The organism is Herbaspirillum sp. Her3, from assembly GCF_057961275.1.
Genome location: NZ_CM176328.1, coordinates 2,555,820 through 2,784,349, shown reverse-complemented (window position 1 = coordinate 2,784,349; position 228,530 = coordinate 2,555,820). Strand labels below are relative to the sequence as shown.

206 protein-coding genes and 3 tRNA genes (2 of these 209 cut by a window edge) are annotated in these 228,530 nt (G+C 63.6%); 83 read left to right on the top strand and 126 right to left on the bottom strand.

Features of this window, described 5'->3' with window-relative positions; genetic code table 11:
• From ACVC5H_RS12755 to cyoA, 6 genes are all read right to left on the bottom strand, one after another.
• A protein-coding gene (locus ACVC5H_RS12755; RefSeq protein ID WP_489618278.1) for an ATP-binding protein crosses the window boundary here: on the bottom strand, positions 1-537 show its start. 846 nt of this gene lie to the left of the window's left edge; only the first 537 of its 1,383 coding nucleotides appear in the window; the start codon lies at positions 535-537; its stop codon lies beyond the left edge, outside the window.
• A 3-nt stretch (positions 538-540) separates the two neighbouring features.
• A complete protein-coding gene (locus ACVC5H_RS12750) occupies positions 541-1,392 on the bottom strand; it encodes an SURF1 family protein (protein ID WP_489618277.1) in 852 nt (283 codons plus the stop codon).
• Positions 1,389-1,874 carry a cytochrome o ubiquinol oxidase subunit IV gene (gene cyoD, locus ACVC5H_RS12745; protein WP_489618276.1) on the bottom strand — a complete coding sequence of 162 codons (486 nt, stop codon included), beginning with the start codon at positions 1,872-1,874 and terminating at the stop codon, positions 1,389-1,391. Before cyoD ends, ACVC5H_RS12750 begins: the two co-directional genes overlap by 4 nt.
• Complete coding sequence (cyoC, locus tag ACVC5H_RS12740; RefSeq protein ID WP_489618275.1) at positions 1,871-2,497, bottom strand: cytochrome o ubiquinol oxidase subunit III; 627 nt, start codon at positions 2,495-2,497, stop codon at positions 1,871-1,873. Before cyoC ends, cyoD begins: the two co-directional genes overlap by 4 nt.
• Positions 2,490-4,493 (bottom strand): cytochrome o ubiquinol oxidase subunit I, encoded by a 2,004-nt coding sequence (gene cyoB / locus ACVC5H_RS12735; RefSeq protein ID WP_489618274.1) that lies wholly within the window; start codon positions 4,491-4,493, stop codon positions 2,490-2,492. The genes cyoC and cyoB overlap by 8 nt, the downstream gene beginning before the upstream one ends.
• 76 nt (positions 4,494-4,569) lie before the next feature.
• Positions 4,570-5,502, bottom strand: coding sequence for a ubiquinol oxidase subunit II (gene cyoA / locus ACVC5H_RS12730; protein WP_489618273.1), 933 nt, complete (start codon positions 5,500-5,502; stop codon positions 4,570-4,572).
• A 160-nt stretch (positions 5,503-5,662) separates the two neighbouring features.
• Between cyoA and ACVC5H_RS12725 the strand changes: the two genes are divergently transcribed.
• Positions 5,663-7,006: an MFS transporter gene (locus ACVC5H_RS12725; protein WP_489618272.1), complete on the top strand. Its 1,344-nt coding sequence runs from the start codon at positions 5,663-5,665 to the stop codon at positions 7,004-7,006.
• Positions 7,007-7,078: 72 nt separating this feature from the next.
• On the opposite strand, the gene ACVC5H_RS12720 is transcribed toward ACVC5H_RS12725, so the two are convergent.
• The 9 genes from ACVC5H_RS12720 to ACVC5H_RS12680 all read right to left on the bottom strand — a co-directional run bounded on the left by ACVC5H_RS12720 (position 7,079) and on the right by ACVC5H_RS12680 (position 14,761).
• Entirely contained in the window at positions 7,079-7,828 is a 750-nt protein-coding gene (locus ACVC5H_RS12720) for an Imm52 family immunity protein (protein ID WP_489618271.1), read from the bottom strand.
• A gap of 8 nt (positions 7,829-7,836) precedes the next feature.
• Positions 7,837-8,451, bottom strand: coding sequence for a restriction endonuclease fold toxin 5 domain-containing protein (locus ACVC5H_RS12715; RefSeq protein WP_489618270.1), 615 nt, complete (start codon positions 8,449-8,451; stop codon positions 7,837-7,839).
• Positions 8,451-8,807 carry a hypothetical protein gene (locus tag ACVC5H_RS12710; protein ID WP_489618269.1) on the bottom strand — a complete coding sequence of 119 codons (357 nt, stop codon included), beginning with the start codon at positions 8,805-8,807 and terminating at the stop codon, positions 8,451-8,453. Before ACVC5H_RS12710 ends, ACVC5H_RS12715 begins: the two co-directional genes overlap by 1 nt.
• On the bottom strand, positions 8,800-9,303 hold the full coding sequence (locus ACVC5H_RS12705; RefSeq protein WP_489618268.1) for a DUF4123 domain-containing protein: 504 nt from the start codon (positions 9,301-9,303) through the stop codon (positions 8,800-8,802). The genes ACVC5H_RS12710 and ACVC5H_RS12705 overlap by 8 nt, the downstream gene beginning before the upstream one ends.
• The gene (locus ACVC5H_RS12700) at positions 9,300-9,716 is read right to left on the bottom strand and encodes a PAAR domain-containing protein (protein ID WP_489618267.1); all 417 of its coding nucleotides are present in this window, start codon (positions 9,714-9,716) and stop codon (positions 9,300-9,302) included. The genes ACVC5H_RS12705 and ACVC5H_RS12700 overlap by 4 nt, the downstream gene beginning before the upstream one ends.
• Before the next feature lie 115 nt (positions 9,717-9,831).
• Positions 9,832-10,938, bottom strand: coding sequence for a zinc-binding metallopeptidase family protein (locus tag ACVC5H_RS12695; protein ID WP_489618266.1), 1,107 nt, complete (start codon positions 10,936-10,938; stop codon positions 9,832-9,834).
• Between the two features lie 145 nt (positions 10,939-11,083).
• A complete protein-coding gene (gene nadC, locus ACVC5H_RS12690) occupies positions 11,084-11,989 on the bottom strand; it encodes a carboxylating nicotinate-nucleotide diphosphorylase (protein WP_489622633.1) in 906 nt (301 codons plus the stop codon).
• The gene (gene nadA, locus ACVC5H_RS12685) at positions 11,986-13,125 is read right to left on the bottom strand and encodes a quinolinate synthase NadA (protein WP_489622632.1); all 1,140 of its coding nucleotides are present in this window, start codon (positions 13,123-13,125) and stop codon (positions 11,986-11,988) included. Before nadA ends, nadC begins: the two co-directional genes overlap by 4 nt.
• 37 nt (positions 13,126-13,162) lie before the next feature.
• On the bottom strand, positions 13,163-14,761 hold the full coding sequence (locus ACVC5H_RS12680; protein ID WP_489622631.1) for an ABC-F family ATPase: 1,599 nt from the start codon (positions 14,759-14,761) through the stop codon (positions 13,163-13,165).
• A 26-nt stretch (positions 14,762-14,787) separates the two neighbouring features.
• Here ACVC5H_RS12680 and ACVC5H_RS12675 point away from each other — a divergent pair, with 26 nt between their 5' ends.
• Positions 14,788-15,009 carry a hypothetical protein gene (locus ACVC5H_RS12675; RefSeq protein WP_489622630.1) on the top strand — a complete coding sequence of 74 codons (222 nt, stop codon included), beginning with the start codon at positions 14,788-14,790 and terminating at the stop codon, positions 15,007-15,009.
• A complete protein-coding gene (locus ACVC5H_RS12670) occupies positions 15,006-15,578 on the top strand; it encodes a DUF1439 domain-containing protein (protein WP_489622629.1) in 573 nt (190 codons plus the stop codon). The genes ACVC5H_RS12675 and ACVC5H_RS12670 overlap by 4 nt, the downstream gene beginning before the upstream one ends.
• Positions 15,579-15,626: 48 nt before the next feature.
• On the opposite strand, the gene ldcA is transcribed toward ACVC5H_RS12670, so the two are convergent.
• From ldcA to ACVC5H_RS12645, 5 genes are all read right to left on the bottom strand, one after another.
• Entirely contained in the window at positions 15,627-16,646 is a 1,020-nt protein-coding gene (gene ldcA / locus ACVC5H_RS12665) for a muramoyltetrapeptide carboxypeptidase (protein WP_489622628.1), read from the bottom strand.
• Entirely contained in the window at positions 16,643-17,200 is a 558-nt protein-coding gene (gene tadA, locus ACVC5H_RS12660; RefSeq protein ID WP_489622627.1) for a tRNA adenosine(34) deaminase TadA, read from the bottom strand. The genes ldcA and tadA overlap by 4 nt, the downstream gene beginning before the upstream one ends.
• Complete coding sequence (queD, locus tag ACVC5H_RS12655; RefSeq protein WP_034332336.1) at positions 17,200-17,646, bottom strand: 6-carboxytetrahydropterin synthase QueD; 447 nt, start codon at positions 17,644-17,646, stop codon at positions 17,200-17,202. The genes tadA and queD overlap by 1 nt, the downstream gene beginning before the upstream one ends.
• Before the next feature lie 105 nt (positions 17,647-17,751).
• Positions 17,752-18,387 carry a 7-carboxy-7-deazaguanine synthase gene (gene queE, locus ACVC5H_RS12650; protein WP_489622626.1) on the bottom strand — a complete coding sequence of 212 codons (636 nt, stop codon included), beginning with the start codon at positions 18,385-18,387 and terminating at the stop codon, positions 17,752-17,754.
• A 165-nt stretch (positions 18,388-18,552) separates the two neighbouring features.
• Positions 18,553-19,467 carry a DUF72 domain-containing protein gene (locus ACVC5H_RS12645; protein ID WP_489622625.1) on the bottom strand — a complete coding sequence of 305 codons (915 nt, stop codon included), beginning with the start codon at positions 19,465-19,467 and terminating at the stop codon, positions 18,553-18,555.
• A 141-nt stretch (positions 19,468-19,608) separates the two neighbouring features.
• Here ACVC5H_RS12645 and ACVC5H_RS12640 point away from each other — a divergent pair, with 141 nt between their 5' ends.
• Positions 19,609-19,983, top strand: a complete 375-nt coding sequence (locus ACVC5H_RS12640) for a cupin domain-containing protein (RefSeq protein ID WP_489622624.1) — start codon at positions 19,609-19,611, stop codon at positions 19,981-19,983.
• A gap of 17 nt (positions 19,984-20,000) precedes the next feature.
• Complete coding sequence (locus tag ACVC5H_RS12635; protein WP_489622623.1) at positions 20,001-20,864, top strand: tetratricopeptide repeat protein; 864 nt, start codon at positions 20,001-20,003, stop codon at positions 20,862-20,864.
• Here the strand turns inward: ACVC5H_RS12635 and ACVC5H_RS12630 are convergent.
• Positions 20,861-22,087 carry an IS256 family transposase gene (locus ACVC5H_RS12630; protein ID WP_209585377.1) on the bottom strand — a complete coding sequence of 409 codons (1,227 nt, stop codon included), beginning with the start codon at positions 22,085-22,087 and terminating at the stop codon, positions 20,861-20,863. The two genes, ACVC5H_RS12635 and ACVC5H_RS12630, sit on opposite strands and share 4 nt — an antisense overlap.
• Before the next feature lie 216 nt (positions 22,088-22,303).
• Here ACVC5H_RS12630 and ACVC5H_RS12625 point away from each other — a divergent pair, with 216 nt between their 5' ends.
• Entirely contained in the window at positions 22,304-23,173 is an 870-nt protein-coding gene (locus ACVC5H_RS12625; protein WP_489622622.1) for a PCC domain-containing protein, read from the top strand.
• A 50-nt stretch (positions 23,174-23,223) separates the two neighbouring features.
• On the opposite strand, the gene ACVC5H_RS12620 is transcribed toward ACVC5H_RS12625, so the two are convergent.
• Genes ACVC5H_RS12620 through ACVC5H_RS12600 form a run of 5 tightly spaced genes read right to left on the bottom strand, consistent with a single transcriptional unit; the run spans position 23,224 to position 28,458 of the window.
• Positions 23,224-23,592 (bottom strand): response regulator, encoded by a 369-nt coding sequence (locus tag ACVC5H_RS12620; RefSeq protein ID WP_489622621.1) that lies wholly within the window; start codon positions 23,590-23,592, stop codon positions 23,224-23,226.
• Positions 23,593-23,652: 60 nt separating this feature from the next.
• A complete protein-coding gene (locus ACVC5H_RS12615; protein WP_489622620.1) occupies positions 23,653-24,606 on the bottom strand; it encodes a chemotaxis protein CheX in 954 nt (317 codons plus the stop codon).
• Between the two features lie 30 nt (positions 24,607-24,636).
• The gene (locus ACVC5H_RS12610; RefSeq protein WP_489622619.1) at positions 24,637-25,245 is read right to left on the bottom strand and encodes a hypothetical protein; all 609 of its coding nucleotides are present in this window, start codon (positions 25,243-25,245) and stop codon (positions 24,637-24,639) included.
• Complete coding sequence (locus ACVC5H_RS12605; protein ID WP_489622618.1) at positions 25,242-25,967, bottom strand: methyl-accepting chemotaxis protein; 726 nt, start codon at positions 25,965-25,967, stop codon at positions 25,242-25,244. Before ACVC5H_RS12605 ends, ACVC5H_RS12610 begins: the two co-directional genes overlap by 4 nt.
• Before the next feature lie 52 nt (positions 25,968-26,019).
• Entirely contained in the window at positions 26,020-28,458 is a 2,439-nt protein-coding gene (locus tag ACVC5H_RS12600) for an ATP-binding protein (protein WP_489622617.1), read from the bottom strand.
• A 345-nt stretch (positions 28,459-28,803) separates the two neighbouring features.
• Here ACVC5H_RS12600 and budC point away from each other — a divergent pair, with 345 nt between their 5' ends.
• From budC to ACVC5H_RS12580, 4 genes are read left to right on the top strand one after another with little or no spacing between them, the layout of a single operon-like run.
• Complete coding sequence (gene budC / locus ACVC5H_RS12595) at positions 28,804-29,589, top strand: meso-2,3-butanediol dehydrogenase (protein ID WP_489622616.1); 786 nt, start codon at positions 28,804-28,806, stop codon at positions 29,587-29,589.
• A 23-nt stretch (positions 29,590-29,612) separates the two neighbouring features.
• A complete protein-coding gene (locus ACVC5H_RS12590; protein WP_489622615.1) occupies positions 29,613-29,792 on the top strand; it encodes a hypothetical protein in 180 nt (59 codons plus the stop codon).
• 48 nt (positions 29,793-29,840) lie between these two features.
• Positions 29,841-32,165 (top strand): VTT domain-containing protein, encoded by a 2,325-nt coding sequence (locus ACVC5H_RS12585; protein WP_489622614.1) that lies wholly within the window; start codon positions 29,841-29,843, stop codon positions 32,163-32,165.
• Complete coding sequence (locus ACVC5H_RS12580) at positions 32,165-32,968, top strand: endonuclease/exonuclease/phosphatase family protein (RefSeq protein ID WP_489622613.1); 804 nt, start codon at positions 32,165-32,167, stop codon at positions 32,966-32,968. Before ACVC5H_RS12585 ends, ACVC5H_RS12580 begins: the two co-directional genes overlap by 1 nt.
• Positions 32,969-32,981: 13 nt before the next feature.
• On the opposite strand, the gene ACVC5H_RS12575 is transcribed toward ACVC5H_RS12580, so the two are convergent.
• The 4 genes from ACVC5H_RS12575 to ACVC5H_RS12560 all read right to left on the bottom strand — a co-directional run bounded on the left by ACVC5H_RS12575 (position 32,982) and on the right by ACVC5H_RS12560 (position 36,632).
• Positions 32,982-33,320 carry a hypothetical protein gene (locus ACVC5H_RS12575; RefSeq protein ID WP_489622612.1) on the bottom strand — a complete coding sequence of 113 codons (339 nt, stop codon included), beginning with the start codon at positions 33,318-33,320 and terminating at the stop codon, positions 32,982-32,984.
• Between the two features lie 418 nt (positions 33,321-33,738).
• Positions 33,739-34,290 (bottom strand): TetR/AcrR family transcriptional regulator, encoded by a 552-nt coding sequence (locus ACVC5H_RS12570; RefSeq protein WP_489622611.1) that lies wholly within the window; start codon positions 34,288-34,290, stop codon positions 33,739-33,741.
• A gap of 208 nt (positions 34,291-34,498) precedes the next feature.
• Positions 34,499-35,191, bottom strand: coding sequence for a signal peptidase I (gene lepB, locus ACVC5H_RS12565; protein WP_489622691.1), 693 nt, complete (start codon positions 35,189-35,191; stop codon positions 34,499-34,501).
• A gap of 52 nt (positions 35,192-35,243) precedes the next feature.
• Positions 35,244-36,632 carry a CoA transferase gene (locus tag ACVC5H_RS12560; protein ID WP_489622610.1) on the bottom strand — a complete coding sequence of 463 codons (1,389 nt, stop codon included), beginning with the start codon at positions 36,630-36,632 and terminating at the stop codon, positions 35,244-35,246.
• A gap of 102 nt (positions 36,633-36,734) precedes the next feature.
• On the opposite strand from ACVC5H_RS12560, the gene ACVC5H_RS12555 reads away from it, so the two are divergent.
• The 6 genes from ACVC5H_RS12555 to ACVC5H_RS12530 all read left to right on the top strand — a co-directional run bounded on the left by ACVC5H_RS12555 (position 36,735) and on the right by ACVC5H_RS12530 (position 46,297).
• Positions 36,735-37,919: a citrate synthase family protein gene (locus tag ACVC5H_RS12555; RefSeq protein WP_489622609.1), complete on the top strand. Its 1,185-nt coding sequence runs from the start codon at positions 36,735-36,737 to the stop codon at positions 37,917-37,919.
• Positions 37,920-38,057: 138 nt separating this feature from the next.
• Positions 38,058-39,611: an efflux transporter outer membrane subunit gene (locus ACVC5H_RS12550; protein ID WP_489622608.1), complete on the top strand. Its 1,554-nt coding sequence runs from the start codon at positions 38,058-38,060 to the stop codon at positions 39,609-39,611.
• Positions 39,612-39,666: 55 nt separating this feature from the next.
• The gene (locus tag ACVC5H_RS12545) at positions 39,667-40,902 is read left to right on the top strand and encodes an efflux RND transporter periplasmic adaptor subunit (RefSeq protein WP_489622607.1); all 1,236 of its coding nucleotides are present in this window, start codon (positions 39,667-39,669) and stop codon (positions 40,900-40,902) included.
• The gene (locus ACVC5H_RS12540; RefSeq protein ID WP_489622606.1) at positions 40,899-44,051 is read left to right on the top strand and encodes an efflux RND transporter permease subunit; all 3,153 of its coding nucleotides are present in this window, start codon (positions 40,899-40,901) and stop codon (positions 44,049-44,051) included. The genes ACVC5H_RS12545 and ACVC5H_RS12540 overlap by 4 nt, the downstream gene beginning before the upstream one ends.
• Before the next feature lie 124 nt (positions 44,052-44,175).
• A complete protein-coding gene (locus ACVC5H_RS12535) occupies positions 44,176-44,868 on the top strand; it encodes a heavy metal response regulator transcription factor (RefSeq protein WP_489622605.1) in 693 nt (230 codons plus the stop codon).
• Complete coding sequence (locus ACVC5H_RS12530) at positions 44,861-46,297, top strand: heavy metal sensor histidine kinase (RefSeq protein ID WP_489622604.1); 1,437 nt, start codon at positions 44,861-44,863, stop codon at positions 46,295-46,297. Before ACVC5H_RS12535 ends, ACVC5H_RS12530 begins: the two co-directional genes overlap by 8 nt.
• A 286-nt stretch (positions 46,298-46,583) precedes the next feature.
• Here the strand turns inward: ACVC5H_RS12530 and ACVC5H_RS12525 are convergent, their stop codons facing one another.
• The gene (locus tag ACVC5H_RS12525; protein WP_489622603.1) at positions 46,584-47,534 is read right to left on the bottom strand and encodes a 2-hydroxyacid dehydrogenase; all 951 of its coding nucleotides are present in this window, start codon (positions 47,532-47,534) and stop codon (positions 46,584-46,586) included.
• The gene (locus ACVC5H_RS12520) at positions 47,531-47,947 is read right to left on the bottom strand and encodes a VOC family protein (protein WP_489622602.1); all 417 of its coding nucleotides are present in this window, start codon (positions 47,945-47,947) and stop codon (positions 47,531-47,533) included. Before ACVC5H_RS12520 ends, ACVC5H_RS12525 begins: the two co-directional genes overlap by 4 nt.
• Before the next feature lie 234 nt (positions 47,948-48,181).
• Here ACVC5H_RS12520 and ACVC5H_RS12515 point away from each other — a divergent pair, with 234 nt between their 5' ends.
• Entirely contained in the window at positions 48,182-49,006 is an 825-nt protein-coding gene (locus ACVC5H_RS12515) for a universal stress protein (protein WP_489622601.1), read from the top strand.
• Between the two features lie 22 nt (positions 49,007-49,028).
• Here the strand turns inward: ACVC5H_RS12515 and ACVC5H_RS12510 are convergent, their stop codons facing one another.
• Positions 49,029-50,279, bottom strand: a complete 1,251-nt coding sequence (locus tag ACVC5H_RS12510) for a PepSY-associated TM helix domain-containing protein (RefSeq protein ID WP_489622600.1) — start codon at positions 50,277-50,279, stop codon at positions 49,029-49,031.
• A 298-nt stretch (positions 50,280-50,577) separates the two neighbouring features.
• On the opposite strand from ACVC5H_RS12510, the gene ACVC5H_RS12505 reads away from it, so the two are divergent.
• Positions 50,578-50,859, top strand: a complete 282-nt coding sequence (locus tag ACVC5H_RS12505) for a PAAR domain-containing protein (RefSeq protein WP_489622599.1) — start codon at positions 50,578-50,580, stop codon at positions 50,857-50,859.
• 92 nt (positions 50,860-50,951) lie between these two features.
• Here ACVC5H_RS12505 and ACVC5H_RS12500 read toward each other — a convergent pair whose 3' ends face one another.
• The 3 genes from ACVC5H_RS12500 to ACVC5H_RS12490 all read right to left on the bottom strand — a co-directional run bounded on the left by ACVC5H_RS12500 (position 50,952) and on the right by ACVC5H_RS12490 (position 55,653).
• Positions 50,952-54,752: a hybrid sensor histidine kinase/response regulator gene (locus tag ACVC5H_RS12500; RefSeq protein ID WP_489622598.1), complete on the bottom strand. Its 3,801-nt coding sequence runs from the start codon at positions 54,750-54,752 to the stop codon at positions 50,952-50,954.
• Between the two features lie 336 nt (positions 54,753-55,088).
• Complete coding sequence (locus tag ACVC5H_RS12495) at positions 55,089-55,469, bottom strand: hypothetical protein (RefSeq protein ID WP_489622597.1); 381 nt, start codon at positions 55,467-55,469, stop codon at positions 55,089-55,091.
• 13 nt (positions 55,470-55,482) lie between these two features.
• Entirely contained in the window at positions 55,483-55,653 is a 171-nt protein-coding gene (locus ACVC5H_RS12490) for a hypothetical protein (RefSeq protein ID WP_489622596.1), read from the bottom strand.
• 556 nt (positions 55,654-56,209) lie between these two features.
• Between ACVC5H_RS12490 and ACVC5H_RS12485 the strand changes: the two genes are divergently transcribed.
• Positions 56,210-58,408: an ATP-binding protein gene (locus tag ACVC5H_RS12485; protein ID WP_489622595.1), complete on the top strand. Its 2,199-nt coding sequence runs from the start codon at positions 56,210-56,212 to the stop codon at positions 58,406-58,408.
• Between the two features lie 40 nt (positions 58,409-58,448).
• Here ACVC5H_RS12485 and ACVC5H_RS12480 read toward each other — a convergent pair whose 3' ends face one another.
• The 5 genes from ACVC5H_RS12480 to pgi all read right to left on the bottom strand — a co-directional run bounded on the left by ACVC5H_RS12480 (position 58,449) and on the right by pgi (position 64,368).
• On the bottom strand, positions 58,449-59,615 hold the full coding sequence (locus tag ACVC5H_RS12480; protein ID WP_489622594.1) for a sensor histidine kinase: 1,167 nt from the start codon (positions 59,613-59,615) through the stop codon (positions 58,449-58,451).
• The gene (locus ACVC5H_RS12475) at positions 59,612-60,076 is read right to left on the bottom strand and encodes a response regulator (protein ID WP_489622593.1); all 465 of its coding nucleotides are present in this window, start codon (positions 60,074-60,076) and stop codon (positions 59,612-59,614) included. The genes ACVC5H_RS12480 and ACVC5H_RS12475 overlap by 4 nt, the downstream gene beginning before the upstream one ends.
• A 60-nt stretch (positions 60,077-60,136) precedes the next feature.
• Positions 60,137-61,744: a sensor histidine kinase gene (locus tag ACVC5H_RS12470; protein WP_489622592.1), complete on the bottom strand. Its 1,608-nt coding sequence runs from the start codon at positions 61,742-61,744 to the stop codon at positions 60,137-60,139.
• A 353-nt stretch (positions 61,745-62,097) separates the two neighbouring features.
• Positions 62,098-62,640 carry a hypothetical protein gene (locus ACVC5H_RS12465; protein ID WP_489622591.1) on the bottom strand — a complete coding sequence of 181 codons (543 nt, stop codon included), beginning with the start codon at positions 62,638-62,640 and terminating at the stop codon, positions 62,098-62,100.
• 36 nt (positions 62,641-62,676) lie between these two features.
• Positions 62,677-64,368: a glucose-6-phosphate isomerase gene (gene pgi, locus ACVC5H_RS12460; protein WP_489622590.1), complete on the bottom strand. Its 1,692-nt coding sequence runs from the start codon at positions 64,366-64,368 to the stop codon at positions 62,677-62,679.
• A gap of 308 nt (positions 64,369-64,676) precedes the next feature.
• Here pgi and ACVC5H_RS12455 point away from each other — a divergent pair, with 308 nt between their 5' ends.
• The 5 genes from ACVC5H_RS12455 (at position 64,677) to ACVC5H_RS12435 (ending at position 68,011) form a co-directional block, all read left to right on the top strand.
• Positions 64,677-64,961 (top strand): hypothetical protein, encoded by a 285-nt coding sequence (locus ACVC5H_RS12455; RefSeq protein ID WP_489622589.1) that lies wholly within the window; start codon positions 64,677-64,679, stop codon positions 64,959-64,961.
• Between the two features lie 56 nt (positions 64,962-65,017).
• Positions 65,018-65,590, top strand: a complete 573-nt coding sequence (locus ACVC5H_RS12450) for a hypothetical protein (protein WP_489622588.1) — start codon at positions 65,018-65,020, stop codon at positions 65,588-65,590.
• 103 nt (positions 65,591-65,693) lie between these two features.
• The gene (locus ACVC5H_RS12445; RefSeq protein ID WP_489622587.1) at positions 65,694-66,089 is read left to right on the top strand and encodes a hypothetical protein; all 396 of its coding nucleotides are present in this window, start codon (positions 65,694-65,696) and stop codon (positions 66,087-66,089) included.
• A gap of 471 nt (positions 66,090-66,560) precedes the next feature.
• Positions 66,561-67,385: a transporter gene (locus tag ACVC5H_RS12440; RefSeq protein WP_489622586.1), complete on the top strand. Its 825-nt coding sequence runs from the start codon at positions 66,561-66,563 to the stop codon at positions 67,383-67,385.
• 92 nt (positions 67,386-67,477) lie between these two features.
• Positions 67,478-68,011 carry a C39 family peptidase gene (locus tag ACVC5H_RS12435; protein WP_489622585.1) on the top strand — a complete coding sequence of 178 codons (534 nt, stop codon included), beginning with the start codon at positions 67,478-67,480 and terminating at the stop codon, positions 68,009-68,011.
• On the opposite strand, the gene treY is transcribed toward ACVC5H_RS12435, so the two are convergent.
• The 7 genes from treY to ACVC5H_RS12400 all read right to left on the bottom strand — a co-directional run bounded on the left by treY (position 68,004) and on the right by ACVC5H_RS12400 (position 82,295).
• Complete coding sequence (gene treY, locus ACVC5H_RS12430; RefSeq protein WP_489622584.1) at positions 68,004-70,961, bottom strand: malto-oligosyltrehalose synthase; 2,958 nt, start codon at positions 70,959-70,961, stop codon at positions 68,004-68,006. The two genes, ACVC5H_RS12435 and treY, sit on opposite strands and share 8 nt — an antisense overlap.
• Positions 70,961-73,192: a 4-alpha-glucanotransferase gene (gene malQ / locus ACVC5H_RS12425; RefSeq protein WP_489622583.1), complete on the bottom strand. Its 2,232-nt coding sequence runs from the start codon at positions 73,190-73,192 to the stop codon at positions 70,961-70,963. The genes treY and malQ overlap by 1 nt, the downstream gene beginning before the upstream one ends.
• Positions 73,189-75,096, bottom strand: coding sequence for a malto-oligosyltrehalose trehalohydrolase (gene treZ / locus ACVC5H_RS12420; protein ID WP_489622582.1), 1,908 nt, complete (start codon positions 75,094-75,096; stop codon positions 73,189-73,191). Before treZ ends, malQ begins: the two co-directional genes overlap by 4 nt.
• Entirely contained in the window at positions 75,093-77,363 is a 2,271-nt protein-coding gene (gene glgX / locus ACVC5H_RS12415) for a glycogen debranching protein GlgX (protein ID WP_489622581.1), read from the bottom strand. Before glgX ends, treZ begins: the two co-directional genes overlap by 4 nt.
• Positions 77,360-79,765: a 1,4-alpha-glucan branching protein GlgB gene (glgB, locus tag ACVC5H_RS12410; protein WP_489622580.1), complete on the bottom strand. Its 2,406-nt coding sequence runs from the start codon at positions 79,763-79,765 to the stop codon at positions 77,360-77,362. The genes glgX and glgB overlap by 4 nt, the downstream gene beginning before the upstream one ends.
• Positions 79,766-79,932: 167 nt before the next feature.
• Complete coding sequence (gene glgA, locus ACVC5H_RS12405) at positions 79,933-81,531, bottom strand: glycogen synthase GlgA (RefSeq protein ID WP_489622579.1); 1,599 nt, start codon at positions 81,529-81,531, stop codon at positions 79,933-79,935.
• A 536-nt stretch (positions 81,532-82,067) separates the two neighbouring features.
• Positions 82,068-82,295, bottom strand: coding sequence for a dodecin (locus ACVC5H_RS12400; protein ID WP_489622578.1), 228 nt, complete (start codon positions 82,293-82,295; stop codon positions 82,068-82,070).
• A 429-nt stretch (positions 82,296-82,724) separates the two neighbouring features.
• Between ACVC5H_RS12400 and ACVC5H_RS12395 the strand changes: the two genes are divergently transcribed.
• Positions 82,725-82,907 (top strand): hypothetical protein, encoded by a 183-nt coding sequence (locus ACVC5H_RS12395; protein WP_489622577.1) that lies wholly within the window; start codon positions 82,725-82,727, stop codon positions 82,905-82,907.
• Positions 82,908-83,048: 141 nt separating this feature from the next.
• Here the strand turns inward: ACVC5H_RS12395 and norR are convergent, their stop codons facing one another.
• Entirely contained in the window at positions 83,049-84,632 is a 1,584-nt protein-coding gene (gene norR, locus ACVC5H_RS12390; RefSeq protein ID WP_489622576.1) for a nitric oxide reductase transcriptional regulator NorR, read from the bottom strand.
• Between the two features lie 166 nt (positions 84,633-84,798).
• Here norR and hmpA point away from each other — a divergent pair, with 166 nt between their 5' ends.
• Positions 84,799-85,992 carry an NO-inducible flavohemoprotein gene (gene hmpA / locus ACVC5H_RS12385; protein ID WP_489622575.1) on the top strand — a complete coding sequence of 398 codons (1,194 nt, stop codon included), beginning with the start codon at positions 84,799-84,801 and terminating at the stop codon, positions 85,990-85,992.
• Between the two features lie 200 nt (positions 85,993-86,192).
• On the top strand, positions 86,193-86,552 hold the full coding sequence (locus ACVC5H_RS12380) for a hypothetical protein (RefSeq protein WP_489622574.1): 360 nt from the start codon (positions 86,193-86,195) through the stop codon (positions 86,550-86,552).
• On the opposite strand, the gene ACVC5H_RS12375 is transcribed toward ACVC5H_RS12380, so the two are convergent.
• A complete protein-coding gene (locus ACVC5H_RS12375) occupies positions 86,553-87,551 on the bottom strand; it encodes a 2-hydroxyacid dehydrogenase (RefSeq protein WP_489622573.1) in 999 nt (332 codons plus the stop codon).
• A 338-nt stretch (positions 87,552-87,889) separates the two neighbouring features.
• Between ACVC5H_RS12375 and ACVC5H_RS12370 the strand changes: the two genes are divergently transcribed.
• A complete protein-coding gene (locus ACVC5H_RS12370) occupies positions 87,890-89,176 on the top strand; it encodes an MFS transporter (protein WP_489622572.1) in 1,287 nt (428 codons plus the stop codon).
• Between the two features lie 76 nt (positions 89,177-89,252).
• Here the strand turns inward: ACVC5H_RS12370 and ACVC5H_RS12365 are convergent, their stop codons facing one another.
• Positions 89,253-89,654 (bottom strand): type II toxin-antitoxin system MqsA family antitoxin, encoded by a 402-nt coding sequence (locus ACVC5H_RS12365; RefSeq protein ID WP_489622571.1) that lies wholly within the window; start codon positions 89,652-89,654, stop codon positions 89,253-89,255.
• A 1-nt stretch (position 89,655) separates the two neighbouring features.
• Positions 89,656-89,802 carry a hypothetical protein gene (locus ACVC5H_RS12360; protein ID WP_489622570.1) on the bottom strand — a complete coding sequence of 49 codons (147 nt, stop codon included), beginning with the start codon at positions 89,800-89,802 and terminating at the stop codon, positions 89,656-89,658.
• 338 nt (positions 89,803-90,140) lie between these two features.
• On the opposite strand from ACVC5H_RS12360, the gene ACVC5H_RS12355 reads away from it, so the two are divergent.
• Entirely contained in the window at positions 90,141-92,369 is a 2,229-nt protein-coding gene (locus ACVC5H_RS12355; RefSeq protein WP_489622569.1) for an NADP-dependent isocitrate dehydrogenase, read from the top strand.
• A 274-nt stretch (positions 92,370-92,643) separates the two neighbouring features.
• On the opposite strand, the gene eutC is transcribed toward ACVC5H_RS12355, so the two are convergent.
• Genes eutC through eat form a run of 4 tightly spaced genes read right to left on the bottom strand, consistent with a single transcriptional unit; the run spans position 92,644 to position 97,699 of the window.
• Entirely contained in the window at positions 92,644-93,513 is an 870-nt protein-coding gene (eutC, locus tag ACVC5H_RS12350; RefSeq protein WP_489622568.1) for an ethanolamine ammonia-lyase subunit EutC, read from the bottom strand.
• Complete coding sequence (locus tag ACVC5H_RS12345) at positions 93,510-94,916, bottom strand: ethanolamine ammonia-lyase subunit EutB (RefSeq protein WP_489622567.1); 1,407 nt, start codon at positions 94,914-94,916, stop codon at positions 93,510-93,512. Before ACVC5H_RS12345 ends, eutC begins: the two co-directional genes overlap by 4 nt.
• Before the next feature lie 36 nt (positions 94,917-94,952).
• Positions 94,953-96,275 (bottom strand): HAD family hydrolase, encoded by a 1,323-nt coding sequence (locus tag ACVC5H_RS12340; RefSeq protein WP_489622566.1) that lies wholly within the window; start codon positions 96,273-96,275, stop codon positions 94,953-94,955.
• Between the two features lie 41 nt (positions 96,276-96,316).
• On the bottom strand, positions 96,317-97,699 hold the full coding sequence (gene eat, locus ACVC5H_RS12335; RefSeq protein ID WP_489622565.1) for an ethanolamine permease: 1,383 nt from the start codon (positions 97,697-97,699) through the stop codon (positions 96,317-96,319).
• 201 nt (positions 97,700-97,900) lie between these two features.
• Between eat and ACVC5H_RS12330 the strand changes: the two genes are divergently transcribed.
• The 3 genes from ACVC5H_RS12330 to ACVC5H_RS12320 all read left to right on the top strand — a co-directional run bounded on the left by ACVC5H_RS12330 (position 97,901) and on the right by ACVC5H_RS12320 (position 101,938).
• On the top strand, positions 97,901-98,905 hold the full coding sequence (locus ACVC5H_RS12330) for a helix-turn-helix domain-containing protein (protein WP_489622564.1): 1,005 nt from the start codon (positions 97,901-97,903) through the stop codon (positions 98,903-98,905).
• 78 nt (positions 98,906-98,983) lie between these two features.
• Positions 98,984-100,003, top strand: coding sequence for a hypothetical protein (locus ACVC5H_RS12325; RefSeq protein ID WP_489622563.1), 1,020 nt, complete (start codon positions 98,984-98,986; stop codon positions 100,001-100,003).
• A 66-nt stretch (positions 100,004-100,069) separates the two neighbouring features.
• Positions 100,070-101,938, top strand: a complete 1,869-nt coding sequence (locus tag ACVC5H_RS12320) for a peptide transporter (protein WP_489622562.1) — start codon at positions 100,070-100,072, stop codon at positions 101,936-101,938.
• Between the two features lie 4 nt (positions 101,939-101,942).
• On the opposite strand, the gene ACVC5H_RS12315 is transcribed toward ACVC5H_RS12320, so the two are convergent.
• Positions 101,943-102,383, bottom strand: coding sequence for a YkgJ family cysteine cluster protein (locus tag ACVC5H_RS12315; RefSeq protein WP_489622561.1), 441 nt, complete (start codon positions 102,381-102,383; stop codon positions 101,943-101,945).
• A 214-nt stretch (positions 102,384-102,597) separates the two neighbouring features.
• On the opposite strand from ACVC5H_RS12315, the gene ACVC5H_RS12310 reads away from it, so the two are divergent.
• Positions 102,598-103,059, top strand: a complete 462-nt coding sequence (locus tag ACVC5H_RS12310) for a DUF2267 domain-containing protein (protein WP_489622560.1) — start codon at positions 102,598-102,600, stop codon at positions 103,057-103,059.
• 25 nt (positions 103,060-103,084) lie between these two features.
• Here the strand turns inward: ACVC5H_RS12310 and ACVC5H_RS12305 are convergent, their stop codons facing one another.
• The 3 genes from ACVC5H_RS12305 to ACVC5H_RS12295 all read right to left on the bottom strand — a co-directional run bounded on the left by ACVC5H_RS12305 (position 103,085) and on the right by ACVC5H_RS12295 (position 105,890).
• The gene (locus ACVC5H_RS12305) at positions 103,085-104,101 is read right to left on the bottom strand and encodes an ABC transporter substrate-binding protein (RefSeq protein WP_489622559.1); all 1,017 of its coding nucleotides are present in this window, start codon (positions 104,099-104,101) and stop codon (positions 103,085-103,087) included.
• A gap of 100 nt (positions 104,102-104,201) precedes the next feature.
• Complete coding sequence (locus ACVC5H_RS12300; RefSeq protein ID WP_489622558.1) at positions 104,202-105,071, bottom strand: ABC transporter permease; 870 nt, start codon at positions 105,069-105,071, stop codon at positions 104,202-104,204.
• A gap of 27 nt (positions 105,072-105,098) precedes the next feature.
• Complete coding sequence (locus tag ACVC5H_RS12295; protein WP_489622557.1) at positions 105,099-105,890, bottom strand: ABC transporter ATP-binding protein; 792 nt, start codon at positions 105,888-105,890, stop codon at positions 105,099-105,101.
• A 173-nt stretch (positions 105,891-106,063) separates the two neighbouring features.
• On the opposite strand from ACVC5H_RS12295, the gene ACVC5H_RS12290 reads away from it, so the two are divergent.
• Both ACVC5H_RS12290 and ACVC5H_RS12285 read left to right on the top strand, forming a co-directional pair.
• The gene (locus ACVC5H_RS12290) at positions 106,064-106,777 is read left to right on the top strand and encodes a response regulator transcription factor (protein ID WP_489622556.1); all 714 of its coding nucleotides are present in this window, start codon (positions 106,064-106,066) and stop codon (positions 106,775-106,777) included.
• Positions 106,777-108,174, top strand: coding sequence for a sensor histidine kinase (locus tag ACVC5H_RS12285; RefSeq protein WP_489622555.1), 1,398 nt, complete (start codon positions 106,777-106,779; stop codon positions 108,172-108,174). Before ACVC5H_RS12290 ends, ACVC5H_RS12285 begins: the two co-directional genes overlap by 1 nt.
• Positions 108,175-108,191: 17 nt before the next feature.
• Here the strand turns inward: ACVC5H_RS12285 and ACVC5H_RS12280 are convergent, their stop codons facing one another.
• Together ACVC5H_RS12280 and ACVC5H_RS12275 are read right to left on the bottom strand one after the other, a co-directional pair.
• Positions 108,192-108,620, bottom strand: coding sequence for a hypothetical protein (locus ACVC5H_RS12280; RefSeq protein ID WP_489622554.1), 429 nt, complete (start codon positions 108,618-108,620; stop codon positions 108,192-108,194).
• Between the two features lie 20 nt (positions 108,621-108,640).
• Positions 108,641-109,810: a 50S ribosomal protein L11 methyltransferase gene (locus tag ACVC5H_RS12275; protein WP_489622553.1), complete on the bottom strand. Its 1,170-nt coding sequence runs from the start codon at positions 109,808-109,810 to the stop codon at positions 108,641-108,643.
• A 215-nt stretch (positions 109,811-110,025) separates the two neighbouring features.
• Here ACVC5H_RS12275 and ACVC5H_RS12270 point away from each other — a divergent pair, with 215 nt between their 5' ends.
• Positions 110,026-110,313, top strand: a complete 288-nt coding sequence (locus ACVC5H_RS12270; RefSeq protein WP_489622552.1) for a hypothetical protein — start codon at positions 110,026-110,028, stop codon at positions 110,311-110,313.
• A gap of 161 nt (positions 110,314-110,474) precedes the next feature.
• Here the strand turns inward: ACVC5H_RS12270 and ACVC5H_RS12265 are convergent, their stop codons facing one another.
• From ACVC5H_RS12265 to ACVC5H_RS12255, 3 genes are all read right to left on the bottom strand, one after another.
• A complete protein-coding gene (locus ACVC5H_RS12265) occupies positions 110,475-111,353 on the bottom strand; it encodes a pirin family protein (RefSeq protein ID WP_489622551.1) in 879 nt (292 codons plus the stop codon).
• A 77-nt stretch (positions 111,354-111,430) separates the two neighbouring features.
• Positions 111,431-112,291 (bottom strand): pirin family protein, encoded by an 861-nt coding sequence (locus tag ACVC5H_RS12260; RefSeq protein WP_489622550.1) that lies wholly within the window; start codon positions 112,289-112,291, stop codon positions 111,431-111,433.
• Between the two features lie 87 nt (positions 112,292-112,378).
• Positions 112,379-112,774: a DoxX family protein gene (locus tag ACVC5H_RS12255; RefSeq protein ID WP_489622549.1), complete on the bottom strand. Its 396-nt coding sequence runs from the start codon at positions 112,772-112,774 to the stop codon at positions 112,379-112,381.
• A 244-nt stretch (positions 112,775-113,018) separates the two neighbouring features.
• Between ACVC5H_RS12255 and ACVC5H_RS12250 the strand changes: the two genes are divergently transcribed.
• From ACVC5H_RS12250 to ACVC5H_RS12240, 3 genes are all read left to right on the top strand, one after another.
• On the top strand, positions 113,019-113,978 hold the full coding sequence (locus ACVC5H_RS12250; protein ID WP_489622548.1) for a LysR family transcriptional regulator: 960 nt from the start codon (positions 113,019-113,021) through the stop codon (positions 113,976-113,978).
• Positions 113,979-114,140: 162 nt separating this feature from the next.
• On the top strand, positions 114,141-114,440 hold the full coding sequence (locus tag ACVC5H_RS12245; RefSeq protein ID WP_489622547.1) for a helix-turn-helix transcriptional regulator: 300 nt from the start codon (positions 114,141-114,143) through the stop codon (positions 114,438-114,440).
• A complete protein-coding gene (locus ACVC5H_RS12240; protein ID WP_489622546.1) occupies positions 114,440-115,756 on the top strand; it encodes a HipA domain-containing protein in 1,317 nt (438 codons plus the stop codon). Before ACVC5H_RS12245 ends, ACVC5H_RS12240 begins: the two co-directional genes overlap by 1 nt.
• Here the strand turns inward: ACVC5H_RS12240 and ACVC5H_RS12235 are convergent.
• Positions 115,751-116,764: a GlxA family transcriptional regulator gene (locus ACVC5H_RS12235; protein ID WP_489622545.1), complete on the bottom strand. Its 1,014-nt coding sequence runs from the start codon at positions 116,762-116,764 to the stop codon at positions 115,751-115,753. The two genes, ACVC5H_RS12240 and ACVC5H_RS12235, sit on opposite strands and share 6 nt — an antisense overlap.
• A gap of 21 nt (positions 116,765-116,785) precedes the next feature.
• Positions 116,786-118,027 carry an MFS transporter gene (locus ACVC5H_RS12230; protein ID WP_489622544.1) on the bottom strand — a complete coding sequence of 414 codons (1,242 nt, stop codon included), beginning with the start codon at positions 118,025-118,027 and terminating at the stop codon, positions 116,786-116,788.
• A gap of 110 nt (positions 118,028-118,137) precedes the next feature.
• Here ACVC5H_RS12230 and ACVC5H_RS12225 point away from each other — a divergent pair, with 110 nt between their 5' ends.
• The 5 genes from ACVC5H_RS12225 to ACVC5H_RS12205 all read left to right on the top strand — a co-directional run bounded on the left by ACVC5H_RS12225 (position 118,138) and on the right by ACVC5H_RS12205 (position 122,363).
• On the top strand, positions 118,138-118,668 hold the full coding sequence (locus ACVC5H_RS12225; protein WP_489622690.1) for an isochorismatase family protein: 531 nt from the start codon (positions 118,138-118,140) through the stop codon (positions 118,666-118,668).
• 215 nt (positions 118,669-118,883) lie between these two features.
• On the top strand, positions 118,884-119,651 hold the full coding sequence (fnr, locus tag ACVC5H_RS12220) for a fumarate/nitrate reduction transcriptional regulator Fnr (protein WP_489622543.1): 768 nt from the start codon (positions 118,884-118,886) through the stop codon (positions 119,649-119,651).
• A 55-nt stretch (positions 119,652-119,706) separates the two neighbouring features.
• Positions 119,707-120,477 (top strand): phosphatase PAP2 family protein, encoded by a 771-nt coding sequence (locus tag ACVC5H_RS12215; protein WP_489622542.1) that lies wholly within the window; start codon positions 119,707-119,709, stop codon positions 120,475-120,477.
• Positions 120,478-120,558: 81 nt separating this feature from the next.
• Positions 120,559-121,530 (top strand): diacylglycerol/lipid kinase family protein, encoded by a 972-nt coding sequence (locus ACVC5H_RS12210; protein ID WP_489622541.1) that lies wholly within the window; start codon positions 120,559-120,561, stop codon positions 121,528-121,530.
• On the top strand, positions 121,530-122,363 hold the full coding sequence (locus tag ACVC5H_RS12205) for a metallophosphoesterase family protein (RefSeq protein ID WP_489622540.1): 834 nt from the start codon (positions 121,530-121,532) through the stop codon (positions 122,361-122,363). The genes ACVC5H_RS12210 and ACVC5H_RS12205 overlap by 1 nt, the downstream gene beginning before the upstream one ends.
• Here the strand turns inward: ACVC5H_RS12205 and ACVC5H_RS12200 are convergent, their stop codons facing one another.
• Complete coding sequence (locus ACVC5H_RS12200; RefSeq protein WP_489622539.1) at positions 122,364-123,776, bottom strand: PepSY-associated TM helix domain-containing protein; 1,413 nt, start codon at positions 123,774-123,776, stop codon at positions 122,364-122,366.
• A 179-nt stretch (positions 123,777-123,955) separates the two neighbouring features.
• Complete coding sequence (locus tag ACVC5H_RS12195) at positions 123,956-124,180, bottom strand: hypothetical protein (RefSeq protein ID WP_034331366.1); 225 nt, start codon at positions 124,178-124,180, stop codon at positions 123,956-123,958.
• A gap of 213 nt (positions 124,181-124,393) precedes the next feature.
• Between ACVC5H_RS12195 and zigA the strand changes: the two genes are divergently transcribed.
• The 3 genes from zigA to ACVC5H_RS12180 all read left to right on the top strand — a co-directional run bounded on the left by zigA (position 124,394) and on the right by ACVC5H_RS12180 (position 127,608).
• A complete protein-coding gene (gene zigA / locus ACVC5H_RS12190) occupies positions 124,394-125,608 on the top strand; it encodes a zinc metallochaperone GTPase ZigA (RefSeq protein ID WP_489622538.1) in 1,215 nt (404 codons plus the stop codon).
• A gap of 5 nt (positions 125,609-125,613) precedes the next feature.
• On the top strand, positions 125,614-126,540 hold the full coding sequence (folE2, locus tag ACVC5H_RS12185; protein WP_489622537.1) for a GTP cyclohydrolase FolE2: 927 nt from the start codon (positions 125,614-125,616) through the stop codon (positions 126,538-126,540).
• 102 nt (positions 126,541-126,642) lie between these two features.
• Positions 126,643-127,608, top strand: a complete 966-nt coding sequence (locus ACVC5H_RS12180; protein WP_489622536.1) for a M14 family metallopeptidase — start codon at positions 126,643-126,645, stop codon at positions 127,606-127,608.
• A gap of 16 nt (positions 127,609-127,624) precedes the next feature.
• On the opposite strand, the gene ACVC5H_RS12175 is transcribed toward ACVC5H_RS12180, so the two are convergent.
• The 4 genes from ACVC5H_RS12175 to ACVC5H_RS12160 form a co-directional block, all read right to left on the bottom strand.
• The gene (locus ACVC5H_RS12175; protein WP_489622535.1) at positions 127,625-128,107 is read right to left on the bottom strand and encodes a GNAT family N-acetyltransferase; all 483 of its coding nucleotides are present in this window, start codon (positions 128,105-128,107) and stop codon (positions 127,625-127,627) included.
• Between the two features lie 28 nt (positions 128,108-128,135).
• Positions 128,136-128,549 carry a GNAT family N-acetyltransferase gene (locus tag ACVC5H_RS12170; protein ID WP_489622534.1) on the bottom strand — a complete coding sequence of 138 codons (414 nt, stop codon included), beginning with the start codon at positions 128,547-128,549 and terminating at the stop codon, positions 128,136-128,138.
• A gap of 244 nt (positions 128,550-128,793) precedes the next feature.
• The gene (locus ACVC5H_RS12165) at positions 128,794-129,576 is read right to left on the bottom strand and encodes an enoyl-CoA hydratase (RefSeq protein ID WP_489622533.1); all 783 of its coding nucleotides are present in this window, start codon (positions 129,574-129,576) and stop codon (positions 128,794-128,796) included.
• A 27-nt stretch (positions 129,577-129,603) separates the two neighbouring features.
• Positions 129,604-130,764, bottom strand: coding sequence for an acyl-CoA dehydrogenase family protein (locus ACVC5H_RS12160; protein WP_489622532.1), 1,161 nt, complete (start codon positions 130,762-130,764; stop codon positions 129,604-129,606).
• A 769-nt stretch (positions 130,765-131,533) separates the two neighbouring features.
• Between ACVC5H_RS12160 and ACVC5H_RS12155 the strand changes: the two genes are divergently transcribed.
• Together ACVC5H_RS12155 and ACVC5H_RS12150 are read left to right on the top strand one after the other, a co-directional pair.
• Positions 131,534-132,454 carry a sensor domain-containing diguanylate cyclase gene (locus ACVC5H_RS12155; RefSeq protein WP_489622689.1) on the top strand — a complete coding sequence of 307 codons (921 nt, stop codon included), beginning with the start codon at positions 131,534-131,536 and terminating at the stop codon, positions 132,452-132,454.
• A gap of 115 nt (positions 132,455-132,569) precedes the next feature.
• Entirely contained in the window at positions 132,570-133,460 is an 891-nt protein-coding gene (locus ACVC5H_RS12150) for a PhzF family phenazine biosynthesis protein (RefSeq protein ID WP_489622531.1), read from the top strand.
• A gap of 9 nt (positions 133,461-133,469) precedes the next feature.
• Here ACVC5H_RS12150 and ACVC5H_RS12145 read toward each other — a convergent pair whose 3' ends face one another.
• On the bottom strand, positions 133,470-134,393 hold the full coding sequence (locus tag ACVC5H_RS12145; RefSeq protein WP_489622530.1) for a LysR family transcriptional regulator: 924 nt from the start codon (positions 134,391-134,393) through the stop codon (positions 133,470-133,472).
• Positions 134,394-134,548: 155 nt separating this feature from the next.
• Here ACVC5H_RS12145 and ACVC5H_RS12140 point away from each other — a divergent pair, with 155 nt between their 5' ends.
• The 6 genes from ACVC5H_RS12140 (at position 134,549) to ACVC5H_RS12115 (ending at position 141,865) form a co-directional block, all read left to right on the top strand.
• Entirely contained in the window at positions 134,549-135,334 is a 786-nt protein-coding gene (locus ACVC5H_RS12140) for an SDR family NAD(P)-dependent oxidoreductase (protein ID WP_489622529.1), read from the top strand.
• A 407-nt stretch (positions 135,335-135,741) separates the two neighbouring features.
• Positions 135,742-136,599, top strand: a complete 858-nt coding sequence (locus tag ACVC5H_RS12135) for a substrate-binding periplasmic protein (RefSeq protein ID WP_489622528.1) — start codon at positions 135,742-135,744, stop codon at positions 136,597-136,599.
• Complete coding sequence (locus tag ACVC5H_RS12130) at positions 136,596-139,700, top strand: bifunctional diguanylate cyclase/phosphodiesterase (RefSeq protein WP_489622527.1); 3,105 nt, start codon at positions 136,596-136,598, stop codon at positions 139,698-139,700. Before ACVC5H_RS12135 ends, ACVC5H_RS12130 begins: the two co-directional genes overlap by 4 nt.
• Before the next feature lie 11 nt (positions 139,701-139,711).
• Entirely contained in the window at positions 139,712-140,419 is a 708-nt protein-coding gene (locus ACVC5H_RS12125) for a glutathione S-transferase N-terminal domain-containing protein (RefSeq protein WP_489622526.1), read from the top strand.
• 109 nt (positions 140,420-140,528) lie between these two features.
• On the top strand, positions 140,529-141,647 hold the full coding sequence (locus ACVC5H_RS12120) for a CE1 family esterase (protein WP_489622525.1): 1,119 nt from the start codon (positions 140,529-140,531) through the stop codon (positions 141,645-141,647).
• Between the two features lie 62 nt (positions 141,648-141,709).
• Positions 141,710-141,865, top strand: a complete 156-nt coding sequence (locus ACVC5H_RS12115) for a hypothetical protein (RefSeq protein ID WP_338715119.1) — start codon at positions 141,710-141,712, stop codon at positions 141,863-141,865.
• A 95-nt stretch (positions 141,866-141,960) separates the two neighbouring features.
• On the opposite strand, the gene ACVC5H_RS12110 is transcribed toward ACVC5H_RS12115, so the two are convergent.
• The 9 genes from ACVC5H_RS12110 to ACVC5H_RS12070 form a co-directional block, all read right to left on the bottom strand.
• Complete coding sequence (locus ACVC5H_RS12110; RefSeq protein WP_489622524.1) at positions 141,961-142,380, bottom strand: YXWGXW repeat-containing protein; 420 nt, start codon at positions 142,378-142,380, stop codon at positions 141,961-141,963.
• Positions 142,381-142,469: 89 nt separating this feature from the next.
• Positions 142,470-143,744, bottom strand: a complete 1,275-nt coding sequence (alaC, locus tag ACVC5H_RS12105) for an alanine transaminase (RefSeq protein ID WP_489622523.1) — start codon at positions 143,742-143,744, stop codon at positions 142,470-142,472.
• A 305-nt stretch (positions 143,745-144,049) separates the two neighbouring features.
• Positions 144,050-145,321 carry a phenylacetate--CoA ligase family protein gene (locus ACVC5H_RS12100; RefSeq protein ID WP_489622522.1) on the bottom strand — a complete coding sequence of 424 codons (1,272 nt, stop codon included), beginning with the start codon at positions 145,319-145,321 and terminating at the stop codon, positions 144,050-144,052.
• Positions 145,322-145,333: 12 nt separating this feature from the next.
• Complete coding sequence (locus ACVC5H_RS12095) at positions 145,334-146,194, bottom strand: ABC transporter ATP-binding protein (RefSeq protein ID WP_489622521.1); 861 nt, start codon at positions 146,192-146,194, stop codon at positions 145,334-145,336.
• Between the two features lie 67 nt (positions 146,195-146,261).
• The gene (locus tag ACVC5H_RS12090) at positions 146,262-147,593 is read right to left on the bottom strand and encodes an ABC transporter substrate-binding protein (protein WP_489622520.1); all 1,332 of its coding nucleotides are present in this window, start codon (positions 147,591-147,593) and stop codon (positions 146,262-146,264) included.
• Positions 147,594-147,679: 86 nt separating this feature from the next.
• Positions 147,680-148,756, bottom strand: a complete 1,077-nt coding sequence (locus tag ACVC5H_RS12085; RefSeq protein ID WP_489622519.1) for a branched-chain amino acid ABC transporter permease — start codon at positions 148,754-148,756, stop codon at positions 147,680-147,682.
• Between the two features lie 230 nt (positions 148,757-148,986).
• On the bottom strand, positions 148,987-149,901 hold the full coding sequence (locus ACVC5H_RS12080; RefSeq protein ID WP_489622518.1) for a branched-chain amino acid ABC transporter permease: 915 nt from the start codon (positions 149,899-149,901) through the stop codon (positions 148,987-148,989).
• A gap of 73 nt (positions 149,902-149,974) precedes the next feature.
• The gene (locus ACVC5H_RS12075) at positions 149,975-150,856 is read right to left on the bottom strand and encodes an ABC transporter ATP-binding protein (protein ID WP_489622517.1); all 882 of its coding nucleotides are present in this window, start codon (positions 150,854-150,856) and stop codon (positions 149,975-149,977) included.
• Between the two features lie 71 nt (positions 150,857-150,927).
• Positions 150,928-152,889 (bottom strand): AMP-dependent synthetase/ligase, encoded by a 1,962-nt coding sequence (locus ACVC5H_RS12070; protein ID WP_489622516.1) that lies wholly within the window; start codon positions 152,887-152,889, stop codon positions 150,928-150,930.
• Between the two features lie 290 nt (positions 152,890-153,179).
• On the opposite strand from ACVC5H_RS12070, the gene ACVC5H_RS12065 reads away from it, so the two are divergent.
• The gene (locus ACVC5H_RS12065; protein WP_489622515.1) at positions 153,180-153,836 is read left to right on the top strand and encodes a Crp/Fnr family transcriptional regulator; all 657 of its coding nucleotides are present in this window, start codon (positions 153,180-153,182) and stop codon (positions 153,834-153,836) included.
• A gap of 87 nt (positions 153,837-153,923) precedes the next feature.
• On the opposite strand, the gene ACVC5H_RS12060 is transcribed toward ACVC5H_RS12065, so the two are convergent.
• The 15 genes from ACVC5H_RS12060 to ACVC5H_RS11990 form a co-directional block, all read right to left on the bottom strand.
• Positions 153,924-154,400, bottom strand: a complete 477-nt coding sequence (locus ACVC5H_RS12060; protein ID WP_489622514.1) for a response regulator — start codon at positions 154,398-154,400, stop codon at positions 153,924-153,926.
• Between the two features lie 293 nt (positions 154,401-154,693).
• Positions 154,694-155,344, bottom strand: coding sequence for a response regulator (locus tag ACVC5H_RS12055; protein WP_338715133.1), 651 nt, complete (start codon positions 155,342-155,344; stop codon positions 154,694-154,696).
• Complete coding sequence (locus ACVC5H_RS12050) at positions 155,345-156,808, bottom strand: hybrid sensor histidine kinase/response regulator (protein ID WP_489622513.1); 1,464 nt, start codon at positions 156,806-156,808, stop codon at positions 155,345-155,347.
• Between the two features lie 38 nt (positions 156,809-156,846).
• Entirely contained in the window at positions 156,847-158,649 is a 1,803-nt protein-coding gene (locus tag ACVC5H_RS12045; protein ID WP_489622512.1) for a sensor histidine kinase, read from the bottom strand.
• Between the two features lie 694 nt (positions 158,650-159,343).
• Entirely contained in the window at positions 159,344-161,917 is a 2,574-nt protein-coding gene (locus ACVC5H_RS12040) for a 2-oxoglutarate dehydrogenase E1 component (protein WP_489622511.1), read from the bottom strand.
• Between the two features lie 239 nt (positions 161,918-162,156).
• The gene (locus ACVC5H_RS12035) at positions 162,157-163,800 is read right to left on the bottom strand and encodes a methyl-accepting chemotaxis protein (protein WP_489622510.1); all 1,644 of its coding nucleotides are present in this window, start codon (positions 163,798-163,800) and stop codon (positions 162,157-162,159) included.
• A gap of 664 nt (positions 163,801-164,464) precedes the next feature.
• Positions 164,465-164,541, bottom strand: a tRNA-Asp gene (locus ACVC5H_RS12030).
• Between the two features lie 25 nt (positions 164,542-164,566).
• Positions 164,567-164,642: transfer RNA gene (locus ACVC5H_RS12025), tRNA-Val, on the bottom strand.
• 48 nt (positions 164,643-164,690) lie between these two features.
• A complete protein-coding gene (locus ACVC5H_RS12020; RefSeq protein WP_489622509.1) occupies positions 164,691-164,963 on the bottom strand; it encodes an HU family DNA-binding protein in 273 nt (90 codons plus the stop codon).
• Between the two features lie 293 nt (positions 164,964-165,256).
• The gene (gene lon, locus ACVC5H_RS12015; protein WP_489622508.1) at positions 165,257-167,665 is read right to left on the bottom strand and encodes an endopeptidase La; all 2,409 of its coding nucleotides are present in this window, start codon (positions 167,663-167,665) and stop codon (positions 165,257-165,259) included.
• Between the two features lie 285 nt (positions 167,666-167,950).
• The gene (clpX, locus tag ACVC5H_RS12010; RefSeq protein WP_324878841.1) at positions 167,951-169,216 is read right to left on the bottom strand and encodes an ATP-dependent Clp protease ATP-binding subunit ClpX; all 1,266 of its coding nucleotides are present in this window, start codon (positions 169,214-169,216) and stop codon (positions 167,951-167,953) included.
• Between the two features lie 262 nt (positions 169,217-169,478).
• Positions 169,479-170,105 carry an ATP-dependent Clp endopeptidase proteolytic subunit ClpP gene (gene clpP, locus ACVC5H_RS12005; protein WP_338715143.1) on the bottom strand — a complete coding sequence of 209 codons (627 nt, stop codon included), beginning with the start codon at positions 170,103-170,105 and terminating at the stop codon, positions 169,479-169,481.
• A gap of 51 nt (positions 170,106-170,156) precedes the next feature.
• A complete protein-coding gene (tig, locus tag ACVC5H_RS12000; RefSeq protein ID WP_489622507.1) occupies positions 170,157-171,506 on the bottom strand; it encodes a trigger factor in 1,350 nt (449 codons plus the stop codon).
• A gap of 284 nt (positions 171,507-171,790) precedes the next feature.
• Entirely contained in the window at positions 171,791-172,288 is a 498-nt protein-coding gene (locus ACVC5H_RS11995) for a CreA family protein (RefSeq protein WP_489622506.1), read from the bottom strand.
• A 136-nt stretch (positions 172,289-172,424) separates the two neighbouring features.
• Positions 172,425-172,619 (bottom strand): DUF1653 domain-containing protein, encoded by a 195-nt coding sequence (locus ACVC5H_RS11990; protein WP_489622505.1) that lies wholly within the window; start codon positions 172,617-172,619, stop codon positions 172,425-172,427.
• A gap of 204 nt (positions 172,620-172,823) precedes the next feature.
• On the opposite strand from ACVC5H_RS11990, the gene ACVC5H_RS11985 reads away from it, so the two are divergent.
• Positions 172,824-172,910, top strand: a tRNA-Leu gene (locus ACVC5H_RS11985).
• 314 nt (positions 172,911-173,224) lie between these two features.
• Here ACVC5H_RS11985 and ACVC5H_RS11980 read toward each other — a convergent pair.
• Entirely contained in the window at positions 173,225-173,554 is a 330-nt protein-coding gene (locus ACVC5H_RS11980) for a cupin (protein ID WP_489622688.1), read from the bottom strand.
• 42 nt (positions 173,555-173,596) lie between these two features.
• On the opposite strand from ACVC5H_RS11980, the gene ACVC5H_RS11975 reads away from it, so the two are divergent.
• Positions 173,597-174,702 (top strand): IS3 family transposase gene (locus tag ACVC5H_RS11975; RefSeq protein ID WP_489620920.1). Its coding sequence is split into 2 segments (ribosomal slippage): positions 173,597-173,843 and positions 173,843-174,702, totalling 1,107 coding nucleotides; the frame shifts between segments, so codons are not numbered across the junction.
• Between the two features lie 63 nt (positions 174,703-174,765).
• On the opposite strand, the gene ACVC5H_RS11970 is transcribed toward ACVC5H_RS11975, so the two are convergent.
• The 3 genes from ACVC5H_RS11970 to ACVC5H_RS11960 all read right to left on the bottom strand — a co-directional run bounded on the left by ACVC5H_RS11970 (position 174,766) and on the right by ACVC5H_RS11960 (position 176,830).
• Positions 174,766-175,359 (bottom strand): hypothetical protein, encoded by a 594-nt coding sequence (locus ACVC5H_RS11970; protein WP_489622504.1) that lies wholly within the window; start codon positions 175,357-175,359, stop codon positions 174,766-174,768.
• 280 nt (positions 175,360-175,639) lie between these two features.
• Positions 175,640-175,996 (bottom strand): hypothetical protein, encoded by a 357-nt coding sequence (locus tag ACVC5H_RS11965; RefSeq protein ID WP_489622503.1) that lies wholly within the window; start codon positions 175,994-175,996, stop codon positions 175,640-175,642.
• A 339-nt stretch (positions 175,997-176,335) separates the two neighbouring features.
• Positions 176,336-176,830: a M15 family metallopeptidase domain-containing protein gene (locus tag ACVC5H_RS11960; RefSeq protein WP_489622502.1), complete on the bottom strand. Its 495-nt coding sequence runs from the start codon at positions 176,828-176,830 to the stop codon at positions 176,336-176,338.
• Positions 176,831-177,616: 786 nt separating this feature from the next.
• Between ACVC5H_RS11960 and ACVC5H_RS11955 the strand changes: the two genes are divergently transcribed.
• From ACVC5H_RS11955 to hpnC, 3 genes are all read left to right on the top strand, one after another.
• On the top strand, positions 177,617-179,590 hold the full coding sequence (locus tag ACVC5H_RS11955; RefSeq protein WP_489622501.1) for a calcium-binding protein: 1,974 nt from the start codon (positions 177,617-177,619) through the stop codon (positions 179,588-179,590).
• Positions 179,591-179,818: 228 nt separating this feature from the next.
• Positions 179,819-180,103: a hypothetical protein gene (locus ACVC5H_RS11950; protein ID WP_008329431.1), complete on the top strand. Its 285-nt coding sequence runs from the start codon at positions 179,819-179,821 to the stop codon at positions 180,101-180,103.
• A gap of 30 nt (positions 180,104-180,133) precedes the next feature.
• Complete coding sequence (hpnC, locus tag ACVC5H_RS11945) at positions 180,134-180,943, top strand: squalene synthase HpnC (protein WP_489622500.1); 810 nt, start codon at positions 180,134-180,136, stop codon at positions 180,941-180,943.
• Positions 180,944-181,018: 75 nt separating this feature from the next.
• Here the strand turns inward: hpnC and ACVC5H_RS11940 are convergent, their stop codons facing one another.
• The gene (locus tag ACVC5H_RS11940; protein WP_489622687.1) at positions 181,019-181,858 is read right to left on the bottom strand and encodes an HDOD domain-containing protein; all 840 of its coding nucleotides are present in this window, start codon (positions 181,856-181,858) and stop codon (positions 181,019-181,021) included.
• A 359-nt stretch (positions 181,859-182,217) separates the two neighbouring features.
• Here ACVC5H_RS11940 and hpnD point away from each other — a divergent pair, with 359 nt between their 5' ends.
• The 3 genes from hpnD to ACVC5H_RS11925 all read left to right on the top strand — a co-directional run bounded on the left by hpnD (position 182,218) and on the right by ACVC5H_RS11925 (position 185,703).
• A complete protein-coding gene (hpnD, locus tag ACVC5H_RS11935) occupies positions 182,218-183,051 on the top strand; it encodes a presqualene diphosphate synthase HpnD (protein WP_489622499.1) in 834 nt (277 codons plus the stop codon).
• A gap of 15 nt (positions 183,052-183,066) precedes the next feature.
• Positions 183,067-184,398, top strand: a complete 1,332-nt coding sequence (hpnE, locus tag ACVC5H_RS11930) for a hydroxysqualene dehydroxylase HpnE (RefSeq protein WP_489622498.1) — start codon at positions 183,067-183,069, stop codon at positions 184,396-184,398.
• 162 nt (positions 184,399-184,560) lie between these two features.
• Positions 184,561-185,703, top strand: a complete 1,143-nt coding sequence (locus ACVC5H_RS11925) for an alpha-hydroxy acid oxidase (RefSeq protein WP_489622497.1) — start codon at positions 184,561-184,563, stop codon at positions 185,701-185,703.
• 81 nt (positions 185,704-185,784) lie between these two features.
• On the opposite strand, the gene ACVC5H_RS11920 is transcribed toward ACVC5H_RS11925, so the two are convergent.
• The 7 genes from ACVC5H_RS11920 to mltG form a co-directional block, all read right to left on the bottom strand.
• Positions 185,785-186,456: an ankyrin repeat domain-containing protein gene (locus ACVC5H_RS11920; protein ID WP_489622496.1), complete on the bottom strand. Its 672-nt coding sequence runs from the start codon at positions 186,454-186,456 to the stop codon at positions 185,785-185,787.
• Entirely contained in the window at positions 186,453-187,232 is a 780-nt protein-coding gene (locus tag ACVC5H_RS11915; protein WP_489622495.1) for a TatD family hydrolase, read from the bottom strand. Before ACVC5H_RS11915 ends, ACVC5H_RS11920 begins: the two co-directional genes overlap by 4 nt.
• Before the next feature lie 85 nt (positions 187,233-187,317).
• Positions 187,318-187,866 carry a response regulator transcription factor gene (locus ACVC5H_RS11910; protein ID WP_489622494.1) on the bottom strand — a complete coding sequence of 183 codons (549 nt, stop codon included), beginning with the start codon at positions 187,864-187,866 and terminating at the stop codon, positions 187,318-187,320.
• Between the two features lie 33 nt (positions 187,867-187,899).
• On the bottom strand, positions 187,900-189,219 hold the full coding sequence (locus ACVC5H_RS11905) for an ATP-binding protein (protein ID WP_489622493.1): 1,320 nt from the start codon (positions 189,217-189,219) through the stop codon (positions 187,900-187,902).
• 78 nt (positions 189,220-189,297) lie between these two features.
• Positions 189,298-190,335 carry a DNA polymerase III subunit delta' gene (locus ACVC5H_RS11900; RefSeq protein WP_489622492.1) on the bottom strand — a complete coding sequence of 346 codons (1,038 nt, stop codon included), beginning with the start codon at positions 190,333-190,335 and terminating at the stop codon, positions 189,298-189,300.
• A 10-nt stretch (positions 190,336-190,345) separates the two neighbouring features.
• On the bottom strand, positions 190,346-190,954 hold the full coding sequence (tmk, locus tag ACVC5H_RS11895; protein WP_338715164.1) for a dTMP kinase: 609 nt from the start codon (positions 190,952-190,954) through the stop codon (positions 190,346-190,348).
• A gap of 44 nt (positions 190,955-190,998) precedes the next feature.
• Positions 190,999-191,979: an endolytic transglycosylase MltG gene (gene mltG / locus ACVC5H_RS11890; RefSeq protein WP_489622491.1), complete on the bottom strand. Its 981-nt coding sequence runs from the start codon at positions 191,977-191,979 to the stop codon at positions 190,999-191,001.
• 143 nt (positions 191,980-192,122) lie between these two features.
• Between mltG and ygfZ the strand changes: the two genes are divergently transcribed.
• From ygfZ to ACVC5H_RS11875, 3 genes are read left to right on the top strand one after another with little or no spacing between them, the layout of a single operon-like run.
• Positions 192,123-193,187, top strand: coding sequence for a CAF17-like 4Fe-4S cluster assembly/insertion protein YgfZ (gene ygfZ / locus ACVC5H_RS11885; protein WP_489622490.1), 1,065 nt, complete (start codon positions 192,123-192,125; stop codon positions 193,185-193,187).
• A gap of 35 nt (positions 193,188-193,222) precedes the next feature.
• A complete protein-coding gene (locus ACVC5H_RS11880; RefSeq protein WP_489622489.1) occupies positions 193,223-193,522 on the top strand; it encodes a DUF4936 family protein in 300 nt (99 codons plus the stop codon).
• Complete coding sequence (locus tag ACVC5H_RS11875; protein WP_489622488.1) at positions 193,513-194,361, top strand: NRDE family protein; 849 nt, start codon at positions 193,513-193,515, stop codon at positions 194,359-194,361. The genes ACVC5H_RS11880 and ACVC5H_RS11875 overlap by 10 nt, the downstream gene beginning before the upstream one ends.
• Positions 194,362-194,577: 216 nt before the next feature.
• Here ACVC5H_RS11875 and ACVC5H_RS11870 read toward each other — a convergent pair whose 3' ends face one another.
• The 6 genes from ACVC5H_RS11870 to ACVC5H_RS11845 form a co-directional block, all read right to left on the bottom strand.
• The gene (locus ACVC5H_RS11870) at positions 194,578-195,465 is read right to left on the bottom strand and encodes a glycerophosphodiester phosphodiesterase family protein (protein ID WP_489622487.1); all 888 of its coding nucleotides are present in this window, start codon (positions 195,463-195,465) and stop codon (positions 194,578-194,580) included.
• A 111-nt stretch (positions 195,466-195,576) separates the two neighbouring features.
• The gene (locus ACVC5H_RS11865; RefSeq protein WP_489622486.1) at positions 195,577-197,667 is read right to left on the bottom strand and encodes a phosphocholine-specific phospholipase C; all 2,091 of its coding nucleotides are present in this window, start codon (positions 197,665-197,667) and stop codon (positions 195,577-195,579) included.
• Positions 197,668-197,707: 40 nt separating this feature from the next.
• Positions 197,708-198,430, bottom strand: a complete 723-nt coding sequence (locus ACVC5H_RS11860) for an energy transducer TonB (protein WP_489622485.1) — start codon at positions 198,428-198,430, stop codon at positions 197,708-197,710.
• Positions 198,431-198,437: 7 nt separating this feature from the next.
• Positions 198,438-198,836, bottom strand: coding sequence for an ExbD/TolR family protein (locus ACVC5H_RS11855; RefSeq protein ID WP_489622484.1), 399 nt, complete (start codon positions 198,834-198,836; stop codon positions 198,438-198,440).
• Positions 198,833-199,558, bottom strand: a complete 726-nt coding sequence (locus ACVC5H_RS11850) for a MotA/TolQ/ExbB proton channel family protein (RefSeq protein ID WP_489622483.1) — start codon at positions 199,556-199,558, stop codon at positions 198,833-198,835. The genes ACVC5H_RS11855 and ACVC5H_RS11850 overlap by 4 nt, the downstream gene beginning before the upstream one ends.
• Before the next feature lie 55 nt (positions 199,559-199,613).
• Positions 199,614-202,418 carry a TonB-dependent receptor gene (locus ACVC5H_RS11845; protein WP_489622482.1) on the bottom strand — a complete coding sequence of 935 codons (2,805 nt, stop codon included), beginning with the start codon at positions 202,416-202,418 and terminating at the stop codon, positions 199,614-199,616.
• A gap of 416 nt (positions 202,419-202,834) precedes the next feature.
• On the opposite strand from ACVC5H_RS11845, the gene ACVC5H_RS11840 reads away from it, so the two are divergent.
• The 4 genes from ACVC5H_RS11840 to ACVC5H_RS11825 are packed head-to-tail and all read left to right on the top strand — an operon-like array spanning position 202,835 to position 207,080.
• A complete protein-coding gene (locus ACVC5H_RS11840) occupies positions 202,835-203,944 on the top strand; it encodes a LacI family DNA-binding transcriptional regulator (RefSeq protein ID WP_489622481.1) in 1,110 nt (369 codons plus the stop codon).
• Positions 203,941-205,284: an extracellular solute-binding protein gene (locus ACVC5H_RS11835; protein WP_489622480.1), complete on the top strand. Its 1,344-nt coding sequence runs from the start codon at positions 203,941-203,943 to the stop codon at positions 205,282-205,284. The genes ACVC5H_RS11840 and ACVC5H_RS11835 overlap by 4 nt, the downstream gene beginning before the upstream one ends.
• A 21-nt stretch (positions 205,285-205,305) precedes the next feature.
• A complete protein-coding gene (locus ACVC5H_RS11830) occupies positions 205,306-206,190 on the top strand; it encodes a carbohydrate ABC transporter permease (RefSeq protein WP_489622479.1) in 885 nt (294 codons plus the stop codon).
• A complete protein-coding gene (locus tag ACVC5H_RS11825; RefSeq protein ID WP_489622478.1) occupies positions 206,184-207,080 on the top strand; it encodes an ABC transporter permease subunit in 897 nt (298 codons plus the stop codon). Before ACVC5H_RS11830 ends, ACVC5H_RS11825 begins: the two co-directional genes overlap by 7 nt.
• 50 nt (positions 207,081-207,130) lie before the next feature.
• On the opposite strand, the gene ACVC5H_RS11820 is transcribed toward ACVC5H_RS11825, so the two are convergent.
• Positions 207,131-207,829, bottom strand: coding sequence for a type 1 glutamine amidotransferase domain-containing protein (locus tag ACVC5H_RS11820; RefSeq protein ID WP_489622477.1), 699 nt, complete (start codon positions 207,827-207,829; stop codon positions 207,131-207,133).
• Positions 207,830-207,963: 134 nt separating this feature from the next.
• On the opposite strand from ACVC5H_RS11820, the gene ACVC5H_RS11815 reads away from it, so the two are divergent.
• Positions 207,964-208,875 carry a LysR family transcriptional regulator gene (locus ACVC5H_RS11815; protein WP_489622686.1) on the top strand — a complete coding sequence of 304 codons (912 nt, stop codon included), beginning with the start codon at positions 207,964-207,966 and terminating at the stop codon, positions 208,873-208,875.
• A gap of 85 nt (positions 208,876-208,960) precedes the next feature.
• Here the strand turns inward: ACVC5H_RS11815 and ACVC5H_RS11810 are convergent, their stop codons facing one another.
• Complete coding sequence (locus tag ACVC5H_RS11810) at positions 208,961-210,286, bottom strand: dicarboxylate/amino acid:cation symporter (RefSeq protein WP_489622476.1); 1,326 nt, start codon at positions 210,284-210,286, stop codon at positions 208,961-208,963.
• Between the two features lie 311 nt (positions 210,287-210,597).
• Here ACVC5H_RS11810 and ACVC5H_RS11805 point away from each other — a divergent pair, with 311 nt between their 5' ends.
• Positions 210,598-212,169 carry a methyl-accepting chemotaxis protein gene (locus ACVC5H_RS11805; protein ID WP_489622475.1) on the top strand — a complete coding sequence of 524 codons (1,572 nt, stop codon included), beginning with the start codon at positions 210,598-210,600 and terminating at the stop codon, positions 212,167-212,169.
• A gap of 9 nt (positions 212,170-212,178) precedes the next feature.
• On the opposite strand, the gene ACVC5H_RS11800 is transcribed toward ACVC5H_RS11805, so the two are convergent.
• The 4 genes from ACVC5H_RS11800 to ACVC5H_RS11785 are packed head-to-tail and all read right to left on the bottom strand — an operon-like array spanning position 212,179 to position 214,304.
• A complete protein-coding gene (locus ACVC5H_RS11800; protein ID WP_489622474.1) occupies positions 212,179-212,595 on the bottom strand; it encodes a GNAT family N-acetyltransferase in 417 nt (138 codons plus the stop codon).
• A gap of 43 nt (positions 212,596-212,638) precedes the next feature.
• Positions 212,639-213,073, bottom strand: a complete 435-nt coding sequence (locus ACVC5H_RS11795; protein ID WP_489622473.1) for a PaaI family thioesterase — start codon at positions 213,071-213,073, stop codon at positions 212,639-212,641.
• A 7-nt stretch (positions 213,074-213,080) separates the two neighbouring features.
• The gene (locus ACVC5H_RS11790) at positions 213,081-213,383 is read right to left on the bottom strand and encodes a Dabb family protein (protein ID WP_489622472.1); all 303 of its coding nucleotides are present in this window, start codon (positions 213,381-213,383) and stop codon (positions 213,081-213,083) included.
• Between the two features lie 60 nt (positions 213,384-213,443).
• Positions 213,444-214,304 (bottom strand): LysR substrate-binding domain-containing protein, encoded by an 861-nt coding sequence (locus ACVC5H_RS11785; RefSeq protein ID WP_489622471.1) that lies wholly within the window; start codon positions 214,302-214,304, stop codon positions 213,444-213,446.
• A 210-nt stretch (positions 214,305-214,514) separates the two neighbouring features.
• On the opposite strand from ACVC5H_RS11785, the gene phnD reads away from it, so the two are divergent.
• The 8 genes from phnD to ACVC5H_RS11745 all read left to right on the top strand — a co-directional run bounded on the left by phnD (position 214,515) and on the right by ACVC5H_RS11745 (position 222,846).
• Complete coding sequence (phnD, locus tag ACVC5H_RS11780) at positions 214,515-215,381, top strand: phosphonate ABC transporter substrate-binding protein (RefSeq protein WP_489622470.1); 867 nt, start codon at positions 214,515-214,517, stop codon at positions 215,379-215,381.
• On the top strand, positions 215,378-216,181 hold the full coding sequence (phnC, locus tag ACVC5H_RS11775; RefSeq protein WP_489622469.1) for a phosphonate ABC transporter ATP-binding protein: 804 nt from the start codon (positions 215,378-215,380) through the stop codon (positions 216,179-216,181). The genes phnD and phnC overlap by 4 nt, the downstream gene beginning before the upstream one ends.
• Positions 216,178-217,026 carry a phosphonate ABC transporter, permease protein PhnE gene (gene phnE / locus ACVC5H_RS11770; protein WP_489622468.1) on the top strand — a complete coding sequence of 283 codons (849 nt, stop codon included), beginning with the start codon at positions 216,178-216,180 and terminating at the stop codon, positions 217,024-217,026. Before phnC ends, phnE begins: the two co-directional genes overlap by 4 nt.
• 41 nt (positions 217,027-217,067) lie before the next feature.
• The gene (gene psrA / locus ACVC5H_RS11765; protein WP_489622467.1) at positions 217,068-218,159 is read left to right on the top strand and encodes an iron-containing alcohol dehydrogenase PsrA; all 1,092 of its coding nucleotides are present in this window, start codon (positions 217,068-217,070) and stop codon (positions 218,157-218,159) included.
• A gap of 31 nt (positions 218,160-218,190) precedes the next feature.
• Positions 218,191-219,018 (top strand): phosphonoacetaldehyde hydrolase, encoded by an 828-nt coding sequence (gene phnX, locus ACVC5H_RS11760; protein WP_489622466.1) that lies wholly within the window; start codon positions 218,191-218,193, stop codon positions 219,016-219,018.
• A 167-nt stretch (positions 219,019-219,185) separates the two neighbouring features.
• Positions 219,186-220,649, top strand: coding sequence for an MFS transporter (locus ACVC5H_RS11755; protein ID WP_489622465.1), 1,464 nt, complete (start codon positions 219,186-219,188; stop codon positions 220,647-220,649).
• Positions 220,636-222,162, top strand: coding sequence for an FGGY family carbohydrate kinase (locus ACVC5H_RS11750; protein WP_489622464.1), 1,527 nt, complete (start codon positions 220,636-220,638; stop codon positions 222,160-222,162). Before ACVC5H_RS11755 ends, ACVC5H_RS11750 begins: the two co-directional genes overlap by 14 nt.
• Positions 222,163-222,210: 48 nt before the next feature.
• A complete protein-coding gene (locus ACVC5H_RS11745) occupies positions 222,211-222,846 on the top strand; it encodes a glycerol-3-phosphate responsive antiterminator (protein ID WP_489622463.1) in 636 nt (211 codons plus the stop codon).
• An 11-nt stretch (positions 222,847-222,857) separates the two neighbouring features.
• On the opposite strand, the gene ACVC5H_RS11740 is transcribed toward ACVC5H_RS11745, so the two are convergent.
• Positions 222,858-225,221 (bottom strand): DUF3141 domain-containing protein, encoded by a 2,364-nt coding sequence (locus ACVC5H_RS11740; protein WP_489622462.1) that lies wholly within the window; start codon positions 225,219-225,221, stop codon positions 222,858-222,860.
• 138 nt (positions 225,222-225,359) lie between these two features.
• On the opposite strand from ACVC5H_RS11740, the gene ACVC5H_RS11735 reads away from it, so the two are divergent.
• Together ACVC5H_RS11735 and ACVC5H_RS11730 are read left to right on the top strand one after the other, a co-directional pair.
• The gene (locus tag ACVC5H_RS11735; RefSeq protein WP_489622461.1) at positions 225,360-226,232 is read left to right on the top strand and encodes an HDOD domain-containing protein; all 873 of its coding nucleotides are present in this window, start codon (positions 225,360-225,362) and stop codon (positions 226,230-226,232) included.
• Positions 226,233-226,241: 9 nt separating this feature from the next.
• The gene (locus tag ACVC5H_RS11730; RefSeq protein WP_489622460.1) at positions 226,242-226,478 is read left to right on the top strand and encodes a hypothetical protein; all 237 of its coding nucleotides are present in this window, start codon (positions 226,242-226,244) and stop codon (positions 226,476-226,478) included.
• Positions 226,479-226,493: 15 nt separating this feature from the next.
• Here ACVC5H_RS11730 and ACVC5H_RS11725 read toward each other — a convergent pair whose 3' ends face one another.
• The 3 genes from ACVC5H_RS11725 to ACVC5H_RS11715 form a co-directional block, all read right to left on the bottom strand.
• A complete protein-coding gene (locus tag ACVC5H_RS11725; RefSeq protein ID WP_489622459.1) occupies positions 226,494-226,790 on the bottom strand; it encodes an FmdB family zinc ribbon protein in 297 nt (98 codons plus the stop codon).
• Positions 226,791-226,878: 88 nt separating this feature from the next.
• Positions 226,879-228,057 carry a formamidase gene (gene fmdA, locus ACVC5H_RS11720; protein ID WP_489622458.1) on the bottom strand — a complete coding sequence of 393 codons (1,179 nt, stop codon included), beginning with the start codon at positions 228,055-228,057 and terminating at the stop codon, positions 226,879-226,881.
• A gap of 50 nt (positions 228,058-228,107) precedes the next feature.
• Positions 228,108-228,530: the final stretch of an aliphatic amidase gene (locus ACVC5H_RS11715; RefSeq protein ID WP_489622457.1), read on the bottom strand. It continues 609 nt past the right edge of the window; 423 of the gene's 1,032 nt are visible here — the last part of the coding sequence; its start codon lies beyond the right edge, outside the window; the stop codon is at positions 228,108-228,110.

Here is a 228,530-nt window from a genome sequence, read left to right as displayed (position 1 = left end):
GCCCTCCACATACAGGCTCAAGAGGCCCGCATTGTGGTCCGGTGGCAGCGCCAGCGGCTCCGAGAACAGTGCCAGCCCGGCCAGGCAAACCATGGTCACGCCGACGATGGCCCAGCTCGACCAGGGCTTCAGGAGCACGGCCGAGAGGATGATCTGCATCAGGTACAGGAAGGCGAAGGGATTGGTGATGCCACCGCTGAGGTAAAGCTGGAAGGTCAGCACCGCCACATCCACCAGCAAGGCCAGGAACAGTTCGGCATTGGTGGCGATGCGGCGCTCATGCCAGCGCAAGTGGCTGGCGATGTTGAAGGCGATGAGGCAAGACAGCACCTCCAGCATGTGCGGCAGCGGCAGGTGCAGCTCGAACACCAGCACCACGAAGGCGATGGTGGATACCTGCCCCAGCACGGCCAGCCAGCGCAGCTGGATCAGCAGCAGCATGTTCTGGTGGCCGGCCGGGTTCTGCTCGCCCTGGCGCAGTCGCTGCCAGCGCTCGCGCAGCGTCTTGCGCTTGGCGACGGTCTCGGTGGCGGTCATGGCTCAGCGCTGACCCTGCGCATCCTGGATGCGCTGGCGCCAGCGGCGCTCATCGCGGATCACCCAATAACCGGCTCCCAGCGACATCAGGGCCAGGGCGTACCAGGTCAGGGCATAGACCAGGTGGCTGTTGTGGAAGGCGATCACGGTGAGGCCGCCCACGGGCTTGTCTGCATCGGGTGCCACCGCTGCATTGGCTTGCGCCGAGGCCTTGTCGGCATCGATGAAGTAAGGCGCCACCTGCGCCGCAGCCAGGCCGCGCGCCTGGGCAATGGCCTTGACGTCACGCGAATACCAGCGGTTCGCTGCTGGGTCATTGCTGCGCAGGAAGCCACCGCCCTGCTCGCTCATGCGCAACAGGCCGGTTACCTCGACCGATTGACCGGCCGGGGCATCGGCCAGCTGCACGCCGGCTAGCTTGACCGGAGAGAGCGGAACGAAGCCGCGATTGATCAGCACCATGCTGCCATCGCCCATCTGCAGTGGCGTCAGCAACCAGGTGCCGCTGCCCAGGTCGGTGCTGGCCTGCACGGCCACCGTCTTGCTGTACAAGTAACGGCCGGTGAGGATGACGCGCTTGTATTCATCGCGCTCGGCCGTGACTTGCGGCCACTCCTGCGGCGCCGGGGGCGCTGCCGGGGCTGCATGCACGCGGGCATCGACCTTGGCGATCAGGTCCAGCTTCCATTGCAGGCGATAGACCTGCCAGGTTCCCAGCGCAGCGAAGACCAGAAAGAAAAATCCCGCCAAAAGCGTCAGCAGCAACAAGCTGGCCTTTGTGCGGGATACCGGGGCGGCTTGCACCGCCCCGCTTTCTTTGCCTTGCGTCACGCCATCAGTTGGCGTCGGGCTCATTTCGATTGGGCTGCGCCGTTTTGCATGCCAGGCATACCCTGCATGCCTTGCATCGACTGCGGAACCGTTTCGGTCGGCATGTTTTCAGGCGACATGGTGGGCATCATGTTGTGGTTCAGGTGATACATGACCCACAGCGAACCGGACAGCGTGATGACCACGAGGACGATGGTGAAGATCATCGCCAGCATGTTCCAGCCGCCTTCGGACTTGCCGTTCATGTGCAGGAAGTACTTGATGTGCACCACGATCTGCACGGCCGCCAGGGCCAGCAGCACGACGCCCATGGTCGCCGAGCTGGAAATGGTCTTGTTGATCACCATCCAGAACGGGATCGCGGTCAGGATCACGGCCAGCACGAAGCCGGTGACGTAATCCTTCATCGTGCCGTGGGCGGCGTGGTCGCCATGGCCATGACCGTGGCCATGGTCGTCGTGATGGCCCATCGGACGGGCCGGGTGTTCTTGGTGGCCGCGACTCATGGCAGGACTCCCATCAGATAGACAAAGGTGAAGACGCCGATCCAGACCACGTCCAGGAAGTGCCAGAACATCGACAGGCACATCAGGCGGCGGCCGTTGGCTTCGGTCAGGCCGTGCTTGTTGATCTGGAACAGCAGCACGACCAGCCAGATGATACCGAAGGACACGTGCAGGCCGTGGGTACCGACCAGCGCGAAGAACGAGGTCAGGAAGCCGCTACGGGTCGGGCCCGCGCCTTCGTGGATCAGGTGCAGGAACTCATACAGTTCGAAGTAGATGAAGCCAGCGCCCAGGAGACCCGTGATGATCAGCCAGATGATGGTGTTCTGCTGCTTCTTGGCCTGCATGGCCAGCATGGCGAAACCGTAGGTGATCGACGACAGCAGCAGCAGCGCGGTGTTCAGCGCCACCAGCGGCAGGTCGAACAGCTCGGCGCCGGTCGGACCGCCTGCATAGTTGCGGCCGAGGACGGCGTAGCACGCAAACAGGCAGGCGAAGATCAGGCAATCGCTCATCAGGTAGATCCAGAAGCCCAGCAGGGTGCCGTTCTCCGGATGGTGATGGCGGACGAAATAGCGCGAGCTAGGCGTCGCGTCGGCCGTGTGGTTGATTGCTTCAGACATGGCTATTCAACAGACGTGTGCGCTCTGCTTCGACACGGACGACTTCGTCGGCCGGGATGTAGTAGTCGCGGTTGTAATTAAAGGTGTGCACGATGGTGGCCACGCACAGGGCGATGAAACCGGCCACGGCGGGCAACCACATGTGCCAGATCATGGCGAAGCCAACAGCAGCGGACAGGGCGGCGATGATGAAGCCGGCACCGGTGTTCTTGGGCATGTGGATTTCCACGAAGTCACCCAGCGGACGCTGATAGTTGTTCTTCTTCATGTCAGACCAGGCGTCGTTGTCATGCACGACCGGGGTGAAGGCGAAGTTGTAGGCAGGCGGCGGCGAAGAAGTCGACCATTCCAGGGTGCGGCCATTCCACGGGTCGCCGGTGACGTCGGCCAGCTTCTTGCGGTCGCGGATCGAGACGGCGATCTGGATGATGAAGGAACCGATGCCCAGGGCGATCAGGCCGGCACCCAGCGCAGCGATCACGAACCAGATCTGCAGCGACGGATCGTCGAAGTGGCTCATGCGGCGGGTCACGCCCATCAGGCCCAGCACATACAGCGGCATGAAGGCCAGGTAGAAGCCGACCAGCCAGAACCAGAACGAGCACTTGCCCCAGAACTCATTGAGCTTGAAGCCGAAGGCCTTCGGGAACCAGAAGTTGATACCGGCGAACATGCCGAACACCACGCCGCCGATGATGACGTTGTGGAAGTGGGCGATCAGGAACAGCGAGTTGTGCAGCACGAAGTCAGCCGGCGGAACAGCCAGCAGCACGCCGGTCATGCCACCGATGACGAAGGTGACCATGAAACCGATGGTCCACAGCATGGGGACTTCGAAGCGGATGCGGCCACGGTACATCGTGAAGAGCCAGTTGAAGATCTTGGCGCCGGTCGGGATCGAGATGATCATCGTGGTGATGCCGAAGAACGAGTTCACGCTGGCACCCGAACCCATGGTGAAGAAGTGGTGCAGCCACACCAGGTAGGACAGGATGGTGATCACCACGGTCGCGTAGACCATGGAGGTGTAGCCGAACAGGCGCTTGCCGCTGAAGGTCGAGACGATTTCAGAGAAGATGCCGAAGGCCGGCAGCACCAGGATGTAGACCTCGGGGTGGCCCCAGATCCAGATCAGGTTCACGTACATCATGGCGTTGCCGCCCATGTCGTTGGTGAAGAAGTTGGTGCCGAACACGCGGTCCACGGACAGCATCGCCAGCACGGCGGTCAGCACCGGGAAGGCCGCCACGATCAGGACGTTGGTGCACAGCGAGGTCCAGGTGAAGACCGGCATCTTCATCATGTTCATGCCCGGGGCGCGCATCTTGACGATGGTCACCACCAGGTTGATGCCTGAGAGCAATGTCCCTACCCCGGCCACCTGCAAGGCCCAGATGTAGTAGTCCACCCCCACGTCAGGGCTGTACAGGATACCCGACAGCGGCGGGTACGCCAGCCAGCCGGTGCGGGCGAATTCGCCCACGAACAGCGAGGCCATCACCAGCAGTGCGCCGAAGGTGGTCATCCAGAAGCTGAAGTTGTTCAGGAACGGGAAGGCCACGTCGCGCGCACCGATCTGCAGGGGCACGACGTAGTTCATCAGACCGGTCACCAGGGGCATGGCCACGAAGAAGATCATGATCACGCCGTGGGCGGTGAACACCTGGTCATAGTGGTGCGGCGGCAGGAAGCCGGCGTTGTCACCGAAGGAGATGGCCTGCTGCGCACGCATCATCACCGCGTCGGCAAAGCCACGCAGCAGCATGACGATGGCCAGCACGATGTACATGATGCCGATGCGCTTGTGGTCGATACTGGTGAACCAGTCGCGCCACAGCATGCCCCACAGGCGATATTTGGTGAGCAGGCCCAGTACCACTATGCCGCCCAGCGCCACCATGGCGAAGGTGCCGAGCAGGATCGGCTCATGGTATGGAATCGCTTCCAGACTGAGACGACCGAAGATCAGCTTTATCAGGTCAAAATTGTCAGACATCTTTACTTCCCGGGGAAAAAGGAAATGGGGGCGCAGCGGTGTTCTGCTGCGCTGATACGGCTACCAGGCAAGGAAATCATTCGGCCTTTTGCTGGCCCGGTTTCACGTTCAGGTCGGTGGCCATCATCTTGTCCATGCAAACCGTGTTGGGAGCAACGCAACGGTTCACGATGGCGTGGAACAGGTCGGGCTCGACACTGCCGATCAGGCGGGCAGGTTCACGTTCGCTCGGCTGTTCCAGCTTCAGGTACTCGGCACGGTCCAGCTTGCCAGCGCCTGCCTTGGCCTTCTGCACCCAGGCATCGAAGCCGGCCTGGTCCAAACCATGGAACTTGAAGCGCATGTGCGAGAAGCCGGCGCCGCTGTAGTTGGCCGAGAAACCTTCATATTCACCGGCCTTGTTGATGACGGCGTGCAGCTTGGTTTCCATGCTCGGCATGGCGTAGATCTGGCCTGCCAGTGCCGGGATGTAGAAGGAATTCATCACGTTGGAGGCAGTAATCTTGAACTGGATGGGAACATCCACGGGTGCAGCCAACTCATTGACAGTAGCAATGCCCTGTTCCGGATAGATGAACAGCCACTTCCAGTCCAGCGCCACGACTTCCACCACCAGCGGTTTGACCTGGGGTGCCAGCGGACGCTCGGCGTCGATGCGCGAGAGCGGACGGTACGGGTCCAGGGTGTGGGTGGTGATCCAGGTCAGCAGGCCCAGTGCGATGATGATCAGCAGGGGTGCGCCCCAGATGACCAGTTCCAGGCGGGTCGAGTGATCCCAGTCCGGCTCGTAGGGAGCGGAAGTGTTGCTCTTGCGATAACGCCATGCGAACAGCAGCGTCAGGATGATCACCGGAACGATGATGAGCAGCATCAACGCGGTCGAGATGACGATCAGGCGCGCTTGCTGGTTAGCGATGTCGCCGGAAGGATTCATCACGACGGTGTTGCACCCAGCCAACAGAAGCGCAGGAAGCAGGAGCAATCCGCGACGGAGGAGTTGAGAAACCATGAAGGAAAATTCCAGTCGTATGTATCAGAGCGTGGTAATGTAACGCCAATAAAGTGTGTTGGCGATTGGACGTTTTGTCCCACCCTGTCACTTGCCACCTGTCAGGCTGGGATATGTAGCACGTACTGCGACTAAACCTCTAACAGTGGGAGACAAAGCCATGGCAAGCACCAGCATCCACAACGGTCAAGGTTCGGGGCAACTCCGGCCTCAATCGAACAATCCTTCCACTTCCCACGAGCACGGCGCGATCGAACCCGGTGAGATCGCGGTGGGCGTGGTGATCGGACGAGCGTCCGAATACTTCGACTTCTTCGTCTATGCACTGGCTTCGGTGCTGGTGTTCCCGGCCGTCTTCTTCCCCAACGAACCGAAACTGGAAGGCACGCTCTACGCCTTCGTGATCTTCTCTTTCGCCTTCCTGGCCCGCCCCATCGGGACCACGATCTTCATGGCGATTCAAAAGCACTTCGGTCGGGAGGTGAAACTGACGCTGGCGTTGTTCGGACTCGGCTTTTCGACTGCCGGCATTGCCTTATTGCCAACTTACGACCACATTGGTGTGTGGGCCATCATCTTGCTCTCGCTGTTGCGGGTTGGTCAAGGGGTGGCGCTGGGCGGTGCCTGGGACGGCCTGCCCTCGCTGCTGGCGATGAACGCACCGCAGAACAAGCGAGGCTGGTATGCGGCGCTGGGCCAGTTGGGCGCACCGCTGGGCTTCGTGATCGCGGCCAGCCTGTTTGCCTACATGCTCTCCAGCCTGACCACGGCCGATTTCCTGGAATGGGGCTGGCGCTATCCTTTCTATGTGGCCTTTGCCATCAACGTGGTTGCCCTGTTCTCGCGCCTGCGACTGGTCTCGGCCCCGGAATACGCCAAGCTGCTCGATGAGCGCGAACTGGAGCCGGCCGGCGTGGTTGAGCTGGCCACCACCCAGGGCCGCAACATCATCATCGGCGCGCTGGCTGCCCTGGCCAGCTATGCCCTGTTCCATCTGGTGACGGTGTTCCCGCTGTCGTGGATCAAGCTGTATTCGCTGCGCGAAGCCGTAGACTTTCTGGTCATCCAGATATGGGGCGGCCTCATCATGGCCGTCGGCATCGTGCTCTCCGGCCTGATCGCCGACCGCTTCGGGCGCCGCAATACGCTGGGGTCGATGGCCCTGCTGATCGCCATCTTGTCGGCCTTCGTCCCGACCCTGATGAATGGCGGCGAATCCGGCCAGAACACCTTCATCCTGATCGGCTTTGCCCTGCTGGGCTTGTCCTATGGCCAGGCGGCCGGTGCGGTGACGGCCAACTTCAAGACCCGCTATCGCTATACCGGCGCGGCCCTGACCTCCGATCTGGCCTGGCTGGTCGGTGCCGGCTTCGCACCGCTGGTGGCGCTGGGCCTGTCGGCGCACTTCGGCATGGCTTATGTGAGCTTCTACCTGCTCTCGGGTGCGGTCGGCTCGCTGGCGGCGCTGAGCTTGAATCGTGCGCTGGAGGCGCGGGATGATTGAGTAATTCAGGGCACCTCATTGGTGCTTGCGTGAAGAGAACCCGGAAGGCGACTTCCGGGTTTTTTATTGGGACTAGCCAACGCTGTCCAGATCCAGCAAGAGATCAGGGTAACGGGGCAACAAATCCTGGTCCGTCAGCCGGACCTCGATATCGTGGGCGACTCTCACGTGATCTGGATTTTCAATATCGAAGATTGTATCGGCCACACTGATGATGATCGTCCCGATCAACCGGCCGGATGCATCATGGACGGGCTCCAGCCTCCCAGCTTCAGGCACTTGCATGGTCGAGAATTGAAGTGGCAAGTAGAGCATCCATCCCACGCAAGGCCTGTCCAAGAAAACCGGCACGTAGCGTGCAGGCTTGATGAACATCGCACGTGGGGCGAAAAGCTTCGCGGATTCCTTTAAGGCGTCCACTAGCGACGAGGGATGGGTCCAGCGCGCGATGTGGTCTACCGTGAGCCAGATAATTTCCGGTCTTCCGTTCTGATGATTGTATTGATCAGTGAAGCTGGCGCGCACACCCTTCTGCAACTGACCATTCCAGAAACAGAGATAGCCCGGCTCGTCGGGCCCGTTATTGCGCTGGAATTCGCGATAATAGGCCAAAGCCGATGTGCCAGGTTCACCGCCCTCAAAAACCGGATACCGAAACGAACCCTCTTCATCCCCCGTCGCAACTAGCCAATGCTCCAGCCTCATCCATTCATCGTACCGCCCCCATTCCGAAAGAAGCTTGGCAGCGACCTTCATTCGTTGAACAAGACTGAGACGGGGCTCTATAGCCGGATAGAAGATCTTGATATCAAATGCTTTCATCAGATTGCTCACGGTTTGAAAATGACGCGGATGATTGGGGAAACCTCAAACAACAAGGGCTTCACGAATTCATAGGTCCATGGCTCCATGAAGTACCAGTGGAGCTTCACCGGCGGCCTGGGCTGAGCTACTTCGTTTTGAAGCGCGGCCTGCTTCACCATATTCACGATGATCTGTTTCTTGAAGTCGTATTCGAATTCGCCGGGCGCGGAAAAGAACTGGTCATATCCCGCCTTCGCCTCGATCAGCAGACATTCAGTTGGCTTGAACCCGTCGAATTCCTTCTTTTCGTATCTCCACTCCGTCAGGAACAATGGGCCGGAAGGCATCCCCGTCACGCGCGCCTGATAATCCATCCACGATTTGTGCTCCCTGAAATGCTTGACCACAGGCTCGCCCGCCAGCGGCGAACAAGCCCTGCACTTCTCCTGCGAGGCCGAATCCACTTCGGCCTTGGCCAGCGGTGAACTTTTGGCTTTCACCGCTTCAGCCCGTCGCTTCTCGACCTCCTCTCCCGCCACCGCACCCCCTGCCCCGCCCGCAGCCCGGGGCACCCAGCGCCTGATCACCGGTACGGCACGCTGCGCCGCAGCCCGCCCGACCTGAACGGCAATGGCTGCCATTATTTTTCCTCCTTCATGCGTTGCAGTTCGTTGGTCAGGATCGCATCGAAGTCATCGAGCCGCTGTTCCGGTGTCGCGCCGGACTTGCTCAGGTAGTAGCGGATCAGTTCATCAGCGAACAAGCCGGGGGCACCAGCTTCCAGGGTCATCATGTAAAGCAGATGCGGCATTGAGGTGAAACCGATGGCGCGGCCTCGTTCATAGCTCACGCGCATGCGCTCGATCACCGCGGCCCGGCCGGGATCGCTGCGCATGTCTTCATGCCGCGCAAGATACTGGTCGGCAGCAGCGGATATGAAGTGTTGGGTATCGCTTTCCAGGAACTGCCGGTATTGTTCGGGCGTGAGTTCAATCATGGCCGCGTCCTATATGAACAGGACGGCCGTCCAGCAGAAAATGCCACTCCCGGATCGCATGAAAGAAATCCCTGCGCTGCGCCTCATCCAGCCGCCGCGCCAAGACGCCCAGGACCCGTGGATCCCAGAAACGGACCAGGGCCGAGCGGCCGTCCGGCAAGCGCATGTCCAGACGCGCCTGCAATTGCGCAGCGAGTACGGCCGTGTCGAACGCGGCATAAATCCAGGAAACCGCCGGCCTGCTTCGCTCCAGCGCGATCAACTGGCGGCAAAACGCATAGGATTGCCGCTCCACGGCCAGCAACCACGGACCACCCTCCATCAAGGACTCTTCCTCAGTCCCGGTGAACAAGCTCCACGCACCGGGCTGTTCAGCCAGGCGTGCCGGAAATTTCATCTCCCCATACTGCAATCCATCGACCAGCACATGCAGATGCTCACCCGCCAACGGCAGCGGCAATGGCTTGATCCGGCCATACGGCAAAGGCGTTCTCATGTGCGCACCAACAAGGTCTGGCCAGACTGCGCGGCAGTAGCCAGGCAAGGCAGGCAAATCGAGGAAGACGAGGAAGGTGCAGGTGACGCCGCCACGGCTTGGCCAGCAACAGCAGCCTCAGCAGGTGCAGCCTCGCCCGCAGTTTGACCTTCCGCATGCGTAGCCACACCCTGGCTGGCGATGAGCGTGGCACCGCAGGCCGTGCGATCGCCATGGCGCGCGGGCGCCTGTCCCATGGACTTCATATCGCCAGCACCGGAAGTGATAGGAAATGTCCCTTTGCACTTGGGACAGGTGGTCAGGTCGCCGACACGCGCGACGGCCTTGCCATGAACGAGAAAGGTCTGGTCGCCAGTGATGACCGTGCCGCCATGGCTGGTCTTGTCACCGACGACGATGAAGGGGCTCCCCATGCAACTCTCCTTGCCAGCGCTGCTGCTGGAATTGATGAGCCGCTTCGAGTCGCTGCAGGAAGAATGACTCCCTGCTCTATTCACTCATTAAGTAAAAATCGAAATCCAACGAACCTCAGCCTGGCGCCCCGGCATTGACCACCTCATGCACGAAGCGCAGTTTCTCCAGTACCGGCGTAGACAAGGTGAAGGGATAGGAATCCGGCATGCCGATGCTGCGGCTCAGGCTGTTGAGCACGTAGGTCAGTGCAAACCACTCCCGGGCCAGCTCATCGAAGGATCCGGCCGCCACCGGTGGCGCCGTGATGACCAGCTTCTGCTCGCCTTGGTGGCGTGGCCGCAATTGCACGCCGCAGGCATAGGCCGTCTCCAGCGTATCGAACATATGAAGATAATGGGCCCAGGTCTCGGCCCAGTCTTCCCAAGGATGGCTGCTGGCGTAGGCGCTGACGAAGTTTTCTTCCCAATCGGGGCGCGGGCCGTTTTCGTAGTGGGTTTTCAGGGCCTCGCCGTAATCCTGGCGCTCGTCGCCGAACTTTTCACGGAAGGGTTCCAGCCACTCCGTAGGCGCCACCAGCCGGTCGAAATAGTAGTGCCCGCTCTCATGCCGGAAATGCCCCAGCAGCGTGCGATACGGCTCGGCCATCTGCTCGCGGGCCTGTTCGCGGTAGGCCGGATCGGCTTCGGCGATATTGATGGTGATGACGCCATCGGCATGTCCGGTCAACACGCGTTCACCGTGCGGAAGGTCCTGCAGGAATTCGAAGGCCAGGCCGGCTTCTTCGTCTTCCATCTTCGGCACCGGCTGCAACTGCAAGGTCCACAGCGAATGCAGCAGACGCCGCTTGGCCGTTTCCAGGCGGCTCCACAGCACCCGGTTGTTGCCTTCGTCCAGATTGGGGATGACCCGGGTCAGCCGGCAGGAGGCGCACAACTCGTGCGGCTCGCGCTCATCGAGCATCCAGTTGCAGATGTTTTCGCGCCAATAGTTGAGGCACTGCTTGAAAACCCTGCCCTCGTTCTCCGGCCTGACGCTGCGCCAACGGCCCGGACCGGGTTCGGACTCGACATCTTCGGCTGGGGCGGCTTCCTGATCCAGTGGCGAAAAGCTGCCTATGGCCTGCAATTCGGGCTGATAACCCAGCATCCAGCCGCAATTTCCGCAAACCGTGTTCTCGAAGAAGACCTGCAGGCCGCAGTTGTCGCAGTGAAAGGTTTTCATGGCTCCCCCTTTGTTTATCGTCATGGCCGGCGAACCATTGTCGCCGGCATCTGGCGTTGGAAGGGGAAAACCTCAATACGTTCCTGCACTTGATGGCACAGGAAGATGAAGCCTGGCGCAGGATTGCTGCGCCAGGCGAGCGCAATCAGGCGATCACGCGAAGAGAGAAATCGGTCGCCTGGATATCCTTGGTCAGGCTGCCGATGGAGATCCTGTCCACACCAGTCTCGGCAATGGCGCGCACGGTTTGCATGTTGATGCCGCCCGACGCCTCCAGCAGCGCACGCCCTGCATTGACGGTCACGGCCTCGCGCATCATCTCCAGCGAGAAGTTGTCCAGCAGGATGGACTCGGCGCCGGCCCCCAAGGCTTCGTTGAGCTCGGCAATGCTCTCCACCTCGACCTGGATGCTCACGCCCGCGTTGAGCTTGAGGGCAGCCGCCACGGCGGCCGTGATGCCCCCGGCTGCGGCGATGTGGTTTTCCTTGATCAGGATCCCGTCATAGAGCGCCAGGCGCTGATTGGCGCCGCCGCCGACACGCACTGCGTACTTCTGCGCCAGACGCAAGCCCGGCAGGGTCTTGCGAGTGTCCAAAATAGCCGCGCGCGTGCCCTGCACCACTTCCACGTAGCGGCGCGTGGCCGTAGCCACGCCCGAGAGCAGTTGCAGGAAATTCAGCGCACCGCGCTCGGCAGTCAGCAAGGCGCGGGCCGGGCCCTCGATGATGCAGACCTCGCCGTCGGCGACCATCAGGTCGCCTTCGGCATAACTCCAGCTGACTTGCAGCCTTGGGTCGAGTCGGGTCATGACCGCTTCGAACCAGGGCGCGCCGCACAGCACGGCGGCTTCGCGCACGATCACGCGGGCCTTCACGAATTCATTCTCGGGCACCAGCAGGCCGGTGTAGTCGCAGTCGCCCACGTCTTCGGCGATGGCCTGGTTGACGTTGGCGTCGAAAGCCGCATGCAAGGCGGCATCAAAGGGACCGAAAGGATTGCGCAAGTTGCTGGCCGCAATCGTCGAGGCGGTCTTGAGGGCGTGGAGCGTCATGCGGGGCCGATTCCTGCAAACAGTTGCTGTTCGTCTTCAAGGCGCGCCGAGGGGCGTACCTTGGCCTTGCGCTGGGCGGCGAAGTCCAGCATGCGGTCGATGCAGACCACAGCCTGCTTTCCAACGGCCGGGTCAACGTGGATCTCGTTGGCGCCGGTCTCCAGCACGTGCAGCAGGTTCTGCAAGCCATTCATGGCCATCCACGGGCAATGCGCGCAGCTCTTGCAGGTAGCACTGTTGCCGGCCGTCGGCGCATCGATGAAACGCTTCTCGGGCGCAGCCATGCGCATCTTGTGCAGGATGCCGTTGTCGGTGGCGACGATGAAGGCCGGGGCATCGGAGGCCTGCACGGCCGCAATCAGCTGCGAGGTCGAGCCGATCACGTCCGCCTGCGCCACTACCGCTTCGGGCGATTCCGGGTGCACCAATACCAGGGCATCCGGATGCTCGGCGCGCATCAACTCCAGTTCAACGCCCTTGAATTCGTCATGCACCAGGCAGGAACCCTGCCACAGCAGCATGTCGGCACCGGTCTGCTTCTGGATGTAGCTGCCCAGGTGCTTGTCCGGCGCCCACAGGATCTTCTTGCCCTGCGCATGCAGGTGCTGGACGATTTCCAGGCCGATACCCGAGGTCACCATCCAGTCGGCGCGCGCCTTTACGGCCGCACTGGTGTTGGCGTAGACCACTACGGTGCGGTCCGGATGCTGGTCGCAGAAGGCGGCGAATTCATCGGCCGGGCAACCCAGGTCCAGCGAGCAGGTCGCCTCCAGGTCGGGCATGAGGATGCGCTTTTCCGGGCTCAGGATCTTGGCGGTCTCGCCCATGAAACGCACGCCAGCCACGACCAGAGTCTGTGCGGCATGGTCACGGCCGAAACGCGCCATTTCCAGTGAATCCGAGACACAGCCGCCGGTTTCCTCGGCCAGGTCTTGCAGGTCGCCATCGACGTAGTAATGCGCCACCAGCACCGCCTGCTTTTCCTTGAGCAGTTCACGAATGCGCGCTTTCAATCGCGCGCGTTCCTCGGGGCTGGGCGTGGCCGGTACCTTGGCCCACGCATTGGCGGTACAACTGCCGCCGGTCTCCATTTGCGGTCGCTCGAACTCGACGACCTTGGTTGCTGTTGCTTGCATGGCGGTCAACAATGCTGTGCTGATGCGGTTGGCGGGATTATTCGATGCCCTGGCTGGCCAGGTAATCTTCGTAGCTGCCCTGGAAGTCGATCACCTGGCCATCCTTCACTTCGAGGATGCGGGTCGCCAGCGAGGACACGAATTCACGGTCGTGCGAGACGAAAATCAGCGTGCCGGCGTACTTTTCCAGTGCGATGTTGAGCGACTCGATGGATTCCATGTCCATGTGGTTGGTCGGTTCATCCATCAGCAGCACGTTGTGGCGGCCCAGCATCAGCTTGCCGTACATCATGCGGCCCTTCTCGCCACCGGAGAGCACCTTCACCGATTTCTTCACATCGTCGCCCGAGAACAGCAGACGGCCCAGGATGCCGCGCACGGCCTGGTCATCGTCGCCTTCCTGGGTCCACTTGCCCATCCAGTCGGTCAGGGTCTCGCCACCGGCGAATTCTTCGGTCGGATCCTGTGGCATGTAGCCGACATTGGCGTTTTCAGCCCACTTCACCAGGCCCGAATCCGGATGCAGACCGGCCACGTCACCGCCGATGCTGCGCAGCAGAGTGGTCTTGCCGGCACCGTTGGCACCGATGATGGCGATCTTTTCGCCAGCTTCGACCATGATGCTGAAGTTCTTGAAGATGTCGCGGTCGTAGGTCTTGGTGATGCCCTGGGTTTCCACGGCCAGGCGGTGCAGCTTCTTCTCGCCTTCGAAGCGCACGTAGGGGTTCACGCGCGAGGAAGGCTTGATGTCCTCGACCTTGATCTTGTCGATCTGCTTGGCGCGCGAAGTCGCCTGGCGGGCCTTGGACTTGTTGGCCGAGAAGCGGCGCACGAAGTCCTGCAGTTCGGCGACCTTTTCCTTGGCCTTGGCATTGGCGGCCAGTTGCTGGGCGCGCGCTTGCGAAGACGCCAGCATGTAGTCGTCGTAGTTGCCCGGATAGATCTTCAGGGTGCCATAGTCCATGTCGGCCATGTGGGTGCAGACCTGGTTCAGGAAGTGACGATCGTGGGAAATGATGATCATGGTGGAATTGCGCTCGTTGAGCACTTCTTCCAGCCAGCGGATGGTGTTGATGTCCAGGTTGTTGGTCGGTTCGTCCAGCAGCAGGATGTCCGGATTGGAGAACAGCGCCTGCGCCAGCAGCACGCGCAGCTTCCAGCCGGGCGCCACGTTGCTCATCGGGCCATTGTGCTGCTCGATGGGCACACCCACGCCCAGCAGCAGTTCGCCGGCACGTGCTTCGGCGGTGTAGCCGTCGTATTCGGCGAACTTGGCTTCCAGATCGGCGGCCTTCATGTAGTCGTCGTCGGTGGCATCCGGATTGGCGTAGATCGCATCGCGCTCGGACATGGCGGCCCACATCTCGACGTGGCCCATCATGACCACATCCAGCACGCGCATTTCTTCATAGGCGAACTGGTCCTGGCGCAGCTTGCCCAGGCGCTCGTTCACGTCCAGGCTGACATTGCCGGCCGAGGGTTCCAGGTCGCCACCCAGAATCTTCATGAAGGTGGATTTGCCGCAGCCATTGGCGCCGATCAGGCCGTAACGATTGCCATCGCCGAACTTGACGGAAATGTTCTCGAACAACGGCTTGGCGCCGAACTGCATGGTGATGTTTGCGGTGGATAGCACTGCGAAAACCTTTTCAAAAATGTAACTTGCGTGCGCCCATCGAGACCCGGACCGTGGCACGCGAAACGGCGGATTTTACCACTGCGAGCCCGCTGCGGCTTGCCTTGCCGCCGCAGCCGGGGCTTAAAAATTGCCAAAAAACCAGCTTTGCGCTGCTCCAGGCGCAACGGCGGCTTACAATTGCGCGGGATTTTTCGCCCATCGTTGGCGCTCTGAACCCCTTTGTCACTCTGGAAACCGCAGCATGAAGCGAGCACTCATTCCCGCAGCCGCCCTCCTGGCCTGGTCCGGCCTGGCCGTCAGTCCCGCATGGGCGGCCGACACCGGCTACAACGTCTGGACCAACGAATACACCGTCTCCCGGCAGCAACTGCAAAGCGCCATTGCGCCGCAGTTTCCGCGCAAGCTGCGCTACATGGACATCTTCGACGTGACCTTCAGCAATCCGCGCCTGGGCATGCTGCCGGCCGAAAACCGCATGAATACCGTGGTTGACGCCCAGATCGCCAATCCGCTGCTGCTGCAGCGCCCGGTCAATGCGGTCCTGACCCTGAGCAGCGCCTTCAAGTACGACCCCGCCACGCGCTCGCTGCGGCTGGATGCCCCGAAAGTGGACAAGGTAGACAGCACCGACCTGCCGCCGCAATATGCCCAGCAACTGACCGCCCTGGGCAATGCCGCCGCCGACCAGTTCCTGCGCGACTATGCGCTCTATACCTTCAAGCCCGAACAGTTGCAGATGAACGGCAAGACCTTCGAACCGGGCAAGATTACCGTCGAAAAGGACGCGGTAAAGGTCGATATCCAGGAAAAGTGAATCGACCTTCACCCGATCCAGGGGCAGCCCGCCCGGCCGCCTGCCGCCTCAGCGGCAAGCCAGGGTCGGATAATCGGATAAGGTCAGGGTGAAGCCTTCTGCGCCGTGGGCGTCGAGCACCGCATGCGCGCCCAGCGGCAACGTGACCAGATCGCGCACATGGCCGAACGGCAAGCCGGTGACGATGGGCGTGGCGATGCGCCGGCGCAGGAAGGCCAGCATTTCCGTGAAATCGTAGCCGTTGTCGATCTCTGCCAGACGATAAGCGGAGAAATCGCCCAGCAGGATCGCCTTCTGCCGCCCCAGGATGCCGGCCTGCTCCAACTGCAGGATCATGCGTTCCACGCGGAAGGGATGTTCATTCACATCCTCAAGGAAGAGAATGCCGCCGTCGATCGGCGGAAACTGCGGATGGCCCACCATATGCGCCATCATCGCCAGATTGCCGCCCCACAGCTTGCCCTCCGCCTGCACCACCGGGCTGGCCGGATCGGTGCGGCGATCACCGTTGGGCGCGCGATCAGCGCCGGCCTGGCCATCATAGTTGCGCACCACCGCCATGGGCGAGGTCAGCGTGCGCCACAAGGTCGCCAGCGCCGCCCAGTTGGGCGATTCCGCACCAAAGTCGCCGGCAAGCATCGGCCCCTGGAACCCGGCGTAGCCGGATTGCGCCAGCAGGCAGCACTGCAAGGCCGTGAAATCGCTGTAGCCCACCAGCAGCTTGCCGCTGGCGGCCAGGGCGGCAATATCCAGGGACGGCAGGATACGGCTCATGCCGTAGGAACCGCGCAAGCCCAGGATGACGTCGATCTCAGGATCCGCAGCCGCTTCCATCAATTGCGCCGCACGCCGTTCATCGGTGGCGCCAAAACGCTGGTAGCGCTGCGCATGATCATAAAAATTGCGCACCCGGCAACCCAGCGATTCCAGCAAGGCCACGCCGCGCTCCACGCCCGCAGGATCGATGCCGGCATGCCCGCACGGGGCGACGATGGCCACGCCGGTTCCCGGCGGGATCAATCCGTCCAGCAGTTCACGGCCGGCAGTTGCAGTAGTTGCAGCACTCATGCGCTTTCACCTGATGGTTGTACATCGCCTTGCGCGAGGGCTTCCCGCAGACGCTGCTGCTTCAGCTGTTCGCGCCGCATGGCGAAGAATTCTTTCAATAACTGGCCACATTCCGCGGCCATCACGCCACCCAGCAGTTCGGTATGATGGTTCAGCTTCTCCTGTTCGAACAGGTTCAGCACCGAGCCACAGGCCCCGGTCTTGGGATCGGCGGCACCATAGACCACGCGGGCCAGCCGTGCATGCATCATGGCGCCGGAACACATCACGCAGGGCTCCAGCGTCACGTAAAGTTCACAGCCGGGCAGACGATAGTTGCCCAGCTTCTCGGCCGCGCGGCGCAGCGCCATGATCTCGGCATGCGCGGTCGGATCGTGCTTGCCGATGGGCTGGTTGAAGCCGGTGGCGATGATCTCCCCGTCCTTGACCACCACCGCGCCCACGGGCACTTCGCCCAGCGCCCAGGCGTTGTTGGCCTGATCCAGTGCGGCCTGCATGTGGCGCAGGTCGGCCTCGGTGATGGCCGCTGGCAAGGGGCTGCTGGCGCCGTCCATCAGTCTGCCGTGATCTCGGCCCAGCAATTGGGCGTTTCGTGCAGCACCAGCTTTTGCAGGTGCAGACCCGTGCCGTAGCGGTCCTTGTAGGCCGCCTTGAGGATGGCGAAGGCTTCGCGGGCCAGGTTTTCCACCGTCGGGATGCTGCCGATGATGACCGTCTTGTGGCCCGGCAGGCTGGCCAGGAAGTCACGCACGGGCGCGTCCTTTTCATAGACCAGGAAAGCATGGTCCCAGACGTCGACCAGATGCTCCTTGGCCAGTGCCTTGATGTCGGAGAAGTCCATGATCATGCCATTGTCGGAGTTGCCCTCGATGTCGATGACCGCGCCGGTCAGGGTGATTTCCAGCGTGTAGCGGTGGCCGTGCAGGTTGCGGCACTGGCTCTTGTGGTCGGGAATGCGGTGGCCGGCGTCGAATTCGAGTTTGCGGGTAATGGTGAGCATGAATGTTTCTTCGAGGATGCCCGCCGCACACGCCGTGCAGCGGGCCGGGTAAAGCCATTGTAATCACGCGGCGCATCGCCGCATGAAGAAAAAAGCAAAAATCGGTCAGGGAATATTGAGCAGCTTGTGGGTCTGGATACTCAGTTTCCACTTGGGATTGTTCTTGACCATCTCGATGGCCAGGCGGGTATTGGCGGCCGCCTGCGGCCCATCCATCGGTTGCAGCAGGAAGTGCCGGAAGTCCAGCCGTTCGTATTCGTCCAGTGGCTGGCCCGGCTGCGGCACCACCACCTTCAACTCGCTGCCGCGCCTGACCTTGAGCTCGGCCCCCATCTTGGGGCTGACGCAGATCCAGTCGATGCCCTCGGGCACCTCGATGGTGCCATTGGTCTCGATGGCGATTTCAAAGCCGACTGCATGCATGGCCTCGATCAAGGCCGTATCCAGCTGCAGCAAGGGCTCGCCGCCGGTGAAGACCACATATTTGCTGGCCGTATGCGTGGAAGGCCAGAAGCTGTTGATCTTGTCCGCCAGTTCGGTCGCCGCCTTGAACTTGCCGCCATTCTCGCCATCGGTGCCGACAAAATCGGTGTCGCAGAACTGGCAGATGGCGCGGGCGCGGTCTTCCTCGCGGCCGGTCCAGAGGTTGCAGCCGGAAAAGCGGCAAAACACCGCCGGACGGCCGGCGTGCGCACCCTCGCCTTGCAAGGTATAGAAGATTTCTTTGATGCTGTAAGTCACGATAGGGAAGGCAGGCGCAGGGCCGCACAGGGATGGATACACACGGCGCGGGCTGCAGGGGGCGCTGCCGCCTTGCATCAGCTTCTTCACTAAGTCACTGATATTGCAGCCCATTTTGCCAGCGTCAGGGGCGATATTATAGCCGCTCCCGAGGCCTGAATCACCTCATTGATCCTCATCAAGCATCTGTCCCGGCGTCGGCAGGTCCAGCTTCAGGCCCAGGCGGTCAATCAGGCGACGGGCATCAAAAGGTGCCTTGACCTTCATATCGTTATCAAAATAACAGTAGATATCGCGGCTGGCACGCTGGCGCGGGGCGGTTTCCGAGATACGCGGCCCCTCTTCCGGCTGGCCGCCGCTGGCCCAGGCGCGGATGCGTTCGGCCCAGGCATCGATGGCCTCATCGCTGTAGCCGCTCTGGTAGAGGCGCTTGTCGCCATGCAGGCGCAGGTACATGAAATCGGCTGTCACGTCTTCCTGATAAGGCCATTTCCTGGGTGCATCCGCGATCACCAGCGCCACCTTGTACTTGCGCAGCAGCTTGATGAAGGATTCGTCCACGAAGCTCTCATGGCGGATCTCCATGGCATGCCGCAGCTTGCGCTTGCGGTCGATCTGCAGCGCCACCCGGCCCTCCATGCGCGCCTCATGGCCTTGTGCCAGCCGCTGTGCCGCTTCAGTATCGTGCGGCAGCAAGCTCAGGAAATGCTCCAGCGGCTCCGGGTCATAGCGGAAGCTGGGCGGGAACTGCCACAGGAAGGGCCCGAGCTTTTCCTTCAGGTTCAAGACACCCGAGGCGAACACGTTGGCCAGGGCACCGTCGATATCCTGCAGACGGCGCGTGTGGGTGATGAAGCGATTGCCCTTGTGGCTGAAGAGGAAGCCGGGGGGCGTTTCTTCATACCAGCGCTGATAGCTTTCCGGCCGCTGCAGGGCGTAGAAGGAACCGTTGAGTTCGATGCTCGGCAGCACCCGCGAGGCGTAGTGAAGCTCATCGTCCTGGCGCAGCCCCTTGGGGTAGAAACTGCCGCGCCAGGGCGCATAACGCCAGCCGGAAATGCCAATCCATATCTTGCCCATGCCTGCCTCCTTGTTCACATGACTCCATTCCAATGTGACCAGGGACCATTCGCTTGGTGCCCGCCAGCGCGACAGCAGCGGCCCGGCTGCTGTTACACTGCTGGCCTCGATATTGACCGATTGCTACCTCGCTGCGCCATCATGACCGCCACGCCCGCCATCACCCAATTCCGTCTCGCCTCCCCCACGCCCGAATTCGATCATCCGCGCGAAGACCGCCGGCTGGAAGGCAACCCGCTGCGCACCACGTGGAATCACTTCACCAGCGCCAGCGGCGAGATGAACGCTGGCATCTGGGCCTGCGAAAAAGGCAGCTGGCGCATCGCCTTCGCGCCCAACAAGGATGAATATTTCTGCGTCCTCGAAGGCCGCTGCCGCGTCATCGATGAGCAAGGCCGCGCGGCTGAAGCCGGGCCGGGCGATGCCATGGTGATTCCGGCTGGCTTCAAAGGGATCTTTGAAGTGGTGGAGCCGGTGCGCAAGCATTACGTGATCGTCGAACGCGCTGCGAGCTGAGCCGCGCCAGTCCCGACATGCCCACGCCTGCCGCCGCCGCCGAGCAGATCCTGTCCGCTGCCCTGCAGCACTACAATGCGGGCCGTTTCGCACAGGCCGAAGAGGCCTGCCACGCCTTGCTGGCCCTGGTGCCACAGCATCCGGCTGCGCATCAGTTGCTGGCGATGCTGGCGCTGAACGGCCAGGCGCTGGCGCAGGCGCGACAACATATCTTGCTGAGCCTGGCACCGCGTCCGCAGCACGTGCCCTCGTTGCTGATCGCCGGCAGGATTGCGCTGGCCGAATCCGATCCTGCTGCGGCCGTGCCTTACTTCGAAGCCGCTGCCCGGTATCAGCCCGATCTGAGCCAGGCGCACTTTCACCTGGGCACGAGCCTGTCGGCCCTGGGATGTCCCGCAGAGGCGGTTGCGGCCTTGCGCCGGGCCGTGGCGCTGACCCCGCAGGCCATGGAGGCCGTGCTCAATCTGGGGAGCGCCCTGCGCGAGCTGGGCGATCTGAGGGCCGCGCGAGACGCCTTTGCCCAAGCTGCCCGCCTGCGTCCGGAGGTGGCCGAGACCTGGTTCAACCTGGGATTGGTGCTGCAGGACCTGAAGGATGGCCCGGCCGCCGTGGATGCTTTTGCCCGCGCGCTGTCCTTGCGTTCCGACTATGCCGACGCGGCCCTCAACCTGGGCGTGGCCTTGCAGGAAGTGCACCGCATGGAAGAGGCACTGCACGCCTTCCGTACGGCGCTGCGGCTGCAGCCACAATGGTTCGGCCGCATCGCCCATGCACTGACGGCGGGCAGCAGCGGGCGTCTTTGGCTGCATGTGGGGGATCTGGAAGCGGCGTTGCGTGGATGGGGCGTGTCCGATTTTTTGTGTAAACGGGATTTCGTTTAATTCATAGAGATACGTTCACCGAACTGGATAGTAAACCGAGTCAGTGCAGCTTTCCAATCTCGGATGGGCAGCGTCCACTTTTTACTGATGTTGCGCAGGGCCAGGAAGAAGAGTTTAATCAGCGCCTCATCGCTGGGGAACGAGCCCCGGTTCTTAGTCAGCTTGCGCAAACTCATGTTGACCGACTCGATGGCATTGGTCGTATAGATGACCTTTCGAATCTCTGGTGGGAAGTCGAAGAACGGAATCAGACGGGGCCAGTTGCGCCGCCAGGATTGGCCGATAGGCAGATACTCTGCATCCCATTTCTCTTCGAATTCACCGAGTCGGAGTTCGGCTTCTTCGGCGGTTGCCGACTGGTAAATCAATCGTAGGTCAGCCGCCACCTCCGGACGTCGTTTCCATGAGACGTAATTCAAGCTGTGCCGGACCATGTGGACGATACACAGCTGCACCGTGGTCTTCGGGAACACAGCTTCGATGGCATCCGGGAAGCCCTTCAAGCCGTCAACGCAAGCGATGAAGATATCTTGCACGCCGCGATTACGCAGCTCAGTGACAACCTGCAGCCAGAACTTGGCGCCTTCCGTTTGCGCTAGCCACAGTCCCAACACCTCCTTCTCACCGTCCATGGTGATGCCGATGGCTAGGTAGACGGCTTTTACTCGCACCGTTCCTTCACGCACTTTGACATGGATACAGTCGAGATAAACGATGGGATAAATTGGATTCAATGGCCTAGCTTGCCAGGCTTTGACTTCATCGACAACGGCGTCAGTGACCGATGAAATCAGGCTGGGTGACACCTCGGTTCCATACATCTCTTCCAGGTGCGCCTGAATCTCTCTTACTGTCATGCCACGGGCATACAGCGAAATAATCTTGTCGTCGAAGCCGGCCCAGCGCGTCTGATGCTTGGTTACCAGCTTCGGTTCGAAGCTGCCATGACGGTCTCGAGGAACTTCAATTGGCAACTCGCCGAATTCGCCCTTTAGCGTCTTGCGACTCTTGCCGTTTCGGGTGTTGCCCGACTCATTGGCTACGCTCCCGTGCTTCTCATGGCCCAGGTGCTCGCTCAGCTCGGCTTCCAGGGCTCGTTCCACCACCAGCTTGGTGAGATGCTTCAACAGGCCTTCTTCACCTATTAAATCTTCGGGATTCTTGTAATTGGCTAGCAATCCAGCCAGTAATTCTTCGGGTACGTCGTGTTTCTTTTTACTCATTGTGGCTCCGGACAAGGCGACAGTTTCCTGCCAATAGTCCGTTTACACAAAATTATGTACAGGCCCGGCCACGATTCAACGGCCCTGCTCGCCCTCCTCGCTGATTAAAAACATTCACCAGCTACCTTTGTGTGAACGCGCGATAATCCACGATCTCAGTCAACATCCCCGACGGTCCCCCAAAGCCGCACCGCAGCCAACTGCCCCGGAGACGCCATGCCAGTACCCCAAGCCTTCACCCGCACCGTCCACCACCCCGGCCCGCCCGACCCCGAGCGCATTGTCACCCTGGCAGGCCCGGCCACGCAGCTCGATTTCACCCTCGAAGCCGGCCTGAACCTGCGCGACGCCATCTGCCTCCCTCTGGCCCGCGCCGGTCTCGACGGCGGCACGGTACGCTTCGCCGACCTGCCCGTTGCCGCCCTGCACTTCCTCATGCCCGCACTGGCCGTGGATGACCAGCACGCCGCCTTCTATAGCGCCCCGCAGGCGATGGAAGAAGGCACCCTCCTCGAATACGCCTGCGCCACCGTGGGCCGCAAGGACGGCGAACCCTTCGTGCACTGTCACGCCATCTGGCGCGGACGCGACGGGCAGCGCCAGGGCGGACACCTGATGATGGAAAAAACCATGGTCGGTGCAAGCTCCCCCGCCCAGGCCTGGGGCCTGCACGGCGCCACCATGGCCACCCGCTACGATCCGGAAACCAATTTCACCCTTTTCTACCCGACCCGCCTCTCGGACCAGATCGCCACCACCTCCGACGGCAAGCGCATCGTATTGGCGCGCATCCGCCCGGATCAGGACCTGACCATTGCCGTAGAACAAGCCTGTACGGCCAATGGCATCCGCAACGCCATCGTGCGCGGCAGCGTGGGCAGCATCATCGGGGCGGAATTTGAAGATGGACGCGTGCTGGAAGACCGCGCCACCGAGATCCTGATCCGTTCAGGTGAAGTCCGGGACGGGACAGGAAGACTGGACATCGGCCTCATCAATCCGCAAGGCCAGGTGTGTGAAGGCGTGCTGTCACGCGGCAGCAATCCCGTGTTGATCTGCTTTGAACTGGTGCTGCAAGAACAATGAAAGCCGGCACCCCTTCCGGGGTGCCGGCTCTCTGTCCGGTCAAGAAAGACTTAAACGCCCACCAGCTTCTTGAAGGTCGGCAACACCGCTTCCCCTTTGAAGGGTTTCACGATCCAGCCCTTGATGCCGGCAGCCTTGCCACGTTCTTTCATGATGGGCGAGTTCTCGGTGGTCAGCATGATGATGTTCACGCTGGCATTGCCCAGTTCGCTGCGGATCTTCTCGGCCATGGTCAGGCCATCCATGTTGGGCATGTTCACGTCGGACACCACCAGCTTGATGGCGGGGTCGCCCTTGAGTTTGTTGAGGCCGTCGCGACCGTCCACGGCCAGGGCCACGTCCAGGCCGTTCTTCTTGAGGAAGTCGCCGACCTCGGCGCGCACGGTGCTCGAATCGTCCACTACCAGGATTTGTGCCATCTTGAATTCTCTCTTTGCTTAAGGGGGGAAGTTTGTATCAATGCCGGTCTGCGCCGGCTTTCAGAACAGTTCCAGATCGCCGGACTCGAACAGGTCCTCCACCGAGGTCTGGTTCTCGGTGAAATCTTCCGGCGACCACGACAGATTGAAGATGAAGCGCTGCAGCAGCACCAGCGCTTCGCCCTCATCACGGCGCAGCAGGTACTTGAAGCACAGTTGCGGGTCCTCCGAACCGAAGGAAATGTAGCGATGCTGGTGATTGATGATGATCGGCACCTGGCTCAACTGCTGAATCGGCTGGCTCTGGTTGATGAAGCGGTTCTTGAACCAGCCCCAGATCAGGTTGGTCAGCTCACCCAGGGCATTGTTGAGATGGCGGAAGTCGCTCGACTCGTCCGGTGCCAGCGCCTGCAGCGTCTTCTGTTCGGCCTGCAGCATCATGTAGCCGCGGCACCAGCTGCTCTCCAGCGGAATCAAGGTAAACACTTCGCCGAAAATGATACGGTCGCGTACCAGATAGGGCTGATCGATCTCCACCTGCATGCCGGGGAACTGACGTTCCAGCACCATGCGGCTGATCTCGGCAATGCCACGCACCAGCGCATTGGGATAGCGCTGGCTGAAAATGGAGGCCGCCACGGCCGGGGCCAGGGCATCGATGTTCTCGATGCGGTAGACGGCACTGAAGAGTTCGCTGTCGCGCTCGGACAGATCGGCATCGGCGCTCTCGCGGCGGCGGCGCAGGAAGATCGGCAATTCCGGGCGCACTTCGCGAATGCGGCGCGCCAGACCGGCGCTGCCGACGCCCAGGTCGGCCAGGCTTTCCGAGAGCATGATGCCGCCCAGGTCCACATTGCTGCGCAGGACCGCCATGACGTGTTCCTCATGGGCCTTCAGGCCCACCAGGTGGTGACGTTCGCAAAAGGATTTGATGGTGTCGTAGCAGTCGGCATCGCGGTCCAGCACCAGTATCTTGCTGGTGAGGGTGTTGTCGAGGCTGGCAGTGGCTTGCATGATGATGTGATTCCCCCGGATCGTTGATGGTCAGAACAGTTCCAGCTCGCCGGTGGTGTCGGCCTCTTCGCCGGGCGCCACCGCAAAGTCGAGGTGGTCATAGGCAGAGACGCTCAGCGAGACATGAAAACGCGGCGAGCCCGGCATATCGATGGCGAAATGCCGCACGTGCGCGCAGTTGAGTTTTTGCAGATAGAGCACGCAGCGGGTGTCGATCACATTGGGTGTGGACATGCCCAGGTGCGGAAAGAAACGCCCCAGCTCACGGTTGAAGATGCCGCAGCAGAGGTTGCCGCATTCGGCGATGGCGTCGAGCAAGACCTGCTCGCCCATCTCGCCGGGTGCAGCGCGCGTGAGCCGCGCAAAATGCCCACGCGTCGCGGCGTCCGGCGTGAAGTGGAACATCACCATCAAACGAAACAGATAAGACGAAATCGTCAGTACCACCATCTTCTGCTCGCCGATGGCGGCGATGTCTTCCAACACCGTGATCTCGGCGCTGCTGTCGGCAGGCACCAGGCTGCTGCGCAGGGCCTGCTGCAGCAGCGTGTCGAAACCATCGCGGGCACTGGCGCTGATGCGCTCATCGGGGATGCTCTCGGCCACGGCCTGCAGCTCGTCCATGTCGTTGGCGCTCATGCCGCTTCGGCCAGGGCTTCCCTGGTCTTCTTGTTGATCAGGTCCAGGCCGATGACGGCGCCCATGATCATCTTGCCGCCGGCCTGCAAGTCCTGGAAGGTGGTCGTGGTGATCAGGTCGTTCTGGTACAGGTTGGCGCGATAGCTCTTGGAGAGCTTGTCGGCACGCTGCGCCAGGTCGCGCACTTCCTGCGCCACCACGGCGAAGCCGCGTCCGTGCACGCCAGCGCGCGCGGCCTCGATGGAGGCATTGAGGGCCACGATGATGACCTGGTTCACGATCAGGGCAAACTCGTCGTTCTTGCGGTGCATCTCGCGGTTGTGGGCGATGAGTTCGTTCATGTCGTCGTGCCAGCGCTCGAAGGTGCGCACCAGGCCCAGCAACTTGCTGATGGTGTCCTGCGACTGGTCGCAGTTCTCTCGCACGCGCGAAACGTGATCGGATTGCTGGCTGGCCAGGCGCGCCATCATGGCCTCACTCTCGCGGCGCATCTCGGCCATATGCTGCTGGGCCGAGAGGCGGTCCTGCTCCAGCTGCTGCTGGTGAGCAGCCCACTCTTGCTGTTGCTGGGCCAGGGCCGCCTGGGCCTGGTCACGCACCTGTTCGAGCTGGCCGGCATCGATCAACTGGCGTGCGCGGCGTTTCTGGCGCAGCCACAGCGCGGCCATCGGCAGGCCGGCCAGGGCGGCGCCCAGCGCCACCAGGAGAAGGGATTGAAACATGGATCTGCTTTCCTGCTGTCTTGAATATCTACGGTGAGAGCAAGCCTGGCACTCAGGCCACCTGCGGATCGCTACCCTGCGGCAGTACCAGCGGCTGTGCCAGTGCGGATGCGCCTTCCTGGCCGGCGACCGGATACGGTACGTCGATGCCATCGACTTCCACCGCCACGCTCTCCGGCAGCATCACGATGATCTGGAAGGCCCGGAAGGCGGCGCCCTCTTCGCCATCCATGAAGCGGATCTCGACCTTGCCATGTTCCCGGGTCACGAAGTCCAGCACCGCATCCATGCCCACGCCGCGTCCCGATACCTCGGTCACTTCGCTGCGGGTGGAGAAGCCCGGCTGCAGGATCAGGCGCGCGGTCTCGGCGTCGGTGAGCACCTGGTCTGCGCTGATGAGCTGCTTCTCGATACCGATCTGGCGCACCTTGTGCAGGGCCAGTCCACGGCCATCGTCGGACAGGGCCATCTGGAACATGTCTTCCATCACGCCCATTTCCAGCTTGATGGTGCCGGCTTCAGGCTTGCCCTTGGCCAGGCGCTCTTCGCTGGACTCCAGGCCGTGGTCGACCGCATTGCGGATCAGGTGCATGAAGACGTTTTGCAGCAGCGGCGAAGCAAAGCTGTGAACCACGTAGCCGTTATCGTCGATCTGCACCACCGGCGCCGCCTTGCCGAGATCGCTGGCCAGCGCCGGCAGCGAATCGATGACGGGTGCCAGCACGCTCTCGATGGACTCGGTGCCCAGCAGGCGCAGGGTGCGGCGCACGTCGTTGCGCACGGCCACCAGTTCGTGCAGGTTGGCGGTGTTGACATTCTCCAGGCGCTGCAGACTGTCCTGGATGTGCTTGCGGTCGATGGTCAGGACATGGCGCTCGTAGCCCGCCAGCACCTGTTCGGCGCCGGCCTGGGTGCCACGTGCCAGGGTCACGTCGTTGATGCGGGCGTAGCGGTCGATGACCTCGCGTACCTGGGCCAGTTGCAGCAACAGCTCTTCCTGGTCCCAGACCGCGCCGCTGGAAGCGTGGCGCAGGTCGTCATAGTGCTGCTCGGTATGGTGGACCACGTTGGCCAGGTGCAGCAGGCCATAGGTACGGCCATTGCCCTTGATGGTATGCATGTTGCGGAACAGCTTGGCGATGGCGAAGGCGGTGGCTTCCGGGTTCTGGTGCACGATCTGCTCGTTCTCATCCAGGAAGCGGCGCGCGCTGCTGATGAAGTCGGCAAACTTGGCCGGGGCGACGGCAAGGATCTCGCCGATCATTTCCAGTTCGCGCTTCTGTTCATTGGCTTCGGCAGCCAGCTTGCGCAGCTCGGTCACGTCGCGTACGCACAGCATCAGGCGAATCACCATATCTTGCTCGTCGGTGATGGGCGACCAGGACAGGTCGAGGATCTTCACGCTGCCGTCGGCCATGGTCTTCTCGATTTCGCCGATCATCAGGTGTTCGTTGAAGGAGAAGTTCATCACGTCTTCGCCGATGCAGGCACCGCCGATGGCCTCGATCTGCGAGATCGTGTCGGCCCCCAGGTTGGTGTTGGCGAAGACCAGTTCCATCACGTCGCGGCCGGCGATGTCGGTGGTGTCGAACACGGTTTCCAGGAAAGCCGAGTACTCCGGATGCACCTTGTTGCCGTCAACGATGGTAAGGATGCCCTGCGGGATGTTCTGCAGCATGGCCTGCATGTCTGCCGTCTTCTGGCGTACCTGGGCCGAGGCTTCTTCGATCTTCTCGACCATGCCGTTGAAGGCGACGATGGAGTGGCCCACCTCATCCATGCGCTGCACCGGCAGGCGGCGGGTGAAGTCCTGGCTGGTGGCGATCTCGCCCATCATGGCGGCCATGCGGCTGATCGGGCCGGTGATCTGGCGATACAGCAGCAAGCCGATGCCGCCCAGCAGCAGCACCGCCACCACGGTGACCAGGCTGATGGTGGTCGTGGTCTGGGCCAGCTTGCCGTTGAGCGAGGCAATGGCATTGTCCTTGAAGCGGTTCTTCTCGATACGCAGGGTGTTGATGATGCCTTCCAGCTCGGTCTGGTACTGCATCACGCCGCCGAAGAACTGCGCCTGGGCGATCTCGTTCTTGCCGGCCAGCTTGAACTTGGCGGTGGTGTCGATGGCGCCGAAGTAATTGTCCAGGCTTTCCTTGGCCTGCTCGATCAGGCCGCGCTGGGCCATGCCTTCAGCCTGCTGCGCCTGGGCTGTCAGGGCTTTTTCCAGCACGGCCTTCTTTTCGGCCAGCTTGTCGTTTTCCTGGGCAACCAGTTGATTGTCGGTTTCGTTGACCATGACCATGGCGGCCAACTGCACGTCCTTCAACTGCCCCATCAGGTCGGCCGACGCCAGCACGCTGGGCATGACGCCTTCCGTGACCGAACGCACTTCCACGGCGCTGCTGCGGGATTGATACATCGCGTAGCCGCCGATGCCGGCGATCGCGATGAAGGTAAGCATCACCAATAGGGTGATACGCATGCGGATAGTCATGAAGGTCCTCTTGAGGTGGAGGTAAAACCGGCTAAAAGTTGTCATTTGGTTCAGTTTCCCCCACAAAAACTGAACAAATGAGCAGCCGGTCTGGTAGCGGGGCGCATTGTTGCATCGAAGTATTACTGCTGCGTGACAACACATTTTTACCTTCCATCACAAGCGGCGGACTCGCATTCTGCGCAGTCACCCGCCGGGCTGCGGGCGACAGCATCTTCCTACATCAGCTTGGGGAGCTGTCCGATGGGCCGGGGCAGGTGAAAGGCCTAATGTGAAGTTCTTGGCAGCCCGGCCTGCGTGCTGCCCATCCCCGCTTTTCATTTGTCCAGTTGAACAGGAGTCCGCATGCCCAGCCTCAATCCCTCCCATCTGCAGCGCTTCAAGGACAAGGTGGTCATCGTCACCGGCGCCGCCTCCGGCATCGGCGAAGCCACTGCCCGCCGCTTCTCCGATGAAGGCGCCCTGGTGCTGCTGGCCGACCGCGATGCCGCCGCACTGACCAAGGTGTTCGAATCCCTACCCGCCGAACGCACCGCCGCGCGTGAGACCGACGTGTCGCACCATGATGACGTGCGCCAGATGGTGGACTTCGCCATCGAGCGCTTCGGCCGCCTGGACGTGCTGGTGAGCGATGCCGGCATCTTTGCCGAGGGCGACATCACCCAGGTCAGTCCGGAAGACTGGCACCACGTGCAGGCCACCAACGTCAACGGTGTCTTCTATGGTGCCCGCGAAGCCATGCCGCACCTGGAAAAGACCCGGGGCTGCATCGTCAACGTGGCCTCCGTCTCGGGCCTGGGTGCGGACTGGAATCTGGCGGCTTACAACACCTCCAAAGGTGCCGTGGTCAACCTCACCCGCGCGATGGCTCTGGACTTCGGCCGCAAGGGCGTGCGCGTCAACGCGGTCTGCCCCAGCCTCACTTTCACCGGCATGACCGCCGATATTGCCGATGACCAGGCATTGTTGGCCAAGTTTGCCGAACGCATTCCCCTGGGCCGGGGCGCCGATCCGGTCGAGATTGCGGCGGTGATCGCCTTTCTCGCCAGTCCCGATGCCGGGTTCGTGACCGGTGTGAACATGCCGGTCGATGGCGGCCTGACCGCCTCCAACGGTCAGCCGCCGCAATGACCGCCACCGATGAGGAGATGACCATGAACGACAAGATCCCCCTGCCCGAAGAGACCACCGACGCCACCGAAACCGGCATGGACCGCCGCAAGCCGCAACCGCTGCCGCACGATGCCGTGCAAGGCGGCAGCGATCAGCCGGACAAGAACCCGCGCGGCGGCGCGGCGCAAGAAGAGCATCCGCTCTCGGTCGGCAAGCCCTGATCGCACAAGAACAAATCACCACCACCACTTCGTCTTGCGGAGGCTCCGATGCCCTCACCCACTGTCCAGGATTGCGCCCACCCCGGGCTGTTGCAGCCCGGCCGCAATTGCTGGCGGCGGGAGCACGCGGATCGCTTCAAGCTGCTCATCGATGCTGCCGATTATTTCCGCGTACTGCGCATGGCCTTGCTCAATGCGCAGCGCAGCGTCTACATCCTGGGCTGGGACATCGACAGCCGTACGGTACTGGCTCCGGGTGTCACCGATGACGGGTTGCCGGCGCAACTGGGCGACCTGCTGCACGCGCTGGCAGAACGCCAGCCGCACCTGCAGCTCCACGTGCTGAACTGGGACTACGCCATGCTCTATGCGCTGGAGCGCGAATGGATGATGGCCAGGAAGCCCGGCCGCCCGCGCAACAAGCGTCTGCACTTCCGTACCGACGCGCGCCATCCGGTGGGCGCCTCGCATCATCAGAAGATCGTGGTGATCGACGACAAGCTGGCCTTCGTCGGCGGACTGGACCTCACCCGCTGCCGCTGGGATACCCCCGAGCATTTGCCGGACCATCCTTTGCGGCGCGATCCGGATGGCAGGCCTTATGCACCCTTCCACGACGTGCAGGCCATGGTGGATGGGGACGCCGCCCGCGCCTTGGGCGAGCTGGCGCGCCGGCGCTGGAGCCTGGCTGGCTACGCCGAACGTCGTGTGCCGGCACAGGACGCCCTGGCGCTGTCGGCCGAAGATCCCTGGCCACAAGGCGTGGAGCCGGACCTGCGCGACCTGCAGGTCGGCATCTCTCGCACCGAGCCCGCCTATGAAGGCCGCCCCGGTGTCTTCGAGGTGCGCGAGCTGTACCTCAATGCCATTGCCGCTGCGCAGGATTGCCTGTTCTTCGAGAACCAGTATTTCACGTCCAACGTCTTGTCCGAGGCCATCGGCGCGCGCCTGCGCGAACCCCAAGGACCGGAGGTGGCCGTCATTTCCCCGCAGACCCAGAGCGGCTGGCTGGAACAAGCCACGATGGGAGCGCTGCGCGCACGCATCCACCATCGCCTCAAGAGCGCGCTGGAAAACCAGGGCCAGCAGGCCCAGGCGCGCTACCAGATGTATTGCCCCCACCTGCCCGGCCTGGAAGACGGCTGCTGCCTGAACGTGCACAGCAAGGTCTTTGCCATGGATGACCGTCTGTTCTCGGTGGGCTCGGCCAACATGAGCAACCGCTCCATGGCCTTCGATACCGAATGCAACCTGACCATCGAGGTCCAGGGCGACGCTGCCAGGCAGGCCGAGATCCGCAGCGCCATTGCCTTGATGCGCAACCGCCTGCTGGCCGAGCATCTGGGCGTGGCGCCGGCCGACGTGCAAGCGGCGCTGCAGCAGGAGCGCAGCCTGCACGCGGCCATCGCGTCTCTGCGCCAGCCGGAGCGCCGCGAATTGCGGCCCATGGATCCGCGCCTGATTCCCGAACTGGATGCATTGACCCAGGACAATGCTGTCTTCGACCCGGAACGTCCCATCAGTCCCGATGAGATCGTCGATGCCTACGTACCGCACAGCGCCAGGAAACCGGTACCGCGCCGCATGATCGGCCTGGGCGTACTGGCCCTGGTGCTGGTGGTCTTTGCCCTGGCCTGGCGCTTCACGCCCCTGCGCGAATGGATCAACCTGAGCTCGCTCATCGCCCTGGCCCGCAGTGTCGACCAGATGCCCTTCACCCCGGCCATCGTGATCGCGGCCTTCGTGGTGGCGGGCATGCTGATGGTACCGATCACGGTCCTCATCGCGGTAGCGGGCGTGGTGTTCGGGCCCGTCAATGGCGGGCTCTATGCCACCGCCGGCGTGGGCTTGAGCGCCCTGCTCGGCTTTGGCCTGGGACACTGGCTGGGCCACGATGCCCTGCGTGACATGCTGGGCCCGCGCATCAACAACCTGAGCCGCCGCTTTGCCCAGCGCGGCATCGCCGCCATGGCCGTAGTGCGGCTGCTGCCCATCGCGCCCTTTACCGTGGTCAACGTGGTGGCGGGCGCGTCGCACCTGGGCTTGCGCGACTACCTGCTGGGCACCCTGATCGGCATGGCACCGGGCATCGTGCTGACCGTGGTCTTCTCCCACAACCTGGCCGAAGCGATCCGCCATCCCAGCCTGCAGACCGTGCTGGTGCTGATCGGGGTAACGGCGGCGCTGATGCTCATGGCTTTTGGACTGCAAAAGCTGCTCAAGCCACGCACGGGAAAAACCGGCAAGCCATCCGCAACGCCGCCGCGCAAGAGCAACCCGCCGCCATCGGGCAACGCAGAGTCCGGCCAGCGCCACGACGACGGCATGGCGCGCGTGAATGCAGAACACGGCGTGGAGGCAAGGCAGGCCTGATGACTTCCGGTACCTTGTCCCGCGCCCCGCAAGCGCCACAAAGCCCTGCGGTGCAGAAGAAACCCGCCGATACCGAGCTCGTCCTCACGGGCGATGTGCCCCTGAGCGGCCTCGACCCCTGGCCCCTGACGGTGGCGACCTACAACATCCACGGCGCGGTTGGCACCGATGGCGTGTTTTCGCCGCAGCGCATAGCGCAGGTGCTGCAGGAGATCGGGGCCGACGTGGTGGCCCTGCAGGAAGTGCCATTGGGCGGCACTTCCCAGCCGGACGTGCTGGCGCTGTTGAGAGAGGAAACGGGATTCTTTGCGGTCGAAGGACCGACGCTGCAGAGCGAAGAGCGGCGCTATGGCAATGCGGTGCTGAGCCGCTATCCCATCCTGGCCAAGGAGAGCATCGACCTGTCCTTCGGCAGCCGCGAACCGCGCGGCGCACTGGATGCCGATATCGATTGCCATGGCCACATGCTGCGGGTGATCGCCACCCACCTCGGCCTCAAGCCCGCCGAGCGGCGCGCCCAGATCAAGCGACTGCTGCAGGCCTTCGATACCGACCAGGCACCGGTGATCCTAATGGGTGACGTCAATGAATGGTTCATGTGGGGACGCGCGCTGCGCTGGCTGATATCGCACTTCGAGGCGGCGCCGGCACCGCGCACCTTTCCCTCGCGCTGGCCGCTCCTTGCGCTGGACCGGATCTGGATCAGCCCGCGCCAGCGCCTGCAGCAGGTGCGGGTCCACCGCAGCCCGCTCTCACGCGTGGCCTCCGATCACCTGCCGCTGGTGGCGCATATCGATGGCTGAACTGCGGGCCGGCTCAAGCCGCGCTGCGCTTGCCGCTCCAGAGCTTGACCGCCAGCGCGATCCAGATCAGCAGGAAGATCATGTTGCCCGGCAGCCAGATCATCTGGGTCCAGACATAATCGCGGACCCACATCGTCACCGCCGCGCTGCAGTCGCAGACCTGACCGCCATAGAACAATTCGCCATTGCTGAAGGCGCTGACGAACTGCAGCCAGAGAAATCCGAGCAGCAGCGGGATGGCGACGAAGCCGGTCAGGCACCAGCGCCGCATCTTGCGATAACGTCGGCGGAGTTCCTCGACGCGCGCGCAGGCGTCGCTGCCCCGGACTGGCTGCATTGCGTTGCTGTGCATGTTTTCCCCTTGCACTGGCATATGTTGCATGTGTGGTCTGCCCCTGAGTTGCCGCCGCGCCGTCGTGATGACGCCCAAGTGCGCAGTGGCAAGCATGAACCAGCCTCCCGTTGCGGGAAGTCGGCGATGTCTGTGTGGATCAACGCAGGATCGGAACACGCCGGCCTGCACCGGCGCGCGGGAACGAAAGAGCGCCTGACGCGCAGGCGGCTCGCATTTTCCCGTGGGCTGTCCTCCGCACCCTCTGCGGAGGAAGAAATGGATTCTTGTCGTCGCTTGGCGCCGTCTGCTGGCGCTTTCAGGCCACCCCGGCTGCCCGGAATGCCTGATTTTTGACGCAAAAGTTCACTTACCCAGAACCAATACGATACGTTTCGTCTCGGATTCTAGGTGCAAACAATCACCTACTCAATAAAATTTACGCTTGTTGTGACGAAACTTTACCCTGCGTAAAGATGGGTTGAGGCAACGCGATGCTGCCCAGGACCAGCTTCAGTTGGGACTGAATCTGGCGCTCGTCGATGTCGGCGCTGCCGGTCAGCAGGCGCTGCAGTACAGGGGCGTACAGCAGGTCGAAGACCAGGTTCAGGTCGGCATCATCCCTGAACTCTCCGCGTTGGGCGCCGCGGCGCAGCACATTCACCAGCGCCAGGCGGCGCGGTTCCAGGTAGCTGTCATTGAAGATGCGCTGGCTCTCGGGCTCGAACTGGGCCAGGGCGATCATCTCGCGCACTACCCGGCCGGACTTGCCGCGCAACAGTTGGGACAGTTGCAGCATGTGGATTTCGATGTCTTCACGGGCCGAGCCGCTGTCGCCGATGGGGGGCAAGGGTTCCACCACGCGCAGCAGGGCTTCCATGGCCAGGGCGCTCTTGTTGGGCCACCAGCGGTAGATGGTGGCCTTGCCCACGCCGGCGCGGGTGGCCACGCCCTCCAGGGAGAGCTTGTCGAAACCGATCTCCTCGAGCATCACATAAGTGGCATCGAGGATGGCGTCATGGCTGACGGCATTCCTGCGGCGACCGGTGGCCGGATCGGAGATGAAGGTGAGAGAAATGATGTGCTCCAGATGACAAAGGCATGTTTTCCGTCATTGATAACGGCATGCTTTTGGACAACTTGAGCGATTGACAGCAAAAAAAACAAGGATTTTTGCATCAAAAGTTGCAAAAAGAGAATTATTTGACCGCTATTGCGTCCAACCGGCGTCCAAAACGTTCAAGACGCGGCTTGAAGAACTGATCCGCATCCAGCGAGAAAGCGATGCGGCGGGTGCGTCCCATCAGCTCGCTCCGGGCGAAAAAACCGAAATAGCGCGAATCCATGCTGTTGTCACGGTTATCCCCCAGCATCAGGTAGTGATCGGCCGGCACCACCACCGGACCGAAGCTGCTGTGCAGGCTGGGATGCCCCTCGGAGAGGCGCACCAGATGGTTCATGCCATCGAGCTTTTCGTCGCGGTAGCGCGCCTGGTCCACGCCGTCGCCGCTCTCCGGGGGCACCTGGGCCGCGCCGTAGCGGGCGGCACGGCCATTGATGAAGAGCACATTGTCGCGCAGCTCCACCACGTCGCCGGGCAGGCCGATGATGCGTTTGAGCAGCAATTCGCCGGCCTCGCGCGAATCGATGGTCACGATGTCGCCACGCCGTGGCTCGCCCAGGCGCATCAGGCTGATGTGGGTCAGCGGCAGGCGCAGGTCATAGGCCATCTTGTCGACCAGGATGCGGTCGCCCACCATCACCGTAGGCAGCATGGAACCGCTGGGCACGACGTTGTAGTCAGCGATGGCGCTGCGAAACACCACCATCAGGGCGATGAAGGCCAGCAGGCCCTTGTTGTCTGCTACCAGTTTCTTCAGGGTGGAACGCATCATGATGAAGTCGCTTGGACCATGTTCAAAGTGGCCACCATGCTAAACGAAATCACGACCATGCGGGCCGCGCCGAACGCAAGGGCGAGGCCGGGCGGTCCCAGGCCATCTCGGCCTGGCCCAGCCTGACCGGCCCCAGCAAGCGCCGGGCCGGTCCCCAGGTCGTCATTTCCAGATGCGGATGCAGATCGGCCTGCGTCTCCGCGGCAAGCCCCGGCTGCCCCGACGGGAGCGGATGATCGGCCAGCAAGCGGGCGGTGCGGGCAAGTGACAGGCGGTATTGGCTCCCGGCCCCGCTGGTCTGGCGCAGGGTCAGTCCGCGCGCGGCGGCGGCAGCCATGAGATAACCAGTGGCGTAATCCAGTGCCTGGACTGGCAGCGGCACCGGCTTGTCCGCTCCCGCAGCATGCATGCCGGCCTGCGCAATGCCGCTGCTCATCTGCACCAGGCTGTCAAAGCCACGCCGTGCGGCCCAAGGCCCGCTCCAGCCATAGGCGTTCAATGCCACGTCCACCAGGCCGGGGTTGAGTTCGCGGCGGCGCTGTGCACCCAGCCCCAGCCGCTCCAGCGCATCGGCGCGGTAGCCATGCACCATCACGTCGGCCTGCTGCAGCAGATCTTCGAGCACAGTGCGCTCCGCAGGTTGGCGCAGATCCAGCCCGGCGCAGCGCTTGCCCAAGGTCATTTCCGGGACTACACCGGGTTCGTCCCAGGACGCCGGATCGATGCGCAGCACGTCGGCGCCGAAGCCGGCCAGGAAACGCGTGGCGGTCGGGCCGGCCAGCACCCGCGTGAGATCCAGTACGCGCACGCCAGCCAGCGGCCGTGCGGGGTCTATCCTGCGCGCTGGGGCGGAGGCGCCCTCAAAGAGCTGGCGCGCCACCAGCGGCTCGCCGGCCACGGCCGTCCCTTGCGGATGGCTCGCCCATTGTTCCTGGCTGCGCATCTGGGCGGCGCAGCCTCCGTGAGCCACCACGGCGCTTTCCAGTTCGGTCGCCCGCCAACGGGCGACTGCGCGTGCCACGTCTTCGCGCGTGGCGCTCTGCGTATCCAGTCCCAGCGCCGCCAACGCGGCCACACGGTGATGGCCGGCATTGGTATGCAGGCGTATCCAGCCGTCGGCAGCGCGGTAGTCTCCCGCCACCGCATCCCACAAGGGCGGCGGTGCCCAGCCTTGGGGCCGCAAACTGCTGCTGAACCACATCGCCGCCAGACGGCGGTCACACACCACTTCCGGGCGCGCCGCGCCGCCACTGTGCACCAGCCCCGCCAGCGCCAGCCCGGCCGCGGCCACCGACGCCTGGGCCAGGTCGGTGGTGGCAAACACCGAGGGCAAGTCGCCCTGGCCCACCAGCCTGACGGCGGCAAGTTCATCGGGATGGCCATCGAGCGCACTCCAGATCGTGTTCAGCATGGCCTGGGCAGTGGAATGGGATGTCATGGCGAGCCTCGTCAAGGGATGCAATGCAAGCAGGATACTAGCCTTGAATTAATCGTCAATATTGATTAATTTAATCAACTTATCGATTCGACCAGGTGTTCCGTGAGCCGCTACCTTTCTTCTTCCCAGGCCGCCGCCCTCTTGGGTGTATCGCGCCAGACGCTGTACGCCTACGTCAGCCGTGGCCTGCTCCACGCGCATCCGGGCGGGCAAGCACGCGACAGCCGCTACCTGGCCAGCGAGGTCGAGCGCCTGGCGGCCAGCCGCAGCCGCGGGCGCAAGCCGCGCGAGGTGGCACGGGCGGCGCTGGACTGGGGCTTGCCGGTGCTGGAATCGGCGCTCACCCTGATCGAAGACGGCCGGCTCTACTACCGTGGTCGCGACGCCGTGGCGCTCAGCGCGGCGGCCAGCGTGGAAGAAGTGGCTGCCCTGCTCTGGGATTGCGAGGTGGCCGACGCCTTCGGCGAAACGCCACCGACCATGCCCTGCGAGCTGGCAGCCGTACAGGGCCAATGGGCGCAAGGCCGCGCCGAACAGACGCTGTTGCCGCTCTTCGCGCTGGCCTGCGGCGCCGATATCGGTGCGCAATGGTGCCTGCCGCTACCGCGCCGCCTGGCCAGCTGCGGCGAGCTGGTGCGCCGCCTGGCGGCCTGCCTGCTGGGCAGCGCCTCCTCCGCTGCGCCCTTGCACCTCCAATGCGCCCGTGCCTGGCGGCTCGATGAAGCGGGCGCCCAGTTGGTCCGCCGCGCCCTGGTGCTGTGCGCCGACCATGAACTGAATGCCTCGGGTTTTACCGCCCGCTGCATCGCCTCCACCGGCGCCAACCTGCAGGCCGCCGTGATCGGTGGGCTGGCGGCCCTGTCCGGCCCACTGCATGGCGGCACCACGGCACGGGTAGAAGCCCTGCTCGATGCGCTGGACGCGCATGTCGACCCGGCCGCCAGCGTGCGCGAACGGCTGGCGCGCGGCGACGAGCTGCCCGGTTTTGGACACCATCTCTATCCGCAGGGCGACGTACGCGCCATCGCCCTGCTGGACGCCTTGCTGCCGGCCCATCCGCGCTGGCAGCAAATCATCAAGGTAGTACGCGAACTGACGGGCCATCCGCCCTCGGTGGACTTCGCCCTGGCGGCCTTGCGGCGGCATCTGCAACTGCCGCCGGGCAGCGCCTTTGGCCTGTTCGCCCTGGGGCGCTCGCTGGGCTGGATCGCCCATGCCCTCGAACAGGGACGCAACGGCAACCTGATCCGGCCACGCGCCGCCTATACCGGGATACGCCCTGGCTGACAAAATTGTCATCTTGATGTCAGCCTCGTGTTGAGGGGAAACATTTACATTAGGGCCCTACGCAGAGGTCGGCCGTGGGCGCTGAGGGGCGCTGCGAGCCGGCCGGTCCTTCATCCGCAAGCCATCTCCGTGAGCCCTATGGTCGTCCCGTTTCGCCGCGCCGCAGCCAGCGTCAGCCTTCGTCATTTCACTCATCCCCCCCACAATTCCCCCTTCCGCGCCAAGAAGGGAATGACGGTGCTGGCGCTGGCCGCGCTGCTGGGCGGCTGCGCGGTCGGCCCCGACTATGTGCGTCCGGCCATGGACCTGCCGCAAGCCTACAAGGAGCAAGGCCCCTGGAAAGTAGCGGCCCCGCGTCAGGTGGACGATCGCCAGCGCTGGTGGGAAGCCTATGGCGACCCCGTCCTGAACGACCTGATGGCCCAGGCCAACGCCGCCAACCAGACCATCCAGCAAGCCGCCGCCCAATATCGCCAGGCCCAGGCCACCGCCGCCGTGGCGCGCGCCAGCCTGTGGCCCACCGTCGGCGCGCAGGCCGGCGACACGCGCGCGCAAACCAACACCAACGGCGTGCAGCGCCTGGGCAACACCTACACCGTGGGACTGAATGCGTCCTGGGAAGCCGATCTCTGGGGCCGTATCCGCCGCGGCGCCGAAGCCGGCGACGCCAATGCCGAAGCCAGCGCCGCCAGCCTGGCAGCGGCCCGCCTGACGATCCAGGCCACCCTGGCCCAGGACTACCTGCAATTGCGCGTGACCGACCTGCAAAAGGATTTGTATGGCCGCACCGTCGCGGCCTATACGCGCTCGCTGCAACTGACCAGCCATCAGTACCAGGCCGGTACCGCCCTGCGCTCGGATGTGGCCCAGGCCGAGACGCAACTGCGCTCGGCCCAGGCGCAACTGATCGACCTGGACGCCACCCGCAACCAGCTGGAACACGCCATCGCCATGCTGATCGGCAAGGCACCCGCCGCCTTCACCCTGGCACCGCTGCCGGCCGCCGACGCCAGCGGCGATGCCATGGATGCCAACGCCCGGCGCCTGCAAGCGAGCCTGCCGCAGATCCCGGCTGGCCTGCCCTCGGACCTGCTGGAGCGCCGTCCCGACATCGCCAACGCCGAACGCCTGGCCGCCGCCGCCAATGCCAACATCGGCGTGGCGCGCGCCGCCTACTTCCCGACCCTGACGCTCTCGACCAGCGGCGGCTACAGCAATGCATCCTTCGCCGATCTCTTCAATACGCCCGGCCGCGTCTGGTCGCTGGGCGCGGCCCTGGCCGCGACGATCTTCGATGGCGGCGCGCGCAGTGCCCGCAATGACTCGGCCGTCGCCGCCTATGACGCAGCCGCCGCGCAGTACAAGCAAACCGTGCTGGCCGGCCTGCAGGACGTGGAAGACAACCTCTCCACCCTGCGCGTGCTGGACCAGGAGAGCGCGGTCCAGGCCCAGGCCGTGCAATCGGCCCAACTGGCCGAACGGCTGGCGATGAGCCAGTACCAGGCCGGCACCGTGACCTATCTGTCGGTCGTGACCGCCCAGGCGACGTCGCTCACCAACCAGCGCAGCGCGGTAACGCTGCTGGGCCGCCAACTGGTGGCCAGCGTGGCGCTGATCAAGGCCACCGGCGGCGGCTGGCAGGCCGGACAAACCGACCCGGCCAGCCAGCAGGCGCCGATGGCGGCGCGCTGACCGGCGCACAGACCATTTCGAATCCAACGTGACATTTCCAGGACGAGTTTCAGGCATGACCACCTCACCCAACTCCCCCAACGCTCCCCAGAATCCGCGCACGCCGCAACGCTCCACCCTGGCCATCGCCGTGGCCGCCGCCCTGCTCTTGGCCACCGGCGTAGCGAGCTGGAGCGCCATGCAACGCGCCAGCGCCGCCGACCAGAGCACTGCCAAGGCGCCCCCGCCGGTGGCCGTCTCGCTGGCGCGCGTGCAGGACCGCGACGTGCCGCTCTACCTGGCCGGCGTGGGCACCGTCACGGCCAATGCCAGCGTGGTGGTCAAGACCCGCATCGACGGCCAGCTGGACAAGGTGGGATTCCAGGAAGGGGAAGACGTCAAGAAAGGCCAGTTGCTGGCCCAGATCGACCCGCGCGCCTTGCAGGCGCAACTGGCCCAGGCCGAAGCGCAACGCGCCAAGGATGCCGCCAACCTCATGAATGCGCGGCTGGATCTGCAGCGCTACACCACCCTGCGTGGCCAGGACGCTGCCACCCAGCAGCAGCTCGACACGCAAAAGGCGCTGGTCGCCCAGTTGGAAGCCACCGTCAAGACCGATGAAGCGCAGGTGGCCTATGCCAAGGTGCAGCTGAGCTACACCACCATCAACGCCCCGATTTCAGGCCGCGTCGGCGCGCGCCTGGTCGATCCGGGCAATATCGTTCATGCGGCAGATACCAGCGGCCTGGTCGTGATCAACCAGATTGACCCGATCACCGTGGTCTTCACCTTGCCCGAAGAAGCCGTGGTCAGCATCAACCGCGCCCAGCGCAGCAGCCAGAAACCACTCAAGGTGATCGCCACTGCGCGCGACTCGCAGGAAGTGCTGGCCACGGGCAAGCTGGTGCTGCTGGACAATCAGATCAACACCAGCAACGGCACCGTGCAGCTGAAGGCGCGCTTCGACAATGCCGAGCACAAACTGTGGCCGGGCCAGTATGTCAACGCCCGCCTGGTGATGAACAGCCACGGCAACGCCCTCACCGTGCCGGCAGCGGCCATCCAGCGCAGCCAGCAAGGCACCTACGTCTACGCCATCGACCAGGAGGACAAGGCCGCCATGCAGCCGGTCAAGGTCGACCGCATCCAGGATGGCATCGCCGTGCTGGCTGCCGACAGCGGCGTCACGGCCGACCAACGCGTGGTAATCGATGGCCAGTACAAGCTCAAGCCGGGCAGCCGCATCGTGGAAAGCAAGCCGCAGCCGACCAAGGGCGCTGCCAACGCTGAGGCGAAAGGAAGCACCAAGTGAGCGTATCCGCCGCCTTCATCAAGCGCCCCATCGGCACCACGCTGCTGGCCATCGCCATTCTGCTGGTGGGGGTTGCGGTCTGGCCGCTGCTGCCGGTGGCGCCCTTGCCGCAGGTCGATTTCCCGACCATCCAGGTCACGGCGCAATTGCCCGGGGGCAGTCCCGAGACCATGGCCTCCAACGTGGCGCAGCCGCTGGAGCGCCAGTTCTCGCTCATCGCCGGCCTCTCGCAGATGACCTCGCAGAGTACCCTGGGCAGCACCCAGATCACCCTGCAGTTCGACCTCAACCGCAGCATCGACGCCGCCGCGCTCGACGTGCAGGCGGCCATCAATGCGTCCACCGGCCAGTTACCGTCGAACCTGCCCAATCCGCCGACCTTCCGCAAGATCAATCCGGCCGATTCGCCCATCATGATCATGTCGGTGCAGTCCGATGCCCTGCCGCTGACGGTGGTCAACGACTATGCCGACAACATCCTGGCCCAGCAGATCTCGCAGATTTCCGGCGTGGGCCTGGTCAACGTGAACGGCCAGCAGAAGCCTGCCGTGCGTATCCAGATCGATCCGGCCAAGATCGCCACGCTGGGCATCAGCCTGGAAGACATTCGCGGCGTCATCGCCACCACCACCGTGAACCAGCCCAAGGGCACCGTCGATGGTGCGCGCCAGGCCTTCACCGTCTATACCAACGACCAGCTGCTCAAGGCCGAGCAATGGAATGACATGGTGCTGGCCTGGCGCAACGGCGCGCCGATCCGGGTCAAGGACATCGGCGTGGCCGTCGACGGTCCGGAAAACAATAAGATCGCCGCCTGGGCCTTCGCTGGTGCGGCCAACACGTCCGATCACACCATCACCAATGGCCGCTCCATAGTGCTGGCCATCACCAAGCAGCCCGGTGCCAACGTGATCGAGACGGTCGGCCGCATCAAGGCCGCCATGCCGCGCCTGCGCGCGGCCATCCCTGCTGCCATCCACGTCAATACGCTGATCGACCGCACCCAGACCATCCGCGCCTCGGTGGAAGACGTGGAATTCACCCTGGTGCTGACCATTGCGCTGGTGGTGATGGTGATCTTCGTGTTCCTGCGCAACGTCGCCGCCACGCTGATTCCCTCGGTGACGGTGCCGCTGGCCATCATGGGCACGGCCGCGGTGATGTACGTAGTCGGCTACAGCCTGGACAACCTCTCGCTGATGGCGCTGACCATCGCGGTCGGCTTCGTGGTCGATGACGCCATCGTCATGCTGGAAAACATCTATCGCTACGTCGAGGAAGGCATGTCGCCGCTGGAAGCGGCCTTGAAGGGCGCCGGCGAGATCGGCTTCACCATCATCTCGATCTCGGTGTCGCTGGTGGCCGTGTTCATTCCGCTGCTGCTCATGGGCGGTATCGTCGGCCGGCTCTTCCGCGAATTCGCGGTGACGGTCACGCTGACCATCGGGGTCTCGGTCATCATCTCGCTCACCCTGACGCCGATGCTGTGCTCGCGCTTCCTCAAGAACGAGCATGGCCGCCAACACGGCAAGCTGTACCAGTGGTTCGAACGCGGCTTCGATGCCATGCTCAATGGCTACAAGCGCGGCCTGGACGTGGTGATGAAGCACCAGTTCATCACCCTGATGAGCTTCCTCGCCACGGTGGCGCTGACGGTGGTGCTGTTCATCTTCATTCCCAAGGGTTTCTTCCCGCAACAGGACAATGGCGTCATCGTCGGCTTTGCCGAATCGGCCCAGGACACCTCCTCGGCCGCCATGCAGGAACGCCTGCTGAAGGTGGCTGACGTGGTGCGCCAGGACCCGGACGTGATCGGCTTCGCCATGAGTGCCGGCTCGACCACCTTCAATACCGGCCAGTTCTTCATCGCCCTGAAACCCAAGGATGAAGGCCGTACCGCCAATGCCGACGAAATCATCACGCGCCTGCGTCCCAAGGTCGCCAAGGTGCAAGGCGTGAACCTGTTCATGCAGGCCAGCCAGGACATCAACGTCGGTGGCCGTCTCTCGCGTACCCAGTACCAGTACACCATCACCGATACCGATCTGGATGAACTGAACGTGTGGGCGCCACGCATGCTGGAGCGATTCCGCCAGTTGCCGCAACTGACCGACGTGGCCTCCGACCAGCAGAACCAGGCAGCGGCCGCCGTCATCACCATCGACCGGGCGCGCGCCTCCAGCTTCGGCATCTCGCCTTCGCTGATCGACGCCACCATCTATGACGCCATCGGCCAGCGCCAGGTGGCGCAATACTTCACCCAGATCAACAGCTACCACGTGGTCATGGAAGTGACGCCGCAATTGCAGAAGGATCCTGCACTCTTCGACAAACTCTACCTGACCTCGCCGCTGACGGGCCAGCAAGTGCCGCTGTCGACCTTCGTGAAGGTCGATACCACCAAGACTTCCTATCTCTCGATCAGCCACCAGAGCCAGTTCCCGGCGGTGACGATTTCCTTCAACCTGGCCAAGGGCGTGTCCCTGGGCGAGGCGGTCGACGTGATCCAGAAGACCAAGGACGAGATGGGCGTGCCGCAGACCCTGGTGGGCAACTTCCAGGGCACGGCCAAGGCCTTCGGCGATTCGCTCTCCTCGCAGCCCTACCTGATCGCAGCGGCCCTGATCGCGGTCTATATCGTGCTGGGCCTGCTCTACGAGAGCTACATCCATCCGCTGACCATCCTCTCGACCTTGCCCTCGGCCGGTGTGGGGGCACTGCTGATCCTGATGATCGGCGGCTATGACCTGTCGGTGATTGCGTTGATCGGCATCATCCTGCTGATTGGCATCGTCAAGAAGAACGGCATCATGATGATCGACTTCGCCCTCACGGCCGAGCGCAACCAGGGCATGAAGCCGGAAGAAGCAATCTACCAGGCCTGCCTGCTGCGCTTCCGCCCGATCATGATGACCACCATGTGTGCCCTGCTCTCGGGCCTGCCGCTAATGCTGGGCCATGGTGCCGGTTCCGAACTGCGCCGGCCGCTGGGCTATGCGATGGTGGGCGGCCTGGTGCTCTCGCAGGCGCTCACGCTCTTTACCACGCCGGTGGTCTATCTCTACCTGGACCGCGCGCACTACTGGTATGAACGCAAGAAGAAGGCGCGCCAGGAACGCAAGGCGGCGCGCCTGGCGCAGGGGCACTGAAGTACTGAAGCACCGGGGTACTGAGGCATTACGTCATCCTCATTCCTATTGAAAAGCCGGGAAAGGTAGAATCCCGCATGGGCGCGCACCGGGAGAGTTTCCCGGTGCCGCCGGTGGAGACCGCATGAAGATCCTGATAGTCGAAGACGAGCAAAAGATGTCCGAATACCTCTGCAAGGGCCTGACCGAGCAGGGTTGCGCGGTCGACGTGGCCTTTAACGGGGTCGACGGGCAGCACCTGGCGATCCAGCATGACTACGACGTCATCGTGCTGGACGTGATGCTGCCGGGCGTGGATGGCTTTGCCGTGCTGCGCTCGCTGCGCACGGTCAAGCAGACCCCGGTCATCATGCTGACCGCGCGCGACAGCGTGGAAGACCGCATCAAAGGCCTGCACGACGGTGCCGACGACTACCTCATCAAGCCCTTCTCCTTCCTCGAACTGCTGGCCCGCCTGCAGGCGCTGACCCGCCGCGGCCGAGTACAGGAGGCACCGCAACTGCGCATCGGCGACCTGCAGATCGACCTGATCTCGCGCAAGGCCTACCGGGGCGGTCTGCGCATCGACCTCACCGCCAAGGAGTTTGCCCTGCTGGCCGTGATGGCACGGCGCCAGGGCGAGATTCTCTCCAAGACGGCCATTGCCGAACTGGTCTGGGACATGAACTTCGACAGCAATACCAACGTGGTGGAAGTGGCCATCAAGCGCCTGCGCGCCAAGATCGACGCGCCCTTCGAGCAGAAGCTGCTGCACACCGTGCGCGGCATGGGCTACGTGCTGGAGCCGCGCGCCACCTCCGACGCCATCGATGACTGAGACCCAACCCACGTCGGCCGCTCCGGCCAAAAAGCGCCGCCTGCCGCTGCGCCAGTCCATCACTGCGCGCCTGGTACTGATGTCGGCGGCCTCGGCGCTGCTGATCTTTGCGGTGGCCGGGGTGGTGCTCTACACCGTGCTCAAGGGAGAATTGCTGCGCCATGAGCGCGATGCCCTCTTCACCACGCTCAATGACATCAGCTACCAGATCGAGCGCGTCGGCACCACGGAGCGCTGGGGCCGGGTACAGATGAAGCTGGCCACGCTGTCGCAAGCGGACCAGCACGTGTTCTTCTGGATCGCCAGCGACGACCCGCGCTTCACCTACGGCGACCTCACCCGCCTGTCGCCATCGGCCATCAGTCATGCCGACGGCAAGCAGGTCGGGCGCCTGCATCTGCCGGGCCATGCCTATCCGCTGCACATCATGACGCGCACCCTGCCGCCCTTCGAGGACAGGCCGGAGGTACGGGTCACGGTCGGCGTCGATGGCGCCCCCTATTTCGAGATGCGCCGCACCTTCCTCCTGGCCACCACGATTTCCTCGCTGCTGGGCATCGTGCTGGCCGTCATCTCCAGCTACTGGATTGCCCGCGCCGGGTTGGCACCGCTACGGCGCATGTCGGCGCGCGCCCAGAGTTTTTCGCCGCGCAAGCTGTCGGCGCGCATGCCGGTGGAAGCCTTGCCGGAAGAATTGTCGGTGCTGGCCGATGCCTTCAACGGCGCACTGGAACGCATTGAACACGCCTATACCCAGCTCGAAGCCTTCAACGCCGACGTCGCCCATGAACTGCGCACGCCGCTGGCCAACCTGATCGGCGAGACCCAGGTGGCGCTGGCGCGCGAACGCAGTGCGGGGGAATTCAAGGACGTGCTGCAATCGAACCTGGAAGAGCTGGACCGCATCCGTTCCATCGTCAACGACATGCTGTTCCTGGCCCGCTCGGACCAGGGCGAGGCAGCCACGGCACGCGTACCGGCGCAGGTGGCCGAGGCGGTGCAGAAGACGGTGGATTTCTTCGAGTTCGTGCTCGATGACACCGGCATGAGCATCACCGTCGCCGGCGACCTCCAGGCCACGGCCACCATGGAAACGGCACTCTTCAAGCGCGCCCTGACCAATCTGATCCAGAACGCCATCCAGCATTCGCCCCAAGGCGCGCAGTTGCGCATCGACATCGCGGCCGGCGAAGAGATGGTCAGAGTGGCCGTCACCAATCCCGGTCCGGCCATCGACGAACAGCACCTGCCGCGCCTGTTCGACCGCTTCTACCGCGTCGACAGCGCGCGCCAGGACATCAACGGCAGCCACGGCCACGGCCTGGGCCTGGCCATCGTCAAGGCGGTGGCGCGCATGCATGGCGGACGTGCCTTTGCCAGCAGCAGCGGCGGACACAACACCATCGGCTTTACCATCGCACGGCAATGAGGCCCTAGGGCCTGTTCACACTTAATCTGCGAGATGCGTTGCCCCCAGAAGGCGTGTTGGCAAGGCGCGCGTCAGGGCTGGTGGTGGTGCCACCAGCCCTGACGTGCAACGCGGCCAGCGCGCCTTCTGGGGGAAACCCTCCGGGAGAGGCCGCCAAGCGTCGCCTGCCGTTGTTGCAGCTCCTTGCCGTAGCACCGCTACGGCGCGTCGCCGCGCCTAGGCAGTCAACGCTTGGCGACCTCTCGCACTCGCAGATTAAGTGTGAACAGGCCCTAGATCACTTCCATCAGTAGCCGCGCTGGAGATCCACATTGGCGGCAATCTCGCCCGTCTGCCGATAGTGGCGGATATTGGCCGCCACGATGGCCGAGGCCGTGCCTGAATCGGTTGGCGCCGAACAATGCGGCAGCACCGTCACCGACGGATGCGACCACGGCCAGGCCTCTGGCGGCAATGGCTCGGTGGCAAACACGTCCAGCACCGCATGGCGCACGTGGCCGCCGTCGAGCGCCTGGCGCAAGGCCGCGTCATCGATGATCGGCCCGCGCGCAAAATTGATGAGCTGTGCCTGCGGCGGCAACAGTGCCAGCCGCGCCGCATCGAGCAGGCCGCGCGTCTCGGCGGTCAGCGGCAGCAGGCACACCAGGATATCGCTCTGTGCCAGCATCTGCGCCAGTCCTTCCAGGCCGCTATAGGTCTGCACCCCAGGCACGCTGCGCGCACTGCGGCTCCAGCCCATCACCGGGAAGCGCGCCTGGCGCAACGCACCGGCGGCTGCTTCACCCAGCGCACCCAGACCGAGGATGCCTACGCGGCGCTGTTCCGGCAGCACGTACTCCAGCGGCTGCCATTGCCGCGCCTGCTGCTGGCGCGCGTAATGCGGCATGTCGCGGTGCAGGTAGAGCGTCCAGGCCAGCACCGCCTCGGCCATGGTGGCGGCCAGCCGGGGATCGACCAGGCGCGTGATCTGCAGGCCGCTCTGCCCGAGATCGGCCACCAGCCGCTCCACCCCGGCCCAGACGCTGTGCACCCACTGCAATTGCGGCAGTTGCTTGAGGTGGGCCGGATCGGGATTGGCGACGATGGCCAGACGGCACTGCGCGCGCTGATCGTCATCCAGATCGGCAAAGGCCAGGATCTCCTCCTCCGGCATGGCCGCGCGCAACACCTCCAGCCAGGCGGCCACCGAGGCAGCGTCGCTCTGGCTGACGAAGGGAACCGGTGTGCGCCCGCTCATTTGGCGTATACCGTAGCCAGGTCGCGGAAGCCCTTGACTTCGATGGGATTGCCGGACGGGTCGAGGAAGAACATCGTAGCCTGCTCGCCCGGCTCGCCGGCAAAGCGTATCTGCGGTGCCAGCACGAACTGCACCGCACCGCTGGCGGTAAGGCGGTCGGCCAGTTGCTGCCAGTCCTCCATCTGCAAGATCACGCCCAGGTGCGGCATCGGCACCAGATGATGTCCGACGTGGCCGGTGTTGCTCACGGCAAACGGCTCACCCAGATGCAGCGAGAGCTGGTGGCCAAAGAAATCGATGTCGACCCAGGTCTCGGTACTGCGTCCTTCGGCGCAACCGAGCAGGTCGCAATAGAAGCGGCGCGACTGGTCGAGGTCGCGCACGTGGTAGGCCAGGTGAAAGATGGATTGCATGGAAGGTCCCGGATCGGCAGGCTGGTTGCGAAAGCCGACAAGCATACCGCAACGCAAGCCTCCGGGCGCTTGTATGGAAACAAGCCGCCGATGTCTCCATACACTCGCCAGCCGCGATTGACATGCGTCAAGCAGCGCCGGATTTGCGCTGGACGATGGCCGGGGCCCGGCCTACTCTGGATGTATGGCATCCCGCTGCGGATGTCTTCCCCATGAATCTCCCGAGGAGCCACCATGAGTTACAAGTCCATCCTGGTCCACGTTGACCAGTCGCGCCACGCTGCCCAACGCATCCGCATCGCCGCCGAGCTGGCCCGCGCTCAGCAGGCCCACCTGATCGGCAGTGCCGTCAGCGGCATCTCCAGCTTCATCACCATGGAAGGCGCTGCCTACATCGCGGCGCAGATGGATGGTTTCCGCGACCGCGCCCTGGCCGCGCTGGAAAACTTCGACAAGATCGCCAACAGCGTGGGCGTGCCCTCCTGCGAAAAGCGCTTCATCGATGACGACGCCGAAGGCGGCCTGGCGCTGCAGGCGCGCTATGCCGACCTGGTGGTGGTGAGCCAGGCCGATCTGGACGATGCCGATGACAGCTTCCTGACCGACCTGCCCGAATACGTCATGCTCAACGCCCCGCGTCCGGTGCTCATCATTCCCAGTGCCGGTGAATTCAAGCATGTGGGCAAGAACGCACTGATCGCCTGGGATGGCAGCATGGAATCGACCCGTGCCATCACCGCCGCCCTGCCGCTGCTGCGCCAGGCCGACAACGTGACGGTGGTGCTCTTCAATTCCGACAAGCGCCTGGGCACCCATGGCGAAGAACCCGGTGCCGATATCGCGCTCTACCTGGCGCGCCACGGTGTGAAGGTGGAAGTGGCGCAGGAACAGACCCCGCTGGATATCGGCAATGCCCTGCTGTCACTGGCGGCCGACAAGGGCTCCGACCTGCTGGTCATGGGCGGCTATGGCCATACCCGCTTCCGCGAAGTGCTGCTGGGCGGCGTGACCCTGACCATCCTCAAGACCATGACGCTGCCGGTGCTGATGGCGCATTGATACGGCCATCGCTCTACAGGCCCTAGCGCAGTTCCGCCACCGGCCCCTCGCGGGCCGGTGTCTTTTGGGTGGCCAGCCGTTGGCGCTGCTGCAGGCGGGCACGGCGCTTGCGCACCCAGATCACCACGCCCGTCACCGACAGCATTGCCACCAGCGCGCCCATGAGCGAAATCAGGACGCGTCCGGGCAAGCCGAGGATGCGCCCGGAATGCAGCGGGAACTGCGCCTGCAGGAAGATATCGCCCGCACTGCCCCGCCCCGGAATCTTGCCGCCCTCATACGCGCCAGTCATGGCATCGAAATACAGCCAGGCATTGCCCAGCCCCGCATCGCCGTGGTCATTGCCGGGCTGGAAGAAGCCCACGCCATACACGCCGAACATGCCCGAGTAGAACACCCCGCCGACCGGTTCGGTCAAGCCGAGCTTCTGCCCTTGCGCGCGGCCCAGCGCCACCGCTTCTTCACGCGAGAGGCGCGGCTCCGGCACCTTGTCGGGCGCAATCGGCGTGCGGGTCTCGAAGGGACCGGCGCTCAGCGTGGAAAAGGTTTGCAGAATCGGGCGCATCACCGGACGCTCCAGGTTCATCGACACCGAGGTCACGGCCAGAATCAGCAGCAAGCCCCAGACCCAGACGCCACCGGAACGATGCAGATCGAAATTGAGCTTGTGCCCGCCCTCGCGCCAGCGGAAGGCCAGCGACTTGCGCCAGCTGCGCCAGTTGGGAAAGGAAAGATAGAGCGCGATAAAACAATCCAGCGCCCACACGATGCCGATGATGCCCATCAGCCAGACGCCCGTTTCAATGCCGCCGACATCAGGCAGGTGCATCGTGTAATGCAGCTTGTAGAGGAAAGGCAGCAGGTTTTCACGTGCCAGGGAAATTGCGCCCCACATGCGCCGGCCCTGGATTTCTCCCGTTACCGGGTCAACCGCAATCTGGTTGTAATCCAGCACCGGCAGCTTGCCGGTGGCCGGGTCCAGGCGCGGCTCGACCATCATGCCGATGGTTTCGCCGGGTTCGGCCTGGGTGAGCACATAGGTCACGCGCAGCTCGGGTTCGGCGGCTTCCACCCGCCGTGCCAGTTCCAGGCCCGGCATGGGAGCGCCGGCATCGGCACGGTCGGCGCTGCGGGCATGGTAAAGCTGCGGATTGAGCCAGGCATCGAGCTCATGATCCCAGGAGATCACCGCGCCGGTCGCGCCGGCGATGAACAGGAAGACCGCCACGGCCAGGCCGAACCAGCGATGCAGAAGAACGAGAAGGTGACGCATGGGCTGAGGTCAGGTGGCTAAGCGGCAGCGGGGTCCATGAAATCTCAACGAAGATTTTCTCTTCATTTAGACTAAATCAAATACGAACGATAATGGTTCTTATTTATTGTATGCAATATGACAAAAAAAGGAAACCTTGCTGACCAACTTTCTGCTGACCGGGCAATAAGCTCCTCGAATTGATTCGACATAGCGCTGCAAAAATTACTGAATATGGTTGATCTCTTGCCGCCTATCCACCACAGCCGGGCCGATGGATTTATCTTCACTGCTTTTCATCGTATGAAAGGAAGTGCACATGCCCAGGGCCATCATTCGTCTCGACGATCCCACCTCGCACGGCGGCGTGGTGCAGCAGGGATTTGCGAATGTGAAGTTGTACGGCAAACCGATGGCGGGTGTCGGCCATCGCGGCTATTGCCCGCAATGCCGATGTGAATTCGTCATCCTGGCCAGTGAACAAAAATACGAATACCTGGGACGCAACGCGGCGGTGGAAGGCATGCTGACCTCCTGCGGCGCAGTCCTCATCGCCACCCAGCATCTGGCCAGGATTGCCGGCACGCCGGGGGACTCCTGATATGAACGAAAAAATGGCCTGCGCGTGGGGGAGCAGGCCATCTCTTCAAGGTGGCGGTGCATGATGCATCGCCCTGCCCTCGAACTACCTCATCAGGCGGTGGCGATCTTCTTGAGGATCTCCTGCAACTGATCGATATCGTAGGGCTTGGGCAGCGAGTGCGAGGCAAAACCGACGTTGCGCGTCACCATGGCACCGTAGCCGGACGCAAAGATCACCGACATCTCCGGGAAGCGCTCCAGCGCCCGCTTGGCCAGCTCCACGCCGGACATGCCGGGCAGGTTGACGTCAGTGAAGAGCACATCGAAACGCTGCTCGCCCAGGGCCTGCTGGGCATCCTCGCCGCTGACCACGCCGCGCGCCTGGTGGCCCAGCGTCTCCAGCAACTCGCACACCAGTTGCTGCGAATCGATGTTGTCTTCCACCACCAGCAGACGCAGCCCGCTGGCCGATTCAGGCGTTTGCTCCATCGTCGACTGCGGCTGCTGTGCTGGCGCGGCCGCCTTCGCTGCTGCATTGGCCGGCTGATCGAAGTGCGCATCCTGGCCCTCAGCCTGCCGCTGGCGATCGCCGACCGGCAGCACATGGACCGTGGCGCTGGCATTGGCCTGGTCGCGCTCGCGCGTGACCCGGGCCAGTTCGATGCGGTGGGCGCGGTTGGACAGCATCTGGCGGATGCGCTGTGCCAGCTGGTTGATGCGATACGGTTTGGAAAGCAACTCCACGCCGGCGTCCAGCCGCCCTTCATGGACGATGGCATCGCGCGGATAGCCCGAGGTGAACAGGATCTCGATGTCCGGCAGCAACTGCCGCGCCTGGCGCGCCAGCTCGGTCACCGGCACGCTGCCCGGCATCACCACGTCGGTAAACATCATGTCCACCGCCATGCCGCTCTGCAGGATGGCCAGGGCGCGCTCGCCGTTGTCGGCCTTGAGCACGCGGTAGCCCAGCGAGGACAGCGTATCGATCACCGTCAGTTGCAGGTTGGGATCGTCTTCCACCACCAGGATGGTCTCGTCGCCACCGCGCACTTCCATGTCGCGGTTTTCGTCGATGACCACTTCCTGCTCCACGCAGCGCGGGAAGTAGATGCGGATCGTGGTGCCCTTGCCGGATTCGCTGTGCAGGCTGATGTGGCCACGGCTCTGCTTGACGAAGCCATAGGCCATCGACAGCCCCAGTCCGGTGCCCTCGCCTTCGCGCTTGGTCGTGAAGAAAGGTTCGAAGGCGCGCTCGCGGACCTCGGGCGACATGCCGGCGCCGTTATCGGAAATCTGCAACTCCACATAGTCGCCGGGCTGCAGATCGGCCTGGGAGAGAAAGGCCGGATCGCTCAGCTGCACGTTATCGATCTGCAGTGTCAGCCGTCCGCCATTGGGCATGGCATCGCGCGAGTTGATGGCGGTGTTGATGATGAGGTTCTCGACCTGGTTGGGGTCGAGCATGGTATTCCACAGATCATGGGTGATGACCGTGGATATCTCGATGTTCTCGCCCACGGCGCGGCGCAGCAGATCCTCCATGTTCTGCACCACGCGCTCCAGGTTGATGCTGCGCGGCTGCAAAGGCTGGCGGCGGGCAAAGGCCAGCAGTTGCGAAGACAGCTTGGCGCCCCGGTCGACTGCACCAATGGCGGTACGCACGCGCTGGCGGCTGCGCTCATCCAGGCGCGGATCGGTCTGCAGCAATTGCAGGTTGCCGCCGATGATCTGCAGCACATTGTTGAAGTCGTGCGCCACACCGCCGGTAAGCTGCCCCACCGCTTCCATCTTCTGCATCTGCCGCAGCGCCGCTTCGGCACGACTGCGCTCGAGGATTTCCTCGACCACGCGCTGCTCCAGCGTATCGTTGAGTTCGCGCAGCGCCTCTTCGGCGCGGCGCCGTTCGGTGATGTCGGTGGAGACCGCGATCATGGCCTGCGGACGTCCCTCGTCATCGACGATGCGGCTGATGTCGCTGGAGACCCAGAAGGCGCTGCCATCCGGGCGCAGATAGCGTTTTTCGAGCGTGAACGAACTGCCATGCTCAATGCAGCGATTGAACAGCGTCATGTTCATCGGCACGTCATCCGGATGGGTGACGTCGGCCAGGGTCATCTCCAGCATCTCGGCTTCGGTGCGGCCGAGCATGCGGCACAGCGCCTGGTTCACGCGCAGGTAGCGGCCTTGCAGGTCGAGTTCGGAGAAGCAGACCGAGGCTTGGTTGAAGATGGCGGTGAGGCGGTTCTCGCTCCAGGACAGGGCCTGCATGCCGCGCCGCCGTTCGGTCAGGTCGATGAAGGTGCACAGCGCACCTTGCAGCTCGCCGTCCTGCCACACCGGATGCACCTGGTATTGCACCGGGAAGCTGGTGCCATCGACGCGCAGGAAGTCTTCGCTATCCACATGTGCGGTCAGGCCTTCGCGCGCGGCCCGCAGCACGGCACAATCGCCGCGCGTGTCAGTCTCGCCGGCGCTGGCAATCACGTCATGCAGGGGGCGGCCGAGCACGTCCTTTTCGCTGGCGTAGCCGAGCAATTGCAGGAAGGCGGCATTGCAAAGCGTGACGATGCCCTCGCGGTCGATCGAGAAGAAGCCCTGGTCGGTGGAATCCAGCAGTTGCCGCACGAAGGCATTGTTGGCGCGCACGCTCGCCTCAGAAGCGGCCAGCGCCTGCTCCATGAGCTTGCGCGAGGTCACGTCGAAGACTACCCCCACGTAGCGCGCACCGGCGCGCGGATCGTCTTCCACCACCTCGCCCTTGCGGGCCAGCCAGCGCTGTTCGCCGTCCGGGCGGGTGATGTGGTATTCGGTGTATTCCAGCGGATTGCGCAAGCCACCTTCCTTGATGCGAGCCGTGCCCAGATTCGGGTGGAATTCTTCATCGATCATGTCCACCAGTTGCTGCGAGCTCACCTCGCCTTCGGGCGGCAGGCCCCACAAGCGGCGGAAACGGTCCGAGACGGCCAGCTTGCCGGTCGCCGGAAACCACTCGAAGATGCCGATACCGCCGGCCCGATCGACGATGCGCAGGCGCTCTTCAGCAACGTAGCGTTCGGTGACGTCGTTGCCCTCGATGAAGATACCCGCCACCTTGCCGTCGGCATCCTTGATGGGCTGGAACACGAAGTCCAGCACGGCACCGGCAAAACCGCTCTCGTGTGCGCGCCGCAGGAACAGGCGCGCGCCGCGTTCGGTATAGGTCTGGCCGGTGTGGTAAACGCGGTCCAGCAATTCGTAGAGATTTTCGTCCAGCAGTTCCGGCAGTGCTTCACGCGCCGGCAAGCCCAGCACCGGGCGCTCGCCGAAGAGCTTGAAATAAGCGCCATTGACGCGTTCGAAGACATGCTGCGGACCTCGCACCACGGCCTTGAAACTGGGCGACTGTTCCATCAGATCGCGCAGCAGGTCGGTGTGGGCCAGCGCCGTATCGAGCGCACTGGCGCGCACCAGCGTACAGAGCACGCCGGCGACCTGCGCGGCATCGCCCTCGGCGCTGTCTTCCCACACTGGTACGCACGACAGGTCCCATTGATCCGTTGCACCGTGCCCCTGACCGGCTCCGGGCAGTGACACGCGTGCGAGCTGCTGTTGCTGGCCGCTGAAGGCCGCGCCGATGGCCGCCTCGCACAGCCGCCCCGCACCACGCCACAGGGAAGAATCGCTGAGCCGCGCACCGAACGCCGCCGGATGGGCGGCACCGATACAGGCAGCGAAGGCATCGTTGTAGAGCATCACGCGCGCCGCGCTCCACACGAGCAAACTGGGCAAAGGAGAATGCAGAGCAATATTGAGCGAGGTGCGCAAGGTCGGCGACCATTGCGCCGGCGCACCCAGGGGACTTGCCGTCCAATCGGTTGCCGTGACGATCTGCGCGGCCAGACCTGTGCCGCGCAACCAAGAAATGTCTGCCATGTCGTGAAACTTACCTTTAAGCCTAGCGTTGAGCACCGAGGTCTGATGGGTGAGAGGCTGGCGCCTTCGTGCTCCCCGCTGGTCCCTTCATTGTTGTTCGCATCCACTGCAGCAGGCGCTTTACCAGAGCGCCCCCTGCTGCGTGCCGCCGACGATTATACGGGAAGCCCGCCCCCCTTCCGGGCTCACTCTCAGCTCACGGAAAAACCGCCATCGGCCGCAATACCGCATGGCGCAGGCGTGTGCGCGGGCCTCCTGTTTTCCTACACGAGATCGCGACGCGCACCTACAGTTGCGACATCAAAACAGTGGCCGCACGCGAAGAGGCCAGGCGGCTCAGCTGGATTTCTCGTTTTTCTTTTTCAGGGCACGTTCCTCGCGCAGCAGCCGGTTGAGTTCAGCCAGTTCCTGCACCGCCTCCTGCGTCAGGATCACGGGTTCGTTGGGCCGGTACGCGCGACCGCCGAGACGGCCATTCATGCCGATGTAGGCGCGTGCGCAGCGGCGCCGGTACGCCAGGATATCTTCCTCGCCATGCAGCGGCTGTCCCGCGCTGTCTTGGGCCGGCACGGGGTAGGACGACAGCGGCATGGGTTCAGGTTCGGCGTCGCCGCCAGCCTGGCCCTGCGAAGAGATATGGTTGCGGTAGGCCGTCCAGTCGCCTTGCTGGATGGCGATCAGAGGATCATAAGGATGGGTGGAATCAGACTTGTCCATGAGGCTACCCTGCTCAAAGATCCGACGCCGACCACTTGCGCCGGGCTGGTTGCAACATCAGCTTGTCCTGGGTGGCATCGCTGCTGGCCTGGGCCTGCCAGCGCTCGCGCTGCCACTGATCAACCAGCCGCGTGGTCTGGCCAACACCGTGATTGATCTTTTCCCTGTGTTTCATCGACAGCATGGGTGTTCGCTCCCTGATCTGGGCCAGGTCGCCATGCTGCCAAAAACTTCCGATGACACTTCATTTTAGCCAGACGCAGCAAAACTGGAAGAGCTTGATGCGCCGGGCTCACACGAATTGTCGTTCCAGAAGACGGGACAGCGCAGGACCGGGCTTTCTTTTCCCGTGCGGCATCAATCGGTGCGATCGTGCCGCGTTGTTTCTGCGAGTATTGCGGATCTTAAAACGTCGCATGGATGAGTCACTATCGGACGGTTCCCGATTGACTTGTAGGACAAAACGGAAGAGCGTTCACGCAGCGAGACAACCCGGATCGCCATCGCGAGGCTGCAACGAATTAAAAGTTGTCCGCCCTTCACCAAGCTTTACGATGACGCCTATAATGGGCATTTCCCGAAGTCAAGAATGCGCATCGTTCTCTTGCAGCGACCGGCTGCCTGAGTCAGAGCCGGGTCTCCCGGATGCCATCGCCTTCACGCCCTCCAACTCGCCGCCGCTGTGGTCAACGTGCCGGTAATTCGATGTCCTGCTCAGGCCGGCATCGAGAAAGTAGTGCATGAGCAATCCGTACCACGCAAGCCGCCGGCGAGCGGTCGACCTGAGCAATTGTGATCAGGAGCCGATCCACATCCCGGGTTCCATCCAGAATCACGGTGCGCTCCTGTGCTTCACGCCCCAGGGCGAGCTGGCCACGCGCAGCGCCAATGCCGCTGCGCTGCTGGGCGCACTGCCCGAAGCCGGGCAACCGCTCGGCGCAGACCATCTCACCCCGGCTGCCCGCGCGCTGATTCATGCAGCGTTGCAAGACCGGCAGGGCTACGTCGATTCGCGGATGATCACGCTGGAGGGCGGCACCTTCGATCTGGTCACCCACAAATCCGAAGGCATGCTCATCGCTGAATTCGAACAGCGTGCCGCAGATGCGCTCCCGCTGGAGGCCTTTGCCCTGGCCGCCCACCAGGCCATCCAGCGCATCCAGCGCCAGCCCGGCGTGGAAGACCTGCTCACGGTGGCCGTCGACGAGATCGCCCGCATCACCGGCTTTGACCGCGTGATGGCCTATCGCTTCCGGCATGACGACAGCGGCGAAGTCATCGCCGAGCACAAGCGCGAAGACCTCGAACCCTTCCTCGGCCAGCGCTATCCGGCCAGTGATATCCCGGCCCAGGCGCGGCGCCTGTACGTGATCAATCCGATCCGTCTGATCGCCGACGTGAGCGCCCCCACCGTGGCACTGGAACCGGATCACAATGCGCTCACCGGCCGTGCGCTGGACCTGAGCCACAGCATGTTGCGCAGCGTCTCGCCGGTGCATATCGAATACCTCAGCAACATGGGCGTGGGCGCCTCCATGAGCCTGTCCATCGTGATCGGCGAGCGCCTGTGGGGCCTGATCGCCTGCCACCATATGCAAGCGCATCGGGTGCCGCATGCGGTGCGCATGTCCTGCCAGCTGCTGGCGCAATTCGTCAGCGCCCTGGTGGAACGCAATCTCAACGGCGAGCGCGCCCGTGCGCTTGAACACAGCGCCGACCTGCGCCGCCAGATCGTGGCCCAGGTGACCGACCGCGAAGACATCGTGCTGGCGCTGGCGGCCGACCATGCGGGCTACCTGCAACTGATGAATGCCCATGGCGGCGCCATCTCCCTGGACCGCAAGACCCAGGTCTTTGGCAAGGCGCCCTCGCGTGAAGGCGTCAACGCGCTGATCAACTGGCTCAATGAAAACGAACCGGGCGACTATTTCTCCACCAGTGCGCTGGGCGCCGACGTGCCGGCCCTGAAGGCGGCGCTGGGGGATATCTGCGGCGTGCTGGCCGTACGCTTTTATCGTCAACAGGATGGCTATGCCTTCTGGTTCCGCACCGAACAGGTGGAAGACGTGCGCTGGGGCGGCAATCCCGAAAAGAAATACAGCATCGGCCCGCTCGGCCCGCGTCTCACGCCGCGCGGCTCCTTCGCCGTCTGGAAGGAAACGGTACGCGGCAAGAGCCTGCCATGGGACAAGACGCAAACCGAAATCGCCAGCCAGTTGCGCCTGGACCTGCAGGAAGTGGCGCTGTCCAACGAGAACATGCTCAAGCGCGCCCGCGAAACCCTGCTGGCCACCCTGGGCCATGACCTGCGCGATCCGCTGCAGGCCATCATGATGGCCGCCCGCATGATCGAGGTGCGCGAGCCTTCGCCCTCCAGCGCCAACCTCAGCAAGCGCATCTCTTCCTCATCGAGCCGCATGCATCGCCTGATCTCGCAGGTGCTCGACATCAGCCGCCTGCAAAGCGGCATGGGCCTGGACATACAGCGCCGCCCGGTGGACGCGCGCAAGATGGTCACCGAGATCGTCAATGAAGCACGCATGGCCTATCCCGACAACGAGATCATCCTGGAAGCGGAAGACTGCGGCGAGATCGAACTGGATGGCGACCGCATCAGCCAGGTGGTTTCCAACCTGCTCTCCAACACGCGCCATCACGGCGAGATCGGCAAGCCCTCGACGTTGATCGTGTTCCGCCGCGCGGACGTGCTGACGATCTCGGTGTCCAACCATGGTCCGGCCATCCCGTCGGCAGTGCGCGAGCACATGTTCAAGCCCTACAAGAAGGAATCCATGGGCAACCAGCGCAATGCGCGCGGCCTGGGTCTGGGCCTGTACATCGTCAGCGAAATCGTCAGCGGCCATGGCGGCAAGATCGCAGTGAACTGCGACCACCACATCATTACCTTCACCGTCACGCTTCCCATCATGGCCGGCTAAGCCAGGCAACGGCCTGCAAGGCCCGCAAGCAGGCGATGCCTTAAGCAGCCAGCGGCAGGCTGACGAAGAAACTTGCACCCTGCCCGGGACCGGCGCTGCAAGCGCGCAAGCGGCCGCCGTGCAACTCCACCAACTGGCGTGTCACCGCCAGCCCCAAGCCAAGGCCCGAAGCGCTGCCCAAGGCGGGCCCCGGTTCGCGCTGCGGCGGAAACAATCGCTCCAGTTCGGCCGCTGCCATGCCCTGGCCGCTATCGCGCACCTCCAGTTCGACCTCGCTGTCACGCCGGTGCAGGCACAGCAGCACCCAGCCCTGGCGCGGCGTGAAGCGGATGGCATTCATCAGGAGCTTGCCCAGCACCTGCCGCAAGCGCATGGCATCTCCCAGCACCGTGCCGGCTGCCGGCTCGGCACGCAGCGCGATCTCCTTGGCTACGGCCGCGCTGCGGACGGTGGCGATGGCGTCGCCGATGAGTTCGGCCAGAGGGACGGGCTCGGCCGCCAGCCGCAGCGAGCCGGACAGAATGCGGTTGGTATCGAGCAGATTCTCCACCAGTTGCGCCTGCAGCCGCGCATTGCGTTCGATCACCTGCAAGCCCTTGTGCAGCTTGGCGGGATCGGTGGCATCGCGCAGCAGGTATTGGGTCCAGCCGAGGATGGCATTGAGGGGTGTGCGCAGTTCATGCGAGAGCGTGTCGAGGAAGGTCTCGCGGCCGCTGCGCAGGCGTGCCACCTCGGCCTGGGCGGCTTGCCCGGCCGCCAGCAGCGCCTCGCGTTCCTGTTCCAGCTGGTGCACCCGCTCCCAGGCCTGCCTTGCATCGCGCGCCTGCGACTGCTGTGCCAGCACGCGCTGCACGATCTCCGGCAAGTGGTCGAGATAATCGCTGGTCTTGGGCAGTACATCGGCCACGCCTGCGCGCAGGGCCTCGATGATGTGCAGCTCGTCCGAGAGGCCCGAGACCATGATGGCCGGGATCTCCACTCCCGCCGCGCGCAGGCTGCGGAAAAAATCCAGGCCGCTCTCCAGGGCCTGCAGGTTGTAGTCCACGATCAGCAGGTCGGGGCAATCGCCCTGCACCGCCGCGTGCGCCGACCCGGCATCGGTCACGGCGGTGACGCGGTGGCCGTGCTTCTTGAGGACGCGGCTGGCCAGGGCCAGCAGGCCGTCGTCATCCTCCAGCACCAGCACGTGAGCGATGGTGGCGGTCATCGTGATTCGCTCTCCCGTGACACCACGCCGGGTGCCGGCAACTTGACCACCTGCAGGAAGAAGCCCAGGCGCCGCACCGCCTCGATGAAGTCGTCGTATTCCACCGGCTTGGTGATGTAGACGTTGCAGCCCACTTCATAGCAATGGGCGATTTCGCGGGGATCGTCGGTGGTGGTGAGCATGATGACCGGAATGGCGGCAGTGGCGGCGTCCTGCTTCATCCGCCGCAGCACCTCCACGCCGTTGACGCGCGGCATGTTCACGTCCAGCAGCACCACCAGCTGTTGCAGGTCGGCGCGCCCCAGGTCGCCACCAAAGAAATAATCCAGCGCTTCCTGCCCGTCGCGCAGGCGCTGGAAGCCATTGACCAGGCCAGCGCGCCGCAGGTTCTTCTCGACCAGTAGCGCATGGCCGTCGTCGTCTTCGACCAGGATGATGTTGACGCTCTGCCCTGTGGCCATCTTGTTCTCCTTGTCCGTTGGTGGATCTCTCTTGGTTGATCTCTTCGCCGTCGGCCACCCTCACACCACCGGCGGGCGGGCTGGCAAGGCGACGTAGAAGCAGCTGCCCTGCCCCTCCACCGACTCCACCCAGATGCGCCCGCCATGCCGCTCCACGACCCGCTTGACCAGCGCCAGCCCGATACCCTCGCCCTTGGCGGCGTTGCCGTGCAGGCGCTGGAAGGCGATGAACATCTTGTCCATGTAGGCGGCCGGGATCCCCAGGCCGTTGTCGCGCACGAAGTAGGTGACCAGGCTGGGCGCGGCCACTACGCTATCGGCCTGCCGGTGCAGATAGCCGATGGTGATCCGGCCCGGGCGGGAGGGGTCGAGGTAATTGACGGCGTTGCCCACCAGATTGCCCAGCACCTGCTCCACCGATACCGGGTCGCCATAGGCCGGCGGGAGGTTGGGCTGGATGTCCACCTGCGCCTCCTTGGCACGGATGCTGCCGCTCATGGCGGCGACGATGCGCTGGGCAATCGCGTGCATGTCCAGCATCACCGGCTGGTACTCCACCCTGCCTGCACGGGACAGGCGCAGCATGGCATCGATGATGCCCGCCGAGCGCGTCACCGCATTCTGGATGAAGCGCAGCGAGGTATGGATGTCCTCCTCCACCAGAGCGCGCAGGCGCTGGCGGTCGGGCTCGGGCAAGGCCAGGCGATCCACTTCGTCCAGCAGATCGCGCGTGGCATGGGTGATCTCCTTGCTGAAGCCCTGCAGGTTGACCAGTGGCGAGCGCAGGTCATGCGAGACGCTGTAGATGAACATCTCGTTGTCCTGGGTCTGCTGGCGCAAGTCGCTGTTGACCTCGGCCAGTTCGCGCGCGCGCTGCTCCAGTTCCTCGCGATAGCCCTTGGCCTGGCGGGCGGCTTCGGCCAGGCGCTCGCTGCTGCGATGCAGGGCATCGTCGAGCAGGCAGATTTCATCATTGCCGCCCACCCGCGCGGCCATTGGCTGGCCATCGGACAAGTGGCGGGCATTGTCGATCAATATGCCGATGCGGCGGCCAATGTTGCGGGTAAAGGCCAGCGAGGCCAAGGCGGCCGTGACGATGGAGCCCAGCACCGCCAGGATCAGCCACCAGGTCTGCGAACGGCGTGCCTCTTGCAGCCGCTCGCTGCGCTCGTTGCCCAGGCGCCGCTCTTCGTCCACGAAACGGTCCATCTGCTTGAGGAATTCGGAGAGCCGGTGCGGCCCCTGCTCATCGCGCAACTGGCGGATCAGATCGTCGCGCTGACCACGCATCAAGCGCTCGCGGGCACTGTCGTCCCAGTTGCGGTAGCGCGCAATGGATTCGTGCACCTCGCGCATGGTGGTGCTTTGCGCGGCATTGTCGGAGACCAGGCGCGCCAGTTCACCGGCCTTGACCTCGACGTCACCCCAGATGTCGCTGCGGTTCAAGGTATCGGGCTGGTCCAGCAGAACGGCGTTACGTATCCGTGCCGCCTCCAGCAACATGGGTTCGCGCAGCTCGGCGGCCTTGTTCATGACCTGCAGGGAATGCGAGGCCCAGCGCTCGGCCTCCTCGGCGTCGGCCTGCGATTTGAACAGCGCTCCCAGCAGCAGTACTTCAAACAGGCTTGGTATGGCAACGATCAGCAAGCCCTTGGTCAGCAATCTCATCTGCGTTCGCCCGCTTCATCATCATTCTTACGGTGCAAAGCCGCCGATCAGGCCCTTGCGTCACACCTGCGCCCGGCGGCGCAGCCGATATATCAGACGTCAACGGGCTGGATCTGCAGTGCGCCCCCTTGGCATTTCCTTCTTGTTTTTCCTGCGCATCCCTGAGTGCTTGCGGTCCTGAGCTGCGGACCGGAGGTGTGCGTTTCTGGTAATCAATTATTACGCACGATTATAAACTCACAATATGCCCGCACGCGCGAGCCGTGGCAAGCACCCGGAACCGAGCGCGGCGGCATGGCCGAAGGGGTAAGCAAGATGCAAAGGCGGGCGAGCCGCCTCGTCTCGCGCATGGGCTAACCGGCCAGGTCGCCTACTGGCTGCGGTATCGACAGGGGATCGAAGTCGATCCAGTCGCCTTCACGGATGGTCCCCTCGCCACGCTCCAGATCAGCACTCTCCAGTGCTTGCAGCAGGCGGATCGCTTCCCTCTCCTGCTGCGGATCGCCCACGGCAACGGCCACCAACATGCCCGCCACGCGCCGGGGCAAGGGATCATCATCGGTTGCGGCGAGGCTGCCGACCAGTCCACCCAGATGGCCGCCCACCAATCCGCCGAGGGCCGGACCTAGCGGACCGGTCACGGGCGCCGTGGCCAATCCCGCTGCGGCACCCGCTCCCGCACCAGCGGCCACGCCAGCGGCAGCCCCGCGGTCAGTGTCTTCGGCGCCGGGAGATTTGTCGCGGTCACCACCGACGGCAAAGCGGTCATGCTGGCCCGCCGGGTTGACGAAGAAAGTGCTGATGCGCGCGCGGGCGAAGCCCGCTTCTTCCAGCACCGAGACCGCATGCGCAGCCTCCTCCTGCAGATCGAAACGGGCAGCAATGATGGTGCTCATGGTGTCTCCTGCACAGGCGCCCGCGGGGCGCCGCGCCTATCGGTCCTCTGGGACCTGCTCCGCTGCACGATAGCGGCGGATCAGGGCGTTGGTGGAACTGTCGTGATGCAGCGGTTCGGCGGGGTCCAGCAACTGGCGCGCGGTGCGCTTGGCCAACTGCTTGCCCAGCTCCACACCCCATTGGTCGAAGGAATCGATGTTCCAGATCACGCCCTGGGTAAAGACACTGTGCTCATACAAGGCCACCAGTGTGCCGAGGCTGTAGGGCGTCAGCTTGTCGAGCAGCAGGCTGTTGCTGGGACGGTTGCCGGGGAAGACCCGATGCGGCGTCAACGCTTCGGACGTGCCTTCTTCCCGCACGCGCTGCGCACTCTTGCCAAAGGCCAGCGCTTCGGCCTGCGCAAACATGTTGGCCATCAGCAGGGCGTGGTGCTGGCCCAGCGCTTCGGCCGGCCGGCAAAAGCCGATGAAGTCGCACGGCACCATGTGCGTGCCCTGGTGCAGCAGCTGGTAGAAGGAATGCTGGCCATTGATGCCATTGTCGCCCCAATACACGGGCGAGGTCGCGTAGTCCACGGCATCGCCCTGCAGGGTGACCTGCTTGCCATTGCTTTCCATGGTCAGCTGCTGCAGGTAGGCCGGCAGGCGCCTGAGATATTGGCTGTAGGGCAGTACCGCCTGGCTGGCCACGCCGAAGAAGTTGGCATACCACACCGTCAGCATGCCGAGGATGACCGGCAGGTTGGCCTCCAGCGGCGCGGTACGGAAGTGCTCGTCCATGGCATGGAAGCCCGCCAGCATCTGGCGGAAATGCACCGGCCCGATGGCAATCATGGTGGAGAGCCCGATGGCGCTGGTCATCGAATAACGCCCGCCGACCCAATCCCAGAAACCGAACATGTTCTGCGGATCGATACCGAAACGGCTGGCTTCGTCGATGTTGGTGGTCACGGCCACGAAGTGGCGCGCCACGGCGGCATCATCGCCCAGTTGCTGCACGAGCCATTGGCGTGCCGCCTGCGCATTGGTGGTGGTTTCGAGCGTGGTGAAGGTTTTGGAGCAGACGATGAAAAGCGTCTCCTCGGCCTGCAGGGTGCGCACGGTTTCCAGCAGGGCTGCGCCGTCCACGTCTGACAGGAAGTGAAGGTCCAGGTCGCGCTGGCCATAGGGGCGCAGCGCCTCGTACGCCATCATCGGGCCGAGGTCGGAACCGCCGATGCCGATATTGACCACGTGGCGAATGCGGCGCCCGGTATGGCCTGTCCACTCGCCGCTGCGCACCTGTTCGGCAAAGGCTTCCATGCGCCCCAGCACCTGCTGGACCTGGGCGATCACGTCTTCGCCCTCTACCACCAGCCGCTCATGGGCAGGCATGCGCAAGGCGGTATGCAATGCGGGGCGGTGTTCGGTGACGTTGATGGGCTCTGCGCGAAACATGGCTTCGATTCGGTCCGGCAGGTCGCACTGGCGCGCCAGCTGCATGAGCAGGCCCATGGTCTCGGTGGTGACCAGGTTCTTGGAATAGTCAAGATAGAGGCCGACGGCTTCGGCCACCAGGGTTTCGCCGCGCTTGTCGTCGGCCGCGAAAAGCCGCTCCAGCCTGAAGTGGCGGGCGCTGTATTGATGGTGTTCCTGCAGGGCGATCCAGGCACTCTTCTCGGTCAGCGACTGACGCTGGCCATAGGTGAACAGCGGCAACTGCAGGTCGGCGGCGGGCAACTTGGTCATGCGCAACTCCTTGTAGCAAGACGGCACGGCCCCGCGAAGTGCCGGACGACATGCCGGTATCGCGCCATGTTAGTGGCGCGGCAGCGTTTGCCGACATCGGACGGCGGGATATTTGCGTGTAGGAAAAGGGGAAAGCAGATCTGACGGGCGCCAGTCAGGAATCACCGCCTCCGCCCGCAAAGCCTTTACGCTAGCGGCTTTCCGGGATATCCGGCAGGTCAGAATTGGTCAGCCAATTTCTAAAAATTCTCTATATGCTGCGGCTCACCGGGTCAATGAAGCATCGACGTGAGGAGGCAAGAATGAGAATGCAACCAGTCGCCGTGACGAGTCGGCAGACCAACGTGAACAAACCGGGCAAAAGCGTGAAGGTCGACCGTAGCCTGACGCAGGCGGAGGCGCGCGGGGCGAAACCGAAGTTCGTTGTGCCCGTCACGCAGTCACAGCAAGGGGTACCCAAGGCCGCTGCTCCGTCCAGCGCAACAGCGGCGTCCACTGCCCGCGCCCGGCGTCCCGAACAGTACAAGGGGCTCACGGTAGACCGGTTTCTCGCCGTGGCCGATGCGACGGCGAAATATCTGCAGCGCCGCTGATGGCAATGCCGTCGTTCACGCCAACGGACAGCGTCAATCAACCACAGGGAGTCATCATGACAGTAGATGCCATTTCGCCAGGCGCGGGCCGAGTGAGCGCGGCCGCCTCTCCTTCAGCCATTCGCAGCCAGGTAGCCGCAGACGCTGTGCCTGCGGCGGACGCCGGCGGGGAACGTGTTTCGGATTCATCGAGGGTAGCGATTTCCCGGGAAGGCCACATCAAAAGCCGTGAAAGCGACTTGAAGGAACAATCCAAGACTGCAAGCGCTACCGACTGGTATGCCATTCCCGTTTGGTATGCAGACTATCTGCCAGAGAGCGTGCCAGTGGGAACCAGCGCGTTGGAAATGGACAGAATCAATGCGCGCTTCAACGTCCTTTCCGAAGGCGAGCAGCAACAATATTTTCCGGCCCTCAGTCGGCACTTGGTACAAATGATGTCCGACTTTGGGCTGGAAGATGGCAAACCGGCCTACGACGCCTTCATCGCCGATCCGGTCTCCAGCGAGTTCTTTCGTCAGGAATACGAACGGCGGCTTGCAGCCGATCCTGTGATGATGAAATTGCTTACAAAGATGGGAATGGCCCCCAAACACTCTACTCTCAACATTCAAGGAGACAAATCATGAAATATCTCCCGTCAATCCAACTGTGCCTGACAGTGGTGGCCGCGCCTGCAGCGCACAGGCAGTCAATCCGATCCTCGACGCACTCCGCTCCGATGAAATCGCGGTGCAATTGCTCCAAGACGATGAACTTATACGCATCAAAGGGACGGCCCTGCAAAGAATACAAAACATCGTCCCCCCGAGCGTCACGATGGGCATCAAAGAACACCAGGTGACCTATAAGAAATTCGGCAGCTTTGCCGACTACGCCTCCTACCGCTATATCGGCTTCAGCTACAGCCCTCAGTCCAAGCAGCGAATTAACTTCAAGGGCCAACCCTACGATACCGTCGGCGACATCTGGCTCGCCGACAGGTACAGCAATCCTTATGAATGGCGGCGAATGAATGCAGTGGTCATCGAGCGTCATTTGCAAGAAGTGGCCAAGAACGGGACACTTCGGCCGGAAGGGTTCCGCGACGCAAGCTGGAACCGTCCAATCAATAGATTTTTCTGGTAGAGCCTCGCCCCATCATGAGGCCATTTCACACGCAACCACAGGTAACGGGCAAACTTGCAAGCATGCTCCTCCTGAGCCTTGCGGCGACTCCGCCGGTGCAAGCCGATACGATCTACACCAAGTCCGGCGACATCCTCTCCGGCCAACTGATTTCCTTCCAGGATGGCCTGTGCCTGTTCAAGACGCGTTACGGTGTTCCGGTCAGCGTGCAGGCCAACGACCTGGCCGGACTCAGCACCGATGAGCGCCATCGCATCACGTTTGCCAACGGCGACATCGCCAGCGGACGCCTGCTGCACACGCCGGGCGGCAGTACGGTGCTGGAGTCGGGCAGTTTCGGCCGGGCCGACATTGCCAGCGACAGCATCACCGCCATGACCCGCCTTTTCGATGACAAGAAACGCGATGGTGCGGAAAACGTCAAAGCGCGCGAACCCGGGATCGGCAACGACAGCAGTCAACAAGCCCCCCTTGGATTTCCTCGCAGGTTCCACGGTCCTGCTGGCGCCCGGCAAGCTGGAACTGGAGTGGGCCCTGCAGTACAAGCAGGCCCGTACCAGTCACTCGCTGATGAACGTAGGCTACTTCCAGATGTCGGCACAGAATTCCACGCAGCTGGAATGGGCTACCACGCTGCGCGCCGGCTTGGCGCACGATGTGGAAGCCTGGCTGTCGCTGCCGCTGACCCACACCGGTATAGAACAGGTTTCCACCAACGAATACGTACGCAGCGCCAGTCAGTGGGCTCTCGGTGACATCAGTGCCGGCCTGCAATACCAGTGGCTGCGGGAAACTGCGCAATGGCCGGCCGTGTCGCTGACGATGACGTTTTCTGCACCGACCGGAAAAAAACGCTATTACCCGCCCGAAGAAACCTGGCGCGATCCGCTCAGCAACGGCTCGGGCCACTGGAGCCTTGCGCCCGGCATCGCCTTCGTACGCAGCAGCGATCCGGCCATGCTCTTCGGCGGGCTCAACTATCGCTGGTCCCTCGAACGCCGGATCGATGCCTATCGGGTGCAGCCTGGCGCAGGTCTTGCGGGTTACCTCGGGCTGGGCCTTGCGCTCAACGACAAGCTGTCCGTGGGCACGCGGGTGTCGTTCTCGCATTACCGCAATCTGCGCGTAGATGGGCAGACCATCGCAGGTTCGGGCAAAGACCCTCTGGACTTGTCGCTCTCAGCGTCTTACCGCGCCTTCGAGCAATGGACGATCTCGCCCCAGGTGAGCTTCGGACTCAATGACGAAGCCGGACCGGCCTATGTCAGCCTGCGCATGAACCGGCGCTTCGAATGAAACGCCGGACCCTGCTCGGACTTTTGGTGCTGTGGCCGAGGGCAGCGCCCCGCGCGGCACCGGCAGGGCTGAAATCGATGCGGCAGCTACAGATGCAGGAGATTGAGCGACAGACCCTGGACTATTCCTGCGGCGCCGCCGCGCTGGCGATCCTGCTAAGGCTGTACTTCGGCCATCCGCTGGAGGAGCAGGACGTACTGGCTGACATCATCACCCGTCTGCCCAAGCCTGAACTGGCTGACCGCATCAAGCACGGCTTCTCGATGCTGGACCTGAAACAGTCCGCGCAGCGGATGGGCTATGCCGCAACTGGCGTGCGTCTGACCATGGAGCAGGCCATGCGGCTGAAAGGGCCGGTCATCGTCCTGCTGTATCGGGACGAACTCAAGCATTTCGTTGTGCTCAAGGGAATCGTCCAGGGGCGCGCCCTGCTGGCCGACGCCGTGCGCGGCCACGTTCGCCTGCCCTTGCATGAGCTCGCCCAGCAATGGCGTGGAGAAACCCTGGTCGTCGGCCGCGAACAGTTCGGCCTGCCCTCTTCCCATGCGCTGGCCCCGGCGTCTGGCAACGCGGTGGCCCCCGAACAGGAAACCGTCAGGGCGCTGCACCACCTCCCGCTCAACTGAGATGCAGCGTCAGCAATTCCACCGGCAGACTGCCCAGGATCTCGGCCACGGCGATGCTGCCGCCACGCTCGCCTTCCGGCATGGCGCATTCTTCCAGTTCGCCCTGGCCAGTGGTGAGCACGCTGCGCCAGTGCCGCATCTCGCTGCCGGCGTGTGAAAGTACCTGCGACAGGCTGATACGGGTGTCGCCCCATGCTTCGTCAGAGACCAGCGGCAAGGCTTCTTCGCAACGTCCCTCGAAGGACAGCAGATGGCCCGCCAGGCGCGTGCAGACCACCACGGTCGCATGCCAGTCGCTCTGGTCCTCCTGTTGGCCCGGCATCAGCCTGGCAAAGGCGATCACGTGGCGCGCCAACTTGCCGTGCGTGCTCAGCGGCAAGTAACGGCCGTATGCGAACAGGTCCGCATGCTGGCGCCGGTACTGCAGCACCGCATGGATCAGTTGCTGCTTGGTGCCACCGCTCTGCCAGTCGCGCAAGGAGACCGGCCGGTTGACGGCATCGGCAAGGAGCCGCTCCCGCAGGGCGAAATCGACCGGCCGCCGGTTGTCTGGATCCACCATGCTCAAGTCCCATAATTCGCTGCCTTGGTAGAAATCGGGTACGCCCGGCGAGGTCAGCTTGAGCATGGTTTGCGACAGGCTGTTGACCGCGCCCAGCGGCGCCAGGCGGCGTACAAAGCCCTCCAGTTCGGTGAGGAAGGGATGATGATGCGGATCGAGTCCCGGATCACACAGCAGCGCACGGGTGAACCGCTCGCAGGCAGCCTCATAGTCGGTCTGCGGCACCACCCAGTCGCTGCGGCGCTTGGCTTCGCGCAAGGCCTTGCGCTGCCAGGCGATGACGCGTTCGGCCAGTTCGCCCAGGGCACTCAGATCATCGTCGCCGGCATGCATGCCGTCCGGCCATGCACCGACCAGGGTCTGGTACAGCATGCATTCGTCGGCGGCATCGATGCCGCACTGCTCACCCGCCGTGGCCGCCACGATGGGGGCGTTCAACTGATGCCAGTGACGCAGCACGGTAGCCCACTCCTCGGCGATCTCGGAGAGCGCGGCCAGGCGCATGCGGGCATCCTCGCCGCGCTTGTGGTCGTGGGTGCCGGTGGCCAGCAGGCTGGCCGGCGTCTGCCCGGCGCGGCGCGCCGCCAGCTGGTGGAAATGTGCCACCGAGAGCGCCAGGTGCGCAGGCTCGGCGCCGACCTCGTTGCGCGAAAGCAGGCGTCCGTAGCGATAGAAGGCAGTGTCTTCCATCGATTTGGCCGTCAGCGGCGGCGTCAGTTGCTGGAAGCGCGCAATGGCCCGCAGTTGCAAGGCGCGGCGGTGTGCATCGCGGCTGTCGAGCAGCAGGTCGCCGCCCAGCCAGCCCTCCACTACGTGCAGCGTCGCGTGGTCGGCTGCGTGCAGGGTCGTCGCAGCCTTCTGCACGGTGCGCGCCAGCAGCTCGCGCTCCTGCGCCGGCATGCCCTGCTCGCTGGCGTAGGTGCGATAAACCGGGAAATGCACCAGCAACTCGGCCACCGCGCGGCGGATCGACATGAGCGTGATATCGCGGGTCTGCGTCGCACTGCGCGCGAGCTGGTGCAGACAGAGCGTGAGCGCATTGAATTCAGCGGCGAAATTGCGCACCAGGAAGCTGCGCCGCGCTTCTTGCACGATGGTCGGGAAATGGCACAGCTCGCCCGGTCCGTGGCTTTGCAGCTGATCGGCGGTGACGGGCAGTTCTGCCACGATGTCGCGCCAGAGCTCGTCGAGCACCGGTTCGCCTTCGCTGTCGTGCAGGACGGCGGCGCACTGGTCCATGAACTCGTAGCCGGTGGTGCCGTCGAGCTGCCAGCCGGGCGGCAGGGTCTCGTCGCCGGCCAGGATCTTCTCGGCGATGAGGTAGGGTTCATGGTCGGGGCGCAAAACGCGCAGGCGCTCACGCAGGCGCAGGCAATAAGCGGCGGGATCGGTGAGGCCATCAATGTGGTCCAGCCGCAAGCCATCGATGATGCCCTCGGCATAGAGACGGAAGATCCCGGCATGCATGGCTTCGAAGACGTCTTCGCGCTCCACCCGCATGCCCACCAGTTCACTCACCTCGAAGAAGCGGCGCCAGTTGATCTCGTCGGCCGCATTGCGCCAGTAGGCCAGGCGGTAATGCTGGCGCTCCAGCAATTGGTGCATGGCGCTGCGGCCGTGTGGCTGGCTGGCCGAGAAGGCCGCGAGCGCTGCGTCGATGTCGGCCAGTGCATCGGGGTCGGCGGCCAGGGCCTGCAATTGCGCACGGGCTTCGGTGGCCAGGCGGTCCTTGTCGGCATGCGCCGGATCGAGCGCGGCAAAGGCTGCGATCACCTCGCCCAGGCGCGCACTGCCGGCCGTCTCCAGGACGGCGGCGTAATCCGAGGGTGACAGCGGAAAGCGGTTGTCGTAGTGCGCCACCTGCAACTCGCCCTGCTCAGCGTCAACACGCAGGATCAGCTCGCCCGCCTCCAGCGCCTCCGCATAGGGCTGGCCGAGGAAAGGCAGCAGCACCTTGCCGTTGAGCGCCGGATCGGGACTGTCCCAATGAATGTCGAACCACTCGGCATGGCGGCTGTGGCGGCCCCAGCGCAAGACGTCCTGCCACCAGGCATTGTGATGGCCGACCGCCATATGGTTGGGCACGATGTCCACCACCAGGCCCATGCCTTGCGCACGCAGACGCTGGTGCAGATGGCGCAGCCCCGCTTCGCCGCCGAGTTCGGGATTGATCCGGGTGGCATCCACCACGTCATAGCCGTGGGTGGAACCAGGACGCGCCACCAGGATGGGCGAGAGGTAGAAGTGGCTGATACCCAGGCGATGGTAGTAGTCCACCGTCTGGGCAGCCTGCTCGAAACCGAAGTCGCGGTGCAGTTGCAGCCGCGCAGTAGCGCGCGGGATGCCACTGCGCGGCGGGGATGGTGAGGATACGGAAGAGGCTGGCATCAGATCTCCTTGGAGGGGCCGCCGCGCACACGGCGCAGGCGTTCCAGCCTGGCCTTGGCGGCATAGGCGGCAAAGAGCTGCGGCATGTCCTCGGGCAGGCGGCGGCGCCAGTTGGGATGGGGCTCGGTCACACCGGGCAGATTGGGTTGCTGGGTCAGGCCGAGGATGTCTTCCACCGGCACCACGGCCAGCGGTGCGGGCGTGGCAGCGACATATTCCAGCGCGGCATCGACGGCGATGGCGCAATCCTCCAGCGCGGCCGGCACCGTGGAGTCGTCCACCACCTCGGCCACAGCGCAGGCCACCTCCGGCAACGGGCCGCTGGCCCAGCCGTGCTGCACCAGGCTCTGCCAGAGCAGGCTGCGCTCCTGCCGGCGCTGTTCCAGCGCGGCCGGCAATCCTTGATCCAGCTGGCCCAGGCGCTCACGCCAGGCCAGGTCGGCGCCGGACCACCATCCCGCAACGGTCGGCAAATCATGGGTCGTCGTCACGGCAATGGCCTGGCGCGACCAGGCCGAGGGGGGACGGAAACCCTTCTTGTCGCGCTCGAACCAGAGCACACGAATGCCTGACACGCCGGCCTCCTCCAGCACCGTGTCGAAACCGGGCGGGACCGTACCCAGGTCCTCGCCGATGACCACCGTGCGATGGCGCCAGGACTCCAGCGCGATCAGGCGCAGCATGTCCTGCTGCGGGTAGGCCACGTAGGCCCCGGCATCGGCTGCACACCCCTGCGGCACCAGCCACAGGCGATTCAGGCCCAGCACGTGATCGATGCGCACGCCGCCCCCCTGGGCGAAGGTGGCGCGCAGCATGGCGAGATAACCGCGATAGCCGGTGCGCCGCAGCGCCAGCGGAGAAAAGGCGCCCAAGCCCCAGTTCTGGCCCTGCGGGGCGAGCAGATCCGGTGGCGCGCCTACCGTCAGGCCGGCAGCGATCTCGTCCTGATGGCTCCAGGCCTGGCTGCCGCCATTGTCAGCGCCCACCGCCAGATCAGCGATGAGGCCGATGGACATGCCGGCCGCGCGCGCGCTTTGCTGGGCCTGTGACAACTGGCGCGCAGCCTGCCATTGCAGGAACAGGTGGAAATCGATTTCTCCGGCATGCCCGGCCGCAAAGGCCTGCATCTCGGGCGTCTCCGGATGGCGGCCGGCCTCGCCCCATTGGCGCCAGTCGCAACAGCCGGGGTCGCCCTGACTGCTCAGATGGTGGCTGTAAGCCTCGAACAGGGCATGGGCGCGCAAGGCCTGGCCGCCTTCCATCTGGAAGGCCGCGAACGACGCCAACAGCGCCGTGTCACCCGCATGTTCCGTGCGGAACAGGGCGTACAGGCGACGCAGCAGCGTCATGCGATGCGCCCCCCCACGCGCCCAGTCCACCAGGCTGGCCTGTTGCAGCCGTTCATGGGCGGCGATCATTTCGGAGCCGCCCTCGGCCAGCACCTGGGCCTGGGCATCGGCACCCAGAATGCCGGCGGGGTCGATCAGGAAAGGATTGAGAAACAGGCGGCTGGAGGGCGAATAAGGACTGCTGCGCCCCGGATCGGCCGCAAACATCGCATGCACCGGCGACATCGCCAGGCCCGCAGCGCCATACTCCGCCACCATCGGTGCCAGCGCCGCCAGCGCGCCGAAATGACCGATGCCGCCATCGCCGTAGAGCTTGCGCGCTTGCTTCAGGCTGTCGCTGCGCAGGCCATAGACTTGCGCGGCCAGCGCCCAGCCGCGCTCGCAGCCTTGTCCGGCCAGGGCGTCGGCAATGGTGTAGCAGCGTGGCGGCGCAATGGCCAGGGTCAGGATGTGGCCGGCCACCAGCAGGCGGTGATAGCCGGGCACGTCGATGGGCGGCAGGCTCGGCGGCTGGTTCACATCGGAAGAAATCAGCAGTGTCAGCCTGGCGCCATTGTCCAGTTCGACGCGGCAGGACAAGCCGTGCAGCCGGGAGTGCGCCGGCAGCAGCACGCGCTGGTGTTGGACGCCGGTCAGCAGCGGCGGCAGATAACCCACCGCATGCTCGCGGTCGAGCTGGGCCAGGCTGTGGCGACACTGCTGCGCCGATTCACAGGGCAGGCCCAGCGCGGCGAGGATGGCGCGCAGCGCTTCGTCCTGCACTACCCGGGGCTGGTCGTAGGCATCAATCCAGTGGACGGCGATGCCGGCGCGTTCGGCCAAACGATATAAATCATTGTCAGCGGCAGGCATTGCGGCGGGCTGGCGCAGGGCGGCGCTCATGCTGCCCTCCCCGCCCCGGCCTCGGCCGCTTCGGCCGGTGGCTCCCGCAGCGCCAGCACGGCATGGCCGGGGAAGCTGCCGCTGGCCAGCGCATCGAGTGCGCCACCACTGTCGAAGAGCACGTCAGCCCCGGCCGGCTGGGCCAGGTCTTCCAGTGCCTCCTGCAGGAGGGCCTCATCGAGATTGACGGTGATGTTGAGCACGCTGCCATTGGCCAGTTGCCAACGCGCATGCACGGCCTTGGGACCGATGGCGCGCGCTTCCAGTGCCCTGGCACCGCGCAGGTAGGGGGCGATATGCAGCTTGCGGATGTGCAGCAGTTCGGTCACGCGGCGCAGGCAGGCGGCCGAACCGGGCGCCGGGCCGGGCTCCGGAATGGACGACACGAAGGTGGCAAAACTGTTGGGATCCGGAATCTGCTCCAGCAGCTTGGGATCGGCAAATTGCGGGAAGCGCGCAAACTCGCGGCGGCGCCCCTCGCGCACCGCCTTGACCAGTTCTTCGTCGCGATGGCTGGTGAAATACAGGAAAGGCTGTACCGCGCAGAACTCCTCGCCCATGAACAGCATCGGCACCTGCGGCGCCAGCAGGATCAGCGCCTGCGCCGCATGCAGGGCGAGCGGATGGGCCAGCACCGTGAGGCGTTCGCCGAAGGCGCGATTGCCGATCTGGTCATGGTTCTGCAGGAAGTTGACGAAGGCCGTAGTCGGCAAATCGGCGCTGGGTTCGCCGCGCGGCTCACCCGAATACGGCGAGACCTCTCCCTGATAGACGAAGCCCTGCTGCAGGCAGCGCGCCAGCTTCTCGGCCGGTGCCTCGGCATAGGCGCCATAGTAGCCGCTATCCTCGCCGGTCAGCAGCACGTGCAGGACGTGGTGCGCGTCATCGTTCCATTGCGCATCGTAGACGTGGCTGGAACGCTCGCGCACCTGGCCGATCTCGGCCACCTCTGCTTCGGCTTCGATGGCAGCGGTGTAGCCCAGCAGGTGCGCGGCGTTGCCGTCGTGCTCCAGCACCAGGTGGACATGCCTTTCGCTACCGATCTCGGCGCGGATACGCTGGCCCAGTGCGACCAGCCAGTCCTGTTCGCAGATGGCGTGGACCGCATCCAAACGCAGGCCGTCGAAGCGATATTCCTGCAGCCAGTACAGCGCGTTCTGGGTGAAGAAATCCGCGACCTCGGGACGGCGGAAATCGATGGTAGCGCCCCACAGGGTGTTCATGTCGTGACGGAAGAATTCCGGCGCGTAGCTGTGCAGGTAATTGCCGTCCGGGCCGAAGTGGTTGTAGACCACATCGAGGAAGACCATCATCCCCAGCCCGTGGGCGGTATCGATGAGTGACTTGAGCTGCTCCGGGGTGCCATAGCTGGCATCAGGCGCGAACGGTAGCACGCCGTCGTAACCCCAGTTGTGGGCGCCGGGGAATTCGGCCACCGGCATCAGTTCGATGGCGGTGATGCCCAGCTCGGCCAGTTCCACCAGGCGCTGCTGGATGCCCGCAAAGCCGCCCAATGCGCCGGGATGCAATTCGTAGAGCACCGTTTCTTCCCAGGGGCGGCCCTGCCATTGCGGGTACTGCCACAGGAAGGATTCCCCATCCACCACCACGCTGGGATCGAAGACGTCACCAGCCTGACCGCGCGAAGCCGGGTCCGGCGCGACGACCTCGCCTTGTTCCCGGGTCTGGAAGACATAGCGGTAAAGGGTGCCGGGCTCGCAGTCGGTTTCCAGCGCGTACCAGGCCGGGGATGCGGGATCCTCGACCGTCATCGGCACCCGGCCGCGTCCGGTGATCTCCACGGCCACGGCCTCGGCACCGGGTGCCCAGACGCGAAAGCGCACCTGGCCGGGCGCGGTCACCTGGGCGCCAAAGGGCAGCTTCACGGAAAAGCGGGCCGTCATGCGCGTTCTCCCCATTCGTTGCGTTGTATCCATTCATTGGCGGCCAGCGGATAGATGGCCGAGGACAGGTGCAGGGGCCGGTTGGCAAACACCTGCAGGGTGTGGGCCTGGACCTGCACGGTGGCACTGCCATCCACCTTGGTCCGGGAGCCCTCTCCTTCCGGCATGCCGGTAGGCTGCGCACAGTCGAGCAGGAGGAAGTACTCCCCTTCGGTACGGGGGAAGTTGAACTCGATGGGCTCGTGACCCGCGTTGACGAAGATCATCAGCACGTCAGGCGGGACTTCCTGCGCCTCGCCCGGACCATCGCCCCCCGCCGCATTGGCAGCGTCGTGCAGGCGCGAACTCAGTTGCTTGTGCGGCTCCAGGCGCCTGCCGGCCAGTTGCAGGGTAATGGCGCGCGCCACCGGGTTGTTCCAGTCTTCGCTGGAGACCGGCTGGGCCGCTTCGTCGAACCAGGCCACGTCGGGCAAGCCATCGGCCACCATCTGGTTGCCATGCAGGAAGTAGCTGGCGCGCAGCACTTCAAAGTCACGCCGGATGGCGGTCACGCGGCCGACAAAGGCGGTCAGCGCCGCGCCTTCGGGGGAACGGGCCTGCTCCCAGTTGATCCACGAAATCTCGTTGTCCTGGCAGTAGGCATTGTTGTTGCCGCCCTGGCTGCGATGGAATTCGTCCCCGGCCAGCAGCATGGGGGTGCCCTGCGCCAGCAGCGTAGAGGCCAGCATGGAACGCTGCACACAGGCGCGGGTGGCCTGGATGTCGGGATCATCGGTCTCGCCTTCGGCACCCCAGTTGTAGCTGGCGTTGTCGTTGTGACCGTCGTTGTTGTTCTCTCCGTTGGCCTCGTTGTGCTTGCCGTTGTAGCTGACCAGATCACGCAGGGTGAAACCGTCATGCGAGGCGATGAAGTTGACGCTGGCCCAGGGCTTGCGGCGGTTGTGCTCGAACAGTTCGGCCGAGCCCAGCATGCGCTGGGCGAAACCGCCGCGCATGGCTTCGTCACCCTTCCAGAACTTGCGCATGTCGTCGCGGAACTTGTCGTTCCATTCGCCAAAGCGCGCCGGGTGGTTACCAAGCTGGTATCCGCCGGGGCCGATGTCCCAGGGTTCGGAGATGAGCTTCAGGCGCGACAGCACCGGGTCCTGCAACAGCGCATCGAAGAAGCCGGAGCCCGGATCGAAGCCGTGCGGCTCGCGCCCCAGCGTCGACCCCAGATCGAAGCGGAAGCCGTCGATGTGGAAGGACTGCGCCCAGTAGCGCAGCGAATCCAGCACCATCTGCAGCACACGCGGATGCGACAGGTTCAGGGTATTGCCGCAGCCGGTGTCGTTGATGTGGTAACGCTCCTGGCCGGGCAGCAGGCGGAAGTAGCTGGCATTGTCGAGGCCACGGAAGGACAGCGTTGGCCCGAGCTCGCTGCCGCAACTGGTGTGGTTGTAGACCACATCGAGGATCACCTCGATGCCGGCGCTGTGCAGGCGGCGCACGGCCATGCGCAACTCGTTGGGATCGCCCGTGGACATGTAGGAAGGCTCGGGCGCGAAATAGGCCAGCGTACTGTAGCCCCAATAGTTGCTGAGACCGCGTTCGATGAGGAAGCTGTCCTGCAGGAAGGCATGCACCGGCATCAGTTCCAGCGTGGTCACACCCAGGCGCAGCAGGTGGTCGATGAAGGCCGGGTCGGACAAGGCAGCGAAGGTGCCGCGCTCATGTGGCAGCAGATCCTCGCGCATCCTGGAGATGCCCTTGACGTGGGCTTCGTAGATGACGGTCTTGTTCCAGGGCACCTGCGGCAGGCGGTCATGTTCCCACATGAAGGCGTCATCGGTGACCATCGCCTTGGGCATGGCGGCGGCGCTGTCGCGGCGGTCGAAGGACAGGTCGGCGCGCGCCGAGTGCAATCGGTAGCCGTAGAGCGCATCGGTCCAGCGCACCTGGCCGACCAGGCGCCTGGCGTAAGGGTCCAGCAGCAGCTTGTTGGGATTGAAGCGATGGCCCTTGTTGGGCTCGTAGGGACCATGGGCGCGGAAACCATAGACCAAGCCCGGTGCGGCGCCGGGCAGATAGCCGTGCCACACTTCATCGGTGCATTCGGGTAGCGTGATGCGCTTCAATTCGCGCTTGCCGGACGGGTCGAACAGGCAGAGGTCCATGCGGGTCGCGTTGGCCGAGAACACCGCGAAATTGACCCCGAGGCCATCGGAACTGGCGCCCAGCGGGTAAGGCAGGCCTGGCATCAGGCGATCAGGAAAGGCGACGCTCATCGTTGGGACTCTCTACGCAGGATCAGGGTGGACAGCGGCGGCAGGTTCAATTCGATGGAAGCCGGGTGGCCGTGCCAGCCGAACTCCTGCACCTCGACCTGGCCCATGTTGCCGCTGTTGCTGCCGCCATAGACGGCGGCATCGGTGTTGAGCACTTCGCGCCAGACGCCGTTGTGGCCGGGGGCAATCGGCGGCACGCCGACGCGGTAGCTGGTGCGCGGTACCGGCGTGAGGTTGACCACGATCAGCACCGGTGGTCCCTCATCGGCATAGCGGAAATACGCCAGCACGCTATTGACGCTATCGTCGCCCACCGCCCAGGAGAAGCCGTCGGCGCGACAATCTCGCTGGTGCAAGGCTGGCTCGCTGCAATAGAGATGGTTGAGGTCGCTGACCAGCTGGCGCAACTGGCGATGGCCGGCGGGATGGCCGCCGTGCTCGTCGAGCAGGTGCCAGTAAGGGGACTTGTCGTGATCGAACTCGTCAGGCTGGCCGAACTCGCTGCCCATGAAGAGCAGCTTCTTGCCGGGATGCGTCCACATGAATCCGTAATAGGCCCGCAGGTTGGCAAACCGCCGCCATTCGTCGCCGGGCATTTTATTCAACAGGGCGCGCTTGCCGTGGACCACCTCATCGTGCGATATCGGCAAGATGAAGTTTTCCGAGAATCCATATAGCAAACCGAATGTCATGTCGTGATGGTGATAACGACGGAACAGCGGGTCATGCTGCATGTAGCGCAGGGTGTCGTTCATCCAGCCCATGTTCCACTTGTAGCTGAAGCCCAGGCCGTGATGGTCGGCCTGGTCCCTGACCTCGGCCGTCACGCCCGGCCAGGAGGTCGACTCCTCGGCGATCATCAATACGCCCGGGCAGCGCTGGGCCACCACGGTGTTGAGTTCACGCAGGAAGGCCACGGCCTCCAGGTTCTCGCGCCCGCCATGGATGTTGGGCACCCATTCGCCGGACTTGCGGCTGTAGTCGCGGTAGAGCATCGAGGCCACCGCATCCACGCGCAGGCCATCGACGTGGAAATGCTCGATCCACTCCAACGCGCTGGCAATCAGGAAGCCGCGCACCTCATTGCGGCCGAGGTTGAAGATCAGCGTATTCCAGTCCTGGTGGAAGCCCTCGCGCGGGTCGGCATGCTCGTACAAGGCAGTGCCGTCAAACTGCGCCAGGCCATGCTGGTCGCTGGGAAAATGTGCCGGCACCCAGTCCAGCAGCACGCCGATGCCGGCCTGGTGGCAGCGGTCGACGAAGGCGGCGAAGCGCTCCGGCTTGCCGAAGCGGGCGCTGGGCGCAAACATGCTGATGGGCTGGTAGCCCCAGGAACCGCCAAAGGGGTGCTCCATCACCGGCATCAGTTCGATATGGGTAAAACCCATGCCGGCCACGTAGGGAATCAACTGGTCGGCCAGTTCATCCCAGCTCAGGTTGCGGTGGGCCTGTTCCGGCACGCGGCGCCACGAGGCGGGATGCAGTTCGTAGATGGACATCGGCGCCGACAGCGACTGGCGCTGCGCACGCTCGGCCATCCATTGCTGGTCTTGCCAGAGATAAGGACGCGCGTCGGCCACGACCGAAGCCGTGGCCGGCGGGGCTTCAGTGGCGCGCGCCACCGGGTCGGCCTTGAGCGGCAGCAGCACGCCATTGCGCCCCAGGATCTCGTACTTGTAGACGTCGCCGGGGCCGATGCGGGGGATGAACAGCTCCCACACGCCCGATTCGTGGCGCAGGCGCATGACGTGGCGGCGGCCGTCCCACTGGTTGAAGTCACCCACCACCGAGACGCGCTCGGCATTGGGTGCCCACACCGCAAAGCGGGTACCGGGTACGCCATCGATCTCCATGGGACGCGCGCCCAGGCAATCGGCCAGCTGGCGGTGACGGCCTTCCTGCAACAGGTGCAGGTCCAGTTCGCCGAGCAGCAGGCCGAAGGCGTAAGGATCTTCGGTGCTTTGCACGCTGCGCTGGCCGTCCGGGATCAGCCAGTCCACCTCCAGCACGTAGGGCAGCGCGTGGCGGCCCTGGTCCAGACCGGTGACCATGCCACTGAAGAAGCCGCTGGGCTGGCCATGCAGCTCGAACTGCTGCAGCTCACCCAGCAGCGCACCGCTGTGGCGGCAGCGCACGCGTACGGCTGCTGCGCCGGGATGGAAGGTGCGGATGGCAGAGAGGCCACCGGACTGGCTGGCATAGCGCGGACCCAGCAGGCTGAAGGGCTGGCTCAGGCGGCCGGACAGCAAGGCTTCCAGCAGGCCCTGCTCTTCAAAGGAAAGGGACAAGGCGGTTTGTTCCAGGGGATGAGGGGAATGCGTGGGGGGCGCGGAACTGGCGTCCGAAGACGCCTCCATCGGCTCGGTCGGAGCCCTGTACGCCGTGACAGACATGCCGGACATGCACACTCCTGTTGTTGTTATCGGGGTTGATCGAAACATCGGAAAACAGCCAAATCAACACGGCGCGCAGAGGGCGGCGCGCCGGCCAACACTTCCCCTGCCCTGTCCGCCTGGACAAGGTGGGAATCGGATCGGAAATCTGGCGAGCGCAGCCGCGCCCGTGCGGTTCAGGCAGCGGCTACCGTAGCCGGCACGCCCACCACACCTGCCAGCGCCGCAGCGATGGCAGCGGCCGGGCTGTGCATGCGCTCATGGGCGCGCGCCTGGGCCGCGGGCCGCTCCACGGGGAGCGGACGCGGCACGAACAGCGGACGCACGGCCATGTCGGCCACGTGGGCATAAGCCTCGATGTAGGCGCGGGTCGGACCGGCCCAGTCGCAGTCGATGCTCATGGCGTTGCGCTGCATGCTCTGCCAGCGCTCGCTGTCGCTGTAGAGCGCAAAGGCGCGTGCCACCGCTTGCTGCATGTCGTGCGCCGTCTCGCCCTCGAAGAGCACCCCGGTGGCGTGCTGCGGGTCGAGATCGGCATCGCGCACCGTATCGACCAGCCCGCCCACGCGCGAGCCGATGGGGATCGCGCCATAACGCATTGCGTACAGCGGCGTGAGGCCGAAGGGCTCGAAGCGGGTCGGGTGCAGCAGCATGTCGCTACCGGCATGCAACGCATGGGCGCGGCGTTCGTCATAGCCGATGTGGACGGCAATGCGACCGCGATAGCGCTGCGCCAGGTCGAGGAAGGCGGCTTCGTAATGATGGTCGCCGCAACCCAGCACCACCACCTGCAGACGCGGATGGCGCGCCAGGATGGCGGGCATTGCCTCGATCACGACATCGGCCATCTTCTGGTGCGAGATGCGCGAGCCCAGGCCCATGACCGGCGCAAACGGATCGACCGGCAAGCCGAAGAGCTTCTGCAGGTCGCGCTTGCAGGCCGCCTTGCCCTTCATGTTGCCGACGCTGAAGCGGCGGGCGATGAGCGGGTCGTCGGCCGGATTCCACAACTCGGCATCGATGCCGTTGGGAATGGCGCGCAGATCGAGCTTGCGGAAGGACAAAATCCCATCCATGCCGCAGCCGAAGCGCGGCGTCATGATCTCGTGCGCATAGTTGCGGCTGACGGTAGAGACGCAATCGGAGAAGCGGATGCCGGCCTTGAGGAAGGACAGCTTGCCCCAGTATTCCACGCCGTCGCCGGTCAGCAGATGCTGGGGGATGCCGATCTGCTCGGCCGATTCCAGCGCGAAATTGCCCTGGAAGGCGAGATTGTGGATGGTCAGCATGGTGCCGACGTGATCCAGCCCGCGCAGTTTCAACAGGCAGGGAATCAGGCCGGCGTGCCAGTCGTTGGCATGCACCACGTGCGGCACCGGCAGGCTGGTTTCGCCGGCGCAGATGGCCACGGCGGCGTGCGACAGGTCGGCGAAGCACAGCGCGTTGTCGTTGAACTCGACGCCATCGCTGTCGACATAAGGATTGGCGCCGCGCTGGCGGAACCGTGCCGTATCCAGCAGCAGGGCCGGCACGTCGGTGCCGGGGATGGTGCCGCGCAGGAGACGGCCGGCGCCGCCGGGCAGACCGTGCTTCAAGCCGATCTGCACCGTGTCGCCGAGATTGCGGACCGCCTCCGGATAGGCGGGCATGAGGATGCTGGCATCGATGCCGACTTTGCGCAGCGATACGGCCAACGCGGTAATCACGTCGGCCAGGCCACCGGTCTTGACGAGCGGTACAGCCTCTGAGCTGACTAACAGAACTCGAGCTTGCAAGATGGACCCCTAAATGTGTGAAAGCACCTGAGATGGAAAGCACCCTTGGCTCGTCGCATCGTCTTGGTCATCGTCCTGGGCGTGGCTTGATCCGGAGGCCAGGGCGACAACGTGTCCTTCTTGTTGTGTTGGTATGGACTGTCTTTTGAGCGCCGATGATTGACGTTATACGGACCGCGACAGGGGCTCACTATCGGACAGCGGCCTGAGATGGCGTAGGATGAATCCTACTGTTGCAGCGCGGCGAAACCGGCACCACGCCACGCGCGGGAAAGCACAGCCGGGGCATTGCCCTGCCGGGTTGCCATCACTGTTCAAGGAAGAGCTGGCCGCGCTGCATCGCCAGATGCGCTGAAGAAAATTGCTAAACAATTTCGCAGCGGACGCTGCCGGGAGCACGCCTCGAACGCTCGTTCAAAGGCGCTGATTGCGAAGAGCCTTCAGCTTGGTCAGCCGAGGGAAGGGGCGCAAATTGAAACTCGCTATGCCCTCGCGAACTGCATTGCGCTCCTGTATCCCTCATCCGTGACCAAGGATCAGGTCTCGACACGGAAACCGATCTTCAGGCCGACCTGGAAGTGGCCGATATTGCCGTCCTCGACATGGCCACGGCATTGCGTGACCTCGAACCAGTCGACGTTCTTGACGGTCTTGACCACATCGGCGATGGCGTTGCGGATGGCTTCGTCGGTGCTGTTGGGCGAACTGCCCACGACGTCGATGATCTTGTAGGTGCTGGAATTGTCGTGCTTGCGCTCGTTCATGAAGGCTCCTTTACGACTGGGAATGGACGAAAGGGTCAGCCTATTGCACTCTCCTTGCGGAGGGCATCGGTCAATGCCAGCAGCTTGCGTAGGAATGCGTGCACGAAGGGTAAATTCACAAGCCTCCCTTTTTTGCCCTGCAGCAAATTTCATCGAAACAGGACCGTCATCGGGCGCTCTGCAGGGATTGCCCTGACTCAACCCTGCTCCGCTTCCTACAAAAATTTAAGTGTGACTGCACCTGTTGCAGCGCAACCAAACCGGCTAATATTCCATCATCTGGATTGCCAAAACGTTCATATCGCCCCAGCCCGCGATGCTGTCATTTGCAATCGTTGGCCGGCTGATGAGGCCGCAGGACTGGCAATCCTGCCCGCCGTCGAAGTGACCGGCGGGCCTGCACGAGATTTTCATCCCTTGGAGATCATCATGTCGCAACTCAACCCTGGCGTTACCGGCACCTTGCCTGCAGCGGCTCCCGTGAAGGTCATCAGCGCACCGCCCGAAGACCTGCAACACGTCAACGACGATGCCGCCGCCGCCCGCAACCTGACTGCCATCCGCATCCGCGGGCAACTGGCGGAACTGGATGTGGAGCATCAGCAGGCCTGATGCCGTCATCAGGTGATGCGGTTTTTGGCCTGAAGCTTCATGCACCTGACGGCCGGAATCATGGGGGGCGCCCTGCCCTGAGCGATTCCGGCCGTTTTCTTTTCTTTTTCTTCATATCGCCTGAAACCGCCGTCCCATGGCCTACCGCAAGCCGAGCCGCTTGGCCAGCCGGTTCAGGTTGGCCCGATCCACGCCCAGCTCGCGGGCGGTGGCAGCCAGATTGCCGCCATGACGCTGCAGGCTGTCGCTCACCAGCTTGCGCTCAAAGCGCTCCACGGCCTCGCGCAGGCCTTCCACTGGCGGTGCCGCACGGCCTGGCTCGACGACCAGGCCATTCTGGGGAGGGGCAATGGGCGCGGTCGGAGGGTGATCCAGTTCCAGTGAGTGCGCATCGAGCGTCAGGATGCCCGGCCGCTGCGGCTGCGAGGCCAGTGCCCGCAAGGCGCTGCGGCCGACGAGGTGCTCCAGTTCGCGGATGTTGCCGGGCCAGGAATAGTCCAGCAACGCGCGCTGCGCATCGGCCGACAGGCGCAGGCTGGCCAGGCCCAGCCGCGCCCGGTTCTGCTCCAGGAAATAGCCCGCCAGCAGCAAGACGTCACGCCCGCGCTCGCGCAGCGGAGGCACACGGATGGGGAAGACCGAAAGCCGATGATAGAAATCCGCCCGGAAATGGCCGCGCTTGACCTCCTCGGCCAGGTCGCGGTTGGTGGCGGCGATCAGGCGCACGTCCACGCGATGCTCGCGGTCCGAGCCGACGCGCTGCAACTGCCCGCTCTGCAGCACCCGTAGCAGCTTGGCCTGCACCGCCAGGGGCAGCTCGCCCACTTCATCCAGGAACAAGGTGCCGCCGTCGGCCATCTCGAACTTGCCACGCCGGTCAGCCACGGCGCCCGAGAAGGCGCCGCGCACGTGGCCGAACAGTTCGCTTTCCACCAGGGTATCGGGCAAGGCGGCGCAGTTCAGGCTGATCATGGGCTTGTGGGCGCGTGGCGAGGCGGCATGCAGGGCATGCGCCACCAGCTCCTTGCCAGTGCCGGTTTCGCCACTGACCAGCACCGTCATGTCGCTGGGGGCGGCCATGCGGATTTCCTCCATCAGTTGCCGGTGAGCGGCACTCTGGCCGATCAGTTCGCGCTTGCCCCGGCTTTCTTCCAGCCCCAGCCGGTAGGCCTCGGCACGCTGGCGCGCCTGCTCGCCGGCCTGCGCCAGCTCATCGATGCGCTCGGCCACGTTGACCGTGGCCGCTGCCAGCGCGGCGAAGGCTTGCAGCGACGCCATGTCCACCCCGTCGAAACGGCCGGCGCCCAGCGCATCGAGCGTGACCAGCCCCCAGGGACGGCCATTGACGGCCAGCGCGCAGCCCATGCAATCGTGGACTTCCAGCGCGCCCGAGTGGAGGTCGTTCAAGCCATCGACCAGGCCATCGTAGGGATCCGGCAAGTGCGAGTCGGCAGGAAAGCGCGTCGGCACCGCATTGGCCAGCAGCACGCTGAAGCGAGGATGATCGGCGATGCGGAAGCGCCGGCCCAGGGTATCGCCGGAGAGCCCGTCGATGGCCAGCGGCACCAGCACCTCGCCCTCCAGCCGCAGCAAGGCGGCGGCGTCGCAGGGAAAGAGCGTGCGCAAGGTCTGCAGCAGGCGGCGGTAACGCTCGCGGTCATCGATCTGGCGCGAGAGGTCGGCGACCAGGGGAAGCAAGGCGTCCAGCAAGGCTTTTGAGGTCATATTGACTACTTACCAATGAATTAATGGTCATTATGACACAGGTCACAAGCACTCACATGTTCTACAAGTCATTGATTTTATTGAGATGAAGGCGTGGCACGGCTTTTGTAATGGAGAGAGTGATCCGGACGTTCCGGCACATCCACACTCTCCTGAAAGGTTCAGCATGCTCACCGATGCCCAACTCGCCATCGTCAAATCCACCGTCCCCCTGCTCGAATCCGGCGGCGAGGCGCTGACCACCCATTTCTACAAGCTGCTCATGCGCGACTATCCGCAAGTGCATCCCCTGTTCAACCGTGCGCACCAGGCCAGCGGCGACCAGCCACGGGCACTAGCCAATGGCGTGCTGATGTACGCGCGCCACATCGATCGCCTGGAAGAACTGGGCCCGCTGGCCGCGCAGATCATCAACAAGCACGTGGCCGTGCAGGTGCTGCCGGAACACTATCCCATGGTCGGTGACTGCCTGCTGCGCGCCATCCGCGAAGTGCTGGGCGCGGAGATCGCCACCGATGCCGTCATCGATGCCTGGGCCGCCGCCTATGGCCAGCTGGCCGACATCCTGATCGGCGCCGAGCGCCAGCAATATGACGCCAAGGCCGCCGCACCTGGCGGCTGGCGCGGTGCGCGCAATTTCGTGGTCACGCGCAAGGTCGCCGAGAGCGAGGAAATCACTTCCTTCTACTTCATGCCCCAGGATGGCGCTGCCCTGCTGGACTTCGAACCCGGCCAGTACATCGGGCTGCGCATGGTGGTCGACGGGCTGGAACAGCGCCGCCAGTATTCGCTGTCAGCCCCGCTGCGCCAGAACGGCCAGCCGCTGCAATATCGCATCAGCGTCAAGCGCGAAGCGGACGGCAAGGTCTCGCGCCAGCTGCACGACCAGATCCACGTTGGTTCGGTGGTGGAACTGTTCCCGCCCGCAGGCGACTTTACGCTCACGGCCAGCGACAAGCCGCTGGTGCTCATCAGCGGCGGTGTGGGCATCACGCCCATGATGACCATGCTGGCGGCGGCATTGCCCGGTGGCCGTCCGGTGCATTTCGTCCATGCCGCGCGCCACGGCGGCGTGCATGCCTTCCGCCGCGAGCTGGAAGCACTGGCGGCACAGCATCCGCAACTGCAGCTGCGCTTCTGCTATGAACAGCCGCGCGCAGGCGATCCGGCAGCGCATGCCACCGGCTTCATCAATGCGGCGCTGCTGCAGCAATGGTTGCCGGCCACGCGTGACGTCGATGCCTATTTCGTGGGCCCCAAGCCCTTCATGAAAGCCATCAAGCACGCGCTGGGCGAACTGGGCGTACCGGCGGCGCAAAGCCGGTATGAATTCTTCGGACCGGCTGCAGCCCTGCAGTAAGCTCCTCCGATGGACGGGTGGCGGCATGGCTGCCACCCGTCCGAGTGCTGCATTACTCTGGCAGGAGTCGATATGAAACTATTTATAAAGATTTACGTGATTCACGCAGGACGATCCAAGGAAGATTGATCTTCGACAAGTTTTCCGCGGTGCAGCAAATGCTATCCTGAGCGCTCCCCCTCCTCCGCCGAAAGACCGCCATGAGCGAAAAGCTGAGCGCCGAGCGCCACACCCCCGATGAACTGACCCAAGAACTGGAAGCGCTGGACCTGGAAATCGTCCGCTGCGCCGTGATCTGCCAGGTGCGCCTGTTCGATCCGGGCGTATTGAACCAGGTGATGGACAACAACGAACAAGTCTGCGGCCAGACCCATCCGACCGCTTTTCAGAGCCTGCGCGGGCTGCTTTACCTGCATTTCGACATGCACAGGCAATTGGCCCAGACCTACGGTAGCCACGACGCCGAAGAAATCATCCAGCGCGTACACGATCACTTGCGCCCGCGCATTGGCGACCAGTTGGGTCCGCTGTTCGATGCGGCGGGCCATCCGGCCGGCTGATCAGGCCACCAGCCGCTCTCCCAGGCTGGCCCCGGCGGCGAAGTCGCTGAGGTTGGCGATGGTGGTCTGCATGATCTGGCCGATGGCTTCTTCGGTGAAGAAAGCCTGGTGGCCGGTCACGATCACGTTGGGAAAGGACACCAGGCGCTGGATCACGTCGTCGGTGATGATGGTCGAAGACAGGTCCTGGAAGAACAGGCTGGCTTCCTGCTCGTAGACATCGATGGCCAGGCCGCGCAACTGGCCACTCTTGAGGGCGGCAATCGCAGCTTCGGTATCGACCAGCCCGCCCCGGCTGGTATTGACCAGGATGCAGCCCGACTTGGCACCGGCCAGGCTCTGTGCATTGACCAGGTAGCGGGTGGACTCGGTGAGCGGGCAATGCAGCGAGATCACGTCACTGGCGGCGAAAAGCTCGTCCTTGCTCACGTAGTGCCCGCCCAGGGCTTCGAACTCGGGATTGCGATGCACATCGCTGCCCAGCACCGTGCAGCCGAAACCGGCCATGATGCGGGCAAAGAGCGCGCCGATCTTGCCGGTGCCGATCACCCCCACGGTCTTGCCGTGCAGGTCGAATCCCATCAATCCTTCCAGCTCGAAATTGCCTTCACGCGTGCGCATGCTGGCGCGCGCGATCTTGCGGTTGACCGCCAGCAGCAGCCCCACCGCGAACTCGGCCACCGAGTAGGGTGAATAATCGGCCACGCGCGCCACCGTCATGCCCAGCCGCCGTGCGGCCTGCGTATCGATATGGTTGAAGCCGGTCGAGCGGGTGGTGATGAAACGCACGCCCAGCGCGGCCAGCCGCTCCAGCACGGCGGCGCCGAGGTCATCGTTGACGAAGGCCGCAACAGCCTCGCAGCCGCTGGCCAGTTGCGCAGTGCTGCTGTCCAGGCGGTCTTGCAGGAACACCAGTTCATGGCGGGCGCCGCTGGACGCATTGGCACGCGAGAGCAGGGTCTGATCGTAGCGGCGGGCGCTGTAGACGGCGGTTTTCATACGGACCTTTCATGGATAAGCGGTGGCAGGTGAAGTCACACCATGTCGCATTGCACCATACCTGGCGCCACATCACCTTGATGCAACGCAGCTTGTTTGGCCGACAGCTTTTTGAGAGAGATTTGACGGCGGAAGCTTTCATCCAGCTATCGAAAAAACCGATATTTGCATGTGCAACGCCGCAAGTCGGTGCATCGAGCGGGTTTCGGGCATAGAATCGGCGGCGCAATAGCTGTCCCACAAAAAAAGATCCTGACACAAGCTGCCGCAGGGCAGTACGAGACAGGCGCAAGACCGGGTGCAACACGGTCCGCCCTACAGATAACGAGGCACATATCATGACGACATCCACTTCTTCGCCGTCGAAGTTTTCCACGGTGCTGCGCGTAACCAGCGGCAACTTCATGGAAATGTTCGATTTCTTCCTGTTCGGTTTCTACGCGACGCACATCTCGAAGGCCTTCTTCCCCAGCGGTAACGAGTTCGCCTCGCTGATGCTGACCTTCATGACCTTCGGCGCCGGCTTCCTGATGCGTCCGCTGGGCGCCATCATCCTGGGCGCCTACGTGGACCGCGTGGGCCGCCGCCAAGGCCTGATCGTGACCCTGGCCCTGATGGCGCTGGGCACCATGCTCATCGCCTTCGTCCCCTCCTACGCCACCATCGGCGCGCTGGCACCGCTGCTGGTGCTGATCGGCCGCCTGCTGCAAGGCTTCTCGGCCGGTGTGGAACTGGGCGGCGTGTCGGTCTACCTGGCTGAAATGGCCACGCCCGGCAACAAGGGCTTCTATGTGAGCTGGCAGTCGGCCAGCCAGCAGGTGGCCATCATCGTGGCTGCGGCCATCGGCTACATGCTCTCGACCTCGCTCACCCCCGCCCAGGTCGGTGACTGGGGCTGGCGCATTCCCTTCTTCATCGGCTGCCTGATCGTGCCGGTGCTGTTCGTGATCCGCCGCTCGCTGCAGGAAACTGAAGAGTTCTTGCGCCGCAAGCATCGTCCCAGCACCGGCCAGATCTTCCGCTCGATGATCGAGAACTGGAAGCTGGTGATTGCCGGCATGATGCTGGTGTCGATGACCACCGTGTCGTTCTACCTGATCACGGTCTACACCCCGACCTTCGGCAAGAACGTCCTGAAGCTCTCCACCGAGGCCAGCCTGATCGTGACCTTCTGCGTGGGCCTGTCCAACTTCATCTGGCTGCCCATCATGGGCGCGCTGTCGGACCGCATCGGCCGCCGTCCCATCCTGGTGACCTTCACCGTGCTGACCATCCTGACCGCCTACCCGATGGTGAACTGGCTGGTGCATGACGCCACCTTCGCCAAGATGCTGATCGTGGAACTGTGGCTGTCCTTCCTGTACGCCAGCTACAACGGCGCCATGGTGGTCGCGCTGACCGAAGTGATGCCAGCCGACGTGCGTACTGCAGGCTTCTCGCTGGCCTACAGCCTGGCCACTGCGGTCTTTGGCGGGTTCACCCCGGCCATTGCGACCGGGCTGATCCAGGCTACCGGCGACAAGGCAGCACCGGGCATCTGGATGAGTACGGCCGCCGTGTGCGGGCTGATCGCTACCCTGATCCTGTATCGCAACAAGGCAGCACGGCAGGCGGTCACGGCCTGAGCAGGTTTTGGCAATAGCTATTGAGACGGGCCGCGGATGACGCGGCCCTTTTTTTATCTGGAAGGCATCACTGAATTCAGGCTGTCCGGATCTCATCCAGCAGGTCGGGATGCCGGTCGAGCAATCTGAAGAGTTTGACCAGGGAAAGCGGCGGCTTGGTCTTGCCGTTCTCGTAACGGGAAAAGGCATTGATCCCACCACCGAAAAGCTCGGCTGCCTCCCGCTGGTCCAGATCGAGTTTGCGCCTGACGCGAGCGATGTAGGCGGGATCCACGTAGGCGGCATTCACCTTGCGCTGAAATTGCCCGATCAGGTCGCTGTAACGGTCCCCGTGCTCGCGATCAAGCAGGACTTCGCCGCAGGCCGGGCAGAAATCCCCTTTTACCTGTTCGATGAGGGTGCTTTCCCCCTTGTAGGTGTAGGGCAGGTCGCGGATTTCGTGAACCAGTTCGGCTGCACCGCAGCAAGGACATTTCATTTCATAACTCCTTGAAGGAAACGACAAGCACATCATCGACCACGCTCAGCTTGAGATACACCATGGCGCCGGCGGTCGCATTCACCCTGCCCGCTTCGATCAAGGACCTGATCAAGGGCAGCTTGCAATGTGCAGTGTGCTTCTCCATACGGATTCTAACCTGTTAGGTGATTAAACCAAATAGGTTAATAGACCTGCGGAAATGAGCAAACCGGGTACCTCGCAATCGAACCAAAATCAAAAATTTCTTCAAGTCTTATATAAGAGTTGAAGCATTTCGCCCCGCTTAGGAGTAAACTACCGCTGTTTTTTGCCGCGGCCTTCTGGCAGCAGTACGCCAGCCATGCCGCCCCGGGAGACGAGTTTCCACGCAGCACAGCCGACAAGGAGGTGGCGCCAGTCCAGGCCGACAGAGCCGGGACGGCCCATCCGGCGCTGCGGGGATCGCACCAAAGCACATCAACACACCAACGCAAGGACATCATCGTGACTACTGGCAACCCGACCATCATCTATACGCTGACCGACGAGGCACCCTATCTGGCGACCCACTCGCTCTTGCCCATCGTCAAGAAGTTCACCGCCGCGGCTGGCATCGACGTCGTGGAAAGCGATATCTCGGTGGCTGCGCGTATCCTGGCTGAATTCCCGGAGTACCTCACCGATGAGCAGAAAGTCCCCGACAACCTGGCCGCACTGGGCGCCCTGACCCAGAGCCCTGACGCCAACATCATCAAGCTGCCCAACATCAGCGCCTCGATCCTGCAACTGCAGGCGGCCATCCGCGAACTGCAGGCACGCGGCTACAAGCTGCCCGACTATCCGGAAAACCCGACCACCGAAGAAGAAAAGGCTCTGCAAAAGCGCTACGCCAAGGTCACCGGCAGCGCCGTGAACCCGGTCCTGCGCGAAGGCAACTCGGACCGCCGCGCTCCCAACGCCGTCAAGAACTACGCCCGCAAGCACCCGCACTCGATGGCCAAGTGGTCCATGGCATCGCGCACCCACGTGGCGCACATGCACGGCGGCGACTTCTACGCCGGCGAAAAGAGCCTGACCCTGGACAAGGCCGTAGACGTCAAGATGGACCTTGTCACCAAGTCCGGTGAAACCATCGTCTTGAAGCCCAAGATCTCGCTGCAAGCCGGTGAAATCATCGACAGCATGTTCATGAGCAAGAAGGCCCTCTGTGCCTACTACGAAGAGCAGATGCAAGACGCCTTCGAGACCGACCTGCTGCTGTCGGTGCACGTCAAGGCCACCATGATGAAGGTCTCGCACCCCATCGTCTTCGGCCACGCCGTGCGCACCTACTACAAGGACACCTTCGCCAAGCACGCCAAGCTGTTCGCCGAGATCGGCGTGAACCCCAACAACGGCATGTCCGGCGTCTACGAAAAGATCAACACCCTGCCCGAAGACAAGAAGGCCGAAGTGCTGGCCGACCTGAAGGCCGATGAAGCCAAGCGCCCGCGCCTGGCCATGGTGGACTCCGCCAAGGGCATCACCAACCTGCACGCACCCAACGACGTGATCGTCGACGCTTCCATGCCGGCCATGATCCGCGCTGGCGGCAAGATGTGGAACGCCGCCGGCAAGACCGAAGACACCAAGGCCCTGCTGCCCGAATCGACCTTCGCCCGCATCTATCAGGAAATCATCAACTTCTGCAAGACCAACGGCGCCTTCGACCCGACCACCATGGGTACCGTGCCCAACGTCGGCCTGATGGCCCAGAAGGCCGAGGAATACGGTTCGCACGACAAGACCTTCGAAATCGCCCAGGCCGGCGTGGCCCGCATCGTCACCCTGGACGGCCAGGTGCTGCTGGAGCAGAACGTGGAAGAAGGCGACATCTGGCGCATGTGCCAGGTCAAGGACGCAGCCGTGCGTGACTGGGTGAAGCTGGCCGTGACCCGCGCCCGCCTGTCCGGCATGCCGGCCGTGTTCTGGCTGGACCCGTACCGTCCGCACGAAGCCGAACTGATCAAGAAGGTCAACACCTACCTGAAGGATCACGACCTGACCGGTGCCGACATCCAGATCATGTCGCAAGTGCGCGCCATGCGTTACACCCTGGAACGCGTCATCCGCGGCCTGGACACCATCTCGGTGACCGGCAACATCCTGCGCGACTACCTGACCGACCTGTTCCCCATCATGGAACTGGGCACCTCGGCCAAGATGCTGTCGATCGTCCCGCTGATGGCAGGTGGCGGCATGTTCGAAACCGGTGCCGGTGGCTCGGCGCCGAAGCACGTGCAACAGCTGGTCGGTGAAAACCACCTGCGCTGGGATTCGCTGGGCGAGTTCCTGGCCCTGGCCGTGTCCATCGAAGACGTGGGCATCAAGACCGGCAACGCCCGCGCCAAGATCCTGGCCAAGACCCTCGACGCTGCCACCGGCAAGCTGCTGGACAACAACAAGTCGCCCTCGCCCAAGACCGGTGAGCTGGACAACCGTGGCAGCCACTTCTACCTGGCCCTGTACTGGGCCCAGGAACTGGCCGCGCAGACGGAGGACGCCGAACTGGCCAAGCAGTTCGCACCGCTGGCCAAGGCGCTGGCTGAGAACGAGCAGAAGATCGTCGAAGAGCTGAACTCGGTGCAGGGCAAGGAAGTCGATATCGGCGGCTACTACCTGCCGGACCGCGCCAAGACCTTCGCCGTGATGCGTCCGAGCGCCACACTGAACCAGGCGCTGGAAACGCTGTAAGGCGTTGATCGTTGCCCGAGGGTGGACTACTCCCCCCTCCCCGGCAGCAAAACGAAAAGGCCGCGAATGCAAGTTCGCGGCCTTTTTGCTTTGGTGGGGCTTTCCTGCAATGCGATCGCCAAGCCGATGAGTTGACTACCGTTCGGACTGAGTAGCCGCACGCGTGCGGCGTATCGAAGACGCATCGACGGAGAATCTTCGATACGCGGCAAAGCCGCTACTGAGTCCGAACGGTGATTGAGGCATCGTCCTCTAAGAATCAGCGGCTGCGACTTCAAGCACCACCGAGCAGGAAATTGCGCCGCACGTCCAGCGCCTCGCCCTCACTGGCCGTCTCATCCTTCAAGGCCACACCCGACAAACCGCGCTGGTGCGCCTGCGCCATCAGGTAATGCAGCTTGTAGGCAGCTTCCGGATAGGGCAATCCTTCCGGGCGCACATTGGAGATGCAATTGCGACTGGCATCGGTGAGCCCGCGCGCCGGCATCCAGGTCAGATAGAGGCCCATGCTGTCGGGCGAACTCAGCCCCGGCCGCTCGCCGATGAGGATCACCACCAGCTTTACCCCCATCAGCTCGCCGATCTCATCGGCCACCGCTACCCGCCCCTGCTGCACGATCACCGGCGGTGCCATCGACCATCCCTCGGGCGCAATCCGCTGCATCACCTCGGCCAGGAACGGTGCGGCATTGCGCACGATGGCCAGGGCTGACAACCCATCAGCGATAACGAAGCCCACATCGAAGCGGCGTTGCGGCTCGGTGCCGAAACGTTCAAGCAGTTGCCGGCGCGATGCCTCCGACAACTTGCGGCCAAAGTCAGGCCGCTGCAGGTAGACCAGGCGATCCGCTGCGGCGCTCTGCACATCCAGTACTTCTTGCGCCATGCAGATGCCTTGCTCCTGCAACTGTGCCTTGAGCGCAGCCACATCCAGCGGCAGATGCACGGCATCGCGCGCCTGCGCATGGGCCAGCTGGAACGCCAGTTGCGGCCTGGTTGGCAGGCTCACGCCACTGCGCCCCAGCGCGATGCGCGCAGCGGTAAAACGGCGCAATGCTTCCCACGGATTGGCCGTGACGTTTTCTGCACCGGGGCTGACGTTTTCTGCACCTTGCAGTGACATGTCGTGGTCGTCCATGGTCATTGCAGGCGCAGCAAGGTGTCACGAAAACCGGGCGGCATATCGGCGTGCAGGCGGAATGACTCACCCGCGCCGGCCTGGTTGAAGATCTGCATGCGGTGCAGCCAGTCCTCGAATTCCGGCGCGGGCCGCGAACCCAGCACCCGCCGCGCATACAGGGCATCGTGGAAGGAAGTGGTCTGGTAATTGAGCATGATGTCGTCCGAGCCCGGAATGCCCATGACGAAGGTACAGCCGGCCACCCCCAGCAGGGTCAGCAGGACATCCATGTCGTTCTGGTCGGCCTCGGCGTGATTGGTGTAGCAGACGTCGCAGCCCATGGGCAGGCCCAGCAGCTTGGCGCAGAAATGATCTTCCAGGCCGGCGCGGATGATCTGCTTGCCGTCGTAGAGATATTCCGGCCCGATGAAGCCGACCACGGTATTGACCAGCAAGGGCTTGAAGGCGCGCGCCACCGCGTAGGCGCGCGCCTCGCATGTCTGCTGGTCGATGCCGTGATGCGCATTGGCCGACAGCGCGCTGCCCTGGCCGGTTTCGAAATACATCACGTTGTCGCCCACGGTGCCGCGCTGCAGGGACAGCGCCGCTTCGCGCGCCTCGCCGAGCATGGCGAGGTTGATGCCGAAGCCGCGATTGGCCGCCTCGGTCCCGGCAATCGACTGGAACACCAGGTCCACCGGCGCGCCCCGCTCGATGGCCGCAATCGTATTGGTGACGTGGGTCAGCACGCAGGATTGCGTGGGGATCTCGTAACGTGCGATCACGTCGGCCATCATCCCGACCAGCTTCACCACCTGCGGCACATTGTCGGTGGCGGGATTGATGCCGATGACCGCATCGCCATTGCCATACAGCAAGCCATCGAGCATGCTGGCGGCGATGCCACTGGCATCATCGGTAGGATGATTGGGCTGCAGGCGGGTAGACAGCCGCCCGGGCAGCCCGATGGTATTGCGAAAGGCCGTGACCACCCGGCATTTCTTGGCCACCAGGATCAGATCCTGGTTGCGCATGATCTTGGACACGGCAGCAGCCATCTCGGGCGTAATACCCGGGGCGACAGCTGCCAACACGGCGCTATCAGTATCATCAGCCAGCAGCCAGTTGCGGAAATCGCCTACGGTCAGGTGCGCAACCGGCGCAAAGGCGGCACGGTCGTGGCTGTCGAGGATGAGGCGGGTGACCTCATCCTCTTCATAGGGGATCAGGGGCTCTTCCAGAAACGTCTTCAGCGGCAGTTCGGCCAGCGCCATCTGCGCAATGGCGCGCTCCTCCGCGCTGCCTGCGGCGACACCAGCCAGCAGATCACCGGAACGCGCCGGGCTGGCCTTGGCCATCAACTCCTTCAGATCACGAAACACGTAGCTGGCGCTACCCACGCTGTGCCGGAAACGCTGTTCGGCCATGATGATGCTCCTCCTGATTCACCGCTGCCTTGCCGATCAGCTGGTCAGCAGTTGCGGTGCCGTCTTGCCATACTTGATGCTGGTTTCCGCCGGCAGCCAGTTGCCGGTGGACTCCTGGCGCCCCTGCAGCAGGAAGCGCGGCGTGGCCGCGCTGATCTGCTCGGCCGCGAGTTTGGACAATTCGCCGATCTTGCCGTTCTTCATGCGGTTGACGATCATCCCGTAGCGGGTCTCGGGGAAGTCACGCAGCATATCGTAGTCGCCATCGCTGTCGCCTGCCACGAACAAGGGCCCATACCCCTTCTGCTTGACCAGCACCTGCTTGATGGCCACCGTCTTGCCCGGTCCCCAGGTCAATGGCCAGTCCTTGAGGTAGGCATTATGGAAGACCTGGCCATTGCGTTCCAGACGCAAGCCGATGACGTTCTCGCGGCTTACACCGTAGCCATACTTGGGATGCGTCGCAAAGACCGCCACCACCTCCTCCAGCGAGGCGGTGCAGACATAGACGTCGATACCGTTGCGGCGCAGGGCGTCCATCAGGGTGGCGATTTCGGTGCACAGGCGGATGCCATGGAAGTGCGACACGCTCACCACACCCGCCTTGCCGGGGCGGTCGGCCGGACTGGTGTACTTGACCTTGGTCAGCGCCGCACCCAGCGCAGCATCATTGGAGGCTTCGGCCAGCGCACTCACCTCGGCCACGCTCATGTTGGCGAAGAAGTAGATCACCCAGGGATAGCCGACGGCCACGCCATGGGTATCGTTGACGGCCTCATAGAGATAGTAGAGCTTGGCGCGGAAGTCCTGGAACTCCGGCGTGGCCGTGACTTCTTCCAGGCTCTTGCTGCCAGCCATGCCCTTGTAGCTGGCGTAAAGGAAGGCGTAATCGGCATCGAGATCGGCACAGATTGCCTCCAGGTCGACGATGTTGCCGGCCGCATTCCTGAAGTCCTTGCTGAAAGGACCCGGCGGCACGTTCTGGCGCGTGATGGCGGCAAACTCGGCCGGTGTCAGCTTGAACGACAGCGTATTGATCTGGTACATCAAGAGCGCCTCTTCACAGTCATTCATGATGCTGGTGTTGTCCCAGTCAAACACGGCATAGGGACGCTTGCCGCTCTGGTAGCCCGGTGCCAGCTTGCCATGCTCGGCAATCATCTGCGCCACCAGATCGTGATTGCGCGCGGCCCATTTGGCGTGGTCCAGCGCCACTTCGGCGCGTACGGCGGCCTGGCCGGGCGTGGCAACGACGCCCAGCGTGCCGCCGGCAGCAGCGGCCAGCAAACCGCCCAGGAAGCCCCGTCGCTTCAACACAGGCGTAGTGGATACGGTCGTCGGTTTGTGCTTGTTGTTCATGATGGCCTTATCGAAATATCGGGATAAAAGATTTATATCGTTCAGAATTCAGCGACCGCCGCCGCACCCTCGGCGCGCTGCCGCGCCGTCGCCAGGAACCAGGCATAGCCCAGCGCCAGCAAAGCCACGAAGATGCCGAAGATGAGCGGGTTGTAGTAGATCATGGTGGCCATGCAGACCAGCGCACCGAAGAGCGCAAAGGCCGGGAAGTAGGGATACAGCGGCGCCCGGAACGGCCGCTCCAGTCCCGCCTCGGCACGGCGCAGGCGAAACAGCGACAGCATCGATAGGATGTACATCAGGATCGCGCCGAACACCGACATGGTGACGATGTTGGCGGTGAGCGTCTGGCCGCCGAGGGTAATCAGTTCATCGCTGTAGATGGCGGCGATACCCACCACGCCACCGGCCAGGATGGCCCGGTGCGGGGTCTTGAAACGCGGATGGACGCGAGCGAAATACGCCGGCAGATACCCCTCGCGGGCCAGCGCAAAGATCTGGCGCGAGTAGCCCAGGATGATCCCGTGGAAGGAGGCCACCAACCCGAACAGGCCCAGCCAGACCAGCATGTGCAGCCAGCTGCTGTTGCCGCCGACGATCAGCTTCATGGCCTGCGGCAGCGGATCGTTGATGTTGGCCAGCTTGGTCCAGTCACCCACGCCGCCGGCGAAGAGCATCACGCCGATGGCCAGCACCACCAGGGTCAGAATCCCGGTGATGTAGGCAATCGGAATGGAACGCCTCGGGTCCTTGGCTTCTTCCGCTGCCATGGCCACGCCTTCGATGGCCAGGAAGAACCAGATCGCAAACGGAATCGCCGCGAACATGCCGGGAACCGCCGCCAGGCTGAAGCCGTCGCTGCCAGCCCATCCGCCCTTGGTGAAATTGGCCAGCGAAAAGCCCGGCGCCACCACGCCCATGAAGACCAGCAACTCGAAGATGGCCAGCAGGGTCACGAAGAGTTCAAAGGTGGCCGCGATCTGCACCCCGACGATATTGAGCGTCATGAAGACGAGGTAAGCCCCCAGCGCCGCCAGCTTGGGATCGATATGGGGAAACTGCACGTTGAGATACGCCCCGATGGCCAGCGCGATGGCCGGTGGCGCAAAGACGAATTCGATCAGCGTGGCCGCCCCCGCCAGGTAACCGCCAACCGGCCCGAAGGCGCGCTTGCTGTAGGCAAATGGCCCGCCTGCATGGGGAATGGAGGTGGTCAGCTCGGTAAAGCTGAAGATGAAGGTGGCATACATGGCCGCGATGAACAGCGCCGTCACCGTAAAGCCGAGCGTGCCTGCGCTGGCCCAGCCATAGCTCCAGCCGAAGTATTCGCCGGAAATCACCAGCCCGACCGCAATGGCCCAGAGCTGCAGGGTGGACAGGACGGGCTTGAGCGTATGGCCTTGCCCTGAAGAGCTTGCATTCATTGAATTCTCCTGTTGGCGCGAGAGGGTGTAGCCGCAGCATGGCGGCCATTGTTGTAAGTCTGGCGGGCATGGCGCTTGCTTGATTGGTGTCAATGCGCTGCCCTTGGCTACGCAATATAGCAACCGCAAATCTGGCGGCGTTATCGAAATTCGGCAAACCTGCGCGGCTTCCCCGCCGCCGGTCGATCAAGGAGTCGTTCCATGTCCTCTGTTCTTCTGTCCCAGGCTGACACAGCTGCCACGCACAAGCCGCGCGCATTGCGCACCGCGATTGCGCGCGACGTGGATGAGCACGCCCACAACCTGACCGACTGGGAACAGCGCTACGACCAGATCACCTGCGGCAGCTTCGAAGGCGTGCTGCAGGAGTGGCAGAGCAGCGGCCTGCAGATCTTCCGCGAAGCCAGCAGCCGTGCCGTGCGGCAATCCTGCCAGGTATGGCCGGACGCCTACTGGTTCGGCATCGAGGTGCGCACCAGCGGCATGCGCATCAATGGCCGCCAGGTCGGCGAGGATGTGGTGATGACGCGGCCGGGCGCCTGCGAATTCGAACTGGTCACGCCTGATGCGCATGAGATCTACGGCATCGTGGTCCAGCGCGATGCCTTGCAGGCCAGCGCCACGCGGCTGGGCTGCCAGCCTGACTGGCGCCGCCTGGGCCAGGCCGAGCTGCTCAAGGTAGACCATCAGGGCTTGCAAGACTGCCGCCAGCACATCCATGGGCTCCTGGCACTGGCGGCCCAGGCCAGCGGCGCGCAGGCCCATGCCGCGCTGCAACTGCGCCAGGAAGCCGTGCTGGTCGCGCTGCTGGCCATGCTCGATGAGGGCGAGATCGAGACCGAAGCGGGCGCGAGCTTCCTGCGCCGGCGCCGCATCGTCAACGATGCGCGGGAGTTCGCCATGGCCCATCAGGATAGTCCGGTGACCGTGCCGATGCTGTGCGAGGCGGTCCATGTGAGCCGCCGCACACTGCAATACTGCTTCGAGGATGTGCTGGGCATGAGCCCCATGAATTACCTGCGCTCGCTGCGCCTGAACGGGGTGCGCCGCGCGCTGTGCCAGGGCGATGGCAGTCAGGCCGTGGGCAGCATCGGCGACATCGCGGCAGCCTGGGGCTTCGCCAATTTCAGCCAGTTTTCCTGCGACTACAAGAAACTGTTCGGGCAGACACCCTCGGCCATGCTGCAGGCTCGCACCCGTCACTGAGTATATCGGGCGCTGACTGGGCCGCATCACGGTATATTCTGTACGTATGCATTTGCATGCCAGCCTATACCTGAACCTATGGCAAATTTATCCGCCCTGCTGCTCGCCGCCGCGTTGTCTCTGCCCGTACTGACGACCCAGGCCGCGTCCCCGCCGTCCCGCCAGGCGCTCTCCATCGACGCCGCCACTCCCTACACCATGGCCGTCTACGCCAATGCCGACCTGGGCCAGCTGCCCAGCCATGTAGAGCGCGCGGTCATCATCGTGCATGGGGTCAAGCGCAATGCCGTGGATTACTTCGCCCTCGGCCAGCAACTGCTGCAGCGGGCACAGCTGACACCGGCCAATACACTCTTGCTGGCCCCCAACTTCATGGCACGCAAGGATGCCGGAGGCTTGCCGGACATGCCGATCTGGGGCGGCGCTGCCTGGATGCAGGGAGAGGCGTCCATCCACGGCGTCACGGGCGTGACCAGCTTCGCAGCCCTGGACGACCTCATGCATTGGCTGGCCGAGCCACGGCACTTTCCGGATTTGCGCGAGATCGTGCTGATCGGTCATTCGGCGGGTGCCCAGCTGATGCAGCGCTATGCCCTGCTCAATGGCATCACCGAAGGCCTGGAGCAAGCCGGCATCCACGTGCGCTACGTCATCTCCAGTCCCTCTTCCTATCTGTACCTGAGCGCGGAGCGTCCGCAGGGTGATGGCTTTGCGCTGCCCTCTGCGGCATCCTGCCCGCATTACGACAATTATCGTTATGGACTCGGCCAGGCCCCGGCCTACGTGGCGCAACAGCATCTGGATGGACGCCAGCTCTTTGCCCGTTATGCGGCGCGCGACGTGCGTTACCTGGTTGGGGGCCGGGATGTCAATCCGCAGCATCGTTTCCTCGACAGGTCCTGCGGTGCCGCCTTGCAGGGGCCGACGCGGCTGGCGCGCCAACAGGCTTATCTGGCGTATGAACAATACCTTGCACGGCAATGGCAGATCGCCGTGCAGCATCCACAGCAGGTGATCCCGGAGGCAGCGCATGGCGCTCCCAAACTGTACCGCTCGCCCCTGGCGCTGGGGCTGATCTTCCCGCAGCCGGACCGCTGATGCTGGCGGTGATGGCGTAGAGACGGCACAATGCCCGCAGCCCCAGCCTGAGGATGAGAACCTGCAATGACGGCCAGCCAAGACGACATTTTCTCCCTGGAACACTTCGAGTACCTCTGCTACGCCCGCCAGCAGGAACCGGCCGCGCGGGAACTGGTGCGGCTGCTGCAGCTGATCGACCGCCAGTATGGCCAGCTGACCGGCAAGTTCTCGCTGCAGGTCTCCCCGGCCGTGACCCCGGCCGAGCTGGAACAGCACATGCTCACCCGCGTGACCAGTGCCATCTCGGCCTTGCTGTCGGACCCGAGCTTTCATCTCAGTCCCAGCGGCTTTGGCCAGCTCATCCACTTCCAGCGCTGGCTGGCGGCGCTCTTCGGTGCCAGCCATTTCATCAACGCCGACCACATCCTGCGCTCGCTCAACTTTGGCGGCCCGCAATCGGAGGTGTTCGAAGTCAAGCCGCTGGACCTGGTGAAATTCTGCCTGCTTTATTCGCCCGAATCCGAATTGCCGCTGGACGTGGAAGCGCTCTGGGCGCAAAACAAGCCGCTGGCTGCGGCACTGTTCCTGGCGCTGATGTCGCCGCGCTTTCTCGGCACGCCAGCGGCACACGGCAAGCGAGAAGCGCTGCTGCACTGGCTGCCCGACCGCCTGCATGAACTGGAGTCGCTGGAAGGCTTGCCGGTGGGCGTGCTGCACGACGTCTACATGCATTGCAGCTACGCCGACCTGCCGCAGCGGCACCGCATCAAGGCAGCCATCAACCACTTGGTGGTCAAGAAGCTGCATGCCGAAGGACTGCATGACCTGACGCATGCGGGCCAGGCGCGTGTCGAGGGCAAGCCGGTGATGCTGGTGCTGCTGGAATGGTTTTCGGGCGGGCATTCGATCTATCGCACCCACTCCAAGACGCTGGAAGCGGCGCGCCGCCATTTCCACGTGGTTGCCCTGGGCTATGCCGCCAATACGGATGAACTGGGCCGAGCGGTCTTCGATGAATTCATCACGCTGGAGCAGCCGGGCGACCTGATGGCCAGCCTGCGCAGCGTGCGCGAGATTGCAGAGGCACGCCAGCCGCGCGTGTTCTACATGCCCAGCGTGGGCATGTTCCCCATCACCATGTTCGCCGCCAATCTGCGCGTGGCGCCCTTGCAGGTGGCGGCGCTGGGCCACCCGGCCACCACGCATTCGCCGCGCATCGACTACATCAGCGTGGAAGAGGATTTCGTCGGCGACCCGGCCTGCTTCAGCGAGCCTTTGCTGCGCCTGCCGGCCGATGGCCAGCCCTATCGCCCTACGGCCATTCCCTTCGCCGTACCGCGCCTGGAGCGGCGCGACCAGACTGTGGTGAACGTGGCCATTGCCGCCACCACCATGAAACTCAATCCGCGCTTCCTGATGGCTTGCCAGCGTATCGTCGAATTGGCAGCCCAGGTGCCAGACGGCAAGCGGCGCCAGGTGCGTCTGCACTTCCTGGTCGGCCAGGCGCAAGGGCTGCTGTATCCGCAACTGCAGCGCCTGATCCTGCGCTACCTGCCCACGGCGCAGGTCTATCCGCACCAGCCCTATCAGCAGTACCTGGCTATCTTCAACCAGTGCGACATGTTCCTGTCGCCATTCCCCTTCGGCAATACCAACGGCATCATCGATGCCTTCACGGTTGGCCTGCCGGGCATCTGCAAGACCGGGCCGGAAGTCTTCGAGCACATCGACGAAGGGCTGTTCCGCCGAGTCGGCCTGCCGGACTGGACTATCACGGGCACCCTGGACGACTACATCCTGGCCGCCGTGCGCCTGGCCACTAGTTATGCCGAACGCAGCGCACTCTATGCGCTACTGGCTGATCCGCAAGCAATGCAAACACTCTTCGAAGGACGGCCGGAATCGCTGGGAGATGCGCTTGCTGCGCTGTGCAGCGGGGATTCGGCCCGCTGAGGATTCAGGCAGGCAGGACGGGCGCCGCCTGTTCCGGCGGCAAGGCCGCCAGCACCGGCAGGCCGAGCGCCTGGCGCCGCTGCTGGCAGGCTGGATTGGGCTGACCATCGGCCTCCCATGGAGAGAATTCGCGGCAGGGGCTGGGCCGCTGGGGGTAGATGCTGCATCCCACCCCGGGCCGGCCCAGTTCGCCGACCAGTGCAACGCAGCGGCCATGACCCTTTTCCGTGCCCTTCATGCAGGCCATGGTGTCATTGATCTTGCTGGTCAGTTCTACCGGCACGATGCCGCCCAGCCCGTCGCTGAGCTCGCCGCAATAGAAGGACACGCGGAAGTGCGCGCAGCAGCCTCCGCAGGAAGTGCAAGGATTGTCGGGGGAGTCGGCCATGTCGGTGAAGAGGCGGTCTTCATCGATGATCCAGTGGAGGGCGGTGTTTGCAGACATGTAAAAGCCGAAGACAGAAATCATCATTGATACGAAAATCACTGCCGTGCATTATCCCGTTTTCGGGTGAAAGATCGCAACGAGCCCATCTTTCGAACTCGCTCCAACGAGCGCCCCAGGCTTGAGCAACACCTGACATCCGGCACAAAAAGTTACGTCAGCACAACTTCCAGTCCCATGCGTCAATCCTTGTTTGCCTCTCAGAAAACCAACCATGCCAGTTCCTGTTGAATACAGCCGAGCCTCAGAAATCTTTTACGATTTTCTTATCGAGGTACGGGACAGCGCCGATCTGTGGAGTACCCACGTGACTTACACGATGGTCGAGGGCGTGCTGCGCACGTTCCGGCGCCGCTTGACCGTCCAGCAGACCATTGAATTTGCTGCGCTGCTGCCCGTTTGCCTGCGCGCGATGCTGTTCGAACGCTGGGACGCCAGCGAGCGCCTGCTGAGCTTCGGCACCAGAGCCAGCATGACCGAGGAGGTGCGCGCGCTGCGCGAACGCCATAATTTTTCGACGGATAACGCCATCGCGCTGGTGGCCAAGGCGCTGCTCAAGCGCGTTGACCAGAAATGTTTTTTTGACTTCCTGTCGGGTCTGCCTGCAGGTGCCATTGAATTCTGGACGCCACCGCCCTCCGAAGAGAAGGCGCAAGCGATAGAACATCCCCGTTAAGCAGACCAGACATGCCAGGGCCTGTTCAGCTCCCCTTGCGCTCCTTGAACACCGGCACGAACATGTCATGCCACACGGCTGGCTTGGTCTTGATGGTGCCGGCTTTGCTCATGAAGACCACGTACTGCATGATGTCCACCGGCGTTGTGCTGAACTCGGTGCCTGGATCGGCCAGCATCTGCTCCACCTCCTCCTGCGGCAGCTTCAGCTTGGACACGCGCAGGAAGATCTCGGCCGCGCCCTTGCGGTTCTTGGCGATGTAGGCGTTGGCCTCTTCCTGTGCAGCCATGAAGGCCTGGGTCAGCTTGGGATTCTTGTCGGTAAAGGACTTCAACGCAAACACCACGTCGATGGTGATGTGGCCCAGCACGTCGGTGGAGTTCAGCACGCGGGTGATGCCGGGGGCCTTGGCTTCCTGGTAGGAGAACGGCGGCGAGGTGAAGTGGGCGGTGATTTCGGTCTTGCCCGAGACCAGCGAAGCCATCGCTTCCGGATGCGACAGACTCACCGTGAGCGGGTCCAGCTTGGCATAGTTCTCGATGCCGAAGGTCTTGGCCGCCGCCATCTGCAGCAGCACCGCCGACAGCGACGTCTTGATGCCCGGGATGGCGATCTTGTCCTTGGGCGTGAAGTCCTTCAGCGACTTGACGTTGGGATTGTTGGTATTGAGCCAGAGCGGCGACGTCGACAAGGCGCCCAGCCCAACCACTTCCGAACGCGGGATGCCGTGCGCCTTGGACCACAGCGTCACGAAGCCCGGGGCACCGGTGCCGGCGATATCGAGATTGCCGGCCAGCATGGCGTCATTGATGACGTTGCCGCCATCGAGCAGCACCCACTTGGTCTTGACGTCGCCCAAGCCCATGGCCTTGGCGTGCTTCTCCACCAGGTTCTGGTCGCGGATCACCATCAGCGGCAAATACAGCAGGCCATAGCCGTGCGAGATGCGCACTTCCTGCGCTTCGGCATGGGCCGTGCCGGATACGCCGGACAGCGCCAGGGCACTGGCCAGCATCAAACTGGTAAAGGTACGTCGTTGCATTGTTGTCTCCTGAAGGTCGTCAGTTTATCGGTCTTGTATGGGTTGTTGCGTATTGATGTATGGTTCGCGTGGGCCTTGTATGCAGACAAGGCCCGACGGCTCAGTGCTGCATGCCCCAGCGGCGGATGGTGCGTTTTTCGATCTGGGCGAAGATCAGGTTTTCCACGACCAGGCCGATGATGATCACGAAGAACAGGCCCGAGAACACATTGGCCGTTTCCAGCTGGTTGCGGTTTTCGAAGATGTACCAGCCCAGGCCACCGGCCCCGGAGGAAACGCCAAAGACCAGCTCGGCCGCGATCAGGGTCCGCCAGGCGAAAGCCCAGCCCACCTTCAGCCCGGTGAGGATGCTGGGGAAGGCCGCAGGAATGAGGATCGACTTCACCAGCGAGAAGCGGCGTAAACCGTAGTTCTGACCAACCATGCGCAGCGTGTTGGAGACCGCACGGAAACCCCCATGCGTATTCAAGGCCACCGCCCACAGCACCGAGTGCACCAGCACGAAGATGATGCTGCCGGTGCCCAGGCCGAACCAGATCAGTGCCAGCGGCAGAAGCGCAATGGCCGGCAGCGGGTTGAACATGGAGGTCAGCGTTTCCAGCAGGTCGTTGCCGATGCGCGAGCTGATGGCCACCGTCGTCAGCAACCCGGCCAGCAGGATGCCCAGGCCATAGCCGACCAGCAGCGTCTGCATCGACACGGCCGCACGCTGCAGCAGCACGCCGCTGCCGATACCGGAGAGGAAGGCTTGCACCGTCTCGCTGAAGCTGGGGAAGAGCAAGGCATTGTCCAGCCAGCGGCCATAGACTTCCCAGATCAGGGCCAGCACCAGCAGGATCACGGTCTTGCGCAGCCAGCCCAGACGATAGAGCGACTCGAAGGCCGACAGCGGCCGCTGGACCTCAGCGGTGGCGTCGGGATTGGGGTCCACCAGGATTTCCGGGCGGACGAAGGGCAGATTGGTTTGCATGTGGGTGTCTCCGGCGCAGCGCAGTGATCAGTGATGGGCGAACAGCATGTCGTTGATGCGGGTTTCCAGCTCGGCCTGGGCGGCCGTCCCCAGCTGGCCGGGATCGATGCTATTGAGTTCGGCGCGGACCTGGCCGGGATGGGGCGTCAGCAGCAGGATGCGGGTGCCCACGCGGATCGCTTCTTCAATCGAGTGGGTCACGAAGAGCACCGTGAACTGGGTGTCGTCCCACAGGCGCAGCAGCTCGTCCTGCATCTTGCGGCGGGTCAGCGCATCGAGGGCGGCGAAGGGTTCATCCATCAGCAGCACGTCAGGCTCCATGGCCATGCCACGGGCGATGGACACGCGCTGTTTCATGCCACCGGAGAGCATGTGCGGATAGCTGTCGATGAACTTGGCCAGCCCGACCTTGCCGATGTAGTACTCGGCGCGTTCGGCGGCGGCCTTGCCGTGCAGGCGGCCACTGGCGTGCAGCGCGAATTCGACGTTCTGGCGCACCGTCTTCCAGGGCAGCAGCTGGTCGAATTCCTGGAACACCATCATGCGGTCCGGACCGGGTTCGTGCACTTCCCGGCCCTTGAGGCGGATCGCCCCCGAGGTCGGCTGCAGGTAGCCGCCGATGGCCTTGAGCAAGGTGGACTTGCCGCAACCCGAGGGGCCCAGCAGGATGTAGCGGTCGCCCGGATGGACGTTGAAGCTCACGTTCTGGGTGGCCGTCACCAGCGAATCAGTGGTCTTGTATTGCAGCGTGACGCGATCGATTTCCAGCAGCGGACGCGAGGGGTCGAGGATCGACGCACCTTGGGCAGGGTCGCTCATGCAGGTCTCCAAATGATTTATAGGATTTATGGTGTTGAGGATGCTAGGCCGCGAAGCTGTAACCAATCTGACTAAATCCTGACGACTATTGCCGACATACGGTTCAGGCATACAATGGCGCCCTGCCCAAGCAGCGCCAACAGCTGCGGCATCGCAAAACACTGGAGATCCCCATGCGCATCCTGCTGGTCGAAGACACCGCCGACGTGGCCGAGGCCATCGTTTCCCATCTCACCCGCACCGGCCATACCGTGGAATGGGAAAACCATGGCGGCCAGGCCGCGCGCCGCCTGGGTGAAGCCTTCGACCTGCTGATCCTGGACGTGATGCTGCCGCAGACCGACGGCTTCGCCCTGCTGGAGCAATTGCGTGCACGCGGCCAGCATACGCCGGTCCTGATGCTGACCGCCTGCGGCGAGATCGAGGAAAGGGTGCGGGCGCTGGACCTGGGCGCGGACGATTACCTGGTCAAGCCCTTCGACTTTCGCGAGCTGGAGGCGCGCATCCGCGTGCTGCTGCGCCGTAGCGGCGGCGAATCGACCAACTTGCTGCAATGTGCCAACCTGTGCATCGACCGCAAGAGTCGCAGCGCCACGCTGGACGGCCAGCCCATCGAACTGACCCGGCGCGAGGTGACGCTGCTGGAAATCATCGCCGCGCGGCCGGGGCGCATCTTCAACAAGGATGAGTTGATGGACCGCCTCTTCACGGTCGACGACACGCCCAACGCCAATACGGTCGAGCAATACGTGGCGCGCCTGCGCAAGAAGCTGGCCGGCGCCGCCTTCGAGATCCGCACCCTGCGCGGGCTGGGCTACCAGCTGGTGCTGCACGCACCGGCGGCCGGCGACGTGGCTGCATCCAGCCCTGCCGGCGCACTGCACTGATGCTGGGCCGTTCGCCGCACGTCGTCGCCGGGCGCTCGCTCTATACGCGGCTGGTGGTGCGCGTGGGCGCGGTGCTGCTGGTCAGTGCCGCCGCGCTGCTCATTGCCATCTGGATCTCCACCCAACTGGCCGCACGCCAGGCCTATGACCGCATCCTGGCCGGCAGCGCCTTGCAGATCGCCGAGAACACCTGGTACGACCATGGCGAGGTCAACGTCGACGTGCCGCTGGCAGCCCTGTCCATGTTGGGCACGGGCGACCATGCCATCTATGTGGTGTTCGATCCGCGCGGGCGGGTGATCGCGGGCGATGGGGAGTTCCGGCCGGAGATTCCCTGGGATGCGCTGGAGCAAGGGCCACTGCTGCGCGACGGCGACTATCTCGGCACGCCGGTACGCATGGCCATCATCGGCCGCCGCATGCCGGTCGACGGCCCCCATCCCTGGGCCGTGATCGTGCTGGCCCAGACCAACAATGCCCGCATGTCCTTTGCACAGAGCCTGGGCAGCAAGGCCCTGATCGTGATCGTGGCCATGAGCGTTCTCACGATTTTGGCAGCGATGTTCACCTTGTATCAGGCGCTGGCGCCGCTCAAGCGCATCGAGGCGGCCATCCGCGAACGGGACCTGAACGATCTTTCACCTCTGTCGTTAACCGTGCCTGCCGAGACCCATGCGCTGGTCTCAGCCATCAATGCCTTCATGGAAAGGCTGGTGGTGCATCGCGCCACCATGCGCCGTGTCATCGGCGATGCCGCGCATCAGTTGCGCACGCCCGTCACCGCCCTGGTAGCCCAGATGGAACTGCTGGCCAGCGAGACCAGCGAAGACAAGCGCCAGCGCCACCTGGCCCTGCTGCGCGAACGCACGCGCAACCTGGGGGCGCTGGTCAATCAGCTCATCAACCATGCCATGGTCCAGCATCGCAACGACAGCCGCTTGCAGCAACGCATCGAACTGGGCGAACTGGTGCGCTCGCAGATGACCGAAGTGCTCTCCAACCGCGCCCGCACCCCGCACGACCTGGCGCTGGACGTGCCGCCGCTGCCCTGCCTGATCCAGGGCGATGCCATCGCGCTGGGCGAGGCCATCAAGAACATCCTCGACAATGCCCTGCAATACGGCGCACCGGGCCTGCTGCACGTACGCCTGGACAGCGACGGCAAGCGCCACCGGCTCAGCTTCATCGATGACGGCCCGGGGATCGCGGCCGAGGATTGGGAGCGATTGCGCAAGCCCTTCGCCCCGCGCGGCGAGAACCGCATGGGCGCCAGCCTGGGACTATCCATCGTGGAAGAAGTGATGCGCGCGCATGCCGGGGAGATGCGGTTTGCCTATCTGCCCGATGGGCATTTTTCGGTCATGCTGGACTTCCCGGCCTGGCAGGAGCCGGCCTGATCGTGCGGATCAGCGCCCTACTTCCACTCCAGGATCGCATTGCGGCGGTCCAGCCAATGCACCTTCACGTTGCCCGGTGCCACCTTGCGTGCGGCACAGGCGCTGGCCGCCAGGCTGAAGGGTGCGTCGTAGTAGCGACCGCTGGCCGAAGAGCGCAGCGCGGTCTGTGGCGCATTGCGGGCGATCCAGTCAGCCGCGTTGGTGCGCAGGAAGATCATGCAGGCGCTGCCGCTGGTCTCGGCCACCTGGCAGGTGCAGCTGTTGCCGGAGGTGGTGATGGGCTCGCTCAAGGGCGGGTTGCGGTTCAGCGCATCCGGCACCGGCACGGGGACAGGAACGGCCTGCTGCGGACCATAGTGGCCACCCAGGTCGCGCGTGGTGACCTGGGCGGTGGCCGGCAGGATCAGGGCGCTCAGCAGCAGCGGCAACAGGCGGATTGATTGCATGGTCGAGGTCTCCCCGTCGTTCAGGCCCGCGTACGCAGGCGATACAGGCTGGTGGTTTCCTTGCTGCGCGCCGCATGCAGGGGATCATCGCGATCGATGGCCTTGCCGTGGCGCGGTTTGATATCGTGCCGTGCCACCACCTCCAGCCCGGCCTGGGCGATGGCCTCGGCCAGCATGGCAGGCGGACGCAAGCCCAGGTGCTCGGCGAAATCGGACATGATGAGCCAGCCTTCACCCTGCGGCGTCAGGTGCTCGGCCAGGCCCTTGAGATAGCCCAGCAGCATGCGGCTGTCAGGATCGTAGACCGCGTGCTCGATGGGCGAACTCGGCCGCGCCGGCAGCCAGGGCGGATTGCAGACGATCAGCGGTGCGCGGCCCGGCGGAAACAGGTCCGCCTGTTGCAATTCGACCTTGGCCAATACGCCCAGCCCTTGCAGGTTCTCTCGCGCGCACGCCAGGGCGCGCGGGTCCATGTCAGTAGCGACGATCTTGCGTACGCCGCGCTGGGCCAGCACCGCGGACAGCACGCCACTGCCCACGCCGACATCGAAGGCCAGCTCGGTGGAGGGCAGCGGCGCTTGCGCCACCAGGTCCACATATTCGCCCCGCACGGGGGAGAAAACGCCGTACCAGGGATGGATGCGGCCACCGAGTGCGCCGATTTCCACGCCCTTCTTGCGCCATTCATGCGCGCCGATCAAGCCCTGCAGCTCACGTAGCGAGACCGCGAAGGCCTCACCTGCCAGCGCCGCATCGTAGGCTTCGCTGCAGGCGGCCTGCACCTCGGGTGCGCGCCGCAACGGCACCACGAAGCCGGGATCGACGGGGATGAGCAACATGCCCAGGATGCGTGCGCGCTGGGCCTGCATCTGGCGATGATGATGAAAAGCTTGTGCCGGGCTGTCGGCGGCCGGTCTGGTCTTGCTCTTGGCCTGGGCGCGTTCGCGGGCGCGGTCGACCCGGCGGCCCAGGGCCTGCAGCAGTTGCCGCGCATTCTGGAAGTCGCCGCGCCAGAGCAGGCCAGTGCCCTCGCAGGCCAGCTTGTAGGCGCTGTCGGCGGCCAACCGGTCATCGGCCTCGACGATGCGCTTGGGCGGCGGGTTGCCGGCCTCCGAGTGCCAGCGCAGCCGCTGCGGGGTGGCACCGGAGGACCAGGTGATGAAAGGAGAAGTGTCGTCGTGTGAGGTCATGAATCCGGGTCAGCAGGGGCGGCGCAGGAAGCGCCGCGCAAAAAACAGCCGCCAGTGTAACAAAGCAGGCCCGCCGCGCAGTGCTGCCGGAACTTCCCCTGCCCTATGACGCCCAAACAGCAGAACTTGATGCCGGGCAAACCCCGGCGCATTTTTTTGCCGGCCCGGTGGCGATGCGCCTATGATGGAGCCGGTCAATCACCGAAGGAGAATCCATGAGCGAGCCCATGCAAACCCCAGCTTTCGATCACCAGCGCCTGTTGGAGATGGTCGGCCAGTTCGAGGCGGAATTGCAGAAACTGCCGGCCGGCAGTAGCGAGGCCGACCAGTTGCGCGAGGACATCGCCCGCCTGCGGCAACACCTGAGCGAACCGCAGCCGCATGCCGGCCATGTCGGCGACACCTGGCAATCCCTGCGCCGCGCCGCCGACAGCCTGGAAAACCAGGTCTTGAAGGATAGCCCGTACATCACCGAGATGGGGCGGATCATCGGGCTGATCTGAACTGACCGTGAATGGGGCGGACCTCACGCCCAATAAAAACCGCCTGCCGCGCAAATGCGGCAGGCGGTTTCGTTTGTCCGGTTCAGATCAACCGGACCATCCTTTACGACCGAAATATTCTGCTTTGGCAGAATTTCCCTTGAAATCCGGAACGGCACAGCTCAATGCGCCGGCAACGGAATCCACTCGGTCTCACCCGGGATATCGGGAAAGACTTGCTTGTCCCGCCCATTCCAGGCTTGCTTGGCGGCTTCAATCTTGTCGCGCGAGGTCGAGACGAAATTCCACCAGACGAAACGCGGACCATCCAGCGGCGCCCCGCCCAGGATCATGAAGACCGACTCCCCCAGCGCCTTCAGGGCCACTGCGGCACCCGGCGCCAGAATGGCCAGCGTGCCCGGCTCCATGCGCTCGCCGTCCAGCGTCACCTCGCCGCGCACCACGTAGACCGCCCGTTCCTGCACCTCGGCGGCAATCTCCAGTTCAGCACCCTCAGTCGTACTGCCGGCCACATACAGCGTCGGGCTGGCAGTAACGACGGGCGAAGTCACGCCGAAGGCAGAGCCGGCCAGCACGTGCAGTCTGGCGCCGCCCACCTGGGCCTCGGGCATGTCGTCCGAGGCGTAGTGGCGGAACAGCGGGTCGCCATCCTCCTGGTCAGCCGGCAGCGCCACCCACATCTGCAGGCCGTGCACCGGCACCTTCTGCTCGCGGATATCGTCGGGAATGCGCTCGGAGTGGACGATGCCGCGTCCGGCCGCCATCCAGTTGACCGCCCCCGGCGTGATGCGCTGGACAACGCCAAGGCTGTCACGGTGCATCATCGCACCGGAAAACAGGTAAGTGACCGTGGCCAGGCCGATGTGCGGGTGCGGGCGCACGTCGCCTTCAGTGGTGCCGGCATCGAATTCCACCGGTCCCATATGATCGAAAAAGACGAAGGGACCGACCGTGCGTGCAGCCGCCGCTGGCAGCAGGCGCCGGACCGGGAAACCGATGTCGCGCGTGAGGCCATGGATCTGGTGAAGAATATTGCTCATGTTGCTCTCCTGTGGCGGCAGGCACTTTACTGCGCCCACCTGCCTGGGTTCGGATGGAAGGATGGCTCAGGGATGCTTCAGAAGCGGCCAGCGCGGAAATCGTCGATGGCAGCTTCCACCTGTTCGCGGGTATTCATCACGAACGGGCCCCACTGGGCAATCGGCTCATTCAAGGGCTTGCCGGCAATCAGCAGGAAACGGCTGGCCTGCTCGGCCCGCACCGTCACACCAGCAGCACCGGGCACGTTGGACAGCACGGCCATGCGTCCGGCGTCGGCGGCGCGCGTCTCGCTGCCTTCGGCACCCACGGCCAGCTTGCCTTCATAGACGTAGAGGAAGGCATTGTGCGTGGCCGGAATCGGCAGCTCCAGCGTGACGCCTGCTTCCAGCTTCAGGTCCAGATAAAGCGGCTCGGTGGTTTCACGGCGGATCGCTCCGTCCACGCCAAAGGCGCTGCCAGCCAGCACGCGTACCCTCACACCCGGCTGCGGTTCGGTTTCGGGAATGCCGGCCGAGGGGATGTCCTGGTAGCCGGGATCGATCATCTTGTCCTTGCCCGCCAGGTTCACCCACAGCTGGAAACCGCTCATGAGGCCATTTTCCTGTTCCGGCAATTCCGAATGCACCAGGCCACGGCCGGCCGTCATCCACTGCATGCCGCCCGGTTCCAGCAGGCCTTCGTTACCGGCGTTGTCGCGGTGGCGCATGCGGCCGGCCAGCATGTAGGTCACGGTTTCAAAACCGCGGTGCGGATGGTCAGGGAAGCCGGCCAGGTAATCGCTGGGTTCGTCGGAGTGGAAGGCGTCCAGCATCAGGAACGGGTCCAGGCGGCGTTGCAGGTCGTGGGTCAGCACGCGGGTGAGGCTCACGCCGGCACCATCCTGGGTAGGGATGCCGTTAACCAGGCGTTCGATCTGACGGGTATAGGGGGTGCTCATGTTCTTTCTCCTTGGAAAGGCCCGCACTTCGCAGGTGCGGGCCGGTCATTCAATGCGGACGGACGGTGGCGCGAGGTCGCGCCAGGATCAGCGGCTTTCTTCCGGCTGGGCTTGCGGGTCGATGGAGGACACCAGCAGCAGTGCGCCGATCAGGGCCACGTTCTTGAGGAAGTGGATCAGCTGGCCTTGGGCGGCAGCGCCTTCCAGGGTCCAGAACTGGTGTGCCGACAGGGTGGCGCCGACGGTAAAGAGCGCGATCACCAGCGACACCGGCCGCAGACCGCGTCCGCTCATCAGCAGCAAGCCGCCGCCGACTTCGACCAGGATGGTGACCAGCACCGCCAGCGTCGAGACTGGCAGGCCCAGACTGGTGAAGTAGCCGACCGTACCGGCAAAGCCGACGATCTTGAAGATGCCCGAAATGACGAACAGGGAAGCCAGCAGAATGCGGCCGATACGGAAAGTGGTGAAGTTGGTAATCATGATAAGCCTCTCTATGTGGGGTGAACGACGTTGTTTGGATTGTGATGCCGTGTTGCCTTCAATCTTGTTCTTGCCTGGCGCCAATCCGAAGCATTTCCTTGCCTTGCTCTGCCCGGTGATGCATTCGCTGCAGCCAGTGACGACAGAATAGGCAAGATCAGCCCGTATAAAAACTGATTATCTTTTTATAATCATGATCTAAATTTTAGATATAGTTGTCATTCCATCGGATATTGAGGGCCGCATGAACATTGAACGTCTGTCGCTGGATCAGTTGCGGGTTTTCGTGCAGGTCGCCGACAGCGGCAGTTTCCTGGCCGCCGCCCGCAAGCTGGCGCGGGCCCAGTCGGCCGTCAGCTATGCCATCGCCACGCTGGAAGACCAGCTCGACGTGCTGCTGTTCGACCGCAGCGGCTACCGGCCCCAGCTCACCGGCCCGGGGGTGGCGCTGCTGGCCGATGCGCGGCAGGTGCTGGATCATGTCGATTCGCTGCAGGTCCGCGCCAGTTCCTATGCGCGGGGCCAGGAACTGGAGGTGTCGCTGGCCGTGGACGTGTTCTTCCCCACCGATTGCCTGGTGGATCTGTTGCAGCGCTTTCGCCAGGCTTTCCCGGCGGTGACCGTCAGGCTGGAGGTGGAAGCCCTGGGCGCGGTGGCCGAGCGCGTCATCGACGGGCGCTCCATGCTGGGCATCCTGGGCACCTTGCCCACCACGCCGCCCAATCTGCTGCGCATTACGCTACCCAGCGTGCAACTGGTGGCCGTGGTCGCGCCGGATCATCCCCTGGCCAGGATCAAGGGACGCATTTCCGAAAAGCTCTTGCAGCAGCAAACCCAGCTGGTGCTTTCTGACCGCAGTGAATTGACGGCGCGCCAGGACTTCTCGGTACACTCGCGCCTGACGTGGCGCATGAGCGACCTGGGCACCAAGCACGCCCTGCTGCGGGCCGGCATGGGCTGGGGCAACATGCCCTTGCACGTGGTCAGGGATGACCTCGCGGCCGGACGTCTGGTGAGCATCAGTACCATCCATCATCCACCGCAGGGCGCCGAACTGCCGATCCAATGCGTCTACAAGCCCGACCATCCAGCCGGCCCGGCACTGTCGTGGTGGCTGGACTCGCTCTCGGCGCTGACGGCACTGGTGCCCGGAAACAGGGCCCCGGACACAAAACAAGCGCAAGCCGATAATGACAATTTATAAGTTCTAAACGATAAATACAAAAATAAGATTTTTCTTATATTGTGATTTTATCGTTCTTATCCTATATTTCTCATTGAGCGGCGTGACGCCTGCGAGCACCCCGAACGGAGATCACGGCCAGCCTCTGCCGCATCCTTGTCTGCTTGTCTTGATGGAGCCTTCATGGCCAACGACTTTCCCATCAGTCTCTCCACCCAGTTGCGTGAGCATCTGCGCGCCTTGCGCAAGCAACAGCGCATGACCCAGGCCCAGCTGGGCGAACGCGTGGGCGTGAGCCAGGCCCGCATTGCCGAGATCGAGGCCAATCCGGGCGCCGTCAGCGTGGAGCAGATGATGTTGCTGCTCTCCACCCTGGGGGCCAGCCTGAAACTGCACGTCCATGCCAGCGATCAACCCGCCCACGCAGCCGCGGAACCTGGTGCGCCCGTATATATCCCGGCCAGAAAACAGGGCTCCTGGTAATGCAGCTCAATGCCTGGATGAATGGCGAACTGGTCGGCACCTGGAGCGTGGACCGCCAGATGCACCGCTTCCGCTATGCGCCACAGTGGGCGCGTTCGGCGCACTTCCGGCCGCTTTCGCTGTCCTTGCCGCTGACGGCTTCGGGCGAACTGCGTGGCGACACGGTACGCCATTACTTCGACAACCTGCTGCCCGACAATGCCGACATCCGCGAACGGCTGCGCCAGCGCTATCGGCTGCCCTCCACCGGGGTGTTCGACCTGCTGCAGGCGCTCGGCCGCGACTGCGTGGGCGCGCTGCAACTGCTGCGGCCCGATCAGGAGCCGCAAGGCTGGCGCAGCATTGACTGCGAGCGCCTGGATGAGGCCGCCATCGAGCAGTTGCTGTATGCCCTGCCCTTGTCCTCGCCCCCGGCCAGTGTCCAGGAAGATGCGTTACGCATTTCCATTGCCGGTGCGCAGGAAAAGACCGCACTCACCTGGTATCGCGGCAAATGGTGCCGTCCGCTGGGTGCCACCCCGACCACCCATATCATCAAGCTGCCACTGGGCTTGATCGGTGGCGTCATGCAGCGGGTCGATGCGGGGGATTCGGTCTACAACGAATGGCTGTGCTCGCGCATCCTCGCTGCCATGGGATTGCCGGTGGCGCCGGCGCGGGTAGAACATTTCGGGCGTCATACGGTGCTGGCGGTGGAGCGCTTCGACCGCATCAGGATGAAAGACGGCTGGATCGCCCGCCTGCCCCAGGAAGATTTCTGCCAGGCCTTTGGCCTGCCGCCGACCCTGAAATATGAAAGCCAGGGCGGTCCAGGCCTGGTCCAATGCCTGGGACTGCTCAATGCCAGCAGCCAGGTGGGCGACAAGACCTACTTCCTGCTGGCACAACTGGCCTTCTTCCTGCTGGCCGCCACCGATGGCCACGCCAAGAACTTCTCGCTGCACCTGCATGCGGGTGGCCGCTATGAAATGACCCCGCTCTATGACGTGCTGTCGATGTGGCCCTACTTCGGCAAAGGCCCCAATCAGTTCCGCGCGCGCCAGGCCGGGCCGGCCATGATGCTGCGCGGGCGCAATCCGCATCGGCATTTCCATACCATCGAAGCGCGTCACTGGCGGCAACTGGCGCTGCAGCATGGGGGCGAACCGGTGTGGCAGGCCATGCTCGCGCTGGTGCACGGTGCAGGCGATGCCCTGGAGGCGGCCGAAGCCGAGTTGCCAGCGGACTTCCCCGAGCGCACCTGGGAGCGCATCAGCCAGGGCGTGCGCAGCCACCAGGAGCGCTTCCTGCGGGGTGCCAGACAGTCGGTATCATGAGGCCGCGAAACGCTCGCGGTACTGCCCCGGACTCACCCCCAACTGGCGCAGGAAGACCCTGCGCAGGTTCTGTTCCTCTCCATAGCCGGACTGGCTGGCGATACGCTTCAAGGGCAGCCGGGTCTCTTCCAGCGCGCGCCGCGCTGCCTCCAGGCGCATCAGCTCGACCGTGCGTGCCGGGGTGCGGCCGGTCTCGGCCACGTACAGCCGCGCGAAGGTGCGCGGACTCATGTTGGCCTGGCGGGCCAGGTTCTCCACCCGCAGATCTGCATCCAGATTGGCGGCGATCCACGCGTGCAGTTCGGCGAAGCGCCCGGCACCGGCCGCCTGCGAGGCCAGCGGGTGGCTGAACTGGGATTGCCCGCCCGGTCGCTTGATGAACATGACCAGCTGGCGGGCCGTCGCAATCGCAGCGGCGTGTCCCAGATCCTGCTCCACCAGGGCCAGGATCAGATCGATGCCGGCAGTGACACCGGCCGAGGTCCAGATCCTGCCCTGGCGGATATAGATCGGCTCGCCATCCACTTCCAGCGCCGGATAGCGGCGCTGCAACTGCTCGGCCGAACCCCAGTGCGTGGTCACCCGCAAACCGTCCAGTACCCCGGCCTCGGCCAGGTGGAAGGCACCGGTACAGACCGAGCAGACGCGCTGGGCCAGGGGCGCGGCCCGGCGTATCCACGCTACCAGGGCGGTATCGACGCTGAAGGTGTCGCCGAGGCTGCCACCGGGCGAAATCAGCGTATGCAGCCCATCGCCGGCCAGCAACGCGTCCAGCTCGCACAAGGCTTGCGTAAACACCGGCAAGCCCGCACTGGTAAGCACCGCCCCGCCCTGCGCGGAAGCCACGTGCAGGCGATAAACCTCGCGCCCCTGCAGGCGGTTGGTCGTGGCCAGCGCCTGCAGCGGACCGGACAGATCCAGCAGGTTCATGCCGGCATAGGCGAGCAGGACCACATTGCGCGGCGCCTGGGTGGCTTGGGAGGATGGCGAGGGAGTCATGTCGGGCATCAAGGGAATCATCGCCCGATCTTAGCGCAGCCCGGCTGCCAGCGCCGTGCGCCCGGCACGCCGGGCCCACATCCAGCGCAGCGTCACCAGGGCCGACAGCAACAGTACCGGCAGGATGGCGGCATTGAGCGTGGCCCAGCCAAAGCGCGCCAGCAAGGGTCCGGCGCCCAGCGTGGCCAGGGCGGTCGCGGCGTAGCGCATCAGTTCGGCCAGGCCCTGGGTCTTGGCGCGCTCGGCGGGCGTATAGGACTGCGCCAGCAGCGTAGTCCCGCCGACGAACATGAAATTCCAGCCCACCCCCAGCAACAGCAAGGCCACGTAGAAGGCTGGCAGCATGGTCGAGACCATGGCGATGAGCGCACAGCCGAGATTCATCCCCAGCCCGGCCAGCAGGACCGAGCCCAGGCCGATGCGCTGGATCAGGCGGCCGGCAAAGAAGGAAGGCGCATACATGCCCACCAGATGCCACTGGATGATGGCCGCGCCATCGTCGATCCCGTGATGGCAGGCCACGGCAGCCAGGGGTGCGGCCGTCATGATGAACATCATCACCATGGAGCCGGCGACGTTGTTGGCTACCGAGGCCATGAACACCGGCGTACGCGCGATGACCGACAAGGGCCGGGCCGGCGCGGGCTCGGCCTGGGACTGTGCCGCTGCCGCAGGCTCGTGCTGATCCCGATAGAACAAGACCAGTACCAGCACCGACAGCAACCCCATGCCCGCCACCACCAGATAGGCTCCGGCAAACAGCGCCGTGGGAAACCAGTCCTTGCTCCAGGCCGCCAGCGCCGGCCCGACCAGGGCCGCAATGACACCCCCGGCGAGGACGGTGGAAATGGCGCGGCTCTTGGCCGACTCGTCCACCGCGTCAGCGGCAGCCAGCCGGTAATACTGGGCAAAGGCCTGGAACACCCCCACCAGCGCGGTGCCCACACAAAAGGTCCAGAAATGGGCATGCCAGACCGACCACACCGAGATCAGCCCGCCCACACAGCAACTGGCCGCCCCCAGAACGAAGGACCAGCGCCGGCCCAGGCGCTGGATCAGGAAGGCGGCAAACCAGGTCACCACTGCACCGGCCACCGTAATCAGGGCAAACGGCAAGGTCGCCAGCGCCTTGTCCGGGGCCAGTTGCCAGCCGGTCAGCGCGGTCAGGGTCAGGTCGATCGAGATGGCGCAGGTGAACAGGCCCTGGCACAGGGCCAGAATGGCGGCATTGCGGCTACCGCCACCGACGTGGGCGGACAAGGAGGGGCGCATGGATTTGCTCCGGAGGGTCAATGATGGAAAAATTGTCGAATTCCCACCCGCTTGGCGTCAATGACACAAAAGCTTCAATTTCTGCCAAGCCCTTCATGAACAGGACCCTCATGCTGATACAGGCCCATCAATCCGCCCTGCTGGTGATCGATCCGCAGGAAAAACTCTTGCCCGCCATCCATGACGGGCAGGCAGTACTGGCGCAGATGGTGCGCATGGCGACCATCGCCCGCCTGCTGGAGGTGCCGGTCATCGCCACCGAGCAGATGCCCGACAAGCTGGGCCACAATCATCCCGATATCGGGCGCCTGTGCGATGCACCCTTGTCCAAACAGCATTTCGATGCCTGTGCAGATGGATTGCTGGCGATGATTCCGCCGACCGTGCGGCAGATCGTCATTGCTGGCTGCGAGGCCCACATCTGCGTACTGCAGACGGCGCTTTCCCTGCTGCAACGGGGTTATCGCGTACTGCCCCTGCTGGAAGCCTGCGGCGCGCGCCGCCCGCTGGACCGGGACGCTGCTTTGGACCGCTTGCGCGCGGCAGGCGCCACCCCGGTTACGCTGGAAATGGTGGCCTATGAGTGGCTGCAGCAGAGCGAACATCCGCAGTTCCGGGCGGTGCTGAAGCTGGTGAAATAGCCCGGCAGCGCAAGCGTAACCAAAAAGCAAACTGCAACTTGCTCTGATGAAAGTTTTGATTCGTCACCCTGCCGATGCGTTTCGCAGCTAAAAACTGTGGTAAAAGTAACGAAAAAAATCGCAGCGTGGCCGCATGACAATGTGGCGCATCACATATCATCACGCCAAGCCCTGGCCAGCCGACGCCGCCACAACACAGAGGAAACCCAACGCTTATGTCCAGCCTACCTGCCCACACGTCCGTACATTCTCCACCTCCGCTCACCCTGAATGCGCTGCGCGCCAGTTGCTCGGCCTGCAGCATGCACCAGCTATGCTTGCCGATGGGGCTGGACCAGGGCGACATGCAGCGACTGGAGCAGGTCATCAACCGCCGCCGCAAGGTCAAGCGGGATGAAAGCCTCTACCGCTTCAACGACAAATTCGACATGCTCTACGCCATTCGCCTGGGCCATTTCAAGACCTTCCAGGGCAATACCAGTGGAGGCCAGCAGATCACCGGTTTCCAGATGGCCGGCGAACTGCTGGGCATGGATGCCATCGGCGCCGGCCACCACCTGTGCGAGGCGGTGGCACTGGAAGACAGCGAAGTCTGCGAAATTCCCTTCGCGCGCCTGGAAGACCTGTTCCGCGACATGCCCACGCTGCTGCGCCAGTTCCACCGCATGATGAGCCTGGAAATTTCACGCGAGCAGCGCGTCATGCTGACCCTGGGCAGCATGACCGCCCAGCAGAAGATGGCCGCTTTCATGCTCAACCTGTCCTCCCGCTACGCCAGCCGCGGGTACTCCTCGACCCGTTTCCAGCTGCGCATGACACGCGAGGAAATCGGCAACTACCTCGGCCTGGCCGTGGAAAGCGTGAGCCGCCTGCTGACCAACTTCAAAAAGACCGGCGTGATCGAAGTCAACCACCGCGACGTCGAGCTGTGCGACCTGCCGGCCCTGCGCGCCATCGCACTGGGCAACGATCCCTGCGCCTGAGTCGCGCACCGGCGCCACTTGCCGGCAGGCAGGTGGCGGAGGTTAGAATGTCTGGATGACTGATAGCCCCCGCACTCCCTCGTCTTGTTTGCAAGGCTTCCTGCGCGCCAGACTGGCGCGCAACCATCCCCTCGGATTGCCGCTCACGACCGGCCTCATGGCCGTGCTCTCGACAGCCCTGCTGTTTGCCCTGATCGCCTACGAAGTCCACACCAAGGGCGACCTGACCCGCCTGGACCAGCAGCTGGCGGACTGGTTCAACCAGCATGCCTTTTCGCCATTGACCGAACTGGTACTGGGCTATACGCATCTGCACGGCACCATCGGCGTACTGCTGATGGGGGCGGCACTGCTCTGGCACATGGTGCGCAAGGCGCGCTGGGTCTGGGTGACCGACCTGATGCTGGTGTTGCCCGGCGGCATGCTGTGCAACTTCAGCCTCAAGCATGTCTTCGCGCGCCTGCGCCCGAGCTTTGACGATCCCATCCTGGTCCTGCACAGCTACAGCTTTCCCAGCGGCCATACCATCGGCGCCACGCTGCTCTACGCCATGCTGGCTGCCTATCTGCTCAACCAGCCAGGTGTGATCGCAGCCATCGGGGCGCGGCTGCACACCGGCGCGCACGGCGTGCGGGTGGCGGTGATCGGTGCCGCGCTGCTGCTGGTGGCGCTCACCGCCTTCAGCCGGGTCTACCTGGGCGCGCATTTTCTCAGCGATGTACTGGGCGCCATGCTGCTCGGGACGGCCTGGTTCGCGCTATGGACGACGGTAGTGTTTACGTGGCAGCGGCACTATTACGCGCGGCCGCGCTCCAACGGGCTCTGAAACCACCTTCTCACTCGCCTGCGGATGACCGAACAAGCCGACAAGACCCAGGAATCGCCCGCCAGCCATGGCAAATCACCTATGCCACGCCCCGATGTGGTGGCGGTCATCAACGCCCGAGCCGGTGCCGGACACGCCGAGAAACTGGCAGCGCACGTCACCGCGCAATTCGCCCGCCACGGCCTGCATGCCACTGTGCATCTGGCCCGCAGCGGCGAAGACATGCTGCAGACGGCCCGCGCGGCCGTGCGCGACAAGGTGCCGGTGGTGGCCGTGGGCGGCGGTGACGGCAGCGTCAATGCGGTGGCCTCGACCCTGCTGGCCGATCCGCATTGCCAGAGCGCATTGGGCGTGTTGCCGCTGGGCACGCTGAATCACTTCGCCAAGGATCTCAACATCCCGCTGGCGCTCGACGACGCCATCGCCAACATTGCCACCGGACGGCGGCTCAAGGTCGACAGCGGCGAAGTCAATGGCACGCCCTTCATCAACAATTCCAGCCTCGGCCTCTATCCCGACATCGTGCGCGAACGCGAGAAGCAGCAGGCCCGCCTGGGCCGTGGCAAATGGCTGGCCTTCACCTGGGCAGCGATGGGCGCGCTGCGGCGCTATCCCTTCCTGCACGTGCGTCTGTCCATTGATGGCCGGGAACATTGGCGGCGTACGCCCTTCGTCTTCATCGGCAACAACGAATACCTGATGAGCGGCCTGGACATCGGCAAGCGCACCACCCTCACCGCAGGCCAGCTCAGTCTCTACGTCTGCCATCGCACCGGACGCTGGGGCTTGCTGCGGCTGGCCCTGCACGCGCTGTTCGGACGCCTGCACGAAGCGCACGACTTCGATGTGCTCACCGCCACCGAGATCCACATCGAAACCCGCAAGAAGCGCATGCGCGTGGCCACCGATGGCGAAGTCAACCTGATGCACACGCCCCTGCTGTACCGCATCCGTCCGGCCTCGCTGACGGTGATCGTGCCACAGCGGGCCAGCGGCGAAGGCGGCGACGATAACGAATCCGGCCTGTCCGGCAAACTGCCAGGAGAGAAGTGATGCGTACCCTCATCCACCTCTCCGACCTGCACTTCGGCCGTATCGACCCTGCCATCATCGAACCGTTGATTGCGCAGGTACATGAACTGCGGCCCGATCTGGTCGTGGTCTCCGGCGACCTGACCCAGCGCGCACGCAGCAGCCAGTTCAAGGAGGCCAGACAATTCCTCGATGCCCTGCCACAGCCGCAACTGGTGGTGCCGGGCAACCACGACGTGCCGCTCTTGAACGTCGCCGCGCGCCTGCTGCAGCCGCTGCGCAAGTACAAGCGCCACATCACTGCCGATCTGCAGCCGCTGTATGTGGACGAGGAAATCGCGGTAGTGGGCATCAATACTGCGCGTTCGCTGACCATCAAGGATGGCCGCGTCAACGACCGCCAGATCGAACTGGCCCGGCGCGAGCTGCACGGCGCGGGCGATCACCTGGTCAAGATCATCGTCACCCATCATCCCTTCGACCTGCCGCCGGGGCCGCATCACCATGGCCTGGTCGGCCAGGCGGTGCCGGCCATGCGGGCCTTCGCGCTATGCGGGGCCGACGTGTTGCTGGCCGGTCACGTGCATACCAGTTCGGCCGTCAGCAGCGCCGGGCGCTATCACATTCCCGGTTATTCGGCGCTGGTGGTGCAGGCAGGTACGGCCACCTCCACCCGAGGCCGCGGCGAGAGCAATTCCTTCAACGTGCTGCAGGTGGAGGCGCACCAGATCGTGGTGCATCGGCTGGGCTGGCAGCCCGAACTGAACAGTTTTGCGCTGGCCGCGTCGCAGACCTTCGTGCAACGCGGCAGTGAATGGTTCGAGCAGACCGCCGACGGCCAGCTCAGTGAATGATCAAGCCGCAGCGCGCTGATGCCGTGCGTAGCGGATCACATCCACCAGCAAGAAGAGCAACAGGCTCACGCCCATCAAAGGCAGGCTCCAGCCCAGCAACAGCGCCAGCACCGCGAGCGTGACGCGCTGCACGGGCGCCAGCCGCATCACCGCCTGGACCAGCGGTGCCAGGCTGGCGCCCGCAGCGGGACGGCGCCGCCACCACATTACGTAACCCAACACGATCAAGCCCGTCAGGGCCACGCCGAAGAGTGCCATCAGGATCTGGTTGACCACGCCGAACAGCACGCCCATATGGGCATCCACGCCCCAGCGGATCAGCTTGGCGATCAATGGAAAGCCGGCGAAATCGGCGCGGCTGGTGATGGCCATGCGATCCGCATCGATGGCCACCGTATCCACCTGGGTCGGCCAGGAGCGGTCCACTTCGCGCACCACCCAGGCCTGATTGGCTGCGCGCGGCGGACGGATCTCGATCTCGGCGGCATCGATGCCACCAGCGCGGGCGATCTGCTGCACCATGTCGAACCGGGCCGGATCGCTGGCACCAGGCATGGACATGCCATGCGCGCCCATGTGATCGGCGTGTTCGCCCATGGACATGGCCGGTGCGCCGGGCTGCAGCTGGGTCGATACCGATGGCGTGATCCAGCCCAGTTGCGTGCGCATCTGGCTCACGCGCTCACCGGCCCAGCGTGACCAGGTGAGGCCAGTCGCCGAGAAGAACACCAGCCCCAGCACGATCCACAGGCCCACCAGCGTGTGCAGCCGGCGCGTAGTCAGCGCACGCGCTGCGCGCGCCTTGCCGGCAGCGCGCCGCTGGCGGCCACGCCACCACAGCCACACACCGCCCAGCGCGCCCAGCCACAGCCAGGAAGCGGCCAGCTCGCTGTAGTTGCGGCCCAGCTCGCCCAGCATGAGGTTGCGATGCAGGTAATCCAGCGTGGTGCGCAAGGGCAGCACGCCGCTGGTGCCGTAGACGATCAGGTCACCCTTGATGTGCAGGCTCACCGGATCGACGAAGATGGCGCGGCTCTCCGAATCACCCAGCCCGGGCTGGCTGAACATGACCCGCGTATTCCACCCCGGCGCCTTGGCCGGACGCACCGCGAACAGCCGCGCCTGCGCTCCGATGACGGCCTGTGCGGCAGCCACCTGGTCGGCCAGTGGCCGGGCCTCGCCCTGGCTGTGGTTGTAGAGCTGCGCGGCATAGAGATGCGATTCGATCTGCGGCGTGAGCACGTAGAGCGTGCCAGTCAATGCCGCCACCAGGATGAAGGGCCCGACGAACAGTCCGATATAGAAATGCAGGCGCAGCAACACGGCATGCAAGGCCGAGGCGGCCGGACGGGAGTGCAGGCTGGCAGCAGTGGCAGCGCCATCGGCTGCGGGCGGGAAGGATTGGATGGTCATGTCGGCGGGCCGGCGCGCTGGGCGCGGAAAACGGAATCAGGTGCGCGATTGTAGGGCGTGCTGCCGGCGCTGCGAATGTGGCAATTTGTCGCAGCCAAAAAAGAAGAGCCGCCGGATGACTCCGTGCGGCTCTTCCTGCCTGTGCCCTGCGGCGCCCTGGTGAAGGCACCCGCGCAGGATCACATGGGGTTTTCGTCGATCCAGTCGCCCGAAAAATCGAGGATGTAGGCGATGGCCTCGTCTTCGGTATCGAATTCATTGGTGGGCGCCTTGCGCTGGTAGCGCAGCTTGCCGCTGCCATCCTTGCCTTCGTGAATCACGAAGCAAGCCATGAATTTGCCGTTGTCGAGCTTCTTGATCTCCGGGATGACGGCGTTTCCCTTGTACGGGAAGATCTGGGACATGTGATGAAACCTCCTTGTTACGAGGCGACATGCTAGCACAAGCCAGCCTTTCCCACCGCTGGCCGGCCGGCGCGAAGGCCTGCGCCGTGCCACCACTATTTGCAACATTGTTGCATTTGTGAGATATTCGCAACTCAGTTGCATTTAAGCAGTTAACCCAAACTGCTGATTGCGTTTTTACCGGCTCCTCATTTCCGTCATTTCACGCTCCTCATGACCACCCCACAACGCCAGCCCGGCGACCGCCGGCTCCCCGTCACGGTGCTGTCCGGCTTCCTCGGTGCCGGCAAGACAACCCTGCTCAACCACATCCTGCACAACCGCGAAGGCCGCCGCGTGGCGGTGATCGTCAATGACATGTCGGAGGTCAACATCGATGCCGCCCTGGTGCGCGATGGCGGTGCCGATCTTTCCCGCACGGAAGAAAAGCTGGTGGAGATGAGCAATGGCTGCATCTGCTGCACCCTGCGCGAAGACCTGCTCATGGAAGTGCGCAAGCTGGCCCGCGAGCGCCGTTTCGACCAGCTGGTGATCGAATCGACCGGCATCTCGGAGCCGCTGCCGGTGGCCGAAACGTTTACGTTCACCGATGACGAAGGCGCCAGCCTCTCCGACGTGGCGCGCCTGGACACCATGGTCACGGTGGTCGATGCCTTCAATTTCCTGAAGGATTACAGCTCGCAGGACAGCCTGCAGGAACGCGGCGAATCGATGGGCGAGGAAGACAGCCGCACCGTGGTCGACCTGCTGATCGAGCAGATCGAGTTCTGCGACGTGATTGTGTTGAACAAGCTGGACCTGGTGTCGCCAGCCGACCTGGAGCGCCTGCACGCCATCCTGCACAAGCTCAATCCGCGCGCACGCATCGTCACCGCACAATTCGGCAAGGTCGCGCTGGACCAGGTGCTCAACACCGGCCTGTTCGATTTTGAACAGGCCAGCCAGGCGCCCGGCTGGCTGCAGGAACTGCGCGGCGAGCATGTACCGGAGACCGAGCAATACGGCATCACCAGCTTCGCCTGGCGCGCGCGCCGCCCCATGCATCCGCAGCGCTTCCACGATCTGGTCAACAGCGAATGGCCTGGCGTGGTGCGCTCCAAGGGCTTCTTCTGGCTGGCCACGCGGCCGGCACACGCCGGTTCGTGGTCGCAAGCCGGCGCGGTCTGCCGCCACGGCCTGGCCGGAAAATGGTGGGCCGCCGTGCCGCGCGAAAAATGGCCGCAGGATCAGGAATCCATCGATTTCATCCTGGAGCAGTGGGACGATAACGTCGGTGACGCGCGCCAGGAGCTGGTTCTCATCGGCATGGACATGGACCAGGCTGTACTGACCGCCCGGCTGGAAGCCTGCCTGCTGAGCGATGCCGAGATGGCGCAAGGTCCGATGGGCTGGGCGCGCATGGCCGATCCCTTCCCCGGCTGGGAGTGATCTGGATGTCCCACATCAACAAGCCGGGCACCCTGCCCGACGTGGCCAGAGACGAAGCGGCCAGCATCGCCCTGCCCCTGCAATGGGTGGGCATGCGCGGCATCGCCCTGCCGCTGCGCCTGGAGGATGGCGCCCTGCTGCCGGCCAGTGCCGAGGTCGCGGTGGACCTGCCCGATCCGCAAGCCAAGGGCATCCACATGTCGCGGCTCTATCTGCTGCTCGATACCTTTGCCAGCCGTTCGCACCTGACACCCGCCGCCCTGCATGGCCTGCTGCGGCAGATGCGCGAAAGCCATGCCGACTGCCAGTCGCGCGCAGCGTCCCTGCGGCTGGACTTCGCGTTGCTACAGCAGCGCACGGCACTGGTCACGCCTGAGCTGGCGGGCTGGAAGAGTTATCCCGTCACGCTCTCGGCACAACTGCAGGATACGGCGCTGGACATGCGCCTGAGCGTGCGCATCGCCTATTCCTCTACCTGCCCCTGCTCGGCCGCCCTCTCGCGCCAGGCGCTACAGGATGCCTTTGCGGCGGACTTCGCGCAGCAGGATGCCATCCGTCACGATACCGTGCTGGCCTGGCTCGCAAGGCACGGCAGCCTGGCCACGCCGCACAGCCAGCGCAGCGAAGCCGAACTGGGCATTGCCGTGGCCGGTGATGCCGCGCATTTTCCCTTGCGAGACCTGATCGACACCGCCGAAACCGCACTGGGCACGGCCGTGCAGACCGCCGTGCGGCGCGCCGATGAACAAGCCTTCGCGCTGGCCAACGGCGCCAACCTGATGTACGTGGAAGATGCTGCGCGCCGCCTGCGGCAGGCACTGGAAGCGCGCTTCGGAACCTGCGCGATACGCGTGTCGCACTTCGAGAGCCTGCACGCACACGATGCCGTGGCCACCACCGCCAGTCCCGACTGGCAGGAGCCTATGCGCTAGGGCGCACGCCGCTGTCCATCGGACACAAGGGCGGCTGGCAGCGCCGCCCGAACCGGGGTATCGTTGCGCCTTCTGTCTTCTTGCGTGATCCACTTGTCCATGATGTCCGACCAACTTCCGACTTCCCTGCATAGGCTGCAATACACGGCCTTCGCGCCCGGCCCGCGCCTGCTGATCCTGGGCGCGGTCCACGGCAACGAAACCTGCGGCACCCAGGCCATCCACCGTCTGCAACGCGAACTCGACAGCGGCCGCTTGCGCCTGCAGCGCGGCCTGCTGACACTGGTGCCGGTGACCAATCCGCTGGCCTACCACAAGCGCCAGCGCCAGGGAGAGCGCAATCTCAACCGCAACCTGCGCCCGCATGCGGCGCCGGCCAACTTCGAAGACCAGCTCTGCAACGTGCTCTGTGGGTGGATCGATGAGCACGAGATCCTGCTCGACCTGCACTCCTTCCATACCGGTGGCACGCCCTTTGCGATGCTGGGTCCGGAAGACAACAGCGGCGAGGTCGAGCCCTTCGCCCATGCGGCGGCCGAAGCGCGCATGGTGGCGCACCTGGGCTGCCAGCGTGTGGTGGAAGGCTGGATGGGGGCCTACGTGAGCGGCGTGGAACGCCGCCGCCAGCAAGGTCATGCGGTCTCGCCCGACCTGCTGGACCGGCAATACGGCGTGGGCACCACCGAATATGCGCGCAGCAAGGGCCTGTATGGCGTGACGCTGGAATGCGGCCAGCACGACGACCCGCAAGCACCGGAAGTGGCCTACCGCGCCATCCTGCAGACGCTGGCACTGCACGGCATGATCGACGCGCCCTTGCAGCCGCCGGTGGCGGACATCCAGCTGATCCGGCTGGTGGACGTGATCGACATGGATCATCCCGAGGACCGCTTCAGCCGCGAATGGTCCAGCTTCGATCGCGTGCAGCAGGGCGAGGTGATCGGCCATCGCCATGATGGCCAGGCGGTGATGGCACCGGAGGCCGGTTACATCGTCTTTCCCAACCCGCGCGCCCTGCCGGGCAACGAGTGGTTCTACTTCGGGGTGGACAGCCAGCGGCGCCTTTGATGCCTGCGATGCCGCTTCAGCAATCCAGCGCGTAGAAGCGGGTATCGACCACCATCACCGGGAAGCTGGCGGGCAGTTCGCTCTTGTCGATCAGGCGGAAACCATTCTTTTCATAGAAGCGATGCGCCGCCAGGAACTTGGCCGTGGTCCCCAGGAAGATCTGGCGCACGCCCTGCGCGCGCGCCCAGGCGATGGCCCCTTCCAGCAGGCGCGCGGCGGTGCCATGCTCCTTGCCGCGATGGCTGGCCGCCACGAACATCTTGCGCAACGCCACTTGGGCGTTGCCGATGTCGAGCAGCGAGACGGTGCCCACCACCTTGCCGCCATCGAGCGCCACCCAGAAATTGCCGTGGCCCTTCTGGTAGAAACCGGCAATATCCTTCAGGTCGGGCTGTCCCTCCAGCGTGATGGGAATCCCGAACTCTTCCTGCTGGATGGGCAGGATCACGTCGACCACGCCCTGCGCGTGTTGCGGGCGATAAGTTTGAATCTCGATCATGGAAAATCTTTATAAATGATTTATAACATTATTTAAGTTCATTTCCCGGCGTCAGCTCCCAGCAGCGGGGGCTGTGGGCGAAACCGATATGGCTGTAATAGTCGGTCGCATCGGGGGCCGCCAGCAGGCGCAAGCGACAGCGCGGCCCGAGGCGGCTACGGGCGGCGCGGATCAATTCCTTGCCGATCCCCTGGCGCTGATATTGCGCATCCACGGCCAGCTCCGACATGTAGCAGGCATAGACGAAATCGGTCACGCAGCGCGCCACGCCCACCAGCAACTCACCGTCCCAGGCCGTGGCCATCAGGCTGGCGTGGGTCACCATGGCTTGCATGCATTCGCGGTCCTCCAGAGGACGGCGCGGGCCGAGCGAAGTGCGGGAAAGGATGTCGATGAATTGATCGGCGCTCAGGCGAAGATCGGTACGGTAGACGATGGGCATGGGCTCGCTGGCAGTCGTGGCGACGAAGCCGACCACGTTAACACAAAACGCCGCAGGGCATGCGGCCTTACCTGCCCGGTACGCAGAAGATCGTTCAATCGGACATGAGAGCCCCGGCGGGACCGGGGATGATCAAAGCCGCCGTTTGGCCCGAGGGCAACACACCAAAGCTGCCCCGGCGCTGCATTTGCGGCGTCAAAGGCAGGTCATGGTGCAGAAAACGTCAGCCGGTGTGCCGATTCGTTCAGGCGTTTTTCCAGCCCGGTGCACGTTTTTCAAGGAAGGCATTGACGCCTTCCTTCTGGTCCTGGGTATCGAAGAGATCGACGAACAGTTCGCGTTCGGTCTGCAGGATGGTCCCCAGCGGATTGTGGCGCGCGCCCTGGATCAGCTGCTTGCTGGCCGCCACCGAGGACGGGCTCTGCTTCTCGGCCTGCAGCGCCAGCGCCAGCGCACGTTCGCGCGCCTGGCCCTTGGGTACCACTTCTTCCACCAGGCCGATGCGCAAGGCGGTCTCGGCATTGACCCGCTCGCCGCACAGGATCATGCGCTTGGCCCAGCCCTCACCGACCAGCCAGGGCAGGTTCTGCGTCCCCCCGGCACAAGGCAGCAGCCCCACGGCGGCTTCGGGCAGGGCCATCTGGGCCTGTTCTTCGGCGATGCGGATGTCGCAGGCCAGGGCGCACTCCAGGCCGCCGCCCATGGCATAGCCATTGATGGCGGCGATGGAAACGCCACGGAAGGCAGACAGCGTTTCGAAGGCTTCACCGAAGCGGCGCGCCATCTCGCGCGCCATGGCCTTGTCGCCATCGGCGAAGAGCTTGAGGTCAGCGCCGGCGGAAAAGAATTTCTCGCCTTCGCCGGTCACCACCAGGGTGTAAATGTCACGGTCGGCATTGAGGTCCTTGACCAGGCGCGTCAGGTCCGCCAGAGCCTCGCGGGTCCAGGTGTTGGCCGGTGGATTGGAGAGTGTGAGCACGGCGGTGTGGCCGCGTTTTTCCAGTTTCAGGTTAGTGTAGTCGGGCATGCTTTCCTCGGGATGGCTCGGGATGGTTCAGCGGATGTCGTCCAGCGTGTCGCGGCCGAGCAGGTTGCGCGAGATGATGACGCGCATGATTTCATTGGTACCTTCCAGGATCTGGTGCACCCGCACGTCGCGGAAATAGCGTTCCAGCGGATATTCGCGGATGTAGCCATAGCCGCCGTGCAACTGCAGCGCCTCGTTGCAGACGCGGAACCCCAGGTCGGTGGCCAGCCGCTTGGCCATGGCGCAATAGGTGGTCGCCTCGGGCGAACCAGCATCCAGCTTGGTGGCGGCCAGGCGCACCATCTGGCGCGCCGCCACCAGTTCGGTCTGCATGTCGGCCAGCTTGAATTGCAGCGCCTGGAAGTCCGCCAGCGGACGGCCGAACTGCTTGCGTTCCTTCATGTAGGCATGGGCCGCGTCCAGCGCTGCCTGGGCTGCGCCCACCGAGCAGGTGGCGATGTTGATGCGCCCGCCATCCAATCCCTTCATGGCGAAGACGAAGCCCTCGCCTTCCTCGCCCAGCAGATTGCCCACCGGTACCTTGACGTTATCGAAGCTGATGGTGCGCGTGGGCTGGCTGTTCCAGCCCATCTTGCTTTCCTTCTTGCCATAGCTGATGCCAGGCGTATCGCCCGGCACGGCAATGGCGGAGACGCCGCGCGCACCGGGACCGCCCGTGCGCGCCATCACCACCAGCAGGTCGGTGCTGCCCGCACCCGAAATGAAAGCCTTGGCACCGTTGATCAGGTAGAAGTCGTCCACCCGGCGTGCCGTGGTCTTCAACGACGCCGCATCCGAACCCGAGCCCGGCTCGGTCAGGCAATAGGAACCGATCTTCTGGCCAGCAGCCAGTTGCTCGCACCACTCTTCCTTCAGTTCGGCATGGCCCCAGGTGGCCACCATCCAGCTGACCATGTTGTGAATGGTGAGGTAGGCCGCCGTCGATGTACAGGCGCGCGCCAGTTCTTCGAAGACGATGGTGGCATCCAGCCGCGACAGGCCCAGTCCGCCTGCCTCTTCCGGCGTGTAGAGACCGCAGAAGCCCAGTTCGCCGGCCTTGGCGATCACGTCCAGCGGGAAATGCGCCTCCTCGTCCCACCTGGCGGCAAAGGGCGCCATCTCGCCGGCGGCAAAGTCGCGCGCGCTTTGCTGGAAGGCCAGTTGGTCTTCATTGAGTTCAAAGTCCATGCTTGTCTCCTGTTCGTTGTTTTAGGGCCTGGATCCGCCTCGGGCTTTAGCTTAATGGAATTCCGGGCGCGCAGTTGTCACCAGAGCGACATTGGCTTGCCATGAAGAAAACGAACAGGACCGATCAGGCGACCGGACCGAAGCCGAAAGTGTCTGCAACTGTACCGGTAAGGTTTGCAGGGTGTGCGATGACGGTATGCAAGCCGTCTGTCGCCGAAGAGCCGGGTGTCTGTCGAGGACCGGCCAGTGAGCGCTCACTTGGGTCACAGCCTGTGCGCAGTTGCGATCGCCTTCTACGGTTGGCGTCGCCGCTGCGGCAGGCTCAGCTGCCGAACGGATAGGCACTGCTTGTCTCCGAAATTTTTGTCTCAGATAGCGTCTGCCATCACTGCACCGGGTAAGGTGCATCACTGCCAGACACATCGACCGTGGTAGCGGTCCACACAACAATCTCCGTCTCGAAAACTGCTGTGACTGAAGTCTATCCGCCCGGCGGCAGAATCCGGAAATACCGAATGGGGATAGGGATATAAGGAAAAACGATAGCCCGCGTTCAGCGCCCATACAGCGCCTCTTCCGTGCTTGCCTTGCAGCAAGCCAGGCATATCCGCTGAAATGATTTCAGCGCTTTTTTCATCCGCCTGAAAGCAAGTCGCGTTATCCTTGCTGCCAATTTTGGGTGCTGCGCTGAGGCAGCATTTCCCTACAACAACACAACAACACAGTTAGCCCGCCACGGAGAATCATGAGCACCCCCACCGAAGCACTGATGGAACCCGATAGCGCGGTCTACAAGACCCTGCTGGAATCGACCAAGGCAATTCCCTGGAAGATCGACTGGAGCACCATGCAGTTCGCCTACATCGGCCCGCAGATCGAACAGCTGCTGGGCTGGTCCCCGGAGAGCTGGAAGAGCGCTGACGACTGGGCCATGCGCATCCACGCCGACGACCGCGAAGCGGTGGTCAACTTCTGCATCGCGCAATCCAAGGCCGGCGCCGACCACGAAGCCGACTACCGCGCGCTGACCCGCGATGGCGAGCACGTCTGGATCCGCGATGTAGTGCACGTGGTGCGCAACCCTGACGGCAGCCCGAATTCGCTGATCGGCTTCATGTTCGACATCACCGAGCGCAAGAAGACCGAGGCCCGCCTGATTGAACTGCAGAAGGAACTGGAAGCGCTGTCCTACCGCGACGGCCTGACCAACGTGGCCAACCGCCGCATGTTCGATTCGGCGCTGGAAGTGGAATGGGCCAATGCGGTCAGCACGCGTGCGCCGCTGTCGCTGATCATGCTCGACATCGATTACTTCAAGCAGTACAACGACCATTACGGCCACATCCGCGGCGATGAATGCCTCAAGCAGGTGGCGCAGATCCTCAGCCAGAGCGCCACCCGCAGCCGCGATTTCTTTGCCCGCTATGGTGGTGAAGAGTTCGTGCTGATCCTGCCTGAATGCGATGAAAAGGCGGCCCTGCAAGTGGCGCAACGCTGCCGCACGCTGATCAACGAGGCCGCCCTCCCCCACGCCAAATCGCAGATTTCGGAGCACATCACCATCAGCCTGGGCGTAGCCACCATCGTGCCCTCGCCCATGGACCAGCGCATCGCGTTCCTGGAACAGGCCGACCGCCGCCTTTACCGCGCCAAGCAACTGGGCCGCGACTGTATCGGCGTAAGTGACTGAACTGTATCGGCGTCGCCGATTAAACTGTATCTGTCTCGTAGCGAAGGCCGTGACTACAATCGGCCTTCCCGCTTCCGCCATGGCGAAAGTTTTCTGACCCTGCTGCGAGACCTTCATGCCTGCCACCTACGCCTACCGTCTGCTCAACGTCTTTGCCGAATCGACCTTCGGCGGCAATCCCCTGTGCGTGTTCGAGGACGCGCGTGGCCTGGATGACGCCACCATGCTCGCGCTGGCGCTGCAATTCAATCTCTCGGAAACCACCTTCATCTTGCCCTCGGCAGTAGCCGATGCCCGTGTGCGCATCTTCACCACGGGCTATGAAATGCCGTTTGCCGGCCATCCCACGCTGGGCACCGCACAGGTAGTGCGTGATCTGCTCGGCTGCGGCGACGCACTGCGTCTGGAGTTCAAGGCCGGGGTGGTGCCGGTCAATGCCGAAGGCGATGTCTGGACCTTCACCGCACCCTGTCCTGGCGGTCCGCGTACCGCACCCTCGCCGCTCTCGCGCGCCGAGGTAGCGAGCCTGTTGGCGCTCGACGAAAGCGACCTGGCAACCGACCCAATGTGGGTTGACACCGGCGCCGACCAGTTCCTGATTCCCCTGCGTTCGGTTGCGGCGGTCCGGCGCGCCCAGCCCGACAGCGGCCTGCTGGGACGCTGGCCGGTGAGCAGTCTGGGACGCAGGACGGCCTATGTCTTCGCCTTCGATGAGGAGGCCCCGGGCCAGGTGCTGGCGCGCTATTTCTTCACCAAACAGGGCGGCGGCGTGGCCGAGGACCCAGGCACGGGCTCGGCCTGCGCCAACCTCGGTGGCTGGCTGATCGCTACCGGCGCGAACCTGCCTGCGCACTACGCCATCGACCAGGGTGCTGCAGTGGACCGTCCATCGCGCCTGCGTCTGGCGGTTGGTGCCGATGGTACGATCCAGGTCGGCGGACGCGTCATCGAGATCGGACGCGGCACGGTCACCATCGATCCGGTCGGACGCACCCTGCTGGCCTGAACGGGCTGCTCAGCGACTGAGCCCGCCTTCCTGCGTGAGCGGGAAGATCAGCGCATGCAGCCAGTCCATGAACTCGGCCAGCCGCGCCGGCACATGGCGCCGGCTGGCGTAGAGCAGATTGATCGGCATGGGCGCCGGGCGATATTGCGGCAGCACCTCCACCAGCTTGCCACCGTCGAGCATCTTGCGTTTCTGCGCGCCTACCAGTGGCAGCTGGATCAAGCCCAGTCCGGCCTGGCAGGCCGCATAGTAAGTCTCCGTACTGTTGACGGTGACGCTGCCGGCCATGGGCAGGGTGTGGGTCTGGCGGCCGTCGAACCATTCCCATCCCGGTGAACGTCCGCCCAGCACCTGGCGGTAATGCACCAGCTGGTGATGCGCCAGGTCCTCCAGCGTGCGTGGCGTGCCGTGCCGTTTCAGGTAGGCGGCGCTGGCGCAGTTGATCTGGACCAGATGGCCGATGGGCCGCGCCACCAGCGAGGAATCATCCAGCGTGCCGGTGCGCAGCACGCAATCAAAACCTTCGGCCACCAGGTCGACGCGGCGGTCGCTGGCCGACAATTCGATCTCCAGTTGCGGATGTTGCTTGAGAAACTGCGGCAAGGCCGGCAGTACCACCTCGCGCGCCATGGCACTGGACATGTCCACCCGCAGCTTGCCGCTCAAGGGCTGCCCACCGGCGCGGAACATGCCGCGCAAGGATTCGAACTCATCCAGCAGATCCTGGCTGCGGCGGTAGAAGGCTTCGCCATCGGCCGTCAGTTGCACGCGCCGCGTGGTGCGCTGGAGCAGGCGCGTGCCCAGCATCTGCTCCAGTTGCTGGACGGCCAGCGAGACGCTGGCATTGGGGAGCCCGAGCTGGCGCGCCGCGCCGCTGAAGCTGGCCAGTTCGGCCACGCGCTGGAAGATTCTGAGGGTATCCAACTGGTTCATGAGCAGCCCGCGATTATTATGAAATATTGAAAAGTCTAATAGTAAATCAGAAATTTATTAGGTATTTTCTTCTCAATATACTGGGCTCCGTGGTCTTGCAATTTCTCTCCCGATCTTGCTTCCCATTTTCCCGACGACTTAACCGGAGCCTGAACATGACTACCCAACTTTCTTCTGCCAACACCTCCCCTCGCATCGCCCTGATCACCGGCGGCAGCCGCGGCCTGGGCAAGAACGCCGCCCTGCACCTGGCGCGCGAGGGCGTGGGCATCATCCTCACCTACGTGGGCAACCGCACTGCGGCCGAGGCCACGGTATCCGAGATCGAGGCCCTGGGCGGCACCGCCGTGGCGCTGCAACTGGACCTGGCCGACAGCACGAGTTTCCCGGCCTTCGCCGAAAAAGTGCGCGATCAACTGGTCCGGCAGTGGCAGGCCCGCCACTTCCACTATCTGGTCAACAATGGCGGCATGGGCATGCATGCCAGCATTGCCGAGACCAGCGAGGCGGTCTTTGATGAGCTCTTCAAGGTCCACCTGAAAGGTCCGTTCTTCCTGACCCGGGCGCTGCTGCCGCTGCTGGCCGAGGGTGGCCGCATCATCAACATCTCCAGCGGACTGGCCCGCTTCTCCCTCCCCGGCTATGCTGCCTACGCGGCCATGAAGGGCGGTGTGGAAGTGATGACGCGCTACATGGCCAAGGAATTCGGCACGCGTGGCATTGCCGTCAACACCGTGGCACCGGGCGCCATCGAGACCGATTTCGGCGGCGGCCGCGTGCGCGACAACGCCGAACTGAACAGTTTCGTGGCCAGCCAGACCGCGCTAGGTCGCGCCGGTTTGCCCGATGACATCGGCGCGGCGATTGCCTCGCTGCTGCGTCCGGACAATGGCTGGATCAACGCGCAGCGCGTGGAAGTCTCGGGCGGCATGTTCATCTGAGAATGACCGGGGTTGCCGCCCCGTCCTGACGAGATGCCAGTGTTCCCAAGCGGGAAACACTGGTTTTTTTGTGCGTCATCGCTGGCTTTCAGACCATCTCATCTGCGCTTTTCGGGCCGCGCCCGCACGCCCCGTTCAGCCTTGCACAAGCTGGCATGTCAGGTGCTGACGCATTCTGTTGCGCAATGGAATCTGCTCGGGTAACATCGCTCGCGTCCAGTGAAGGGCGGTTCACGTAACGATTGCAACACATGAAGCTGAACTGCTCATCACACCGCCTCCACGGGCGGCGAAACAGAACAACAAGTCAGGGCACCGTCAGGGTACGGTGATTTCAGGGAAGGGCGACCGGCATGCATCGAGCGTGGCATCGCGCAACAGGCTGGCGCCCGCAAGGTGGCGTATTCATGGGGGGTAGTATTTTCAGTCAACTCTTTCGCAATCGCGCAGTCCGTGCCTGTGCGAGCGCTGCCACACTGTTCACCGCACTGCTGGTTTCCCCTGCTTCCCACGCTGCCGGTCCTGCCGTTGCCGGCGGACCCGATTGCTCGCGTCCTTACACGCTGGCGCTGCACGATCACGGCCTGCTCTACTCTGCCGCCACCGACACTGGCATCGACAAGGATTTCGCCGATGAGCTGATCCGCCGCAGCGGCTGCAAGGTCAACGTCAGCCTGATGTCGCGCGCGCGCATCTGGCAACTGATCGAATCGGGTGCGCTGGACTTCAGCCTGTCGGGCATCACCAATCCCGAGCGCGACAAGTTCGCCGCCTTCGCCTGGTACTTCAGCAACAAGTACTACCTGCTGGTGCGCAAGGATGCCGGCATCAGCCAGTTGGCCGACGTCGCGCGCAATGAGCACTTCCAGCTCGGCGTCATCCGCAGCTTCCGCTACAGCAACAACGCCAACCGCATGGTGGACCAGCTCACCGCCGCCAATCGCGTGAGCCTGGCCGGCGGACTGGAACCGCTCTACGAAGCACTGCTGCAGAACCGCATCCAGGGCATGATCATGGAGCCCTTCGATTACCCGGTGGTGGAAGAAAAGCGTATTCGTGATGCCACCACCGTCATCAGCTTCGAGGATCCTTCCGTGCCGCACGGCTTGATCATGTCACGCCGGGCACTGCCGCCGGCCGAGCTGGAGAAATGGCGCTCGCTGGTCAACGGCATGCTGGCCGACGGCACGGTGCTGCGCATCTTCCGCAAATACTTCAGCCCGGAACTGGCGGCGGCCATGGTCGAATTCCAGAGCAAACCGTGAACTGGATCCGCCAGATCCTGCTACCCCTGATCATCCTGACCACAGGATTGGGCGTTACCTGGACCGCCTGGAACCATGAGCACGAAGCCGCAGCCAAGGAAGTCCATACGCAGTTCGCCTCGGTGCTGCGCGAAACGGTCAGCCGCATCGAACAGCGTATGGCCTCCTACGAGCAGATGCTGCACGGGGTGCAAGGCCTGGTATCGGCCACCGGCAACATCGACCGCAACCAGTTCCGCGACTATGTGGATGCACTCAACCTGGACGCCAACTTCTCTGGCATCCAGGCCATTTCCATCGAAGAATGGGTGCCCGCTTCGCAACTGGAGGCGCACCTCGCGCGCATGGCGCGCCAGGGGCTGGCCGACTACAAGATCCGCCCGTCCGGCGCTCGCCTGGCCTATGCGCCGACCATCCTGCGCGAGCCCTATGTGGGCCGCAACCGCCTGCCCTTCGGCAATGACCAGTGGTCCGACCCGGTGCGCCGCGAAGCCATGGAGAAAGCCCGCGACTCCGGCATGGCCACCATCTCCGGCAAGGTCGCACTGGCCGAAGAAGACCCCGAGACACCGGCCTTTATGATGTACCTGCCGCTCTATGAGCGCGGCAAACCGCAATCGACCATCGCCGAGCGCCGTGCCAGTCTGATCGGCTGGGTGCACGCGGTGTTCCGCATGAGCGACGTGATCGCCAGCCTCTATGGCGAGAGCAGCCGCACCATCGCCTTCTCGCTCCATGACGGCGTGAACCAGGAACCGCAAGCCCTGCTCTATCGCTCACCCCTGGCCGGCGCCCCCCTGCACCGGCCGCGCCTGCAGGCCGACGAATACCTGGTGCTGGCCAACCACAACTGGACCTTGTCGGTCAGCACCACCGATGCCTTCACCGCCCAGTTCGGCCGCAATGCCGAGCCACTGATCGCCGCCACCGGCATCGGCATGAGCATCACGCTGGCCCTGCTGGCCTGGCTGATGATGTCGAGCCGGGTGCGTGCCGTGCGCCTGGCCCAGAAGATGACCGCCGAGCTGCGCGCCAGCGAAGAACAATTCCGCGCCATCGCCGACTGCACCGTCAACTGGGAAGTCTGGTGGGGCCTGGACGGACGTCCGCGCTGGATCAATCACGCCGTGCGCGACTACACCGGTTATACGGTGGAACAATGCCTGTCCATGCCGGACTTCATCGGCACCATCGTCCACCCCGATGACGAGCACCGCATCCGCGCCGAGCTGGCCCGCTGCATTGATGGACAAAAGCGCGAGGACGTGGAATTCCGCTGCGTGCGCAAGGATGGCACGGTGTTCTGGCTGGCACTCTCCTCGGCACCGATTGCCGACGCGCAGGGCAGCCTGAGCGGCTTTCGCACCAGTGCGCGCGACATCACCGAGCGCAAGCAGATCGAAGCCGAATTGCGCATCTCGGCCGTGGCCTTCGATTCGCGCGAGGGCATGCTCATCACGGACGCCAACAGCCAGATCCTGCGCGTGAACAAGGCCTTCACCGAAATCACCGGCTACACCGCCGAGGAAATCGTCGGCAAACATCCCAAGCTGCTGCGCTCGGACCGCCACGGTCCGGCCTTCTTCGAGGAGATGAGCCATAGCATCCGGCGCTTTGGCAAATGGCAAGGCGAAATCTGGGACCGCCGCAAGAATGGCGAGGTCTATCCGCAATGGCTGACCATCTCGGCGGTCAAGAACAAAGACAACCAGGTCACCCACTACGTCAGCACCCATCACGACATCAGCGACCGCAAGCTGGCCGAGGAGCGCATCCGTGAACTGGCCTTCTTCGATGCCCTGACGCGCCTGCCCAACCGCACGCTGCTGCTGGACCGCCTCAAGCAGGCCATCGCGCTCTCGCCGCGCACCCGTACCTGCGGCGCGCTGCTGTTCATCGACCTGGACCACTTCAAGACCTTGAACGATACGATCGGCCATGAAAAGGGCGACACCCTGTTGAAGCAGGTGGCCCAGCGCCTGCTGGCCAACGTGCGTGAAAACGATACAGTGGCGCGCGTGGGCGGTGACGAATTCGTCGTGGTACTGGAGGGCTTGAACGAAAGCCAGCAGGAAGCCGCCACCCAGACCCGCGCCATCGGCGAGAAGATCCTGGCTGCGCTGGGGACGACCTACCAGCTCGACGAGGTGGAATACCGCACCACCGCCAGCATCGGCGCCACCGTCTTCCTGGGCCGCGCAGCCTCGGTAGATGAGCTCATGAAGCAAGCCGACCTGGCCATGTACAAGGCCAAGGAAACCGGCCGCAATGCACTGCGCTTCTTCGATCCGGCCATGCAGACCGCCGTGCTGGAGCGGGCCACGCTGGAAGCCGGGCTGCGCAAGGCCATCGAGGGCGATCAGTTGCTGCTGCACTATCAGCCGCAGGTGGTCGAGGGCGGCCGCGTGACCGGTGCCGAAGTGCTGGTGCGCTGGCAGCATCCGCAGCGCGGCATGGTGCCGCCGGGCGACTTCATTGCGCTGGCCGAAGAAACCGGACTGATCCTGCCGCTGGGCAACTGGGTACTGGAAACCGCCTGCAGGCAGCTGGCGGCCTGGGCCAGACAGCCACGCATGGCCGAGCTCAGCATCGCGGTCAACGTCAGCGCGCCGCAGTTGCGCGAGCATGATTTCGTGCAGACCGTGCTGGACATCATCGAACGCACCGGCGCCAATCCGCGCCGCCTCAAGCTGGAGCTCACCGAAAGCCTGCTGGTGGACAACGTGGAAGACATCATCCAGAAGATGTTTGCCTTGAAGGCGTATGGCGTAGAGTTTTCGCTGGACGATTTCGGCACCGGCTACTCCTCGCTTTCCTACCTCAAGCGGCTGCCGCTGAATCAGCTTAAAATCGACCAGTCTTTCGTACGCGATGTCCTGATCGATCCCAACGACGCCTCGATTGCCAAGACCATCGTCAACCTGGCCCAGAGCCTGGGGCTGGGGGTGATCGCCGAGGGCGTGGAAACCGATGCCCAGCGCTCCTTCCTGGCCGATGCCGGCTGTCATGCCTACCAGGGCTATTACTTCTGCCGGCCGGTAGCGATAGAGGCCTTCGAGAAATTCACCCAGGACCGCGACCTTCACATATCCGCTGCCTAGGAGCCCGACTCATGCCCCACGCCCTGTCTTCCTTCGCCATCAACCAGAAATGGCCGGCGCAACATCCCGACCGCATCCAGCTGTACTCGCTGCCCACGCCCAATGGCGTGAAGGTCTCGATCATGCTGGAAGAAACCGGCCTGCCCTACGAAGCGCACCTGGTCAGCTTCGAGACCAATGACCAGATGTCGCCGGAGTTCCTGTCGCTCAATCCGAACAACAAGATCCCCGCCATCATCGATCCCAACGGCCCCAATGGCGCAGCGCTGCCGCTGTTCGAATCGGGTGCCATCCTGCTGTACCTGGCCGAGAAGACCGGCCAGTTCCTGCCGGCCGATGCCGCTGCGCGCTATCAGGTGATCCAGTGGGTGATGTTCCAGATGGGCGGCGTGGGCCCGATGTTCGGCCAGCTGGGTTTCTTCCACCGCTTTGCCGGCAAGGAGTATGAGGACAAGCGTCCGCGCGACCGCTACGTCAACGAAACCAAACGCCTCTTGGGCGTGATGGACAAGCGCCTGGCGCAGAGCCAGTGGCTGGGTGGCGACGCATATTCGATTGCCGACATCGCCACCTTCCCGTGGATCCGCAACCTGATCGGCTTCTATGAAGCGGCCGAGCTGGTCGGCTTCCAGGACTTCCCGCATGTGGCGCGCGCCCTGGAGGCCTTCGTGGCACGGCCTGCCGTGGTGCGCGGACTCAACATTCCGGCACGCGGCTGAACCGCTCAACGGCAGCCACAGGCTGGCGGCGCAGGGTGTAAATCACTTTGCGCCGTTGTGGTCTGCGCGTTAACATGGCGCCCATCTTTGCGAACGCATTCCGCCAGCCATGACGAACCGTTTTCCTTCGCGCGCTGTTGATCGCGCCCGTCCTGCTCGCCCGCGCCGCCTGCGCCAGTACCTGCTGGCTGCGCTGTGCGGGCTGTCGCTACTGACCAGCCTGCCGGCTGGCGCGGTCGATCTCTCCTTGAAGACGATCCGCGTGGGCAATCTCTCGCGCGCCTATTTTTCCGAACGCAACGCCATCGGTGAACCGCAACCGCTGATCATCGCGCTGCATGCCAGCGGCTCCAGCGGTTCACTGCTGGCCCGTGCCACCGGCTTCACCGAGGTGGCCGAGGCGGCCGGCTACATGGTTGTCTATCCCAACGGCACCGGACTGGCCATCGACGCGCGCACCTGGAATTCCGGCGGTTGCTGCGGCTATGCACAGATGCACAAGGTCGATGACGTCGCCTTCCTGCGCGCCCTGGTCGACAAGCTGGTCAAGGATGGGCTGGCCGATCCCAAGCGCGTCTACCTGGTGGGCGTGTCCAATGGCGGCATGATGGCCTATCGCATGGCCGCCGAAGCACCCGAACTGTTCAGGGCGGTGGCCGTGGTCAGCGCGGTGCTGGACGTGCCGCCCGAGACGGTCAAGGCGCCCATGCCGGTGCTGCACATCCATGGCAGCGACGACCCCTTCATTCCCTTCCTGGGCGGTATCGGCAAGCAGGAAGTCTCGCAGTTGCCGCGCCTGTCGGTGGCGCGCAGCATCGAAGCCTTCATCAAGGCCGACGGCGCCAATCCCCGCCCGACAGTCAACGACATCCCCGACACCGCCAACGACGGCACCACCATCCGCCAGTACACCTACGCCAGCAAGAGCGACCCGCAGGCCGTGGTGCTCTATGAAGTCAAGGGCGGCGGCCATGCTTGGCCGGGCGGCCTGGTGCCCATCATCAATGGCGGCAAGTCGTCGCAGAACCTGGATACTTCGCGGACCGTCATCGGCTTCTTCAATGCGCATGGGGGTGGCAGCAAGGAGCAACAAGCCGACGATAATCTCCCGCCTGGCGCCACCCCGCTGCCAGCCGCAGCGCCCGCTACCACTGCGCCGGCCAAACCGGCACTACCGGCCGCCCCCGCACCTACGGGTCCCGGCATGAAGGGATTACCGCCCGGCTGAGGCTGCCATCGCAGCACAAATCGCCTATCATAGCGACCAGCGTTCAACCTCCCGCCACGACAATGAAAAGACTCCTGACCAGCATCCTGATCGCCATCGTCCTGTACTTCCTGCTGCCCTGGATAGGCAAGCTGATTCCGCATTACCGCCTGGCGGTCATCTGCATCACGGCCGGCATCGTCTCCTTTGCCATCTCGGCACTGATGGACAAGACCTGATTGCCGTCCGGCACACCAACGAAAACGGCCGCAACGTCTTCACGTTGCGGCCGTTTCGTTTCATCACTTCAATTCAAGCTTATGCGGCGAACCGTTCAGCACTCACCCTTGCGCTCAAGACCCGGGGGGCAATCCCGTCCATGTCCCGGAGGACCGCGATGATCGTCCCGACCTTCGTCGCGATCCCGGCCCGGCCGCGGCGGCGGACCACCACGCCAACCGCCGCGATCCAGCTCCCAGCCGTGCGGACCCTGGCGCCAGACCGGCGGGGCGTAGACGAAACCGGGGCGCTCGCGCTCCCAGTGGCCTTCGCGCCAGAAGTGGCGGTGACCATCCCAATCCCAGAAACCGGGGATCCAGACAAAACCATGGCGCGGCGGCGGCAAGGGTTCGGCGCGCGGCGGTGGTGGCGGCGTACCGATATTGATGTTCACGGATACTTGCGCCTGGGCAGCCGGCAGTACCACCGCCGATGCACCCAGCGCCAACAGGCTGGCGAATATTATTTTTTTCATCATATATAACAGTCAAGGGGTGAAGATTAATGTAAGACTTCTGTGGGCTGATGCAGTTCCGGCCTTTACACCAGCCCGGCGTACCCGGTTCAGGCGCCCTTGGCGTTCTTGAACATGGTCTTGATGCCGCGAATGGCCTGGCGGATGCGCGATTCGTTCTCGATCAAGGCAAAGCGCACATACTCGTCGCCATAGTCGCCAAAGCCGATACCGGGAGAAACGCAGACCTTGGCCTGTTCCAGCAGGATGCGCGAGAACTCCAGCGAGCCAAACTGGCGATAGGGCTCGGGAATGCGCGCCCAGATGTACATCGACGCCTTGGGAATATCGACCATCCAGCCGGCCTCATGCAAGCCCTTGACCAGCACGTTGCGGCGCCGTTCGTAATTGGCGCGGATCTCTTCCACGCAGGCCTGGTCGCCCTCCAGCGCAGCGATCGCCGCCACCTGCACCGGCGTGAAGCTGCCATAGTCGTGATAGCTCTTGATGCGCGCCAGCGCGGCCACCAGGCGCGCATTGCCGACCATGAAGCCGATCCGCCAGCCGGCCATGTTGTAGCTCTTGGAGAGCGTGAAAAATTCCACCGCCACCTCGCGCGCGCCCGGCACCTGCATGATGGACGGCGCCTTCCAGCCATCGAAGGTGATGTCGGCATAGGCCAGGTCATGCACCACCAGGATCTGGTGTTCGCGCGCCAGCCTGACCACGCGCTCGAAGAACTCCAGCTCCACGCACTGCGCCGTCGGATTGGAGGGAAAGCCCAGGATCATCATCTTGGGCTTGGGATAGCTCTCGCGCACCGCGCGTTCCAGCTCGTCGAAGAAATCCACGCCCGGGCTCATGCGCACCGAGCGGATGTTGGCGCCGGCAATGACCGCGCCATAGATGTGGATGGGGTAGCTGGGGTTGGGTACCAGCACGGTATCGCCCTTGTCGAGCGTGGCCAGCATCAGGTGCGCCAGGCCCTCCTTGGAACCGATGGTGACGATGGCTTCGCTGTCGGGATCGAAGTCGACCTCGTAGCGGCTGCGGTACCAGTGCGCAATGGCCCGGCGCAGACGCGGAATGCCCTTGGAAGAAGAATAGCCGTGGGTATCGGGCCGCTGCGCCACTTCCACCAGCTTCTCGACGATGTGCGGCGGCGTGGGGCCATCGGGATTGCCCATGGACATGTCGATGATGTCTTCGCCACGGCGGCGCGCGGCCATCTTCAGTTCGGCGGTGATGTTGAAGACGTAGGGCGGCAGGCGTTCGATGCGCGGGAAGCTGACCGGAAAAGCGTCGGCAGCGAAAGAAGAGGAAGAAGCAGAAGGAGAAACGTCAGGCGTGCGCGAGGGATCGCGCGCATCGGCGGATTGCGTCATGGAGGTCTTTCACGTAAGCGCCCGGAACCGTCCGAGCGACGTTGGAACCAATGTTCCGCCGATGATTTTATGCGCGAAGCTTCACCTGCACAAGCGCAAATCGCCTTGAAAGCCTGATTCCAAACCTCGATATTCATTTACCTGCCATTTTCCGCTCAACCACCTGCCGTTCGGACTGAGCAGGCCCGCCAAGGCCGTATCGAAGGCGCACATGAGGCGCAACCGCCGCAGCGTCTTCGATACGCGGCAGCGCCGCTACTCAGTCCGAACGGGTGTGGGTGGTACATGCGATGTCTACGGCATGGCTATTCGTACTTCCGCGCATCTTCGATGACCTTCCCGTCATTGGGCAGGCTGCCCGGCGCCACCAGCAACACCTCGCCTCTGAGCTTGGTGACCTCGCGCAGGCTGCCGGCCAGTGCAACCACGTCGATGGCAGGATCTTCCGGATCACCCACTTCGCAATGCAGGGTCATGACGTCATTGGCCATCTCGCCCGAGACCACCAGCCGCGCCCGCAGCACATCCCCGTGCCGGCGCAATACATCGGCCACCTGCGAAGGATGGACGAACATGCCGCGCACCTTGGTCGTCTGGTCAGCGCGTCCCATCCAGCCCTTGATGCGGGTATTGGTGCGCCCGCAGGGAGAAGCGCCCTGCACCACCGCCGACAGGTCACCCGTGCCGAAGCGGATCAGCGGATAGTCGGGATTGAAGGACGTCACCACCACCTCCCCCACCTCGCCCTCGGCCACCGGATCGCCGGTACCGGGCCGCACGATTTCCAGGATCAGCGATTCATCCAGCACCATGCCGGGATGCACCGCGCCCTCGCTCATGGTTTCGTAGGCGATGTTGCCGATGTCGGCCGAGGCATACAGCTGCAGCACCTGCGGCACGCCATGTTCATGGAACCAGTGGCGCAGCGAGGGCGGCAGCGCTTCGGCACTGACCAGCGCGCGCTGCACGCTGGAGATATCCGTTCCCATCTCCTCTGCCTTCTCGATGATGATCTTCAGGAACGAGGGCGTGCCCACATAGGCATCGGGCTTCAGGGCCGCCATCGCATTGACCTGCAATTCGGTCTGGCCGATACCGGCCGGGATCACCGCACAGCCCAGCCGCGCCGCTGCCCCCTCGACCATGAAGGCGGCCGGGGTGAAGTGATAGGCAAAGCAGTTCTGCAGGATATGCCCGGCCTGCAATCCCAGCGCCTTCATCGGGCTGGCGAAGCGCCACCAGTCGGCGCCCTGGCCTTCCGGATCGAAGATCGGACCGGGTGAGACGAAGAGCCGCCGCAGTTGCCGCGCGGGCGTGGTGTTCAGGCCGCCGAAGGGGCTCTCACGCGTCTGCAATTCCTTCAGGTCGGATTTGCGGGTCACCGGCAATTGCGCCAGCGCTGCGCGCGAACCGACGGCCGCCGCCTCGACACCGGCGAGGATGCGCGCCCAGCCCGGCGCGCCTTTGGCCCGCGCTACCAGTTGTGGCAACGCGCGCATCAACTGCTCTTCTCGCTGTTGCGGATCACGCCGTTCCAGCGCGTCCAGCTCGGCCACCACCTGCCTGGGATCGGACATGATGCCCTCCCCTTACGCCAGCCAGCGCTTGCGGCGCCGGTAGAATTTCATGTCGCGGAAATTCTTGCGCCCGCCACCGGAAACACCGAGATAGAACTCCTTCACATCCTCGTTATCGGCCAGTTCGCTGGCTGCACCTTCCATGACCACACGGCCGTTTTCGAGGATGTAACCGAAGTCGGCATAGCGCAGCGCCACCATGGTGTTCTGCTCGGCCAGCAGGAACGAAACCTTCTCCTTGCTGTTCAGGTCCTTGACGATCTCGAAGATCTCTTCGACGATCTGCGGCGCCAGGCCCATCGAGGGTTCGTCCAGCAGGATCATCGACGGCTTGGCCATCATGGCGCGGCCAATGGCCGTCATCTGCTGCTCGCCGCCCGAGGTATAGCCGGACTGCGATTTGCGGCGCACCTTCAGGCGCGGGAAATATTCGTAAATTTTTTCCAGTTCGTGCTTCACCTCGGCGTGGCTGATGCCGCGCGTGTAGGCGCCGGTCAGCAGGTTTTCTTCCACCGTGAGGTGGCCAAAGCAATGGCGCCCTTCCATCACCTGGATCACGCCGCGCCTGACCAGATCATTGGGCGTCATACGGTCCACGCGTTCACCGCGGAACTCGATGCTGCCCTTGGTAACGTCGCCGCGCTCGGCATGCAGCAGGTTGGAGATGGCCTTGAGCGTCGTGCTCTTGCCGGCGCCATTGGCCCCCAGGAGCGCCACGATCTTGCCCTCGGGCACGTCCAGCGAGACGCCCTTCAGGACCAGGATCACGTGGTCATAGATCACTTCGATATTGTTGATGGCCAGCGCCTTGGCGGCCGCTGCGGGGGCAGCGGAAGCGGTGGCGGCACCAGCCGGAATCGGTGTGGCATTCATGGTCGTTCGCATTCCCAAAAAAGCACCGGCGGCCGTGGGAGACGTGCAGAACCGCCGGCGCAAGCGCCTACTTCATGCAGGCAGGAGTGATGCCCTTTTCTTTTGCGTATTTCGCGGCCGACGCCTTGAACAGCGGGTGGATCAGGTTCTTGTTGCCCTCGATCCAGTCCGACACCAGCACCCACTTGCTGCCATCCCATTGCTGGATCTTGACCTTGCCCGAACCTTCGTGGTTGTCGCAGGAGGTCTTGATCTCCGGCAGCAGGCCGGTGGCACCCAGGGCCTTCAGGCGGGCGTCCGTGATGTTGAGGTTTTCAAAGCCCCAGCGCACCTGCTCGCCGCTCATCACCTTCCCCTTGCCGTATTTGTCCTGGGCCGTGCGCACCGCTTCCACGGTGGCAATGGCCGCCGACACGCCACGGTTGTAGAGGATGGAACCGAGCTTGTTCTTGTCCTGCATGTTGCCCTTGCCCGCGCCGTAGACCACCTTGTCGATATCCGCGATCACCGGCACATCCTTGCCGGCCACGTTCCAGGTCGCCGACAGATAACCCTTGGCAGCCTCGCCGGCCGGAATGGTGTCTTCTTCCGAACCGGCCCACCAGGAACCGACGATCTTGTCGCGCGGATAGCCGACCTTCTGCGCGGCCTTCAGGGCGGTCTGGTTCATCACGCCCCAGCCCCAGAAGATCACGTAGTCCGGGTTTTCCTGGCGGATGCGCAGCCACTGCGCACCCTGCTCGTTGCCGGGGTGGGCCACCGGGATTTCCACCAGCTTGAACTTGCCGATGGAAGATTCCGCCTGCAGCGCCACCAGCGGCTCCTTGCCATAGGCCGAGTCGTGATACAGGAAGACGATCTTCTTGCCCGCCAGCGAGCCATTGTTCTTGCCGGCCAGGTACTTGACGATGGCCGAGACCTGCATCTGGTAGGTCGTCACCAGCGGGAAGGCATACGGGAACACCGAGCCATCCACCGCATCGGTACGGCCATAGCCGATCATCACCAGCGGCACCTTGTCTTCGGCGGTCTTGTCGATGAGCGCGTAGGAGATGCCGGTGGCCATCGGATTGATGGCGGTGCCGTGCGTCACCGGATTCTTGTTCTTCATGCGCTCGTAGCACTCCACGCCCTTGGCGTTGTTGTACTCCGTCTCGCACTCTTCCCAGGACAGCTTGACGCCGTTGACGCCGCCCTCCTTGATGTTGACGTAGTTGAGGTAGTCGACGTAGCCGCCGTAATACGACTGGCCGTTGGTGCCATACGGCCCGACCCGGTAGCTGGGGATGGCGATGAACTGGTCATTGCTCTGCGCCAGCGCGGGCACGGCCGCCGACAAGAGGCTCGCCGCACAGGCCGTGGCCAGCGCCAGTTGCCTCAGATGCTTCATGGTCTTCATGGTCTCGTCTCCTTTTATGTTGTCGTTGCCGACTTTTGTGGTGCCGGTGTCCGGCCCCGTCTACCTCGTTGCCCTTGCTGTCGCGCTCAGTGCGGGAATGGCCACAGGCGCAGTTTTTCCTTGGCGATCTGCCACAGTCGCGCCAGTCCGTGCGGCTCGGCGATCAGGAAGAAGATGATCAGGGCGCCGAACACCATCATCTGGATGTGCGACACGGTGGCATTGGTGAACGGCAGATGCAGCAGTGCAGCCAGCGGCGGCAGTGCGTTGTCGAGGAAGATCGGCAGCAGCAGGATGAAGGCCGAACCGAGGAAGGAACCGAGGATGCTGCCCACGCCGCCGATGATGATCATGAAGAGGATGCGGAAGGACAGGTCCAGCGAGAAGCCGTCCGGCTCCACCGACCCCAGGTAGCAGAAGGCATACAGGGCCCCGGCCACGCCGCAGTAGAAGGAGCTCACCGCAAAGGCGGTCAGCTTGGTGCGCATCAACGGGATGCCGATCACTTCGGCGGCCACGTCCATGTCGCGCACCGCCATCCAGGCGCGGCCCGTGGAGGAGCGCACCAGGTTCTTGGCCACCAGCGCCAGTACGCTCACCACGGCCAGTACGAACAGGTACTTGCGTACCGGGCTGTCGATGGCGATGCCGAAGAAATCGATCTTGGGCGTACTGATCACGCCCGAGGAAGAATTGTTGGAGAACCAGGGAAACTTGGTCAGCGCCCAGACCACGAAGAACTGTGCCGCCAGCGTGGCCACGGCCAGATAGAAGCCCTTGATGCGCAGCGACGGTAGCCCGAACAGCACGCCCACCAGCGCCGCGCAGCCGCCCGACAGCAGCAGCGTGGCGACGATGGGAATACCTTCCACGCGCAACTGGAAGTTGTACGCCGCGTAAGCGCCCACGGCCATGAAGGCGGCCGAGCCCAGCGAGAGCTGGCCGGCGTAACCGGTCAGCACGTTCAGGCCCAGCGCGGCCAGCGCAAATACCAGGAATGGCACCAGGATGGCCGAGAACCAGTATTCGCTGCCCAGCAAAGGTACGCCCACGAAGGCAAACACCATGAAGAGCGTAAAGAGAATGCGATCCTGCCGGATCGGGAATATCTGGCTGTCGGCGATGTAGCTTGTCTTGAATTGTCCTGCTTCACGGTACAGCATTGCGTTCTCCTTGTTCCTGTCTCTGCACTTGCCTGATCCATCTCATACCGTTCGGACTGAGTAGGCCCGCCAGGGCCGTATCGAAGATGCTCCTGACGGCGCGCCCCTTCGGCTAGCTCAGGGCAGGCTTCGATACGCAGCTGCGCTGCTACTCAGGACGAACGGTAATTCGAAGCACTATCCAACTTGATTAACCACTCCATATCGCAAAAGTTGGAACTGGCAAATTGTCATACACGGTCGATATGCCGCTCGCCGAACAATCCTTCCGGTCGCACCAGCAAAAACAGCAGCGCAAACACATACGGGAACCAGCCTTCGATGCCGCCGAAGTTGCCCCCGAAGGCATCCTGCATGACCGGCGGGATGTAGATCTCGGCCAGCTTCTCGGAAGCACCGATGATGAGCCCGCCCACGATGGCCCCCGGAATCGAGGTGAAGCCGCCCAGGATCAGCACCGGCAAGGCCTTCAGCGCCGTCATGGTCAGCGCGAACTGCACGCCATTGCGCGAGCCCCACAAGAGGCCCGCGATCAGCGCCACGAACCCGGCCACGCCCCACACCACGGCCCAGATGTGCTGCAGCGGAATGCCCAGCGACAGCGCCGCCTGGTGATCGTCGGCCACTGCACGCAGGGCGCGGCCGACCTTGGTCTTCTGGAAGAACAGCGCCAGCGCTGCCACCAGCGCTACCACCATGCCGGAGGCGAACAGGTCGAACTTGGAAATGCCGATCCCGATGCTGTCCATCACCGACTGGATCGGTTCATCGACGATGCCCAGGTCGATGGGCCGCACCTCGCTGCCGAAGAGCATGGGGCCCAGGCCTTCGAGGAAGAAGGTCAGCCCGATGGTGGCCATGAAGAGCGTGATCGGCGGCTGGTTCACCAGCTTGCGCAGCACGAAGCGTTCTGTCGCCAGCCCCACCAGGATCATCACCGCGAAGGCGCCGATGATGGCAGCCCACATCGGCATGCCCTTTTCCATCAGGCCGACCACCGCCAGCGCAGCGAAATACACCATCGCGCCCTGCGCGAAATTGAATACGCCCGAGGCCTTGTAGATCAGCACGAAGCCCAGCGCCACCAGGGAATACATCAGCCCCGAGAGCAAGCCGCTCAGGGTGACTTCGAGGAAGAATTGCATGTCGTCTCCTTGCCTGCCATGTCCATATCGTTTTTATTATTTATATTATTTTCGAATTACCAATCACACAGATTCAGTGCGAAGTCCCGAGATAGGCCTTGATGACTTCGGGATTGCTCATCACCTCGTCCGGCGTACCGTCACCGATCTTCTTGCCGTAGTCCAGCACCACCACGCGATCCGAGATATCCATGACCACGCCCATGTCGTGTTCGATCAGCACGATGGTGGTGCCGAACTGGTCATTCACGTCAAGGATGAAGCGGCACATGTCCTGTTTTTCTTCCACGTTCATGCCGGCCATGGGTTCATCCAGCAGCAGCATGTGCGGCTCGGCCGCCAGTGCACGCGCCAGTTCCACGCGCTTTTGCAGGCCATACGGCAGGCGCCCCACGGGCGTCTTGCGGATGTGCTGGATTTCCAGGAAATCGATCACCTCTTCCACTTTGCGGCGATGTTCGATCTCTTCGTTGCGGGCCGGTCCCCACCACAGCGCATTGGAGAACAGGCCCGAGTGCATCTTGGTATTGCGCCCGGTCATGATGTTGTCCAGCACGGTCATGCCCTTGAAGAGCGCGATGTTCTGGAAGGTGCGCGCAATACCCTGGCGCGCGATGCTGCTGGGGTGCATGCCCAGGCGCGGCTGGCCGCGATAGAGGATGCGGCCTTTCTGCGGATGGTAGACGCCGTTGATGACGTTGATCATCGAGCTTTTACCTGCGCCGTTGGGGCCGATGATGGCGCGGATCTCATGCTCGCGCACGTCGAAGGAGATATCGGTCAAGGCCTTCACCCCGCCGAAGGACAGCGAGATGTTCTGCAGGTCGAGGATCACCTCGCCGATGCGGCGGCCATTGGCGGCCACCGCCGGGGCTTCGTCATCGGGACTGGTCACGGGCGGCAGGCCCGCAGACAGGATTTCGGAAGTCAGGTGTCGTTTCATGGTCGTATTCATTCAGCGGTGGTCTGGTCGGGCTACGCTGCTGGCCGGGCGCCTCTGGCGCGCGGGACGGAACTGCGTGCTGCTCAGGCGGCGCTTTGCAGCGTCTTGAAGGTCCTGGCGTCGGCGATCTTCAGGTCGGCCGAAATCATGCCCTGGCGGCCGTCTTCGAACTTGACCTGGGTCTCGATGTACTGCGACGCCCGGCCTGCGTAGAGCGCCTCGATCAGCACCGCGTACTTGTCGGCGATGAAGCCGCGCCGGACCTTGCGGGTGCGGGTCAGTTCCTCGTCGTCCGGGTCCAGTTCCTTGTGCAGGATCAGGAAGCGATGGATCTGCGAATCGGCCAGCAAGGGGTCGGCGACCAGATCGGCGTTGACCTTTTCCACACACTCCTTCACCAGCTCGTAGACCGCAGGATTGGCCGCCAGGTCGGTGTAGCCGCTATAGGCCAGGTTGCGGCGCTCGGCCCAGTTGCCCACCGCATCCATGTCGATGTTGATGAAGGCCATGCATTGTTCGCGGCCATTGCCGAAGGTCACCGCTTCCTTGATGAAGGGGAAGAACTTCAGCTTGTTCTCGATGTACTTGGGCGCGAACATGCTGCCGCAGGCCATCTTGCCGACGTCCTTGGCGCGGTCGATGATCTTGAGGTGGCCGTCGCTGTCGAAGAAACCTGCATCTCCGGTGTGGAAATAGCCGTCCTGGTCGATGGCTTCGGCGGTGGCATCGGGCCGCTTGAAATATTCCTTCATCAGGCCCGGAGAGCGCACCAGTACCTCGCCATTGGCATCGATGCGCACCTCCACGCCCTTCATCGGGCGGCCCACGCTATCGAGCTTGACGTCGCCGGAGGGTTGCATGCAGACCGTCACGCAGGTCTCGGTCATGCCATAGAGCTGCTTGAGGTTGATGCCCAGCGAGCGGTAGAAGTCGAACAGGTCCGGACCGATGGCTTCGCCCCCCGTGTAGGCCACACGCAGGCGCGACATGCCCAGCACGTTCTTCAGCGGTCCATAGACCAGCAGGTCGCCGATGGCGTATTGCAGGCGGTCCAGCAGCGACACGCCCGGCTTGCGGTCGAGAATGCGCATGCCGACCCGGCGCGCCACCTTCATGAAGCCATGGAACATCTTGCGCTTGATCCAGCCGGCATCCTCGATGCGGATCATCACTTGCGTGAGGATGTTTTCGTAGACGCGCGGCGGGGCGAAGTAATAGGTCGGGCCGATCTCGCGCAGGTCCGTCATGACGGTATTGGGCGACTCCGGGCAATTGAGGCAGAAGCCGGCCACGTGCTGCTGCGCGAATGAATACAGGAAGTCGCCCACCCAGGCCAGCGGCAGGTAGCAGAGGATGTCGTCGTTCTGGTCCAGATGATCGAACTCCACCAGCGTGGCGGCCGTGGTGATCATCGCGCGATGCGAGTGGCAGACGCCCTTGGGTTTACCGGTGGTGCCGGAGGTGTAGAGGATGATGGCCACATCCTCGGGCGAGCCGGCCGCGACCTCCTGCTCGAAGAAACCGGGATGGGCGCGCTCGTAGGCGCGGCCCAGTTCCTGCACGCGGGCAAAGGACAGCAGTTCGGGCTGGTGGTAGTTGCGCATGCCGCGTTCATCGTCATAGATGACATGGGCGATGCGGGGCAGGTTTTCCTTGATCTCGAATACCTTGTCGACCTGTTCCTGGTCTTCGGCCATGACGAAATCGACGTTGGCATCGGCCAGCACGTAGGCCATGTCGGCCGCCGGGGCATCCTGATACAGCGGCACCGGCATGCCGCCCAGCGCCTGGGCGGCGCTCATGGCCCAGTACAGGCGCGGGCAGTTGTTGCCGATGATGGCCAGGCTCATGCCGCGCCGGAATCCCAGTGCCGCCAGGCCACAGGCAAAGCTGCGCACCTCCTCGGCCACCTGGCGCCAGGGCGTGGTCTGCCAGATGCCCAGGTCCTTCTCGCGGAAGGCTGCCCGTTCGGGACGCTGGCGGGCATGCGCCAGCAACAGCCGCGGAAAGGTCGCGGCCTCTTGGTCTTGTCTCGTCTCCACCATCTTCCCACCTTCTTGTGCAGGTTCGAAAGATCCGCTTCCTTCATTTGCTTGCGTGAGAAAGCGAACCCGGTGTCGGCTCAGTCTGTGCTGCCAGACTTACGCTGCTCTTACTGCGGCAGTCATTGTGTCCGGCATGCCAGCTGTCCTGTCTCTATGATCGGCCAGGCTGTTGCCCGGACCTGTTTTGCGATGATAGTAGAGGGAGAGGTTGCCAGTAGATGTCATCTCACCGACAATTGACAAAACTTTCGATATTGCGACGCATCATCATGGAGACAACAATTCGACGCATGCTGTCCAAGAGCATCTGGGCGCAGGCGCTGACCGAAGAACAGCTGGCCCGGGTCGAGGCAGAGGTGGTCAGCCGCAAGATTGCAGCCGGCGGTTACGTCTGCCGCAAGGGCGATCCGGTCTCGCACTGGATCGGTGTGCATGAGGGCCTGCTGAAGATGAGCAGCGTCTCGCCAGAAGGCAAGACCGTCTCCTTTGCCGGCATGGCCAACGGCGGCTGGCTGGGCGAAGGTTCGCTGCTCAAGGACGAACCGCGCAAGTACGATGTGGTGGCCCTGCGCGAAAGTGAATTGTTGTACATGCCCAAGGCCACCTACATCTGGCTGCTGGACAACAGCATTCCCTTCAACCGCTTCCTGGTGACGCAATTGAACGAGCGCCTGGCGCTGTTCATCTCGCTGGTGGAGTACGACCGCATGCTGGAGCCGGACGCCCGCGTGGCGCGCTGCCTGGCGGCGCTCTTCAATCCCTACCTGAACCCCGGCATCGGCCTGAACCTGCAGATCTCGCAGGAAGAAGTCGGCAACCTCTCCGGCACCTCGCGCCAGCGTGCCAACCAGGCCTTGCAGGTGCTGGAAAAGGCCGGCTTGCTGAAGGTGGACTATGGCAGCATCACCATCAATGATCTGGACGGCTTGCGACAGTTTCCGGGGTGAAACACCGCACCCGCAGCGGGTGACGGCGAGATGAAAAAAGCGCGGCCAGGCCGCGCTTTTTGCTGGGTGCCAGTGCTGCAGATGCGCTCAGGGCGCAGCCGGCGGACTGCCCGTCGCATACGCATCGTCACCGCGCGCCGGACGATTGCGGTTGCGCCAGTAGATGCCGGTATCGGCAACCGTGCCCATGAATTCCTTGGGATCGGTGGATTTGACAACGTAACCATTGGCACCGAGTTCATAGCTCTGGTTGATGTCACGCTGGTCGTCGGAAGAAGAAAACATCACCACCGGGATGTGCGAGGTGGCGGCATTGGACTTGATGATCTTCAGGAAATCGTGGCCGCTCATCAGCGGCAGGTTCAGGTCCAACAGGATCAGGTAGGGATGCAAATCGCGGCGGTTGGCGTATTCGCCCTGGAAAAAGAACTGCTCGGCCAGCTCCGCATCGGCAAACCAGGTCAGCTTGTCAGCCAGCTTGCGGCTGCCCAGCGCCAGGCGTGTCAACTCGGCCACTTCGGGGCTGTCGTCGACGAGGATGATGTCATATTGCTCGATATCCATGGATGGATCGCTTTCTTCAATAAATTTCAAGCTGGAACTCTTCTTGTCTGGATGGCCACATCCTGGCCATCCTGTCTCGCACCACTGCCGCCCGTCCGGTCCATCCCCCCGGACAGCAACCAGCAGTGAGCTTCACTGCAGAAACTGCCCTGCGGCCTCGTTCCAGCATCGGCGGTCCGCTTGAACACCAGTATCGGCGCCGATTCCCGTACTGTCCGGGAATTATTGCACAGGCATTTTCAAAAATAATCAGAATTTTCCTGAATGCGAATATCTCTTCACTCAGGCCGTATTCACTTGTCCGGGGTGGCGATCCCGGTACGAATCGCGTAGCGCACCAGGCCGGGCACGTCGCGGATGTCCAGCCGCTCCATCAGTTGCGCCCGATGGGTTTCGATGGTCTTGGCGCTGACGTTCAACTGATAGGCGATCTCCTTGGTATTGTTGCCTTCGGCGATCAATTGCAGGATTTCGCGCTGGCGCGGGGTCAGCACTTCGACCGGGGTGCCGTTTTGCGCAACACGCTTCATATAATTGTCCAGCGCCTCGCGGGAAATATGCGAGTCCAAGTACTGGCGCCCATGTTTTACTTCATACAGGGCTTTTTCCAGCTCGGTGGCGGCCGAATCCTTGAAAAGATAGCCATTGGCGCCGGCATTCAAGGCTTGCATGACGTATTCCTCGCTGCCATACATGGACAGCATCAGGAAGCGGATGGTCGGATATTCCCCGCGCAGGCGGCGCAGCGCTTCCAGGCCGTTCATGCCCTTCATGGCGATGTCCAGCAGCACCAGATCGGGTTGCAGCTTCGGGATCATCTCGATGACCTCGGCGCCGTCGGACGCCTCGCCCACCACCTCCACTCCGGGCATGGCGGTGAGCAATGCCTTGATGCCGCTGCGCACCAGCGCGTGGTCGTCGGCCAGCATGATTCGGGTAAGCATTTACATCCTCCTGACGATGGGGGCGACCGGAAGGTGCATGACGATTTCCGTCCCTGCGCCGGGCGCCGAAGTGATATCCATGGATCCGCCCACCAGCACCGCCCGCTCTTCCATGTTGAGCAGGCCGAAACTGGTGCCGGAAATGGCATTGCTGCGCGCACGCTCGATGTCGAAGCCTTTGCCGTCATCGCGGATGCTCAGATAAAGCTGATCCTGCTGGCGGTCGATCTTGACCCAGATATTCTGGCATCTGGCATGGCGCAGGATGTTGGTGACCGCTTCCTGCACGATACGAAAGGCCGTATTTTCAATGTCGTGATGCAGCTGTCCATCGTGTCCGCTGCTCTCGAACCAGCCGTTCACGTTGGCCAGCTTGGACTTCTGCTCCACGTAGGAACGCAGGGCGGCGATCAGGCCCAGGTTGTCCAGCTGCGGCGGGCGCAGGTCCAGCGACAGGCTGCGCACCTGGGCCAGCACGGCGGTGACGATATCGATGCCGTTCTGCAGTGACGGGCCTTCCAGGGTGCCGTTCTTCTTGATGGTTTCCAGGTTGATCTTCAGCGCCGTCAGCGACTGGCCCACGTCATCGTGCAAGCCGCGTGCCAGGTGCTGACGTTCGCGCTCCTGCACTTCGATCACGCGCGAAGACAGGAGCTGCTGGCGCTGGATCGCCAGCTCCAGCTCGCGCCGCGACTGCTCGCGCTCGGTGACGTCGATGGCCAGGCCGGCCACCATGTCGCCCTTGCCTTCACCGCTGATGGGAAAGCGCACCACGTCGAGGATGCGGGCGTTGTGGTTGTGGTCGAAGACGGTCTCCTGGGTGTGCAGCTCGCACTTCTCTTCCAGCACCTTGCGGTCGTATTCGCGCGAGGCTTCGGCCGCACCCATGGTCATCAGCTCGGCATCGGTCATGCCATCCATGTCATGCGGCGTCATGCCGTAAAAAGCCGATTGCGCCGGATTGACGTAGTTGTAGCGCAGCTGCGCATCCTTGATCCAGGTCGGCATCGGCGCGGCATTCATGAAGGCATTGAAGCGCGCCTGCATCTCGCGCAGGGCCTGCGCGCTGGCGCGCTGCTTGCGCCGCGCCTGGGCGTCGCGCAGCTCACGGTCGACCGCATGGGGCAGGCGTGCGATGGCGCTCTTGAGGAAGTAATCCTGGGCACCGGCCTTCATCACTTCCACTGCAGTCTGCTCGCCGATGACGCCGGAGACGATGATGAAGGGCGTCTGGTCATTGTCGGCCTTGACCAGTTTCAGGGCTTCCACGCCCGAAAACATGGGCATGGAGTAATCCGAGATGACGATATCCCAGCGTTGCGCCTGCAGCGCCGCCAGCAGCGCCTGTTCATCGTCGACCCGCTCCCAGGTCGGTTCGAAGCCGCCGCGCTTGAGCTCGCGCACCATCAGCACGGCGTCTTCTTCCATGTCTTCGACGAACAGTACGCGCAGGGGAATGCTCATGGGACCGGTCTCTCAATCTGGCTCACGGGGTGACCTCTTCAATTCTCGTCGCTAGAGCGGCGTGACTCGCCCAGGGTGGGCAGCACGCCCTTGCGCGGCAAGGCAAAATAGAAACTGGCGCCTTCGCGCGGCTTGCTCTCGGCCCAGACCCGGCCGGTATGGCGCACAACGATGCGTTGTACCAGGGCCAGGCCGATGCCGGTGCCGGCATATTCCTCCTGCCGGTGCAGGCGCTGGAAGGTGCCAAAGAGCTTGTGCGCATAGCGCATGTCAAAGCCCACGCCGTTGTCATGTACGCCATAGACGTATTCGTCGGGCGTGGCCTGCATGGTCACGCGCACGCGCGGCTGTTCGCTCTTGCTGCTGAACTTCACGGCATTGGACAGCAGGTTTTCCCACACCTGGGCAATCAGGCCACGGTTGGCCACGGCCCCTTCCAGGCGCGGCACCTCGAAGACCACCCCGGGGTATTCCTGCTGCAGGCCGGCCACCACCTGGCCCACCAGTTCGTCCATCGAGAAACGCTGCAGGGTCAATTCACCGGTGGTGGACTTGGCCAGCTTGAGCAGGTCGTTGATGAGCGCATCCATCTTGCGCACGTTGCGCCGGATCACCTGCAATTGCTCGCGGCCCTTGTCATCGATGGCCTGGGCGTAATCCTCTTCCAGGATCATGGCATAACCGGAGATGGCGCGCAGCGGCGCGCGCAGGTCGTGCGAGACCGAATAGGAGAAGCTCTCCAGTTCCTTGTTGACGTTGTGCAAGTGCAGGGCCTGGCGTTCCAGGTCGGCATTGAGGGCTTCGATCTCGTCTTCGGCACGCTTGCGTTCGGAGATGTCGTAGATCACGGTGCGGCTGATGAGCTTGCTGTGGTCGCGGCTGGGAATGGCGGTGGCATTGACCAGCGCGGTAAATTCACTGCCGTCGGCGCGGCGGAAGTTGAGGTCGATGCCGCTGATCTCGCGCTTCTGCAGGAACTGCGGATGCAGCTCGCGCTCGTAGCGCTGGGCGCTGGCCGGTGTCAGCAGGTCGGCCTGGGTCATGCGGCCTACCACCTGTTCGCGCGTGTAGCCCAGCCACTTGAGCTCGGTATCGTTGATCTTGATGATGCGCTTGTCGCTCTCATCGACCGAGTGATAGCCGCAGGGAGCGTTGTTGTAGAGGTCTTCGATCTCGTCCGAATAGGCCTGGGCGCGCTGCTGGGCTTCGACCCGGCGCGCCATTTCCTTGCGCAGCTTGCGGTAGACCAGCAGCAGCAAGGCAATGCTGAGCAGGCTGCCGCTGATGACCATGAAAATCGTCAGGTTGGCGCTGGCGGCGGTGTCCTGGGCGCGCTTGGCCAGCAGCGCATTCTCGTTGCCCTTCATCTCTTCGAAACCGGCGCGGATGCGCTCGCTCAGGTCGCGCCCTTCCAGCACCCGGGTACGGCCCTCTTCCGGGCGCAATGCCAGCAACTGGCGCGAGAGCGTCAGCCGCTGCACTACCAGGTCTTCGGTCTGGCTCAGCAATTGCATCTGCTGGGGGTTGTCGTTGAGCAGGCGGCGCAGATCCTGCAGCAGCGCATTGACCTGACGCACACCCGTTTCAAAGCTGCTGCGATATTCTTCTTCGCCCGACAGCACAAATCCACGCGAGCTGCCGACCGTATCGCGCACGGTAGAGTTGGCCTCTTCAAGCCGGTTGATCACCTGATGGCTGTGCTGCAGCCACACGCCGCGCCGCTCGAAGTCGCGCACGGCATGGTAGGAAAAAGCCGCCACACCCAGCGAGAGCAGCAGGGCCAGCAGGAAGAAAATGCCGGTGCTGGCGTGCGCCAGTCCGCTTTGTCTAGTTATCGGCATGGTTGACGTTTCATTGGCCTTCCAGTCACGCTTCCGGCTTGACAGCCAGTTACCCGACCACCCATTCGAAAGCAGCGTGCTTCAAGCAAGGCTGCACCGGAATTTCCCCCGATTCTGACCGATTCATTGCAGGGAACCGCGCATGCCGAAGCAGCGCCATGCGGCGCCGGCATGCCCCCGCAGCCGCCCTGCTCCCCTGTCTGCGCCAGGGTGATGGAGGGGCCGCTGAAGTGTCTCCTTGCTGCCTGTCCCGATGCCGGCGCGAGGCCGATCCGGCATCCACTGTTTTCTTTCTGTCGGCAAATGGAATCCAGTTCTTCACATTCTTGGAAAACGCCGGCGCGGGAGCGCCCGATGGGCCGGGCCTTCATGCAACTGCTTCCGGCGTTTTCCGATTGGTTATTCGAATTAATTCTATAATAGTTTCCGGTTCTTACCCGTTTTTTCAGGCTTTCCGGTAATTCCTGCGGTGCCATCTGAACGATGGGAGGCAAGGCCATCTGCCTGGCGTGACGCGCTTTTGACGCCAGGATCACGCCGCGGCCATTACGCTGCCGCTTGACGATCCGGCGAGGCGGGGATTACAACATCAGCCATGCGTGATACCGGGGAAACCGGAGGGGGCGAGCGGTGTACTTCATGATGAAGTACACCGTTTTTTTTCATGGCAATCCCACCCGCCCTGCCCCGCTCCTTATGCCGGGAACACCGCCTGCACCAGCGCCGCCTGCTGGGCGTAGTGGCGGGCCTTGGAGGCGGTGGGACCGGAGTCGGTATCGGGGCGCGTCACGGCACGCAGGCGCGCCTGCGTCGGCAAGGCCGATTCGATGGACTCGCGCACGCACAGCCAGGCGCCCTGCTTGCGCTCTTCTTCCTGCACCCAGATCACCTCTTCCAACTGCGGATAGCTGCGCAATACCTCGCCCAGCGTTTCTACCGGGAAGGGATGCAGCTGCTCCACCGTCAACAGGGCAGTGCGGGTATCGCCAGCCTTGCTGCGCCCATCGGCCAGGTCGTAAAAGACCTTGCCGCTGCACAAGACCACCCGCCGCACCTGTTCGGCCGACGTCTCTGCGTCCTGTACCAGCGGCTGGAACCTGCCCTCCAGCAGCGCAGACAAGGGCGACTGCGAACGCACCTCGGCATGCAGCACCGACTTGGGCGTGAACACCACCAGCGGACGATCACCCTGCAGCGCCTGCTCGCGCAGCAGGTGGAACCACTGCGCCGAGCTGGCGGGATAGGCCACGCGCACGTTCTGGTCGGCGCACAGCAGCAGCATGCGGCTCAGGTAGCCGGTCGAGTGCTCCGGTCCCACACCCTCGTAGCCGTGCGGCAACAGCACCGTCAGGGCTGAGGGATAAGCCCATTTGCCCCAGCCTGAGCTGATGTACTGGTCGATCATGATCTGCGCACCGTTGACGAAATCACCGAACTGGGCTTCCCAGATCACCATTGCTCCGGCGCCCGTACGCACGCTGAAGCCATATTCGAAGCCCACCACCGCCTCTTCGCTCAGCGGTGAATTGATCACCTCCAGCGCGGCGTCCGGCGCGGCCACCTGGCGCAGCGGCCAGAAGGACTGCTGCACGCCTTGCGCGGCATCGACCGCGTGCCAGACGGCATGGCGCTGCATGAAGGTGCCGCGCTGCACGTCCATGCCGCTCAAGCGTAGCCCCTTTCCTTCCCACAGCAAGGAGGCATAGGCCATGTTCTCGGCGAAGTTCCAGCTGCAAGGCTGGTCGGGGGCGCTCACGCTGGCTTGCCACTGGTCGATCAGCCGGGTAATGGCCGCATGGGCGGCAAAACCCTCCGGCAGGCGCGTCATGCGTTCGACGAACTGGCGCAGGCGTACCAGGTCGGGAGCGGAAGGCGCAGCCACCGGAGCGGGCACTGCCGGGCGTGCGGCGGCGTTCGCCGGACGGCTGGCGCGGAAGCCCGCCAGGGCCTGCTGGCTGCACGCCGCCAGCAGCGCGGCGCCCTCGTCCGAACCGGGCCAGCCGGCCTGGGCATAGAGTTGGGTGACCGGCGGATGCTTGTCGATGAAGCCGTGCAGCAGCGGCTGGGTGACGGTCGCGGTGTCCTGTTCCGCATGGCCCCAGCGGCGATAGCCGACCAGATCGATCACCACGTCGGCACCGAACTGCATGCGGTAGTCAAAGGCAATGCGCGCCGCGCGCAGCACCATGTCCGGCTGGTCGGCATTGACGTGCAGCACCGGCGCGCCGACGATGCGGGCGATGTCGGTGCAGTAGCCGTGATTGAGAGGGTCCAGCGGATTGGGTGTGGTGAAGCCGATCTGGTTGTTGACGATCACGTGCACCGTACCGCCCACGCTGTAGCCCGGATGCTGGGCCAGCTTGAGCGACTCCATCACCACGCCCTGGCCGCAGAAGGCGGCGTCGCCGTGGATCACCACCGAAGCCGGCAGCGGTGACTGCGGATGCGCTGCGCGGTAACCGCGCACCATGCCCAGCAGGACCGGATAGGCGCTTTCCAGGTGCGAAGGATTGTGGGCCATGAACAGGCCCAGCTGGCCGTGGGCGGTGGTGCGTACGGTCTCGGCACCCAGGTGGTAGGGCAGATCCACGGCACCGGCGGCAGCCTCGGTGGTGCGGGTGGCATCGAAATAGGCCACGATGTCGGCGGCCGGCATCTGCATCAGGTTCACCAGCAGGTTGAGGCGGCCGCGATGCGGCATGGCCAGGAACAATTGCTCCAGCTGATAAAAACTGCTGCGCTCGACCAGCGCATCCATCAGGACCAGCAGCGCTTCGCAGCCTTCCAGCGAAAAACGCTTGGCTTGCGGATAGTCTTGCTGCAGGTAGTGCTCCCACTGCTCGGCGGCGGCCAGCCGGGACAGCACGGCGGCGCGCTCGGAGTCTCCCGGCTCGGCACCGTGGTCGCGCGCGGCCAGGCGGGCGAAGAGCCACTGGCGACGCGTTTCATCGCGCACGCCGCTGGCATCGAGTCCCAACGGGCCGCAGTAGAGGCGGCTCAGAAAATGCGTCAATTCCTTCACATTGGTCAGACCCAGCCCCTCCAGGAAGCGGTGCTGGGCAAGGGCCAGATCCTCATCCTTCAGATCATGGCTCTGGGGCAGCAAAGCGGGGATCTCGGGGACCGACAGCGTGCCCAGGGGATCGATGTCGGCAATCCGGTAGCCTTCATGGCGATAGGCCTCGATGAAGGATTGGATGCGTGCGTGGGCCAGGGCCTGGCGCGCGTCGGACAACTGCTCGGTGGAAGCGGAATGGTGGAGCGTCATGACGAACCTTTCTGGGCAAGGACGTTGGCAGGCCACGCGCAAGACGCCGGAATGCTACGGCGACGCGCGCAACGGACGCGCCCTCTCCCGCCAGCCGGCTACCACGCCGGTTCAGGCGTGGTGCGGCAGCCGCTGTGAGGGGGGAACGCTTTGTTGTTGTCGCACCCGGTGTGACGAATTGGGCGCGGTCTCCTCGCAGGTACGGGTTCAGGCGGCCAGGATGCCGCCCGGGTGCAGCATCAGCCCTGGATCAGGGACAGTTCCGGCTGGATGATCTTTTCGCGCGGACCACCTCGCGTGGACGCGGCATACGCGCCGGCATGAGAGTTGGCCAGCAACTCGCTGAGCTTGAAGCGCCCCATCAGCGCCGACAACTGCTCGGCCTGCGATTGCAAGGCTTGCGAGGCCGCCGCGTTCTGCTCCACCAGGGCCGAGTTTTCCTGGGTCATCTGGTCCATCTGGGCGATGGCCTGGTTGATCTGCTCGATGCCCTCGCTCTGCTCCTTGCTGGAGGAGCTGATATCGGTGATCAGATCGGTAGCATGCTTGATGCTGGCGATGACTTCATCGATGGTGGCCACGGTCTGTTCGACGATGGTGCTGCCGGATTTCACGTGGGACACCGATCCTTCGATGAGCGACTTGATTTCCTTGGCGGCCACGGCACTGCGCTGCGCCAGCCCACGCACTTCGCTGGCCACCACGGCAAAGCCGCGTCCGTGCTCGCCGGCACGGGCTGCTTCCACGGCGGCATTCAAGGCCAGCAGGTTGGTCTGGAAGGCGATGCCATCGATGACGGTGATGATGTCGGCGATCTTTCCGGAAGAGGTGCTGATGGCATTCATGATGTTGACCACCTGCTCCACCGAGGCGCCGCCGCGCACGGCGACGTCCGAGGCGGAGACGGCGAGCTCGCTGGCCTGGCGTGCGTTGTCGGCATTCTGGCGCACGGCCGAGGTCAGTTGCTCCATGGCCGAAGCGGTTTCTTCCAGCGAACTGGCTTGCTGCTCGGTGCGGTTGGACAGGCTCAGGTTGCCCTGGGCCAGTTCGCGGGCGGCCATATCGATGGCCGTGGTGCCGTTGCGCACGTTGGAAACGGTGTCATGCAGGTTATCGCTCATGTGCTGCAGCGCTTGCAGCAGGCGGCTGATCTCATCCTTGCCGGCGGCATTGAGGCGATAGGACAGGTCGCCCTGCGCCACGGCCTCGGCCAGCACCACGGCATGGCGCACTGGCGCGGTGATGGAGCGCGTGATGAGCACCCCGATCACCGAGGCCAGCACCACGGCCACTGCGGCCAGCACGATCATCTGGATCACGGCGAGATGGCCGTCTTCGGCGACCTGATGGGAATCCTCCACCATTTCCTGGGCCAGCGAATTGACCAGTTTGTCGACCGTGACGAAGTACGCCGTCTGCAGGCGCGCCAGGTCGCCCTGGAAGAGTGTGGTCGCCTCGGTGCGCTCGCCGGTCTTCATCAGTTCGAAGAACTTGCGCACGGACGCGCCGTAGGCAGCGCGGGTGGCGGTCTGTTCGGCATAGAGCGACTTGGACTTGTCGGAATCGAGCATGCCTTCCAGCTTCTTGTAGGCCTCGGTGTTGGCCGTACGCAGGCCGGCGTATTCATCCATGTACCTGGCCGAGGCCTCGGGCGTGGTGGCCAGCAAGATGTTGGAAAGCACGGCATTGGCCTTGTAGCCATTGTTCTTGATCTGGTTGCTCAAGGCGATGAGCTGGTATTTCTCGTTGACGATGCTGTTGATTTCAGCGTTGTTGGAAGACTGGTTCCTGATCCCGACCATGGCTGTCACCACGATCAGCAGCAGGACCATTGCAAAAGCGCCGCCCAGGCGGACGCCAATGTTGAAATTGGCGAGCTTCATCGCTACCCCTTGTTGATCCCATTAGATGCCTACATGCAGGCCCTGGCTCGACGACATCGCCCGCGTCGTCACTACTGCCTTGATCCATGGCACTGCACTACTTTGCGAATAAGCCAATGCGTCTGCTGGGTTCTCTTACCATCTTCGGGGAGCGGCTCATGCCCTTCTTCCTCGGCCTGCACGGGCGGGCCGGGTTCCCTCAACAACATGGTCTGCCCCGGCGTGAACCGGTCTCCTGTTTTTGAGCAACTGCAAATTCGAGCTTAGTTTAAACATTTCCACGCAGAAAAAGTACTTGAAACTCACATTTATTTGAGTGGCGTCGCGTAATTTTCATAGGGAAAAGGCTGTTCAGCTCGCTACGGAAGAGCTTTGGTTTCGGGTCTCGGGCGTGTGTGGGGGGGATAGGAGCAGTGCTCGGGCGATGGGGCCTGCCACTCCGCAGTTTTTGCTGCGCAAAAACAAAAATGCCCTGCTCTTGCGAACAGGGCATTTTATCTGGCGGAGCGGACGGGGCTCTCCTACACAAGCGCAGGCCGCGGAATCGCTTGCAAGCGATTCCCTTCTCGCCCCGCCGGGAGCCGCGCAGGCGGCTCCCTCCGCTCCGCAGTTTTTGCTGCGCAAAAACAAAAATGCCCTGCTCTTGCGAACAGGGCATTTTATCTGGCGGAGCGGACGGGGCTCGAACCCGCGACCCCCGGCGTGACAGGCCGGTATTCTAACCAACTGAACTACCGCTCCTAAACTGGTGCCGACTGCAAGATGCTGGTGGGCGCTGAGAGGCTCGAACTCCCGACCTAAGCCTTGTAAGGGCTCCGCTCTACCAACTGAGCTAAGCGCCCGGCAACCTTGACAGTCTCGTTGCTTGTTACCTCAGCAACGAAAGAACATTATTTTATAGCATCTTTTAAAGCTTTGCCAGCTTTAAATTTGGGAACCTTCGATGCCTTGATCTTCAGGGCAGCGCCGGTCTGAGGATTGCGGCCCGTGCGGGCAGCGCGCTTGCCCACGGCGAAAGTCCCGAAACCCACCAGGGTGACCGTGCCATTCTTCTTCAGCGTGGTCTTCACCGCACCAACGAATGCATCTATTGCGCGTCCAGCTGCTGCCTTGGAAATGTCGGCCTCGCCGGCAATGTGTTCAATCAGTTCGCCTTTATTCACTTACGCCCCTCGAACAAGTTTCTGGTCTGTTTGATTTCAAACGACAGTGCTTCGGCTCCGATACCCTGCGACAGAGGCCCCACACCATCGCTTGCCTGACGGAAATATTCCGCAGCGGCTATTAAACAAGCCGCTCAGGCCCGTGTCAAGCGGGTTTCCGGCCTTGCGGCGATTTACAGCAAGCTTTGATTGCTTCATTCCCACGAGGCGATACCTGAACCTCCAGACCAAAAAAAAAGCGCCCCTTGCGAGGCGCCTTTCAGCATGATGCGGCAGGAACTACCGTGCCATGCTCAATGCTTCACCACCGGATCCGTCGCGCCTTCCTTCGGCTTGACGGCCGCTTCGACGATCGCTTCCTCTTCGCTCAGCGGCACCGGCTGGCGTTCCAGCGCGACTTCCAGAACCTTGTCGATCCAACGTACCGGGATGATCTCCAGCTTGTTCTTGACGTTATCCGGAATCTCCGCCAGATCCTTCACGTTCTGCTCAGGAATCAGCACGGTCTTGATACCGCCGCGATGCGCCGCCAGCAGCTTTTCCTTCAGGCCGCCAATGGGCAGCACTTCGCCGCGCAAGGTGATCTCGCCGGTCATGGCCACGTCGGCACGCACCGGGATGCCGCTGAAGATGGACACCAGCGCCGTCGTCATGGCGATACCGGCAGACGGACCGTCCTTGGGCGTCGCACCTTCCGGCACGTGGATGTGGATGTCGCTCTTCTCGAACACTTCGCTCTTGATACCGAGCTTGCGGGCGCGGCTGCGCACCACGGTGCGCGCGGCTTCGATCGATTCCTTCATCACATCGCCCAGCGTACCGGTGCGGATGATCTGGCCCTTGCCGGGCATGTTTACCGCTTCGATGGTCAGCAGATCGCCGCCCACTTCGGTCCAGGCCAAACCAACCACCTGGCCGATCTGGTTTTCCTTCTCGGCGATGCCGAAGTCGTAGCGGCGCACGCCCAGGAACTTGTCCAGGTTGCGCGAGGTGACGGTGACCTTCTTCTCCTGCTTTTTCAGCAGCAGCAGCTTCACGACCTTGCGGCAGATCTTGGAGACTTCACGTTCCAATGAACGTACACCGGCTTCGCGGGTGTAATAGCGGATGATGTCGCGGATGGCCGATTCGGCCACGCTGATCTCGCCTTCCTTCAGGCCGTTGTTCTTGATCTGCTTGGGCAGCAGGTAGCGCTGCGCAATGCTGGTCTTCTCGTCCTCGGTGTAACCCGACAGGCGGATCACTTCCATCCGGTCCAGCAGCGCCGGCGGGATGTTGAAGGAGTTCGAGGTCGCCACGAACATCACGTCCGACAGGTCGAAATCGACTTCGATGTAGTGGTCGGAGAAGGTGTGATTCTGCTCCGGATCCAGCACTTCCAGCAGGGCCGAGGACGGATCGCCACGGAAATCCATGCCCAGCTTGTCGATTTCATCGAGCAGGAACAGCGGATTGCGCACACCGACCTTGGACAGGCTTTGCAGGATCTTGCCCGGCATGGAACCGATGTAGGTACGGCGGTGACCACGGATCTCGGCCTCGTCGCGCACGCCACCCAGGGCCATGCGCACGAACTTGCGGTTCGTCGCACGGGCGATGGACTGGCCCAGCGAAGTTTTACCGACGCCCGGGGGGCCGACGAAGCACAGGATCGGCGCCTTCAGCTTGTCCACGCGCTGTTGCACGGCGAGATATTCGAGGATGCGTTCCTTGACCTTCTCCAGGCCATAGTGATCGCCTTCCAGCACCTTCTCGGCATTGGTCAGGTCGTTGTTGACCTTGGACTTCTTCTTCCAGGGCAGCGCCACCAAGGTGTCGATGTAGTTGCGCACCACGGTCGCTTCAGCCGACATGGGCGACATCAGCTTCAGTTTCTTCAGCTCGGACTGGGCCTTCTCCATCGCTTCCTTGGGCATCTTGGCGGCGACGATCTTCTTTTCCAGCTCTTCCAGATCCGCACCGTCTTCGCCTTCGCCCAGTTCCTTCTGGATGGCCTTGACCTGTTCGTTCAGGTAGTACTCGCGCTGCGACTTTTCCATCTGGCGCTTGACGCGGCCGCGGATGCGTTTTTCCACCTGCAGGATGTCCAGTTCACCTTCCAGCTGGCCGAGCAGATGCTCGTAGCGCTTGGTGACGTTGAAGATCTCCAGGATCACCTGCTTCTGCTCCAGCTTCAGCGGCAGATGCGCGGCGATGGTGTCGGCCAGGCGGCCGGCATCGTCGATCCCGGCCAGCGAGGTCAGGATTTCAGGCGGGATCTTCTTGTTCAGTTTCACGTACTGGTCGAACTGCTGCACGATGGTGCGGCGCATGGCTTCGACTTCGGCTTCATCGCCCTGCTCGGATTCCACCGGCGTCAGGTCGGCGACGAAATGGGTGTCCAGTTCGCTGATGTGATGGATGCGGGCACGCTGCGCGCCTTCGACCAGCACCTTCACGGTACCGTCAGGCAGCTTCAGCATCTGCAGGATGTTGGCCACGCAGCCGATTTCATAGATATCTTCGGCAGAAGGCTCATCCTTGGCGGCCGCCTTCTGAGCGGCGAGCATGATGCTCTTGCCTTGCTCCATGGCCGCTTCCAGCGCCTTGATCGACTTCGGGCGGCCGACGAAGAGCGGAATCACCATATGCGGGAAGACAACCACATCCCGTAAGGGCAACAGCGGCAATTGCGATTGTTCTGTGAGTATAGGAGTCGTCATGGCGGGCCTTATCAATAAGTACTGTGAATGATGTTGGCACGAGTGACCAAAACACAAGTCCGGCAGACTAAATATTCACCGGTTGCGCGTTGTCATGATCGCAACAAAATAAAAAAGCCACACGCGAAGCTAGCTCCGGGTGGCTTTTCGATGGAAGCCAGTTATGTGCGCCGGTTTATTTTACCGTGTTTGCGGTGACCGGACTTCGTGGTGGCTTCTTGCTACCGGAAGGCACCCGCTACAGGCACCTTCCTTTTCCTGCTTTTTCCTTCATCTACCGGGCCATCAGCCGCCCGACACCTTGGGCTGGTCGTGATAGATCAGCAGCGGCTTGGCGCCATTGGTGATGGTGTTTTCATCGACCACCACCTTGGCGACGTTCTGCTCGCTCGGAAGTTCATACATCACATCCAGCAGGGCGTGTTCCAGGATGGAACGCAGGCCGCGTGCACCGGTCTTGCGCGCCAACGCCTTCTTGGCGATGGCGTGCATGGCAGCCGGACGGATCTCCAACTCGGCGCCTTCCATCTGCAACAGCTTGGCGTACTGCTTGATGAGTGCGTTCTTGGGCTCGATCAGGATCTGGATCAGGGCTTCCTCATCCAGTTCGTTCAAAGTGGCGATCACCGGCAGACGACCGACCAGTTCGGGAATCAGGCCGAACTTGACCAGATCTTCCGGCTCGGCATTGAGCAGCACTTCCGAATTGCTCTTCTGGGTCTGGCTCTTGACGCTGGCCGAGAAACCGATGCCGCTCTTTTCCGAACGGTCGGAAATGATCTTGGCCAGGCCATCGAACGCGCCGCCGCAGATGAACATGATATTGGTCGTGTCAATCTGCACGAAATCCTGGTTCGGGTGCTTGCGGCCACCTTGCGGAGGCACCGAGGCCATGGTGCCTTCGATCAGCTTCAACAGTGCCTGCTGTACGCCTTCACCGGACACGTCACGGGTGATCGACGGATTGTCGGACTTGCGGGAAATCTTGTCGATCTCGTCGATGTAGACGATGCCCTTCTGGGCTTTTTCGACTTCGTAATTGCAGTTCTGCAGCAGCTTCTGGATGATGTTCTCGACATCCTCGCCGACATAGCCGGCTTCGGTCAGCGTGGTCGCATCAGCGATCACGAAGGGCACGTTGAGCATGCGCGCCAGGGTCTGCGCCAGCAGGGTCTTGCCCGAGCCGGTGGGGCCGACCAGCAGGATGTTGCTCTTGGCCAGCTCGACGTCATCCTTCTTGCCCAGGTGCTTCAGGCGCTTGTAGTGGTTGTAGACCGCCACCGACAGGATGCGCTTGGCCGTAGCCTGCCCGATCACGTACTGGTCCAGCAGATCGGTGATTTCCTGCGGGGTCGGCAGGTCCGACTTGGCGCCGGTCACGCTTTCCACGCTGGCGGCCTCATCGCGGATGATGTCATTGCACAGGTCGATGCATTCGTCGCAGATGAAGACCGAAGGACCGGCGATGAGCTTCTTGACTTCATGCTGGCTCTTGCCGCAGAAGGAGCAGTAAAGCAGTTTTTCGCCGCTGGAGGATTTTTTCTCGGACATAGAGCTACTAGAGTAAAAGTTACGACTCGATCATACCCGCGAAATCCGGATTCGTCACGGCCTGGTCATTTTTGGTGTCCCAAAATGCTTCACAGGACTGCCGTATGACCGTTATATGTCAGCACAGGTGTCATTTATCAAGCAAACAGAGCCACAAAAGCTGCTCTGTGCCAATTTCGTCAAAATTTGTATAAAAAAAATGCCCGAACGATGTTCCGTTCGGGCATTTTTGGCGTTTCGCAACGCTGCAATACTTGAAAGCTCAAGTACGCTGGGTCAGCACCTGATCAATCAGACCATATTCCGCGGCGGCCTCGGCCGACATGAAATTGTCGCGATCGGTATCCTTGCTGATCTGCTCGACCGTACGGCCGGTCTTTTCAGCGAGGATGGTGTTCAGGCGTTCGCGCAGGTACAGGATTTCACGTGCCTGGATCTCGATATCCGATGCCTGGCCTTGGGCGCCACCCAGAGGCTGGTGAATCATGATGCGCGAGTTCGGCAGCGAGAACCGCTTGCCCTTGGCACCAGCAGCCAGCAGGAAGGCGCCCATGGAAGCGGCCAGCCCCGTGCACAGCGTCGACACTTGCGGCTTGATGAACTGCATGGTGTCGAAGATCGCCATGCCGGCCGAAACCGAACCGCCAGGCGAATTGATGTACAGGGAAATGTCCTTGTCCGGGTTTTCGCTTTCCAGGAACAGCAGCTGGGCAACGATCAGGTTGGCCATCGCATCATTGACCGGTCCGACCAGGAAAATGATGCGCTCCTTCAGCAGGCGCGAATAGATGTCGTAGGCGCGTTCGCCACGGCCACTCTGTTCGATCACCATCGGCACCATGCCGAGCATTTGGGTATCCAGTGCAGATTGCTTCATCAGACCAGTCATGTATGCATCCTTAAGCGTAAGAGTTTTCTGATACTACTAGAGAAAACCGGATTACGCTTGCGCCTGATTACCCATCAGTTCGTCGAACGAAACCGGCTTTTCCGAGACCTTGGCCTTGCCGAGGACGTAGTTGACGACGTTTTCTTCCAAAACAAGAGCTTCGACTTCGGCCAGGCGGCGACGGTCGGAGAAGTAGTACTTCAGCACTTGTTGCGGATCTTCGTAGCTCTGGGCGAAGTCTTCGATCTGGGCCTTGACCTGTTCTTCAGTGGCTTCCAGCTTGTTCTGCTTGACCACTTCAGCCAGGATCAGACCCAGGCGCACGCGGCGCTCGGCCTGGGCGGTGAACAGTTCCTTGGGCAGTTGCATGACCTTGGGGTCCATGCCGCGCTGGGCCATGTCCTGACGGGCCATTTCGGACAGGCGCTCGACGTCCTGGTCGATCAGGGCCTTGGGCACTTCCAGTTCGGATGCCTTGATCAGGGCGTTCATCACGCTGTCCTTGGTCTTGGCCTTGGTGCGGGCGGTGACTTCGCGCTCCAGGTTCTTCTTGATGTCTTCGCGCATCTTGGTCAGGTCGCCGTCTTCGATGCCCAGGGATTGTGCGAAGACTGCATCGACTTCAGGCATGTGCGCCCATTCGATCTTCTTGACGGTGATGGTGAATTCAGCGGTCTTGCCGGCCACGTCCTTGCCGTGATAGTCCTCGGGGAAAGCCAGCGGGAAGGTCTTCGATTCGCCGACCTTCAGGCCGATGGTGGCGGCTTCGAATTCCGGCAGCATGCGGCCTTCGCCCAGCACGAACGGGAAGGCATCGGCCTTGCCGCCCTGGAATTCCACGCCGTCGATCTTGCCCACGAAGTCCACGGTCACGCGGTCGCCGTTCTGGGCCGACTGGTCGGCACCGCCGTCGCCGTGCGCGCCTTGCTCGCCCTTGACGTGGTAGTGCACGCGCTGCTTGCGCAGGATGTCGATGGTCTTGTCGATTTCGGCGTCGGAGACGGCGGCGGTGGTCTTCTCGACTTCAGCGCCGGACAGGTCGCCGACGGTCACTTCCGGATAGACTTCGAAGGTGGCATCGAAGGCCAGCTTGCCTTCACCGGCTTCTTCGCTGGTCTTGGGTTCGATGCGGGGGAAACCGGCCACGCGCAGGTTGTTTTCGACGGCGGCGTCATTGAATGCGCGGCCGACCTTGTCGTTGAGGACTTCGGTTTCGACCTGGTAGCCGAACTGGGCGGCAACCATCTTCATCGGCACTTTACCCGGACGGAAACCCGGTGCCTTGGCGGTACGGGCGCGCACCTTCAGGCGCTTTTCCACTTCAGCCTGAACATCGGCCAGCGGGAAAGACAGGGTCATACGACGTTCGAGTTTGCTCAGGGTTTCGACTGCAGTTGCCATTTAAATCGTCCAAATGTTAAGAATTCCGTAAGCCGGAGCATGCTGCCCTTCCTCCCAATCAACTGACTGCAGACGAAAAGCGCCCTGCCCGGCCGCGCTAAAGCTCGCTATTTTATACGCAAAAAGCGCCGCGAGTCCAAAAATGGGCTTGCCAGGCTGCAAACCCGTTCCCATCCCGCCAATCGCCCGGCCAGTCAGCCCTGGTGCGGCCTGCGGCGCAACCAGCAGGCCTTGTGCATTGCCCGCCAGCAAACGCCATCCGTAAAGAATTTAGAGAATTTCCCTCATTTCACCGGAATCGGCGTGGACGGCGCCACCGGCACGGCCGTCACGGCGTTCATGGGGCTGCCATCGATGAGCTTGTCCGAATAGGTCAGATAGACCAGCGTATTGCGCTTGGCATCGACCACCCGCACCACGTGCAGGCGCTTGAAGAGAATCGACATGCGCTCGGTAAAGACATCTTCCTGCACCGGCAGCTTGTCCTTGAACTGCACGGTGGACGCCACCTGACGGCAAGCGATGGAGGCTTCGGACTTGTCCTCGGCCAGGCCGACCGTCCCCTTCACGCCCCCGGTGCGGGCGCGCGACACATAACAGGTCACGCCCTGCACCTTCGGATCGTCATAAGCTTCGATGACCACGCGGTCGTTCTTGCCCAGCCAGCGGAACGCCGTGCTGACGTCGGCCAGTTCTTCGGCCGAGGCAGCGTGCGGAACGGCGGCGGCCAGTGCGAGGCCGGAGAAGAGCGCGCCCGCCAGGGCGCGTGCTTGATAGTTCATGAGGATACCCGGATAAAGTGAATCAAAAAGAGGAGGGACAGACAGCCATGCGATAGACCGCCGTGCGCCGGCATTGTTCAGCTGGTATGCCTTGCTGGCGCGGCGGGGAATCGGCCTTGACGGGATGCAGGCGGGTTCAGTCGTCGATCTTCTCGAAACGCGGCACTTGCCTGCCCTCGACTTCCACCATTTCGAAGAAGGCAGCGCGCGGACGCAACCAGAGCCGGCCGTCGGCGGCCCGGTAGACGATCATGGGAGTAAGGTCGGCTTCGAGGATGGCCTCGTCGACATATTCATAGATGCCGCCCTTGTAGTGACGATAACGTGTCATGGGAATCCTGCCCGGTAATAAGACAGGCGGCATGGTACTACCGATGGGCGGCGGGCGAGAAAATGTCCGCGCAGAAAAACGCCACATTGACAACGGCTTGCAGTACAATGGCGCGCTTTGACAAATTGCTACCTGCATCGGTAGCGGCAGGTCTGCGGCAAACGCGCTGCCAGACTGCTATCGCACCGATGCCCGACACCTTCAGCGAGGATGGCGAAATTGGTAGACGCACCAGGTTTAGGTCCTGACGCCAGCAATGGTGTGGGGGTTCGAGTCCCCCTCCTCGCACCAGACAATCCCTTTTAAATCAATAACTTAGAGATCGATAGCTGTCATTATTTTGGGTATTTTTGGGCTGTTTTAGCACAGGAATGCCAACATAATGACAACCTGATTCTGCATCGGTGAAACAAAGAGGCCTCTAACGCTCACGCGCTAGAGGCCTTTGATTTTTCCTCTTGGCGACTCAATGGAGAGTCAACGCACGGGCGGGATTTGTCCGTTATCTACCCTTCAGAATCAGTTAAAAATAATAACTTCTTTGTTGCCCGGAAGATCATTTTAGGCACCAAATATCCGCTTCTGGCTGATTGCCGACCTTTCTCTCAGACGCTACCTTCGGTTTCTATCACCAAAATTCTGGCTGCCCCACGGGGATGGGCTACATGTTCGCACCCGACATTGGCGAAGAAAATATCGCCAGCATCAAGGGACGAAACCGCTACACTTCCGTCATCTTGACGATAGTGCATGTCTACGATGCCATCCAAGACCACGAAAACCTCGTCTCCATCATTGAGATGCCATTTATAGGGCTGGTCCGTCCAGTGGAGGCGAGTTGTGATTCCTTTCATATTCGCGATGTCAATTGCTCCCCACGCACGATCCGCAACGAAGTCCTTACTTCTTACTATTTTTGACCTGCTCCCCGAGATTAGTACGGCAATGATGTAGAGTCTGCCCCATACGGAGGCAGCATGAAGAAACGATTTACCGAAGAGCAAATTATCGGCGTACTCAAGGAAGCCGAAGCCGGTATGAAAGTAGCCGAGGTTTGCCGGAAGCATGGCATCAGCGACGCGACGTACTACAACTGGAAATCCAAGTTCGGCGGGATGACGGTATCCGAAGCCCAACGGCTCAAGGCTCTGGAGGCCGAGAATGCCAAGCTCAAGAAGCTGCTGGCAGAAAGCCTGCTGGACAACGCTGCGCTAAAGGATGTTCTCGGCCGAAAGTGGTAAGCCCGCAGGATAGGCGAAGCGCCGTGACGCACATCATGCATGTTCACGGTCTAGGCGTAACCCGTGCCTGCGGGCTAATAGGAATTTCTCGTTCCTTGTATCACTACGAATCCCGTCGTCCTGACGATGAGGAGTTGCGTCAACGTCTTTGCGAACTGGCGGCCATAAAACGCCGATATGGCTATCGGCGTCTGCATGTATTGATGCAGCGGGAAGGATGGCAGGTCAATCGAAAGAAGCTGCTTCGGGTGTATCGGCAGGCAGGCCTGAGCGTCAGGCGCCGCAAGAGGAAGCGGATTGCGGGCGTGGAGCGGCAATTGAAGGTTCGGACGACGATGTCCAATCAGAGCTGGTCGATGGACTTTGTATCGGATGGATTGGCTGATGGTCGCCGATTGCGCTGCCTGAACATCGTGGACGACTTCACCAAGGAATGTCTGGCTATCGAGGTTGATACGTCGCTGCCAGGCACACGGGTCGTATCGGTGCTGTCGCGACTATCAGAGCTTCGAGGATTGCCGCAATCGATTACCATCGACAACGGCCCCGAGTTCGCCGGTAAGGTGCTCGATGCCTGGGCCTATGCACACGGATTAAAGCTGAACTTCATTGAACCTGGCAAGCCGCAGCAGAATGCCTACATCGAGAGTTTCAACGGCAAGTTTCGGGATGAATGCCTGAATGAACATTGGTTTGTTTCGATGCGGCATGCTCGGGAAGTCATTGCCGCCTGGCGACGAGAATACAATTTTGAGAGGCCGCATAGTTCCCTTGGGTACCTGACGCCGCAACAGTTTGCAGAGACTTTTTTAACCGCAGACTCCAAGTCGTTCTCGTACTAAATTGGGGAGCAGGTCAAAGACGGCCTAAGAAAGACAGCCATGTCTTGCCTCCACCTGCTCAGCTTAGAGGGGCCGCGCTTTCCAGAGATTACGAACCGTTTCCAGAACTGAAAATAACAGCTTTAGTTGAGCATCTGCCGCTCGCCTAACAGCATTAACATCGATCGAATCCAACGCCTCAGCTACGCGTCTCGCGTCCGAATCGTAGTGGCCCGTTGTAAAGTTGCGGATCGATGCCCAGGTATCGATGACTTTCAGATCTTTAGCAAACTGCGCGCGAGCCTGCCTGATATGCGCGAAGTCGAAATCTAGGCCGCCTGCCACTGCGAAATCCCTCAACTTCTTGAAGAACCAGTTGTCGCTCGCGAGTTTTTGCTCAAAAAGCGTGTGGATGACCCGGGCCGCCGCGAAACGCTGCAAACGCGAACCGTCAGTGCAGCCCTCTAATGAAATCACCGCTAACTGCATATCCAAAACGAAGTGCTCTATATGAGCTCCAATATCTCGTAGATCACTGACGAAGGGCTTGTCCAATTCAGCAACTAAGTAATCTGAAACTTTTTGGAATTGCTCTGCAGACTGGGCGACAGTCTCGGCCAGTTCGTTGCTCTTGCGATACTTGCTAGTCAACACCTGATCTCGATGGTCAGTTGTCATAGAAGGCGTCCTCGTATCGGCGATCATGAGCAGCAATATACCCTAGACCGCGCGAGCACCACATCCAGAATGACAGGCTTACGCCAACATATCGCCCAAAAGCCGCTATTTACCTGGATTGTGAGAATATTCGAGTCCCCCTCCTCGCACCAGACAACTCCGTAACATCAGCCCCTTGGATTCTGGCTAGCCGTCATTTACTCCGGCCATAAAGACAGCAGCAAAGAAGCAACGATTGCAGCCAACCAAAGGTAGGCAGCAAGCTCCCACCCGAAGTCGTTCACGTTCCAGTCCCGGGCAAGGGCGAGGCGGCCGGCTTGGCGATCTTCCGGGCAGGCCGATCTATTCCGAGTCGTACCCGCACCGAGCCATAGACTGGCCTGATCAGTGATGTCAGCATGGGCTCGCCATACCTGGCAATCAGCCAGCCCATAAATACGACAGCAGAAATAGGCAGCACGGGCAGCAGGCCAGCGGGGATCCCTGTCGCAAACTTCCCCAGCTTGAGGTTCTCGTGTACCAAGTACAGCGGATAGCTGATGTAGCCCAAGAACAATAGGAAGCGACTGCGTAAAAGCAAACGGAACAAGCTGCCTTGAACCGCTGCCGCAAAGAAGGCCAGGACCAGAAGTGCCATGCCGCAGGTCTGTGGACCGAAAGCAAGCGATCCCTTGTTGATCGTCAGTGCAGCAATGAACTACTGAAATGGCGGAAACCTCGCGTACTTGTCACCAAATGGCATCAACTCAGGGTAGCGAGCAAATGCGTGGAATCCGACTACCAACAAAATGGCGAGACCCCTCATGCCATCCAAGAAGTCAATGCGACCATGGTCCTGCTTAGTTGGCATGTTCATTGATTCCCCCGAATCAAAATTTTCTAACCGCCAAGATTGAGCATGACGTGGCAAGCTTTACTGCGATATTTTTTAGACGCACGTAGAGCAAGTCGATCAGCAGCTTCCGGCACCCCCGCTTCAGGCTGGCCTCTTCCCCGCCTTCGCCATCTCGACCGTGATTCCTACTGGCTGTACATGCGTTGGATCCCAACCAATTTTTACCGGTGCATCCCATGCTTGCGCCGCGATTGCTCTGTCTATGGCTGCGGCCATTTCATCAGAGAGTCCCCATCGCACTCCCGTAATCAAGCCTGCCTGCTGCGCTTCAAACGCCAGACCAAGCAAAAACTTCCTGCGCGGATTCAAAGGAAAATCATCGTCAAGCATGTCCACGGCCAAGGCCTCCGGCTGCCCATCTTTGCCCGTGACGTTATGAAAACCGAAGAGCAGCTTGGAGTGGCCAGCCTCGTAAGCAATGCGCTGTTCTTCCGGGGAACGATATGCGTCCTGAATACGCGGACGAAATCCCCTCGCCTCCATGGCCTTGATCACCACGGCGATGCGACTTCTGAAAGTGGGAAAGAGGTCATTCATTCGTTGCACATTGCGTGCAACACGATTTGCTTCGTTCATGGCGCCCCCCGAATGTAGTGGCCTGTTGGAAAGCAACTCCACAGACGTTTATCTAGCGACCAAAGTGATGTCTTAATGCCATCTAAACTTAGCACCGGCCTGCATGCTATTCAATGGCTCACCCGAAAAATAAGCGCAAGCAGGCGCACTTCCATTTCCCCCCTACAAGAATCGCAAAACTAATTGCCACACGGTTTTCTTTCTGCCCTCTTTCAGCCTTTCGCAGCACGATCCGGTTCCGAAAAACAAGCTTGTGATGCTGAGTAACTATTGCTCAAATACACCCGTTGAGCACCCTCCCTGCCACCCTGGATTCAGGTGAGCAGACGGCAATGCAACTCTGAAAATCACCTCCAGCGTTGAACCCCAATGTCGGCGTGAACATCGCCTGAACCATTCACATCAACACGCCGATGTGAAAAAAATCTCACACGCCATCACCTCCCCGCTCTCCCCATCCAAGCCATCACCTGCACCTGTTTGAACGACCTTCAGTTGCCTCACGTTGGCATTTCCCTTCCGATCACTGCTTGTCAACAGGCCAACAGCACTTTCATGCGATTTACCGAAGTATTTCAATCCGATTGAATCGTTGCGGGACCAACAAAACAAGACCTGTCCGTCTAGACCCTGTCCGTGGCGAGGGCGGCAGGAAAAGGTCCCCGGAGCAGGACGCCGCATGCGAAGACCTGCCCTGCATAACAAGCCATCCATGGCGCACTTGAAAGGGAACCCGTGTCAACAACCTCAGCCACCGCAATCTCTTCCACTACTCCTGCAGAGCCGATGGATGTCGTCATCAGACGCATCGATGACCGCTTCGTCAGCATCCGGCGCGGCAGCGTCTCCGAAGTCGTGTTCTCCCCGATCCGGCCCGGCATCACGCTCTTTGGCAGCGCGGCCCCTGCGCCCGCCAGCAAACCGGCCACCGTATCGCCCACTCCTGCACCCGCCAGTACACCTGCGGTCACACCGGTAGCTCTTACCAGCAAACCGGCCAGTACAGTCCCTGTCAGTACCGATACACCTCCCCTGACACCTCCCTCGGCCATCCTCAGCAAGCCCGTGATTGCGCCGCCCGTGACGCCGTACACTGCTCCGATCATTGCCCCGCCGATTACGCCAGGCGGTGCGTCTGTGCCGGCCACCAGCAGTACACCGCCACCGCTGACTCCCATGCCAGCGACCAGCACACCACCGGCCATCGGGCCGGCCAGTACCGGTACAGCGAACCTGACACCTGCGCCGGCTGCGCCTGCCGTGGACCTGATCGCCCAGGCCAATGCAGCGCGCTATCAGGACAACTTCTACGCGCCTGCCCCCTTCGGCGACGAAGCCCCCAAGCCCAAAAAGGGCAAGCCAGCAGCCGCACCGACATTCATCAGTCTGGACGAAGACACGGACGACCTCTCCCTGGGCAGCAGCCTCGCGGGCATCGGCAATGGCCTGGACAACCGCCTCACCGGCAATGACCAGAACAACATCCTCGATGGCATGGACGGGGCCGATACGATGTCCGGCGGCAAGGGCGACGACAGCTATTACCTCGACGATGCCGGCGACAAGATCGTGGAACGGGCTGGCGAAGGCGTGGATACGGTCTATGCCACGGCCAGCGCCACGCTCTCGGCCAATGTCGAGAACCTCGTGCTGCTCGACGCCGGCAAGCCGCAGAGCGCGGTGGTCAATGGCGTCAATGTGCTGGTCTATGGCATGCCGCGTTCGTATCAGCTGGATTACGACCAGGGTGGCGAAGTCGAGGGTTACTGGGGCACTTGCGGCGAGACCAGCGTAGCCAACGTGACCCTGATGGGCGGCCATGCGGCTTCGGAAAAGGAAGTGGTCCAGCGCGCCATCAAGGAAAACCTCTGCGATACCGCTGCCGAGTCCGCCGACATGCGCGGCGCCACCTCGGAAGACGACCGGCAAGCCTTGCTGCAGGACTTCGGTTTTGCCTCCAGCATCGACGAGCAGGTCGATCTCAAGGCAGTCGCCCAGAGCATCAAGGACGGCAAGGGCGTCATCATCAGTGTCAGCGCCAGCAAGCTGTGGGACTTGCATGAAGAGAACGAGGATGCCAGCGACCACGCCATCACGGTCACCGGCGTGGCCTGTTCGGCAGCCACCGGCAAGACGGTCGGTTTCTACATCGCCGACTCCGGACGCGGCCTGGCCAGCGACATGTGCCGTTTCGTCTCGCTGCAGCGTTTGCGCGAGGCCACCAACGTCTACGGGGCCGATACCGTCACCACCGATGATCCGATCAAGCTGCGCAACCAGAACCTCGACGCCACCGGCAATGAGCTGGACAACATCCTGGTCGGCAATCGCGGCAACAACGTCCTCACTGGGGGCCGCGGCAATGATCTGCTCATCGGCGGTGCCGGCAACGATACCTACGCCTTTGCCAAGGGCGACGGACAAGACGTGATCTACGACCACGACGGCACCAAGGGCAATCTCGATACGCTCAGCTTCAGCGACGCCAGACAGACCAACCTCTGGTTCAGCAAGGCCGGGAACGATCTGCGCATTGATGTCCTGGGCGCAACGGATCAGGTGCTGGTCAAAGACTGGTACACAGGCAGCGACAACCACGTCGAACGCATCAAGACCGCCGACGGAAAGACCCTCTATGACACCGACGTCGACAAGCTGGTGCAGGCCATGGCCAGCTTTGCCGCGCCGTCCGCCACCCAGACCAGCTGGCCGACTACCCAGGGCGGCGATGGCAAGGTGCTGCTGACGGTCACGCATTGAGCCGGGAAAATTTGCCCAAATTCGACAGAAAGCTTCACCAGCCCTAAACAGGGATGCCGTCTCAGGGCGGCATCCCGGCCTTGCCTGCAAGAACTTTCATTTCAGGCCAAAACCGGCCTCATCCGGGCATCCTCACGCCCCATTCCACCGTAGTGCCGCCCTTAACTGCTACAATCCGCGCCTTTGCCGGCCAGGCTGCCGCGCAGTCTCATCATCGGAGGACCATCCATGCCCACCCAGGAAGAATTCGACGCCTTGAAGCAAAGCCACAACGCGCTGCTCAACAAGTTCATCGAGAACAACACCGCTGACCAGATCCTGTTCTCCACCCTCTTCACGGCCGCAGCCGTGCTATCCAAGGATGGCAAGCAGTTCACCGCTGGCGCCATGGGCATCGCCCGCTCGCTGGCAGCGCAGTTGAATGCCGGCGGCACCATGCCCAAGGCCCTGCTGGAGACGGTGGAAACGCGCATCGCCACCATCGAGGCGCTGCTGAAAGACAAGTTCGACTGATCCACCCGCCTCCAGCAAGCCGGACCCCCCATGGCCGTCGATCACTACGAGAACTTCCCCGTGGCCTCGCTGCTGCTGCCCGCGCGCCTGCGGCCTGCGGTGGCGGCCATCTATGCCTTTGCGCGCAGCGCCGATGACGTCGCCGATGAAGGCGATGCCCGGCCCGAAGAACGGCTGGCAGCGCTGCAAGCCTACGAAGCACAGCTCGACCTGATCGCGCAGCAGGCGCCCTGCACCACGCCGATGTTCCAGCGGCTGCAGCAAACCATCGCCGCGCATGCCCTGCCGCTGCAACCCTTCCGCGACCTGCTGTCGGCCTTCCGCCAGGATGTGGTGACCACCCGTTACCCCCGCTATACGGACCTGCTGGACTATTGCCATCGCTCTGCAAACCCGGTGGGATGCCTGATGCTTCATCTTTATGGCGAAGCAAATGAAGAAAATCTCCGAAATTCGGATGCCATCTGCAGCGCCTTGCAACTCATCAACTTCTGGCAAGACGTGGCCATCGACTGGCAAAAGGCGCGCATCTACCTGCCATTGGAAGATCTGCAGCGGTTTGGCATCACCGAAGACGACATTGCCCAGGCCAGCAACGACCAGCGCTGGCAACAGCTGATGCAGTTCGAGATAGCGCGGGCGCGCGCGCTGATGCTGTCCGGCGCCCCGCTGGCGCGGCGCCTGCCGGGCCGTATCGGGCTGGAGCTGCGCATGGTGGTGCAAGGTGGGCTGCGCATCCTGGAACGGCTCGAAGCGGTGCAAGGCGACGTCTTCCGCCAGCGTCCCAAGCTGGGCAAGCTGGACTGGCTCATCGTCGGCTGGCGCGGCCTGACCCGGTAAGCCAGGCAGGCAATGCGAAAAGCCCCGCCGGCATTGCACCGGACGGGGCTTCAGGCAGATTGCGCAGTAGGCCGCTTAGACCAGCAAGGCGGCCGTCAGCGTACGGATCTGCTCTTCGGAATCCTCCAGCATGTCGCGCAGCGAACCGTCGCCCATGTAGTCGTCGACCAGGTTCTCGCCACCGATACCGGCCTCGGCTACCGCCGTACGCTGCAGGGGCGAAGGCACGGGCGACAATTCCTTGGCCAGCAGCAGCACGTCGCCGATGGTCTGCGGCGGCAGTACGCGCACGCCATGCCACAGCGACTCGATGGCATCGACCACCGGTTGAGGTACGCCCAGCTTCTTGAGCACGGCGCGGCCGATCATCTTTTCGCCGTATTCCATCCAGTCCTCGGTGCCGCCGTCGAGCAGGCCGGGGAAGTCATCCGTGCGCGAGAGCAGGTAGAAACCGCCCACTTCATGCACGATGCCGGCAAACATGGCCGTCTCAGGATCGGCCTTGGTCAGCTTGGAGGTCAGCACGTAGGCGGTCGCGGCGACGTGAGCGCAGTGCTCCCACAGCTGGGCCGACTTGATGCGCATGGCGGGATTGTTGATGGTGCGGCCGAGCTGGCGCACGATCACCGAGGTGGTGATCGTGTTCAAGGTACGGAAGCCCAGCCGCATCACGGCCGCCCGCACGTTGTTGATCTCGCCGCCGGACCGGTTGTAGGCCGCCGAATTGGCGATGGCCACGGTGCGCGCGGCCACCAGGGGCTCGGCCATCACCAGCTTGGCGGCCAGTTCCAGATGGCATTCCGGGTCGGCCAGGGCCTTCTGCAGCTTGATCGAGGCGCTGACGTTGGCCGGGAATACCAGCTCGCCACGGCCCGCCTGCGAGGCGATATTGCGAAAGATTTCCAGTCTGTCCATGTTATCTCCAGCCTCCAGTGCGCCATCGTCGATGGCTAGGGTTGCCGATTTGCCGCGCTGCAAGCGGGTCTGGCCCGATGCCGCGCCGCCTCTGTCCTGCTTGATTGCGGTCTCTTCTTCGTTATCGGCAGAATTCATCCGGATTTGATGTCATGTGAATTTGTTTTTCCGGAATGCGCTTGGCTTGAGCTTAAAGGACAACGCCGGGGGCCGCAATAGAGGGCCAACTACCGGGAAAACAAGGCACTGGCAAGCGCAACCGGCATTTGCCCTGCCGGGCGCACTCGGCTAGCATAGCGCCTTTGCCGCAGGCCGCCCTGGCTGCCTGCCCCAATGCTTCAACCGCCCGCCACGCATCCATGTCTCCAGACGAATACTGCCAGCAGAAGGCCGCCGCCAGCGGTTCCAGTTTCTATTACAGCTTCCTGTTCCTGCCGCCGCAGCGCCGGCTGGCGATCACGGCGCTGTATGCCTTTTGCCGCGAGGTCGACGATACCGTCGATGAAATCGAAGATGCCATGGTGGCCCGTACCAAGCTGATGTGGTGGCGCAAGGAAATCGCCGCCATGCTGGAAGGCCAGCCGACCCACCCGGTCACCAAGGCCCTGCATCCGCACGTGGCTACCTACCAGTTGAAGGGCGAACACCTGCAAGCCATCATCGATGGCATGGAAATGGACCTGGACCAGACCCGCTACCTCGACTATCCCGGCCTGCAGCGCTATTGCTGGCACGTGGCGGGCGTGGTGGGCGTGCTCTCGGCCAGCATCTTCGGCCATACCCAGCCGGGCACCCTGCTCTTCGCCGAAAAGCTGGGACTGGCCTTCCAGCTCACCAACATCATCCGCGACGTCGGCGAGGATGGCCGCAAGGGCCGCATCTATCTGCCCGTCAACGAATTGCAGCAATTCAACGTGACCGCCGCCGACATCCTCAACGCCCGCCACAGCGAGCGCTTCGAGGCGCTGATGAAGTTCCAGGTCGAGCGTGCCCAGGCCGCCTATGACGAAGCCTTCGCCCTGCTGCCCAAGGAAGACCGCCGCGCCCAGCGCCCCGGCCTGATGATGGCGGCCATCTACCGCACCCTGCTCGACGAGATCGCCCGCGATCGCTACCAGGTGCTCAACCAGCGCATCTCGCTCACCCCCATCCGCAAGCTCTGGCTGGCCTGGAAGACCTATGTCTTCGGCTGAGCGCGCTGCCCTCCCATGATCAACGCCCCGCGCCATTACGCCATCATCGGCGCCGGCTGGGCCGGCTGTGCGGCCGCCGTGGCGTTGGCGGCGGGCGGCCACCGGGTGAGCCTGTTCGACGCCGCACGCACCCTCGGTGGACGTGCCCGGCGCATAGAACTGGACGACCGCGTGCTGGACAACGGCCAGCACATCCTGCTGGGCGCCTATCGCGCCACGCTGGCGCTGATGAAGCAGGTTGGCGTCGATCCCGTCAGCGCCTTGCTGCGCCTGCCCTTGCAGATGCGTTATCCGCTGGCCGCTGGCAGCGAGGGCATGGATTTCGTCGCCCCGCGCCTGCCTGCGCCCTGGCACGTGGCCGTAGCGCTGCTGCGGGCCAAGGGGCTGGCGCGCGAAGACAAGATGGCCCTGGCGCGTTTTTCCACCACGGCGCGCTGGATGGGCTGGCAATTGCACCAGGATTGCAGCGTGGCCGAACTGCTGGAGCGCTACGAACAAACGCCGCGCCTGATCCGGCTGATGTGGCGTCCGCTGTGCATCGCCGCGCTGAACACGCCACCCGAACGCGCCTCGGCGCAAGTCTTCCTCAATGTGCTGCGCGACAGCCTGGGCGCGCGCCGTGCCGCGTCCGACATGCTGATCCCGCGCCTGGACCTGGGCGCCCTGCTGCCCGACGCCGCTGCCGCCTACCTGGGCAAACGCGGCGGCCTGGTGCAGGCCGGCGTGGCCGTGGCACACCTGCTGCCGGGCAATGACCCGGCCACCTGGCGCCTGGAAGACCGCGCGACCGAAAGCCTGGGCGAATTCGCCGGGGTCGTGCTGGCCACCGGCCCCGACGCCGCCGCGCAGTTGCTGGAGGGCCTGCACGACACCACCCTGCTGCGCGCGCTGGAGCATGAGCCCATCACCACCTGTTATCTGCAGTACCCGTCCGAGATGCGCCTGCCTGCCCCCTTCCTGGCGCTGGCGGACGATCCGCACGCCCAGGCCTGGGGCCAGTTCGTCTTCGACCGTGGGCAACTGGGCGGGGAGGCAGGCTTGCTGGCCGTGGTGGTCAGTGCGGCCGGCCAGGCCGTGGCCGATGGCCATGCCGCCCTGACCGGGGGCATCACCCGCCAGCTGGCGCGCGACTTTGGCAATCCGGCCCTGGCCGCGCCCGGCTGGAGCCGGGTCATCACCGAAAAGCGCGCCACCTTCGCCTGCACGCCGGGCTTGCAGCGTCCCGACAATACCGCCATGCCTGCCGGGCTGGTCCTGGCCGGAGATTACGTGGCCGGCGACTATCCTGCCACGCTGGAAGGCGCCGTGCGCAGCGGCCTGGCGGCGGCGCGGCTGCTGGCGGCCTAGGGCCGTAAAATTTTCATGGATGGCGGCAAAGGGATTCACCCCAGGCACGGCGGGTATGCACTAGCATAACAGGCATCCTGCAATCCCCTTGTCCGCAGTCCCAAGAAATACGCAATACACGGCGGCCCCGGCCGCAGCCCATAACAACGGAGAAAAAACACCATGCCGGTCATGACCTGTATCGAAGACTTCCGCCTGCTGGCCAAGAAGCGCGTTCCCAAGGCCTTTTACGATTACGCCGACAGCGGCTCCTACACCGAAAGCACCTATCGCGCCAACAGCCGTGATCTGGCCGCCCTGAAGCTGCGCCAGCGCGTGGCCATCAATGTCGACGAACGCAGCACCCGCACCACCATGATCGGCCACGACGTCACCATGCCGGTGGCCATCGCCCCGACCGGCCTGACCGGCATGCAATGGGCCAATGGCGAGATGCTGGGCGCCATCGCCGCCGAAAAATTCGGCATTCCCTTCACCCTCTCCACCATGAGCATCTGCTCCATCGAGGACGTGGCCAGCGTGACCACCAAGCCGTTCTGGTTCCAGCTCTACGTGATGCGCGACCGTGGCTTCGTGAAGTCCCTGATCGACCGCGCCAAGGCCGCCAAGTGCTCGGCCCTGGTGCTGACGCTGGACCTACAGATCCTCGGCCAGCGCCACAAGGATCTCAAGAATGGCATGTCGGTGCCGCCCAAGCTGACCCTGGACACCCTGCTGGACCTGGCCAGCAAGCCCGGCTGGGCGCTGCGCGCGCTGGGCGGCCGCAAGACCTTCGGCAACCTGGCCGGCCACATCAAGGGCGGTGAAGGCGCCGGCGGCGTGGAGACGCTCTCCAAGTGGACCGCCAGCCAGTTCGACCCGACCCTGAACTGGGATGACGTCGCCTGGATCAAGCAGCAATGGGGCGGCAAGCTGATCTTGAAGGGCATCCTCGACGTCGAAGATGCCAAATTGGCAGTTCAGAGCGGCGCCGATGCCATCGTAGTCTCCAACCACGGCGGGCGCCAGCTGGATGGCGCCATGTCTTCCATCGAAGCCCTGCCGGCCATTGCCGAGGCCGTGGGTGACCAGATCGAAGTCTGGTTCGACGGCGGCATCCGCTCCGGCCAGGATGTGTTGAAAGCGGTCGCGCTGGGTGCGCGCGGCACCATGATCGGCCGCGCCTTCCTCTACAGCCTGGGCGCCATGGGCGGCGAAGGCGTGTCGCAGATGCTGGAAATCATGCGCAAGGAACTCGACGTCAGCATGGCCCTGACCGGTACCAAGGACATCAAGGACGTCGGCCCGCAGATCCTGGTGCGCTGAACGCCCTCCTCAACGCAAACGTCCCGGTCCACCGTGAGGTGGCCGGGACGTTTGTCTTTGCCGGATCAGCGTGCCGTGCGATTACTGGCGCGGTTTCTGGCTGAGCACGTCGATCACGCCATCCTGCCCGTAGCGCCGGGCCAGGTCCATGGCGGTGAGGCCATCCTTGTTCTTCAGCGTGAGGTCGGCGCCATTGTCGCGCAGCACTTCGACTGCCGCCACCCGCCCGCGCATGGCGGCCAGCATGACGGGGGTCATCTTGTCGTCGGGCGATTCGGCATCGACGTAGGCCGAGGCATCCAGCAGCAGCTTGACGATCTCGGAGCTGCCGTTGATGGCGGCGTAATGCAGCGCCGTCCAGCCAGGGCGGTTGACCTGCACCTCGCGCGAGAGCAGCAGCTTGACTACCGGGATGTTGCCGTAGAAGGAAGCCAGCATCAGCGGCGTATCGCCATTGATGGCCTGGGCTTCTAGGTCGACGTCGGGGGCGTTGACCAGCACGTCGAAGGCCTTCATCGAATCTTCGCGGATGGCCAGCATCAGGCCCGTGTAGCCGCGCTTGGGTTCGATCAGGTTGGGACCCATGCCGCGCTGCATCAGCTGCTTGAGGAAATAGACGTTATCCATGCGGATGGCCTGGAAGTAGTCTTCATAGGCCCCCGCGCGCGCCGCTCCCGGCAGCAGCAGCGAGGTATAGAGCACGATGCGGCCGATACCGCCGAAGCGGGCGCGCAGCTTTTCCAGCAGGGTCATGGCTTGATTCCGAACAACGTGAAGAAATTTTCAGAGGTCTGGCGGGCCACCTCGGCCGCCGGGATGCCGCGCAGGTCGGCGATGAATTCTCCGACGTGACGCACGTAACCCGGCTCGTTGGTCTTGCCCCGGAACGGTACCGGTGCCAGGTAGGGGGAATCGGTCTCGATCAACATGCGCTCCAGCGGAATGGTGCGCGCCACCTGCTGCAAGTCCTTGGCCGACTTGAAGGTGACGATGCCCGAGAACGAGATGTAGAAGCCCAGTTCAATGGCCGCATCGGCCACCGCCTGGGATTCCGTGAAGCAATGCATGACCCCGGCAACGCCCCCGGCCTGCGGGCTGGCGCCTTCTTCCTGCAGGATGCGGATGGTGTCTTCCGAGGCCGAACGGGTATGGATGATGAGCGGCTTGCGGGTGGCACGCGAGGCGCGGATGTGGGTACGGAAGCGCTCGCGCTGCCATTCCAGGTCGCCCTGCAGGCGGTAGTAATCCAACCCGGTCTCGCCGATGGCGACGATGCGCGGATGGTCGGCCAGGCGGATCAGTTCCTCCAGCGAGGGCTCGGGGGTATCTTCATAATCCGGATGCACGCCGACCGAGGCGTAGACGTTGGGATACTGCTCGGCCAGGGCCAGCACCTGCGGGAAGTCCGGCAGGTCCACCGAGACGCACAGGGCATGGCTGACCTGGTTCTCGGCCATCTTGCCGAAGATCTCCGGCAAACGCGCGGCCAGGTCCGGGAAATTGATATGGCAATGGGAATCGATATACATGGCCGCTATTGTAAAGCCATGCAGACAGGCTGTCGCCCCTGCTTGCCAGCCGCTTACCTTTCGTTACAGGCCCGCCGACGCGCCCTCAGCGCGCCACCGGCCGCTTGGCCAGCTTGCGCTGCAAGGTGCGGCGGTGCATGTTCAGCGCCCGCGCGGTCGAGGAAATATTGCCTTCATGCTCGGCCAGCACGCGCTGGATGTGCTCCCATTCCAGGCGTTCCAGCGACAGCGGCGAGGCCTCTTCCACCGGCAGCACCGGCTCGGCAACGGCCTCGCCTTCGGCGGCATGCGACAAGGCCGACAGGATGGAATCCACATTGGCCGGCTTGGCCAGGTAATTGTCGGCGCCGGACTTGATGGCCTGCACCGTGGTGGCGATGCTGGCATAGCCGGTCAGTACCAGCAGGCGGGCCTCCGGCAGCGCCTGGCGCAACGGCGCCACCCATTGCAGGCCGGAATCCTTTTCCAGTTGCAGGTCGATGGTGGCGTAGTCGAAACGCTCGCGGCGGGCGGCTTCCAGCGCCTCTTCGCCGCTGTGTGCCACGGTGGCGCGAAAACCGCGCCGGGCCAGCGAACGCGCCAGCGTGCCGGCAAAGACGTCATTGTCATCGAGGATCAGGAAGGCGGCACTCATCAGCGACTCGGTAAAGGAAATAAACGAACTCAATCAACGCAAGGGAAAGCGCAACTGCGCCACCGTGCCCTGCCCCGGCGCAGACCGCAGCTTCAGCTTGCCGCCCAGGTGGGTGGCACTGGCAAACGCCAGCATGAGGCCAATGCCCGATCCACCGGAACTGCTGGCTACCGGCCCGTGACCCAGGCGCTGCAACAGCTCGGGGGCAATACCCTGGCCGTTGTCGGAGACTTCGATGATAGCCATCTTTTTGCCCGACCTTGCGGACGCAGCCTCAGACGGCTCGGCCGGGGCCAGGCGGATGCGGATCTCGCCCTGGTGGCCGAGGCTGCGCACGGCATGGGCGGCGTTGTCCAGCAGGGTCAGCAGGATCTGCGAAAGGTCTTGCAACTGGCTGGCCATCCAGCCCGGCTGGTGGACCTCGGCCACCAGCAGCACGGCCGGATGACGCAGGCGCCAGCCTTCCAGCAGCGTGGTCAGCCAGGGCGTGATGGCGGCGCTGTCTTCATTGCGGATCTGGGCATCGGCATCCAGGCGCATGTTTTCCAGCGCCGCCTTGCAGACCGCGATCTGCTCTTCCACGATGCGCAATTCTTCATCGTAGGGCGCCAGCGATGGATTGTCGGCCATCTCGCGCCGCAATTCGCCAGCGATCACGGCCATGGTGGACAAGGGCGTATTGAGCGCATGCGCGGCGCCCGCCGCCTGGGTGCCCAGCGCCACGATGCGGTGGCTCTGCAATTGGCGCTCGCGCGCCTGGGCCAGTTGGCCGTCGCGCAAGCGTACGGCGGCCGCGATGCGGCTGACGAACCAGGTGATGAGCAGAGCCGAGATCGAGAAGTTGATCCACATCCCGGCCAGGTGGTAAGCCATGGCCTGCCCATGATCGTGGATGTGCAGCGGCTGGTAGAAATACACCAGCCCCGAATAGCCGCCCAGCGCGCACAAGGCCAGCAGCAAGGCATACGGCCAGGCCAGCGTGGCCGCGCCCGCCGCCAGCGCAGGCAGGTAAAAGGAGACGAAGGGATTGGTCGACCCGCCCGAGAAATACAGCAGCGCGGTCAGCACCGCCACATCCAGCAGCAATTGCAGGAACAGTTCCGGCTGCTCGGCCGGCCGCACCCAGCGCAGGCGCAGCCAGGTGGCACCGTTGATGAGCGCCTGCACACCGATCAAGCCCAGCAAGGCCGGCAAGGGCAAGGCGATGTGCAGCCAGGCGTAGGCGCCCGCCAGCACTACCAGCTCACCGGCCACCATGGCCCAGCGCAGCCAGAACAGGCGCGACAGCAGCAGGTGCTGAGGCTGCTTCACCTGATCGGCTACCGGAATGAAGAAAGAAGTCAGGGACGTCATGGCCGGGATTATACGGTCCCGGGCGCCGCTTGCCGCCAGGCGCGGCGATTTGCCGCACGCGTGCCGGCCTGCGGGGCATCAGTCAAACAGGCGGGCGTAATCGATCAGCATTTCTTCGATGAACAGCTTGGCCGACAGCGGGTGGTCAGCGATGGCGCGCCGGTCACCCATGCCGCGCAGTGCCTTGGACAGAGCCAGCGCATCGACCCGCTCGGCCAGCCTGCCCAGTTCCTTGCCATAGCGCGGGTAATAGCGCACTACGCCCGCCGACTTCAGCGACAGCAGGTCATAGAGCCAGCGCTGCACCCAGCCGACCAGATCGGCGGCGGGCGTCTTCTGCAGCTTGTCGGCGGCGCGCAGGGCGCCATCGATGCCGGGCTGGGCCAGCTGGCGCAGCAATTCATCCAGCGCCTCGCGACCCTCGCCCTGGGCCGCTTCCAGCGCGGCCAGGGGGGCCCCGCCCTGCTCAGCCAGCCAGGCATCGGCATCCTTGACGCCCTGCTGCCTGAGCCAGGCCAGCGCCTCGTCATGGCCCGGCGCGGTCAGGGCGAACTTGCGGCAGCGCGAGAGGATGGTCGGCAACAGCCGGTCCAGGCGATTGGACAGCAGCAGGAACATGGTGCCCGGCGGCGGCTCTTCCAGCGTCTTGAGCAAGGCATTGGCCGCCGCCGTGTTGAGCGCTTCGGCCGGGTAGAGCATCACCACGCGCAAGCCCGAGCGGTGGGTAGAAACGTTCATGAAATCGGCCAGCGCACGGATCTGGTCGATCTTGATGTCCTTGGAGGGGGCCTTGCTGGCCTTGGCGGTTTTCTTTTCTTCACCTGCCTCGTCATCGGCCAATTCGTCTTCCAGCACTTCCGGACGCACGCGCCGGTAGTCCGGGTGATTCGATTGCGAGAACCAGTTGCAGGACGCACACACGCCACAGGCATGGGCCCGCGGCGTGGGCGATTCGCACAGCAGGGACTTGGCGAAAGCTTCGACGAACTGCGTCTTGCCGGTACCGGCCGCACCATAGAACAGCAGCGCATGGGGCAGCCGCTCGCGCAATTGCTGCAACTGGCGCCAGCTCTCGCCCTGCCAGGGCAGTAGCGCCTCGGAAGAAGTCACGGACATGCGGCCTCCCTCACAGCGCGGCCACGATGGCGCGCAGTTCTTCCTGGATCACGGCGATGGGCCGGGTGGAATCGATGAGACGGAAGCGCTGCGGGAACTGCGCGGCGCGGCGCAGGTATTCGGCGCGGGTATTGGCGAAGAAGTCAGCCTTTTCCTGCTCGAACTTGTCCAGGGTGCGTTCGGCATCCAAACGGGCGCGCGCCACTTCCAGGGGCACGTCGAAAAGCAGCGTCAGGTCGGGTTGCAGATGCGGGTGGACCCATTGTTCCAGGCTGTCGAGCTTGTCCAGCGCCAGCTTGCGGCCACCGCCCTGGTAAGCGAAGGTGGCATCGGTGAAGCGGTCGGAAATGACCCAATCGCCCCGCGCCAGCGCCGGTTCGATCACCTGCGCCAGGTGTTCCCGGCGCGAGGCGAACATCAGCAGAGCTTCGGTTTCCAGGTGCATCTTGTGATGCAGGACCAGCTCGCGCAGGCGTTCGCCCAGGTCGGTGCCACCGGGCTCGCGGGTGGCCACCACCGACAGGCCGCGCGCGCGCAGCAGCTCGGTGACGAAAGGAATATGGGTCGACTTGCCGGCGCCGTCGATGCCTTCGAAGGTGATGAATTTGCCTGATGCCATGAAGGGATCGCACCTCACTAAAACGGTAAAAAGAGAATGCCAGCTCAACGCTGGTAGCGGTTGACGGCCTGGTTGTGCTCGTTCAGGTTGCTGGAGAAATGGCTGGTGCCATCGCCGCGCGCCACGAAGTATAAGGCCTCGGTCTTGTCCGGGTTGAGCGCGGCGGCCAGCGAGGCGGCACCGGGCAGAGCAATCGGTGTAGGCGGCAGCCCGGCGCGGGTGTAGGTGTTGTAGGGCGTGTCGGTCAATAGATCGACCTTGTGGATCTTGCCCTGGTAGCGGTCTCCCATGCCATAGATCACGGTCGGGTCGGTCTGCAGCAGCATGCCGGTGCGCAGGCGGTTGACGAAGACGCCCGCCACCATGCCGCGCTCGGACTTCTGGCCGGTTTCCTTCTCGACGATGGAGGCCATGATCAGCGCTTCATACGGCGTGCGATAGGGCAAGGACAGGTCGCGCCGCGCCCAGGCTTCGTTGAGTTTCTTGCTCATCAGGGCGAAGGCCTGCTTGTAGACCTGCATGTCGCTGGCACCCTTGGCGAAGAGATAGGTATCGGGGAAGAACAGGCCTTCCGGATAAGTGTATTCGCTGGTCAGCTTGGCCAGGATCTGCTGGTCGGTCCAGCTGCTGGTGTCGTGCTTGAGGGAAGGCTGGTCGGCGATGGCTTTGCGCATCTGCTTGAAGGTCCAGCCTTCAATGATGGTCAGCGCCTCCTGGGCGAATTCACCGCGCACCAGTTGCAGCAGCAGGCGCTGCGGCGTGTAGCCGGGCTTGATCTCATAGCTGCCGGCCTTGATGCGCGCGCCGTCACCCGACAATCGCGCATACAACGCAAAGAGGTCGGGATTGACCGGCACCCCGGCCGCAGCGATCTGCTGGGCGGCACCGGACACGCCGGCCCCGGGCGTGATGGTGAAGGCGATCACCTGGCCTTCGGGCGGCACGATGGGCTGCTTGCTCCAGTACACGCCTGCGGCGGCCACCAGCGCGGCCAGCACGAACAATGTTGCCAATAACTTCTTCATACCAGATGCCAAATTCCTGTCGCTCCGACGCGATTTTTCGGAGATCACTATAATCGAGGCATCAATGATAATCGCTGGCACGACAGTTGCCTAATTTGCCGGACAGACCGACCTGGCAAGACGTAATCCGTAAAAGATTTCCTATGACAGAAATGACCTCTCCGACCTCCGGCTGGCGTGACTTCCTGGCGCAACAAGGCGCCCAGTTCGACGCCGAGAGTGCCGACGTAACCGGCTTCGGCCCCACGGCCCCTGCACCGCAAAGCCTGGCCAGCTTCGTGTCCCCGTTGACCACGCTGGGCCTGATCGCTGCCAGCGGCGAAGACGCCGCCAGCTTCCTCCACGGCCAGCTCACCAATGATGTGCAGAAGCTCGACACAGGCACGGCGCGCCTGGCCGGTTACTGCTCTCCCAAGGGGCGCCTGCTGGCCACCTTCCTGATGTGGCGCGACGAGCAGGCCATCTGGCTGCAACTGCCGCGCGGGCTGCAGGCGGCGGTCCAGAAACGTCTGCAGATGTTCGTCATGCGCGCCAAGGCCAAGCTGGCCGATGCCACGACTGAACGCGCCGTGCTCGGCCTGGTGGGCCCAGCCACCGCCAATGCGCTGGCCGAGTGGTTCCCGGTATTGCCCGCAGCCCCTTACGACAAGATCGACAACAGCCACGGCACCCTGATTCGCCTGGCCGATGCGGCCGACAGTCCGCGCTATCAGTGGATTGCCACGCCCGAGACGCTGATGGCGGCCTGGCCCAAGCTGGTCCAGCATCTGGCCCCGGCGGCGGGCTCCGCCTGGCGCCTCTCGGAAATCCGTGCCGGCGTGCCGGGCATCGTGGCGGCCACGCAGGAGCAGTTCGTACCGCAGATGGTCAATTTCGAACTGATCGGCGGCGTCAACTTCAAGAAGGGCTGCTACCCCGGCCAGGAAATCGTGGCGCGCAGCCAGTACCTGGGCAAGCTCAAGCGCCGCACCCTGCTGGCCACCATCGCCAGCGCCGCTGCCCGCGCCGGCCAGGAAGTCTTCGCGGCAGCCGATCCCGGCCAGCCCTGCGGCATGGTAGTCAATGCCGAAGCACTGGACGAGGGCCATGCGCTGGCCCTGGTGGAGATGAAACTGGCCTCTGCCGAGGACGCCGTACACCTGGGCGGCGCCGATGGCCCTGCCCTGCATTTCCACGCCCTTCCCTATGAGCTGGCCGATCCGCAATAAGCGGCGGGCAGCACAGCAGCCATAGGGGGGAAGCCATGGATCTCTACATTTATTATCGGGTCGAGCCTGCCCACGCTACTGCCCTGTTCGGCAAGATCAAGGGCGTGCAAGCCATGCTGCAGGCCCGCCTGGGCATTGCCGGCGCGCTCAAGCGGCGCCCCGGCGAACAGGATGGCCTTCAGACCTGGATGGAAATCTACCAGGACGTCCTGCCTTCCGGTGCCGGGGAATTCACCCGGACCCTGGCGCGCGCGCTGGAGGACTCGGGCGCCGCCGCGCTCATCCGCGGTGAGCGTCACGTCGAACAGTTCGAGGATGTTGCGCCATGTGCCTGATCATCTTCGCCTGGAAAGTCATCCCCGGCATGCCGCTGATCCTGGCGGCCAATCGCGACGAGTTCTACGCCCGCCCGGCGGCCCGTGCCGACTGGTGGAGCGACCATCCCCATATCTATGCCGGACGCGACCTGCAAGGCGGCGGCACCTGGCTGGGTGTGACGCGTGAGGGCCGCTTTGCGGCGCTGACCAATGTGCGCGCCCCCTCGGAGCGGCGCACCGACGCGCCCACCCGGGGCCAGCTGGTGGCCGGCTACCTGGCGGGCGACATGGAGCCCCAGGCTTACCTGCGCCAGATCGAAGGCGATGCACAGCAGTACAACGGATTCAACCTGCTGCTGGGCAATCGCGAGACCATGCTGTGGTATTCCAACCGGGGCCAGCAAGACCCGCGCAACGGCCAGCCGCTGGAGTACGGCGTCTATGGTGTTTCCAATGCCCTGCTGGACACGCCCTGGCCCAAGCTCACCCGCGCCAAGGCGCAGTTTGCCAGCCTGCTTTGCCAGGGCGCGCCGGAGGAAACCTTCTTCGAGATGCTGACCGACGGCACCCGCGCCAATGATTGCCGGCTGCCCGACACCGGCGTCGGACTGGAAAAGGAGCGCATGCTCTCGCCCATCTTCATCCGTTCACCGGACTATGGCACGCGCTGCTCGACGGTTCTGCGCGTGCCCATCGTCGGCGAACCGGTGCTGACCGAGCATATGGTTGATCCTATGGCGATGCAATATAGTGCCGAGCCGGCCACGGACAAGGCTTGCAAGATCCCGTGCAAACCGCGCGTACAAGAAGCTTCGCCGGAGGATGGCCTGCAGGATGGGAATGCGCGCCCAGCTTGACTGGGCGGCTTCCTGCCTGAATGGCGTGAAATAATCAGAGTGAATATCTGATATACGGAAGATAAATTGGATGAATTTGGTGCGCAGCAGTAAAGTAACACCTGTCTCCTCCAATTTCCTCCTAAAGAATTGGATTCAAGCCCGCACCGCAAGGTCGCGGGCTTTTTTTTCGCCTGTCCCTATGATGGGCCAAGCCAGCCCATCCCGGGTTGCGGGTCAGCGCAACTTCTTGCGCCTCAACCACGCCAGCAAGCGCTGCGGCTCGTCGGTCTGGATGATGCTTACGCCACTGGCGACGAGCTTGCCCCACACCTCTTCTGGCTGATCGACCGCCACCGTATCCAGATAGGGACCGGCCAGATCCATGGGCCGGCCGCTGTCGATATCGATCGCCATGGTATTGACCAGCAGGCGCACCGGCCGGCGCTCGACCGCCTGAGTGGCCACGCCGACCACGGCAGGATCACGGAAGATGAGCTGCAACACCGTGGGCTCCTGCCCCGCCATGGCCTGCAATTGCGCGCTGCGTGCCGCCGCCCCGGTTTTTTCATCGAAATACAGGGTCTGCACGGCAATACCCAGCGAACGTGCCCAGGCCACCTGTTGCGGATCGACACCGGCATTGATGTTGAGCAGTACGTCACGCGCCGTGTCGGTTTCCAGAATCGCCGCCACCATAGGACCGATATCAGCCTCCTTCACATCGAGATTGAGCAGAATGCGCCCACGCGCCACGGCCAGCGCTTCCTGCAGCGTCGGAACCCGGCGCGCAGTCAGGGCCGCCCCGTTGCGGCCGCCGCGTGCGTACAGCCGCAGCTGCCGGATCTGCGCCAGCGTAAGCTCGGCCACCGCGCCCTGGCCATCGGTAGTGCGGTCCACGGTCGTGTCGTGCATCAGCACCAGCGCACCGTCACGCGTGGTACGGACATCGATTTCACCGATGTCGATGCCTTCAGCGATGCAGCGCCGGATGCCGTCCAGGGAATTTTCCGAGGTTTCAGTCCAGCAGCTGCGGTGCGACGACACCAGTACGGGGCCGGTGACAGTGGTCAGCGCCGACTGGCGCCAGGCACGGGGTTCAGCGTGGACTTGAGCTTGATCCATAAGCAGGCAAAGGGTACAGGTGAGGAGAAAACGGCCAAGGGAATGCATGAAATCTTCCTGGTAGATGAAGGAATATAAAACGGGCCGCGCACGCGACCCGCAAAAAGACGGCTAGCTGATGAAGAAGGACGTCCGGCCGGTCTCCACATGGCCCGCCAGGCGGCGCGCAAAACCCGGCCGGTCCTCGGCCTGGACCTGCAGGTCGTACCAGTGATGACTGTCCTCCAGCGGCCAGCGCTGCGTGAGCGACTGACCAGGCGCCAGCTGCGCCGTGCGCGTGGCCTGCCCGTGGGCCAGGTCGCGCAGCACCAGGCGCAGCGCCTGCGCGCCCGGGTTGGACAAAACCAGCACCAGCTCGCCGCGTTCGCCGTCATGGCGCGCCTGCACCACCGGCTCGGCATCGCCTGCACGTTCCAGGCTGCCACGCAGTTCGCGCAGGAAGCCGTTGGGGCCATAGACCTTCAGGTCATAGCCGCCGGCCGGCCCCACCCCGCGCCATTGCGCTGTCAGCGACTTGCCCGGCTGCACCGTGAAGGTCTGGTAGCGCGCGCTTTGCTGACGTGCATAGACCTGGTAGACCACGCCTGCCTTGCCGGGATTGAGGAAATCCAGCTGCAGCGCACCCTGCCCTGCCAAGGCTCTGTCATCCACCGCCAGCACATAAGGCAAGGCCCGCGCGGGCCGCATGCCCCGCTCCTGCCGCGGCATCGCCGGGTTCGAAGGCGCCACCGGGGATGGCAAGCGCGCCTGCGCATCCGACAGGGCCCGGTAGGCCGAGGTATCCGGCAGCACCGGGCTGGCCACGTCGCGGCGGCGGAAGTCGAAGGCCGACGTGAGATCGCCGCACACCGCGCGCCGCCATGGGCTGATGTTGGGCTCGTGCACATCGAAGACCTGTTCCAGGAAGCGGATCACCGAGGTATGGTCGAACACCTCCGAGCAGACATAGCCGCCCTTGGACCAGGGCGAGATCACCATCATCGGCACCCGCGCGCCCAGACCGGCCGGCAGCTCATCGGCCGGATTGACGTAATCGCCCAGGCGGTGGAATTCGCCGTTCACCTCCACCGTCGACAAGCCCTGCCCGGCATGCAGCGGCGGCGTGGGCGGCGCCACGTGGTCGAAGAAACCGTCGTTCTCGTCGTAGTTCACCAGCAGCACCGTGCTGCTCCACAGGGCCGGATTGGCGGTGAGGATGTCGAGCACCTGGCTGAGGTAGTGCGCGCCATAGCCCGGTGTGCGGTCGGGATGCTCGCAACTGAGCTTGGGCGGCATCAGCCAGGACACCTGCGGCAGGGTGCCGCTGTTGACGTCGCGCGCCAGGTCGGCCAGCGTGAACTTGCTGCAGGCCTTCTGCCACAGGGGCGAGTCGGGGGCCGCGTCCTGATACTGGGCGAAGAAATACTGCAGCACATTGAAGTCACTCGGATAGTCGCCGTTGTCCACCTGCAGTTCGTCAGTCCCTTGGTAGACCTTCCAGGAGACGCCATGCTGCTCCAGCCGCTCCGGATAGGTGGTCCAGCGAAAACTGTCGGCGCCGCTGCGGCGCTCGCCCGGCACGCCCGACCAGGCACCGGTGCGCGGCTGGAAGGTCATCGGGCCGCCCGCCCTGCCCTGCAGATCGATGCCGCCGCTCATCAGGTGGAAGCGGTTGGGGTTGGTCGAGCCCAGCACCGAGCAATGATAGGCATCGCAAATGGTGAAGGCATCGGCCAGGGCATAGTGGAAGGGAATGTCCTCGCGCGTGAAGTAGCCCATGGTGACGGTATCCTTCTTGGCCTCGATCCACTTGTCATAGTCACCCCGGTTCCAGGCGGCGTGCTGGTCCTTCCAGGCGTGCGGCAGGTGGCCACCGGCGCGGCCAGCGCTGGTGGTGGCCATTTCCATGCGATACGGCAGCACCAGGCGGCCCTGCGGATCGCGCTGGTGAAATACCGGACTGCCGTCAGGCAAGGGCCGCGGGATGGGATCGCCGAACCCGCGCACACCCTTGAGGCAGCCGAAATAGTGATCGAAGGAACGGTTCTCCTGCATCAGGATGACCACATGCTTCACATCCTTGATGCTGCCCGTCGGCGACGAGGGCGCCACCGCCAGCGCCTTGCGGATGCTGGCCGGCAAGGCCGTCAGGGCCAGGGCAGCGCTGCCCGTGCGGGCGGCGCTCTTGAGGAAATGGCGGCGGCCTGGGGATTTTCTTTTCATCGGCGAATCTCGCAATCCTTGTGTGCTTGTGTGCTCAATCTCAGTTCAGGCTGAAGCGCAGTTCGACCTCGCCCAGCACCGCTTCATCGGTGCGCGAGAACTTCCATTGCATCAGCGCTTTGGTGGCGGCCTGGTCGAACAGCCTGGGCGGCTGGGCGCGTACGATCTGCACGGCGCTCACCGATCCATCCTTTTCGATGGTCACGTGCGCCACCACGACGCCCTCGGTATTGCTGGCCAGCGCCTTGGGCGGATACTCCGGCTCCACCCGACGTAACGGCACCAGGCCGCGCCGGACCGCGCCCGGCTGGGCCTTGGGGGCTGGCGTCACCGGGGCCGGAGGTGCGCTGGGCGCGGCAGCCACAGGTGGCACAGGCTGGCTTGGCGACGGGGCAGGCGCCTCCTGGGATGGCGCACTCTGGGGCGCTACCACAGGCGCCGGCTTGGGCGTAGGCGATGGCTTGGGCGGCACAGGTTTCGGTGGCGGCCTGGGCGTCGGCGGTGGTGGCACTGGCGGCGCCGGTTCTGGCAAGGGCGGGGCCTCGGCGATGGTGACCAGCTTCATCACCTTGACCGGTTCCGGTACCGGCTCAGGCACCTGCGCCTTCGGCCAGGCCAGCAGCACGATGGCGCACTCAACCGCCAGGGCTACACCGACGGCCAGCGGCCAGCGCAGCGCGTTGCCGGCCGGCACGGCCGGTGGCTGATCCGGCCAGGAAGAGGACGACGGGCCGTTCAGCGGCAGGGTCAGGGAATGGCGCATGCGAACCTCAATGCTTGGCGGCGATGCCGATGTCCTCGACACCAGCGGCGCGGGCCACATCCATCACGTGCAGCAGGTTTTCCAGCGACACATCCTTGTCGCCGGCCACCAGCACTTCCAGCTTGGCGGTCTGGGCACGCTCCTTGAGCTGGCCGACCAGCGCATCATGCTCGATGGGCTTGCCTTCGAAGAACATGGCGCCGCTCTTGTCCACCACGATGGTGAGCGACTTGCTGGGCAGCGTGGCGGCGCTGGCCGCTTGCGGCACATTGATCTTGAGTCCGCTGACGTCGATCATCTTGAGCATCGTCACCATGAAGAAAATCAGCAGGAACATCATGATGTCGATCATGGGGATGATCTCGATATGCGGCTCATCCGATTGCAGGTAACGGGTGCGGCTCATGATGCGGCTCCGGCGTAGGCGACATCGGCGGCGCGCTTGACGGCCGGCTTGCCTGCTCCGGCAGCGTGAGGCTCGACGGCCTGGCGCACGACGATGGATTCCTCCAGCAGACAGTGCTGCTTGATGAAGACCAGCTTGATCAGGTCCAGCTCCAGCAGCGCCAGGCGCACCCGCTTGGAGAAATAGCTGTTGGCCGCCACGCCCGCGATGGCTACCAAGAGGCCGCAGCCGGTAGCCAGCAGGGAATGGCCGATGCCGTTGGTGACCGCCCCGCTGCTGCTGCCCGCCGTGCCCAGCACGTTGAACGATTCAGTGATGCCGATGATGGTGCCCAAGAGGCCGATCAGCGGACCCAGCGTAATGGCCGCACCCAACAGCCACAGCGAGCGGTCCAGTTCCGGCATGGTGCGCACGATGGCTTCGTCGATATAACGGTCCATGGCCTCGCCCGAGGCCAGGGCACGCGACTCCACCGCAGCGTGCAAGGTCGGACCGAAGACCGTGCTCCGATAGCGCTGGGCGATGTCCTGCAGGGCTGCATCGCTGCGGTGATCGGCGCGCACCAGCGCCTGGTCGATCTGCTTGCCCGAGGGCAGGCAGCGGGCAAAGAAGATGAAGCGCTCGACCGAGACGGCCAGCACCACCAGCAGCAGCAGGGCCAGGATGGGAATGATGCCCATCGATTGGCGGCTCAGTTCCAGGAGTTGTTCAAGATTGGACATGGCAGTTCCTTACAGGGGGAGGTACGAAGGGTGAGTCAAACGAAACAGGGCGTCGTCACAGGTTCTTGGGGCTGTAGTTCACCCCGAGCCAGATCATCCGGCCCATGGAGAAGGTGTCCTTGAGCTGGTCCTTGTTGGGACCGGTCACGCTGGTCACCGGCGAGTTGGTCAGGTTGGCCACCTCGGCAAAGGCGCGCCAGCCACCGCCCAGGTCGTAGCGGGCCTGCAGGTCGATCTGCTTGCGGGCCTGCCAGTAGACGTCCTGGCTGGGCAGGCTGGCGTCCACCAGGCGCAGGCTGCGGCCGGTCCAGTTGTAGGCCGCCGAGAGATCCAGCTTCTGATAGTTGTAGAAGACCGTGAGGTTGCGGATCTGGTCGGGCTGGTTGACCAGGTTCTGGATGGTGCGCGTAGCGCCGCTGCTGGTGGCGGCGTTCAGGCGGCCGTCCAGGAAGCTCAGGTTGGCGCTGAAGCCCAGTCCCTGCAGGGCCGGGCTGATCCAGCCCAGCGAGCTCTGGACGTAGCTCAGCTCCACCCCGTTGATGCGCGAGCTGGACGCATTGACCGGCTGGGTGATCGAGGCCGCACGGGTAGCGCCGTTGTAGAACAGGGTGCCCTGGCTGGAGAGGGTATAGATCTCGTTCTTGATCTTCTTGTTGAACACGGCCAGCGACAGCAGGCTCGAATTGGGCAGGTACCACTCGGCAGAGGCGTCGAGGTTGTTCGATTCGCGCGGTTTGATGTCCGGATTGCCCTGGGTCACGGTGACCGAGCCATCGGTGTTCTGGCTGATCGTGGTGTTGGGCGCATAGGCATCGTAGTTGGGGCGGCCGATGGTCTGGCTCGCCGCCAGCTTCAGCTTGACGGCATCGGTGGCATTGAAGACCAGCGACGCCGCCGGCAACAGATAGTTGTAGCTGGAATCCTTGGTCTGCGACACCCAGGTGGTGGTGCCATTGCTGACGTTGCGCACATTGCCGGTGGTGGAGAGGTTGGTATTGTCCTGGCGCATGCCAAACAATGCACTCCAGCGGTCGGTGCGCCAGGAAGCCATCGCATAGAGGGCGGCAGTCTGCTCGCTGTGCGAGTAATTGCTTTGCAGGCTGTTGACGCTATTGGCGCTGCTGGCGGCAATCTTGCTCTGGTTGGCGGCGAACTGCTGCCAGGCCTGCGAACCATTGACCAGGATGAAGGGCAAGCCGCCGCTGTAGGGCATGATGGTGCCGGACACCGAACCGTTGCCGGCCAGGGTCAGGCCACCGGAAGTCGGGTAGTACTGGTTGTTCACATAGTCATAGCTGTGCTCCAGGCGGCGGTAATCCACGCCCACGCCGGCACCCAGGCCGCGTGCATCCTGGTCCATGTTCCACCTGTAATCGAGCTTCACGTCGCCGACCTGATCGTCGATGCTGACCATTTCCTTGCGCCAGTAATAAGCCTGCCAGTTGTTCAGGTTGGTGAAGTTGGAAGGATTGTTCAGTGCCACCGAAGGCTCGAAGCTGGCGGTACTGTAGCTCATGCCCAGCGCATTGGTGCCGCTCAGGACCGGAGCCGAACCGGCGCCCGGATAGCTGAAGTTGGCGAAGATGTACTTGGCCAGTTCGCGCGGCTCGCGATGCTGGGCTTGCGAGAAGGACGAGCGCAGCGAGAGCACCTGGCTGTCGTCCAGCTTCCAGTCCATCCCGCCTTGCAGCACCGAGGTCGTGCGCTTGATGGTCGAGGCGGCATAGCCGGCCTCGGCCTCGCCGCGCGCGAACTGCCCGCTGGTGGCGGTCTGGTTCAGGACCGGGTTGTTGCCGGTGCTGCGGCTGTCATCGATGAAGGTTTCATTGCGCAGGATGTGGGTCGAATCGCTGTTGTAGCCAAAGCCCAGGAAGCCGTACAGATCCGGAGTGAAGCGCCCTTCCAGCTTGGCATTGAAGCCGCTGGTCTCACTGTTCTTCAGGTGCTGCCAGTACTTGAACTGCTGCGGCACCGCGAAACCATTGCCGGTATTGGGGCCGCCCGAGGACGCCGGGTTGGCGATGCTGCCGTTGGCGTTGTAGTAATTGTAGAAGATGTTGTCGGTGGTCATGTGACCAATGGAGACCGTGTTCTCCTTCTCGTAATTGGCCGAGATCACGTAGCCGAAACGGTTGTCCGGACCAAAGGTGTTGCTGAAGGTGACATCCGATTTCTTGGCCAGGCCTTCGGCTCCCGAGGCAAGCTTGCCGCTGCCGGCCGCATGGCCGAGGGCACCGGTGGCGCTGAACATGGGTTTGCCGCCATTGTCGAAGGCGCTGCGGCTGACGATGTTGACCGAGCCGCCCACCGCATTGGGGTCCATGTCGGGCGTCCAGGTCTTGAAGACCTGCACTTCCTTGACCATCGAAGCCGGCAGCATGTTGGTGCGGGCGCTGCGGGTAGTCTGGTCCACCGAGGCCATGGGGGAGCCATTGATGGTGACGTTGTTGTAGCTGCCGTCCAGGCCGCGAATGGCGATGAACTGGGCCTTGTCACGTCCGTTCACGTTGTCCGGGTTGAAAGTGACCGAGACACCGGCCACGCGCCGGACCACATCGGTCACGGTCGAATCCGGCAGGCGCTCCACCTGCTCCCGGGTCACGCTGTCCATGACGCGTTCTTCCACTTCCTTGCCGGCCACTGCGGCGCTGGTCTGGCTGCGCTTGCGCGTGACCACCACGCTGTCCAGGCGCTTGACGCCTTCCTGCGCCGCTGGCGCGCTCCCGGCCTGGCCGGCCTGGGCGCCCTCGCTGGCTGGCAACTCATCGGCTGCCTGCGCCAACAGCGGCAGCACCGACAGAATCGCCAGGCTCATCAATGACAGACGTCGGTAATGCGGACTTCCACTGCGGTAAGACATGGTATTCCCCTGAAAACAAGTCGTGGCTCAAAGGCATCCGCGACCGGACGGCCGGTGGCGAAGCGGGTTATCTTTAATAGAACGTTCTAATTTCGTGAGAAAAAAAATGGCGATCTTTACAATCAATCCCTGCCAAGATAATTTTTTGCAACTTATTCTCTGTTGCTTTACATTAGAACGTTCTAATCAATTCGTATTTTGGCGAAGATTTATGACCACGTAATTACATTCGCCAGCCTTGTCGCAAAAACATTTTTGACAGCGAGCCGGTCCGGTGGCGCATGGCCTCATATATGATTGCGCAGCCCGGCCTGCCCTCCTGCCGGAGCATTCCGACCCCGATCCGAGATGAGCCACCCGCACCGACCACACCCGATCCTGCTTTCACCGTTGCACCTGCCTCGCCTGCCACAACCATGAGTCGCCTCACCATCAAGGACGTCGCCAAGGCTGCCGGCGTCAGTTTCCAGACGGTCTCGCTGGTGCTGAACCACCCCGAGAAAGTCGCCCCCAAGACACGCGAGCTGGTGCAAGCGGCCATCGATTCGCTCAATTTCATCCCCAACGTGGCCGCGCGCTCGCTGCGCAACATCTCCACCCGCACGCTGGCCTGCGTGATGTTCAATGGCTCGTCCTATGACGACCGCTCCGAGCGCACCCAGGACACCCACTATCACAACGTCGTGCAGACCCTCACCCGCGCGGCTGACCGTGCAGGCTATACGCTGCTGCAACGCAACCTGATGCGCGAGGACGAGGCCTCGTTGGTCTACGTGCGCGACCTGTTCCTGGCCGGACGTATCGATGGCATGGTTGCCATGGTCAATCGTGCCGGCAACCCGGTGGTGAGCGAACTGCATCGGCTGGGCTATCCCTGCGTGGTCTATGGCCTGGCCGACCCGGCCTGCCACCACGTCGTGCAATCGGATCGCCAGGCCGCCCTGGCAGTGGTGGAACATCTCTATCGCACCGGTTGCCGCAAGATTGCGCTGGTGACCGGTCCGCAAAAAGATCACCTGCCAGACAAGTCGCGCGAAGATGAGGCGCCGACCTCGAGCGAGGCGCGCTATTTCGGCTATCTGGAGGGATTGGAAAAATGCGGCCTGACGCTGCGTCCGCAGTGGGTGGTCGGCGGCGACTGGTCGCTGGAGGGCGGCTACCGCGCCGCCGCCCAGCTATGTCATCAGGCCGAGCGCCCGGATGCGATTTTCCTGGGCAACGACCGCATGGCCTTGGGCGCGCTCAAGGCGCTCTACGACCTGGGCGTGAAGGTGCCGCAGGAGATCAGCGTGGTCGGTTTCGACAACATGCGCTACGACGACTTCAGCATTCCCTCGCTCACCAGCGTGGATACACCCATGCTGGAGATGTGCGAATTCGCCGTGAAGCTGCTGCTCGAACGCATCGAGCAGCGCCAGGAACGCCGCAGCCAGTCCGGTGACGCCACCGCTGCCCAGGCGACGCTGGTGCAGAAGATGTTTTCGACGCACCTGGTGATCCGCGACAGTACCCGCCCGGTCATGTGAAGATCCTGCCCCCTCACGGCCGCCTGTGGCGCCGCTCTCCCTCCGCCCGGCTGCTGCTGGGGCTGCTGCTGGCGCTGACCATGGCGCGCGCACAGGCGGCCAGCTTCGAGTTCTGGAGCAGCCATGCCGGCCCCATGGCACAGGCCGTCCGGCAATTGTGCGCCGGCTTCAATGCCGCCCAGCGGCAGCACCAGGTGCGTTGCGTCATCCCCGGCTCCTACGAGCAGACCATGCAAAAGACCATCGCCGCCTATCGTGCCGCGCAGCAGCCGGCGCTGGTGGAGATCTATGACGTCGGTACGCTGGACATGATGCTCAGCGGCGCCATTGTGCCGGTGCACCAGTTGATGGCCGATCACGGTTACACGGTGAACTGGCAGGATTATCTGCCCGCCATCCGCAGCTATTACACCGATGCGCAGGGGCAGTTCGATTCCCTCCCCTTCAACGTCTCCACCGCCGTGCTCTACCTCAACACCGGCCAGTTGCGGCGGGCCGGCATCACTACGCTGCCGGCCACCTGGGGCGAACTGGAGCAGGCGGCACAGCGATTGCGCGCCGCTGGCCAGGCCTGCCCGCTGGTGAGCGACTTCAACCCGTGGATCCTGCTCGAACAAGTCAGCACCATCGAAGGCGCGCCCATCGCCGACCAGGACAACGGCCACCAGGGACTGGCCGCGCACTACCTGTTCGATCAGGGGCTGCCTCTGCGCTTCATGCAGCAGCTACAGCGCTGGCACCAGCAGCATCTGCTGGTGGAAGCCGCCGCCACGCGCACCGGACGCCATACGCTGGCCTTTACTACCGGCGAATGCGCCATGCTGCTCGACTCCACCAGCGCCTGGCATGCCGTGGCCAGCAGCGGCCTGCCCCATGTCGCCGTGCGGCCGCTGCCAATCCATGCCGGTGGTACGCGCCACAACAGCGTGCCGGGCGGCGCCTCACTGTGGGTGATGAAGGGATTCGACCAGCAGGTCTATGCAGCCGTGGCGGCCTTCCTCGCCTATCTCCAGCTGCCGCAGAATCAGCGCCTGCTGGCCAGGCAAACCGGCTACCTGCCCGTCACGCGCCAGGTGGCCGCGCAGATCATGGACGATGCCGGACACTATCCCGCCGCAGTCGTGGCCGGCATCGATTCGTTGGATGCCACGGCCGGCCAGCCCGGCGTCGGGCCGCGTCTGGGCTTCTTCCCGCAACTGCGCCTGGCCTGGACCGAGCAGGTGCAGACCGCCCTGGCCGGCCAGCAGGACATGGCACGGGCCCTGGCCAAGGCGCGCCAGCGTGGCGACGCCCTGCTGCAGCGCTTTCGCCTGACCTATGCCGCTCCCGGCGCCCCCTGAACCGTACCGACCGCGCAGCCCATGGACTCACGCCCCGCCTTTCCTGCCCGCTGGTTCCCGCTGCTGCTGGCGGCGCCGCAGATGCTGATCGTGTTCCTGTTCTTCCTGTGGCCAGCGGTCAAGGCCATCGCGTGGTCCTTTTATCTGGTGCGCCCCTTCGGCAATGGCTCGCGCTTCGTCGGGCTGGACAACTACCTGCGCATCCTCACCGATGACAGCTTCTATGCCTCGCTGCGGGCCACCCTGGTCTTTACTGCCGGCAGCACCGTGCTGGCCGTGTTCATCGCCCTGGCGCTGGCGGCCTGCCTGGAACTGGACGTGCGCGCCAAGCGCCTGCTGCGCAGCATTTTTATCTGGCCCTACGCCGTGGCGGGCGTGGTAGTGGGGATCGTGCTCAAGGTGCTGATCAATCCGGTCACCGGCATGCTGGCCTTCCTCAACCAGCTGTGGCCGGGCCTGTGGGCGCCGCACCTGTTTGGCGGGCAGGCCATGCTGGTGCTCATCGCCGCCTTCGCCTGGACTCAGGTACCACTGAATTTCATTCTTTTTTCGGCCGCCTTGCAGCGCATCCCGGCCGATCTCATGGGCGCGGCCGCCATCGATGGTGCCGGGCCGTGGCGGCGCTTTGCCGACATCCAGCTGCCGATGATCGCCCCTGCCTTGCTGATGGCCGGCGTGATCAACGTGATCGAAGCCTTTACCCACGGCTTCGGCCTGGTCGACGCCCTGACCCAGGGTGGCCCCGGCCGCAGTACCGCGATCCTGGCCTATCAGATTTATTCGGATGGATTCATCGGGCTGGATCTGTCGGGCTCGTCGGCGCTGTCGGTGATCCTGATGCTGTTCATCATCGTGCTGACGATGTTGCAGCTGCGCTTTTTCCGCCAGGGAGGAGGACGATGGTAGAACGGCATCCGCGCATGACCGCCCTGGCCTACTGCGTGCTGGGAGTGGGCCTGCTGCTGGCCCTGGGTCCGCTGTACCTGATCCTGTGCTCGGCCAGCATCTCCAGCCAGCAGTGGATCAGCCAGGGCATGCCGGCCACACCGGGCACCGCGCTGCTGGCCAATCTGCGCGAAGTGGCGCAACGCATCGACCTGTGGCGCTATCTCTTCAACAGTCTCCTGGTAGCCGGCCTGGTGGTGGCCGGCAAGCTGCTGCTGTCCTCGGTCACGGCCTTCGCGGTAACGTACTTCCGCCCGCGCGGCCGTGGCCTGATCCTGGCGCTGCTCTTCTGCGCCCTGCTGCTGCCGCTGGAAGTGCGCATCGTACCCACCTATGCTGCTGCCTCGGATCTGTTCGACCCGCTGCGCAGCCTGCTGCAGGCACTCGGGATGGACCGCGCCCATGCAGTGCCGTCAATCAGCCTGATCAATACCTATGCGGGACTGTCGCTGCCGCTGGTGGCCTCTGCCACCGGCACCTTCCTGTTCGTGCAGTTCTACCGCACCATCCCGCCCGAACTGGTGGAAGCTGCGCGCATTGATGGCACCGGGCCGTGGCGCTTCTACGTCGACATCCTGCTGCCGCTGTCCAAGACCAATTTCGCCGCCCTGGGCGCCATCGTCTTCATCAGCACCTGGAAAGACTACATGTGGCCCCTGGTCATCACCAGCCATGACCAGATGCGCACCATCACCCTGGCCATGGCCAGCTTCCTGCCGGTCGAAGCCGGCCAGATGCCGCAATGGAATCTGCTGATGGCCGCCGCCCTCGTGGCCATTGCCGTTCCCGCCGTGTTCGTGGTGGCGGCGCAGCGCTGGTTCGTCAAGGGCATCGTTGGCACCGAAAAATAAAGGCCTGTCCTTGCACGGACAGGCCTCCGGTCATGCCGGTACAACCAGGATCAGGCCCCCAGTTCCAGCGCCTCCAGCAGCATTTCCGCCACGCGTTCGGAAGACTGCGGATTCTGGCCGGTAATCAGCTGGCCGTCGCGGATGGCAAACACCTGCCAGTTGTCGGTCCCTTCGAAGACACCACCCAGTTCGCGCAGACGGCTTTCCAGCAGGAAGGGCACGACGTCGGCCAGCCCCACTTCGCGCTCTTCGGCATCTGTGAAGGAATTGACACGCTTGCCGGCTACCATCGGCTTGCCGTCGGCCTTGACGGCCGAGACCAGGCCGGCTGCACCGTGACAGACTGAAGCAATGTACTTTCCGGCGGCATAGGCGCTTTCCACGGTGGCCTTGACGTTGGCATCGGTAGGCAAGTCCCACATGGTGCCGTGACCGCCGGGGAAGAACACGGCATCAAAGTCCGCCACCTCGATCTCGCCCAAGGCGCGGGTCGCGGCGATGCGCTGCTGCAGGTCGGCATCGGCCAGCATGCGTTCGACGATGGCGTCGTTCTGGCCCTGGGGCTTGACGCTGCCCGGATCGATGGGAGCCTTGCCGCCAGCGGTGGAGGCAATGACAACCGAAGCGCCGGCGTCCACCAGGGCGTAATACGGGGCAGCCAGTTCTTCGGCCCACAGGCCGGTGGGTTTGCCGGTATCGCCCATGCGGCTGCTGGAGGTCACGATCATCAGGATGTTGGGTGTCTTCATGGTGTTCCTTTCTTCATGAGGGGAGCATGGCATCTGCAGCAAAGCGGCGTTGCCAGGATGGCCATCACTTTATTCCCATCTCCAACGAAGATAAACTGCCTTTCCATCAATTCATTCATTACATCATTGAACAAATGCGCAGCTTTGATCCCGTCCAACTGGGCAGCATCGAACTCTTCTGCAAAGCCGCCGAACTGGGCAGCTTCACGGCCGCTGCCGAGGCGCTGGGCGTCACGCCGGCCTCGGTGAGCCGTTCCATCAGCCGCCTGGAAATGCGCCTGGGTGTGCGCCTGTTTGCCCGCACCACCCGCCAGATCCGGCTCACCCGCGAGGGCGAGCTGTATCACGAGCAATGCCGCCAGGCCCTGGAGCAGATTGCCGAGGCCGAACGCATCCTGACCGGGCAGCAGAAGGTCCCGAGCGGCCCGCTGCGCATCAGCGTGGGCACGCCCTATGGACACTATCGGCTGCTGCCGCTGCTGCCGCGTTTCCAGGCGGCTTATCCGCAGATCGACGTGGAGTTGAGCATTGCCAACCGTGTCATCGACTTCGTGGAAGAGGGTTTTGACCTGGCCATCCGCCTGGGCGTACCGCAGGATTCGCGGCTGATCGCCCATACGCTGGAAGAAGCCACGCTGGGCGTGTTTGCGGCGCCCGCCTATCTCGCCCGGCGCGGCACACCAGAGAGCGTGGAAGCTCTGAAGCAGCATGACTGCATCCAGTTCATCCTGCCCAGCACCGGCCGCGCCATGCCATGGATCTTCAAGGATGCCCAGGGGCGCGAGATGGACTTTCATTTCCAGAGCCGCCAGCGCATCCATGACGACGTGCTGGGCTGCGTCAACTGGGCCGTGGCCGGCGGCGGGCTGTTCCAGATCTATCACTTCATCGCCCAGGCTGCCGTGCAGCGCGGCGAGCTGGTGGAAGTGCTGCAGCCGGCCGGCTATCGCACGCGGCGATTTTCCATCCTCTATCCCCACAATCGCCACCTGTCGGCGCGGGTGCGGGCGTTTGTGGATTTCCTGATGCAGGCGGTACGGCCATAAAGCCATCGGCCCCACCGCCACGCCGAACACGACGCGAGGATGGGGCCGATGGCAGCCTCGTAGGCGGGCTCAGCCCGCCGCAGGCTTAATGATGCATCTTGGCCTCACTGCGATCCAGCACGGCTTCCGGTGCTTGTGCGTCTTCCACGGTCTCGTTGTTCAAGACCTTGGTCAGGCGTGCACTATCCAGCTCGCCGCTCCACTTGGCCACCACTAGGGTCGCCACGCCGTTGCCGATGGTATTGGTCAGCGCACGGGCTTCGGACATGAAGCGATCGATACCCAGGATCAGCGCCAGGCCGGCGACCGGCACGTGGCCCACCGCCGACAGCGTGGCCGCCAGCACGATGAAGCCCGAACCGGTGATGCCGGCCGCGCCCTTGGAGGTCAGCAACAGCACGCCCAGGAGCGTCAGTTCCTGCACGAAGGTCATGGGGGTGTTGGTCGCCTGCGCAATGAACACCGCCGCCATGGTCAGGTAGATCGCGGTGCCATCCAGGTTGAAGGAGTAACCCGTCGGAATCACCAGCCCGACCACGGTCTTCTTGGCACCGGCGTTTTCCATCTTGGCCAGCATGCGCGGCAGCACCGATTCCGAAGACGAGGTGCCCAGCACGATCAGCAGTTCTTCCTTGATGTACTTGACGAACTTCCAGATCGAGAAGCCGTGCAGGCGGGTGATGATGCCCAGCACCACGAAGATGAACAGCAGGCAGGTCAGGTAGAAGGTACCCATCAGCTTGGCCAGCGAGAACAGCGAACCGACGCCGTACTTGCCGATGGTGAAGGACATCGCACCGAAGGCGCCAATCGGAGCCACCTTCATGATCGCACCCACCACCGAGAACAGCACGTGCGAGATCTTCTCGATGAAGTCGAACACCAGCGTGCCGCGGCCGCCGAACTTGTGCAGGGCAAAGCCGAACAGCACTGCCACCAGCAGCACCTGCAGCACGTCACCCTTGGCAAAGGCATCGAACATGCTGCTGGGGATGATGCTCATCACGAAGTCGGTCACCGAGCCCAGCTTGCCGGGAGCGGTATAGGAGGCAATGCTCTTGGTGTCGAGCGTGGTCGGATCGACGTTCATGCCCACGCCCGGTTGCAGGAAGTTCACCAGCAGCAGGCCGATGATCAGCGCCACCGTGCTGACCACTTCAAAGTACAGCAGGGCCAGGCCGCCGGTCTTGCCAACCTTCTTCATGTCTTCCATGCCGGCAATGCCGATGACGACGGTACAGAAGATCACCGGGGCGATGATCATCTTGATCAACTTGACGAAGCCATCGCCCAGCGGCTTCATGGCTTCACCCGTGGACGGGTAGAAATGGCCCAGCGCGATACCGATCACGATGGCACACAGGACCTGGAAATACAAAGATTTGTAAAGGGGCGGTTTTTGCGCCGACATAGTGCTTTCTCCTTGAAACATCGATTTTTGGCCGGCCCGTGGAGACCTGCCGCCTGCCGTTGTCGGATCGCCGTCCGTTCTGGCGGGGTGTTTATTGTTTGTCCGGGAGAACTCCCCCTCCCCGGTTCGGCCGCAAGTATCTCGCAGTCACTTCGGGGCGGGTATTGTGGGAAACCACATAGCGTCACTAAAGAGGGGCGCAAACTGCTTTATTCTTCATTCCGCAATGCAACAAGATTCGCTATAGTTTGTGCGGGACTGAACGGAACCCTCTTTTTTCCGTACCGGTCAGCACTCATAAGGAAAACACTGTGCAACGAAAACTGACGGTCACCGCCCGTCTGGCCATTCTGATGGCGGTACTGTGCGGCAGCGTAATGCTGCTGGCCTGGCGCGACATACAAGGCATGGCTTCCAGCAATGACAGGCTGCGCTTCGTCTACGAAGACCGCACCATGGCGCTGATCCATATCGCCCGTGTGCGCGACGCCCTCTACCTGAACCGCGACGTCATGGGCCGGGCTCTGATGCTGGCCAACGTGGCACCGGCGCCGGGCGACGACAGCACCAGCGGTGAACGCGTCAAGCCCCTGCTGGAGCGCATTCCAGAACTGGATGCCACCCTCCAGCAAGGCTGGCAAGCTTACCTGGCAACCCGTCTGGAGCCCGAGGAGCAGACTGCGGCGCGGCATTTCCAGGAAAGCTGGCTCCGCTATGTCAGCCAGCGCACCCAAGTCCAGGACCTGCTGCGCAGCGGCGATGTCTTGCAAGCCAATCGGCGCTGGACATCGGTGACCGTCTTGCTGGCCGACCTGGCCACGCAACTGTCCGCGCTGGGCCAGCTGCAGGAAAGCTTTACCCGCGCTTCTTATGAAGAGGCGCGCACCGACTACCAGCAACTGCGCACCCACAACCTGCAGATCGCCGGCCTGACGCTGGTCATCGGCATCGCCATTGCGCTGTGGATCATCGTGAGCCTGCGCCGCCAGCTGGGGGGCGAACCTGACTATGCCGCCCACATCGTGCAGCAGATCGCCGACGGCAACCTGGGTGTCACGGTGAAACTGCGTCGCAATGACAAGGCCAGCCTGCTCTACGCCATGCACGGCATGCGCGAGCGGCTCACCGACATCATGCGCAGCGTGACGCAATCGACCCAGGCGCTGGGCGCATCCTCGCGCCAGCTCAACGACACCGCGCAAGCCCTGGCCGGGGACTCCAGCGCACAGGCGGCCGCTGTCGAAGAAGTCCACACCGCCATCAGCAACATCAGCCTGGCCATCCAGCAAACCGGCGAACACGCGCGCCGCACCGACCAGATCGCCCTGACGGCGGCGGCCGATGCCGACAAGAGCGGCGCGGCGGTGCAGAGCACGGTGCTGGCCATGCGTGGCATCGCGCGCCAGGTTGGCGTGATCGACGACATTGCCTACCAGACCAATCTGCTGGCCTTGAATGCCGCCATCGAAGCGGCACGCGCCGGAGAACACGGGCGCGGCTTCTCGGTGGTGGCGGCAGAAATCCGCAAGCTGGCCGAGCGCAGCCAGGGTAGCGCCCATGAAATCAGCGTGATTGCGCAGCAAAGCGTGGAAATGGCCGAAGAGACCAGCCAGCGCCTGGCCGCAGGCACCCTGCAGGGCATCCGTGAAGCTTCACAGCAGATCAACCAGATCACCCTGTCGGCGCACATGCAGGAGGAAGGCGTACAGGAAATCGGCGCGGCCGTGGCGCAACTCAATGAGACCACCCAGCGCAATGCCGCCACCTCCGAAGAACTGGCCAGCACCGCCGAAGCGATGGCCGAGCGGGCGCGCGAGCTGAGCGCCCAGCTCTGCTACTTCAGGCTGGAAGAGGCTGGCCCGGCACGGCCCCTGTCTGCCTGAGCCTTCGGCTCAGAGACGGGCGCGCATGGTGATGTGGGGGATGCCGGCTTCCATGAATTCTTCCCCCTCGCGGGCAAAGCCGTAGCGCTGATAGAAACCCTCGGCATGCACCTGGGCATTGAGAATGACCTCGGCATCGCCGCGCGCGCGGGCCGCGGCGATGAGCGCCTGCAACACCGCCCCGCCCACGCCCTTGCCGCGTCCGGCCTGGCGCACCGCCATGCGGCCGATGTGGCCATCCGGCAGCAACCGGCCGGTGGCCAGCGGCTGGCCGGCGTCGTCATAGGCGACCGCATGCACGCAATGCGGGTCCATCTCGTCGAGTTCGATCTCGGCCGGCACCTTCTGCTCGTCGACGAAAACCTCGAAGCGGATCGGCTGGGCCTGGGCGCGCAGCTGTTCCCAACTGCCTGTAATGATGTTCATGAGGGGAATTCCTGCAGAGAAGGAAAAGGACAAAAGCCAGCGCTCACTCGTGATCCAGCTTGCGCGAGACATCCAGGCGGCGAATCAGCTTGAAGGTCCCCATGGCCTTGGCCACCATCCGCTCGCCATTGAACAGTTCGGCCTGGCAGAAGCACATGGTGGTGGAGCGGTGATAGGTATGGCCGCGCGCGATGATGGTCTCGCCGGCATGGCCCGCCGGCTGCAGGAAGCTGGTGCTCATCTCGACGGTGGCCGAGGACTTGGCATCGGGCGCACCGGAGCGGGCCGACAAGCCCATGGCCACGTCCAGCAGGGTCATGCTGATGCCGCCCTGGGCCACGTGCCAGCTGTTCATGAATTCCGGCTTGAGCGTGAGCGCCATGACTGCGCGGTCATTGCCGTACTCCAGCACCTGCACGCCCAGCGCTTCCAGATAGGGATTGCCCTGCGGGAAGATCTCGGTGATGGGCAGACTCATGCCTGCCTCAGATTTCGTAGTCCATGCACTGGCGCGCTTCGCGCACGGCCCCGATGAAGGGCTTGATGGCCACGTGGTCCGGATGCCCCTGATAGGCGTCCAGGGCCTCGCGCGAGGCGAATTCGGAATAGAGCACCACGTCGTAGGTGGCTTCCAGCCCCGGCTGGGCCACCACGGCCTCGAACTTCAGGATGCCGGGAACCACGTTGGCACAGCTGTCCAGCAGTTCCTTCATCTTGCGCAGGTTGGTGGCCTTGTCGGCGCCTTCTGCATGGTCCTTCAGTTTCCACATCACGATATGCTTGATCACGGTCAGTCTTTCTGGTCGGAGATGAACAATCCGTAATGATAAGCCAAAGTGCCGCACGTCTCAGGCGCGCCGGGCGATCTTGAGGAAGGAGCCGACCAGACGCCCCTCGCGCCGTTCGGCCAGGCAATAGACATAGGTGTGGGTACTGACCGGATCGCCCTCAATGCGCACCATGCGGAAACGTTCATCCGGAATGAATTCCGCCTCCGACACCGTGCCCAGGCCCAGGCCCCGCGCCACCGCCTCGCGCAAAGCTTCACGGCTGCCGATTTCCATCACGATACGCGGGCTCACGCCGGCCTGCTGCATGGCTTTTTCCAGCGCCAGGCGGGTGGTAGAACCCTGCTCGCGCATGAGCATGGGCTGCTGGTCCAGCTCGGCCAGCGATACCGCATCGCGCTGGTAGAACGGATGGCTGCGATGGACGAACAGCACCACCGCATGATCGGCATAGGGCAGCGCATGAAAGCGCGCATCGTCGGTGAAACTGGCCAGCACCGCCACGTCGGTCACGTAGTTTTCCAGGTCGGCCAGCGATTGGGCGGAGTTGCCCAGCTTGATGGACAGTTCCACCTGCGGGTAACGGGCGCGATAGGCATCGACCATTTCGATCACGTGGAACGGGCCGACCGCGCCGATGCGCAGATGGCCCACGTGCAGCGCGCCCGAATTGACCAGCAGGTTCAGGGCATCCAGTTCGAGTTCGGCGATGTTCTGGGCAATCGGCAGCAGGCGCTGGGCGGTCTCGGAAAGGTCCACCCGCCGCCCGCGGCGGAAGAACAGTTCCACGTTGTGCTCGCGCTCCAGCGATTGCACTTGGGTGGTCAGGGTGGGCTGGCTCACGCCCAGCGCCCGGGCGGCGGCCGAGAAGCCGCGATGGCGGGCCACCGCCAGGAAGGCGCGCAATTGAGAAGGGGTCATCTATAGATCCTATCAATAGATTAAAGCGATTTTTGCGATTATATCGATAACAGGCGCGTCACAATGTCTCTTTAAGCTCCTGTCCTATCGGTGCCGCTTCAACGGCAGCGCCCCTGACCAGCGTCGTTGCCGGGTCCCCGGACAATGGCCATCTGGCACCCCGTTCACCGCGTCCCCCCCCGCCGGGACGCCCTCGACAAGGATGCAATCATGCAGCGACGCAGCTTCTTCGCCCTGTGCCTGGGCGCCCTCACCACCCTCTTGCTGGCCCGGCCGGCCGCTGCGGTCCCGCCGCTGACCGTCGGCCTGATCCCGGCGGAAGATTCGCAGGCCATGCTGGAAAACAGCAAGGCCGTCATCGACAGCCTGCAGCAGCAGCTGGGCATGCCGGTCAAGCCTTTCATCGCCACCGACTACAACGGCATCATCGAAGCGCTGCGCTCGCGCAAGCTGGACGTGGCCTATCTCGGCCCCTTCTCCTACGTGCTGGCCAGTTCGGTGGCCAACGTGGAGGCCTTCGCCGTGGCAGAGACCAAGAAGAGCGGCCGCAGCTTCTACAAGAGCCTCATCATCACCCGCAAGGAGAGCGGCCTGCAGACACTGGAACAGTTGAAGGGCCGCACCATGGCCTTCGTCGATCCCTCGTCGGCTTCCGGCCACCTGTTTCCCAGTGCCGGCCTGCAAAAGCTCAACATCGATCCCAACAAGTACTTTTCGCGCGTGATCTTCTCCGGCTCGCACGACGCCAGCATCCTGGCCGTGGCCAACAAGAAGGTCGATGCCGCCGCCGTTGCCGACCGCATCCTGGCCGCTGCCGTGGCCAAGGGTGTGGTGCAGCAGTCGGACCTGAACGTGGTATGGACCTCGCCGGACATTCCCGAATCGCCCATGGTCTGGCGCAAGGACCTGGACCCGGCCCTGAAACAGAAGATCGCCGCCGCCTTCGCCAGCATCAAGGACGTGAAATGGGGTGACCAGGGCGTCCTGAACGGTTTCGTGCCGACCACCGATGCTGCTTACGACGTGGTGCGCGAGACCGCCAAGATCCTGAATCTGGATCTGAAGGCCATGAAATGATCCACCTCCGCGGCCTCGCCAAGCAATACGGCAGCCATGCCGTGCTGCGCGGGATCGACCTGGACGTGCCGGCCGGCCAGTTCCTGGTGGTGCTGGGTCCGTCCGGGGCGGGCAAATCGACCCTGCTGCGCTGCATGAACGGACTGGTCCAGCCCAGCTCGGGCAAACTCCAGGTGGCCGGCTTCGACGCCACCGACACCCGCGCCCGTCAGGTGCGCCAGTTGCGGCGGCGGGTGGCGATGATCTTCCAGCATCACAACGTGGTGTCGCGCCTGTCGGTACTTAAAAACACCCTGACCGGCCGCCTCGGCCAGGTCTCCTCCGTAGCGTCGATCCTGCAGCTGTTCTCGCGTCAGGACATCGCTCTGGCCCTGGAATGCCTGCGCCGGGTGGAGCTCGAACACAAGGCCCATCAGCGTGCCGATACCCTCTCCGGCGGCCAGCGCCAGCGGATCGGCATCGCCCGCGCCCTGGCCCAGCAGCCGCAGGTGATCCTGGCCGACGAGCCGATTGCCAGCCTGGATCCCAAGACCTCACGGCTGGTACTGCATTACCTGCGCACCGCCTCCCGGGAGCTGGGCATCACCGTGGTCTGCAACCTGCATCAGGTGGACTACGCCCGCCAATTCGGTGACCGCATCATCGGCCTGGCCGGGGGCCGTCTGGTCTTCGATGGCACCGGTGAGACCCTCGACGAACGACAGCTCGACGCCATCTACGCCGGAAGGCAAGAAATGAACGATTCTGAATTGCCCCTCATGGCATCGGGCGTGCGGGCAGGGCAAGGAGCACTCACATGAATTTTTCTTCTCCAGGTGCCACCTCTTCGGCACAGCGCGGCTACCAGTGGACCGGTCCGCGTCCGGCGACGCTGCGCGGGTGGCTGGGTTTCATGGCGGTTCTGCTGCTGGTGGCCTGGATCCTGGTCTGGAGTGCTGCGGGCACGCAACTATCTTGGGGCGAGCTGGCCAATGGCCTACCGCAGATCGGCGACTTCCTGGCGCGCTCCTTCCCGCCCAACTGGGGCTTGTTGCCTTCACTGCTGGCCCCGGCCATCGAAACCTTGCAGATCGCCCTGTGGGGGACCTTGCTGGGTGTGCTGGGCGCCGTACCGGTGGCCTTGCTGGCCGCGCGCAATCTCAATGCCAACCGCACCCTGCATGCGCTGGTACGCCAGGGTCTCAACGTCACACGCAGCATCAATGAACTGATCCTGGCGCTGGTGTTCGTCTCGGCCGTGGGCCTGGGGCCCTTTCCGGGTGTACTGGCGCTGGCCGTCCACGGCGTCGGCATGATCGGCAAGTTCTTTGCCGAGAGCATCGAGGAAATCGACCAGGGCCCGCTGGAAGCCTTGCGTGCCACCGGAGCCCGGCCCTTGCAGGTGATCGCCTTCGGGGTACTGCCCCAGGTGGCCACGGCCTGGATCGCCACCGTGCTCTACCGTTTCGAAGTCAACCTGCGCCAGGCCACCGTGCTGGGCATGGTCGGGGCCGGCGGACTGGGCTTTGAACTGGTCAACAGTCTCAAGCTGTTCAAGTATCAGGACACCGCCACCTGCATCGTCGTGGTGACCTTGATGGTGGTGGCTGCCGATGCCCTGTCGAGCCGGCTGCGACGCATGATCCAGGACGGCCATTCCCATTGACATGCACCCTCCCCGCTTTGATGCAAGAAGAGAAAAACACCATGTGGCATTTCCATAACCCTGTCGAGCTCCATGCCGGCGTCGGCAGTCTGGCGCAACTACCGCAAGTGCTGGCGGGCCGGCGCGCCTTGCTGATTACCTTTCCCGAGGCCGCCGCCCTGGGGCTGCAACAGAAGGTCGCGGACCTGCTCGGTCCACAACTTGCCGGCATCGACAATAGCGTCCGGCCCAATCCTGACGTGAGCTGGCTGTCCGGCATGTACCAGCGTCTGTGGCAGCGCCACGCCGATGTGCCCTGCCTGATCGCCCTCGGGGGCGGAAGCGTCATCGATTGCGCCAAGGCCATGCTGGCACCCACACCTTCGGGACGCTTCGACGAACTGCTCGTCCATCTGCGCGAAGACACCCGTTTTGAGCCCGACCCGGCGCATCTGAAATCGCTGATTGCCATCCCCACCACGGCCGGCACCGGCAGCGAAGTCACACCCTGGGCCACACTGTGGGATGCGCATGGCGGGCGCAAGTATTCGCTGCACCGTCCCTGGACCTGGCCGCAGGCAGCCATCATCGATGCCGGCCTGATGCTGAGCCTGCCCGCGCCAGCGACGCTGGCCAGCGGCCTGGATGCACTCTCGCATGCACTGGAGGCGATCTGGAACGTGCATCGCAACCCGGTCTCCTCGACCCTGGCCAGCAGCGCCGCCCGCGCCATCCTGGCCACGCTGCCGGCGCTGATACGCAAGCCGCACGAGCTGGCCTTGCGCGAACAGATGGCATTGGCCGCGCTCCAGGCCGGCCTGGCTTTTTCCAATACCCGGACTGCGCTGGCCCATTCCTTGTCCTATGACATCACGCTGCAGCGCGGTGTCCCGCACGGCATCGCCTGTTCCTTCTCGCTGCCGCACATCCTGCGCCTGGCGATGGGACGCGACAGCATGGTCGATGCCCTGTTGCTCCAGATCTTCGATGCCGACAATACCGAGCAGGCCGTTGCGCGCCTGGCCGGCTTGCTCGAATCGCTGGGCGTGTCCACCGATCCGGCCTGCTACGGGCTGGAAGGACGCTGGGAAGCTGCCTTGCAGGCAGCGCTATGCGGCCCGCGCGGACGCAACTTCATCGCCGCAATCCATTGACCTCTGCTGACCTTCCTCCAAGGAGAACCCCATGCACCCATCACAAGCCCGTCCACGCAACCTGCAAGCCATCATCTTCGACTGGGCCGGCACACTGGTCGACTTCGGTTCGCTGGCGCCCACGCAAATCTTCGTCGATGCCTTCAAGAGCTTCGGCATCGACGTTACCCTGCAACAGGCACGCGGTCCCATGGGCCTGTCCAAATGGCAGCACATCCGCGTGCTGCTGGACGACGCGGCCATCACCGCCCAATGGCAGCAGCAGAATGGCCAGACACCCACCAATGCCGACGTCGATGCCATCTATGCACGCTTCATGCCGATGCAGATCGCCAAGGTCGGCCAGTATTCGCAGCCCATCGCGGGCGCTGCGCAGGTGCTGGCCTGGCTGCGCGGACAGGGCCTGAAGATCGGTTCCTGCTCCGGCTATCCGCGCCAGGTGCTGGACGTGCTGCTGCCGATGGCGGCCGACCAGGGCATCCGCCCGGACCACGTGGTCGCGGGCGACGAGCTGCAAGCCGGTGGCAGGCCGGGGCCCTACATGGCCCTGGCCAACATGCTGGCACTGAAGATTGATGACGTGGCCGGCTGCATCAAGGTCGACGATACGGTACCGGGCATCGAGGAAGGCATCCGCGCCGGCATGTGGAGTGTGGGGGTCACGCTGTCGGGCAATGAAGTCGGCCTGACCCGAGCAGAACTGGACGCACTGCCCGCCACGGAAGTCGCCCGACTGAAGGAACAGGCCCAGGACCGCCTGCGCGCGGCCGGGGCGCACTACGTGATCGATTCGGTGGCGGACCTGCCCGAGGTGGTTGCCCACGTGCGCGCCCGCCTGGCCATCGGCGAACGCCCTTGAATGCTGGCCCCAAGGGCAGTCAGAAGCTGCCCGCCAGTCGTTGACAATCCCGGCGCCGGGCTCATAGAATTGCCCGGCAGATTTTTAGATAAGAGACCATCTGTAAGATGGTCTCACCACGCGCGCAGTTTGCCGCGGCCTCTTACAGATATCTTCAGGAGAGCCATTTGCAAACTGCAGTCCCGCTACGCGGCATCAACGATGTCGTCGCCTTCATCGATTCTCGCCCCGCCCTTTCCGCCCATGCCGGCCTGGTGTGGTGGCTGCTGCTGGGCGGCCTGTTCCTGGAAGCCCTGTCGCACTCGGCGGTGAGCGTCGGCCTGGCGCCGATGATCAGCCAGCTTGGCCTGCATCCGCACGAAGTCGCCCTGCTGGCCTCCTCGGGCGCACTGGCCGCCTTGCTGGCCCATCCCCTGGGCGGCTGGCTGGCCGACCGCTGGGGCCGCGTGCGGCCCTTGCTGCTGGCCAAGCTGCTGGCCCTGGTGGGCGCCATCCTGGTGGCCTGCGCCCCGGATGCTGCAACCATCGTGAGCGGGCGCATCCTTGCCGGCATGGCCTTCGGGCTCGATTTCTCGGTCGCCATCGCGATGCTGGCCGAACTCACGCCTGCGCACCTGCGGCACCGCCTGAACCTGTGGCAAGCCCTGTGGTATCTGGCCGTGTGCGGCAACCTGCTGCTGACGCTGGCGGCCGAACGATTGGATGTAGGCGCCAGCCTGTGGCGCTATCCGGTCGCGGCCACGGCCGCAGCGGCCTGGTTGCTGCTGAACCTGCAGATGCTGTTCCTGGTCGAAAGCCCCTGCTGGCTGGCGCGCCAGGATCGCTGGCAAGAGGTCGCCGATGCGTTGGGACGGCTCTACCCCGACCGCCAGTTCGCGCTGCAGGACGCGCTCCTGCTCCCGCCCGCCCCCGCTGTACGCCACGCCCATCCGGCCATGCCGGCCCTGGGCCATCTGCTGCGCCGGCCCTACCGCCAGCGCCTGGCATTGGCCGCAACCGTACAAGTCGGCCAGGCCGTGCAGTACTTCGCCATCGGCTGGTATCTGCCCGTCATCAGCGTGGATCTGTTCGGCGAGGATTTCCGCAGGGCGGCCTGGGGCACGCTGGCATTCAACCTGGCCGGCCTGTGCGGCGGCCTGCTGGCCCCGGTCCTGGCGCGCAAGATGGGCTTGCGGCAGGCCTCGGCCTGCGGCTTTGGCGCGACCGCTGTGCTCCTGCTGGCGCTCGCCGCAGCCTGGCCTCATGTGGCGGTGTGGCAAGCCCTCTTGCTGCCCTCGCTATTCCTGCTGTGTCACGCCGCCGGACCGGGAGCCAATGGCAAGAGCCTCTCGGCGCTGTCGTTTCCGAGCGAGCTGCGCGGGCGTGCCAATGGCGTGACCGGCACATTCGGTTCAGGCGGTGCGACCCTGGGCCTGTTCTGCTTTCCGCTGCTGCAAGCCAGCCTGGGCACGGCGCATTGCCTGCTGCTGGTGGCGGCATTGGCGCTGACGGCTTGCCTGACCAGCTGGCTGGTCCGCTGGGACCCGGACCGCGCCTGCTTCCACCCGGATCTCGAGGGTGCTGGCCGGTACATTCCCCCACCCGGTCCAGCCGGGCGCCGTGCCGACAGAAGACGCCATGAACGGCCGTGAGGCCATCCTGGCCATCGATGCCGGCACCTCCAGCACGCGCGCGGCGGTGGTCACTGCCAACGGACTGGTCTCTTGCCTGCACCGGCGTGCGCTGGCCACGCAGTCGCCGCGCAGCGGTGTGGTGGAACAAGACGCCGCGCAGATCTGGCAGCAGACCCTGGCCGTGTGCCGTGCCGCCCTATACCAGGCGCACCAGAAGGGATTGCAGGTACGCGCCATCGGCCTGTGCAACCAGCGCGCCAGCGCCGTGCTCTGGGATACCGCCAGTGGCCGGCCGCTGGTACCCGCACTGGCCTGGCAGGATAGCCGCCATGCGGCCGAGCTGTCGGCGCTGGCCCCGCATTGGGACCATCGGCTGCGGCCACGCCTGGGACGCCCGGTCGGCAGCCGCTCGCCCTATCTGTGGGCGGCGCACCTGCTGCATAGCCAGCCTGCCGTAGCGCAGGCCTGGGAACAGGGAAGGCTGGGCTTTGGCGGTATCGACACCTGGCTGCTGTGGCACTTGAGCGGACGGCGCCTGCTGGCCACGAGCGCCACCAACGCAACGGCCTGCAATGCCTATGTACTGGCGAGCCATGCCTATGCGCTGGACTGGCTGGCGGCGCTGGACTTTCCGCCCGCACTGCTGCCCGCGCTTTATCAGGATGCCGATGACTATGGCACGAGCGACGCTACCGTACTGGGCGCGGCCCTGCCCATTCGCGCCTGCGCCGGTGACCAACTGGCCGCCGCCATCGGACAGGGCTGCCTGGAGGCAGGCCAGGCGCTGTGCCAGCACGGCACAGGCAGTTTCATCGACTTGCTGGTCGGCCCCCGCACCGCGCCGGCTGCGCTGGATGGTGCAGGCAGCGGCAGCGTGGTCGTCACGGCCCGGCGCCACGACGGCGTTTCGCATTTTGCGCTGGAAAGCTACAGCGCCACCACCGGTGCCGCCCTCGCCTGGGCCTGCCAGCGCCTGCGCTGGTTTCCCGATGCCCGCTGCCTGCTGGCCCTGGCCGCCAGTGTCGAGTCGGCAGGCGGCGTCAGCTTCGTCCCCGCACTGGCCGGCCTGCATGCGCCCCAGCGCAGCAGCACGGCACGGGCCGCCCTGCAGGGCCTGTCGCTGGCCACCGGCCGCGGCGAAGTGGCCCATGCGCTGGTGGAGGGCATCGCCCAGGCAGTGGCGGCCTGCATGAACGCCAATGCCGACACGGCCGGGCTAGCTCTTACAGAGGTCATGACCGGCGGCACCCTGGCCACCAGCGACCTGCTGCTGCAATTGCAGGCCGACTTGACTGGCGTGCCGAGCTGCCGCACCCACCAGGCGGCCCACGCCAGCCTGCGCGGCATCGCCTTCCTGGCCGGCAGCCAGGGGCTGCTGTGGGATGACCTGCCGCAGGCCTGCGCCCGCACCCGCCTGCAGGCCGTCTTCAAGCCGCGCATCGACTCCGGAGAACGCACCCGGCGCCGCGCGCTGTGGCAAGCGCGCCTGTGGGCCGAACTGGAGCACGCCAGATACGACCACGGGCACTGACCGGCCTGTTGCCCCTTCCATTTTTTCTTTCACTCCAGGACTCTCAGCATGCGTGCACCCTCGCCCTCTCCCCGCGCTTCGTCTTCCGCCAAAGCGCCCGATCTTTCCCTGCCGGCCAGACTCAGGCGCCATCCGGTTATCGCGGCCATCTACGGCCTGCCGCATCTGCCCGCCTTCCTGGACAGTGCCGCCGAGGTCGGCATCGTGGCGCACGTGGAGCTGCGCGAACTGGAGGGGGTGATCGCCAGCATCAAGGGCGCAGGCAAGTTCCCGCTGCTCAACGTCGATACCTGTGAAGGCCTGGCCCACGACAAGGCTGCCATCGATTACCTGACCGGAATCGGCGTCCCCGCGCTGGTTTCCACCAGGGTGGCCACGCTGTTGCGCGCCAGTCGCGCAGGAATGATCACCATGCAGAAGATCTTTGTGACTGATCGCACCACCTGGCCGCGTAGCCTGAAGGCGCTGGAACAGAGTGAGCCCAACCTGATGCAGTTGATGCCCGCGCCGATGCTGCCGCGCCTGACACCCGCCGACCGCGAGGTGCTGCCACCCATCGTGGCCGCCGGTTTCATCTGCAATGAAGAAGACGCCCGCGCCGCCCTGGCAGCGGGCGCGGTGGCGCTGTCCACCAGCGAACAACGTTTGTGGAACCTGCCTGCCGGTGCGCTGAGCACGCCTTGAGCAATCGAGGATCAGGCGCGCCGGGTGCGGGTCTTGGCGGGCCTGGCGGAGGCCGTGGTTTTTTCTGGCTTGGCGGCCGTGGTGTTTTTACCAGGCGCACGCTTGCGCGCGGCCGTAGCCACAGGTGCTGACGCATCGCCGTCTTCGCCGATGGCCGTGGTGAGCTTGCGGGCCAGCGCAATCACGCGATCGGGATCCACATCGAGCGTGCCGATGAGCAGTTCGATGATCTCCGAGCGCGGATTGGCCAGCGTCGGTTCGATCATCATCACCGCTGCCGCCAGGGCCAGCGCACGCTCGCGGCTGGCGGCGTCGGGCAGCATCTGGCCCAGCGCATTGAGCGCCTCCACCGGCGCCACGGCGGTAATGCGCGCCTGCTCCTTCAGCAGTTGCACCCAGTTGGTCTGCTTCGACACGCTCGCATGCATGTTCGGCAGTTGTGCCAGCAAGCGCGCCAGGCGCAGGCTGCGCCGCTCGAACGCGCCGATGGAGACCATGCCGGCGATGACGATGCGGCATACCGCCTCGGCAAAGCCACCCTCGGCAATCTGATCGATCACGATGTCGCGGTAGCGACCCAACTCCTGCTGCGCCCAGCGCTGGGCCAGCTCGGCATCCGGCTCGCGCGGCGGCAGCCAGGCGCCCAGGCCGGTGGGGCCGAACAGCTGGCGCGTCATGCGCACCGTGCGGGCGTCGCGCTGGTCGCGCCAGGCATTGAGTTCGTCGGTGATCTTCTGCGCCATGCGTCGTTCGTATTGCTTCAGCGGATGCTCGGGATCGAGCTGCACCCGATGCGCGCGCGCACTGGCCGCCTGCTGGCGGATGAAAGCCGCTGCCGGATGCGTATCCGAAAACAGCTGCCGCTGCATGCGCAGGGGGTTCAGGCGCATCAGGGCATTGGCACTCTCGCGGGTGGCTGCCATGCGTACCCATGGCCTTACCCAGGTCTTGTACCACTGCGCATTGATCTGCGACCACTGGCTGATGGTCGAGAAGATCAATTCTTCCTCGCGTCCTTCCGGATTGAGCTTGCGCAGGTCTTCCATGGTCCGGTGTTCGTAGTGCACCGTGTAGTCGCCCGGCTCCAGTGCATCCCAGCGCTGGGTCGCGCGGCCATCCTTGCGCTCCAGCTTCATCTCGTAGAGGCCCGGCGGCAGGCTCTCGATCACGTCCAGCGAACTCACCAGCTGGTCATGCTCCTTCAGCGCCACCGAACCGCCGACGAAAATGCCCAGGTGCCCCACGCTCTCGTGCAGCACATAGATGATGGTGCGGCCGGCCGCTGCGATGGCGCGCTCGTCGCCCCAGGTATCGATGATCCAGTTCAGCGCCTGCGGGGGCGGCGTGATGTTGTCGCCCCAGGAGGCGAACACCACGACGGGCGCGGTGATGTCGCGCAGATTCACCGGCCTGCCCTTGACCTCCAGCTCGCCCCGCGCCAGCTTGTTGCCCACGAAGAGATTCTCGGTGATGGCCTCGATCTCGGCCCCGGTCATGCGGAAGAAGCCGCCCCACCAGCGTTCGAACTCCAGAAAACGCGGCGCCTCCTGGTCGACCCCGGACCACAGGTTGTAGTACTTGCTCCAGAAGGTATTGGCGGGATTGAGTTTCTCGAAATTTTCCACCAGATAGGCGCCGTCGAAACGGTCCGCCCCCAGGTCGGCCGCCAGCGAGGCCAGCCAGGTGCCGCCCAGCGTGGCACCGCTGTAGCGCATCGGATTGAGCTTGGAGCTGCCGGCCCAGTAGGAGGCCGGCGCGCCCACCATCATCAGCGGGCCGAACAGCTCGGGGCGCACCGCATCGAGCGTCATCATGGCCCATCCGGCCTGGCAATTGCCGATCACCACCGGCTTGGCCGCGCATTGCGGATGGCGGCGAATCACTTCTTCCAGGAAGCTCGCCTCGGCATCCATCACCGTCACCAGCGTCTGCCCCTCCTCGGGCTCGGGGCGGAAGGTGACGAAGTAGACGGTGTGGCCGGCCTTCATCGCCATGCCCACTTCCGAATCGAACTTGAACCCGCCAATGCCCGGCCCGTGCCCGGCGCGCGGATCGACCACCACCACCGGCCGCGCACCCGGATCGACCGGCAGGCCCGGCGGTGGCTGCAAGCGCAGCAAGGCGTAGTTGCAGGGCTGTGGCAGATCGTGGCCGTCCAGCACCACTTCATGCTCGAACTTCAGCAAGGGGGGCGTGCCTTGCTCAAGATGCGCCAGGTAATCGTTGCCGCGGTCGAGCAGCGTGTCCAGGAAAAGGAAGCTGCGCTGCACGCAGTCCTGCAGATAAGCCGGCACATCCCCGAAAGGGGTCGTGGCGTGGGCAGGTTCGGCCTGATCCGCAGGTGGGGCAGTTACCGGTTTCTTGCGGTTGATCATGACTGCACTCCAGAGCAATGGATAGCCTCATGATACGGACAAAGACGGCGGCAAATCGGCCGATCTCTGCGACAATGAAGCCGCAATTCGCGGTATTGCCTTTGACATGCAACACAAACATTGCACGGAGGAATTTCCATGGAGCTGAAAAGCCTGGTAGACCAGCCCGGCAAATTGCCGACCGTTCCCAAGGTGGTCCAGCAATTGATGGCCAGTTTCAATGCCGAGGACGTCTCCTCGCACGAGATCGCTCAGCAGATCGCCGCCGACCCGGCGCTGACGGCCAAGGTGCTGCGGCTGGCGAACTCGGCTTTCTTTCACGTCTCCCGCACCATCGGTACGGTCGACGACGCGCTGCGCATGTTGGGCTTCATCATGGTACGCAACCTGGTACTGGGCAATGGCATGGTAGCGGCCTTCAAGAACACCCCTGGCATGGACCTGCACCAGTTCTGGCGGCACACCCTCTATTCTGCGGCAGCTGCCCGCTGGCTGGCGATGCACGCAGGCAGCATCGGCGAAGACAATGGCGACGCCATCTTCACGGTCGGCATGATGCATGGCATCGGCCAGTTGCAGTTGCATGCCGTGGCCGCTGCCGCAGTGGCGCCGCTGGACAAGCAGAGCAACGTCCTGGACGCCGACCGCGCCGAGCGCGAGAAAGCAGCCTGGGGCTTTCACCATGCCGACGTCTCGGCAGAGCTGGCCAGCCTCTGGCATTTCCCGGATGCGCTGGTGAGCGCCTTGCGCTGCGTGCCCGATCCTCTGGCCGCCGGACGGCTGGATCGCGCTGCCGCCTGGGTGCATCTGGGCGCGTGGGCTGCGCGCGTGGCCGTGCTGTCGCTGGATGAGGAAACGGCGCGCGCCAGCTATCCCGCCGCGCTCGGCAAGAAACTGGGCGTGGACCCGGCCTGGATGCCGCTGCTGGTCAAGCACGATCCCGACAAGGCCGGCCGCGCCATGCCCTCGCTGGGAGAACTGGCGGCTGGCCTGGATGCCATGCTGGAGTAAGGAGAACGGATGGACACCTTCATCAGCCTGGCGCTGGGATTTCTGCGCTATCTGGCGTTCAATGCCATTTTCTATGTCATCGGTGGCGGCTTGCTCAAGCTGCTCACGCTGGGCCGCTACCCGCGCTGGCTACCGCTACGCGCCGGCCACTGGCGCCAGCAGGCACAGGATGCCGATCTGGTGGCGCTGTTCGGCTTGCTGGCCAGCGTGGGATTGCTGATCCTGGGCCTGCACCTTTTCGGCTGATCCTGCCCTTGCGCCTCAGGTGGCGCAGATGCTGCAACTATGTCCCTTGCAGTTGTGCAGCACGCTGCTGCGCCCTGCTCCCGCATGCGTGCCGGGCCCGGTCGCGCCCTGCCCGGCCAGTTGTTCGGCCCCGTTGCGCGGCTGCCAGCGATACTTGACCTGCAATCCCACATGGCCGCCCGTGGGCATGGGCGAGGCTGCGGTCTCCTGCTTGCAGTAAGGACAGGGGGTCTGCCCATGCAGGCCCTGCAGGGGAATGAGCCGTTCGAAGATGCCTTCGCAATGGCTGCAGCGGATGTCGTACAAAGGCATGTTGTCCTCCTCAAGAATCTGCGACAAAAAAGCCGGCCAGGCCTACGCCCGGCCGGCAACACACACGTCACTACGACAGCGATAAGCCCTAGGCTTTGCGTCCCCAGTAGGACTTGTCATTGAGCATGCCCTTGGGCGTGATGTCCTGGTCGAAGATGGAGGTCGGCAAGGCCACCGTGCAGGCGCAGTTGGGGATGTCGACGATGCCGCCGATGCGCCCTTCCACCGGTGCGGCGGTCAACAGCATGTAGGCCTGGCTGCCGGTGTAGCCGAAGTGGGTCAGGTAGTCGATGGCCTTCAGGCAGGCCTGGCGATAGGCCACGGTGGCGTCGAGGTAGTAGTTCACGCCGTTTTCCACGCTGATGCCTTCGAAGGTCAGCCACTGCTCGTAATGCGGCTTGACGATGCTGGGCATGAAGATGGGCGAGGTGATGTTGTACTTGGCCATGCCGCCCTTGATGAGGTCGAAGCCCACGTGGCTCACGCCATCCATCTCGATGGCGCCGCAGAAGCCGATCTCGCCATCGCCCTGCGAGAAGTGCAGGTCACCCATCGAGAAGCCGGCCCCCTTCACGTACACCGGGAAGAAGATGCGGGTACCCGCCGACAGATCCTTGATGTCGGTATTGCCGCCATGCTCGCGCGGCGGCACGGTGCGGGCAGCGACCTTGGCCATCTCGTCGAACTTGGCACCGGTCAGCCCGCGCAGCACGGCAGTGCCGGGGTTGGGCGGCTGCGCCAGGCCCTTGGCAGCCAGCGGCGCTTCGCGGCGGTTCCACTCGGCCAGCAAGTCATGCGAGGGCAGACAACCCATCAGGCCCGGGTGCGTCAGGCCGGCGATGCGCACGCCAGGGATGTGGCGCGAGGTGGCATACAAGCCCTTCAGGTCCCAGATGGCCTTGTCGGCGTCGGGGAAGTAATCGGCCAGGAAGCCGCCACCGTTTTCCTTGGCAAAGACGCCGGAGAAACCGACCGGGGTCACCGGCTTGATGTCCAGCAGGTCGATCACCAGCAGGTCGCCCGGCTCGGCGCCTTCGACGTGGAAGGGACCGGTCAGGGGATGGGCGCGGGTCAGGTCGACGTTCTTGACGTCGGAGACGTCATCGGTGTCCTGGATCTGCGCATCGAGGAAGTCCAGCGACTCGATCAGGATGGATTCGCCCGGCTTGACCGAGGCCAGGAACGGCAGGTCCGGATGCCAGCGGTTATGGCCCAGTTCGGCCTGCTCTGCCAGCGGGACGCCGGGCTTGATCTTGAAGTGTTGCATGCGATCTCCTTGGTGGTGGGTGTGTGATGACGACCTTGGAACCGTGGGCCTCAGGCCGCCGGCTCGGCGGGAATCCCCGGCATCGGACATTCGGGCGTGCCGGCACTGTTGCGGGTCAGCGCCTCGACCTGGGCACGCGCCGCCTGCGGATCATTGACCCAGGTGCGGTAGAAGTCGAAGGGGCAGTCGGCAACGCCGGCCGGCGACTCGCCCGAATTGATCTTGCCGGTGTAGCCCCGGTGCAGCAGCTTGTAGAGGTGGTTCTGCGACTGCCAGTTGCGGCGCGCATCGCGGATGGCCGAGATCGACAGCTCGGCATACTGGATGCCCATTTCCTCGGTGCCACACTCGCCCAGCGTGCGTCCATCGAAGCCGACGATGGCCGAATGGCCGAAGTAGGAATAGACGCCATCGAAACCGGAGGCATTGGCCACGGCCACGTACAGGTTGTTCATCCAGGCCATGGCCTTGGA

Coding starts and splice junctions, on each gene's coding strand:
- ACVC5H_RS12750 (WP_489618277.1), bottom strand. CDS start 1,392: ATGAGCCCGACGCCAACTGATGGCGTGACGCAAGGCAAAGAAAGCGGG.
- cyoD (WP_489618276.1), bottom strand. CDS start 1,874: ATGAGTCGCGGCCACCAAGAACACCCGGCCCGTCCGATGGGCCATCAC.
- cyoC (WP_489618275.1), bottom strand. CDS start 2,497: ATGTCTGAAGCAATCAACCACACGGCCGACGCGACGCCTAGCTCGCGC.
- cyoB (WP_489618274.1), bottom strand. CDS start 4,493: ATGTCTGACAATTTTGACCTGATAAAGCTGATCTTCGGTCGTCTCAGT.
- cyoA (WP_489618273.1), bottom strand. CDS start 5,502: ATGGTTTCTCAACTCCTCCGTCGCGGATTGCTCCTGCTTCCTGCGCTT.
- ACVC5H_RS12725 (WP_489618272.1), top strand. CDS start 5,663: ATGGCAAGCACCAGCATCCACAACGGTCAAGGTTCGGGGCAACTCCGG.
- ACVC5H_RS12720 (WP_489618271.1), bottom strand. CDS start 7,828: ATGAAAGCATTTGATATCAAGATCTTCTATCCGGCTATAGAGCCCCGT.
- ACVC5H_RS12715 (WP_489618270.1), bottom strand. CDS start 8,451: ATGGCAGCCATTGCCGTTCAGGTCGGGCGGGCTGCGGCGCAGCGTGCC.
- ACVC5H_RS12710 (WP_489618269.1), bottom strand. CDS start 8,807: ATGATTGAACTCACGCCCGAACAATACCGGCAGTTCCTGGAAAGCGAT.
- ACVC5H_RS12705 (WP_489618268.1), bottom strand. CDS start 9,303: ATGAGAACGCCTTTGCCGTATGGCCGGATCAAGCCATTGCCGCTGCCG.
- ACVC5H_RS12700 (WP_489618267.1), bottom strand. CDS start 9,716: ATGGGGAGCCCCTTCATCGTCGTCGGTGACAAGACCAGCCATGGCGGC.
- ACVC5H_RS12695 (WP_489618266.1), bottom strand. CDS start 10,938: ATGAAAACCTTTCACTGCGACAACTGCGGCCTGCAGGTCTTCTTCGAG.
- nadC (WP_489622633.1), bottom strand. CDS start 11,989: ATGACGCTCCACGCCCTCAAGACCGCCTCGACGATTGCGGCCAGCAAC.
- nadA (WP_489622632.1), bottom strand. CDS start 13,125: ATGCAAGCAACAGCAACCAAGGTCGTCGAGTTCGAGCGACCGCAAATG.
- ACVC5H_RS12670 (WP_489622629.1), top strand. CDS start 15,006: ATGAAGCGAGCACTCATTCCCGCAGCCGCCCTCCTGGCCTGGTCCGGC.
- ldcA (WP_489622628.1), bottom strand. CDS start 16,646: ATGAGTGCTGCAACTACTGCAACTGCCGGCCGTGAACTGCTGGACGGA.
- tadA (WP_489622627.1), bottom strand. CDS start 17,200: ATGGACGGCGCCAGCAGCCCCTTGCCAGCGGCCATCACCGAGGCCGAC.
- queD (WP_034332336.1), bottom strand. CDS start 17,646: ATGCTCACCATTACCCGCAAACTCGAATTCGACGCCGGCCACCGCATT.
- ACVC5H_RS12645 (WP_489622625.1), bottom strand. CDS start 19,467: ATGGGCAAGATATGGATTGGCATTTCCGGCTGGCGTTATGCGCCCTGG.
- ACVC5H_RS12640 (WP_489622624.1), top strand. CDS start 19,609: ATGACCGCCACGCCCGCCATCACCCAATTCCGTCTCGCCTCCCCCACG.
- ACVC5H_RS12635 (WP_489622623.1), top strand. CDS start 20,001: ATGCCCACGCCTGCCGCCGCCGCCGAGCAGATCCTGTCCGCTGCCCTG.
- ACVC5H_RS12630 (WP_209585377.1), bottom strand. CDS start 22,087: ATGAGTAAAAAGAAACACGACGTACCCGAAGAATTACTGGCTGGATTG.
- ACVC5H_RS12625 (WP_489622622.1), top strand. CDS start 22,304: ATGCCAGTACCCCAAGCCTTCACCCGCACCGTCCACCACCCCGGCCCG.
- ACVC5H_RS12620 (WP_489622621.1), bottom strand. CDS start 23,592: ATGGCACAAATCCTGGTAGTGGACGATTCGAGCACCGTGCGCGCCGAG.
- ACVC5H_RS12615 (WP_489622620.1), bottom strand. CDS start 24,606: ATGCAAGCCACTGCCAGCCTCGACAACACCCTCACCAGCAAGATACTG.
- ACVC5H_RS12610 (WP_489622619.1), bottom strand. CDS start 25,245: ATGAGCGCCAACGACATGGACGAGCTGCAGGCCGTGGCCGAGAGCATC.
- ACVC5H_RS12605 (WP_489622618.1), bottom strand. CDS start 25,967: ATGTTTCAATCCCTTCTCCTGGTGGCGCTGGGCGCCGCCCTGGCCGGC.
- ACVC5H_RS12600 (WP_489622617.1), bottom strand. CDS start 28,458: ATGACTATCCGCATGCGTATCACCCTATTGGTGATGCTTACCTTCATC.
- budC (WP_489622616.1), top strand. CDS start 28,804: ATGCCCAGCCTCAATCCCTCCCATCTGCAGCGCTTCAAGGACAAGGTG.
- ACVC5H_RS12590 (WP_489622615.1), top strand. CDS start 29,613: ATGAACGACAAGATCCCCCTGCCCGAAGAGACCACCGACGCCACCGAA.
- ACVC5H_RS12585 (WP_489622614.1), top strand. CDS start 29,841: ATGCCCTCACCCACTGTCCAGGATTGCGCCCACCCCGGGCTGTTGCAG.
- ACVC5H_RS12580 (WP_489622613.1), top strand. CDS start 32,165: ATGACTTCCGGTACCTTGTCCCGCGCCCCGCAAGCGCCACAAAGCCCT.
- ACVC5H_RS12575 (WP_489622612.1), bottom strand. CDS start 33,320: ATGCACAGCAACGCAATGCAGCCAGTCCGGGGCAGCGACGCCTGCGCG.
- ACVC5H_RS12570 (WP_489622611.1), bottom strand. CDS start 34,290: ATGCTCGAGGAGATCGGTTTCGACAAGCTCTCCCTGGAGGGCGTGGCC.
- lepB (WP_489622691.1), bottom strand. CDS start 35,191: ATGCGTTCCACCCTGAAGAAACTGGTAGCAGACAACAAGGGCCTGCTG.
- ACVC5H_RS12560 (WP_489622610.1), bottom strand. CDS start 36,632: ATGACATCCCATTCCACTGCCCAGGCCATGCTGAACACGATCTGGAGT.
- ACVC5H_RS12550 (WP_489622608.1), top strand. CDS start 38,058: ATGGTCGTCCCGTTTCGCCGCGCCGCAGCCAGCGTCAGCCTTCGTCAT.
- ACVC5H_RS12545 (WP_489622607.1), top strand. CDS start 39,667: ATGACCACCTCACCCAACTCCCCCAACGCTCCCCAGAATCCGCGCACG.
- ACVC5H_RS12535 (WP_489622605.1), top strand. CDS start 44,176: ATGAAGATCCTGATAGTCGAAGACGAGCAAAAGATGTCCGAATACCTC.
- ACVC5H_RS12530 (WP_489622604.1), top strand. CDS start 44,861: ATGACTGAGACCCAACCCACGTCGGCCGCTCCGGCCAAAAAGCGCCGC.
- ACVC5H_RS12525 (WP_489622603.1), bottom strand. CDS start 47,534: ATGAGCGGGCGCACACCGGTTCCCTTCGTCAGCCAGAGCGACGCTGCC.
- ACVC5H_RS12520 (WP_489622602.1), bottom strand. CDS start 47,947: ATGCAATCCATCTTTCACCTGGCCTACCACGTGCGCGACCTCGACCAG.
- ACVC5H_RS12515 (WP_489622601.1), top strand. CDS start 48,182: ATGAGTTACAAGTCCATCCTGGTCCACGTTGACCAGTCGCGCCACGCT.
- ACVC5H_RS12510 (WP_489622600.1), bottom strand. CDS start 50,279: ATGCGTCACCTTCTCGTTCTTCTGCATCGCTGGTTCGGCCTGGCCGTG.
- ACVC5H_RS12505 (WP_489622599.1), top strand. CDS start 50,578: ATGCCCAGGGCCATCATTCGTCTCGACGATCCCACCTCGCACGGCGGC.
- ACVC5H_RS12500 (WP_489622598.1), bottom strand. CDS start 54,752: ATGGCAGACATTTCTTGGTTGCGCGGCACAGGTCTGGCCGCGCAGATC.
- ACVC5H_RS12495 (WP_489622597.1), bottom strand. CDS start 55,469: ATGGACAAGTCTGATTCCACCCATCCTTATGATCCTCTGATCGCCATC.
- ACVC5H_RS12490 (WP_489622596.1), bottom strand. CDS start 55,653: ATGCTGTCGATGAAACACAGGGAAAAGATCAATCACGGTGTTGGCCAG.
- ACVC5H_RS12485 (WP_489622595.1), top strand. CDS start 56,210: ATGAGCAATCCGTACCACGCAAGCCGCCGGCGAGCGGTCGACCTGAGC.
- ACVC5H_RS12480 (WP_489622594.1), bottom strand. CDS start 59,615: ATGACCGCCACCATCGCTCACGTGCTGGTGCTGGAGGATGACGACGGC.
- ACVC5H_RS12475 (WP_489622593.1), bottom strand. CDS start 60,076: ATGGCCACAGGGCAGAGCGTCAACATCATCCTGGTCGAAGACGACGAC.
- ACVC5H_RS12470 (WP_489622592.1), bottom strand. CDS start 61,744: ATGAGATTGCTGACCAAGGGCTTGCTGATCGTTGCCATACCAAGCCTG.
- ACVC5H_RS12465 (WP_489622591.1), bottom strand. CDS start 62,640: ATGAGCACCATCATTGCTGCCCGTTTCGATCTGCAGGAGGAGGCTGCG.
- pgi (WP_489622590.1), bottom strand. CDS start 64,368: ATGACCAAGTTGCCCGCCGCCGACCTGCAGTTGCCGCTGTTCACCTAT.
- ACVC5H_RS12455 (WP_489622589.1), top strand. CDS start 64,677: ATGCAACCAGTCGCCGTGACGAGTCGGCAGACCAACGTGAACAAACCG.
- ACVC5H_RS12450 (WP_489622588.1), top strand. CDS start 65,018: ATGACAGTAGATGCCATTTCGCCAGGCGCGGGCCGAGTGAGCGCGGCC.
- ACVC5H_RS12435 (WP_489622585.1), top strand. CDS start 67,478: ATGCAGGAGATTGAGCGACAGACCCTGGACTATTCCTGCGGCGCCGCC.
- treY (WP_489622584.1), bottom strand. CDS start 70,961: ATGCCAGCCTCTTCCGTATCCTCACCATCCCCGCCGCGCAGTGGCATC.
- malQ (WP_489622583.1), bottom strand. CDS start 73,192: ATGAGCGCCGCCCTGCGCCAGCCCGCCGCAATGCCTGCCGCTGACAAT.
- treZ (WP_489622582.1), bottom strand. CDS start 75,096: ATGACGGCCCGCTTTTCCGTGAAGCTGCCCTTTGGCGCCCAGGTGACC.
- glgX (WP_489622581.1), bottom strand. CDS start 77,363: ATGAGCGTCGCCTTTCCTGATCGCCTGATGCCAGGCCTGCCTTACCCG.
- glgB (WP_489622580.1), bottom strand. CDS start 79,765: ATGTCCGGCATGTCTGTCACGGCGTACAGGGCTCCGACCGAGCCGATG.
- ACVC5H_RS12400 (WP_489622578.1), bottom strand. CDS start 82,295: ATGAACGAGCGCAAGCACGACAATTCCAGCACCTACAAGATCATCGAC.
- ACVC5H_RS12395 (WP_489622577.1), top strand. CDS start 82,725: ATGTCGCAACTCAACCCTGGCGTTACCGGCACCTTGCCTGCAGCGGCT.
- norR (WP_489622576.1), bottom strand. CDS start 84,632: ATGACCTCAAAAGCCTTGCTGGACGCCTTGCTTCCCCTGGTCGCCGAC.
- hmpA (WP_489622575.1), top strand. CDS start 84,799: ATGCTCACCGATGCCCAACTCGCCATCGTCAAATCCACCGTCCCCCTG.
- ACVC5H_RS12380 (WP_489622574.1), top strand. CDS start 86,193: ATGAGCGAAAAGCTGAGCGCCGAGCGCCACACCCCCGATGAACTGACC.
- ACVC5H_RS12375 (WP_489622573.1), bottom strand. CDS start 87,551: ATGAAAACCGCCGTCTACAGCGCCCGCCGCTACGATCAGACCCTGCTC.
- ACVC5H_RS12370 (WP_489622572.1), top strand. CDS start 87,890: ATGACGACATCCACTTCTTCGCCGTCGAAGTTTTCCACGGTGCTGCGC.
- ACVC5H_RS12365 (WP_489622571.1), bottom strand. CDS start 89,654: ATGAAATGTCCTTGCTGCGGTGCAGCCGAACTGGTTCACGAAATCCGC.
- ACVC5H_RS12360 (WP_489622570.1), bottom strand. CDS start 89,802: ATGGAGAAGCACACTGCACATTGCAAGCTGCCCTTGATCAGGTCCTTG.
- eutC (WP_489622568.1), bottom strand. CDS start 93,513: ATGACCATGGACGACCACGACATGTCACTGCAAGGTGCAGAAAACGTC.
- ACVC5H_RS12345 (WP_489622567.1), bottom strand. CDS start 94,916: ATGGCCGAACAGCGTTTCCGGCACAGCGTGGGTAGCGCCAGCTACGTG.
- ACVC5H_RS12340 (WP_489622566.1), bottom strand. CDS start 96,275: ATGAACAACAAGCACAAACCGACGACCGTATCCACTACGCCTGTGTTG.
- eat (WP_489622565.1), bottom strand. CDS start 97,699: ATGAATGCAAGCTCTTCAGGGCAAGGCCATACGCTCAAGCCCGTCCTG.
- ACVC5H_RS12330 (WP_489622564.1), top strand. CDS start 97,901: ATGTCCTCTGTTCTTCTGTCCCAGGCTGACACAGCTGCCACGCACAAG.
- ACVC5H_RS12325 (WP_489622563.1), top strand. CDS start 98,984: ATGGCAAATTTATCCGCCCTGCTGCTCGCCGCCGCGTTGTCTCTGCCC.
- ACVC5H_RS12320 (WP_489622562.1), top strand. CDS start 100,070: ATGACGGCCAGCCAAGACGACATTTTCTCCCTGGAACACTTCGAGTAC.
- ACVC5H_RS12315 (WP_489622561.1), bottom strand. CDS start 102,383: ATGTCTGCAAACACCGCCCTCCACTGGATCATCGATGAAGACCGCCTC.
- ACVC5H_RS12310 (WP_489622560.1), top strand. CDS start 102,598: ATGCCAGTTCCTGTTGAATACAGCCGAGCCTCAGAAATCTTTTACGAT.
- ACVC5H_RS12305 (WP_489622559.1), bottom strand. CDS start 104,101: ATGCAACGACGTACCTTTACCAGTTTGATGCTGGCCAGTGCCCTGGCG.
- ACVC5H_RS12300 (WP_489622558.1), bottom strand. CDS start 105,071: ATGCAAACCAATCTGCCCTTCGTCCGCCCGGAAATCCTGGTGGACCCC.
- ACVC5H_RS12295 (WP_489622557.1), bottom strand. CDS start 105,890: ATGAGCGACCCTGCCCAAGGTGCGTCGATCCTCGACCCCTCGCGTCCG.
- ACVC5H_RS12290 (WP_489622556.1), top strand. CDS start 106,064: ATGCGCATCCTGCTGGTCGAAGACACCGCCGACGTGGCCGAGGCCATC.
- ACVC5H_RS12285 (WP_489622555.1), top strand. CDS start 106,777: ATGCTGGGCCGTTCGCCGCACGTCGTCGCCGGGCGCTCGCTCTATACG.
- ACVC5H_RS12280 (WP_489622554.1), bottom strand. CDS start 108,620: ATGCAATCAATCCGCCTGTTGCCGCTGCTGCTGAGCGCCCTGATCCTG.
- ACVC5H_RS12275 (WP_489622553.1), bottom strand. CDS start 109,810: ATGACCTCACACGACGACACTTCTCCTTTCATCACCTGGTCCTCCGGT.
- ACVC5H_RS12270 (WP_489622552.1), top strand. CDS start 110,026: ATGAGCGAGCCCATGCAAACCCCAGCTTTCGATCACCAGCGCCTGTTG.
- ACVC5H_RS12265 (WP_489622551.1), bottom strand. CDS start 111,353: ATGAGCAATATTCTTCACCAGATCCATGGCCTCACGCGCGACATCGGT.
- ACVC5H_RS12260 (WP_489622550.1), bottom strand. CDS start 112,291: ATGAGCACCCCCTATACCCGTCAGATCGAACGCCTGGTTAACGGCATC.
- ACVC5H_RS12255 (WP_489622549.1), bottom strand. CDS start 112,774: ATGATTACCAACTTCACCACTTTCCGTATCGGCCGCATTCTGCTGGCT.
- ACVC5H_RS12250 (WP_489622548.1), top strand. CDS start 113,019: ATGAACATTGAACGTCTGTCGCTGGATCAGTTGCGGGTTTTCGTGCAG.
- ACVC5H_RS12245 (WP_489622547.1), top strand. CDS start 114,141: ATGGCCAACGACTTTCCCATCAGTCTCTCCACCCAGTTGCGTGAGCAT.
- ACVC5H_RS12240 (WP_489622546.1), top strand. CDS start 114,440: ATGCAGCTCAATGCCTGGATGAATGGCGAACTGGTCGGCACCTGGAGC.
- ACVC5H_RS12235 (WP_489622545.1), bottom strand. CDS start 116,764: ATGCCCGACATGACTCCCTCGCCATCCTCCCAAGCCACCCAGGCGCCG.
- ACVC5H_RS12230 (WP_489622544.1), bottom strand. CDS start 118,027: ATGCGCCCCTCCTTGTCCGCCCACGTCGGTGGCGGTAGCCGCAATGCC.
- ACVC5H_RS12225 (WP_489622690.1), top strand. CDS start 118,138: ATGCTGATACAGGCCCATCAATCCGCCCTGCTGGTGATCGATCCGCAG.
- fnr (WP_489622543.1), top strand. CDS start 118,884: ATGTCCAGCCTACCTGCCCACACGTCCGTACATTCTCCACCTCCGCTC.
- ACVC5H_RS12215 (WP_489622542.1), top strand. CDS start 119,707: ATGACTGATAGCCCCCGCACTCCCTCGTCTTGTTTGCAAGGCTTCCTG.
- ACVC5H_RS12210 (WP_489622541.1), top strand. CDS start 120,559: ATGCCACGCCCCGATGTGGTGGCGGTCATCAACGCCCGAGCCGGTGCC.
- ACVC5H_RS12205 (WP_489622540.1), top strand. CDS start 121,530: ATGCGTACCCTCATCCACCTCTCCGACCTGCACTTCGGCCGTATCGAC.
- ACVC5H_RS12200 (WP_489622539.1), bottom strand. CDS start 123,776: ATGACCATCCAATCCTTCCCGCCCGCAGCCGATGGCGCTGCCACTGCT.
- ACVC5H_RS12195 (WP_034331366.1), bottom strand. CDS start 124,180: ATGTCCCAGATCTTCCCGTACAAGGGAAACGCCGTCATCCCGGAGATC.
- zigA (WP_489622538.1), top strand. CDS start 124,394: ATGACCACCCCACAACGCCAGCCCGGCGACCGCCGGCTCCCCGTCACG.
- folE2 (WP_489622537.1), top strand. CDS start 125,614: ATGTCCCACATCAACAAGCCGGGCACCCTGCCCGACGTGGCCAGAGAC.
- ACVC5H_RS12180 (WP_489622536.1), top strand. CDS start 126,643: ATGTCCGACCAACTTCCGACTTCCCTGCATAGGCTGCAATACACGGCC.
- ACVC5H_RS12175 (WP_489622535.1), bottom strand. CDS start 128,107: ATGATCGAGATTCAAACTTATCGCCCGCAACACGCGCAGGGCGTGGTC.
- ACVC5H_RS12170 (WP_489622534.1), bottom strand. CDS start 128,549: ATGCCCATCGTCTACCGTACCGATCTTCGCCTGAGCGCCGATCAATTC.
- ACVC5H_RS12165 (WP_489622533.1), bottom strand. CDS start 129,576: ATGCCCGACTACACTAACCTGAAACTGGAAAAACGCGGCCACACCGCC.
- ACVC5H_RS12160 (WP_489622532.1), bottom strand. CDS start 130,764: ATGGACTTTGAACTCAATGAAGACCAACTGGCCTTCCAGCAAAGCGCG.
- ACVC5H_RS12155 (WP_489622689.1), top strand. CDS start 131,534: ATGGAACCCGATAGCGCGGTCTACAAGACCCTGCTGGAATCGACCAAG.
- ACVC5H_RS12150 (WP_489622531.1), top strand. CDS start 132,570: ATGCCTGCCACCTACGCCTACCGTCTGCTCAACGTCTTTGCCGAATCG.
- ACVC5H_RS12145 (WP_489622530.1), bottom strand. CDS start 134,393: ATGAACCAGTTGGATACCCTCAGAATCTTCCAGCGCGTGGCCGAACTG.
- ACVC5H_RS12140 (WP_489622529.1), top strand. CDS start 134,549: ATGACTACCCAACTTTCTTCTGCCAACACCTCCCCTCGCATCGCCCTG.
- ACVC5H_RS12135 (WP_489622528.1), top strand. CDS start 135,742: ATGGGGGGTAGTATTTTCAGTCAACTCTTTCGCAATCGCGCAGTCCGT.
- ACVC5H_RS12125 (WP_489622526.1), top strand. CDS start 139,712: ATGCCCCACGCCCTGTCTTCCTTCGCCATCAACCAGAAATGGCCGGCG.
- ACVC5H_RS12120 (WP_489622525.1), top strand. CDS start 140,529: ATGACGAACCGTTTTCCTTCGCGCGCTGTTGATCGCGCCCGTCCTGCT.
- ACVC5H_RS12115 (WP_338715119.1), top strand. CDS start 141,710: ATGAAAAGACTCCTGACCAGCATCCTGATCGCCATCGTCCTGTACTTC.
- ACVC5H_RS12110 (WP_489622524.1), bottom strand. CDS start 142,380: ATGAAAAAAATAATATTCGCCAGCCTGTTGGCGCTGGGTGCATCGGCG.
- alaC (WP_489622523.1), bottom strand. CDS start 143,744: ATGACGCAATCCGCCGATGCGCGCGATCCCTCGCGCACGCCTGACGTT.
- ACVC5H_RS12100 (WP_489622522.1), bottom strand. CDS start 145,321: ATGTCCGATCCCAGGCAGGTGGTGGCCGAGCTGGACGCGCTGGAACGG.
- ACVC5H_RS12095 (WP_489622521.1), bottom strand. CDS start 146,194: ATGAATGCCACACCGATTCCGGCTGGTGCCGCCACCGCTTCCGCTGCC.
- ACVC5H_RS12090 (WP_489622520.1), bottom strand. CDS start 147,593: ATGAAGACCATGAAGCATCTGAGGCAACTGGCGCTGGCCACGGCCTGT.
- ACVC5H_RS12085 (WP_489622519.1), bottom strand. CDS start 148,756: ATGCTGTACCGTGAAGCAGGACAATTCAAGACAAGCTACATCGCCGAC.
- ACVC5H_RS12080 (WP_489622518.1), bottom strand. CDS start 149,901: ATGCAATTCTTCCTCGAAGTCACCCTGAGCGGCTTGCTCTCGGGGCTG.
- ACVC5H_RS12075 (WP_489622517.1), bottom strand. CDS start 150,856: ATGAATACGACCATGAAACGACACCTGACTTCCGAAATCCTGTCTGCG.
- ACVC5H_RS12070 (WP_489622516.1), bottom strand. CDS start 152,889: ATGGTGGAGACGAGACAAGACCAAGAGGCCGCGACCTTTCCGCGGCTG.
- ACVC5H_RS12065 (WP_489622515.1), top strand. CDS start 153,180: ATGCTGTCCAAGAGCATCTGGGCGCAGGCGCTGACCGAAGAACAGCTG.
- ACVC5H_RS12060 (WP_489622514.1), bottom strand. CDS start 154,400: ATGGATATCGAGCAATATGACATCATCCTCGTCGACGACAGCCCCGAA.
- ACVC5H_RS12055 (WP_338715133.1), bottom strand. CDS start 155,344: ATGCTTACCCGAATCATGCTGGCCGACGACCACGCGCTGGTGCGCAGC.
- ACVC5H_RS12050 (WP_489622513.1), bottom strand. CDS start 156,808: ATGAGCATTCCCCTGCGCGTACTGTTCGTCGAAGACATGGAAGAAGAC.
- ACVC5H_RS12045 (WP_489622512.1), bottom strand. CDS start 158,649: ATGCCGATAACTAGACAAAGCGGACTGGCGCACGCCAGCACCGGCATT.
- ACVC5H_RS12040 (WP_489622511.1), bottom strand. CDS start 161,917: ATGACGCTCCACCATTCCGCTTCCACCGAGCAGTTGTCCGACGCGCGC.
- ACVC5H_RS12035 (WP_489622510.1), bottom strand. CDS start 163,800: ATGAAGCTCGCCAATTTCAACATTGGCGTCCGCCTGGGCGGCGCTTTT.
- lon (WP_489622508.1), bottom strand. CDS start 167,665: ATGACGACTCCTATACTCACAGAACAATCGCAATTGCCGCTGTTGCCC.
- clpX (WP_324878841.1), bottom strand. CDS start 169,216: ATGTCCGAGAAAAAATCCTCCAGCGGCGAAAAACTGCTTTACTGCTCC.
- clpP (WP_338715143.1), bottom strand. CDS start 170,105: ATGACTGGTCTGATGAAGCAATCTGCACTGGATACCCAAATGCTCGGC.
- tig (WP_489622507.1), bottom strand. CDS start 171,506: ATGGCAACTGCAGTCGAAACCCTGAGCAAACTCGAACGTCGTATGACC.
- ACVC5H_RS11995 (WP_489622506.1), bottom strand. CDS start 172,288: ATGAACTATCAAGCACGCGCCCTGGCGGGCGCGCTCTTCTCCGGCCTC.
- ACVC5H_RS11990 (WP_489622505.1), bottom strand. CDS start 172,619: ATGACACGTTATCGTCACTACAAGGGCGGCATCTATGAATATGTCGAC.
- ACVC5H_RS11970 (WP_489622504.1), bottom strand. CDS start 175,359: ATGACAACTGACCATCGAGATCAGGTGTTGACTAGCAAGTATCGCAAG.
- ACVC5H_RS11965 (WP_489622503.1), bottom strand. CDS start 175,996: ATGGCACTTCTGGTCCTGGCCTTCTTTGCGGCAGCGGTTCAAGGCAGC.
- ACVC5H_RS11960 (WP_489622502.1), bottom strand. CDS start 176,830: ATGAACGAAGCAAATCGTGTTGCACGCAATGTGCAACGAATGAATGAC.
- ACVC5H_RS11955 (WP_489622501.1), top strand. CDS start 177,617: ATGGATGTCGTCATCAGACGCATCGATGACCGCTTCGTCAGCATCCGG.
- ACVC5H_RS11950 (WP_008329431.1), top strand. CDS start 179,819: ATGCCCACCCAGGAAGAATTCGACGCCTTGAAGCAAAGCCACAACGCG.
- hpnC (WP_489622500.1), top strand. CDS start 180,134: ATGGCCGTCGATCACTACGAGAACTTCCCCGTGGCCTCGCTGCTGCTG.
- ACVC5H_RS11940 (WP_489622687.1), bottom strand. CDS start 181,858: ATGGACAGACTGGAAATCTTTCGCAATATCGCCTCGCAGGCGGGCCGT.
- hpnD (WP_489622499.1), top strand. CDS start 182,218: ATGTCTCCAGACGAATACTGCCAGCAGAAGGCCGCCGCCAGCGGTTCC.
- hpnE (WP_489622498.1), top strand. CDS start 183,067: ATGATCAACGCCCCGCGCCATTACGCCATCATCGGCGCCGGCTGGGCC.
- ACVC5H_RS11925 (WP_489622497.1), top strand. CDS start 184,561: ATGCCGGTCATGACCTGTATCGAAGACTTCCGCCTGCTGGCCAAGAAG.
- ACVC5H_RS11920 (WP_489622496.1), bottom strand. CDS start 186,456: ATGACCCTGCTGGAAAAGCTGCGCGCCCGCTTCGGCGGTATCGGCCGC.
- ACVC5H_RS11915 (WP_489622495.1), bottom strand. CDS start 187,232: ATGTATATCGATTCCCATTGCCATATCAATTTCCCGGACCTGGCCGCG.
- ACVC5H_RS11910 (WP_489622494.1), bottom strand. CDS start 187,866: ATGAGTGCCGCCTTCCTGATCCTCGATGACAATGACGTCTTTGCCGGC.
- ACVC5H_RS11905 (WP_489622493.1), bottom strand. CDS start 189,219: ATGACGTCCCTGACTTCTTTCTTCATTCCGGTAGCCGATCAGGTGAAG.
- ACVC5H_RS11900 (WP_489622492.1), bottom strand. CDS start 190,335: ATGTCCGTGACTTCTTCCGAGGCGCTACTGCCCTGGCAGGGCGAGAGC.
- tmk (WP_338715164.1), bottom strand. CDS start 190,954: ATGGCATCAGGCAAATTCATCACCTTCGAAGGCATCGACGGCGCCGGC.
- mltG (WP_489622491.1), bottom strand. CDS start 191,979: ATGAAGAAGTTATTGGCAACATTGTTCGTGCTGGCCGCGCTGGTGGCC.
- ygfZ (WP_489622490.1), top strand. CDS start 192,123: ATGACAGAAATGACCTCTCCGACCTCCGGCTGGCGTGACTTCCTGGCG.
- ACVC5H_RS11880 (WP_489622489.1), top strand. CDS start 193,223: ATGGATCTCTACATTTATTATCGGGTCGAGCCTGCCCACGCTACTGCC.
- ACVC5H_RS11875 (WP_489622488.1), top strand. CDS start 193,513: ATGTGCCTGATCATCTTCGCCTGGAAAGTCATCCCCGGCATGCCGCTG.
- ACVC5H_RS11870 (WP_489622487.1), bottom strand. CDS start 195,465: ATGGATCAAGCTCAAGTCCACGCTGAACCCCGTGCCTGGCGCCAGTCG.
- ACVC5H_RS11865 (WP_489622486.1), bottom strand. CDS start 197,667: ATGAAAAGAAAATCCCCAGGCCGCCGCCATTTCCTCAAGAGCGCCGCC.
- ACVC5H_RS11860 (WP_489622485.1), bottom strand. CDS start 198,430: ATGCGCCATTCCCTGACCCTGCCGCTGAACGGCCCGTCGTCCTCTTCC.
- ACVC5H_RS11855 (WP_489622484.1), bottom strand. CDS start 198,836: ATGAGCCGCACCCGTTACCTGCAATCGGATGAGCCGCATATCGAGATC.
- ACVC5H_RS11850 (WP_489622483.1), bottom strand. CDS start 199,558: ATGTCCAATCTTGAACAACTCCTGGAACTGAGCCGCCAATCGATGGGC.
- ACVC5H_RS11845 (WP_489622482.1), bottom strand. CDS start 202,418: ATGTCTTACCGCAGTGGAAGTCCGCATTACCGACGTCTGTCATTGATG.
- ACVC5H_RS11840 (WP_489622481.1), top strand. CDS start 202,835: ATGAGTCGCCTCACCATCAAGGACGTCGCCAAGGCTGCCGGCGTCAGT.
- ACVC5H_RS11830 (WP_489622479.1), top strand. CDS start 205,306: ATGGACTCACGCCCCGCCTTTCCTGCCCGCTGGTTCCCGCTGCTGCTG.
- ACVC5H_RS11825 (WP_489622478.1), top strand. CDS start 206,184: ATGGTAGAACGGCATCCGCGCATGACCGCCCTGGCCTACTGCGTGCTG.
- ACVC5H_RS11820 (WP_489622477.1), bottom strand. CDS start 207,829: ATGAAGACACCCAACATCCTGATGATCGTGACCTCCAGCAGCCGCATG.
- ACVC5H_RS11815 (WP_489622686.1), top strand. CDS start 207,964: ATGCGCAGCTTTGATCCCGTCCAACTGGGCAGCATCGAACTCTTCTGC.
- ACVC5H_RS11810 (WP_489622476.1), bottom strand. CDS start 210,286: ATGTCGGCGCAAAAACCGCCCCTTTACAAATCTTTGTATTTCCAGGTC.
- ACVC5H_RS11800 (WP_489622474.1), bottom strand. CDS start 212,595: ATGAACATCATTACAGGCAGTTGGGAACAGCTGCGCGCCCAGGCCCAG.
- ACVC5H_RS11795 (WP_489622473.1), bottom strand. CDS start 213,073: ATGAGTCTGCCCATCACCGAGATCTTCCCGCAGGGCAATCCCTATCTG.
- ACVC5H_RS11785 (WP_489622471.1), bottom strand. CDS start 214,304: ATGACCCCTTCTCAATTGCGCGCCTTCCTGGCGGTGGCCCGCCATCGC.
- phnD (WP_489622470.1), top strand. CDS start 214,515: ATGCAGCGACGCAGCTTCTTCGCCCTGTGCCTGGGCGCCCTCACCACC.
- phnC (WP_489622469.1), top strand. CDS start 215,378: ATGATCCACCTCCGCGGCCTCGCCAAGCAATACGGCAGCCATGCCGTG.
- phnE (WP_489622468.1), top strand. CDS start 216,178: ATGAATTTTTCTTCTCCAGGTGCCACCTCTTCGGCACAGCGCGGCTAC.
- psrA (WP_489622467.1), top strand. CDS start 217,068: ATGTGGCATTTCCATAACCCTGTCGAGCTCCATGCCGGCGTCGGCAGT.
- phnX (WP_489622466.1), top strand. CDS start 218,191: ATGCACCCATCACAAGCCCGTCCACGCAACCTGCAAGCCATCATCTTC.
- ACVC5H_RS11750 (WP_489622464.1), top strand. CDS start 220,636: ATGAACGGCCGTGAGGCCATCCTGGCCATCGATGCCGGCACCTCCAGC.
- ACVC5H_RS11745 (WP_489622463.1), top strand. CDS start 222,211: ATGCGTGCACCCTCGCCCTCTCCCCGCGCTTCGTCTTCCGCCAAAGCG.
- ACVC5H_RS11740 (WP_489622462.1), bottom strand. CDS start 225,221: ATGATCAACCGCAAGAAACCGGTAACTGCCCCACCTGCGGATCAGGCC.
- ACVC5H_RS11735 (WP_489622461.1), top strand. CDS start 225,360: ATGGAGCTGAAAAGCCTGGTAGACCAGCCCGGCAAATTGCCGACCGTT.
- ACVC5H_RS11730 (WP_489622460.1), top strand. CDS start 226,242: ATGGACACCTTCATCAGCCTGGCGCTGGGATTTCTGCGCTATCTGGCG.
- ACVC5H_RS11725 (WP_489622459.1), bottom strand. CDS start 226,790: ATGCCTTTGTACGACATCCGCTGCAGCCATTGCGAAGGCATCTTCGAA.
- fmdA (WP_489622458.1), bottom strand. CDS start 228,057: ATGCAACACTTCAAGATCAAGCCCGGCGTCCCGCTGGCAGAGCAGGCC.